The 230,686-nt window shown below is 51.8% G+C and carries 180 protein-coding genes (2 of these 180 only partly in view); 77 read left to right on the forward strand and 103 right to left on the reverse strand.

All coding sequences use genetic code 11. The annotated features are described in order from the left end of the window. Both GJJ30_RS23480 and GJJ30_RS23485 read left to right on the forward strand, forming a co-directional pair. Positions 1-517, forward strand: partial view of a DUF4097 family beta strand repeat-containing protein gene (locus tag GJJ30_RS23480; RefSeq protein WP_154177630.1) — the final stretch only. It extends 524 nt beyond the left edge of the window; only the last 517 of its 1,041 coding nucleotides appear in the window; the start codon falls outside the window, past its left edge; the stop codon is at positions 515-517. 219 nt (positions 518-736) lie between these two features. Next, positions 737-3,121, forward strand: a complete 2,385-nt coding sequence (locus tag GJJ30_RS23485) for an ABC transporter permease (RefSeq protein WP_154177631.1) — start codon at positions 737-739, stop codon at positions 3,119-3,121. A 37-nt stretch (positions 3,122-3,158) separates the two neighbouring features. Here the strand turns inward: GJJ30_RS23485 and GJJ30_RS23490 are convergent, their stop codons facing one another. Then, on the reverse strand, positions 3,159-3,605 hold the full coding sequence (locus GJJ30_RS23490) for a hypothetical protein (RefSeq protein ID WP_154177632.1): 447 nt from the start codon (positions 3,603-3,605) through the stop codon (positions 3,159-3,161). 38 nt (positions 3,606-3,643) lie between these two features. On the opposite strand from GJJ30_RS23490, the gene GJJ30_RS23495 reads away from it, so the two are divergent. Beyond that, entirely contained in the window at positions 3,644-4,333 is a 690-nt protein-coding gene (locus tag GJJ30_RS23495) for an ABC transporter ATP-binding protein (protein ID WP_154177633.1), read from the forward strand. Positions 4,334-4,339: 6 nt separating this feature from the next. Here the strand turns inward: GJJ30_RS23495 and GJJ30_RS23500 are convergent, their stop codons facing one another. After that, a complete protein-coding gene (locus GJJ30_RS23500; RefSeq protein ID WP_154177634.1) occupies positions 4,340-5,161 on the reverse strand; it encodes an aminotransferase class IV in 822 nt (273 codons plus the stop codon). A gap of 67 nt (positions 5,162-5,228) precedes the next feature. On the opposite strand from GJJ30_RS23500, the gene GJJ30_RS23505 reads away from it, so the two are divergent. From GJJ30_RS23505 to GJJ30_RS23515, 3 genes are all read left to right on the forward strand, one after another. Then, complete coding sequence (locus tag GJJ30_RS23505) at positions 5,229-6,746, forward strand: TolC family protein (protein WP_154177635.1); 1,518 nt, start codon at positions 5,229-5,231, stop codon at positions 6,744-6,746. Between the two features lie 123 nt (positions 6,747-6,869). Beyond that, the gene (locus GJJ30_RS23510; RefSeq protein WP_154177636.1) at positions 6,870-8,291 is read left to right on the forward strand and encodes an efflux RND transporter periplasmic adaptor subunit; all 1,422 of its coding nucleotides are present in this window, start codon (positions 6,870-6,872) and stop codon (positions 8,289-8,291) included. 185 nt (positions 8,292-8,476) lie between these two features. Beyond that, positions 8,477-9,475 (forward strand): NAD(P)H-dependent glycerol-3-phosphate dehydrogenase, encoded by a 999-nt coding sequence (locus tag GJJ30_RS23515; RefSeq protein WP_154177637.1) that lies wholly within the window; start codon positions 8,477-8,479, stop codon positions 9,473-9,475. 32 nt (positions 9,476-9,507) lie between these two features. Here GJJ30_RS23515 and GJJ30_RS23520 read toward each other — a convergent pair whose 3' ends face one another. Further along, positions 9,508-9,897: an HIT family protein gene (locus GJJ30_RS23520; RefSeq protein WP_154177638.1), complete on the reverse strand. Its 390-nt coding sequence runs from the start codon at positions 9,895-9,897 to the stop codon at positions 9,508-9,510. A 95-nt stretch (positions 9,898-9,992) separates the two neighbouring features. Continuing rightward, positions 9,993-10,466 carry a transcription elongation factor GreA gene (greA, locus tag GJJ30_RS23525; protein ID WP_124878065.1) on the reverse strand — a complete coding sequence of 158 codons (474 nt, stop codon included), beginning with the start codon at positions 10,464-10,466 and terminating at the stop codon, positions 9,993-9,995. 295 nt (positions 10,467-10,761) lie between these two features. On the opposite strand from greA, the gene fmt reads away from it, so the two are divergent. Together fmt and GJJ30_RS23535 are read left to right on the forward strand one after the other, a co-directional pair. Further along, positions 10,762-11,688 carry a methionyl-tRNA formyltransferase gene (gene fmt, locus GJJ30_RS23530; protein WP_262885385.1) on the forward strand — a complete coding sequence of 309 codons (927 nt, stop codon included), beginning with the start codon at positions 10,762-10,764 and terminating at the stop codon, positions 11,686-11,688. A 3-nt stretch (positions 11,689-11,691) separates the two neighbouring features. Further along, positions 11,692-12,186: a dihydrofolate reductase gene (locus tag GJJ30_RS23535; RefSeq protein WP_154177640.1), complete on the forward strand. Its 495-nt coding sequence runs from the start codon at positions 11,692-11,694 to the stop codon at positions 12,184-12,186. Between the two features lie 3 nt (positions 12,187-12,189). Here the strand turns inward: GJJ30_RS23535 and GJJ30_RS23540 are convergent, their stop codons facing one another. The 6 genes from GJJ30_RS23540 to rimP all read right to left on the reverse strand — a co-directional run bounded on the left by GJJ30_RS23540 (position 12,190) and on the right by rimP (position 21,169). After that, positions 12,190-12,801 (reverse strand): Uma2 family endonuclease, encoded by a 612-nt coding sequence (locus GJJ30_RS23540; protein WP_154177641.1) that lies wholly within the window; start codon positions 12,799-12,801, stop codon positions 12,190-12,192. A gap of 35 nt (positions 12,802-12,836) precedes the next feature. Beyond that, positions 12,837-14,912 (reverse strand): BatA domain-containing protein, encoded by a 2,076-nt coding sequence (locus GJJ30_RS23545; protein WP_154177642.1) that lies wholly within the window; start codon positions 14,910-14,912, stop codon positions 12,837-12,839. 144 nt (positions 14,913-15,056) lie between these two features. Beyond that, the gene (locus tag GJJ30_RS23550; protein ID WP_154177643.1) at positions 15,057-15,770 is read right to left on the reverse strand and encodes a metallophosphoesterase; all 714 of its coding nucleotides are present in this window, start codon (positions 15,768-15,770) and stop codon (positions 15,057-15,059) included. Positions 15,771-15,845: 75 nt separating this feature from the next. Continuing rightward, complete coding sequence (infB, locus tag GJJ30_RS23555) at positions 15,846-19,235, reverse strand: translation initiation factor IF-2 (RefSeq protein ID WP_154177644.1); 3,390 nt, start codon at positions 19,233-19,235, stop codon at positions 15,846-15,848. A gap of 104 nt (positions 19,236-19,339) precedes the next feature. After that, positions 19,340-20,584 carry a transcription termination factor NusA gene (gene nusA, locus GJJ30_RS23560; protein ID WP_154177645.1) on the reverse strand — a complete coding sequence of 415 codons (1,245 nt, stop codon included), beginning with the start codon at positions 20,582-20,584 and terminating at the stop codon, positions 19,340-19,342. Positions 20,585-20,689: 105 nt separating this feature from the next. Next, entirely contained in the window at positions 20,690-21,169 is a 480-nt protein-coding gene (gene rimP, locus GJJ30_RS23565) for a ribosome maturation factor RimP (protein ID WP_154177646.1), read from the reverse strand. Between the two features lie 243 nt (positions 21,170-21,412). Between rimP and GJJ30_RS23570 the strand changes: the two genes are divergently transcribed. Next, on the forward strand, positions 21,413-22,582 hold the full coding sequence (locus tag GJJ30_RS23570) for an endonuclease/exonuclease/phosphatase family protein (RefSeq protein ID WP_154177647.1): 1,170 nt from the start codon (positions 21,413-21,415) through the stop codon (positions 22,580-22,582). 96 nt (positions 22,583-22,678) lie between these two features. Here the strand turns inward: GJJ30_RS23570 and GJJ30_RS23575 are convergent, their stop codons facing one another. From GJJ30_RS23575 to GJJ30_RS23610, 8 genes are all read right to left on the reverse strand, one after another. Then, positions 22,679-23,089, reverse strand: a complete 411-nt coding sequence (locus GJJ30_RS23575; RefSeq protein WP_154177648.1) for a molybdenum cofactor biosynthesis protein MoaE — start codon at positions 23,087-23,089, stop codon at positions 22,679-22,681. Between the two features lie 90 nt (positions 23,090-23,179). Beyond that, positions 23,180-23,428, reverse strand: coding sequence for a MoaD/ThiS family protein (locus GJJ30_RS23580; RefSeq protein ID WP_154177649.1), 249 nt, complete (start codon positions 23,426-23,428; stop codon positions 23,180-23,182). A 2-nt stretch (positions 23,429-23,430) separates the two neighbouring features. After that, positions 23,431-24,330, reverse strand: coding sequence for an FHA domain-containing protein (locus tag GJJ30_RS23585; protein ID WP_154177650.1), 900 nt, complete (start codon positions 24,328-24,330; stop codon positions 23,431-23,433). Positions 24,331-24,349: 19 nt separating this feature from the next. Further along, positions 24,350-28,333 (reverse strand): FtsW/RodA/SpoVE family cell cycle protein, encoded by a 3,984-nt coding sequence (locus GJJ30_RS23590; protein WP_154177651.1) that lies wholly within the window; start codon positions 28,331-28,333, stop codon positions 24,350-24,352. A 16-nt stretch (positions 28,334-28,349) separates the two neighbouring features. Beyond that, complete coding sequence (locus tag GJJ30_RS23595) at positions 28,350-29,648, reverse strand: serine/threonine protein kinase (protein ID WP_154177652.1); 1,299 nt, start codon at positions 29,646-29,648, stop codon at positions 28,350-28,352. A 4-nt stretch (positions 29,649-29,652) separates the two neighbouring features. Then, positions 29,653-31,239, reverse strand: a complete 1,587-nt coding sequence (locus tag GJJ30_RS23600) for a serine/threonine protein kinase (RefSeq protein ID WP_154177653.1) — start codon at positions 31,237-31,239, stop codon at positions 29,653-29,655. Beyond that, positions 31,239-32,666: a PP2C family protein-serine/threonine phosphatase gene (locus GJJ30_RS23605; RefSeq protein WP_154177654.1), complete on the reverse strand. Its 1,428-nt coding sequence runs from the start codon at positions 32,664-32,666 to the stop codon at positions 31,239-31,241. Before GJJ30_RS23605 ends, GJJ30_RS23600 begins: the two co-directional genes overlap by 1 nt. A 157-nt stretch (positions 32,667-32,823) precedes the next feature. Beyond that, on the reverse strand, positions 32,824-33,819 hold the full coding sequence (locus tag GJJ30_RS23610) for an FHA domain-containing protein (RefSeq protein WP_154177655.1): 996 nt from the start codon (positions 33,817-33,819) through the stop codon (positions 32,824-32,826). A gap of 219 nt (positions 33,820-34,038) precedes the next feature. Between GJJ30_RS23610 and GJJ30_RS23615 the strand changes: the two genes are divergently transcribed. Then, a complete protein-coding gene (locus GJJ30_RS23615) occupies positions 34,039-35,220 on the forward strand; it encodes an aldose epimerase family protein (protein WP_154177656.1) in 1,182 nt (393 codons plus the stop codon). A gap of 128 nt (positions 35,221-35,348) precedes the next feature. Next, entirely contained in the window at positions 35,349-36,485 is a 1,137-nt protein-coding gene (locus GJJ30_RS23620; protein ID WP_154177657.1) for an endo-1,4-beta-xylanase, read from the forward strand. A gap of 133 nt (positions 36,486-36,618) precedes the next feature. On the opposite strand, the gene GJJ30_RS23625 is transcribed toward GJJ30_RS23620, so the two are convergent. The 3 genes from GJJ30_RS23625 to GJJ30_RS23635 form a co-directional block, all read right to left on the reverse strand. Continuing rightward, positions 36,619-36,948 (reverse strand): hypothetical protein, encoded by a 330-nt coding sequence (locus GJJ30_RS23625; protein ID WP_154177658.1) that lies wholly within the window; start codon positions 36,946-36,948, stop codon positions 36,619-36,621. A gap of 127 nt (positions 36,949-37,075) precedes the next feature. Beyond that, positions 37,076-38,290, reverse strand: a complete 1,215-nt coding sequence (locus GJJ30_RS23630; RefSeq protein WP_154177659.1) for an alpha/beta hydrolase family protein — start codon at positions 38,288-38,290, stop codon at positions 37,076-37,078. Between the two features lie 216 nt (positions 38,291-38,506). Beyond that, positions 38,507-40,978, reverse strand: a complete 2,472-nt coding sequence (locus GJJ30_RS23635) for a S9 family peptidase (RefSeq protein WP_154177660.1) — start codon at positions 40,976-40,978, stop codon at positions 38,507-38,509. Between the two features lie 133 nt (positions 40,979-41,111). Between GJJ30_RS23635 and GJJ30_RS23640 the strand changes: the two genes are divergently transcribed. The 3 genes from GJJ30_RS23640 (at position 41,112) to GJJ30_RS23650 (ending at position 43,045) form a co-directional block, all read left to right on the forward strand. Then, positions 41,112-41,399: a YciI family protein gene (locus tag GJJ30_RS23640; protein WP_154177661.1), complete on the forward strand. Its 288-nt coding sequence runs from the start codon at positions 41,112-41,114 to the stop codon at positions 41,397-41,399. Between the two features lie 143 nt (positions 41,400-41,542). Beyond that, positions 41,543-42,229, forward strand: coding sequence for a hexitol phosphatase HxpB (gene hxpB, locus GJJ30_RS23645; protein WP_154177662.1), 687 nt, complete (start codon positions 41,543-41,545; stop codon positions 42,227-42,229). A 15-nt stretch (positions 42,230-42,244) separates the two neighbouring features. Continuing rightward, positions 42,245-43,045, forward strand: coding sequence for a PhzF family phenazine biosynthesis protein (locus GJJ30_RS23650; RefSeq protein ID WP_154177663.1), 801 nt, complete (start codon positions 42,245-42,247; stop codon positions 43,043-43,045). Here the strand turns inward: GJJ30_RS23650 and GJJ30_RS23655 are convergent. Continuing rightward, complete coding sequence (locus GJJ30_RS23655) at positions 43,042-43,452, reverse strand: DoxX family protein (RefSeq protein WP_154177664.1); 411 nt, start codon at positions 43,450-43,452, stop codon at positions 43,042-43,044. The two genes, GJJ30_RS23650 and GJJ30_RS23655, sit on opposite strands and share 4 nt — an antisense overlap. Positions 43,453-43,801: 349 nt before the next feature. Here GJJ30_RS23655 and GJJ30_RS23665 point away from each other — a divergent pair, with 349 nt between their 5' ends. The 4 genes from GJJ30_RS23665 to GJJ30_RS23680 all read left to right on the forward strand — a co-directional run bounded on the left by GJJ30_RS23665 (position 43,802) and on the right by GJJ30_RS23680 (position 47,011). Then, positions 43,802-44,254, forward strand: coding sequence for a GNAT family N-acetyltransferase (locus GJJ30_RS23665; RefSeq protein ID WP_154177666.1), 453 nt, complete (start codon positions 43,802-43,804; stop codon positions 44,252-44,254). Between the two features lie 57 nt (positions 44,255-44,311). After that, positions 44,312-45,457 carry a radical SAM family heme chaperone HemW gene (hemW, locus tag GJJ30_RS23670; RefSeq protein WP_154178707.1) on the forward strand — a complete coding sequence of 382 codons (1,146 nt, stop codon included), beginning with the start codon at positions 44,312-44,314 and terminating at the stop codon, positions 45,455-45,457. Positions 45,458-45,547: 90 nt separating this feature from the next. After that, complete coding sequence (mtgA, locus tag GJJ30_RS23675) at positions 45,548-46,348, forward strand: monofunctional biosynthetic peptidoglycan transglycosylase (RefSeq protein ID WP_154177667.1); 801 nt, start codon at positions 45,548-45,550, stop codon at positions 46,346-46,348. 186 nt (positions 46,349-46,534) lie between these two features. Beyond that, positions 46,535-47,011 (forward strand): response regulator, encoded by a 477-nt coding sequence (locus GJJ30_RS23680; RefSeq protein ID WP_154177668.1) that lies wholly within the window; start codon positions 46,535-46,537, stop codon positions 47,009-47,011. An 8-nt stretch (positions 47,012-47,019) separates the two neighbouring features. Here the strand turns inward: GJJ30_RS23680 and GJJ30_RS23685 are convergent, their stop codons facing one another. The 8 genes from GJJ30_RS23685 to GJJ30_RS23720 all read right to left on the reverse strand — a co-directional run bounded on the left by GJJ30_RS23685 (position 47,020) and on the right by GJJ30_RS23720 (position 56,208). Further along, on the reverse strand, positions 47,020-47,346 hold the full coding sequence (locus GJJ30_RS23685; protein ID WP_154178708.1) for an MGMT family protein: 327 nt from the start codon (positions 47,344-47,346) through the stop codon (positions 47,020-47,022). Positions 47,347-47,359: 13 nt separating this feature from the next. Then, positions 47,360-47,923: a DUF3109 family protein gene (locus GJJ30_RS23690; RefSeq protein ID WP_154177669.1), complete on the reverse strand. Its 564-nt coding sequence runs from the start codon at positions 47,921-47,923 to the stop codon at positions 47,360-47,362. 12 nt (positions 47,924-47,935) lie between these two features. Further along, a complete protein-coding gene (locus tag GJJ30_RS23695) occupies positions 47,936-50,260 on the reverse strand; it encodes a LysM peptidoglycan-binding domain-containing protein (RefSeq protein WP_154177670.1) in 2,325 nt (774 codons plus the stop codon). 6 nt (positions 50,261-50,266) lie between these two features. Then, a complete protein-coding gene (locus tag GJJ30_RS23700; protein ID WP_154177671.1) occupies positions 50,267-50,932 on the reverse strand; it encodes an O-methyltransferase in 666 nt (221 codons plus the stop codon). Positions 50,933-51,069: 137 nt separating this feature from the next. Further along, positions 51,070-52,317, reverse strand: coding sequence for a M16 family metallopeptidase (locus GJJ30_RS23705; RefSeq protein WP_154177672.1), 1,248 nt, complete (start codon positions 52,315-52,317; stop codon positions 51,070-51,072). A gap of 198 nt (positions 52,318-52,515) precedes the next feature. Then, a complete protein-coding gene (locus tag GJJ30_RS23710) occupies positions 52,516-52,863 on the reverse strand; it encodes a hypothetical protein (RefSeq protein ID WP_154177673.1) in 348 nt (115 codons plus the stop codon). 301 nt (positions 52,864-53,164) lie between these two features. Beyond that, positions 53,165-55,885 carry an FtsX-like permease family protein gene (locus tag GJJ30_RS23715; RefSeq protein ID WP_310588374.1) on the reverse strand — a complete coding sequence of 907 codons (2,721 nt, stop codon included), beginning with the start codon at positions 55,883-55,885 and terminating at the stop codon, positions 53,165-53,167. Further along, a complete protein-coding gene (locus GJJ30_RS23720) occupies positions 55,882-56,208 on the reverse strand; it encodes a PadR family transcriptional regulator (protein WP_154177674.1) in 327 nt (108 codons plus the stop codon). The genes GJJ30_RS23715 and GJJ30_RS23720 overlap by 4 nt, the downstream gene beginning before the upstream one ends. 342 nt (positions 56,209-56,550) lie before the next feature. Between GJJ30_RS23720 and GJJ30_RS23725 the strand changes: the two genes are divergently transcribed. Together GJJ30_RS23725 and GJJ30_RS23730 are read left to right on the forward strand one after the other, a co-directional pair. After that, positions 56,551-57,546, forward strand: coding sequence for a glycosyltransferase family 9 protein (locus tag GJJ30_RS23725; protein WP_154177675.1), 996 nt, complete (start codon positions 56,551-56,553; stop codon positions 57,544-57,546). Positions 57,547-57,635: 89 nt separating this feature from the next. After that, positions 57,636-58,502 (forward strand): mechanosensitive ion channel family protein, encoded by an 867-nt coding sequence (locus tag GJJ30_RS23730; RefSeq protein WP_154177676.1) that lies wholly within the window; start codon positions 57,636-57,638, stop codon positions 58,500-58,502. Positions 58,503-58,510: 8 nt separating this feature from the next. Here the strand turns inward: GJJ30_RS23730 and GJJ30_RS23735 are convergent, their stop codons facing one another. The 5 genes from GJJ30_RS23735 to GJJ30_RS23755 form a co-directional block, all read right to left on the reverse strand. Continuing rightward, positions 58,511-59,296: a hypothetical protein gene (locus GJJ30_RS23735; RefSeq protein ID WP_154177677.1), complete on the reverse strand. Its 786-nt coding sequence runs from the start codon at positions 59,294-59,296 to the stop codon at positions 58,511-58,513. Between the two features lie 145 nt (positions 59,297-59,441). After that, entirely contained in the window at positions 59,442-60,845 is a 1,404-nt protein-coding gene (locus tag GJJ30_RS23740; RefSeq protein ID WP_154177678.1) for a tetratricopeptide repeat protein, read from the reverse strand. A gap of 182 nt (positions 60,846-61,027) precedes the next feature. Further along, entirely contained in the window at positions 61,028-62,059 is a 1,032-nt protein-coding gene (locus GJJ30_RS23745) for an SDR family NAD(P)-dependent oxidoreductase (protein WP_154177679.1), read from the reverse strand. Continuing rightward, entirely contained in the window at positions 62,040-62,558 is a 519-nt protein-coding gene (locus GJJ30_RS23750; protein ID WP_154177680.1) for a hypothetical protein, read from the reverse strand. The genes GJJ30_RS23745 and GJJ30_RS23750 overlap by 20 nt, the downstream gene beginning before the upstream one ends. Beyond that, positions 62,533-63,627: an AAA family ATPase gene (locus GJJ30_RS23755; RefSeq protein ID WP_229313380.1), complete on the reverse strand. Its 1,095-nt coding sequence runs from the start codon at positions 63,625-63,627 to the stop codon at positions 62,533-62,535. The genes GJJ30_RS23750 and GJJ30_RS23755 overlap by 26 nt, the downstream gene beginning before the upstream one ends. A gap of 169 nt (positions 63,628-63,796) precedes the next feature. On the opposite strand from GJJ30_RS23755, the gene metG reads away from it, so the two are divergent. Next, the gene (metG, locus tag GJJ30_RS23760; RefSeq protein ID WP_154177682.1) at positions 63,797-65,878 is read left to right on the forward strand and encodes a methionine--tRNA ligase; all 2,082 of its coding nucleotides are present in this window, start codon (positions 63,797-63,799) and stop codon (positions 65,876-65,878) included. A 561-nt stretch (positions 65,879-66,439) separates the two neighbouring features. Here the strand turns inward: metG and pth are convergent. Then, positions 66,440-67,000 (reverse strand): aminoacyl-tRNA hydrolase, encoded by a 561-nt coding sequence (gene pth / locus GJJ30_RS23765; RefSeq protein ID WP_154177683.1) that lies wholly within the window; start codon positions 66,998-67,000, stop codon positions 66,440-66,442. A 117-nt stretch (positions 67,001-67,117) separates the two neighbouring features. Here pth and pyrR point away from each other — a divergent pair, with 117 nt between their 5' ends. Further along, a complete protein-coding gene (gene pyrR / locus GJJ30_RS23770) occupies positions 67,118-67,657 on the forward strand; it encodes a bifunctional pyr operon transcriptional regulator/uracil phosphoribosyltransferase PyrR (protein WP_154177684.1) in 540 nt (179 codons plus the stop codon). Between the two features lie 20 nt (positions 67,658-67,677). Here the strand turns inward: pyrR and GJJ30_RS23775 are convergent, their stop codons facing one another. After that, on the reverse strand, positions 67,678-67,989 hold the full coding sequence (locus GJJ30_RS23775) for a hypothetical protein (RefSeq protein WP_154177685.1): 312 nt from the start codon (positions 67,987-67,989) through the stop codon (positions 67,678-67,680). Positions 67,990-68,285: 296 nt separating this feature from the next. Between GJJ30_RS23775 and GJJ30_RS23780 the strand changes: the two genes are divergently transcribed. After that, positions 68,286-69,005 carry a head GIN domain-containing protein gene (locus GJJ30_RS23780; RefSeq protein WP_154177686.1) on the forward strand — a complete coding sequence of 240 codons (720 nt, stop codon included), beginning with the start codon at positions 68,286-68,288 and terminating at the stop codon, positions 69,003-69,005. A 153-nt stretch (positions 69,006-69,158) separates the two neighbouring features. On the opposite strand, the gene GJJ30_RS23785 is transcribed toward GJJ30_RS23780, so the two are convergent. Continuing rightward, positions 69,159-72,143, reverse strand: a complete 2,985-nt coding sequence (locus tag GJJ30_RS23785; protein ID WP_154177687.1) for a putative Ig domain-containing protein — start codon at positions 72,141-72,143, stop codon at positions 69,159-69,161. 367 nt (positions 72,144-72,510) lie between these two features. Here GJJ30_RS23785 and GJJ30_RS23790 point away from each other — a divergent pair, with 367 nt between their 5' ends. Further along, positions 72,511-72,816 (forward strand): hypothetical protein, encoded by a 306-nt coding sequence (locus tag GJJ30_RS23790; protein WP_154177688.1) that lies wholly within the window; start codon positions 72,511-72,513, stop codon positions 72,814-72,816. A 17-nt stretch (positions 72,817-72,833) separates the two neighbouring features. Here the strand turns inward: GJJ30_RS23790 and GJJ30_RS23795 are convergent, their stop codons facing one another. Continuing rightward, complete coding sequence (locus tag GJJ30_RS23795) at positions 72,834-75,896, reverse strand: two-component regulator propeller domain-containing protein (protein WP_154177689.1); 3,063 nt, start codon at positions 75,894-75,896, stop codon at positions 72,834-72,836. Then, positions 75,881-76,654: a LytR/AlgR family response regulator transcription factor gene (locus GJJ30_RS23800; RefSeq protein WP_154177690.1), complete on the reverse strand. Its 774-nt coding sequence runs from the start codon at positions 76,652-76,654 to the stop codon at positions 75,881-75,883. The genes GJJ30_RS23795 and GJJ30_RS23800 overlap by 16 nt, the downstream gene beginning before the upstream one ends. A 447-nt stretch (positions 76,655-77,101) precedes the next feature. Here GJJ30_RS23800 and GJJ30_RS23805 point away from each other — a divergent pair, with 447 nt between their 5' ends. Continuing rightward, positions 77,102-79,462 (forward strand): ABC transporter permease, encoded by a 2,361-nt coding sequence (locus tag GJJ30_RS23805; protein WP_154177691.1) that lies wholly within the window; start codon positions 77,102-77,104, stop codon positions 79,460-79,462. A 24-nt stretch (positions 79,463-79,486) separates the two neighbouring features. Here GJJ30_RS23805 and GJJ30_RS23810 read toward each other — a convergent pair whose 3' ends face one another. The 8 genes from GJJ30_RS23810 to GJJ30_RS23845 all read right to left on the reverse strand — a co-directional run bounded on the left by GJJ30_RS23810 (position 79,487) and on the right by GJJ30_RS23845 (position 92,358). Then, positions 79,487-80,647: a glycoside hydrolase family 43 protein gene (locus tag GJJ30_RS23810; protein WP_154177692.1), complete on the reverse strand. Its 1,161-nt coding sequence runs from the start codon at positions 80,645-80,647 to the stop codon at positions 79,487-79,489. 233 nt (positions 80,648-80,880) lie between these two features. Continuing rightward, entirely contained in the window at positions 80,881-84,012 is a 3,132-nt protein-coding gene (locus GJJ30_RS23815; protein WP_154177693.1) for an efflux RND transporter permease subunit, read from the reverse strand. A gap of 66 nt (positions 84,013-84,078) precedes the next feature. Then, complete coding sequence (locus GJJ30_RS23820; protein WP_154177694.1) at positions 84,079-85,134, reverse strand: efflux RND transporter periplasmic adaptor subunit; 1,056 nt, start codon at positions 85,132-85,134, stop codon at positions 84,079-84,081. A gap of 88 nt (positions 85,135-85,222) precedes the next feature. Beyond that, positions 85,223-86,554, reverse strand: a complete 1,332-nt coding sequence (locus GJJ30_RS23825; protein ID WP_154177695.1) for a TolC family protein — start codon at positions 86,552-86,554, stop codon at positions 85,223-85,225. 77 nt (positions 86,555-86,631) lie between these two features. After that, on the reverse strand, positions 86,632-87,108 hold the full coding sequence (locus tag GJJ30_RS23830) for a MarR family winged helix-turn-helix transcriptional regulator (protein ID WP_154177696.1): 477 nt from the start codon (positions 87,106-87,108) through the stop codon (positions 86,632-86,634). Between the two features lie 204 nt (positions 87,109-87,312). Next, a complete protein-coding gene (locus GJJ30_RS23835) occupies positions 87,313-88,710 on the reverse strand; it encodes an FGGY-family carbohydrate kinase (protein ID WP_154177697.1) in 1,398 nt (465 codons plus the stop codon). 111 nt (positions 88,711-88,821) lie between these two features. Beyond that, positions 88,822-90,096: a sugar isomerase gene (locus GJJ30_RS23840; protein WP_154177698.1), complete on the reverse strand. Its 1,275-nt coding sequence runs from the start codon at positions 90,094-90,096 to the stop codon at positions 88,822-88,824. A gap of 126 nt (positions 90,097-90,222) precedes the next feature. Next, complete coding sequence (locus tag GJJ30_RS23845; protein WP_154177699.1) at positions 90,223-92,358, reverse strand: bifunctional aldolase/short-chain dehydrogenase; 2,136 nt, start codon at positions 92,356-92,358, stop codon at positions 90,223-90,225. Between the two features lie 255 nt (positions 92,359-92,613). Between GJJ30_RS23845 and fdhD the strand changes: the two genes are divergently transcribed. The 9 genes from fdhD to GJJ30_RS23890 all read left to right on the forward strand — a co-directional run bounded on the left by fdhD (position 92,614) and on the right by GJJ30_RS23890 (position 102,416). Then, entirely contained in the window at positions 92,614-93,459 is an 846-nt protein-coding gene (gene fdhD, locus GJJ30_RS23850; RefSeq protein ID WP_154177700.1) for a formate dehydrogenase accessory sulfurtransferase FdhD, read from the forward strand. A gap of 110 nt (positions 93,460-93,569) precedes the next feature. Beyond that, entirely contained in the window at positions 93,570-94,349 is a 780-nt protein-coding gene (locus GJJ30_RS23855; protein WP_154177701.1) for a YHYH protein, read from the forward strand. Further along, positions 94,312-94,899: a toxin-antitoxin system YwqK family antitoxin gene (locus GJJ30_RS23860; protein ID WP_170299266.1), complete on the forward strand. Its 588-nt coding sequence runs from the start codon at positions 94,312-94,314 to the stop codon at positions 94,897-94,899. The genes GJJ30_RS23855 and GJJ30_RS23860 overlap by 38 nt, the downstream gene beginning before the upstream one ends. Beyond that, positions 94,871-95,527, forward strand: coding sequence for an SCO family protein (locus GJJ30_RS23865; protein ID WP_229313383.1), 657 nt, complete (start codon positions 94,871-94,873; stop codon positions 95,525-95,527). The genes GJJ30_RS23860 and GJJ30_RS23865 overlap by 29 nt, the downstream gene beginning before the upstream one ends. A 152-nt stretch (positions 95,528-95,679) precedes the next feature. Continuing rightward, positions 95,680-97,971 carry an FdhF/YdeP family oxidoreductase gene (locus GJJ30_RS23870; protein ID WP_154177704.1) on the forward strand — a complete coding sequence of 764 codons (2,292 nt, stop codon included), beginning with the start codon at positions 95,680-95,682 and terminating at the stop codon, positions 97,969-97,971. A 39-nt stretch (positions 97,972-98,010) separates the two neighbouring features. After that, a complete protein-coding gene (locus GJJ30_RS23875) occupies positions 98,011-98,403 on the forward strand; it encodes a hypothetical protein (RefSeq protein WP_154177705.1) in 393 nt (130 codons plus the stop codon). 130 nt (positions 98,404-98,533) lie between these two features. Continuing rightward, complete coding sequence (locus GJJ30_RS23880; RefSeq protein ID WP_170299267.1) at positions 98,534-99,220, forward strand: SDR family NAD(P)-dependent oxidoreductase; 687 nt, start codon at positions 98,534-98,536, stop codon at positions 99,218-99,220. Between the two features lie 70 nt (positions 99,221-99,290). Beyond that, positions 99,291-101,864 carry a glycoside hydrolase family 95 protein gene (locus GJJ30_RS23885; RefSeq protein ID WP_154177707.1) on the forward strand — a complete coding sequence of 858 codons (2,574 nt, stop codon included), beginning with the start codon at positions 99,291-99,293 and terminating at the stop codon, positions 101,862-101,864. Positions 101,865-101,978: 114 nt separating this feature from the next. Beyond that, positions 101,979-102,416: a nuclear transport factor 2 family protein gene (locus GJJ30_RS23890; protein ID WP_154177708.1), complete on the forward strand. Its 438-nt coding sequence runs from the start codon at positions 101,979-101,981 to the stop codon at positions 102,414-102,416. A gap of 24 nt (positions 102,417-102,440) precedes the next feature. Here the strand turns inward: GJJ30_RS23890 and GJJ30_RS23895 are convergent, their stop codons facing one another. From GJJ30_RS23895 to GJJ30_RS23910, 4 genes are all read right to left on the reverse strand, one after another. Then, positions 102,441-102,920: a YdeI/OmpD-associated family protein gene (locus GJJ30_RS23895; protein ID WP_154177709.1), complete on the reverse strand. Its 480-nt coding sequence runs from the start codon at positions 102,918-102,920 to the stop codon at positions 102,441-102,443. Between the two features lie 89 nt (positions 102,921-103,009). Beyond that, entirely contained in the window at positions 103,010-103,756 is a 747-nt protein-coding gene (locus GJJ30_RS23900) for an SDR family oxidoreductase (RefSeq protein ID WP_154177710.1), read from the reverse strand. A gap of 72 nt (positions 103,757-103,828) precedes the next feature. Then, positions 103,829-104,440: a TetR/AcrR family transcriptional regulator gene (locus tag GJJ30_RS23905; protein WP_154177711.1), complete on the reverse strand. Its 612-nt coding sequence runs from the start codon at positions 104,438-104,440 to the stop codon at positions 103,829-103,831. 221 nt (positions 104,441-104,661) lie between these two features. After that, entirely contained in the window at positions 104,662-107,556 is a 2,895-nt protein-coding gene (locus GJJ30_RS23910) for a M16 family metallopeptidase (RefSeq protein ID WP_154177712.1), read from the reverse strand. A gap of 308 nt (positions 107,557-107,864) precedes the next feature. Between GJJ30_RS23910 and rhaT the strand changes: the two genes are divergently transcribed. Further along, positions 107,865-108,902, forward strand: coding sequence for an L-rhamnose/proton symporter RhaT (gene rhaT / locus GJJ30_RS23915; RefSeq protein ID WP_154177713.1), 1,038 nt, complete (start codon positions 107,865-107,867; stop codon positions 108,900-108,902). A 7-nt stretch (positions 108,903-108,909) separates the two neighbouring features. Continuing rightward, the gene (locus tag GJJ30_RS23920) at positions 108,910-110,154 is read left to right on the forward strand and encodes an alkaline phosphatase family protein (protein ID WP_154177714.1); all 1,245 of its coding nucleotides are present in this window, start codon (positions 108,910-108,912) and stop codon (positions 110,152-110,154) included. Between the two features lie 84 nt (positions 110,155-110,238). On the opposite strand, the gene GJJ30_RS23925 is transcribed toward GJJ30_RS23920, so the two are convergent. Both GJJ30_RS23925 and GJJ30_RS23930 read right to left on the reverse strand, forming a co-directional pair. Next, complete coding sequence (locus tag GJJ30_RS23925; RefSeq protein ID WP_154177715.1) at positions 110,239-111,957, reverse strand: GMC oxidoreductase; 1,719 nt, start codon at positions 111,955-111,957, stop codon at positions 110,239-110,241. Positions 111,958-111,969: 12 nt separating this feature from the next. Beyond that, positions 111,970-112,491, reverse strand: coding sequence for a gluconate 2-dehydrogenase subunit 3 family protein (locus tag GJJ30_RS23930; protein ID WP_154177716.1), 522 nt, complete (start codon positions 112,489-112,491; stop codon positions 111,970-111,972). 389 nt (positions 112,492-112,880) lie between these two features. On the opposite strand from GJJ30_RS23930, the gene GJJ30_RS23935 reads away from it, so the two are divergent. The 3 genes from GJJ30_RS23935 (at position 112,881) to GJJ30_RS23945 (ending at position 116,014) form a co-directional block, all read left to right on the forward strand. After that, entirely contained in the window at positions 112,881-113,252 is a 372-nt protein-coding gene (locus GJJ30_RS23935; RefSeq protein WP_154177717.1) for a DMT family protein, read from the forward strand. Next, positions 113,246-114,478: an MFS transporter gene (locus GJJ30_RS23940; protein ID WP_154177718.1), complete on the forward strand. Its 1,233-nt coding sequence runs from the start codon at positions 113,246-113,248 to the stop codon at positions 114,476-114,478. The genes GJJ30_RS23935 and GJJ30_RS23940 overlap by 7 nt, the downstream gene beginning before the upstream one ends. Before the next feature lie 177 nt (positions 114,479-114,655). Then, on the forward strand, positions 114,656-116,014 hold the full coding sequence (locus GJJ30_RS23945) for a sensor histidine kinase (RefSeq protein WP_154177719.1): 1,359 nt from the start codon (positions 114,656-114,658) through the stop codon (positions 116,012-116,014). Between the two features lies 1 nt (position 116,015). On the opposite strand, the gene GJJ30_RS23950 is transcribed toward GJJ30_RS23945, so the two are convergent. The 20 genes from GJJ30_RS23950 to GJJ30_RS24045 form a co-directional block, all read right to left on the reverse strand. Further along, a complete protein-coding gene (locus GJJ30_RS23950) occupies positions 116,016-118,190 on the reverse strand; it encodes an FN3 associated domain-containing protein (RefSeq protein WP_154178710.1) in 2,175 nt (724 codons plus the stop codon). Between the two features lie 21 nt (positions 118,191-118,211). Then, positions 118,212-119,666 (reverse strand): DUF1501 domain-containing protein, encoded by a 1,455-nt coding sequence (locus GJJ30_RS23955; protein ID WP_154177720.1) that lies wholly within the window; start codon positions 119,664-119,666, stop codon positions 118,212-118,214. A gap of 98 nt (positions 119,667-119,764) precedes the next feature. Then, the gene (locus GJJ30_RS23960) at positions 119,765-122,089 is read right to left on the reverse strand and encodes a PSD1 and planctomycete cytochrome C domain-containing protein (RefSeq protein ID WP_154177721.1); all 2,325 of its coding nucleotides are present in this window, start codon (positions 122,087-122,089) and stop codon (positions 119,765-119,767) included. A gap of 143 nt (positions 122,090-122,232) precedes the next feature. After that, positions 122,233-123,186, reverse strand: coding sequence for a sugar ABC transporter substrate-binding protein (locus GJJ30_RS23965; RefSeq protein ID WP_154177722.1), 954 nt, complete (start codon positions 123,184-123,186; stop codon positions 122,233-122,235). 24 nt (positions 123,187-123,210) lie between these two features. Continuing rightward, entirely contained in the window at positions 123,211-124,128 is a 918-nt protein-coding gene (locus tag GJJ30_RS23970; RefSeq protein ID WP_438821612.1) for an ABC transporter permease, read from the reverse strand. Positions 124,129-124,215: 87 nt separating this feature from the next. Further along, complete coding sequence (locus GJJ30_RS23975) at positions 124,216-125,706, reverse strand: sugar ABC transporter ATP-binding protein (protein WP_154177724.1); 1,491 nt, start codon at positions 125,704-125,706, stop codon at positions 124,216-124,218. A gap of 198 nt (positions 125,707-125,904) precedes the next feature. Next, the gene (locus GJJ30_RS23980) at positions 125,905-127,068 is read right to left on the reverse strand and encodes a Gfo/Idh/MocA family protein (protein WP_154177725.1); all 1,164 of its coding nucleotides are present in this window, start codon (positions 127,066-127,068) and stop codon (positions 125,905-125,907) included. 154 nt (positions 127,069-127,222) lie between these two features. After that, positions 127,223-128,254 (reverse strand): sugar phosphate isomerase/epimerase family protein, encoded by a 1,032-nt coding sequence (locus GJJ30_RS23985; RefSeq protein WP_154177726.1) that lies wholly within the window; start codon positions 128,252-128,254, stop codon positions 127,223-127,225. Between the two features lie 117 nt (positions 128,255-128,371). After that, on the reverse strand, positions 128,372-129,577 hold the full coding sequence (locus tag GJJ30_RS23990; protein WP_154177727.1) for a class I mannose-6-phosphate isomerase: 1,206 nt from the start codon (positions 129,575-129,577) through the stop codon (positions 128,372-128,374). Between the two features lie 14 nt (positions 129,578-129,591). Then, positions 129,592-130,653, reverse strand: coding sequence for an aldose 1-epimerase family protein (locus GJJ30_RS23995; protein ID WP_154177728.1), 1,062 nt, complete (start codon positions 130,651-130,653; stop codon positions 129,592-129,594). Between the two features lie 115 nt (positions 130,654-130,768). Further along, positions 130,769-131,563 (reverse strand): 3-keto-disaccharide hydrolase, encoded by a 795-nt coding sequence (locus GJJ30_RS24000; protein ID WP_154177729.1) that lies wholly within the window; start codon positions 131,561-131,563, stop codon positions 130,769-130,771. An 86-nt stretch (positions 131,564-131,649) separates the two neighbouring features. After that, complete coding sequence (locus GJJ30_RS24005) at positions 131,650-134,343, reverse strand: c-type cytochrome (RefSeq protein WP_154177730.1); 2,694 nt, start codon at positions 134,341-134,343, stop codon at positions 131,650-131,652. A gap of 85 nt (positions 134,344-134,428) precedes the next feature. Further along, complete coding sequence (locus GJJ30_RS24010) at positions 134,429-137,380, reverse strand: glycosyl hydrolase (protein WP_154177731.1); 2,952 nt, start codon at positions 137,378-137,380, stop codon at positions 134,429-134,431. A gap of 106 nt (positions 137,381-137,486) precedes the next feature. Beyond that, on the reverse strand, positions 137,487-138,992 hold the full coding sequence (locus tag GJJ30_RS24015) for a RagB/SusD family nutrient uptake outer membrane protein (RefSeq protein ID WP_154177732.1): 1,506 nt from the start codon (positions 138,990-138,992) through the stop codon (positions 137,487-137,489). A 39-nt stretch (positions 138,993-139,031) separates the two neighbouring features. Next, positions 139,032-142,223, reverse strand: coding sequence for a SusC/RagA family TonB-linked outer membrane protein (locus tag GJJ30_RS24020; protein ID WP_229313385.1), 3,192 nt, complete (start codon positions 142,221-142,223; stop codon positions 139,032-139,034). Positions 142,224-142,559: 336 nt separating this feature from the next. Then, positions 142,560-143,993, reverse strand: coding sequence for a DUF1501 domain-containing protein (locus GJJ30_RS24025; protein ID WP_154177733.1), 1,434 nt, complete (start codon positions 143,991-143,993; stop codon positions 142,560-142,562). Positions 143,994-144,012: 19 nt separating this feature from the next. Next, entirely contained in the window at positions 144,013-146,373 is a 2,361-nt protein-coding gene (locus GJJ30_RS24030; RefSeq protein ID WP_310588376.1) for a DUF1549 domain-containing protein, read from the reverse strand. Between the two features lie 155 nt (positions 146,374-146,528). Next, the gene (locus tag GJJ30_RS24035) at positions 146,529-148,022 is read right to left on the reverse strand and encodes a RagB/SusD family nutrient uptake outer membrane protein (RefSeq protein WP_154177734.1); all 1,494 of its coding nucleotides are present in this window, start codon (positions 148,020-148,022) and stop codon (positions 146,529-146,531) included. Between the two features lie 11 nt (positions 148,023-148,033). Further along, complete coding sequence (locus tag GJJ30_RS24040; RefSeq protein ID WP_154177735.1) at positions 148,034-151,162, reverse strand: SusC/RagA family TonB-linked outer membrane protein; 3,129 nt, start codon at positions 151,160-151,162, stop codon at positions 148,034-148,036. A gap of 181 nt (positions 151,163-151,343) precedes the next feature. Beyond that, entirely contained in the window at positions 151,344-151,595 is a 252-nt protein-coding gene (locus GJJ30_RS24045; protein ID WP_154177736.1) for a hypothetical protein, read from the reverse strand. Between the two features lie 379 nt (positions 151,596-151,974). On the opposite strand from GJJ30_RS24045, the gene GJJ30_RS24050 reads away from it, so the two are divergent. Beyond that, positions 151,975-152,532 carry an RNA polymerase sigma factor gene (locus GJJ30_RS24050; RefSeq protein ID WP_154177737.1) on the forward strand — a complete coding sequence of 186 codons (558 nt, stop codon included), beginning with the start codon at positions 151,975-151,977 and terminating at the stop codon, positions 152,530-152,532. A 23-nt stretch (positions 152,533-152,555) separates the two neighbouring features. Here the strand turns inward: GJJ30_RS24050 and GJJ30_RS24055 are convergent, their stop codons facing one another. Then, positions 152,556-152,828, reverse strand: a complete 273-nt coding sequence (locus tag GJJ30_RS24055; protein WP_154177738.1) for a hypothetical protein — start codon at positions 152,826-152,828, stop codon at positions 152,556-152,558. Between the two features lie 381 nt (positions 152,829-153,209). On the opposite strand from GJJ30_RS24055, the gene GJJ30_RS24060 reads away from it, so the two are divergent. Beyond that, positions 153,210-154,952: a glycoside hydrolase family 9 protein gene (locus tag GJJ30_RS24060; protein ID WP_229313508.1), complete on the forward strand. Its 1,743-nt coding sequence runs from the start codon at positions 153,210-153,212 to the stop codon at positions 154,950-154,952. Between the two features lie 84 nt (positions 154,953-155,036). Here the strand turns inward: GJJ30_RS24060 and GJJ30_RS24065 are convergent, their stop codons facing one another. Continuing rightward, complete coding sequence (locus GJJ30_RS24065) at positions 155,037-157,289, reverse strand: ELWxxDGT repeat protein (protein WP_154177740.1); 2,253 nt, start codon at positions 157,287-157,289, stop codon at positions 155,037-155,039. Between the two features lie 253 nt (positions 157,290-157,542). Next, positions 157,543-158,556: a zinc-binding alcohol dehydrogenase family protein gene (locus GJJ30_RS24070; RefSeq protein ID WP_154177741.1), complete on the reverse strand. Its 1,014-nt coding sequence runs from the start codon at positions 158,554-158,556 to the stop codon at positions 157,543-157,545. 333 nt (positions 158,557-158,889) lie between these two features. Between GJJ30_RS24070 and GJJ30_RS24075 the strand changes: the two genes are divergently transcribed. Then, a complete protein-coding gene (locus tag GJJ30_RS24075) occupies positions 158,890-160,044 on the forward strand; it encodes a fatty acid desaturase family protein (protein ID WP_154177742.1) in 1,155 nt (384 codons plus the stop codon). Positions 160,045-160,152: 108 nt separating this feature from the next. On the opposite strand, the gene GJJ30_RS32545 is transcribed toward GJJ30_RS24075, so the two are convergent. After that, positions 160,153-160,284, reverse strand: a complete 132-nt coding sequence (locus tag GJJ30_RS32545; protein WP_262885386.1) for a hypothetical protein — start codon at positions 160,282-160,284, stop codon at positions 160,153-160,155. A gap of 230 nt (positions 160,285-160,514) precedes the next feature. On the opposite strand from GJJ30_RS32545, the gene GJJ30_RS24080 reads away from it, so the two are divergent. The 3 genes from GJJ30_RS24080 (at position 160,515) to GJJ30_RS24090 (ending at position 163,820) form a co-directional block, all read left to right on the forward strand. After that, positions 160,515-161,798: a M20/M25/M40 family metallo-hydrolase gene (locus tag GJJ30_RS24080; RefSeq protein WP_154177743.1), complete on the forward strand. Its 1,284-nt coding sequence runs from the start codon at positions 160,515-160,517 to the stop codon at positions 161,796-161,798. A 42-nt stretch (positions 161,799-161,840) separates the two neighbouring features. Continuing rightward, a complete protein-coding gene (locus GJJ30_RS24085) occupies positions 161,841-162,983 on the forward strand; it encodes an NAD(P)-binding domain-containing protein (RefSeq protein WP_154177744.1) in 1,143 nt (380 codons plus the stop codon). A gap of 87 nt (positions 162,984-163,070) precedes the next feature. Beyond that, complete coding sequence (locus GJJ30_RS24090; protein ID WP_154177745.1) at positions 163,071-163,820, forward strand: porin family protein; 750 nt, start codon at positions 163,071-163,073, stop codon at positions 163,818-163,820. A gap of 105 nt (positions 163,821-163,925) precedes the next feature. On the opposite strand, the gene GJJ30_RS24095 is transcribed toward GJJ30_RS24090, so the two are convergent. Further along, the gene (locus tag GJJ30_RS24095; RefSeq protein ID WP_154177746.1) at positions 163,926-164,999 is read right to left on the reverse strand and encodes a ScyD/ScyE family protein; all 1,074 of its coding nucleotides are present in this window, start codon (positions 164,997-164,999) and stop codon (positions 163,926-163,928) included. A gap of 913 nt (positions 165,000-165,912) precedes the next feature. Here GJJ30_RS24095 and GJJ30_RS24100 point away from each other — a divergent pair. The 5 genes from GJJ30_RS24100 to GJJ30_RS24120 all read left to right on the forward strand — a co-directional run bounded on the left by GJJ30_RS24100 (position 165,913) and on the right by GJJ30_RS24120 (position 170,643). Beyond that, positions 165,913-166,692: a sensor histidine kinase gene (locus tag GJJ30_RS24100; protein ID WP_154177747.1), complete on the forward strand. Its 780-nt coding sequence runs from the start codon at positions 165,913-165,915 to the stop codon at positions 166,690-166,692. A 103-nt stretch (positions 166,693-166,795) separates the two neighbouring features. Further along, positions 166,796-167,437, forward strand: a complete 642-nt coding sequence (locus tag GJJ30_RS24105; protein ID WP_310588377.1) for a LuxR C-terminal-related transcriptional regulator — start codon at positions 166,796-166,798, stop codon at positions 167,435-167,437. A 126-nt stretch (positions 167,438-167,563) separates the two neighbouring features. Next, positions 167,564-168,523, forward strand: a complete 960-nt coding sequence (gene metF / locus GJJ30_RS24110) for a methylenetetrahydrofolate reductase [NAD(P)H] (protein WP_154177748.1) — start codon at positions 167,564-167,566, stop codon at positions 168,521-168,523. A 45-nt stretch (positions 168,524-168,568) separates the two neighbouring features. After that, on the forward strand, positions 168,569-170,086 hold the full coding sequence (locus GJJ30_RS24115; protein ID WP_154177749.1) for a glycoside hydrolase family 32 protein: 1,518 nt from the start codon (positions 168,569-168,571) through the stop codon (positions 170,084-170,086). Between the two features lie 125 nt (positions 170,087-170,211). Further along, the gene (locus GJJ30_RS24120; RefSeq protein WP_154177750.1) at positions 170,212-170,643 is read left to right on the forward strand and encodes a nuclear transport factor 2 family protein; all 432 of its coding nucleotides are present in this window, start codon (positions 170,212-170,214) and stop codon (positions 170,641-170,643) included. A 102-nt stretch (positions 170,644-170,745) separates the two neighbouring features. On the opposite strand, the gene GJJ30_RS24125 is transcribed toward GJJ30_RS24120, so the two are convergent. Further along, entirely contained in the window at positions 170,746-171,321 is a 576-nt protein-coding gene (locus tag GJJ30_RS24125; protein ID WP_154177751.1) for an acyl-CoA thioesterase, read from the reverse strand. A gap of 168 nt (positions 171,322-171,489) precedes the next feature. Next, positions 171,490-171,816 carry a HesB/IscA family protein gene (locus GJJ30_RS24130; RefSeq protein ID WP_154177752.1) on the reverse strand — a complete coding sequence of 109 codons (327 nt, stop codon included), beginning with the start codon at positions 171,814-171,816 and terminating at the stop codon, positions 171,490-171,492. Between the two features lie 197 nt (positions 171,817-172,013). Here GJJ30_RS24130 and mce point away from each other — a divergent pair, with 197 nt between their 5' ends. Genes mce through GJJ30_RS24155 form a run of 5 tightly spaced genes read left to right on the forward strand, consistent with a single transcriptional unit; the run spans position 172,014 to position 176,497 of the window. Continuing rightward, positions 172,014-172,424, forward strand: coding sequence for a methylmalonyl-CoA epimerase (gene mce / locus GJJ30_RS24135; protein WP_310588417.1), 411 nt, complete (start codon positions 172,014-172,016; stop codon positions 172,422-172,424). 42 nt (positions 172,425-172,466) lie between these two features. Next, on the forward strand, positions 172,467-173,579 hold the full coding sequence (locus GJJ30_RS24140) for an AAA family ATPase (protein ID WP_154177754.1): 1,113 nt from the start codon (positions 172,467-172,469) through the stop codon (positions 173,577-173,579). Continuing rightward, positions 173,576-174,151, forward strand: coding sequence for a hypothetical protein (locus GJJ30_RS24145; protein WP_154177755.1), 576 nt, complete (start codon positions 173,576-173,578; stop codon positions 174,149-174,151). Before GJJ30_RS24140 ends, GJJ30_RS24145 begins: the two co-directional genes overlap by 4 nt. 12 nt (positions 174,152-174,163) lie before the next feature. Continuing rightward, complete coding sequence (locus GJJ30_RS24150) at positions 174,164-175,540, forward strand: cystathionine beta-synthase (RefSeq protein ID WP_154177756.1); 1,377 nt, start codon at positions 174,164-174,166, stop codon at positions 175,538-175,540. Between the two features lie 3 nt (positions 175,541-175,543). Then, positions 175,544-176,497 (forward strand): sugar phosphate isomerase/epimerase family protein, encoded by a 954-nt coding sequence (locus GJJ30_RS24155; RefSeq protein WP_154177757.1) that lies wholly within the window; start codon positions 175,544-175,546, stop codon positions 176,495-176,497. A gap of 95 nt (positions 176,498-176,592) precedes the next feature. On the opposite strand, the gene rsgA is transcribed toward GJJ30_RS24155, so the two are convergent. From rsgA to GJJ30_RS24170, 3 genes are read right to left on the reverse strand one after another with little or no spacing between them, the layout of a single operon-like run. After that, entirely contained in the window at positions 176,593-177,525 is a 933-nt protein-coding gene (gene rsgA, locus GJJ30_RS24160) for a ribosome small subunit-dependent GTPase A (protein WP_154177758.1), read from the reverse strand. A 41-nt stretch (positions 177,526-177,566) separates the two neighbouring features. Next, complete coding sequence (locus tag GJJ30_RS24165; protein ID WP_310588378.1) at positions 177,567-178,007, reverse strand: GxxExxY protein; 441 nt, start codon at positions 178,005-178,007, stop codon at positions 177,567-177,569. Then, positions 177,991-179,238 carry a 3-deoxy-D-manno-octulosonic acid transferase gene (locus GJJ30_RS24170; protein WP_154177759.1) on the reverse strand — a complete coding sequence of 416 codons (1,248 nt, stop codon included), beginning with the start codon at positions 179,236-179,238 and terminating at the stop codon, positions 177,991-177,993. Before GJJ30_RS24170 ends, GJJ30_RS24165 begins: the two co-directional genes overlap by 17 nt. A 68-nt stretch (positions 179,239-179,306) precedes the next feature. Here GJJ30_RS24170 and GJJ30_RS24175 point away from each other — a divergent pair, with 68 nt between their 5' ends. From GJJ30_RS24175 to GJJ30_RS24185, 3 genes are all read left to right on the forward strand, one after another. After that, positions 179,307-179,606: a phosphoribosylpyrophosphate synthetase gene (locus GJJ30_RS24175; RefSeq protein ID WP_154177760.1), complete on the forward strand. Its 300-nt coding sequence runs from the start codon at positions 179,307-179,309 to the stop codon at positions 179,604-179,606. A 64-nt stretch (positions 179,607-179,670) separates the two neighbouring features. Continuing rightward, the gene (gene ytxJ / locus GJJ30_RS24180) at positions 179,671-180,009 is read left to right on the forward strand and encodes a bacillithiol system redox-active protein YtxJ (RefSeq protein WP_154177761.1); all 339 of its coding nucleotides are present in this window, start codon (positions 179,671-179,673) and stop codon (positions 180,007-180,009) included. A 273-nt stretch (positions 180,010-180,282) separates the two neighbouring features. After that, positions 180,283-181,047: a GntR family transcriptional regulator gene (locus GJJ30_RS24185; RefSeq protein WP_154177762.1), complete on the forward strand. Its 765-nt coding sequence runs from the start codon at positions 180,283-180,285 to the stop codon at positions 181,045-181,047. Here the strand turns inward: GJJ30_RS24185 and GJJ30_RS24190 are convergent. From GJJ30_RS24190 to GJJ30_RS24245, 12 genes are all read right to left on the reverse strand, one after another. Continuing rightward, on the reverse strand, positions 181,037-181,741 hold the full coding sequence (locus GJJ30_RS24190) for an SGNH/GDSL hydrolase family protein (protein ID WP_154177763.1): 705 nt from the start codon (positions 181,739-181,741) through the stop codon (positions 181,037-181,039). The genes GJJ30_RS24185 and GJJ30_RS24190 overlap by 11 nt on opposite strands. Positions 181,742-181,748: 7 nt before the next feature. Next, positions 181,749-184,592, reverse strand: a complete 2,844-nt coding sequence (locus GJJ30_RS24195) for a glycosyl hydrolase (RefSeq protein ID WP_154177764.1) — start codon at positions 184,590-184,592, stop codon at positions 181,749-181,751. Positions 184,593-184,695: 103 nt separating this feature from the next. Next, positions 184,696-187,218 carry a hypothetical protein gene (locus tag GJJ30_RS24200; protein ID WP_154177765.1) on the reverse strand — a complete coding sequence of 841 codons (2,523 nt, stop codon included), beginning with the start codon at positions 187,216-187,218 and terminating at the stop codon, positions 184,696-184,698. A 113-nt stretch (positions 187,219-187,331) separates the two neighbouring features. Further along, positions 187,332-188,771 (reverse strand): RagB/SusD family nutrient uptake outer membrane protein, encoded by a 1,440-nt coding sequence (locus tag GJJ30_RS24205; protein ID WP_154177766.1) that lies wholly within the window; start codon positions 188,769-188,771, stop codon positions 187,332-187,334. Between the two features lie 32 nt (positions 188,772-188,803). Continuing rightward, positions 188,804-192,004 (reverse strand): SusC/RagA family TonB-linked outer membrane protein, encoded by a 3,201-nt coding sequence (locus tag GJJ30_RS24210; RefSeq protein WP_154177767.1) that lies wholly within the window; start codon positions 192,002-192,004, stop codon positions 188,804-188,806. Positions 192,005-192,039: 35 nt separating this feature from the next. Continuing rightward, positions 192,040-193,533, reverse strand: coding sequence for an L-fucose/L-arabinose isomerase family protein (locus tag GJJ30_RS24215; protein WP_154177768.1), 1,494 nt, complete (start codon positions 193,531-193,533; stop codon positions 192,040-192,042). Between the two features lie 176 nt (positions 193,534-193,709). Then, a complete protein-coding gene (locus GJJ30_RS24220; RefSeq protein ID WP_154177769.1) occupies positions 193,710-194,960 on the reverse strand; it encodes an MFS transporter in 1,251 nt (416 codons plus the stop codon). A 240-nt stretch (positions 194,961-195,200) separates the two neighbouring features. After that, on the reverse strand, positions 195,201-197,486 hold the full coding sequence (locus GJJ30_RS24225) for a response regulator (protein WP_154177770.1): 2,286 nt from the start codon (positions 197,484-197,486) through the stop codon (positions 195,201-195,203). Next, positions 197,483-198,082, reverse strand: a complete 600-nt coding sequence (locus tag GJJ30_RS24230) for a peroxiredoxin family protein (protein ID WP_154177771.1) — start codon at positions 198,080-198,082, stop codon at positions 197,483-197,485. Before GJJ30_RS24230 ends, GJJ30_RS24225 begins: the two co-directional genes overlap by 4 nt. A gap of 292 nt (positions 198,083-198,374) precedes the next feature. Then, on the reverse strand, positions 198,375-198,725 hold the full coding sequence (gene folB / locus GJJ30_RS24235; protein ID WP_124879496.1) for a dihydroneopterin aldolase: 351 nt from the start codon (positions 198,723-198,725) through the stop codon (positions 198,375-198,377). Positions 198,726-198,824: 99 nt separating this feature from the next. After that, a complete protein-coding gene (locus GJJ30_RS24240; protein ID WP_154177772.1) occupies positions 198,825-199,721 on the reverse strand; it encodes a DivIVA domain-containing protein in 897 nt (298 codons plus the stop codon). 124 nt (positions 199,722-199,845) lie between these two features. Beyond that, a complete protein-coding gene (locus GJJ30_RS24245; protein WP_154177773.1) occupies positions 199,846-200,748 on the reverse strand; it encodes a WD40 repeat domain-containing protein in 903 nt (300 codons plus the stop codon). Between the two features lie 166 nt (positions 200,749-200,914). Here GJJ30_RS24245 and GJJ30_RS24250 point away from each other — a divergent pair, with 166 nt between their 5' ends. Next, complete coding sequence (locus GJJ30_RS24250) at positions 200,915-201,544, forward strand: 4'-phosphopantetheinyl transferase family protein (protein WP_154177774.1); 630 nt, start codon at positions 200,915-200,917, stop codon at positions 201,542-201,544. A gap of 31 nt (positions 201,545-201,575) precedes the next feature. Here GJJ30_RS24250 and GJJ30_RS24255 read toward each other — a convergent pair whose 3' ends face one another. Continuing rightward, on the reverse strand, positions 201,576-201,776 hold the full coding sequence (locus GJJ30_RS24255) for a DUF4177 domain-containing protein (protein ID WP_154177775.1): 201 nt from the start codon (positions 201,774-201,776) through the stop codon (positions 201,576-201,578). A 2-nt stretch (positions 201,777-201,778) separates the two neighbouring features. Continuing rightward, positions 201,779-202,651, reverse strand: coding sequence for a transglutaminase-like domain-containing protein (locus tag GJJ30_RS24260; RefSeq protein ID WP_310588418.1), 873 nt, complete (start codon positions 202,649-202,651; stop codon positions 201,779-201,781). Between the two features lie 277 nt (positions 202,652-202,928). On the opposite strand from GJJ30_RS24260, the gene galE reads away from it, so the two are divergent. The 13 genes from galE to GJJ30_RS24325 all read left to right on the forward strand — a co-directional run bounded on the left by galE (position 202,929) and on the right by GJJ30_RS24325 (position 218,293). Further along, positions 202,929-203,963 (forward strand): UDP-glucose 4-epimerase GalE, encoded by a 1,035-nt coding sequence (gene galE, locus GJJ30_RS24265; protein WP_154177777.1) that lies wholly within the window; start codon positions 202,929-202,931, stop codon positions 203,961-203,963. A 4-nt stretch (positions 203,964-203,967) separates the two neighbouring features. Continuing rightward, a complete protein-coding gene (gene rfbB, locus GJJ30_RS24270) occupies positions 203,968-205,026 on the forward strand; it encodes a dTDP-glucose 4,6-dehydratase (protein ID WP_154177778.1) in 1,059 nt (352 codons plus the stop codon). A gap of 115 nt (positions 205,027-205,141) precedes the next feature. Beyond that, positions 205,142-206,002, forward strand: a complete 861-nt coding sequence (rfbA, locus tag GJJ30_RS24275) for a glucose-1-phosphate thymidylyltransferase RfbA (protein ID WP_154177779.1) — start codon at positions 205,142-205,144, stop codon at positions 206,000-206,002. A 385-nt stretch (positions 206,003-206,387) separates the two neighbouring features. Then, positions 206,388-206,795, forward strand: a complete 408-nt coding sequence (locus GJJ30_RS24280; protein ID WP_154177780.1) for a hypothetical protein — start codon at positions 206,388-206,390, stop codon at positions 206,793-206,795. A gap of 26 nt (positions 206,796-206,821) precedes the next feature. Beyond that, positions 206,822-207,493, forward strand: coding sequence for a hypothetical protein (locus GJJ30_RS24285; RefSeq protein WP_154177781.1), 672 nt, complete (start codon positions 206,822-206,824; stop codon positions 207,491-207,493). A gap of 191 nt (positions 207,494-207,684) precedes the next feature. Further along, positions 207,685-208,086, forward strand: a complete 402-nt coding sequence (locus GJJ30_RS24290; RefSeq protein ID WP_154177782.1) for a hypothetical protein — start codon at positions 207,685-207,687, stop codon at positions 208,084-208,086. A 156-nt stretch (positions 208,087-208,242) separates the two neighbouring features. Continuing rightward, on the forward strand, positions 208,243-208,791 hold the full coding sequence (locus GJJ30_RS24295) for a hypothetical protein (RefSeq protein WP_154177783.1): 549 nt from the start codon (positions 208,243-208,245) through the stop codon (positions 208,789-208,791). A 110-nt stretch (positions 208,792-208,901) separates the two neighbouring features. Beyond that, on the forward strand, positions 208,902-209,711 hold the full coding sequence (locus GJJ30_RS24300) for a sensor histidine kinase (RefSeq protein WP_154177784.1): 810 nt from the start codon (positions 208,902-208,904) through the stop codon (positions 209,709-209,711). A gap of 139 nt (positions 209,712-209,850) precedes the next feature. After that, the gene (locus GJJ30_RS24305; protein WP_124879508.1) at positions 209,851-210,516 is read left to right on the forward strand and encodes a response regulator transcription factor; all 666 of its coding nucleotides are present in this window, start codon (positions 209,851-209,853) and stop codon (positions 210,514-210,516) included. A 234-nt stretch (positions 210,517-210,750) separates the two neighbouring features. After that, positions 210,751-213,513, forward strand: coding sequence for a 2-oxoglutarate dehydrogenase E1 component (locus GJJ30_RS24310; RefSeq protein ID WP_154177785.1), 2,763 nt, complete (start codon positions 210,751-210,753; stop codon positions 213,511-213,513). A gap of 55 nt (positions 213,514-213,568) precedes the next feature. Beyond that, positions 213,569-215,194, forward strand: coding sequence for a 2-oxoglutarate dehydrogenase complex dihydrolipoyllysine-residue succinyltransferase (gene odhB / locus GJJ30_RS24315; RefSeq protein ID WP_154177786.1), 1,626 nt, complete (start codon positions 213,569-213,571; stop codon positions 215,192-215,194). 127 nt (positions 215,195-215,321) lie between these two features. Beyond that, positions 215,322-216,722 carry a dihydrolipoyl dehydrogenase gene (gene lpdA / locus GJJ30_RS24320; protein ID WP_154177787.1) on the forward strand — a complete coding sequence of 467 codons (1,401 nt, stop codon included), beginning with the start codon at positions 215,322-215,324 and terminating at the stop codon, positions 216,720-216,722. Between the two features lie 206 nt (positions 216,723-216,928). Next, complete coding sequence (locus GJJ30_RS24325; protein WP_154177788.1) at positions 216,929-218,293, forward strand: M28 family peptidase; 1,365 nt, start codon at positions 216,929-216,931, stop codon at positions 218,291-218,293. Positions 218,294-218,384: 91 nt separating this feature from the next. Here the strand turns inward: GJJ30_RS24325 and GJJ30_RS24330 are convergent, their stop codons facing one another. After that, entirely contained in the window at positions 218,385-218,711 is a 327-nt protein-coding gene (locus tag GJJ30_RS24330; protein WP_154178715.1) for a nucleotide pyrophosphohydrolase, read from the reverse strand. Positions 218,712-218,912: 201 nt separating this feature from the next. On the opposite strand from GJJ30_RS24330, the gene GJJ30_RS24335 reads away from it, so the two are divergent. From GJJ30_RS24335 to GJJ30_RS24355, 5 genes are all read left to right on the forward strand, one after another. Beyond that, on the forward strand, positions 218,913-219,521 hold the full coding sequence (locus GJJ30_RS24335) for an RNA polymerase sigma factor (RefSeq protein WP_154177789.1): 609 nt from the start codon (positions 218,913-218,915) through the stop codon (positions 219,519-219,521). Between the two features lie 88 nt (positions 219,522-219,609). Then, the gene (locus tag GJJ30_RS24340) at positions 219,610-220,623 is read left to right on the forward strand and encodes a FecR family protein (protein ID WP_154177790.1); all 1,014 of its coding nucleotides are present in this window, start codon (positions 219,610-219,612) and stop codon (positions 220,621-220,623) included. Positions 220,624-220,627: 4 nt separating this feature from the next. Continuing rightward, entirely contained in the window at positions 220,628-224,215 is a 3,588-nt protein-coding gene (locus tag GJJ30_RS24345; RefSeq protein ID WP_229313387.1) for a SusC/RagA family TonB-linked outer membrane protein, read from the forward strand. A gap of 12 nt (positions 224,216-224,227) precedes the next feature. After that, the gene (locus tag GJJ30_RS24350; protein ID WP_154177791.1) at positions 224,228-225,670 is read left to right on the forward strand and encodes a RagB/SusD family nutrient uptake outer membrane protein; all 1,443 of its coding nucleotides are present in this window, start codon (positions 224,228-224,230) and stop codon (positions 225,668-225,670) included. 151 nt (positions 225,671-225,821) lie between these two features. Beyond that, positions 225,822-227,090, forward strand: coding sequence for a hypothetical protein (locus GJJ30_RS24355; protein ID WP_154177792.1), 1,269 nt, complete (start codon positions 225,822-225,824; stop codon positions 227,088-227,090). Between the two features lie 152 nt (positions 227,091-227,242). Here the strand turns inward: GJJ30_RS24355 and GJJ30_RS24360 are convergent, their stop codons facing one another. The 4 genes from GJJ30_RS24360 to GJJ30_RS24375 form a co-directional block, all read right to left on the reverse strand. Then, a complete protein-coding gene (locus GJJ30_RS24360) occupies positions 227,243-227,608 on the reverse strand; it encodes a DUF2237 family protein (protein WP_154177793.1) in 366 nt (121 codons plus the stop codon). A 30-nt stretch (positions 227,609-227,638) separates the two neighbouring features. Next, the gene (locus tag GJJ30_RS24365) at positions 227,639-228,481 is read right to left on the reverse strand and encodes an endonuclease/exonuclease/phosphatase family protein (RefSeq protein WP_154177794.1); all 843 of its coding nucleotides are present in this window, start codon (positions 228,479-228,481) and stop codon (positions 227,639-227,641) included. A gap of 116 nt (positions 228,482-228,597) precedes the next feature. Then, positions 228,598-230,397 carry a RagB/SusD family nutrient uptake outer membrane protein gene (locus GJJ30_RS24370; protein ID WP_154177795.1) on the reverse strand — a complete coding sequence of 600 codons (1,800 nt, stop codon included), beginning with the start codon at positions 230,395-230,397 and terminating at the stop codon, positions 228,598-228,600. An 18-nt stretch (positions 230,398-230,415) separates the two neighbouring features. Further along, on the reverse strand, positions 230,416-230,686 hold the 3' end of the coding sequence (locus tag GJJ30_RS24375; RefSeq protein WP_229313389.1) for a SusC/RagA family TonB-linked outer membrane protein. The gene runs 3,350 nt beyond the window's last position; 271 of the gene's 3,621 nt are visible here — the last part of the coding sequence; its start codon lies beyond the right edge, outside the window; its stop codon occupies positions 230,416-230,418.

Genomic DNA, 230,686 nt, shown 5'->3' on the forward strand with positions numbered 1-230,686 from the left:
CAGCATTCACCTCGATCGGTGCCGCAAAGATATCGATCTGTCGACCAGTGGCGGTTCGATCCACGCCGAAGATTCGGATGGCAACCTGGATCTGCGGACCTCCGGTGGCAGTGTCAACCTGACCAATCTGAGCGGTAAAGTCAACGCCCGCACCAGTGGCGGCAGCGTCAGAGGTGACGGCGTCAAAGGCGAATTGGTAGCCGGTACGAGTGGAGGTTCGGTTCGGTTGTCCGGCATTTCGGGCAGCGTCGAAGCCAGCACCAGCGGTGGGGGCATGGATGTTGAAATCACGAAACTGGGCGAATACGTCCGGCTGTCGGGTGGTCCGGGCAGCGTAAATGTCAAAATGCCACTCGATCAGGGCATTGACCTGGATCTGTCTGGAAACCGGGTGGATATTCCCCTGAGCAAGTTCGACGGAACCGTTGAAAAAGACCGCGTTCGGGGTCGTCTGAACGGTGGCGGTGTGCCCGTCCGCATTTCCGCCGGTAGCGGGAGTGTACACGTAAACAGGTAAGAGTTAAGCGTTATGAGTGAAGAGTTGGCTGACGCGTTTAACTCTTCACTCATAACGCTTAATTCATAACTCCTTTTCCTGTCCGTTTGTGAACAAAAGAGTGTCCGGTGACGGACACTCTTTTGTTTTTAATGCGTCTATTCGGTTAATTACCAGCCTTTTGGTTTTCTGGCATAAGCCTTGAGTCTTAGGTTAGCATTCCGCTCATTCGTTACTCGCATGTTTCGTAATTACGTCCTCATCGCTTTTCGAAATCTCTGGAAACATAAACTGTTTTCCTTCATTAATATCGTCGGATTGGCGTCCGGGATTATGGTGTGTTTGCTGGCGCTGATCGATATCAAAGGCGCTTTCGACTACGGTAATTTCCACCCGAATTCCGACCGGACGTACCGGATTCTGACCGATGTTACTGCCAATGACAATCAGACGGCGGCTTTTGCAACTACGCCCCTGCCGCTGGCCGAAGGCTTGAAGCGGGAGTATGGTTTTGTGGAGAATACCACCCGGGTGATTCGGGAATACACGGAGTTTACCGTTGATCAGAAAAAGCTGGGGGACTATTACTGCGCCGTCGACCCCGGTTTTTTTACCATTTTAGGCTATAAGCTGGCGACCGGACAACCGGCGACCGAACCGCATACGGCGGTTGTGACACCCCAAACAGCCGAGAAATTCTTCGGACTGTCGAACCCGATTGGCAAGGTGATTCACACCAAAGAATTTGGTTCAATAACGATCACGGGTGTATTCAAGGAACTTCCAATCCGCTCGCACCTTCGCTTCGGGCTGGTGATTTCGATGCCGACGCTTTTGACGGAAAACCGGAAACAGCAGCAAACCGATTGGAAACAATACACGAGCGGCTATACGTATGTTCTGCTGAAAAAAGGTTCGTCGGCCGCCCAATTGGAAAAAGTCCTGCCGACCATTGCCGCGCGGGCTACCAAAGACATTCGTTTCAAGTCCGAGAAAGGATACACCTTTCGCGCCCAGTCCATGATCAGGCTTTCACCTTCCCGCGAAGATCTGGAGATGGGAACCTGGGAGCAGACCTGGGGCAAACTGGTGACGGAAATGGCCGTTGGCTTGCTGACGCTGTTGCTGGCGGTTTTCAATTACGTCAACCTGACACTGGCCCGCTCGCTGAGTCGCGCCCGCGAAGTCGGGATCCGGAAAGTCTCCGGGGCGGTGCGCTGGCAACTGATGGGGCAGTTTATGGCCGAATCGGTCGTCTTATCCATGTTTGCGCTGGGCGTCGCGTACCTGTTCCTGATGCTGATCGAACCGATGCCGTTTGTGCAGCAGTGGCTGATCGGGGGCGTGGAACTGGATACGTCGCTCTGGGCGGTTTTTGTTGGATTCAGCGTTCTGACCGGTTTGCTGGCGGGATTCGTTCCGGCGCGGGTTTTGTCCGGTTTTCGGCCGGCGCAGGTATTGCGGAGCCAGACCGGTTTGAAAGTTTTCCGGGGTATTACCCTGCGTAAGTCATTGATCGTGGCCCAATTCGCGATTGCACTGATCGCCATGATTGCGCTGTTGTCGATGGCGCGGCAGCAACAGTACATGGCGACGGCCGACTACGGTTTTCGGAGTGAACGCATTTTGAATATTCCCCTGAACAATATTCCCTACCAGCGGCTGGCGAATGAGTTGAACCGAATTCCGGGCGTCGAGCGCGTATCGGCAACCTCGGAACTGTTCGGTAGCCACGGTGGCGATCTTCGGAAAGTACGTCATCAGAAAACCGGCGGAGATTCGGTGACGGTCTTCGTGACGGCCATTGATCCGCATTTTATCGACAACATGGAGCTGACGTTGCTGGTGGGCCAGAATTTGCCCGAGATGGCAGTCGATACCGCCGGTGAAGGTTCGTCGGGGCGGTTTGTACTGGTCAATGAAGAGGCCGTTAAATCCTTCCGAATGGGTAATCCACGGGAGGTAGTGGGGCAGTCGCTCTGGCTAAACGATAGCACGGAAGTGCAGATTGCCGGGGTCATCAAAGATTTCCGATTTACCACCTTTAACTGGCCCATCAAACCCCTTATTCTGAAATACCAGCCCAAACGGTTTCGGTACGTCAATGTCCGGATTGCCGAGGGAACCACCGATGCCACGCTGGCCGGGGTGCAGCGCGTCTGGAAAAATTTGAATCCGCGCGAGCCATTTGTGGGCGAGTGGTACAGCGATTTTCTCTACAAACGGCACAGTCACGAAGATGATGTTAACTTCATGAGTCTATTGACAGCGCTGGCTTTTTCCATTGCCTGTCTGGGATTGCTGGGAATGGTTACGTACACGACCGAAACCCGCATCAAGGAAGTCGGCATCCGGAAAGTAATGGGCGCGCAGGTTCGGCAGATCATCTGGCTGTTATCCTGGGATTTTGTTAAATTACTGCTCATTGCGGGCGGAATCGCCCTACCGCTGGGGTATCTGGCGGGAATGGCTTTTCTGATTAATTTTGCCTATCACGTTTCAATCGGTTTTGAAACACTGGGCGGTTGCATCGGCCTGTTGCTGGGCCTTGGTGGCCTAACCATCGGTTTCCGAACCTACCGGGCCGCCTTGTCAAATCCGGCCGACAGTTTGCGGAGCGAGTAGCAAATGATGAATGACGAATTAAAAGACTGTTCATTCATCATTCTAAAAAGTTGTTGAGGTCGAGTTGGAGGATTTCTGAGTAAGAAGATTCGGTAGTCAAACCGGCGTCACCTTTGCCGTACCGAAACCACTGCTGGGTTTTATAATTGTAAACAAAGGCTTCAAGGATGCCGTAATTATTTTTGTCCGTGAGCCAGATTACTTTTTCAATGTCATTTTGTAAACCAGCCGTATGGCAGATTTCAATAATAAGTGGGGTTTGATCAGTAGAATTGTCGTAGAGTAAGAGATCAGGTGTTGGGCTGCTTTTTCCTTCATCAAGCATTGTTTCAACAAACGGCTCGAATGGAATTTTCTTTTCGAAGTAGTAAAGAGAACCTAAACCCAACATTAATTTACCAATAATCCGTTGATGTTGTTTCGGAGCGTTGGTCCCCATTTCTTCACGGGCGAGAAAGGGAACATCATCACCAGTGTAATACATAGTTAAATGGATTTACAGTTTTTCAAATATACCCAAATATGATTTCACTACATAACGTTTCCAAGTACTACCCTGCCGGTTTCGGTAAGACATACGTGCTTCGTAATATATCCCTCGATATCAACGAAGGCGAGTTCGTTTCCATCATGGGCCCATCAGGATCGGGTAAATCCACCCTGCTGCACATTCTGGGCATGCTGGAAGAGCCGTCGGAAGGAGAGTACCTGTTTTTTGACCAGCCGGTACAGAAATTGTCGGAAAAGCGCCGGACGGAATTACACCGGAACTACATTGGTTTCGTGTTTCAGGCTTACCACCTGATCGACGAACTGACGGTGTACGAAAACATCGAAACGCCCCTGTTGTACAAAGGTCTGTCGTCGTCGGAACGGAAAAGCCGGGTGGCCGAACTGCTCGACCGGTTTAACATGGTGGCGAAAAAAGACCTGTTCCCAACGCAGTTGTCGGGCGGACAGCAGCAACTGGTCGGGATTGCCCGCGCCGTAGCGTCGGAACCCAAGGTGATTTTTGCCGATGAACCTACCGGAAACCTCCATTCCGACCACGCAAAGGAGATCATGGAACTGTTCAAAAAGCTGAATAAGGAAGACGGGGTAACCATCGTTCAGGTGACGCACTCGGAAACCAACGCGGAATACGGCAACCGGATTTTGCGCCTGAAAGACGGCTGGCTGGAATCGTTCCCGGTTTCGGTGGAGCGGCAGTAAAAATGATTACAACTCCGCAAAAACCGGTTGGAGCCGGTTTTGCGGTGATTCATCGAAAATGGTCTCACCAATTTGCCGAATCCACTGGATTCCGCTAACATTGGTACAGAAAACCGAGTCGGCTTTGGTGAGAACGTCCGGCAAAAAAAGGCCCTGATGAACCGTCAGACCATGTTGGGGAGCCAGCCGAATCAGTTGCCGACGCAGAATTCCCTCGATGCAACCACTGTCGGGGGAAGGCGTAATGAGCTGATTGCCAATGAGCCAGAACAGGTTTGAAGCAATGCATTCGGACAAATGGCCGTGTGTATCCAGCAAAATCATGTCATCGGCCTGTTGCTTCTGCCTGGCAATTCCGGCCAGCACGTAAGGCAGGGCGTTGAGGGTTTTGTAAGCCGAAACCGGCGAAGGCGATAACCGGACGGCATCGAAAAAACCGACTGCGGTTTTTTCCGTGACGGCAAACGCTGACCCGGATCGGGCGGTAATCAGGAAATTGGTTTGGAAACTGGTCGGCGTGTATAGGCCACCGGGTTGCCGCCAGACCTGGAGTTTGATGCGGGCAGTCTGCTGGGTCAGGCCATTGAGGTGAAGAAGTTTGTGAATCTGAGGTAGCACTAAATCCCGGTCGAACCGGGGAGGAAGCCGGAGCGCAAGGGCGTCCATGCCGCGGGTGACCCGGTCGTAATGATCCGGCCAGAACCGGACTTCGTTTTGCTCGTAACGGAGGGTTTCAAACAAGCCGTCGCCGTATTGGAATGCCCGGTCATTTGGGGAAAGGCAAATGGCCTCTTCCGGCAGTACATCCCCGTTTAAAACCACGTTCATTTGTATTTTCACCGTTTATCTAAAATAATTCATCAGTACGCAAGATACTTTGTAACATTGAACAACCATGAAGCGATTTACAAATAACAACGGCCCGGCGATCCGGTTTAAGTTTACGATCCTGGCATCGCTACTGGGGCTTATCGTCAATGCAACGAATGCCCAGACAACCGTGCAGGGTAATCAGCCAGCTCCGGCAGCCCAGCGGTATTCGTTACGGCAGTGTATCGATATTGCGCTGCAAAACAACCTGCAGATCAAGCAGGGAGAGTTGAACGTGCAAAACAGTGAGTTGCTATACCGGCAGTCGAAATTGAATTTATTTCCTACTGTGAGCGGTTTTGCCAATCAGTCGTTCAGTTCAGGCCGAAATATCAACCCTGGTACCAACTCGTTTATTACCTCATCGGTTCGGTCAAACAATTACCAGCTTCAGGGACAAGCAACCGTATTCAACGGATTTGCCCTGCAAAATACGATCAAGCAGAACGATTTATTTTTGCAATCGACCGAGCAGAATTTGCGGGCTACCCAAAATAACGTTTCCATTCTCGTTGTGCAGAACTACCTGAACGTTCTGACGTATCAGGAACAACTCGATATTGCCCGTCGTCAAGTTGAAACAACCCGTGGTCAACTGGATCGCACAACGAAACTGGTTGATGCTGGTACGCTGGCTGAAGCCCAGCTTTACGATTTGCGGGCGCAGGTCGCCAATGATGAACTGGCGATTGTCAATGCGCAGAATAACCTGGATTTGGCAAAACTGGCGTTGTTACAGGCAATGAACCTGCCCGCCGGGAATAGCGGTGCACCAACACCCGGTACGCTGGAAGTGGAAAGATACCAACTTGATGATCCAACGTTGGAACCGTATTCCATTAGCGCTCAGCAAGTTTTTGAGACGGCTACTCAGTTTATGCCGGATGTGAAAGCCGCAGAACTCCGGGTTCAGAGTGATGCCGTGGGTGTAAAAGTGGCGAAAGCGGGTCTACTCCCGACTTTGACGTTAAGCGGTAGCATCAGTACCTTGTATTCAAATGTTGGTCTGCAAAAAAGGATTGCGGATGGACAAACCCAGACTCGTATCCCCATCATTCTGCCTGATGGGACTCAGACGGAAATCATTACCTTACAAGATAATTTTCGGTCAGAAAATTATACCTATGGAGAACAACTTAACAATAACCTGAACCGCGGGGCTTCTTTAAACTTGAATATCCCCATATTTGGACGCTTTCAGGCACGAAATCGAATTACGACTGCCATAATTACCCAGAAAACGTCAGAAATTAATGCGGACAATGTTAAGTTGACCCTCCGCCAGAATATCGAAACCGCTTATACCAACATGCTGGCGGCTTCCAATCGCTACCGGGCTACCCAGATTCAGGTGGAATCATTGGTGAAAGCATTCCAGGCCGCTGAAAGCCGGTTTAACGCCGGAGCCTTGAACTCGGTCGATTACAACATCGCCAAAAATAACCTGGATAAATCCAGGGCCAATCTGGTGCAGGCCAAGTATGATTACGTATTCCGGACCAAGATTCTAGACTTTTACCAAAATAAACCATTATCTTTTTAATGAATAATGAACAATGAAAAATGAATAATTTGCGGGCTCGTATGTAACCAGTCGATTACCCGCATGTTCATTCCGGTTCGCCGGTGTTCATATTCGTTATTCATTGTTCCTTGTTCATCTCTTATGAAACGTAAATCGAACCGCATCTGGTGGATACTGGGTGGTATTGTTATTCTGTTGGTAGGCGGATTGGTAGCCGCGAAGCAAACCGGCCTGATCGGTAAAGCAAAACCGGCTGAAGTTGATTTTACCGCAGTTAAAAAAGTAGACATCATCGAACGGGTAAGTGCTTCGGGTCGGGTGCAACCGGAAGTAGAGGTTAAAATCAGCCCGGATGTTTCAGGAGAAATCATTGCCTTATACGTTGCTGAAGGCGATTCGGTTAAACAGGGGCAATTGCTGCTTAAAATCCGCCCCGACAACTACGAGTCGCTGCTGGCCCGCGCCCGCGCTACCGTCAACTCCAGCCGGGCTCAATACCTGCAAACCAAGGCATTGGCCGCTCAGGGCCGCGCCCGCCTGATCCGCTCAAAAGCGAATTACGATCGGAACAAGAAACTGCTGGCCGACAAGGTCATTTCGGCCTCCGATTTTGAGCAGATCGAAGCCGATTATAACGTGGCCCAACAGGAAATCGAATCGACCGAGGCTAATGTAAAAGCCGCCGAGTTCAACGTTGCCGGTGCCGAAGCCGGTTTGCGCGATGCCACCGAAAACCTTCGCAAAACCACTATTTACGCGCCGGTAAACGGTACGGTATCCAAACTCAATGTCGAATTGGGCGAACGCGTCGTGGGAACGTCGCAGATGGCGGGTACGGAAATGCTCCGGATTGCCAACCTGAACAACATGGAAGTACGGGTGAACGTCAACGAAAACGACATCGTTCGGGTGAGCCTGGGCGATACGGCAGACATTGATGTGGATTCGTATTCGACCACCGGCCGGAAGTTCAAAGGAATTGTTACCGAAATCGCCAATACCGCCAACGGTCTGGCTGCCACCGGTACAACGGGCTCCACGTCGAGTATGTCGACGGATGCGGTCACGGAGTTCGAGGTGCGGATCAAGGTGCTGAACAGCTCGTATAAGGATTTGATGGCGAGCCGGGCTAAACGTACTTATCCGCTCAAACCGGGGATGACGGCTTCCGTTGAAGTCATCACCGACCGCCGTCCGGGCGTTCTGGCGGTTCCGATTGCCGCCGTTACCACGCGGGGAGCCGCTCAGGAAGCCATGAACCGCAATCCGAACGACGATAATAACGATAACAACAATGGGGGAAAACCGGCCAATCAGGCCCCGGCCAAAAAGGAGGAAGTTAAAGAAATCGTTTTTGTTCACCAGAATGGCAAAGTCGTACAGCGTGAAGTAAAAACCGGTATCAGCGATTTCGAAAATATCGAGATAAAATCAGGACTGAAAGCGGGTGAAGAAGTGGTATCCGGCCCCTTTATCGCGGTTTCGAAGCGTCTGAAAGATGGCGATCCCGTAGTCAAACACGATCCGGCTAAAGACAAGAAACCGGAAAAAACGGATCAATAACAACACTCGTGCGCGTCGATAGCGAACACGAAAACGCCTGCCCTGTTAAAAGGTGCAGGCGTTTTCGTATTTTGCGGCATCAAATGGCTTAGGCAAAAGAGAAAAGACAAGAGAATAGAGACGTAACCAATTGGCAGTCAAAAGTCTCATTTCGCTTGTCTTCCATCTATTTTCTCCACAAATTTATGAATCAACCCGCTCGGATTACCGTCGTGGGCGGTGGCAGTTGGGCCACTGCAATTATTAAAATTCTGTCGGAAGGAAATAACCACATTCGCTGGTGGCTGCGGAGCCAGCGCGATGCCGGTCATATTAAAAAATTCCACCACAATCCCAGTTACCTCAGCGACGTGCAAATCAGCCCGCGCAAGGTTCGGGTGTGCACGAAAATCAAAGACGCCCTGAGCGACAGTCAATACATTATTCTGGCGGTTCCGGCGGCTTTTATTGGCGATGCGTTGCAGGGCGTGAAACCGGAACAACTCGCCGGAAAAAGCATCATATCAGCCATTAAAGGCATGATTCCCGGTAAAAATCAGTTGGTGACCGACTGGGCCGAACAGGAGTTTGGCGTTCCGGCCGATCGGGTTGCGGTGATTGCCGGGCCTTGTCACGCCGAAGAAGTGGCACTCGAAAAACAGTCCTACCTGACCATCGCTTCGCAGGATCTGGCATTTGCTTCGGAAGTGGCCCAGTTCCTCAACGGACGCTTTGTCCAGACCTCTCCGCTTGACGATATTTACGGGGTAGAATACTGCGCGGTGATGAAAAACATCATTGCGCTGGCTTGTGGAATGACGCACGGTTTGGGTTACGGCGATAATTTTCAGGCGGTTTTAGTCTCCAACGCCATGCAGGAAATCCGGCGGTTTGTCGACAAGGTGTATCCGATGCAACGCGACCTGAGTGCGTCGGCGTACCTGGGTGATTTGCTCGTTACGGCCTATTCGCCCTTCAGCCGGAACCGGACGTTTGGGCACCTGATCGGGCGCGGCTACAACGTGCAGTCGGCACAGATGGAGATGAACATGATTGCGGAAGGGTATTACGCCGTCAAAAGCATTTACGAAATCAATCGGCAACATGGTGTCCGGATGCCGATTATGGAGATGGTGTATACGGTTTTATACGAAAAAACGTCACCGGTTCTGGCAACGAATGCGTTAAAAACCGTCCTGAAATAACGTACCCACGGTTGGACGGCCGTGGCCGTCCATCAGAGAAAGCTCCGGATTTTGGCGGCTATTTCCGTGAATTCTTCCGGACTCAATTTCAGCTTGTTATTGAAATTCATGTCGGCCATGCTGTTCAGCGGGATCAGGTGAACGTGGGCGTGGGGCACTTCCAGGCCAACGACGGCTACGCCAATGCGTTTACAGGGAACGGCTTTTTCGATAGCGGGCGCAATCTGTTTGGCAAACTTCATCAGTCCGGCGTACAGATCGTCGTCGAGGTCGAACAGGTAATCGATTTCCTGCTTAGGAATGACCAGCGTGTGTCCTTTTGCGGCCGGAAAGACGTCGAGGAAGGCCAGGTAATCGTCGGTTTCGGCAATTTTATAAGCCGGAATTTCACCATTGACGATACGGGAGAAGATGGAAGGCATGGGCGTTAAATGAACAATGAACAATTAATAATGAACAATGAATAGTTGGTTCTCAGAAACTTTCATTGTTCATTATTAATTGTTCATTTAAAAAACTATCGTCCAATTTCGAGTACTTCGAATTCAATGGTTCCGGCGGGTACTTTTATTTCGGTCGTGTCGCCGACTTTTTTGCCCAGCAGTCCTTTCCCGATAGGAGAACCAACAGAAATCCGGCCCAGTTTCAAATCTGCTTCTTCTTCCGAAACCAGCGTATACGTCATCGTAGCGCCATTTTTTCGATTTTTGATCTTCACCGTCGATAAAACGGATACGAGCGAAGCGTCAATCGACGATTCGTCCAGCAGCCGGGCATTGGAAACAATTTCTTCCATTTTGGAAATCTTCATTTCAAGCAGACCCTGGGCATCTTTTGCCGCGTCATACTCGGCATTTTCGCTCAGGTCACCCTTATCGCGCGCTTCAGCAATCTGGCGGGACATGTCGCTCCGTCCCTTGGTTTTCAGATCGTTCAGTTCGGCTTTCAGCCGGTTTAGACCTTCTTCAGTGTAATACGAAATTTTACCCATGTTACATCTACTCTATAATTTTCTTTGCCTTTGGTTTCGCTGTCCCAAGACCCTACAAATCCTGCTGTGGCCGATTATCAGGGGTAACTGGCCACAAAAAAGAAAAGAACGGTTCGCTGACCGTTCTCCATACAAAATCTTGTTTCTTTGTAGGAAGCGTCAGGAGCCTTTCTGCGGAATTGTATGTATAGCTGTTCGACTAACCATAGTGGAACTCAGGAAGACAAAAATAACAATTCTGTGGCATTCTCCCAATGCCCTAATCAGCAATTCGAGCAAATAACTAGTTACGGTTTTGAGAAGTGAATCTTTTCGTATTGTATTTATGGGCACGCCCGATTTTGCGGTGGCCAGCCTGAATAAACTGCTGGAAGACGGTTGTCAGGTTGTGGCTGTCGTAACGGCGCCCGACCGGCCTTCGGGGCGGGGGCAGCAACTGACCGAATCGCCGGTGAAACGCGCTGCGGTAGCTGCTGGCATCCCGGTTTTGCAGCCGGAAAAACTGCGCGATCCGGCATTTTTGGATAATTTGAAAAGTTACCAGGCTGATTTACAGGTAGTCGTTGCGTTTCGAATGTTACCGGAAGTGGTTTGGGCTATGCCCCGCATTGGTACGTTCAACCTGCATGCTTCGTTGCTTCCACAGTATCGGGGGGCAGCGCCCATCAACTGGGCGGTGATCAACGGTGAAAAAGAAACCGGAGCAACCACGTTCTTTATCGAAAAAGAAATCGATACCGGGCAGATGATTTTTCAGGAAACTGAGCCCATTCATCCGCATGACACCGCCGGAACCCTTCACGACCGGTTGATGGAAAAAGGCGCTGCGCTGGTCCTGAAAACCGTTCGCGCGATTGAAACGGGGGGGTATCCGCGAAAACCGCAGCCTCAGGTTGGCGAACTGAAATTGGCCCCGAAAATTCACCGGGAGACCTGCGAGATCAACTGGTTTCAATCCGCCGAAGCTGTCCGGAATTTTGTGCGGGGAATGTCGCCGTACCCAACGGCCTGGACGAAGATTAATGACAAGATTTACAAGATCTACGCCGTTTCGTTTGCCGATCATTCGCCGATTCCTGCCGAACCGGGTGAAGCCTGGTCCGATGGCAAAAAGACGTTATTGATTAAAGCGGCCGACAGCTGGCTGTCGGTGGATGAATTACAGGCCGAAGGAAAGCGGAAAATGGTAGTTGAAGAATATTTTCGGGGGAATAAAATCTGAACAATGCTGATTAGTTTAATTGCCGCAGTGGCCGAAAATGGGGTTATTGGCCAGGATAATGAGTTGGTCTGGCACCTGCCCGACGATTTTAAATATTTTAAACAAACCACCTCAGGACACCCGGTTTTGATGGGCCGGAAAACGTTCGAATCGCTCGGAAAACCGCTGCCAAACCGCCTGAACGTGGTCATTACCCGTAATCCGGCGTTTCATCCCGAAGGTGCTGTGATCGTCGATTCGCTGGAAAAAGCGATGGAGGAAGCCCGAAAAACCGGTATTGCCGAAGCTTTTGTCATTGGCGGTGCCGAAATCTATCGCCAGGCCATTGCTTCTGCCGACCGGCTTTACCTGACCGAGGTGAAGGCTTCGTATGAAGGCGACGCGAAATTCCCGGATTTTGATAAAACCGTCTGGCAGGAAATCAGTCGACGGCCTCACCCGGCCGATGACCGGCACGCGGTGCCCTTTGATTTTGTGATCTGGGAGCGAAAGCCGTAGCTTCTAGCGTAATAAACTGAGTTTAAATGTAAAACCGGGTAGAGTATCTTCGCCGGACAAGACGTTATTAAAACCCTGAACCACCTGTACCGAACCGTCGGTTCGGTAAATCCGGACGGTTTCGGTTTTCGGATCGATCAGCCAGGCCAGGCGGCAACCGTTGTCGATGTATTCGCGCATCTTGTCTTCCGCCATTCTCAAGACGTCGGTTTCACTCATTAGTTCAACCAGAAATTCAGGACAAAGTGGTGGAAACTTGCGCTTCTGTTCCAATGTTAGCTGGTTCCATTGTTTCTGGCTAACCCAGGCAACATCAGGTGATCGGTCTGCGCCATTGGGTAATTTGAAACCAGTAGACGAGTCGAAAACGAGTCCCAGTTGTGTTTCGTCCGACCAGATATCTAAACGTGAAGTCAATTTAGTATTTCTACGACCTGTTTCTCCACCAGTAAGGGCCATAATCTCAATATTACCGTTGGAATTTCTCTCAAATTTGACATCTGGATTTTCCTGACAGAAATGGTAGAATTCATCATCGGTCATGGAACGAAGACGTTCAGACAAATCTGTGCCAGACGGTAAATGCGTGATTTCAATTGGCAAGGTCAATTTCATAAAACCCCAACAGTTGTTTAATCAAATATATCAAATTATCCCTTCATAAACCGGATCACGGCCACTTCGGCGAGCAGAAAAACCAGCGCGGCAATCACGAAGTACTTCCAGAGATTCGTGCCCAGATTCTGCTGGCGCAGTTCTTCCACAAAATCATCGTCCTGAATGCTGTCGAAAATTTCGACGTTGGGCTGGTTGGCAAAAATCCGCCGGAGCTCATCGGGTTTATAAAATTCCATCTGCGACTCCCGGTTTCCATGGTTGAACGCCAGCAGTTTTTCGGTTTTGTCATTCAACTGCAATTCGTAATACCCGGACGCCAGTTGCTGACCGTCGTTAAGCTGGTTACTTTTTGGCAACTCTATCAGCAACTGCTGTCCATTGACGCGCTGGACGGGAATAATTTCCAGCTTGTCGCGCTTCAGTTTATAAACCGCATTGGGTGAGGCATTGGTAACCGGCACTTCGATGGTGTTGTCGTCGAATGAATAAGCCGTGCGCTCCGGGCGCACGCTCAGTGCGGCAATTTTGTACATAATAGGCACAAACAAAGCGTGTTGCGCCAGATTTCCGTACTCGGCACTTAATGGACTGCCAAAAATATAAACCTGTCCACTCGTCAAGCCCCCGACTCTGGATTGCGTCAGGAAGGGGACGCCATTGCGCAGGGTCAACAGCCGCTCGCCCACAACCCGCCATTGCCAGACCGGCACCGCATTCGGCAGGTTTTCGATGCCCTGTTGATTGGTTTGCTCAAAAATATCGCGGAAGAACGGATTCTGGCGGTTGGGTGCTGAAAGCGGTTGTTGCGGGGGCAGGGGAAGAGCCTGCGTCTGTAAACCGCCAACTCCCAAACCCGCAAAAAACGACGACCAGGCGGCTGCGTCCGGCGTTGGCGGGGGAATGATAGCCAGGCTACCTCCCTGGCGCACAAACCGTTCCAGTTCGCTTCGCAGCGTGCCATTGACCTGGTTGACGCCCTCCAGCACCACCAGATCAGCGGTTTTTAACTGGCCGACGTCCACGTTTTGCGCACTGAAACTCCGGCGGACAAACAAACTGTCGTTGCCGTACACATTTTCGATGTAATTGGCGTCGGTTTTCTGATCATACAAATGCAAAACCCGAATGGAAGGAGATGCCTGAATGACAAAGTAATATTCGTTATCGAACGTAATCGGGTAATCCTCGAACGTGATACGCCCCCGTCGGAAGCCCTTCTGGGTAACATTAAAATTGAGCGTAGCCGTGGCGGTTCCTTTGCCCGGCAGGGTGACGGATGCCGTTGAGACCTGCGTCTGGTCGATAAAAAGTTTAATGGGAAAATTACGAACCGATTCCTCCCCGCTGTTGCGGACGCGGACGTTGAGAGTGTTGTTCTGAAGCTCGCGGATGAAGGGCGTGCTGAGCCAGACCGAATCGACGAAAACGTTTTTGGTGGGCTGGGTTTCCAGCGGAACCAGAAAAAGCCGGTTGGTCGTGTCAATTTTTAGCCGGGAAAGATCACCGGCGGTACTTTTCTGAAAATCAGAAAACCAGAACAACTGATTGGGGCCGGTCGGGTTGTGCGACGCCAACAGGTTAAGTTGTCGGCGGTAGACGTCGGGTAAGGAGCGGGGCGTATGGGCAAACCGCACCGTAGTAACGCGGTCGCGCAGAGCCTCGGCGGTTCCGACGGTTTGCTCCTGGCTGCTAAAATCGTTGGTAACCAGCTGTAGCGAAGTGGCATTTCGGAACAATCCCAGAAGCTGATCCAGTTTGCTGGTGGCAATGTCCAGGTACCGCTTCTGATTGGCCTCATTCTGCATGCTGTACGAATTATCGAGATACAGGCTCGTTAACCCCGTTCGCGACAGACCCAGTTTACTTTTGCTGGGCAGAAAAGGTTGCGCAAAGGCCAGTACCAGGCAGATGACAAATAACGTCCGGAACAGCAGAATCAGATAATGCTTCAACCGCCGGAACGACTTGGTTTCGGTCTGGACTGTACGCAGCAGGGCGACGTTGGTAAAAAATACCCGACGCGTCCGGCGAAAATTAAAGAGGTGTATGGCAACAGGGACAGAAACCGCCAACAGCCCAAACAGAAAGGTAGGATATAGAAAACTCATTCAAACAGGTCGCTGTAGCGATTATTTTCTTTAATAACGGCCAAATAAAACAATGTTGTTCTGGTTATAACGAATTTAGCAAGAATAGCATACGGATAACACCAATCGGCCACTTTTACTCGGATAAATCAGCCGAAGCCAGTTTTATGCCCCGGTTTCGATGCTGTAGAAAGCCTCCTGCGTTTGTAACACATCCGTATACGTAATCGAGCCGGTTTGGTCGCCGACGGTGGTGAATTCCCGAACGGGGGTATGCCCAACAATCTGATGCCAGCCCGGCAGATAGTCCGTCGAAGTTTCCCGTTTGTCGGCCCAGACGGGGCCCCCGGCTTCATCGTTACCGCCCCGCAGGTAACTGACGTCAAACAGGGCCGTCCGCAGCATTCGGTCTTCGTGCATTTCGTTCATCACCTTTGCCAGCTCCAGTTGATCCAGCGATTGCAAATTTAGTTCCAGTTTTGAGCCCAAATCTCCTTTCGGCACATGCGCCAGCCAGCGATTGGATACACCGGCGTGGGTAAACAAATAGGATTCTACCTGATACGCAATTTGAAACAGTGATTGGTGCTCGGTAAACAGACCCGTCAGTGCTGCTTGCATGGAAGGCCGAAAACCGGAACAGCGGTAATGCGGGAAATGCATGTACTGCGCGTCGTGGTTACCGATCAGCAGCACAATTTTATCGGGATGAAGCTGTTTAAGCCGGATGATTTGTTGCAGATTTTCTAAAATAACCTCATCACTTAAATCATAACTATCGGTATAGTCGCCTAAAAAGATCACTTTATCGTAACAGTCGACATCAATTCGAAGCCAATTGCCGCGCCCGTGGAGGTCAGAGACAGAAATAATTTTCATTACCTACCAATATATTGAAAAAGCCTTTACTGCAAATCGCAGCAAAGGCTTTTTTATCGTGTTGCACGTACGGCGTTACAGCGTCCGCTTCACTTCTTTCAGTTCGAAACTTTCGATCGTATCACCGACCTGAATATCGTTGAAATTTTTGATGCTTAGACCGCATTCGTAACCGTTCCGCACTTCGTTGACATCTTCTTTGTACCGTTTCAGCGCGCTGATTTCGCCGGTATGCACCACGATGAAGTCGCGAACGACCCGGACTTTGTTGTTCCGGCGGATGATTCCTTCCGTTACCATACAACCCGCAACGGTACCTACGCGGCTGATCTTGAACACTTCGCGAACGTCGATGTTCCCCACAATGACCTCTTCGGTGGTTGGTGCCAACAGACCTTCCATGGCATCCCGAACCTCGTTGATGGCGTCGTAGATGATCGAATACAACCGGATTTCGATTTGCTCCTGTTCGGCCAGACGGCGGGCACTCACCGAAGGTCGTACCTGGAAGCCGACAATAATTGCATCCGAAGCCGATGCCAGCAGAATATCCGATTCGGAAATCTGACCCACGGCTTTGTGGATGATATTGACCTGAACTTCTTCCGTCGAAAGTTGCAGCAGCGAATCCGAAAGCGCTTCGACTGAACCGTCCACGTCACCTTTCACAATCACGTTCAGTTCCTTGAAGTTACCGATCGCTTTCCGGCGACCAATTTCCTCGAGCGTAATGTGCTTGCGAGTACGCAGGTTCTGCTCACGCAGCAATTGCTCCCGTTTGTTGGCGATTTCGCGGGCTTCGCGCTCCGTTTCCATGACGTTGAACTTATCCCCGGACTGCGGAGCACCCGGCAGACCCAGAATTTGCACCGGCGTCGATGGCCCGGCTTCTTTCAGACGTTGGCCGATGTCGTCGGTCATTGCCCGAATCCGGCCAAAGTGCGCACCCACCAGTACAATGTCGCCCTGGCGGAGCGTTCCGGTTTGTACGAGCATCGTGGTTACGTAACCGCGGCCTTTGTCCAGCTCGGCTTCAATAACCGTACCCGTCGCCCGTTTATCCGGATTGGCTTTCAGTTCGAGCAGTTCGGCTTCGAGGAGAACTTTCTCCAGCAGGTCCGAAATACCCTGTCCTGATTTCGAGGAAATTTCCTGGGTCTGGTATTTACCACCCCATTCTTCCACGAGCATATTCATGGCCGAAAGCTCTTCCCGAATTCGATCGGTATTGGCTCCCGGTTTGTCAATCTTGCTGAACGCAAAAACAATCGGGCTACCGGCTACCTGCGCGTGGTTGATGGCTTCACGCGTTTGCGGCATGACGCTGTCGTCGGCCGCGATCACAATGATAACCACGTCGGTTACCTTCGCACCCCGTGCCCGCATGGCCGTAAAGGCTTCGTGACCCGGCGTATCGAGGAACGTAATCATCCGGTCGTCGGTCGTTTTTACGCTATAGGCACCGATGTGCTGCGTAATCCCCCCGGCTTCACCTGCGGCAACACGCGTCCGGCGAATATAGTCGAGCAAGGATGTTTTACCGTGGTCGACGTGTCCCATGATGGTGACAATCGGTGCCCGGGTAATCAGATCCTCTTCCGCATCCGGTTCTTCTACCAGACCGGATTCGATTTCTTCCTCGGCCGATACAAATTGTACTTCGTAATCGAATTCATCGGCAATCACCGTAATTGCTTCGGCATCGAGCCGCTGGTTGATGGAGACAAACATCCCCAGGCTCATACAGGTGGCAATCACTTCGTTGACCGAAACATCCATCAGCGACGCCAAGTCGTTGGCGGACACGAATTCGGTTACTTTCAGGATTTTTGCTTCTTCGTTTTCCTGATCCAGACGTTCGCGCTCGCGTTCGGCACGTTCCTGACGGCGATCCCGGCGACGGTCGGCACCCCGGTTTGGCTTGTTACCGGTCATCCGGGCCTGTGTAGCCTTGATCGAGTCTTTTACTTCACGCTGCGTCGGTTCTTCCCGGCGGTCACGCGTACCACCCCGGGCTCCGGCTTTTCCTTTACCGGCTGATCCAGCCCCTGCGGCCGTTCCGGTTGCCGGTTTATTCGGCTGACCAGCTTGCTGGTTGCGGTTCGCCGGATTGGTCGTATCCCGTTCCCGGTTACGCGGGGCTCCTCCCTGACCTTGCGGCTGAGCCGTTCCGGCGGCCGGTGCGCCACTGACCGGGTCACGACGTAAGCGTTTTCGTTTCCGTTTTTTATCACGTTCGTCCGTTGAAGCAACCGGGCCATTCTGTTTCTTGGAACGTTCCGAAGGCAGTTCGATGGTGCCTAAAACCGTCAGACCGCGCAGTTGCTCACCCCGGGCCCGGATTGTTTCGATTGGCTCATCCGGCTCAATGGTCGGTTCTGGACGGGGTGTTTCCTCCATCCGGGGCGTAACGGGCCTTGGTTGTGGTTCAACCGGACGCGGTGGCTGCTGCCCCCGATTGTCCTGCGGACGGTTCCGGTCGCGATCCGGGCGGTTTCCTCCCTGATTCGGGTTGGGACCCTGGTAAGCAGGACGATTGCCATCTCCCGGACGATCCGGGCGACGGTCGCGTGATCCGTCGTTCCGATTCGGTTGTTGGCCTTGTCGGTTATCCGGCCGTGCGCCATCAGGCCGCGGGCCGTTATTCCGCTGGTCACCCCGATTCGGCTGTTGCTGGCGTGCATTTGGATCATTGGGCCGTTGTGAAGGCTTTCTTTCCAAATCAATTTTACCCAAAACCGTCAATCCCGGCAATCGGGGCGTGGAGAGATCCGGTTGGGCGGTTTCTTTAATTTCCGGTGAGGTCACTTGCGGACGTGTTTCAGCCTGAGTTGTTTCGATTGGGCGTGGAGGCTCAACCGGTGCGGTGGCGACAGGCTGAATGGGTTCCGGTTTTTTCTCGGGTGCGGGAGCGGCTGCTTCCGGTTTGGGGGCAGGCGCAGGTGTTGGCGCGGCTTCCCGGGGTTCTGCCGGTATGGGTTGCTGACGGGCTTCAACCGGCGCGGCCGCAGGTTGCGGGGCAGGTGCGGGTTGCGGCTCCGGCGTTGTAATCTTTTCGGCTACAACGGGTTGAGGTTGTACAACCGGTTGTGGTTTCGGGGCTTCCTGTACCGGTGCAGGCACGGGTTTCGGAGCTACCGGTTCGGCAACAGGCTGAGGTGGCACCGGCTGGGAGGGCCGGGCTGGTTCATTCCGGAAATATTGCGGCAAATCATCATCTTCCCGACGCTTGACCAGCTCGGGCACAATTGGTTCTGAAGCTGGTTTCCGAACAGCTCCACCATTCAACAGTTCAGTATTACCGAATTCTTTCGCCAAGATTTCCACTTGATCCGTAGAAATCTTGCCGTTTGGGTTACTATCAACCTTAATCCCTTTGGCAGAAAGACGACTCACCACAGTAGACGAACCTACTCCGAGTATTTTTGCCACTTGGCTAAGGCGCATGGATTTATCTTCTGCCATACAAATGGTTTAGAATGAAAAAAGCATTTTAATGATGCGCTATATATAATGAACGAGGAATGGATCGACTTAATTCATCGCTCAGCATTAATAGTCCATCATTTTTATTCAAATTCCTGGCGTAAAATGGCCAGAATCTCTTCAACGGTATCTTCTTCCAGATCAGTCATCCGGACAAGCTCCTCTTTCGAACGCGCGAGCACGCTTTTGGCGGTATCCAAACCAACCCGGCGCAGCTCTTCGATCATCCAGGTATCGATTTCGTCGTTGAATTCAGACAGATCGACGTCTTCATCGTCCTCCTGACCTTCAACATCCCGGAATACATCGATTTCCATCCCCACCAACCGACCGGCCAGCTTGATGTTCTGACCGCCTTTTCCGATGGCCAGCGAAACCTGATCGGGTTTCAGAAAAACCGATACGCGTTTGGCTTCCCGATCAACGTTCATCGTGCTGATTTTGGCCGGACTCAGCGCCCGACTGATCAGCAGTTCAAAGTTATCGGTATAGTTAATAACGTCAATGTTTTCGTTACCCAGTTCGCGGACTATACTGTGAATCCGCGATCCTTTCATCCCGACGCAGGCACCGACCGGATCGATCCGGTCGTCGTATGATTCAACGGCGACTTTCGCCCGCTCACCCGGCTCGCGAACGATCCGGCGAATGGAGATCAGACCGTCGTAAATCTCCGGAATTTCGTTTTCAAACAAACGCTCCAGAAAAACCGGTGAGGTCCGTGACAAAACGATCTTCGGCGTGCCGTTGATCATTTCAACCCGGTGGACGACGGCCTTCGTGGTTTCGCCTTTCCGGTAGCGGTCTTTCGGAATCTGCTCGCTTTTCGGCAGGCTGATTTCATTGCCTTCGTTATCGAGCAAAATTACTTCATTTTTAAGCAATTGGTAGACTTCTGCGTTCAGTAAATCACCAACCTGGTTTTTATATTTATCGTACAGAATCTCTTTTTCCAGATCCTTGATTTTCTGAATCAGCGTCTGGCGGGCGGTTTGCACAACCCGACGGCCAAAATCCTCCAGCTTCACTTCTTCGGCTACTTCCTCACCCACTTCAAAGTCAGACTGAATCTTGCGGGCTTCGGCCAGCGGAATTTTGTCGTAGTCCCAGATATCTTCCGAATTGTCGTCCACAATCTCGCGGGTGCGCCACATTTCGAGGTCACCGCTTTCGGCGTTGATGATCACGTCAAAGTTTTCGTCAGTACCGTATTTTTTGCGAATCATTGTCCGGAAGACGTCTTCCAGAATCTTGATCATGGTCGGGCGATCGATGTTTTTCGACCGTGCAAAGTCTGCAAACGACTCAATGAGTATTCCGCTATCCATAATGTCAGTTGTCAGTTTTTCAGTTTACGGTTTTCAGTTGCAGGTTTCCAGTCAGAACAAACAGAAACAACGAACTGAAAACCCTACTTCGAAACCGATAAGCCTTTATTTAAATGAAACTTGTATTGTACTTTTCTTAATGTCGGTAAACGGGATGGCCGTTGGCTCAATCGGCGGATCGGTTTTCTTCGGCTTTTTGAGCGGTTTTTCGATCACTACAATCTGATCGTCACCGACACTCTCCAGTTTCCCGTTGCGCGTCTGCCCGTCGTTGAGCAACACTTCAATCTCACGACCCACGTTTTTCAGGTATTGCCGCTTGAAAACCAGGGGCTCATCGACGCCCGGTGATGATACTTCCAGGGTAAAGGGCTGGCCGTCAAATATTTCCAGCTCTTCCAGTTGGTTGCCCAACTTACGGCTGATTCCCGCGCATTCTTCAATAGTAATTCCGGTATCGCTATCCAGCAAGACGGTTATTTTAGCACGAGTACGGGAAGGGGACACCTGAATATCAACGACAAAATACTGATCTTCGTTCAGATACGGCTGTAACAGCTCGTTGACTTTCGCCTTTACATCCATAAATTAACAAAAAAGGGAGTCAAAAACTCCCTGCCATGCATAAATGCTGATAAGTGCTGCAAAGATAAGTATTTTATGAATGGATTCCCAATCAATTCTCCGAACTGTAGTTAACAATTTTTCCGCCTGATTAAATGGGACATTTTCCGAACAAACGTTTGTAACTTTGTACGCCTACGCCCTATCTCTGTCGTTACTGAAAAAAGTCGGTCTGCGCGATCCGCACCCATCTGATTCGTTCGTATGAAATTTTCGCTAAGGATTGGCGTACTGGTTTCTTCGTTTTTTTCGTCGCTGCTCTGGTCGCTTAATTTATTGTTGTTTCTGTATACGCTGCTGGTTTATTACCTGCTCTATCAAGTTCCGATCGGTCACTGGATGGCTGGCGTTCTGATGATCTCGTTGCCGGTTGCGTGGGCTTTCAACCTGTTTTTTATCGTATTCTGGTTGTTGGTGCGGCCCTGGCGGGCGTTGCTTCCGGTATTGACAATGCTCATCGGAATTCCGTTCTGGCGACGCACGCTCGCGTATAGCCAGCCAGGTAACAACAGCGAGAAACGCCCGACGCTGCAGGTCATGAGCTATAACGTGATGGGTTTCAACAAATACGACCTTGTAGATACCCAGCGCCCGGACGAAGCGAACAACATGATTGACTGGGTGTTGAAAGAACCGTCGGATGTGAAATGCTTTCAGGAATTTTACAATGACAACAGCTCGGTTGTTTTTAAAACGATTCGGCGTCTGGAGAAAGCCGGTTATCCCTACTACGCCATCCTGCACCCGCCGGAACGGGAAGGGCCGGGCAAATTCTTCGGCGTAGCGGTTTTTTCGCGCTACCCGATCGTCAAACGGGGCGACGAGGTTTTCGACAATTTCAACGGCCTGGTTTGGGCCGATATCAAAACCGGTCCCGATACGATCCGGGTGATCAGCATCCATTTGCAGTCGATGGGCATCCGGGTGGGCGGTATGCTGAACGAGAAGGAGTCGAGCCGCGTCAGAAAAAATACGCAGGGCGTGTTGCGCCAGCTTCGGCAGGGAATGACCCTGCGCCGAAATCAGATTGTCCGGGTGGAGGAATATTACCGAAATAGCCCGCACCCGGTCATTATCTGCGGAGATTTCAACGATACGCCCTACAGTTATACCTACGGTAAATTGCGCCGGATTCTGCGGAACGCCTTTGAAGACGCGGGCCGGGGCTTTGGGTTCAGCTACAACAAAGCCCCCGGTTTTCTCCGGATCGACAATCAGTTCTACAACGCCCGGTTTCTGGAACCGCTCAACTACACGACCTACCGGGACGCCAAGTTCTCCGACCACTATCCCATCATGGCCCAATACGCCATCAAACCGCGCGAAATCAGCAAAGACCGCACGCCCAGAACGCATGTCGAGTTTGATTTTTGAATCGAATGAACAATTAACAATGAATAATGAACAATGAACAATGATTTAGCCATGCGGAGCTGTTCATTATTCATTGTTAATTGTTCATTAAAAAAGCTACGGATGCGCATCGACCCAGACCTGGCCATCCTCAAAAATCTCTTTTTTCCAGATCGGCACCTGTTGTTTGAGCGTGTCGATGATGTAGCGGCAGGCGTCGAAGGCGTCGGCGCGGTGGGGAGTAGCCACGGCAATCAAAACCGCCATGTCGCCAATTGTTAGATTGCCTTTCCGGTGAATGATCGCGTAGTTCCGGATATCCCAGCGCTGGCAGGCTTCGTCGGCAATTTCCTGCATTTTCGCGACCGCCATCCGGTCGTAGGCTTCGTATTCCAGCCGTTCGACGGGGCGGTTTTGGGTATTGTCGCGAACCGTACCGAAAAAAAACGTAATGGCCCCGGCCGCCCCCGTCGAAACGTGTTGATAAGCGGCATTCATATCAATCGGCTCAGTCGTAATCGCAACCATAAAGGAATGATGGGTTATGAATGATGAACGATGGATGATGCTGACGCTGTAATTCATCGTTCATCATTCATAACCCATCATTCTAAGATGTTATCCTCCGCTGACGGGCGGGATCAGGGCAATTTCGTCGTTGGGATGCAGGGATTGATCGGCTTCGGCGTATTCGCCGTTGACGGCAATCAGCAGCGAACGGAGGCCGTTGAGGGCGGGATACTGCGTTTTCAGATTCGTCAATAAATCGCCTACCTGACCGGTTTGCGGCAGATCGAGCGTCAGGACCGACGAGCCGACAATCTCGCGCGTGATGCCAAAAAGCTGTACAGAAACTCGGTTACTCATCCTCAAAGATACGAAAACAATAAAACAACTTCACCGCCCAGCTCAATTTGATCGCCATCGCGGAGCGGGTAACCCATCCCGGCAATATCGGCCCGCTCGACGGAATTGTCGGGGTGCATGATTTTCGTTTTATTGCCGCTGGCGGGTAGCCCGCCCGGATCGACCAGCAGGGAATACTGGTTGTTCGCAGCATCGTACCGGATCGTGGCGTGTGCCCGGCTGACCGCCCCGTTGCCCGCGCCTTTGTTCGGGTCAAAACCGGCATCGTCGTCGTTCAGAATGACGATGTCGTTGGTTCGCACCCGGCCCGAGGTGGTTTGGGTCGTATGCCCGCGACCGATGTAAAACGCAGTTTTTTCGGTTGAGTTGAGGGTATACTCGGCGTGCTCCGTCTGGCCGACCAGCGCCACGATTCGCGCCAGCAGCGGTACCGCGTCCGGTTTCGTTTTATCCCGGATGATCAGCGCCAGATTTCCTTCCCGGTACGTGCCGGACGGTAATTCGTCCGCAGAAAGCGCGTACTCAAATCGCCAGTTTTTGGGCAAAACGATGTAATTGTCAGCCAACTGGCGGTTTAATTCCTGCTGGAATTTCCCCGGCTGATTGGCCCACAAAACGACCCGGTAAAGTTCTTCTTCTTCCGGTGTCGGGCAAGAAACCAGGAGCTTCAGGCCGATGGGAGCGGTTTCCGGTTCGTTCTGGTAAGCCCGCAGCTTATTAATGACAAATCGCAGGAGCTGCTCCCGTCGCCGGGCGGCCGGTGGTGGACCGGACGGAGCAGGTTTTGGTGCGACCGAAACCGGTTCCGTCCGTTTGATTTCCTCGGACGAAGGCTTTACCGTGGCCGACTGCCCCGCCGGTGTAAACCCGAATAGTTCTTTGACCTTTTCCAGAAAACTCATAAAGTGACGGTTTTGCGGGTTAAAAACTACCCAGATATCGTTGCTGTTTTAAAATTGGCGCCACGACGGTATTGGCCAGATTGACGGCATCCGCCGAGGATTCGCCCAACTCGATGCGTACCGTTACGACGGTATTCGACCGACCATCGGGCGTAGGGGCGAAAAAGACGTACCAGCCGTCGTTCTGCTGAACTCCTTGCACAATCCGTTCGGGCGTACCGGTTTTTCCGGCCACCCGTGCAAGGCTGATTTTACTTCGTCCCGGCGGATTCGATTGCTCGATCATGAATTCCTTCAACTGTTCTGCGTAATCCGGATTGCGGGCCAGCGGTTTTCCCGCCCCGACCGGACGCGGTTTTCCCGCCTGCGAAACGACGTAGCGCGACGGCTGCAGAACGCCCTTGTTGGCAATCGTTCCCGCCATTCGGGCCAGGGCCGCAGGGGTTGTCGTCAGTTGTCCCTGCCCCCAGGCCAGCCCCGAAAACTCGCTGCGGTACCGTCTCGGATACTGCATACTTTGGTAGAGTTTCCGGCGAACCACAAACGACGAATCCTGCCAGTGTTTCCGAATTTGCCGGTCTTCCAGATCAGTATGGGTATCCGAAAACGAATAACCGCCAATGTAATCGACGTTCATGCCCGTGGCCAGATAAAGGTCCGCCAGTTGCTTGTCCAACGCCTGATCGTTCGCCAGCCGGATAAAGTACACGTTGCTCGACCGGACAATGGCCTTTCGCATATCGACCGACTCCCCGCAGGGTTCCGACTCCCGCGCTCCCCGGCGGATGATTTCCTGACACGAAATGGGGTACCGAACCGCCGATGCCGACGAACCCAGTTTGTTAAAAGCCGCCATGGCCGTCAGAATTTTCGCCGTCGAACCGGGCGCCGTCGGGAAGGTCATGCCCAAATCCCGCTCGGTCACCAGATAAGGCAGTTGCAGCCGGTCCCGGTCCGACAACAGCATACCTTCCGGCGATTTTAAATTGGGCAACGGATGCATCGCCGACGCCAGAACGTCGCCCGAAGCCGCATCCAGCACGACCACCGAAAGCCGCTTGTCCTTGTATTGGGATTGCGCCAGCGATTGCTGCAAAGCCACCTGCAACCCGGCGTCTACACTCAGCGACAGATCGCGGTTTTTGGCTTTTCGCTCGGCGACTTCGTGGCTGTCGACGCCCGCCCGGAGTGCTGTTGCCAGCTCCCGGTAATCATAAACAGTCAGCATGCGGGTTTGCTGAACCGTGGGGCTAAACCGGTCGGCGCGGAAGTTGGTGGCAACGAGCTCGGTTTTGCGGGGGCGGCTGTTAAAACCGCGTAACTCGCTGAAATGAGTCGCTTCGGCGTAATACCCGTTGCTTTGTCCCCAGAAAAGCTGCGTGTTCAGATCGCCCGTCCAGAAAAACAGGTGTTCGCCGAAGGGGTAGTAGCGTTGCAGGCGCTTTTGGGTGATGGTTTTCACCTGATCGGGCACCAGACCGCTTTGTTTCAGTCGGGGCAATTGCTGGGTAACCCGCTCCGGCGAACTGGTGGCCAGCACCAGACCTTTCCGGTCGTAAATCGTCCCCGACGCCAGCACCCGCGTCAGCCGCTCGATCCGGGGGTTGTAGCTGTAAATGGGGTCGCCGTTGCGGGTGATGACGCGGGCAGGCCGGACGATGTAGTCGTTGCCGCGCCAGCCCACAATCGGGAGTAAGCGAGCAATCAAAACCGCTATTCCGATCAGAAAACCGGCAATTCCGGCCATCAGCACGCCGTCGTAGTTTTTTTCGAGGTATTCGCGCTGCTCGACCTGTCCCGGTCGGTGCGCAACGCTAAACACGACGCCCATCGCCATCAGGTTGATAATGAGCGCAATTTTGCCGTAACTCAGAAACGGGACGCTAATCCCCGTCAGGGGCAGCAAACCGATGGAACCGCTGGCAATGATCAGAAATTGAATGCCTGTCGAAATGGCAATACCAGCCACCAGAAAAAAGCTGAACGGCTGACCCGCCCGGCGGGCGTGCAGAAACGTTCGGTGGAGGAGCAAGCCCATGAGCAGAAAAACTACCACGACTCCCAAACCGCCCAGTTCTTCGCCAACGCTGGGCAGAATCATGTCGGTATGGGCGGCTGGCATGGCATTCGCAAATCCTTTTCCCAGACCCTGCCCCGTCCAGCCGCCCGACGCCAGTGTCCAGAAACTATGCGCCAGGTGATCACCGCCGTACACATCGTTGTTCCAGGGGCTTAGCCAGATGGCTTTGCGGTCGGCGAGCCGACTCCCGACAAAAGGCAGCTGATCGCCAAACGCAAACATCGCCATCACAACCAGCAGTAAAACCGGTGCTTCCGTCAACAGAGCTGCCCATCCGAGCGCGGTTCGGGAACGGGCCTCTCCCCGCCAGTACATGTAGCCGATCAGCACCACAAAACTGAGCAGCGTTGCGATCCAGCCGGGCAGCAGCCACAGGGCGATTCCGTAACCGAGCCCGGTAGCCAGCGTCAGGGGCAGGTTGCCGCGCGCGATGCTGTAGAACAACAAAAAAGTAAAACAGACGACCAGCGCCGGGCCCATATCGCCCAGCAAAAGGTAGAGAAGCATGAGCAATCCCGCCCCGGCCAGCGCCCCGAAACTCACCGCAAACCGCCACCGCAAATCCGGTAACTGGCGAATCTGTTGCTCGTTGGCGGCAAAAAAACCGGCAAAGAAAATCAGCAGCAGGTATTTGGTGATTTCACTCGGCTGGAATGTCACGCCCAAAAATGACAGGTTGACGCGAACTCCGCTGCCTTCCGGCCCCGACCCAATGAACAACGTCAGTGTCGCCAGACCGAGGGCAAGTACCAGCCACGTCCAGCCTGTTAAGCGAACCGAGGACCGGTTGTAGAAGGCAAACAGCAGGTCAAACCGCCAGTTGGCGTAAAAGCGGCCGATGTTGAGTTGGGATATAATCAGCAAACCGAACAGCCCGGCCGCCACGCCCTGCAGCGTTTGCCAGGCATAAAGCGTGTCCTGCAACGGGTCCTGAATGGCTAACAGCGTTAAGACGGAAATACCGGTTAGCAGCATCAGAATCGGCAGCAGGAGCGGATCGGAATAAAACCGCCGGATGGCCCAGATGCCCTGCACGGCCCAGAACGTTCCGAGAAACAGCAAAACGATGGCCCAGAATTGCACCGTAAAAGCTGTGGGCGTGCGAACGGTGAAGGCGTGATCGCCTTTGAGCTGGCCGTAAACGACGGAGCCAATGAGCCGGATCTGGTGCGGGCGAGCCGAAAAGGTAAATGATTGATTGCCAGTTAATCGACTCGTTCCCCGGCGGCTGCCAAACTCAAAACCGGGTTTCAGTGCGACCACACTATAGCCTACATCCGGAGGCAAACCCGAAAAGGAAAACCGTCCGTCGGGATCGGTGCGGGCGTAGGAAAACCGGTCGGGCAGCGTGTCCGGCTGAGCGGTGGCGGGGTGGCGTTTGAGCTGCACCAGCACACTCGCCATCGGTAGATTCGTCTCCGCAACGACCACCCGCCCGGCAATCGTGCCCGTTCCGTCGCCCACACTAACGGTGGCCGGATACGGTTTGGGATTGGTAAGTTCGCGGACGTACAGAACAGAGTCGAAGCCCATTTGCTGGCGGGAAATTCGCAGGCGGTTTTGAAAATCGATGCCTCCAATGCGGCTGCGCCAGGCCGTCGGAGCGTGAATGGAAAACTGCCGCTTGTTGATGGCGCCGAGATTATCCGGCGAACCGGTCTCGCCCAATTTGGCGGCTAACGAATCGGCCACCAGTGTCCGGTCGGCCGGATCGCTATAATAATTACCGCTGTTGAGTAAACGCTGGATGGGCGCCGATTTCAAACCGGGCTGCAGGGTGACGGCCTGCCCGTTGACAAGGGCTTGTTTCGCCAGGTTCAGGTCGGAGGAAAGGTTGATATACAGACGGATAAACAGCAAAAGCAGCATCGCCGATGCTCCCAGTAAATACAAACGACCGGACGATACCGAAGGAACTTTCATGCAAATGAATTAAGATTTAATTACCCGTCTTCGTTGAATCCGGGGCGGTTTTCAAGGAATCCGGTGGGGCAATCGGCACCGTCGGAGGGCTGGTTTCGGTATTGGGTGCGGGACTGCTGTACAGTTGGGTTGAGTCAATGGTGCTTTCAACGGGTTCTTCCGACGATGACGAGGTGGCAGTGTCTTCCTGCATGGGTTCCGTTTGCGACGAGTCGGCCACTACTGACACCGAGTCCGGCGCGACCGTTGTATCGGCACCGGTTTTCTTGCCTTCGTACAGATAAAAAGCCGCCAAACCGATCAGGAAAACGACCATAACCACAATACCGATTTGCCATCCGGTGAAGCTGCGGGCGGGCTCTTCCTCCGGTTCGATGGTTTCGGGCAATTCCGGTACGGGCAGCGGTTTGGGAGCGGCCATCGTGCGCGACACGACCGGCGGTCGCAACCCGGTGGGTCGACGGTGTTGCAACTGCTCCACATTCGCCTGACCGAACAGCAAAACCAGTTCGTTGACGTCGCTCAGCCGCTCGGCCGGATTTTTGGCGAGCGTCCAGTCCAGAACGGTACTCAGGCTGGGTGGCAGAAACTGATCGGCGGGCAGAAAAACCGGCGGGTGGGGCGTCTGCAAAACCTCCCGCATGAACGTGGCAATACCGGTAGTGTCGGCCATCGAAAACGGTACCCGCCCCGACAGACACTCGTACAGAACGACGCCCAGCGAATAATAATCCGTCGCCACATCTACACCCCGGGGATTTTCAAACTGCTCGGGCGAAGCATATTCGTAGGTCATCAGCGATTGCCCCGTTAGGGTTTGCGATTGTTCGCGCAGCCGGGCTACACCGAAATCGGTCAGCAGAAAATGCAGTTCGCCACTGGGTAACGACCGAAAAAGAATGTTCTCCGGCTTAATGTCGCGGTGAATAATGCCGCGCGGATGAATGGCCTGAAACGCTTCGGCCATTTGCAGGCCCAGCCGGATGACCGTCGGAATTTCCAGATGCCCTTTTTCCGTCAGCAGCGCCCGCAGATTGCCGCCCTCGATCCATTCCATAACGATGAACGGCATGGGCATATCGAGCTGAACCTCCCGGACGCTCACCACGTTCGGGTGCCGGATGTCGGTCATCAACTCGGATTCGAGCCGAAACCGCCGGAGCGTTTCGGCGTCGGTGTTGAGGGCGAAGTGTTTGATGGCCACCAGATTGCCCGTGGCCAGATGGCGGGCCTTCAGCACGCGGGCGTTGCTGCGACCCAGTTCGCCGATTATTTCGTACCCCGGAAAATGCGTATTGACGCTTACGGTTGGCATGAGTTCATTCGTTGTTTATCGAGTCGATCGCGGCCGGAACAACGCGCATCAGCGAGTCCAGATTTTTCGGAAAGTCATACTTCAGGATTTTGCAACTCATCCGGGTTCCCCGGTCGCTGTCCGGCGCCGATCGAACGGGCGAGGAGTGGGGCGGTACGTTCATAAAGAACATCTTTTCGGTTTTATAAAGTCCACCCTGATCTTTGAAATAACTGACCTGAACGGACACGGCCGGAAACGGAAACGGGCTGGGGTTCTCCAGTTGAATCCGGGCCTGTTTGATCCCGCCGAAGAAACCTACTTTAAGACTGAGTACTTCCACGCTCAGGGTCCTTCCCGCAGCGGCTAACTGTTCCTGCAACTGCTCACGCCGTTTGGCTTGTTTTGCCAGATAAAGATTCATGGTATCTTCCTCAGCGACAGTGGTTTCGTCGCCGTCCGTCTGCTGGGCTGGAGCGAGTGCGGCCGTGGTATCGTTGAGGGGCAATACGCTGGCAATGGGTTTCGGTATCGAACCGGTATTGGCATAATAAAGACCAGCACCAGCCGCCAGCACGACCAGTATGAGAACGGGCAGTAACCACGGTTTTCGGGACGAATGGGTTGGAGCCGGACTGGCTGGTTCCGGTTTTACCGGACCTGGTTCGGGCCGAACGGCTTCGGGTAGTTCGGGTTTCGGTTTGGTCTTATTCGGTTCACTACCAATGGCGGGCGGTGCGGTTTTCGAACCGGTCCGGTTCGTTCGGAGGTAATTCAGTTCCGACTGTTTCAGTAACCACGTCAGCTCGTCCGGATCACTCAGGCGTTCGCTGGCTTTCTTTTTCAATAAGCCTTCCAGCAGTTCCGTAAATAAACCCAACGTTGGGTTTTCGCTGGTTACGGTCAGGGCAGGGGGCGGTTCCGTCAGCACTTTGTTCATAAACGTCACAATCCCCGACTGATCGTCCAGCGCAAACGGCACGCTTCCGTGCAGACATTCGTACAAAACCACGCCCAGTGAATAGTAATCCGTAGCCGGGCCGACGCCCCTGGGCTCGTTAAACTGCTCAGGCGAGGCATATTCGTAGGTCATCAGCGATTGCCCCGTCAGCGTATTGGACTGTTCGTGCAATCGGGCAATGCCGAAATCGGTCAGCAGAAAATGCAATTCGCCACTGGGCAGGGGGCGGTACAGAATATTCTCCGGTTTTACGTCCCGGTGCACGATTCCCTGCGGGTGAATGGCCTTGAACGCACTCGCCATTTGCAAGCCTAGCCGGATCGTAGTCGAAATGTCGATGCGGTTTTGACCGGCAATGAGCTGTTTCAGGCTACCGCCCTCAATCAGTTCCATGACAATGTACGGCAGCTCGGCTTCGAGTTGTACTTCCCGAACTTTCACCACGTTAGGGTGCGCAATGCTGGTCATGATGGCCGATTCCCGCTGAAACCGCCGGAGCGTCTCCTCGTCGGTGTTGAGGGCGAAGTGTTTGATGGCCACCAGATCGCCCGTGGCCAGGTGACGGGCCTTCAGAATACGGGCGTTGCTGCGCCCGAGTTCACTCAGCACTTCGTAGCCCGGAAACCGTGTATCAAACCGTATGGTGGACATTACTGACGTTGCGTTTTGGATGAATCAGGTGGATTCTGTAAAGTAACCATAATACCGGCACGGCGGAAGGTGTCCTGGCGGATAACCGCCTGAATGGGCAAATCCACCCCGCGAAAATACACGTTTGAGAGTTGCAGATTTGTTCCGGGAGCAGTTTCAATACCCGTTTTAAAACCGCTGATCAGCAGATTTTCGACGCGAATCGGTCCGGTCCGGTTGATCCGAAAGGCCAGTTTGGCCTGTGCCGTATCGGCGGGAACAAAAACCGTCAGTCGCGAATCTCCCACCAGACTGAGCAGGGAGTCGTTCAATACCAGCGGGTTTACGAGTCGGAACGTGTCGGCCGGTAACGCCAGCCGGTGATCGCTGCTTCGGTAAGCCGTTTGCAGCAACGAATCCAGCGGAGAAACCGCCAGGGAGTCGCCCGGTAACGTATCGCTGGTCACGAGTGGGGCGGTAATCTCCGAATCGCCTTCAGGCTGGTTGTTGTACCAAACCAGTCCCGCAATGCCTCCCGCCAGGAATAATCCCAGCAGAATCCAGACGCCCAAAAAACTGCGTTTAGCCGGTTTTACGGGTTCTGAAACCGCTTTTGGGCTGGCGGCCGATGCGGCAACCGGTTTCTGTACCTGCTTTTGGGCGTGGGTTGTGGCCGAAACGGAATGTCCGTTGACCGGGCTTGCGTCTTTGGCCAGCACCACCGTGATGTTATCGTTGCCGCCCGCTTCGTTGGCCAGTCGGATCAGCTCCGCGACCTGTTCATCAAGCGTCTGCGACTGGTTCAGAACCCCCAGAATTTGCGCCTGGGTGATCATATCGGTCAGGCCGTCGCTGCACAGCAGGAGGGAATCGCCCGGCCGAAAATCCGTTTCGCCCGACTCCAGAAAATCCGCATCGTCTACCCGGTGCCGAAGTGAGCCGACGTCGCGCAGAATTTCGTTCCGGCGCGGGTGTTGCATGGCTTCGGTTTCCGTGAGTTCATTCGCATCTTCCCGCGCTCCAACCATCGAGTGATCGTGGGTTAGTTTTTCTAGCACACCCTGCCGAAACCGGTAGAGTCGGGTATCGCCTACATGCACAAAAAACACTTTTTTCGAGCTGCTGTCGGCCAGCGCGGCTGTCAACACGCAGCACATTTGCCCCAGCTCACGGTTTTGTTCGCGCTGGGCGTAAATCTGGTTGTTGGCAAAAACGACGGCTTCGCGCAGCATCGACAGCGGATCACCGTTGGGCGTGGCCATGTACTGTTCAATCGATTCCTTCGCAATAGCTGCCGCCCGGTCTCCTCCGGCATACCCGCCCACACCGTCGATTACGGCCAGCAAGGCACTGGATTTCGACCAGATCATCGAGCTGATAAACGTGTCCTGGTTACTGGTTCGGCGTTGGCCTGCATCCGTCTGGCCGGCAAGTTGGAATGAATTCATGCAGAAAAGGAAACGTCAAAAGTTGAACAGTTCTGTTAACAGAACCGCTGGCGGAACAAACTGTTGGCTTTATCGGGGTAAATCCTGAAAATGCCGGACGACCAGAAACAGCACGAACAGCAGCAACAGCCCAACGAGTAATGCATCGATCATCTTCCTAGGTGCGCTGAAAAGTTAAGGTTACCATACTATTGAGCAGAATCTGGGCCTGATCCGGCAGCGGATACCACTGCGGGCTGGCGGGTTCACTCCGGGGAATGAGTTGTTCGTTCACCCGCGTTTCGTTCCGGCTGAACGACGCAATCTGAAACCGCTGGAGTTCGTCGTTGAAACGAATCCGGGCGTGAGGGTTCGAAACGTAGGCCGATTCGAGCAAAAGATAGTTCGGAAAGTGCTGGTTGTCAGGCTCTTTGCGGGCAATAACAATTTCCCGGTCGCGCATCCGGTAAGAATCTTCCCGGTTCAGTTCTGCAATGTAATGGTCGATCTGCGCCAGCCCGTCGCCCTGATTTCGGGGCAGTGCCGGGGAATTCCGGGCTGCGGGGGGCGCCACTGCCGACCGGGCGGCTGGCGGCTGCTCAAAGGTGAATTTGACAACAAAAGCCCCCGGTTCGCGAAAATCGATGTGGCGGAAGGTGTTGAGGTCTACGTCCACTTTTTCAAACCGGTTGGTCTGCTTCACCCGGCGCGTGACATGAATGCGGTCCGGAACCTGCACCGATTCGTTGCCCGGCAAAATACCGGTCAGCGCCCCTACCACCTTGACATCCGCCGGTTCGATGGGTTCCCCACCGAACTCCCGGCCTCCCCCAAACTTGAAAAACCAGCTGGAAGCCACCGGTGCGATGTTTTCAAACTGCGCTTTCTTCGACTCGACATGGGCTTTAAACGCATTGACGGCTTCATTGACAATCACCGGAAACGCATTCTGGCGGGCTTCGTAGGTTTCGGGATGAAGAATAATCAGAAAATGAGCGTTGAAAAGCATACTTTTTCCCACCGATTCCCGCACCAGCGAATCCTCGAAAGAGGCAATGAGCTCGTTCAGAATGCGGGTGTTGGTAACGGGAGCGATCGGATTATCTTTGGTTTCACTGGCTGGAACCAGTAGATTTCCTAATTTACTAAGCCAGCCGCTGGACTGATCTGCCATGAGTGAATTCCGTTAGGATGGTATTGTCCCTTTAACGTTGAAGGTAAAAGATTTCGTTTGACCAGCCACTAAGTTACTGCTTTTGCGGGGCCGGTTGCCGCCTTTTCAGTGCAGATTTATAGTTTTTACAAAATAAGTCTGATATTTGACGCCCGGCTTTCGGATTTGACGCACCGAACGGAACCGGGTTTTATAAACCCAATCCTACTATACCCTTTTATGAAACAATACTTTCTCACTGCCGTCCTGCTGGGCCTGCTGGTCGGCTGCAATAACTCCCAAAACAAAGCAGAATCCAATTCAACTATGTCGGATAGTACAACCACCGCAGCCGCTGATTCAGCCAGCGGTTTGCCCGAGCGGTCACGTTTTCAGAAAGACGTCGATGGTAAAAAGAATGATTTATACGTGCTGACCAATTCCAAAGGCATGAAGGTGGCCATTACCAACTACGGTGGCCGCATCGTCAGTATTCTGGTGCCGGATAAAACCGGCAAAATGGTGGATGTGAATCTGGGCCACAGCAGCATCGACGATTACCTGGCGAACGAATCGTTCTTCGGAACGCTGGTGGGGCGCTACGGAAACCGCATTGGCAAAGGGCAATTTACGCTCGAAGGCAAGACGTATAAACTGGCGACCAACAACGGCCCCAACTCGCTGCACGGCGGAAAAAAAGGGTTCAACGCCAAAATGTGGGACGCTACGCCCGCTGGTAATAATGTGCTGAAACTCCACTATACCTCGCCGGACGGGGAGGAAAATTACCCCGGTACGCTGAACGTCGATGTGACGTATACGCTGACCGACGATAACGGCATCCGAATTGATTATCAGGCAACTACCGACAAAACGACGGTTGTAAACCTGACCAACCACGCCTATTTCAACCTGAACGGCGAAGGCTCGGGCTCGGTGGCCGATCACCTCGTTGAAATTAAGGCGGATCGCTACACGCCGGTGGATGCCACGCTGATTCCGACGGGCGAACTGGCGAAGGTCGACGGTACACCCTTCGATCTGCGGAAACCGGTGGCTATCGGCGATCGTCAGGATTCCGAAGATCAGCAGATGAAAAACGGGGGCGGTTTTGACCATAACTTCGTGCTGAACGGCGGCCAAACCGCTGAACCGCGCCTGATTGCCACGGTGACGTCGCCCAAAACCGGTATTTCGATGGATGTCCTGACCACCGAGCCGGGCGTTCAGTTCTACGGCGGTAACTTTCTGAACGGCAAACGCACCGGCAAAGCGGGCAAACCGTACGAAAAACGCAATGCTTTCTGTCTGGAAACCCAGCATTTCCCCGATTCGCCCAACCAGCCCAAATTCCCGACCACCGTTCTAAAACCGGGCGATACGTACAAAACCACGACGGAATACCGGTTTTCGGTAAAATAAATTAGTTGGTACACAGGGGTAATCAGAGGGCATCAGAGTTTATCAGGGACACCTCTGATTACCCCTGATGTTCTCTGATTAACTCTGTGTAACAACCCCAAATTCTCTATAAAACTTTCGAATTATTTATGAATCAACTTCAATTAATACGGCGGATTGTTTTGGCGGTTTTACTGAGCGTGTCGTCTTTTTGGGCCATCGCGCAGCAGTGGACACCGAAGCAGGCCAACGACTGGTACAAAAACCAGCCCTGGTTGGTCGGAAGTAACTTTCTGCCCGCCAGCGCCATCAACCAACTGGAAATGTGGCAGGCCGAGAGCTTCGACCCGAAGCGGATCGACAAGGAGCTGGGTTACGCCGAAAGCCTGGGGATGAATACGATGCGGGTTTTTCTGCACGACATGGTCTGGCGGCAGGATGCCAAAGGATTCAAAAACCGCATCGATCAGTTTCTGGCTTTGTGTGCCAAACACAAAATCCGGCCGATGCTGGTGCTGTTCGACTCGTGCTGGGACCCGCAACCCAAGCTGGGTAAGCAGCATGCACCGGTTTTAGGACGGCATAATTCCGGCTGGGTGCAAGGCCCCGGGGCGGCTATCTTAAGCGACAAAACCAAGTGGGAAAGTCTGCGGAGCTATGTGAAGGATATCGTGGGTACGTTCCGGGCCGACAAGCGGATTCTGGCCTGGGACATTGTCAACGAACCGGACAATGAGAACAACAACAGCTACGGTAAAAACGGCAAAATCAAAACCGAACTGCCGAACAAAGCGCAACTGGGCGTTGAACTGGTGAAAGCCGGTTTTGGCTGGGCGCGCGAAGCAAAACCGACGCAGCCGATTACGTCCGGCCCCTGGAAGGGCGACTGGTCGTCACTCGAAAAAATGGATGAGATGAACAAGTTTCTGGTTCAGAATTCCGACGTGATTACGTTCCACAACTACGGCCCGCCCGCCGAATTTCAGAAGCGCGTCAACGAACTCAAAAAGTTTGGCCGGCCCCTGATTTGTACCGAATACATGGCTCGCCCGGCGGGAAGCACCTTTGAAGGCTCGTTGCCGATTGGCAAAACCGAGCATGTGGGCATGATCAACTGGGGATTTGTGTCCGGAAAATCGAACACCATTTATCCGTGGGATTCGTGGCAGAAGCAGTACACGGCCGAGCCGCCGGTGTGGTTCCACGATATTTTCCGCGAAAACGGCCAGCCCTACATTGCCGCCGAAACAACGTTCATCAGGAAGATGACGGGGAAAGGGAAATAGCGTTAAATGATTAAATGGCAAAAAAAAATGGTTAAGAATGGTCGGATGGTTGAAAACGGTTAGTAGCCATTCAGCCATGTAAACCATTTTTAACCATCCAGCCATTCTTAACCAATCAGTCCTTCAACAGATCTTAATTTTCCTGCATTTTCTCGCCCGCTTTTTCTATTTTCTTTCCGGTATTCCGTTTGGCTTCGCGGGCTTTCTGCTTCGTTTCTTTTGCAGTTTCGCGGACTTCATCACCCGCATCGTCGGCAGCTTTGTTTATTTTCTTTCCGGCTTTTTTCGCCTTCTGCTTCACTTCCTGCGATGTTTCGCGGGTTTCATCACCTACTTCATCAGCCGCTTTTTTAACGGTTTGACCAGCATGTTGCGCGGTTTCTTTCGCTTCTTCCTTCACTGTCTGCGCATTTGCTGTAAACCCGAACGTGGCCAGCAGAGCGGCAATCCACAATTTTTTCATGGCGTTGGTTGGTATTGGTTTGTTTCTACAGACTAAAACCGCGTGGCGGATGAATTGTTGGGATAAAAACAGAAAAATCCTTCCAGAAGGAAGGATTTTCGGTGATAAAATTGAGCTAAAGGCTTGATTAATGTACGCTTGTGAAGAAAAAATAAGTGCCCAGTAAATAATCGATAATGGCCGTGGAATGATCTTTGCCGTCGAGCGGTTTTATTTCCACATTGGTTGCTCCCCGTTTTCGCATGGCATCGTAGGCGTCCTGTGTATTAAAAAAGAACACCAGATTGTCGGCAGTTCCGTGATACAGATAGGTCGGAGTTTTGGGCTTCCAGTCATGCACGTCGTTATCCTTGATCGCATTCAGAAAACCGGTATCCGTGCCGTCGTTGACCGCTTTCTTGAAACTATCGGTGAAAATATTGCTGATGCTGGTATTGATCGGGATGTTGTACCCGTTCTGCGTTGCCTGCGTGGCATACGGCTCTTTCAGGTAGTAACTCATCGGTTTATTCAGTTTGTACAGGTTGTTGTACGTGATCAGTGTCCACAAATACAACTGGTTATAGCCCGAAATACCGTGGGTTTTCTGATTGATGATGTAATTCATGAACGCCGACTTGTGATAGGCTCCTGCGCCCATGCTGGAAGCCGCCAACGTAAATTCGGTCGGAAATTCTTCCTCAATTTTCTTCTGCAAGGACATGGTAGCAAAACCGCCTTCCGAATAACCGCTGAGGAACAGCCGGTTATCCCATTTGATGGATTTGGCTTTCACGAATTCTTTAGCCGCCCGAATCATGTCGAGCGAAGCTGTTGCCAGTGACTCGCGGTATTCGTAGGTATGTGGTATGGCTTTCGATTCGCCGTAGCCGATGTAGTCCGGGCAAACCATGATAAAACCGATCGACGCAAACAGCGTACCGCCAAAAGCCGCTTCGCTGTTGGGACCAAAGTTCGACGGCGCGTCCGTATCGCTCAGAATCGTGCCGTGCTGCTGGCTCACCATCGGAACAGCGGTGGTTATGGTGGGAACCAGAATGGCACCCGACGCTTTGGTGGCCGTTCCGTCGGCTAATTTGGTGTTGTAAACCAGTTTATAAACTTTCACGTCGTATTTCAGAAACGACAGAACGACGGCCTGGTACTGCGCCGGGAATTGCTGACCAATCTGAGCCGCTAACTGCGTTTTGGTGAGCGAAGCCACCTCGGAACTGCTTACTAAATAGGTATCCGGGTCGGGCTTGGGATCGCCGGTTCCGTTATTGGCAGTATCACAGCCGGATAAGGAAACCGTAATGGTCAGGAGGAGTGACAGCAGAAACTCCTTGCGATTGATCGTCATTCGAAAAGGTTGGGATTATTACTTGGTTGAAAAGTTAAGTGTTTAACGTTTATTGTTTTTTTGCCTGAATACCTGAAGATTAGGCGGTTTTTATTTATTCCCTGAAACTACGAATGATAAACGTTAAACCGATGAGCTGTGACTAAAAAAGGGCGCTTTCCAATCGAAAAACGCCTATTTAATCAACAACGTTGAAAAGACCTTAGTTCGTGCCGGTTAGAGCCGCTCTTCAAATAATTTTAATATTCGTTTATACTCATCCATCCAACTGGTCGGTTCCACAAAACCGTGGTCTTCCAGCGGGTAGGAGGCCACTTCCCAATTTTCCTTCCGTAGCTCGATCAATCGTTGCGTCAACCGGACAACATCCTGATAATGAACGTTTACGTCGACCATGCCGTGGCAGATCAGCAGGTGCCCTTTCAGCCCGTTGGCGAAGTAAATGGGCGAACTGCGCCGGTAAGCCAGTGTGTCGGTGTAGGGTTCGTTGAGGATGTTGGCGGTGTAGCCGTGGTTGTAAGCCGCCCAGTCGGTGACGGGCCGCAGCGCAGCCCCGGCGGCAAACACGTCGGGGGTGGTGAACATCGCCATAAGCGTAATAAAACCGCCGTAGGAGCCGCCGTATAAACCAATCCGTTTGGCGTCGACTCCGTGTTCTTTCACCAGCCACTGAACCGCGTCGATGTTGTCGGTTAAATCCTTGCCGCCCATGTGCCGGTAAATGCCCGTTCGCCAGTCGCGGCCGTAGCCTGCACTGGCCCGGTAATCGATGTCTAAAACCGTATAGCCCTTGTCGGCCAGCAGGTTATGAAACATGTATTCCCGGAAATACTGGCTCCACCACTTGTGCGCATTTTGCAGATAACCGGCGCCGTGGACAAACAAAACCGCTTTGCCATTCGGTTTGGCAGGTTTAAAAAGCCGCCCGTAAATGGTTTGTCCATCGCGCGCCGGGATGGTGACAATCGCCGGATCGCGCCAGGGATACGCCTGAAATTCAGGCGTTAAGGACTGCGTTAACTGAACCGGTGTGGACGGGGCAATTGCTTTTTCTCGTCCCTTGTTCATTGTTAATTGTACATTATTCATCAAAAACAACTCCCACGGTTTGTTGCTATACGAATAGCGAACGGCCAGTTTGGTTTCGTCGGGCGAGAGAGTGACGTCGTTGGCACCGGTCATGGTGGTGAGTTTGGTGCGTTCCCCGCCATTGACCGACATCCGGTAAAAATGCTGTTCGCCGGGGTGTACTTCGTTGGTAGTCAGGTAGAAATAATTTTTGTCTTTCGACAACTGAATCTGCTGGACTTCAAATTTTCCCTTCGTCAACTGTTTCTTTTCGCCCGTTGCCACATTGACGGTGTACAAATGGGAATAACCATCGGCTTCGGATGGGAAATAAAAAGTCTGATTATCGGCCAGAAAACCGCTCATGCCGGACTGGGGTCCAAAACCGCTCACCCAGGCTTCATCGCGCTGGCGATCAAGGGGTTTAAGCTGGCGGGTGGCCGGATCGAGCTGCATAATCCAGCGGTCTTTGTTGTCGAACGCGCGAATGATAACCACGGCATATTTCCCGTCTTCCGACCAGATCGGCCCGGAAATCGTCACCGCCCGATTGGCCAGTTTCTTCAGGTTTCGGGCGGTATCTGTGGCGGTTTCGCCCGCCGATGGCCCTTTGGTGTTCGCGTCGGGAACAGGAGCGGGAGCCGATGCGGTTTTGGTATAATCCGGCGAGTCAGTAATCCCCGGAATGTTTTTAGTCGAAACCGATTGAATGGTATCACGCTGAATATCATACACATAAAACTCCGAGCTGGAAAATGGAGCGCCTACTTTGGTACGCGCGGTCAGATCTTCCGTAAAACCGGATTCGGTCACGTAGCTCGGCACAATGGCGGTTTTGGCGCCCTGTGCCGATTTCAGCAGCGAAAAGGTGGCAAACCGGCCGTCGGGGCTGAGTTGGAGATTCTGTACGGTCCGGCCTTCGGTATAAAATTGCTTCGGGCGTTTGGGCTGACCGGTTTTGGTAATTTTGTCACCTTCGTCCTTTTTCGCTTTCCGTTCCTTCAACACGTCGAACAGCGCCAGTTGGTCGCGTTTCAGCCAGGCTTCCTGGTCGTTGGGTTTGGGGGTCGTTTTTTTGCTGCCGGGGTCCAGATTGGTGACCTGCGTCAGTTCGCCGTTGGCCAGCGAAATCGTGAAAATATTATTGGCTCGGGCAAAAATTACGCGCTGCTCATCACCACTGAAAACCGGATTGCTTTCCCGTTCAACGGTATTGGTGAGTTGGCGTAAGGCAAGGCCACCGGTTTTGCCCGGTTTGGTGTCGAGCAGAAACAGATCGCCGTCTTTTTCGTAAAGTTTCAGGGTTTGGTTGCGGTTGTAAATTCCGCCCGTAGCCGGAGGGAGCTTTTGCCGTTCAATGGGGCTGACCTTGACCGGTTTACGGTCGCCGGAAAGTACAATTTTGTAAAGCGAATCACCTTTGGCCCGAACCGGATTCCAGTTGAAATAAATCGTTTTGGAATCTTCTGCCCAGAAAATTCCCGATGGCGAAGTCCCGATCCAGATTTTCGGGTCCTGCATTATTTTTTCAACGGTGAGTTGGGGTGGGTTTTTGGTCGGCGTTTGGGCAGTTGCGCTGAAAATCAGGAGGCAACAGAAGCCGATGAAAAGTTGTTTCATTGATGAATGTGAAGCTAGAACGGTTTTAAAAGATGAAATTAGCGAGAAAATGGGAAAAGGATTAGATTTGGACAAAAACAAGCGTTGATCAGCCGCCCTTTGGTATTATTTTTTGTTGTATTATTGAAAACTTATGCTGTACGTTCTTCACGCTTACGATTTTACCGACGATCAGGCCATGGATCGACGCCTGGCCGTTCGGCCAAAACACTTTGAAGATGCCCGCCAACTGAAAGCCGCTGGGCAGTTTGTTCTTGGTGGTGCGTTGCTCGACCCCGACGGGAAGATGATTGGGTCGATGATGCTCCTGGATTTTAACACCACCGAGCAACTGAACGACTGGCTGAAGTCGGAAGTGTATATCACCGGAAAAGTCTGGGAGCGTATCGATATTAAGCCGTTTAAACAAGCGGATATTTAAAATTGGTGACCGGTTTACGGCTTTTGGTTTACGGTGGCTGACGTATTTCGATATTCAGTATTCAACATTCGATATTCGATATTTAAGAATGCGTCAGCCGCCGTAAATTAAAAACTGCATACCGATTACCGTAGAAAAAGCGAATGATTAAAGCAGCAATATTTGATATGGACGGCCTGCTGGTCGATTCAGAGCCGTTTTGGCGGGATGTCGAGATTGACGTGTTCCGGACAGTGGGTCTGGAAATGGACGACGAAATGTGCAAAAGAACGACCGGTTTACCCACGGATGCCGTGGTTCGGTACTGGTACGAAAAACACCCGTGGCACAATCGCAGCATCGAAGAGGTGGGCGCAGAAATTATCCAGGGCGCTTACGACCAGATCGGGAAACACGCCGAAGCGATGCCGGGCGTCCCGGAAATTCTGGAACTGTTTCGGCAGCAGGGCATTCCGATGGCCATTGCGTCGGCTTCGCCCATTCACCTGATCGAAGCCGTCATTGATCGGCTGAACATCCGGTCGTATTTTGCCCTCTGGCATTCGGCTACGCTCGAAAAACGGAACAAACCGCACCCGGATGTGTATCTGGGAACGGCCCGAAAACTGGGCGTCGATCCTGCGTTCTGTGTGGCGTTTGAAGATTCCGGTAATGGCCTGAAATCGGCTCACGCGGCCGAAATGCTTACCGTAGCCGTGCCTGCCGATTACGAATTCAACGACCCCAAATTCAACATCGCCACCCTGAAAATCCCCTCCATTTTGCAGTTTAATTTGCAGGTATTGAGGGGATTAGAGAATGAATTGCCAATCAACTCAACACTCCGCTGAAAACCTAAACTCACTATGCCTATCCGCTTTTATCAACTTGACGCGTTTACTGACCAGCTTTTTGGCGGTAATCCGGCTGCGGTTTGTCCGCTGACGGAATGGTTGCCCGACGAAACCATGCAGACCATTGCGGCCGAAAATAACCTGGCCGAGACGGCATTTTACGTTCCCGTTGATCGCGAACAGGGCTTGTATCACATCCGCTGGTTTACGCCCACGGTGGAGGTCGACCTGTGCGGGCATGCCACGCTGGCGTCGGCTTTTGTGGTGTTTTTTCTGGAGAAAACCGAAGAAGGCGATACGCTTTCCTTTGATTCCCGAAGCGGTATTTTGCGGGTTCGGCGCGAGGAAGACTGGCTGATTCTGGATTTTCCGGCTGACTCTACGCACCTCGCAATTCAGCCGCCCGCGCTGGAAACCAGTCTGGGCGGTGTAAAACCGGTGGAGGTGTTGAAAGGAAAAACCGATTACCTGATCGTTTTTGAAAACGAACAGCAGATTCTGGACCTGCAACCCGATTTCCGGGAACTGGCGACAATTCCGGCGCGGGGTGTGATCGTGACGGCTCCCGGTACGGGCGAGATTGACTTTGTTTCGCGGTTTTTCGGCCCCCAATCCGGTATTGACGAAGATCCGGTTACGGGTTCCGCACACACGACGCTCATTCCATATTGGGCCGACAAGCTTGGCAAAACGGACTTCGCGGCCCGGCAGGTTTCCAAACGGGGCGGTTTTCTGCGGTGCAAACTGCTCGGTGAGCGGGTTGAGATTGGCGGGCAGGTAAAACTGTATCTGACGGGTGAGTTCGAGCTCTAACGTTCGTCGATAGACGGTTTTCCCGGACCATTCAGCTGGAGAAACACACTCATGGCCAGCAGGTTAATGGCCGGGAGTGTGTTTTTGTAGTTGTCGCTGATCGCGAGGTGGCCGAACAAAATAGCAAATACAAAATTGATCAGCAGAAAAAAAGCCGCCCAGCGCGTCCAGAGGCCAATAATCATCAGAATACCGCCCAGAAATTCCGTATACGCCGACAGGGCGGCACCCACCAGCGGGAGCGGAAATCCCAGATCTTTCAGCCAGTTTCCATAAGCCGGAATGCCTTCCGCGGGATGTAATGCGGTGTGCCCGGCCGCGTCGATAAGCTGGTAGCCAAACGCCAGCCGAAGGAGGAAAGGAGCGTAGGGGCGAAACCGGTTTAGCGCGGTAAAAATGGAGTTCATGGATAATTCGAATGAAATGAAAATAAATACGGGAATATTCTTGAAATAAACAATGATTGGATTTATTCTAAATAACTCCTACTTTTGTGATGCAATGTAGAAAGCGCCATGATCGGATTGACTGAAAAATCGTTTGAAAACTCATTTTTGACCGAATCGCCCAAGGAGTTCGACCGGAATCCGTTCGGGGGCGATGTGGAATGCGTATTCAAAAAGTGCTGTAAAAAATGGAAAAAGAAAGGGAAGCATTGCAAAAACTGCCCTGATAAATAACTTTTTCCCGGCAATAGCTTCATTTTTTTGACCGTTGGATAATTAGTTGAGCTGGATTTCTTGCCAACTTTGGGCCATGCAACTCCACTATGAAATTTACAACGGTTTTCCACCCGAGCCCATGCTGCGGGCAATTATTGACTTGCACCAGCGCGTTTTTAGCGGCCAAACTGCCGACGAACTTCTTCAGGAGTTTGAAGCGGTGAAAAACCGCAATCTACTGACTATATTGGCCCTTGACAATCAGGCGGTTGTCGGATATAAAATGGGTTACCAGCGCAAACCCGGTCATTTCTACAGCTGGCTTGGCTGCGTTAGTCCGGATTACCGGCGGCAGGGCATCGCGGGCGAATTCATGAACCGGCAGCATGACTGGTGCCGATCCAACGGTTTTCATACGGTTCGGACGCATACCCGCAACCAATGGCGTGACATGCTCATTCTGAACATCCGATCGGGTTTCGACATCATTGGTACCATCGCCAGCGCCGACAGCCACACGACGATTGTGCTGGAAAAGCGACTTTGAGGAGTGGCAAAATCGCCCATCAGGAACTTGATCCGCGCAAGATTTGTAGTTTCGCCGATGCATCTGTACGTTCATATCCCTTTCTGCAAACAAGCCTGCCATTACTGCGACTTTCATTTTAGCACCAGTCTGAAGCAAAAAACCGCCCTGGTGGATGCGCTATGCCGGGAAATCGAATTGCAGCGGGACTATTTGCCAAACCGCCACCTGGAAACTATTTATCTCGGCGGTGGTACCCCTTCATTGCTCACGGAAGCGGAGCTGGCCCAGCTTTTTGAAACGATTCACCGGTTTTATACGGTTTCGCCGGATGCTGAAATTACTCTCGAAGCCAATCCGGATGATCTGATCGGTTCGTCGGCTGACCCGACGACTCCGTTGCGGGTTTTCCGGAACTATGTAAACCGATTGAGCATTGGCATTCAGTCGTTTCACGAAGAGAACCTCAGGATGATGAACCGGGCGCACTCGGCATCGGAAGCCGAAAGCTGCGTGCGGCTGGCGCAGGAAAACGGTTTTGATAACCTGACAATTGACCTGATTTACGGTATTCCCGCCGAAAACCACCGCACCTGGCAGGCGGATCTGGCGAAAGCGATGGCGTTGAATGTTCCGCATGTTTCGGCTTATTGCCTGACGATTGAACCGGGCACGGTTTTCGGGAACTGGCTCAAAAAAGGCCGTTTGCAGGCTGCGGACGATGAATTTGCGGCCGAACAGTTCACTATGCTGGTGCAAACCCTGGCCGAAAACGGCTACGAGCAGTACGAAATCTCGAACTTTGCCAAACCGGGCCGCGAAGCGCGCCATAACAGCAGCTACTGGAAACGGCGACCGTATCTCGGCATTGGCCCGAGTGCGCACTCGTTCAACGGCCCCAGCCGCCAGTTTAACGTTGCCAACAATTCGCAGTATATCCGGGCAATTGAAAAAGGCGAAGTTCCCGGAACAATAGAAGAATTATCGCGCGCCGATCAGGTCAACGACTATTTACTGACGGGAATCCGTACCAAATGGGGGTGTGACCTTCGGGAGCTGACCAAGCTGGTGGGCGCTGATTTTCAGGTTCTTCGTCGAACTGAACTGCAAAAATTACAGGAACAGGGCTGGCTTTCGCTCGAAAACTACGTGCTAACCTTAACACCAACCGGCAAACTCTTTGCCGACCGCGTAGCCGCCGAACTGTTTGTGGATGATGAGTGATGAATTTTGAGCTGGCTGATGAATGCTTTTAACTCTTCATTAAATAATTCTTAACTCATAACTCATCACTCTTAACTAAATTTGCGTTTAATGAGTACTCCTCGTCCCGTTAATCGCTTGCGCTCAACACCGCCACATTCGGTTTCATCCCGTTCGGGCCGATCCCCGCGCGCCGGTTCCTACATCCGTCAGCGCCCGTGGCTGGAAAGAGTTGTCCGACTGATTATCAAGCTGGTAACGGTTCTGTTTTTAACCTCGTTCGGCTGGGTCGTTTTGCTGAAATACCTGCCGGTTTCGATTACGCCCCTGATGATTTCGCGGAAAATGGAGGCTGCATCGGAAGATCAGGACAGCAAGCTTTATAAAAACTGGACGCCTTACGAAGACATCTCCAGGGAAGCCGCACTGGCGGTTGTTGCGTCGGAGGACCAGGCTTTTCCGAACCATTGGGGCTTCGATTTTGACGAAATTCAGGACGCCATTAAGGAAAACCAGCGCCGGAAACGGCCGCGTGGCGCGAGCACTATCTCTCAGCAGGTGGCAAAAAATGTTTTTCTCTGGAACGGCCGGAGTTACATTCGCAAAGGACTGGAGGTTTATTTTACGTTCCTGATCGAATTGATCTGGGGCAAGGAACGGATTCTGGAAGTGTATCTGAACGTAGCCGAAACCGGTCCGCTGACCTTCGGCGTCGAAGCCGCTTCCCGGCGCTATTACGGCCATTCCGCCAGGTCGCTGACTCGCACCGAAGCCGCCCGAATTGCCGCCGTTTTGCCCAATCCCCGCTTATTTTCCATCAAAAAACCGTCGGCCTATACGCAACGCAGAACCCGCCAGATTGCCCGCCAGATGCGCTACCTGGGCGGTCGTAATTACCTCGAAAATTTGTAAATTGATGGAATTGATTGTATTTTTATTCAAGATATAAGCGGGACAAAAAGGCACCATTTTCTTTGCAATTCTTACAAGTAAGTTAGTTTTTCTGGTTTCATTCAAGGCTATTTCAATTGCTTGCCCTGCTTTTCTCCTGATTAATTATTCGAATTATCACCGTAGTTTGAACTCATACTTACGATAATGTCGCAGCCAGCGAAGATTTTAAACTCCCTTTCTTTACAGCGCAAAATCTGTGTTATTATCGTAGATGACGATGAAGATGATCGTCAGTTTATCATGCGGGCCTTTCAAAATATTGGGTCCAAACACCAGGTTATCCAGTTTGAGGACGGGGAGCAGTTGATGAACTGGCTACTGGCCGGTGATCATTCGAAAGAGAAAATTTCGAAATGCGGCCTGATTATTTTAGATGTGAATATGCACCGGATGAGCGGAATCGAATTGCTGGAAGCAATCAAAACCAATCATTCACTGAAGCATATTCCAACCGTTATGTTATCCACTTCCATTGAAGAAGATCTGGTGCAGAAAGCGTACGGACTGGGAGCAAACGGGTATTTACAAAAACCGAACCTGATGGATGATTATAACCATCTGGTGATTAGTATGCAAACCTGTTTTCTGGAAGTGCCCAGCGTCCACTGGTCAAAACTTTGAGAAGTTGATTATTCCAATTCCGTCGTCGGGTCCCAAAGCAACTGCTTAAACTGCACAACCCGGTCGTCTTTTACCGGAATCCCTTCGGCCATTAATAAATCCGCCATCGCCGTCGGGCTCCCAAAAAAATGTTTTCCTGATAAAACGCCGATGCGGTTGACAACCCGGTGGGCGGGTACATCGCGCCCGTGAGCGGCATTCATGGCCCAGCCGACCATTCGCGCCCCCGCCCGCAGACCCAGGTACCGGGCAATCGCGCCGTAGGTCGTTACGCGCCCCGGCGGAATCAGCCGGACGACTTCGTAGACATCCTCAAAGTAATCGCGCTGTTCCATCGACCCCGCAGCCTTATTTGTCTTCAATTTCCTTCACCAGTTCGCCGTACCAGTCCGGCCCGTACATGCGGATCAGCGGTTCTTTCAGGAACTTGTAAACTTCCACTCCCAATTGTTCGCCGAAGCTGCAGGCCGGGCTGCAAATGGGCCAGCGGTCGTAATTGAGCGCGTGAAAACTGTCGTATTTGGTGATTCGAATCGGGTAAAGGTGGCACGAAATGGGTTTCTTGAAATCAACTTTGCCGTCGTTGTAGGCGGCTTCGATGCCGCACTTCAGAATGCCGCGCTTATCGTAATTGGCAAATACACACTCGCGCCCTTCGATGGTCGTGGTCACAAAACCGCCATCGTCGTCGGATTCGTAAAGGCCGTGTTTTTCAATGGCTTTAATGCCCTCGGGCATCAGATACGGTTTTACCAGCGGATAAATTTCGTCCAGAATGGGTAACTCCGATTTTTCGAGTGGCGCCCCCAGATCCCCTTCGACACAGCAGGCGCCCTTGCATTTTTCCAGATTACAGACGAAAAATTTCTCGGCAACGTCGTCGCTGATGCAGGTATTGTCAATGAGTATCATCCGTTATGAACCTTATTTCTTAATTATTTTCAATTGCTGACCTATGTTTACACTGGCGCCCGATAACTGGTTCCAGTTTTGAATCTGATCAACCGAGACGCCGTATTTCCGCGAGATTCCGAACATGGTTTCTCCTTTTTGCACCGTGTGATAGACAATTTCTTCCGAAACCTTCGGATCAACCGCCGGACTTCCGGATGCGGCCGGCCGACTTTTGGATACCTCGCTACCGCCCTCGCCCTTGATAACGAGCGATTGGCCAACCGCCAGTTTGTCGTTCTGTGTCAGGCGGTTCCATTGGAGTAACTCATCGACGGTAACATTGTACAACCGGGAAATGCTGTAATACGTTTGGCCCGGTTCTACCTTATGGGTCAAGGAGCGGGAACTCGCGCTGGTGGTTCGGCTGGGGGCGGATACCGGCGTTGAACGGGTCACGGCTGGCTCTTCCACGGACTCGGTTACCGGCCGTTTGGCGCTGGCGGTTACCGGTGCCGATGTTTGTGTCTGGCCTGATTCGACCGGTTTGCGTTCCGCGGGTCGTTTTGCCGTTGTCGTTGGAGCCGTGGAGGTCGTTCGCGTCGGCGTAACATCCCAGTCGGATTTTGAACTTGATGAATTTTCCGGACGGACAATCACCACCCGCTGCGTGTTGCCGGCGTTTTGCGTGGTCACGGTTGGCGTGCTTGCTGGCTCGGACGAAACCGGCGGTTTTGTCATTGTATTGGCCGGACTATCAACGGGTTGGCTGGTTGCTGGGGGAGTGGTTGTTGCAACCCGCGATTCCGCTGGCGTTACCGGAGCCGGGCTGGTAACGGCTGGGGAATCTTTTGATTCAACCAGTTTGGGAGAATACATTTTTCGCTCCGACGCATTTTTGGGAATGCTATTTGCCGGACGATCCGTGGAAGATGACTGACTCAAGCGGGAGTCGCTCGGACCGGAAACCGGTTGATTGGCAATGGGCTGCGACGACGGTGCTGGGGTGGTCGGCGTTTTGATGATTTCTATTGGTTTGTTACCCGGACGGCGTTCGCGCAGCCACATCACCCGGCCTACCTGCAGCCGGTCCGTACGATCCATGCGGTTGTAGCGCAGGAGTTTCTTCAGCCGGATTCCGTACATCTGCGAAATGCTCTGCACGTTTTCGCCTTCCCGAACATTGTGGTACGGCACAGCCGCCTTGCGCATTTTTTTCGCCAGGTAATAGACCTCGTTTTCCGTAATCGGATCGCGGTCGCTCATGTCATTGTAGCGCAAAAAGCTCGACATGCTGACGCGGGCTTTGCGCGCCAGCGTCGAGGCATTGTCGCCCGCCAGCGCCTGAATCCCCGGAAGTCCGTTGATCTCATAGAGCACCACATCCGGTTTGCCTTTCGAGTAATTTACTTTTCGTAAGATTGGGTAACCCGTATCATATCTGGCCAAAACCGGTGCCGGAACTGGCGCTTTGGTTGGAGTCGTCGCCCGGGTTTTCTGCACCTGACGCCGGAGGGCGGCCACCTGATCGCCCGTTGCCGGAATTGCCAGCACGTATTCTTTGTCGGCAGGAATGTCGTCGCCCAGAATCCAGCGGTTGTATTTGCGGATTTCTACATCGCTGATTTTCAGGTCCTGCGATACCTGCGCAACACTTTTTCCGCTCCCGTAGGGATATTCCACCAGCGCAATCGGATTGGCAGTCCGGTAGGTCGGCAGAACGCTTTCAAAGGCAATTTTATGGGCAAAAAAGCGGAGAATATACCGGTCGGTTTTGTCGTCCAGCGTAATTTCCCGGGCGTACGACCATTCCGCTGGAATCAGCTTGCTGACGCCGGTGGTACCGAGGTAGTACGAAAACAGGGAAGCTACCCAGTTGTTATAAACCGTGTTGTTCCGCTTAAAATACCGGGCTGCGCCGTGGGTAGAGGCCACGATGCTTTTGCGTTCGTCGACCTCGTCATCGACGCGCATGCCGTGATCGGTAGCGGTTTCTTTCTTGAACTGCCAGTACCCCACGGCGGTCGAAGCCGAAACCGCATCGGGTGTTAACGAGCTTTCCTGAACCGCCAGGTATTTCAGATCGACCGGCACCTGTTCCTCGGCCAGAATGGATTCAATCAGGGGAAAATAAAGCACGACGCGGTCCAGTTTGGCTTCCCAGTATTTCTTGTTGGACTGCACCAGCGAGGTAATGTCTTGTCGGATAATCCGGCGCGCACTTTCGTCGAAGCGCACGTTCAGATCGGCAAACTGAATGGATTCCGGAACGTCGGCCGGGATCGGGGGATTTTCGGCAAAGAGGGGAGAATGGGTAACGAAAAGAAGAAAGGAGAGAGTCAATAGGCTCTTTTTCATACGCTGTTATTGTTTGTAAATCATCATTAAACCGTCCCGAACGGGTAACAGAACCTGCTCGACGCGCGGATCTTCACTGACTTTGCGGTTAAAATCAAGCACAGCTTGCGTGTCTTTGTCGGCCCTTCGTTCGGCTGCGGTTCGTCCGGCACCAATCGGCTGCACAACCTTCCCGCTCCACAATACATTGTCAGCTAAAATAATGCCACCGGTTCGCACTTTGTCGAAAACCAGATCGTAGTACCGACTATAATTTTCCTTATCGGCGTCAATAAAAACCAGGTCGAACGGCCCATCAATTTCGGGGATCAGTTCGGTGGCAATTCCCAGCCGCAGATCGATCCGATGACCGACCGGCGACTGATTCCAGTACGAGCGGATGAAACTTTCCAGTTCGTCGTCTTTTTCAAGGGTAATCAGCACGCCATCGTCGGCAAGTCCTTCGGCCAGGCAAAGGGCAGAATACCCGGTAAACGTGCCGATTTCGAGAATCCGGCGGGGGCGAAGCATCCGGGAAAACATCGAAAGTGTCCGTCCCTGCAAGTGGCCCGACAACATCCGGGGATAGAGCATCCGGGCGCGGGTATTGCGGTTGAGCTGGCGCAGCAATTCACTTTCGGGCGAGGTGTGCGCTTCGGAATAAGCTGAAATGTCAGGTGGCAAAAAATCCATGCCTGGTAACCGTGGATTTAGGCAGATGAAAATAAAACCGGTAGTAATGTAAAAATACGACTATTCTGTTAACGGGAATGAGTCGGGACTATTTTATAATTGTTCCGGTGAAAGTTTGCGAAAAGGAAAGAATGATGTTACTCGTCCTCATCCGGTTCGGGCAGGAAGGTCAGGTAGCTCAGGCGGTTTTCGTCGAACATCTCGTTGGCCAGCTCCTGCAGCAAACCGGCATCGACCTGCCGGATTTCGTTGAAAATTTCTTCCAGCGAATCCAGTTTACCGGTGTCCAGAATGCTTTTTCCCATCGTGAGCATGAAACTCTGGTTGCTCTCTTCCGACATGGCCAACTGTCCCATCAACTGCTCTTTGGTGTTGTGCAGTTGAAGCTTCGTGAGCGTTTTTTCGCGCAATCCCTTCAGTTCGCGGCTGATGAGGGCGTTGCTCCGGTCGAGGTGTTTCTGGTCGGTACCGAAATAAATTCCCAGAAAACCAGTATCCAGAAATGGCGTGTAGCTGGCTTCGACCGAATAAACCAGTCCGTATTTTTCGCGCAGGTTCATATTCAGGCGCGAGTTCATACCCGGCCCACCAAGCAGGTTGACCAGCATGAAAAACGGCAACCGGCGCGAATCGGTCAGGGCGTACGACGGGCGACCGATGGCGCATTGGGCCTGCGTGATGGGTCGCTCAACCGTCACGCGTTGCGGTTCGTAGTTTTCGGGCGCCAACCGTTTCCGTTCCGAGGTCCGGTGCGGAATGTCGCTCAAATATTTGGCGGCAATTTTTTTGACCTTGCTGAACGGCATGTTGCTCACCGACGAAAAAACCACCTGCTCGGTGTTCAGATTTTCGCCGATAAACTGCTGGAGCTGCTCGCGGGTGAACGAGCGGACGGTTTCGGGCGTGCCGAGGATGTTGCCGCCCAGCGGGTGATTTTTGAAAACCACCTGATCGAAATCGTCCTGCAGGGCATCTTCCGGCGAGTCGTAGTACATCGCCATTTCTTCCAGAATGACGCTCCGCTCTTTCTCGATCTGCTTTTCGGGAAACACCGAATGAAAGGCAATATCGGCCAGCAATTCCGTCGCTTTTTCGAAATGCAGGCCCAGAACCGACGCGTGAAAGCAGACTTTTTCCTTGGTCGTATAGGCGTTTAACTCACCCCCAACGGTTTCGAGCCGGTTGATGATGTGAAAGGATTTGCGTTTTTTGGTGCCCTTGAACGCCATGTGTTCCCAGAAATGGGCCAGACCTTCCTGCTGGGGGAGTTCGTCGCGGCTGCCAATGTCGAGCATGATGCCGCAGTGGGCAATTTGGGTATGCGGTACTTGTTTATGAACAATCCGGATTCCGTTCGGTAACGTATAAACTTCGTAATCTTCCATTCGTTTCCAACCCTGTTTTGCATCACGGGGTCTAATGACAATCGATACCGGCGGTTTTGTGACTGCGGGTATAGAATAAAGAACTAAATTTAATCAAAGATTAGTTCATCGCAATACAACTGAATACGCAAACGGTGAGAAAGAAAAAGCACCGCTTGTCCGGCGATGCTTTTTTCGTAAGAAACTCTTACTCCAATTTTATAGCGGCTTCAATCCAACCGGTTTTACCTTCTGAAACCGCAGCACCAACACCGTACCGGCAACGACAACTAAGCCCAGCGCCGATGACAACAGCCAGGGCATTTCGTTGGGCGGCAGCGTCAGGCCGACGGATTGAAACGCCCGGTATTTGATCATCTCTTTCTCCAGAACATTGCGGTTCGAAATGTCGAAGGTGCGATCGAACTGGATTTTGCGGCCATCCTGATGTCCGTTAATCCGGATCGAGAGCGTTTGTCCGTTGTCGACCAACCGGGTTTGCAGCACGGTATGGGCCATAGCAAGCGGGCCAATAATTAATAAGAAAGCAAGCAGGAGCGTTTTCATGTTTTAAAAAATGAACAATCTTTAAAAAATGAACAATGAATAATTAATAATGAACAGACACTGTCGACATCCAATGTTCATTATTCATTTGTTAATTAGTACTGTACAAAGGATTGGTTTTACCCGAATATTCTTTGGATGTTGGGATAAAACTTCCGCTTACAAATGCTATTTTTATTCAATTAATGAAGGTGTGTACAAAACCGCAGCCGAATAAAATGGAAGTAAAAGTCCGTTTTACCAACCGGTTTTAAATCTTTCGTACAGTACTAATCGTTAATTATTCATTGTTAATTGTTAATTATTCGGAACGCAGTGACTTCACCGGGTTCACCAGCGCGGCTTTGATGGTTTGGAAACTGACTGTGGCCAGCGCAATCAGAACGGCGGACAGACTCACACCGATGAATACCCAGAAACTGATCTGAATCCGCACCAGGTAATTGTCCAGCCACGTATTCATCAGAAACCAGGCAATTGGCAGGGCGATCAGGAGGGCAATCAGCACCAGTTTGACAAAATCGCGCGACAGTACCACGATGATGTTCGGGATGCTGGCACCCATCACTTTCCGGATTCCGATCTCTTTCGTCCGCTGTTCGATCACCATCATCGCGACGGCAAACAGCCCCAGGCAGGATAACAAAATGGCAATTCCAGACGCCAGACTGCATATTTTGGCCATTTGTTCCTCGTTCTGGTACCAGGCATCGACGTTTTCATCCATGAACGAACCGATAAATTCCGACTGCGGAGCCACTTCCTGCCAGACGGTTTTCAGCTTCTCAATCGAGCCCGCCAGACTCTGCGGAGTGACGCGGACGAAGATGTAGTGAATGGTTTCTGAATGGGAAATGTGCAGCGTAATGGGCTGCTTGTTGTCGGCCAGGGAATACAAATGGAAATCCGGAATGACCCCGATAATTTCCGATTTGGTATTGGTGGAGTCTCCATCGTCGCCCAGAAACAGGCCAACCGGATTGGGTTCCCCCAGCATTTTAGCCATGCTTTCGGTAATAATAACCCGTTTAATCGAATCCGTCGAGTAGGAGCGGCTAAAATCGCGGCCAGCCAGCGGCTTTATATTCAGGGTTTTAAGGTAATCATAATCGACCAGCAATTGGTCCGAGCTGACATCTTTTCCCTTGTATTTAAAGCCAACGGAAGTGCGCGAACTGACCCGGTCTTTCCCCTTGCCGATGTTTACGCTGGTACCCGTTACGGCCAGTACCGAAGGATCATTTGCCAGTTTGTTCCGCAAGCGCCCGAGCACCTGCCGCCCATCTACCTGATTGCCCACCGGAATGCTGATCACCTGTTCTTTTTCAAAACCGAGTGGCCGGGTGCGCAGGTAATCCACCTGCTGGGCGGCAATAATGGTGCAACAGGCCAGCAGACACGACATTGCGAATTGCGTAACGATCAGGGAGTTGCGTAAAATGCCGGGCCGCTTCATCGACAGTTTGCCTTTCAGCACTTCCACCGCGTTGAACTTCGCCATTTGCCAGGCCGGGTACCCTCCGGCGATGAGGGTAACGAGCGCAAATACCCCGGCAATCATACCCAGAAAACCGGGTTTGAACATGTATTCCAGTTTCAGTCGACCACCGAAGGTCGCATTGAACTGAGGCATCAGGAGATACGTGAGGAGCAATCCCACCAGAAAACCGATCAGGCAGAGGACGGTCGATTCGCCCCAGATCTGGGCAAAAAGCTGGTTTTTGAGCGCACCCAACGATTTTCGGACCCCAACCTCCCGGGCGCGGGTGAACGACCGGGCGATGCTCAGGTTGATGAAATTGATGCAGGCAATCAGCAGAATAAAAAAGGCCATGCCCAAGAGCGTGTAAACAATGGCAATCGGGGCCCCTCTTCCGTTGGAAATTTCCCGGTCGAAATGCACATTGGCAAGTTTTTGCAACCGGACGGCGAGCATATCGCCCCGTTGGTCGGGCTGGGCTTTTTTCTTTTTAAGCTCCTCCAGTGCGCGCGGGAAGTATTTCTGGGCAAACGGTTTCAGGCGGTTTTCAAACGTCGCCTGATCGATCTGGGGCGGTAATTTTACGTAAGTGGTATAAAAATAAGCATCCCAATTATCTTTACCTGCCTGATAACCAGGCAAACTTTCAATTCGAATGAGGGCATCGTACTGAATCGACGAGTTGTTGTAGGGGGGATCGCCGATGACGCCGGTGACCACGTACTGCTTCTGATCGGCATCGCGGCCCACCAGCACGGTTTTTCCCATCGGGTTTTCGGTGCCAAAAATGGTCATCGCCATGTTTTCACTCAGAACGATGCTGCTGAGGTCTCGAAGCGCGATGTCCCGGTTTCCCCTGATCAACGGAAATGAAAAAATCTTCAGAAAGTCCGGGTCGGTTTGCAGCAGCATCTTATCGAAATACTTGCCTTTGGCTTCAACCAGGCTTTTCCGGCCGCTCGCAATTCGGGTTGCGGCTTCCAGCTCGGGATAATCGGCCTTGAGAGCGGGCGTAAACGGCATGGGCATCTGACCGTTTCGGGTCGCCTTGTCCGGGTTGTTTGAGAAAATATATGTCTGGTAAATCCGGTCACCATCCTGATGCATGGAATCGTAGGTCAACTGCAGGTAGGACGTAAAAAACAGGAAAACACAGACGCAGAACGCCACCGAAAGCCCAACGACGTTGATGGCGGCATAGCCTTTGCTTTTCCAGAGATTACGAAAAGCGATTTTTAAGTAATTACGGAGCATGTCGGGATGGAGAAAGTGAGGTTGATGATGGGAGTTCGATGGATACGGTTGAGCGGTTTTTGAAACCGGTTTTTTCAGGTGGGCGGCCCGGCGTTTCAGGAAATAAGGGCGGCAGAACTTGATGACTTCCAGGACGTAAAACCGGCGGGCTTTGGACACGCCGACTTCCTGAACGTGATCTTCGAATTGCTCGTGCAGATCGCCCAGCAGTTCTTCCAGGAGGTAAGGCGGGCAGAATGCTTTTAGCAGACGATCGGCCCAGGCCGGTGGTTGCGGATTTCTGTTCACGACCAAGACGGGTTAGGAATGGAATCCCAGAGTTCGTTGCGCACCTGCCGCATCTCGCCCAGCGTTTGTTTGCCAGCCGCCGTAATGCCGAATAACCGTTTCCGCCGACCTCCGCGGGCGGCCGTGGCTCCGCCTAATTCCGATTTCACGAAGCCTTTCTCCTCCAGCCGATAGAGCGCAATGTGCACCCCGCTCAGGCTGATGATCCGGTCCGTGCGCTGCTTGAGTTCGGCCGCAATCGTGACGCCGTAAGCCGCACCGTCGAGGACGGCAACGGCCAGTAAAACCAGTTCTTCAAATTCGCCCAGATACGGTCGACCCATGACTGTTTTATTTTCTTGTTATTTGCTAAACAAATGCCTTGCCAAAATTGCAATACCGGCTTTTCGGCAAAAGCAGGCAGTTTTTTGCACGTCGGAAATCGAACGAATGTCCAGAAACGGACAGCGGTTTGTACAGTAATGGACAGATGGAACGAGTGATAAATAGTTGAAATAATGACCCTATGTGCCAACTACACTACCAGCCGGTTTTTTGATTGAAACCCTAAAAAAGATGAGTTCAGTAGAAGAATACCGTTTCCGGCTTTTGGACTCAACGTTTTTTTTATATACTATTGAACTGATTAACTTGCTGAGTTGTAAAGCTGTCCTTAACCTTGCTAAATGAACAAGCCGCACCGGTTTCTTATTGTCCAAACCGCTTTTATCGGCGATGTCATCCTGGCCACTTCACTGGTTGAAAAACTTCATTTTCATTTTCCGGATGCCACCATCGATTTGCTGCTTCGGAAAGGCAATGAAGGTCTACTGAAAAACCATCCTTATTTGAATGAAGTCCTGATTTGGGACAAAAAAAAGAATAAATACCGCGATTTGCTGCGTTTGATCCGGATCATTCGTCCGCGCCGGTACGACAAAATCATTAATCTTCAGCGGTTTGGGGCAACCGGATTGTTGACGGCCTTATCGGGAGCCGTCGAAACCATTGGTTTTGATAAAAATCCGTTTTCCCGGTTTTTTACCCGCCGGGTCGAGCACCGGATTGCGCCCGATATTCACGAAATTGACCGCAATACGGAATTGGTCAGTTGGTTCACCAACCGGTCCGCACTGAAACCCCGACTCTATCCATCGACGGAAGATATCAACCGGGTCAAACCGTATCAGAATAAATCGTACCTCTGCATTGCGCCCACGTCAGTCTGGTTTACAAAACAGTATCCCGAAGAAAAATGGGTGGAATTTCTGCGGCAATTACCGGATCATTTAACGGTTTATATGCTGGGCGCACCGGCAGATTCGAACGCCATTGACCGAATCCGACAGAACGTGAATAGCAAGCGCGTGGTGAATCTGGCCGGCCAATTGTCGTTTCTGGAATCGGCCGCTTTAATGAAAGGTGCGCAGATGAATTTCGTCAACGACTCGGCGCCGATGCACCTGGCGTCGGCGGTGAATGCGCCAACAACGGCCATTTTTTGCTCAACCATTCCCCAATTTGGATTTGGTCCGCTGGCCGATGAGTCACATCTGGTTGAAATTGAGGAGATTCTCGAATGCCGACCCTGCGGCCTGCACGGGCGTCCGGAATGTCCGCTGGGGCATTTCCAATGCGCTTACGGCATTCGGACGCAGCAATTGATGGAGAAGCTGCCTTAACAACCGATTGCCTGCTCCCTGGCCCAACTGCTGAAACACATCCGGTGCATTCCCGGTTTTTACCGTATTTATTGTCGTATTTTGCGCCTATGCTGAATTTAGGAGAAGTCGTGCGACTCATCTTCGAGCGCCTGGAAAGTTGGGCCAAAGCCGCCGTGATCTCGTTGCCGAATCTGGCGGTGGCCATTCTGGTGATACTGGTTTTTAATTTTGTTTCCCGGTATTTTCGTCGGCTGGTGGTGCGGGGTTTCGACCGGTTTAGCAACAATTTATCGCTCATCAACCTGACCGGCACCGTCTCCCAACTGGCAGTAATGGCCCTGGGAATCTTTATTGCACTGGACGTACTGGGCCTCGAAAAAACCGTAGCCTCCCTGCTGGCGGGTGCTGGCGTTCTGGCGCTGGCGATCGGTTTTGCCTTTCAGGATCTGACGGCCAACTTCATTTCGGGTACGATCATTGCGCTTCAGCGGCCCATTGAAGTCGGTGACGTGGTGGATACGAACGGTTTTCAGGGGCGGGTTGTCAGCATCAAACTGCGCTCGATTGTGCTGGATAATTCAGCGGGGCAAACCATCGAAATTCCGAGTAAAGACGTTTTTCAGAAACCCATCACCAATTTTTCGCGGTCGGGCGAACGGCGAATCGAGCTAACGGCGGGCGTTTCGCACCTTGATGATCTGAGCAAAGCCCAGCAGGTGGCCATTACGGCCGTGAAGGCGCTGCCGTTTATCCGGAAAGACAAGCCGGTTGAAATGCATTACAAGGGCGTTTCGCTCGAAATGTTCCAGTTTCTGATTTGGTTCTGGATCGATCCCACCAAAGCCGACGCCAACAAGGCGCTGAGCGAAGCCATCAAAGCCGTGAAGAAGGCCTTTGACGAAAACGACGTGCTGATGCTGTTTCCAGCGCATACGTACGACCTCAAAAAGCGGTCAACTCACGCTTCCGAATAACTTTTCCGTTAATAAGTTTCGTATTCGTACGTTTCCATAACCGTTGCATTGTCGGCTTGTACGCGTCTGACGGGCAGGTTGTTATCGTAAACGTAGCGGTATTCGGTCACGGACGGTTTCGTCAGTTTTCCCGCTTCGACCTGATAAGTCGATGCTCGGATGCAATTGTTTTTTGACCAGCTCGCCTGATCGAAAATCGGGCAATCGGCCAGGTTATACGGATTCGGCTTGCTGTCGTATTCATACACGATCCGGCGCGTTGTGGTGCTGGCGGCCGTACTCCGTTGCAGGGGAGTGGTCGTCACGGTTTCTTCAATCAGATTACCGCCTGTATCGTACCGGTATTGGGTGTTGCTCAGCGTGATGGGCGACGTTCCGGCGGTTTCGCCCCGTACGGCGTAGGTATACCGCTGACGGCCTACAATCTGACCGGCGGCATTGTAGAGAAGTGAATCGGAAAAAAAGAGCGATTTGCCCGGCTTGGCCACCGAATTTCCCTGGCGGAGCAGGTAGCGTTCTTTTGAATTCAGGCGGCCTTCCGCGCTGTAATTATATTGTTCCGAAAAACCGTAGTTCCAGGGGGTTTCGGGATTTTGGTATTGCATCGAATAAGTGGCCAGTTTCCCGCCGGTGCTGTAACCATGCTGAATCTGGCTGAGTGGCGTTTGTTCGCGGGTCAGTTCTTCTTTAATCAGTTTGCCTTTGGCATCGTACGAAAACTGCCGGACGCTCCCGTCGGAATAGGTGATTCGTTTGAGTCGATTCTGGGCAACCGCCGGTTGAATACTGATCAAGCCGATTACTAAGCTGAAAAAAAAGAAGGAACAAAACTTTTTTTGCATAACGCTGGAGAAGAATAAGGTTTACGAGTCGATTGCAAAAACTATGCCCGTAAAAAAAGCCACCCTGAAAGAGCGGCTTTTAAAAAGAAATGTCGATTTAGTTTTTACGGTATTGCTCGATGATTTTGTAGAGCGCTTTCTGTTTTTCCAGCTCCGGAAAAAAATCAAACAATTGAATGTGCAGGTCGTAATTGAGCGTTAAAGCCGCTTCCAGGCTGACCAGGGCTTCGCGATACATTCCGGCGTGAATCAGGTAAATGACGGCCCGGTAGTATAAATCGGCTTCCTGCGGCAGCTCTTCGATGCCCATTTCAATGATTTCGTGCGCCCGGGTAAAGTCGCCCTGATCGAACAGCACCAGCGACCACTGCAAATAGACGTCCACATTGGTCGGATCGGCTTCCACGGCTTTTTCAAACGCTTCGATACTCGACACGCCGTTTCCTAATTTGTATTCGGTTTCGGCCAGTGCGAGCCAGTATTCGGCATTTTTTTCGTTCAGTTTCAGCGCTTTCCGCAAAAACGGAATGGATTCGTGCCACTTGCCCAGTTCGCTCAGACAGACGCCGATGCCGTAATAGCCTTCGTCCCACAATTTGTCCAGGTGAACGGCGTCGCGGTAGCGGGTGATGGCTTCGCCGAAGCGGTTTTGTTTCTCCAGACTGGCGCCCAGGTAACAATACGTTTCGGGCGTCGCTTCTTCGTATTTCAGCGTATTCCGGTAGGCTTCTTCGGCCTTCACAAATTCGCCCAGGTTCATGTAGGTGTTGCCCAGATTGAAGTAGGCCGACGCAAAATCTTCCTTGATAATGGTCGCGTAATCGTAGGCTTCGGCCGCGTCTTTGTAGCGGTTAAGTTTGCTGTAGGCAATCCCGATATTGTACCAGGCATTGTGCGAATACGGATCGCGGTCGATCAACTGCTGGTAATAATCCAGACTATTTTCCAACTCGCCCATCAGATCGAGGCAAAACGCCAGCTCGTACAGGGAATTTTCGTTGTTGATGTTGTAATTGATCGACGTCTTGTAACTCTCGATGGCCTGTCCGTATTTCCCCCAGTTCTGGTACGTTTGCCCAATCTGGAAGTGAATGTCGTCCTTGTCGTCGGCGGTTTCCAGCAAATCCGTCAGAATCTCGATGGATTGTTCGTAATTACCGGCCAGGTTGCTGATGGTCCCCTGCATGTACTGAATATCCGGGTCACTGGGATTATACAGGGCGGCTCTGTCGAGCAGATTCAGGGCGGTTTCATACTTGCCGTTGGTGGCCAATAACTGGGCTTTGTCCAGCATCAATTCCAGCGAGTAGGGGAAATTGTCGAGTCCGGCTTCGCACGCTTTCATGGCCTTGTCGAGGTCGCCCTCTTCCATGTAATGCTCGACCATCTGCTCGTAGACATCCAGATCAAAGAACTGGTTTTCGGAGCCATTCAGCATACTCTCAAATCGCTGTAACGAGGCCTTTATTTCGCTTTCTCTTTCCTCAAACTCTTGCTCCATATTCACTTCGTACAGGGGTTACGTATATACTATACACCACTATTCAGCGTGGAAATGTAGTAGAAATATACAACTAATAATCTATTCTGCAAGTATTCCAGCAAAAAATGTAGGCAGTGGTTTCAGGCGGTTTTTCGCATGAATTGGCGCTCAGGAATTTAGATCGGATTCGCGGGCCGGGGTCACTGCTTTTGTTTGAAAAACACAGAAATCCGTTGAATCGTTTCGTCGATTTTGCGGTACCGGAACGGGAGCCGGTTTTCGATCTTCTGCCCGTTATACTGGTAGGAGCCCGAAGCCGACCGGGCGGTTTCGCGCGTAATCAGCGGAGCCTTGCCCGTAAACCAGGAACGGACGGCCTCCAGCGGCCAGAGCAATTGCGTGAGTTTGGGGGAGACGCGATACCGGGGTCTTTTCTTTTCCAGCGCATCCGCCAGTTTATCCAGAAAGGTTTTATACGGCAGGCTTTGGGCGCTTAGAATAAAGCGTTCCGCCGTAATGTCGCTCTGCATCAACTGAAAAACCGCTTCGGCCACGTCGCGCACATCCACCAGGTTGACAATTCCGGCCGGATAAAACGGTTTTTCGTCGAAAGCGTATTTAAAAAGCTGCGTGCTGCTCCGCGTCCAGTCGCCCTCGCCCAGCACCAGCGCCGGATTGACAATCACGGCGTCGAGTCCTTCGGCCACACCCCGCCAGACCTCCAGTTCGGCGCGGTATTTGGTTTGGCCGTAAAACGAATTCTGGGGAGATTCTTCCCAGCGCTGCTCCTCATCGATTACGATGGTCGCGGTTGCCGCATCTCCCTTGATGGCCGGGCGACCCACGGCAGCCACTGAACTGACGTAACCGAGCTTCCGGACGCCTTTTGCCAGGCAGGTGTTTACCACATTAGCGGTTCCTTCCACATTGACCTTGTCCATGCGATCCCGGTCTTTCGGCGAATAGGAAATCATGGCGGCCACGTGCACCACATCCACCGTGCCGTGGGCCAGCGCCGTCTGGAGCGCTTCTTCCAGGGCCGGAATATCCAGAATATCGCCTTCGAGCCAGGTTACGCGGTTTTTAATATCGGTCACCAGATGCAGGTCGCTGTCGGCACGCCTGAGCGCGGCCACTTTCAGCCCCGCGTCGAGGTATCGCCGGATGATGTGACTGCCGATGAGGCCGTTGGCGCCGGTGACGAGGGTGATATCAGGTTGTGAGGAAGTCATTCAGAATGTTTTCTAGGGTAATAAAACCGGGTGCCTGGCGGTTTTTGAGTTCGGTGAGGAGTTGAAGGTAGTTGGGGTCTGAGCCAATGGTAGTTCGTTTTACGGATTTACAAAATTCGCGAAGTTCCGGGCTGAATCCATAATTAGCGACATCAATACTCACTTCATTCGCATTCCAGAGTAGAAACGAATCAACGGCTTTATCCAACATTATGAGATGTTGATCTGTGCCGGTTTTCTTTCCACATGTTATTCTATTGATAGCCTGATTGAATGTGAAATCATCAAAATAAGGAGGTCTATACTTAGGTTTGTAGGTCACATCCCGATCAATTATTCCAACGATTTTATAGGTTGGTTGATTTATGGATGCGCTTTTCATTGCTTTTACAACATTGTGGACACCAAAACTATGGTCAATTACAGTAGCAGATGGAAGAAGCAGTGTTACCAGTGCCGTATCTGCAAAGCACTCAGGCAGAAACAGAACGTCCGGCATTGGGGATAAATTTGTCCAGGTTAAAGAAGACATCCGTACTGAAATCAAGAATATGACGCAGATCTTCAGTCGTCAGCGCATGTACTTTGGTTTCATAGTTTTCGTAGTATGTTACAAAGACGTTCAGTTGGTCTTCTTCAAAATTTTCAATAAAGGTATGCAGCAGGTATGGGCTATGCGTTGAAATAAAGAACTGATTTTCAGTGCTGTAAATCATTCGGTATGCCAACTCCTGCGTATAAGGAGGAAACGAATGAACTTCGGGTTCTTCCAGGACAATTACTGAATCCTTGTTTGATTCAATGGCAGTTATATAAAACATAAACCGCCGGAAGGTGTCGGCTATTGAGAAAAAAGGATATTGAGTAACGTACGGTCCTTCCTTTTTCTGTAGGATAAACTCTTGCTTTGCGTCGAATAAGACAAGTTCTAATTGCTGTTCAGTGAATAACTGTGCAAACTCGCTCCATAAATCTTTATTCCTTCTGACCACCTCATATAGATTTGGCCCTTGAGGAGGTAATAGAAAGCTGGAAAATAGATTTTCAAATTTGGTTAAGTTATCAAAATCGTATTTTTTGATATTACTAAGATTTTGAAATGGAGCTACATTATTTGTTTTACTGATAAATTCACCGTTCTGCTTTAGAGTGAATTTATGTAATGCAGTCATATGTAAATCATCGGTGAGTTCAAAGGCAAATTGTCTTATTATTGATTGGAGCCTATTGCTTTCGGCTCTGAAATAGTTGTATTTCACCCCAGATTCATCTAAACTATTCAATCTAAGTAAAAGGGCAGCTTCATTGTCAGTTATAATTTGAATAAGTTGTGTCGCATCATTGTCATAAAATATATGTTTTAAATCTTCATAGCGGACAAAACCGTTTAAAAAAGATCCTATACTATATTCCGCTCCCAACAACCCCAGCGCTTCCAGAATATTCGATTTCCCGACGTTCGGTTTGCCGATGAAGACGTTTACCCGCTTGCAGTCGAGCCGCAGGTCCTTGATCGACTTGAAGTTTTTGATTTCAACCCAGTTCAGGAAATTTGTCGTGCTTTCCATGTTATTATCCATAACCGCCCGTTCGCGAGCATTTGCGTAAACATAACAACGTTTACCGCCGATTTGCTAATTTCGCGCCAAAATTAGGTTTGAAGTTGACGAGTTACTTTTGGGAACCGCCGTTTGTTTCCCGTATAAACCGTAAACGGAAAACCGTAAACCGACCAACATGTCACTCGAAAATCCGCAACGCTATACCGTCACGGCGGCCCTGATTTACGCCAACGGCCCGATTCACATCGGACACATCGCCGGTTGTTACCTGCCCGCCGATATTTACGTGCGGTATCTGCGGGCCACCGGCAAGGACGTGGCCTTCATCAGTGGCACCGACGAACACGGCGTACCCATTACCATCCGCGCGCAGAAAGAGGGCATTACGCCCCAGGAAGTGGTGGATAAATATTACGTGCAGATCAAACGTTCGTTTGAGGAATTCGGGATTTCGTTCGACCTGTATTCGCGGACGTCGAAACCGATTCACCACGAAACCTCGCGGGAGTTTTTCCTCAATCTGTACAATTCTGGAAATTTTACGGAAGAAATCACCGAACAGTATTACGACGAATCGGCGAAGCAATTTCTGGCCGACCGCTACATCGTGGGCGTTTGCCCGGTTTGTGGAAACCCCAATGCATACGGTGACCAGTGCGAAAACTGCGGATCCACGTTGAGCCCCACGGAGTTGAAAGAACCGCTGCGCTCGATGCTCTCCGGTTCCAAACCGGTTTTGAAGGCCACCAAAAACTGGTACTTGCCGCTGGACCGGATGCAACCGCGCATCGAAGAATACGTCAACAGCCATCCGGAGTGGAAAACCAATGTGATGGGGCAGTGCCAGTCGTGGCTGAAAGAGGGGCTGCGGCCCCGGGCCATGACCCGCGACCTCGACTGGGGCATCAAAGTGCCGCTGCCCGATACCGAAGGCAAGGTGCTGTACGTCTGGTTCGATGCGCCGATCGGCTACATTTCGATGACGAAGGAATGGGCCGAGCAACAGGGCCGCGACTGGGAGCTTTACTGGCGCGATAAGGACACGAAACTGGTTCATTTTATCGGGAAAGACAACATCGTGTTCCACTGCATCATTTTCCCGGCGATGCTGATGCACGAAGGCAGTTACATCCTAGCCGACAATGTACCCGCCAACGAGTTCATGAACCTGGAAGGCGACAAAATTTCGACTTCGCGGAACTGGGCGGTCTGGCTGCACGAATACCTCGATGAACTGCCAGGTAAACAGGATGTGTTGCGGTATGTGCTGGCGGCCAATGGCCCCGAAACCAAAGACAGCGAGTTTACATGGAAGGATTTTCAGACCCGCAACAACAGCGAGCTGGTGGGCATTTTTGGTAATTTTGTGAACCGGGCGGTGGTGCTGACGCAGAAATTCTGCGAAGGAAAAGTGCCGACGAGGGGCGAACTGACCGGAACCGATCAGGCGGTTCTGGACGAGCTGGCGCAGTTTCCGGACCGGATCGGTCAGGCGATTGAGCAATACCGGTTCCGGGAAGCATTGACCTATTTAATGGATCTGGCGCGGCTGGGCAATAAATACCTGGCCGAAACCGAGCCGTGGAAAGTCGCCAAAACCGATCTGCCGCGCGTGCAAACCATTCTGAATATTGCCCTCCAGATTTCGGCCAATTTGAGCATCGTCTGTGAGCCTTTTCTGCCATTTACGGCCGAAAAGTTACGCAAGTTACTGAACACCGCGAACAGCACGCCGGAAGATCCGACGGGCACGGCTTTTCACTGGATTAACGCCGGAAAATCAGATTTGCTGCCGCACGGGCACGGATTGGGCGAAGCGGTTTTGCTGTTTGAAAAACTGGAAGATGACGTCATCAATCAACAAATCAATAAACTGCACGAAGCCAAACGCATGAACGAACTGGCCGTCAAAACCGTACCGGAAGCCAAACCGGCGATTCAGTACGACGATTTTGCCAAGATGGATATTCGCATCGGAACGATTCTGGAAGCCGAGCGTGTCCCGAAAAGCGATAAACTCCTGAAGCTGAAAGTGGACGACGGAACCAGTACGCGCCAGATTCTGAGCGGAATTGCCAAGCATTTCGAACCCGAAAAACTCATTGGCGTTCAGGTGACATTCCTGGCCAATCTGGCCCCGCGCAAAATGATGGGACTCGAATCGCAGGGAATGATTCTGATGGCGGAAGACCGCGACGGCAGCCTGTCGCTGATTGGCCCGGACAAGGCGGTTTGGAATGGGGGGGCGGTTTCATAAGACCTGAACTGTCCTGAACTGGGATTTCGCAGATTAAAGGATTAACTGGAATTCGCTACCGCAATCTTTATATCCTATTAATCATTTAATCCGCGCAATCCCAGTTCAGGACTGCTACAAAAAGATAAAGCCTCCCGATCATTGCGAGAGGCTTTATACTGACTATTCCTAAACCCTTAACCTTTTCTTCTTAAAGAACTTATCTTCTTTTTTGTTATATCGTCAGCTCGTTTTCTGTAAGAACTATACTTAAGACGGAACAACATTTCAGAAGTAACAAAACAGAATCAGATTATTCTAAAGTAACGACTAATTTCCTGATTTTGTTCAATTGCCCTTCCGTTGAAGAACAGTACAAATATCGCAATAAATTTTTAGAGTACAAATTTTATTTTTAAATAATATTCCGCTAAGTGCTTGGTATGGTATTGATTTGTAAGACGTTATAGAGCCTTTTCTACGCATTTTATGCGTTATTTTAAAACAAAATACTACAAATCGCACAATTTAGCCAAAGGAAATTTTTATTTAAAAAAATGAAAAAATCTTTAAATAGTTCTATTATTGGTTGAAAAAATTCATCGTGTGCTGCAGGCCGGAAGTACAAAAACTGATGACGGCGTCACCGGCCCGGTCCAGATGCTGCGGCAAGGCTTCCATTTCGTCCGCCGGAAATTTCCCCAAAACGAAATCGACCTGCCGACCTTTCGAAAAATCATTGCCAATTCCGAACCGCAGCCGGGCGTATTCCTGCGTGCCCAGCACCTCGTCGATGCTGCGCAGTCCGTTGTGTCCGCCCGCCGATCCTTTGGGTTTCAGGCGTAATTTTCCGAACGGTAAATCCTTGTCATCCGTAATAACCAGCAGATTTTCAACCGGGATGTCAAACTGTTTCAAATACGAGCTAACAGCCCGACCACTCAGATTCATGTACGTCGTTGGTTTGATCAGGTGAATAATTTTGCCCTTATGACGCCATTCGGCCGTGTAGGCCAGCCGATTCAGTGAAAACGAAAAACCGTATTGAGCCGCCAGGCGATCCACGACCATAAAACCGGCATTGTGGCGGGTCAGCATATATTCCGGGCCAATGTTGCCAAGCCCCGTGATCAGAAATTTCATAGAAAACCGTTTTGAGTTGTCCGTCCAGTGGTAGTGGCTGCAAAGTTCGCAGAAACCTTTCAACAAAAAACACCCGCCGGAAACCGAAAACTGAAAACCGACTACTATCTTTCGTTCATGAATCAAAAACGCCTTATCCTTGCCAGCCCGCTGCTGGAGATTGTTATCAGCCGGTTATGTCAGGAACTGATTGAAAATCATCAGGATTTTGCCGAAACGGTCGTGCTGGGGATGCAGCCGCGCGGCATTTATTTTGCCAAACGGATCGTGCATGAATTGAGTCGGACGTTGCAGAAAGAAATACCGCTGGGTTACCTGGATGCGACTTTTTACCGTGACGATTTTCGCCGGCGGGAATCACCCCTGCGGCCCAACACAACGAATGTGCCGTTTCTGATTGAGAATAAGAAGGTAATTCTGGTCGATGATGTGATTGCAACGGGGCGGATGGTGCGGGCCGCACTCGACTCCATGACGGCTTTTGGTCGCCCTCGTTCGGTGGAATTACTGGTGCTGATCGACCGGCGCTACAACCGCGATCTGCCCATCAAGCCCGATTATATCGGCAAGCGCGTCAACACCCTGGAATCGCAGCGGGTACTGGTTGAGTGGACGGAGCAGGGGGCCGAAACCGATCGGATCTGGTTGATGGAGTAAATGACTGGAAGTGGTTCGGCCTAGAAAACCTCGTTCATCATCCAGCGTTTTGCGTATTGTTTCTCCAGCAAATTCTGCGTTTCCATCGGGCGGTATCCGCCGTTGGATTTCAGCCAGTCCGTCAGCTGGTGCAGCAACTGCTCATCGCTCAGGGCACCTTGTTGCCCGATCAGAATCGTCTGCAGTTTCAGGTCTGCATCCTGGTTGATGCAAACTTTCATCAGTGCATCAACCAGTTCATTCTTCAGGCGCAGGTAATAGCTGATGCTATCGATGACGATGCAGCAAACGACAATCAGAAGAGTTACAAGCAGGGTGATTATATAGAGCATGGTAGTTGGACCGTTTATATGATCGCGGCAGCAAGTTGATCAAATCCTTTATTCCTACCAAATGGTAACCTCCCTGAAAGTCTGTTTTTAACTGCATTATAATTGCAAAAACCGGCGGTTAATGCGGTTTTAATCGCTTCTGCCTCAAGCGGGATTTTAGCGGCATTCTTTACTCTCGTTCGGGTATCAATCGGAACTTATCGAGCGCCGGTAAAAAAGTTTCAGTTTCGCGTAGGGGTACAGTTTCTTACGCGGGTCATAGCGGCATAAAACAACAAATGCACTTACAAATTGCTATGACAACTATGAAATTCTCCGCCATTCTTTCCGCTTTTTTTATGCTGGCCCTGGTGTCGCTGACCTCCTGCGACTTTGAACGAATCGGCCCTTACGAAGAAGACGACCGTTCGTACGGATTGACCAACTTCGATCGCCTGGATATGGGCAGCGCCTTCAACATCACCGTTCGGGCGGGCAGTTCGTACAGCATTGAAGCCCGCGGAAACCGTCGGGACCTCGATGACCTCGATATTTTTACGAGCAACGGCACGCTGCGCGCCAAATACCGGAATAATTCGAGAAACCGCCGGTACGATATGAACATCACCATTACGATGCCGACGCTCAGGGGAGTGGATTTTTCGGGCGCAGCCCGTTCCGACGTGAGCGGTTTTCAGGGCCTGCGCGAGCTGGATATCAAGCTCTCCGGTGCTTCGCGGGCCAGTTTTGATCTCGATGCCGACCGGACCAACATTGATCTGTCGGGGGCATCCGATCTCGATCTGGAAGGAGCCAGCGGTTTATTGATCGGCGATCTGTCGGGCGCCAGTAAAATTGAAGCCTTCGACTATCCGGTCGATGAAGCCGAACTCGATTTATCAGGTGCCAGCACCGCCCGCGTCAAAGTGTCGAAGCGGCTTAATGTAACTGCCAGCGGAGCCAGCAGCGTCCGGTACCGGGGAACACCGGTTATCAAATCCAATACCTCGGGTTCCAGCACGGTCCGGCAGGATTGATGGCTTACCGCAGAGGTTAGAAGTTAGAATAGAGAAGAAAGATTTTAAACCGAAAAAAGAACCGCCTTTCGGACTTTGGCTGTGATGCTCAAACGAAGAAAGGAGGTTTTTTTTATGTTGACGACAGGCCAATAGACAGGCTTGGCGGATTTCCTACCGTTTAACGATTTTCCGGACGACCTGCCGGAGCCCGCCCGATACCCGCAGCAAAAGGAGGCCCTGGGGTTGTTGCCGCACATCCAGCGTCACAACCTGCGTCGCTTCACCTTTTTCAAACTGAATCTGCTGAACCAGACGGCCGTTGCCATCCAGGAGTTGGACATCCAGCGGCTGATCTTCGGCCCCGCGCACTTCCGCCTGCACCTGCTCGGAAACCGGGTTTCCCAAAACCCTAACCTCCAATTCGGCCCCCAATTCGGCGGATAACCGCCCGCCCGCTGGACACACCAGTGCCTTGCCCGACCATTTGAGGACATAACTGGAACCGGCTACCCGCGCGTACATCAGCCGGGATTGGCCATCTTTCAGAGCATCCGGCACCGGAAAACTGTACGCATGCTCCCCATTTCCTTTCTTGGCGTCCTTCAGGTCCGGACGGTAGATGTTGGCCGACGTAGTGCCCCAAACCGTATTACCGGTGTAAAACTCGATGGTTACCGGAGTGTTGGGTTTGGTTGCATCCCAAACCCAGCCCCGGATCGTACCGCATTCCACCTTATCCAGATACCCTTCAAACTGACTATCGCTGAGGGGTGGGTTGCCCGGATTGGGATCGACCGGCGGATTTCCCGGATTGGGGTTTTCATTGGCGCACTGGAGGGTTTTCGGAGCCCATTTCAGGATGAAACCGGTGTTCTCGACTTTCGCGGTGATGAGGTGCGGCTTTCCGTCTTTCAGGCTAGCGGGCGTCGAAAAGCTGTAGGCGTGGGCGCCATTTCCCTTGCCGGAATTTTTCAGGTCATCCCGGAAAATACTGGCGACGGTAGTTCCCACGATAGCGCCATCCGCCGAAAACTCGATGGTGACGGGGCTATTTGGTTTGGCCGCGTCCCAGGCCCAGCCCCGGAAAGAACCACATTCCACTTTGTCCAGATACCCTTCAAAGTTCCCGCCAATGCCTCCGCCACTGACGTTGACCGTGAGGGTAAAACCGCCCTGCGCCTTCAGTCCGCCCGGGTCGGTGGCGGTAATGGTGACGGGGTATGTACCGGGTTGATTGGCCGTGCCGGCAATGGTTTGGTTGGAAAGAGTCAGGCCGCTGGGTAAACCGCTGGCGGACCAGACCAGTGATTGGCCTTCGGGGTCGGAGAACGCATTCGTTGGCAGGGTAAAATTGACCGCGCTACCCGACTGGACAACCTGATTGGTAAATGATCCCTGATAAACCGGGACCAGGTTGGGGTTGCTGTTACCCACCGTCACAACGCCGGAAAGTGGAACAATGACCCATTCACCGGTCCCGTTGCCGATCGAAACACTGATTAGTCCATAATGAGGCCCGGCTGGTAAACCGGCTTTTAGGCGAACCAGCATCGGGTGTTCTTTAAAAATGACACTTTCTTCTTTGGTTAGGTTAAAAAATCCGGAGCCATAGTTGATGTTGTCAAACGAAATTTCGTAATCGCCGAGAATGTTCACCCCGTACGCGTATTCGGCCTTTGGGTTGGCTTGCTGAATAACGAGGGACTTCGTCGCGGAGGGGATCGCCGAGGTGGTCGAAAAATTGTCCAACTTTTTCGGGATTGCCTGTAGGGGCTGGGTGGCACAGGTGGCCTGATTAATGGCAAAGGATGATGACTCGACCAGGTATTCGGTTCCGAGTTGGGGGACCACCAGGGCTGCGATTTTATAGGCGTTTCCGTCTGGCAGTAAGGCTAATTGTTGGGTGTTTTTATCCGGACCAACCAAAAGGATTTGTTTTTCGAAAGTAGCGTTGTTGGGACTAATTTCGAGGGGTTGAAAGTTAGTATTGGTGAAGTTCCCCTGCGCATCAGAAATGAGCATGGCAAGCTTGGCATCCTGAGGTAAACAGTGGGTCATGATTTTTACAGAAACCGCATTTCCGGAACAAAATTGCGTGCCCGACAACTGCAGGGCAACCTCACCATTCCCGATGGCATCCACCGTAAAGGGTGCGCTGGCGGGACTATCCTGGGTAAATCCCCCGCCGTTGGCCCGCAGCTTGATGCGGTACTGGCCCTTGGGAAGGTTATTTGGCAATTCGATGGTGCCTAAGCCCGGTTTTTCCTGGGTCATAAGCAACTGAAGCGGATTGGCGAAATCGCCTTTTGCGTCAGAGAGAAAAGGCGTATAGTCGAAAGGATCATTCGCTTGAAAGACGCCCCCGCAACCTGCGCTGAAACTGATTCCGATGGTACCCCCCGTACACGTTGGCACATTGGTCAGGGAGGGCGCCCCTGAAAAAGTAAAACCTGTCACCGTGAAGAGATCGCTAGGCTCGCTGGTGACGTGCTCGCCCTGAAGTCGAATCCGGTACGTACCGGCCTTGAATGGCCCCGATGTCGGAATCGTTATCGAACCGGTTTTTTTAAAACCCGTCGCAATCGTATAGCCCGGAAAATTTCCGTTTTCGTCGGATAACTCAATGTAGTAGGTTGGGATGCCATCCGAAATACAGTTAGCGGAAGCCTGAAGGGTTATAAATCCCGTACCACACAAATAGTACGCACTGATGACGGGTTTCCCCAGACGGGGAAGAACGGTAAACGCCCCACTGTTCCTGGAATCAAGGTATTTAGAATGAGCGGGGTCCTGAATGTCTTTCGCCTGGACTAAAAGCGTATACTTGGTCCCGGGTTCCAGGTTGTCCGGGAGTGTAATGGTCGCTTTGGGTTCGTCAACCGCGTCGAGGTATTTCGGACTGGAATATTTTCCCTGCGCGTCCGACAGGTAAATATTGTATTGGACCTTCTTGGGCATATTGGTTACCTCCATCGTTATAGCGACCTCAGATCCCTGACAAAACGAGGTGCCCTGCACGGTGACCGCTGTAATGAGGGCCGGATCACCTAAACTGACCTTATTGGCAAAAATTGGACGCGCACTGAGCAGCCCGATGAGCAGGCAGAGGATGACACCGTTTTGTCGGTTAATAAAGCGTACGGGTAGAGAGAGCATAAGGAGCGGTTTTGAAACGGTTCGTATTGTTGTTCGTTCCAAAGTTGGCCCTTCACCCGGCGACGGCTCAAAAAAAACCTGATTAATGACGCAGGACTGCCAACGAATCGTAGCATTTTGCCGTTCGATCGTGGCGGTTTTCCCGGCAAACGATACCCTGATCCGACCGAAAACCGTCCGGCTACGGGAAAGGCGAACTTTATTCCCAATCGCAATTCATCGGGCTAACTGCGTCATTGATTACCCCAAAGTCGCCTTTTACCAAGTCCTCTTTGAACCGGACCGGTCACGATATGTAGCTTTGGATTGCCTGCGAATGACAAATGAAATCGTTCATTCTGACAACTATTTAATCACAACCCTGCTCATGAGTCCGATCCTTAAAATCGTTTTTGCCGTCCCGCTGGTTTTGAATGCGCTGATCACCACCTTCTATTTTGTCCTGAACTTCTGGGGTGTTCTGACGGGAATGGGACCTTCTCACAGCCGGATTAACGACTGGATCGTGCTGACGGGTCTGGCAACCATTCTGGCGCTGCTCGGCTGGGCGTATCACCTGGCGATCGTTCAGGAGCGGTCGCTGGCGGGGTTTGGCGTTTTAGGATTATCCATTCTGGCCTGGCCGTTGATATTCCTGGCCATGCTTCTCTTTGGCAAGGTACACTGGCAATGACAAAATCCAGAAACCGCTCAGAGCAAAGGGACGCCGACGATAAAGTGCGTGGCGGTTTCGGAAATGGTGAGGTCGCGCTGGCTGAGGTATTGATAGAGCGATTTGAGACTGGCCAATCCCTGTTTGTGGGACGTTTCGACAAACTCTTTCCGTTGCAGGGAATTTTCGATCCAAAGGGTATGCTCCCGCGTGTAAATACGGATCACAAGCGGACTTGCTTTGTCGATGATGTTGTGTTTGATCGCATTCTCGAGCAAGTTCTGAATCGTAACCGGCACGATCTGTCGCGACAGGTTGTCGGGATCGACCTCGATTGCAATGTTCAGGCCCTCTTTGAACCGCGCCCGCTGTAAATCAATGTAATGCTGGACAAAACTCAATTCATCGGCCAGGCTCACTAGTTCCTTGTCCTTGTTCTGAAGAATATACCGGTAAATAATCGACAGCTTGCGCAGGAAGGCGGAGGCCTCCCGCGGATTCAGGATGATCAGGCTGTTGAGCGAGGTCAGGCTGTTGAATAGAAAGTGGGGATTAAGGTGATTGATCAGGTTTTGGTACTGAATTTCGGTCTTGTCGCGGGCGAGTCGGCTGGCCTGCATGTGGAGGGTGTGGACCTTTTCAATCTGCCGGGCCCGGTACCGCAAAAATCCGATGGCCAATCCCAGCAAAGCCACGGCAATACTCACCCAGAATCCGGCTGTCTGGTAGAACAGAGTAGCCAGGTGAATGGGCAGGGTTTTGACGGGGGTTTCCCGGCCGTCGGGCGCAACGCCTTTGATCCGAAACAAATAGTTACCGCCGGGCATGCGGTTGTAGACGGCGTAACGAAGTTCACCGGCCGGTTTCCAGTCTTCATACCCTTCCAGTTGGTAAAAATAGTCAAACGGCGTGTGTGAATCCGAGAGGAGCGCCCCGAAATGGACCGTAAAACCGGTTTCGTCCGCTTTCAGATTGACTTGCGTTAAGTCCTGATGGTTGAGATAAAGGGAGTCGCCGACGGTGACCTGGCTTATCAGCAACTGACTTGGCAAATAAGGAGGTTGTTTTACCAGTTTCTCGGGCGAAAACTCGACCAGATAGCCTTTGAGCGCTCCCAGAATATGTCCGTTGCGAAGCGGAAACAGCTTGTTTAAATACTCCTGGTTGGAGGAACTATACGGCAGGGTGAAATTGACGAACCGGTTGGTGCGGGGCGAAAAGACCGAAAACTTGTTGTAAGCTCCCACCCAGATGTTGCCGAAAGCGTCCGGTAAAACCGCCAGACAGTGGTCGTACGCCAGCCCCTCGTTTTCTGTCCAGTTTGTATACCGGTGTGTCCGCGGATTATACCGCAATAATCCGAAACCGTTGGTGCTCATCCAGAAATTACCCGCTGAATCTTCGGTGATGTCAGAAACGCTTTTTTCATACGGATGATCCCGGGTGTGTTCGTCCAGTTCGAACGTATTCAATTGGGGCGAAAACCGTGCGATTCCGGCCGGATACACGTCAACCCAAATCGTATTGTGCCGATCCTTGAAGATGTAACTCAGCATAAATTGATCCCGGCCGGGAGGGGGCGTAATGGAAAACGTCTCCCACTGCCGGTTGAGGAAATGGTACCGGTAAGCCTCTTTGGATTCGCCCGTCACCCAAAGCGTTTCGCCTTCTTTCAGAATATTCCAGACTCTGACGTTCTGCCGCCGGATGCTGGGCGGCAGGGGCAGGTCGGAAAACCGCCGGGTCTTCGTGTCAAACGTGAACAGGCCGGTTTCGCCCGCCAGATAAAGCGTTTCGCCGGAGCGGGCTATCGAAGAAATGACCCTGCCGTACGGCCGCTCCGCGCTTGCGTTGGGCAGCCGGTAAATTTCGAGCCGGTTGGTTTGCGGGAAATAATGCAGCAATCCCCGAATGGAGGTTCCCAGCCACCAGGACCCATCATCGTCTTCCACAATGCAGTGGATGCCGCGTTCGTCGTTCAGGGCAGGAAAGAGGGTGCCGATATTGTACACATTGTAAAAGGCCCGTTCGGGATTTGTGAGCGAAATACCATTCACCGTACCGAGCCAGACCGAGCCATCGGGGTGTTGCCACCCCGCCCAGAAAAAACCGCCCGCAATCGAAGTAGGACGGTCCTCGTCGTGTTCCAGCTCGGTAACCTGTTCGTAATCAGCCGAGATGTGAAACAGCAGGTAATTCCACGAGCTCGTCCAGAGGTTATGCTGCCGGTCCACAAAAATGGTGGCCATGTCGAATACATCCCGCTTTTTCTGGTGACTTGTAGGCGCAATCGTTTTTAAGATTCGGCGTTGGGCAAGGCTGAAAACGACGATCTGACGTGCGGTATTGTCCGAAAAAATCAGCCGTTCGCCGTCCAGCGCCAGTGCCGACACGCTGTGATCGGTAAAGATGGGGAGATGCCCGGGATTATTGGCCTGACTGATGAATTCCTGCTGGTCGGCGTCGAAATAGGAAAGCCCACGCCAATGAGCGAGCCAGAATCCGTGGCGGTGGGGATCTTCCAGGAGCCCGTTTTTCGCAATTTCCCGCAACGCCGTGCGGGGATTGTCCCCTTTGTGGAAGGGAAAATACTCCATTTGCCCCGTCCGGGTGTTGTACCGGTGCAGGCCGACGCCGGTACTCGTAAACCAGACGTCACCCCGACGGTCGGTGAGTACATTGCTGGTAAACCCCAATTTGTGCCCGTCAACGGACGTAATATTCCGAAACCGGCCGGTGGCTTTGTTGTAGCAACTGAGGCCGTTATCCAGGGCGATCCAGATATTGCCCTGGTGATCTTCACAAAGATCGTGGATCGTGTTGTTCAGCAGCGACTGGGGATCATTCCGCTGGTGTTTAAACGCATGAAACCGAACCCCGTCATACCGATTCAGTCCGTCGAACGTGCCGACCCATAGAAAACCGTCGCGATCCTGCAGAAAGCAGGTGGTGAAATTGATCGAAAGACCATCTTTTTCCTGAATATGCCGGAATTCGAATTGTACCGGTTGATTCCGGGCGGCTTTTGAGCGAGCCAGTCCGGCTAATCCAATCACGAGCCAAACCACCAGCCGGACGTGAACGCTTATTTTTCCAGCCATTTTTTGAACGAAGGAGCTTTGTCGCGGCTGATTTCAATGTTGAACTGGTGATTGGGGGCTTTCAGTTTCAGATGGAGTTTCAGATTCGCCAATCCCTTTACCTGATGGACGGCATCGATGTTGACGATACACTGGCGATTGGCCCGGTAAAACCGGTTGGGATCGATCAACTCTTCAATCTGGTCGAGTGTTTCGTACTCCAGAATATAGCGTTCATTGGTGTGGGTCACCATGAAATTCAGCTGGTCGCGCAGGAAATACGCAATCTGGGACACCTTAACGGGCACCCAACTGTTCCGGGCATTTCCCAGAAAATGTTCTTTGTAGGTTAAAGGCACCAGCGTCGGACTGCCGAGGGCTTCCACCAGTTTACGAATGTCCAGCGATTGATGGGAACGGGCGCGAACCAGTGTCCGGGCTTTGGCGATGGCGCATTCCAGCTCATCCCAATCCACCGGTTTCAGGAGGTAATCAATGCCATTGACCTTGAAAGCCTGGATGGCGTATTCGTTGTAAGCCGTTGTGAAAATGATGGGGCAGGAAAGTTGAAACCGTTCAAAGATGCGAAAACTGACGCCATCGGCGAGCTGCACGTCGGCAAAGATGATATCCGGCTCGGCGTTCTCGGCCAGCCAGTTCAGGGCGGTTTTGACACTGCCGACGGTTTTAATAATCTTCACGTCAGGATCGACCTGAGCGATACTGGTAGCCAGTTCCAGCGCAACTAGTTCTTCATCTTCAATAATCAGGGCCTTCATAACCGGGCAAGTGAATGGAATCTAATCCTAAATTCAGGACTTTTTCCGCAAAAAGTCAACAAATTCCCTTTAGAGCCTGAAAAGAGGAAATGAATGACGCAGAAACGGGATTGAGTCGTTGGCAACAGACGCCAATATTCCGAAGAAAAGGAAGTATCGTATCCTTAGTCGCTCCGATTTTGCAAGTCTGAAACAGGATGCAGCCGCGATTTTTTTAGGGTGACGCGCCATAATGCCTACCAGTTATAAACGATTTCTGCCAAACCTCACAAAATTCATTTTTTGCCGGTGTAGATTTCTATCTTTTCAAAACGATTTGGTTTTCTTTCCGGTTGCTGCCAACCAGTTTGAACGAATTCTATCCGTTTCCGGAAACGGACGCCAGCTAATTGCATCAGTTAATTTATCGAGAAAACCGTATTCAACAACAAATACTAACCCGCGATCATGATACAGAATTACGTTAAAATCGCTTGGAGAAATCTCCTGAAATACAAGCTCTTTTCCTTTATCAATATACTGGGACTAGGCCTGGCCATTCCATCCGTTCTGATGGGGTTAATTCAGATCGTAAATTATTATGAGTACGACAACTTTCACGAAGACGACGATCGAATCGTGCGTGTTATAACCGACGAAAAGCAGAAAGATGGGTCTGTCATAAACTGGGCGTCTAGCCCGGTTCCGCTCGGGACGTATGTCAGAGAAAAGTTTGTCGGTATTGACAACGCAACAACGATAGTGAGGGATTTCGACTGGGTTTTAAGCAATGGGCTAAAAACAAAAAATAGCCACGCGCTTTATACCGATAAATCCTTTTTTCAGGTTTTTAAATTTCCATTGGAAAAAGGTATTTATCCCTTGGAACCGAATACGATTGTGCTGACGCAGGAAACCGCCCAATGGTTTTTTAAAGATTCCAACCCCATTGGTAAAAGCCTGGAACATTCAACCTACGGGAGTTTTAGAATAGTTGGTGTTTTAAAACCTTTCAATCAGCAAAAGACGCAGTTTAGAACAGATGTAATGGTTTCATTTGCCAGTTATTTAACCCGAAATAATAAACCGAATGACTGGTCGACGCTTCATGCGCACACTTTTTTAAAACTATCAAAAGAAACAACTACCGATCATCTGGATAAGTTACTGGCCAATACCTCGGTACATATCAATACATTACTTAAAACGTCGGAAAATAAGAATCTGCAATTCAAAGCTCAATTCCTGTCTGAGATTTCACCGGCGAAGGAAATTTTAGAAAATGATCCTTACGTTCAGGACGTGAGAAGTATCTCCCTGAATTTTGCGTTTCAACTCATCATTATTTTACTCGCGTCTCTCAATTATATCAATCTCACACTGGCCCGGTCCATGAACCGAAGCCGCGAAGTGGGTGTGCGAAAAGTAGCGGGCGCCACAAAAGCCCAACTGGTTCTTCAGTTTTTGGTCGATTCCGTCTTGATTTCGTATCTGGCCCTGGGCATTGGCCTGTTTTTATTGTGGGTGATAAAGAACCAGATTCATGTGTCGTGGCTGACCTGGGACATCGACCATTGGGGCTACCTGCTCCTGATATTTTTCGGATTTAATCTGATTCTGGGCTTAATAGCCGGAGCTTTTCCCAGTTTAATTCTCTCTTCTTTCCAGCCCGTAAAGGTGTTGAAAGGCGCGATATCACCGGCGAGTTTTGGCAAGATAGGTTTTCGGAAATCCTTAATAATCGGTCAGTTTACGATCGCTTTGGTCTATATTTTTTTTATGGGACATGCCTTCCATCAAATCAATTACATGGCCAATGACAATGAAAACTACCACCGCCAGGATATTCTAAACATCAACCTGGCCGGTCATCAGAATAAACCGCTTGCCACGGATCTAAGCGCCATTAAAGAAGTGCAGAAGATCGGCTACACGTCCCTTACATTTGGCAATATGCCCACGCGTTCAGGCATTAAAAAGGTAAAGGATGAGGCCGAAAACCTGGCTTATTACTATGCCGCAGATCATAATTTTATCGAGAATATGGGGCTGAATGTAGTGTCAGGAACGAATTTAATTGCCAGTGATTCAGAAGCACCTTCACCTATGATTGTGGTCAATCAAAAGGCGGTTGAAAAACTCAGACTTGGCTCGGAACAGGAGGCAATTGGAAAGCTTATTCTATTGAATGATACGGTTTCGGCAACCATTATCGGGGTCGTGGCTAATTTCTGCCATTACGATTATGAACGAAAGATAGAGCCAATGGTTTTTCAGTACCAGCCCGCCTTATTTAAAGTTATGTGTTTAAAAACAAGCCCAGTCAGCGATCGAAAATTGGTGGAATCGACGATTAATGAGCTGTGGAATAAGCACAATCCGCATCAGGAAATGAACGCTTCCTGGCTCGATACCGACATGTACGAGCGCTATTATCCATACGAAGACATGCGGTTTTCGGGCATGGAAGGAATTGTCATTTTAGTGATAGCAATATTAGGATTAATCGGTATTCTTACCTACAGTCTGGAGAAACGCACCAAGGAAATTGGCATCAGAAAAGTAATCGGGGCAACCGCCTTCGAAATCGTGAAATTGATGTCGAATGACTTTATCAAACTGCTGGCCATCGCTACCATTATTTCCATCCCGCTCGGTATTGCCGTTGCCGTTTTTATGAATAGCTTTTTTATTTTTAATAACGGAATTGGCTATTTACCGATGTCCTTACTGTTATCCGTCATTATCGGGGTTGCTCTGGGGGCGGTGGGCTACTTTTCATGGAAAGCCGCCCAAACCAATCCCGCCAGAACGCTGAAAGCTGAATAAACTGTCGAAATACCGGGTCTTGCATTACGGTTTTTTACCGGCTTTTGGCGCGCCCGAAGGAAGGTTCTGCGGACTGGTGGTCGGGCCGGAAATGGTGATGATGCCGTTTTTGACCTGCATGCGGTCAATGAAAACCACCCGCTCTTCACCGGTTTTGGCGGTTCGGCCGTGGTAAACGCAGAACATTTCCTTGCCGTCGGGGGAGTAAGCGATGCTGTTGTGACCGGTTCCCGTTACGATCCCTCCTTTGTCGACATTCTGTTGCAGAACCGGATTGTTAGCTGCTTTTTTGAACGGGCCCAAAGGCGATGCGGAGGTAGCATAACCAATGGCATAATACCGGCCGCCAAAATGATTCGCCGAATACATGATGTAGTAGGTGTTCCCCTTTTTAAACGTAACCGAACCTTCCGTCCAGCGACGGTTTACCTCGCGGGCCGTTACCGACCGGCTTTCCCATTCGGCCTGCCTGTCATTGAGCCGAACCGGAGGGCGCAATACCAGAACGGGCTGGCCGATTACACCGCTGAAATCCGGTTTCAGTTCAACCCCGTACACCCAGCTTTCCTCAATCTCCTTGTACCAGCCTTTCTGGCGGGCTAAATCCGCCACTTCGCTCTCCACAGGATGTTTGTAGCAGGCCCGCGAGTAATACAGATAGGCCTTGCCGTTGGGATCAAAAAAGACGTTGCCATCGATGATCGGGTAACCCGGATCGAAAATGGGTTTGTCCGTCAGGTCAACAAAAGGACCCGTGGGCTTATCGGCAACGGCAATCCCAACGCGGAAATTTTCTACTTCGTGGGTCGGATTCACCTTCCACTGGGCGCTGTAAACCAGGTAAAACTTCCCTTTTACTTCGTAGACTTCCGGTGCCCAGTAGGCCCCGCCCCAACTGGCTTTGGGATCACTCCAGCCGTTTTTATTATCGTGAAAGTAGACCTGCCCTTCCGGTTGCCAGTTCACCAGATCTTTGGAAGAATAAGTGACAAATCCTTTGTCGGCTCCACCGCCCGTCCCGTAGAGGTAATACGTCCCCTGCGTAAATAAAATATAAGGGTCGCCGAGTTTCACCGGTAGCGGATTGGAAAAGGTGTCGGTAGCTACCCGCTGCGCGGTTTGTGCCGGAGCGGTTTTCACCAATATCAAATACACGAATAAGATAAACAGCACGGATCGTTTCATTGGAATGATCGGATTGGGATGTAAAAGCAAGACTTCAATCGACAAAGTAACGTTCTAAAAATTTAGGTAAAAAGCAGAATCGGGGTCACGCGGAGCCTATAAACGAAAATCGGCACCGAATTGCTCCAGTGCCGATTCTATACTACGATTAGTCATCGCAGCGCCTTTTGGGTCGCATTTGCAGATAACTCACATTTCTCTACTCTCACTTCTCGTTTCTCACTTCTAAAAAATCAATCAATGGCCTGCGCTACTTCCAGCTCCTGCGGTTTTTTCGGTTTTACTTTCTTGCCGGAAAACCGGGCAATGATCCGGTCAACCACCAGGTACATCGATGGAACGATCAGCAGGGTCAGCAGGAGCGAGGAGGTCAAACCGCCGATGATGACCCAGGCCATCCCGTTTTTGGTTTCGGCTCCGGCGCCACTGGCCAGGGCAATCGGCAACATCCCCAGAATCATCGCCAGTGTCGTCATCAGAATCGGGCGTAACCGCTCTTTTCCGGCTTCGATCAGCGCATGGATCACATCATGTCCTTCGGCTTTTAGCTGGTTCGCAAAGTCAACGATCAGAATGGCGTTCTTGGCTACCAGACCGAGCAGCATGATCATCCCGACAATCGAGAAAACCGTCAGGCTTTCCATCGTCAGGGCCAGCGCCAGCAAGGCACCAATCAGCGCCACCGGAATCGAGAACAACACGACGAACGGATACACCACGCTTTCGTAGAGTGCCACCATGATGAAATACACCAGCAGAATGGCAATCATCAACGCCAGACCGAGACTACCGAACGCGTCGGATTGTTGCTGCAACTGACCCAGGTACTGGACCGAAACGCCTTCCGGCAATTTCACTTTCGCCATTTTGGTCTGAATATCCGTGCCCACCGTTCCGACCGGGCGACCCACCACCTGGGCGTTGATCGTCACCGAAGAAAGCCGGTCGATACGTTCCAGCACACTTTCACCGATCTGCTCCTGAACGGTGGCAAATTGCGACAGTTCGAACATTTTGCCCTGATTATTCACGAACGTCAGGCGGCTGATGTCCTCCGGTTTGGTGCGGTCGAACCGATCCAGGCTGATTAGAATATCGTATTCGTTTCCGTTTTGCTTGAACTTCGATTGATCGTTGCCCCGGAACGCGTTCTGCAAAGCCATCCCGACATCCGACGCATTGATGCCCAATTGAGCCATTTTCTCCCGATCCAGATTCACCGTCACCTCCGGTTTGGGATCTTTCACCGAATATTTCACGTCCTGCGTTCCCGGAACGGACTGCGTCACCTCTTTAACCTGCGCGGCCGCTTTCCGAATATCCGCCAGATTGGTTCCTTTCACGGCAATCTGAATCGGAGCCTGCTGCGCGCCCACGATGCCCACCGGACTGACGGTTACTTTCACCCCCGGTATTTGCGAAACTTCTTTTTTCAGAATCTGGCCAAACCCTTCCGTCGAAACCGTGCGCAGTTTTTTATCGACCAGTTTCACGTTCAGATCGGCAATGTTGCTGTTCGATGAAGTGGCAATACCGCTGCTCGTATACCCCACGTTTGTAAACACATTGGTCACTTCGGGGTGTTTCATAATGATTTGCTCGGCCTGCTGCGCCAGGGCGTTGGTCTGGTAAATGGAAGCCGTCGGAGCCAGTTCAATCTGAACGCTCATTTCGCTCTGGTCACTGGCGGGCATGAACGCACCGCCGATGAAACCCGCCGGAACCAGCGCAATAGCGCCCACCAGCATGGCAAAGATGCCCAGGAAAATGTAGCGTTTGTGACCCAGCACCCAGATCAGAATGCGTCCGTAAGCCTCCGTCAGCCGATCCAGCATGTGTTCAAAACCCAAATTCAAACGACCCCAGAGCGATTTTTTGCTCAGCACTTCAATTTTACCAAAGCGCGAAGCCAGCAAGGGCGTCAGCGTAAAGGAAACCAGCAAACTCATCAGCGTCGAGAAAACCACTACCAGGGCAAACTCCCGCAGAATGTTCCCGATCAAACCGCCGGTCATGGCCAGCGGTACGAAAACCACCACGTCGACGAGGGTGATCGCCAAAGCCGTAAAACCGATCTCGCTCCGGCCATCCAGTGCCGCCTGCCGCTTGTCTTTCCCCATTTCGAGGTGGCGGTTGATGTTTTCCAGGACCACAATCGAGTCATCGACCAGAATACCAACCACCAGCGACAAGGCCATCAGGGTCATCAGGTTCAGCGAAAAACCCATCAGGTACATCAATGCAAACGTCGGAATCATCGACGAAGGCAGCGCAACCAGGACGAACAGAGCCGAACGGAAGCTGTGGAGGAACAGAAGCATGACCACCGAAACGATCAGAATGGCCAGCCCCATATCGAACACCACCGCGTTGGCCGAGGCCAGCGTATAGACTGACTGATCGGAAGCGATGTTGAATTTCAGCTTGACCTTGCTGTATTGTTTCTCCAACTGGGCAATTTTAGCCTGCGTCAATTGGCTGACCGAAACCGCATTGGCATCCGACTGTTTCTGGATTTGCATCCCGATGGACGGCTTGGCGTTGATGTGGTTGATCGCAGTCGGTTTGGTAGTGGCATCCACCACTTCGGCAACATCTTTCAGTAAAACCTGGCTACCGTTCGTTTTGCGGGCAATAATCAGTTCACGTAAGCGGTTGGTGGTTTCGACGGAAGCATCAAACCGGATCGAATATTGCGACTCCTGGGTTTCCAGCTGACCGGCCGGGTAACTCGTATTGGCTGCCGTAATGGCCTGCGAAACCTGACCGATCGAAACGCCGTAAGCCCGGAGTTTTTCCGGATTGACGTTCACCTGAATTTCCCGCTCGTTTCCGCCGATGATGTTCACCTGACCAACGCCCGAGACGTTCGATAGTTGCGGTTTTAAGTCGTTGTCAATCAGGTCGTATAATTCGGTTGGTGACAGATCGGCAGTGACGCCCATCCGCAAAACCGGTATTTCGTCCGTCGAGAATTTGTTCAGAATCGGGCGGTCGGCACCGTCGGGCAGTAGGTTCACAATCTGCTCCACCTTGCGCTGGGCATCCTGTTGAGCTAGTGTCGTGCTGACACCGTTTTTGAGCTGAATGATCACAATCGAAGCGCCTTCCTGCGAGGTCGAGGTCATGCGGTCCAGCCCTTCCAGCGACGACAGCGCGTCCTCAATCCGCTTGGTAACGTTCGTCTCCACCTCATCGGCCGAAGCGCCCCGGTACGTCGTGGCCACGCTGATGACGTTGGCTTCGAATTTCGGCAATAAATTATAAGATAATTGCTTGTAACTCAGCGCACCGAATAGAATCAGTACGATGAATACGGTTGTCACCAGCAACGGCCGTTTAACAGCTATTTCGGATATTGACATTGTTGTAAGTGTTTACGTACCCACGGACCGGCGGGCGCTCCCGTTTTGTCCGTGGTACTTTTACTTTTATTTTGTAATCTCGATGGATTTGCCGTCCGTCAAATTCAGCTGGCCCGTCGTTACGATCTGATCACCAGCCGCTAAACCGTCCAGCACTTCGATCGAATCGCCAAACTCGCGGCCCACTTTGATGACCCGTTTCTTCACGGTATTGCCGTTAACAACATACACATACGGATTTTTAATGCTTTCAACGAGCGCCATACGCGGAATCTGCAAGGCTTTCTGGTTGGATTTCTGCGAGAAATCGACGTTGACAAACGTTCCGGCTTTCAAACCTCCGGCATTGTCGATCGTGATTTCAACCGGATAATTGTGCTCGTCGGTGCCTTGCGGAGCGATGTAGGAAATGCGGCCGTTGAAGGTTTTTCCCGGAAACACATCCGCCGTAACCCGAACCGTCTGGCCTTCGCTCAAACCGTATACGTCACTTTCGTTCACCGGAACCTGCACTTTCAGCCGGGCAACGTCCAGAACCGTTCCCAAAACCGTACCGACCGTAATGTACTCGCCCGGTTCGATGTTTTTCTTGACAATCCGGCCGCTGATCGGGGCTTTTACGCTGGCGTCCGCAATCTGTTTCTCAATTTGTTCGGCCTGATTGATAGCGTTTTCGTAGTTATATTTCGTCTCGTTCAACTGAATTTCGGTCGTCGCGTTCCCCGCCAGCAGCGTTGTATAGCGCGCCACGTCCTTTTTCAGTTTCTCGATGTTCAGCCGCGTAGCTTCCAGCGACAGTTCTTTCAGTTTGTTGTCCAGCTCGATCAGCGAAGTGCCCTGGCGGATCGACGAGCCCAGCTCAAAATTTACTTTCGTCACTTTCCCGGCGGTGGTTGCCGTGATATCGGCTTCCCTGAACGGAATGAGGTTACCGGTTTTGATCAGTTGCTGGCTGACGTTTCCTTCCGCGACCTGCGTAACGGTCACCGGAATGGCCGTGTTGGTGTTGGTCGGCAACTGGTTTTTTTCGTCGATTTTTTTCTTGTTGGAAGCCAACCGGAAGCCGATGAGCGACGTAACGGCTAAGATGGCTACTACAACGATGATGGTTGTCTTTTTCATGGGATTCGGTTGTATGACTTGGCGTTGGTCGGTTTAGCGTTTGCGGTTTCTTGTAGTAACCATAAACACTAAATCATAAACTGGTTTTTTATAGTTGGTTATAAAAGCTTAGCAACGTGCCCTGCGATTTTTCAAGATCCAGCCGGGCCTGATAAAAATTAATGAGCGAGTTAATGTAGTTCGACTGCGACTGTTGATACGAGTTGTCGGCGTTGATCAAATCCGTCAGCGTTTTGGTGCCCTGCTTGTATTGCAGCGTCGTCACGTTATAGACTTCCTGCGCCAGTTTCACGTTCCGGTCGTCATTCTGCACGTTGGCCTGCGCCCGCTGAATCTGCGATTGCGCGTTGTTGAACTGGAGCCGGTACGAAGCCGTGTTCAGCCGTTGCTGTTCTTCCTGCGTCAGCACCGTCAGCCTGGCCTGCTGAATCTGGGCGTCGCGCTGAAAACCGTCGAAAATCGGAACGTTCAACCGCAACCCGATGCTTCCGAAGCCCATGAAGTTGCTGAACGATTTGCTGAAATCATTCGCCAGCACCAGCGAACCGTAGTTGGCCGCAAAGTTCAGCGTCGGCAGATAACCCGCTTTGGTGCGTTGGAGTTGCAGCCGTTGCAGGGCCAGGTTGGTTTCGGCCTGCTGGAACGAAACCAGGTTTTTGGCGTCGAACTGCGATTGTTCCAGTGTCGGTGCCTGCTTCAGAATCACTGAATCGGTCAGCACCATGGCCTGTTCCTGCGGCAAGCCCATCTGGTATTTCAATCGGTTCAGCGCCAGGTTCAGATCGTTTTCGGCCAGCGACAACTGCGAGCGCGAGTTGTTCTGATTTACCTCCGTCCGGGTGTAATCAATCGGCTGAATAACGCCGTTGTCCCGTTGCAGTTTCAAAACGTCCAGCACCTGCTGCGTCCGTTCGATATTGTCTTTCAGCAACGCTATCTGTTGCTGGGCGATGAATACCTGATAATAATTGCTCGTGATGTTATAAATGATGTCTTCACGGGTTTGGCGGGTATTCAGTTCGGCCAGTTGCTGGTTCGGTTTGGCGGCTTTTAGGCCCAGCAGCAGCGATTTATCGTAAATCGGCTGGGTCACCTGCGCGTTGACGTTCGTCTGGTATTTTGAACCCAGCGTAATCCGGGTGGGTTCGGTGCTTCCCCCCAAACCGGCGGGCAACAAAGTCGATTGCAGTTTCAGGTTGTCGGTGAAGTTTCCGGTTCCGGTCACCTGCGGCAAATAAAGACCCACTGCCTGACGGGCCTGCTGATCAGCGGTTTGAGCCTGATACTGAGCAATTCGAACGGTTCCAAAATGCTGCAAACCGTAGTCGATGGCACCTTTCAAGGTCCAGTTCGTTTGCGCCCGGCCGGGCAACAAAGCCGTTGTTGAAAATAATAGAATAAGAGCAACTAACTTTTTCATGGTTGTATTATACTAAGAAAAACTTTTATTGTGGATATGTCAACAGTAGATATATCAACTATCTACTCAAATAAAAATTAGACTTCAATTAATGCCATTACTTTCCGAAGCAACCGGACCAGCGTCTCTACTTCTTCCGGCGTCAGCTGGCTGGTTACTTCTTCATCCAGTTTTTTTGCGGTATTGACTATTTTCTCGATAATCATTTTTCCGGCCGGCGTCAGCTGAATCAGGTTCTTGCGCCGGTCGATACTATCCGGCGTTATTCGAAGATATCCATCGCGCTCCAGCGTGCGAATTGAGCGTTGAATGCCCGATTTATCCTTTTGTAAAATATTGGCAATGTCCTGCTGCGACAGCAACCCTTCCGGTGAACAGTTCACCACAAAAAGCACCGGAAGCTGCTCTAACTGGAGCGATGACCCGGCTTTGGCCAGATCCCGGTTTGCTTTCTTGGCAAATAAATGGGAAACCTGGTTGACGTTAAATAAAACCAGACTGCCCATCATGGCGAATATCCGTTCTTTGATCGAGTTTTTTTGCTTCGTGATCATGGTGGCAAACTTATTATCTGTTGATATATCAACCAAATTTTTTTAAAAAAAGTTTTGTATTTTTTGAGGATACGGTTTATTAGCTTGATGAGCGGCAAAAGGAAAGAAAAACAAGAGAGGTTAGACAAGAGAGAATAGATTTGCAAGGTTTGCCCAGCAACAATTTCTCTTATCTAACCTCTCTTGTCTAACTTCTATTATCTATTAAACCGCATAACGGCCAGTAGCTGCGTAGTGCTTCAGTTCGATGGTGTCGCCGGGTAGTGGTTTGGTGTTCCAGTGATGGTGGATCGCCAGTGCCGAGCCGAGGGCGGTAGCCTGCGCCATCGAAGCGGCAAAAACTTCCGTTTGCGGAAACGCGGCTGCCAGCAAATTCATGTAAATCGGGTTTTTGCTAAAACCGCCATCCACGAAAATCCGCTTCACGGGTGAGTTTTCCAGCACCAGATTAGTCGAAACCAATTGTTGCGACACGATGTCTAAAATCAACTGATGGTAGGCTTCTTCGTACGTCCGGAAAGCCGACAGATCGCGGTATTTAAACAACGACTCCTGGAGCGGAGGGGCTTTTACATCTTCAAACCGGTTGTCGGAATTGGGGCGCGAATCCCGCAGATACTGAATGATATCTGCGTCATAATCAACCTGTTTGTAGTAATCGACGGCGGTTTCAAAGTGTGCGGCAATGCGTTTGGTCTGCTGCTCGTGCTCATATCCGGCAAAAAGCCGCGACGCCTTGATCGGTTGCCCTTGGTAGTGCAGGTAACACAAGCAATCGTATTGCAACTCCTCCGCCGTCAGCGGAATGGTGTTGAAGGGATTCAGGCTAATCGACCAGGTGCCGGTCGAGATCAGCACGAACGGTTCCTGAAACGACGCCAGGTACGGGATCAAAGCCGCCGAACTGTCGTGCAGCCCGACGCCCACTTTCAGGGGGTGATTCAGCCAGATGGCGCTCAGCACGCTGTCGGAAGTAAAAATAGGTCCGAACAGCTTGTCCAGTTTTTCGGCAATAACCCAGTCGTGGTACTGTTTCTTCGTAAAATCCCACAACATGGTGTGGCAGCCAATGCTGGTAACATCTGTCAACACCTGACCGGTAAACAGATAGCTCAGGTATTGCGGCAAATGCAGCGAATACCAGATGCGACGGAATAACTTCGGTTTGTCATACTTGATGCGGTATAACATCAGTCCCGAGTTCAGGCTGTCGAGCGCCGGAGAAGCGGTTTCCATCGCCAGCTTTGTCTCATCGCCATAGGTCTTGTAGAACTTCTGGCGGATTTCTGCGGGATACGGTTTCAGGTAATTATACAAAAAACCGATCGGTCGGCTTTCCTCGTCGAGGTGAACAAAACTAGCGCCGTAGGTCGAAAAATTCAGGGCTTTGATGTCGAATTCGGGCAGCTCCAGCACTTCCCGCAGCAACGCCTGAACCCAGGACGTCAAGCGGGTCAAATCTTCGCAGGGATCGCCATCATCGTCCACAATTTCCTCAAACGGCTCCGATCGTTCCCACACGATTTCATACCGTTCGTTAAACAGAAACAGCTTCTTATTCGTCTTCCCGATGTCGAAAATGGCGATTACTGGCGTTTTCATTGAGTGAATTGGCGAGTGAGTGATTGAGCGAGTGAACGATTAAGTGAAAGTAGACCGACATCAGCGCATTGGTACCCACTCAATCACTCAATCGCTAGTTCACTCAATAAGTTAAAGTCCCGTGGCGATGGTTTTTAATCCGCGTTCGCCGATGAGTTGCTGGCGGATGTTCAGTTGACGGAAAAGCGCCAGGGGTTGCAAGGCTCCACCGGCCCGCCGACGCGCTTCGGCTACCAGGGCGCGGACGTCAGTGCGGTAGGCTTCCTGCAGAATCTCCTGCGCCCGAACGACGTCGTTGGCTTCCCGGGCTTCTTCCAGTGCCGCCCGATCAACCAGCAGGGCCTGCGCGTAGGCCAGTTGAATGGCTTCGACCGATTGCAGCAAATCTTCCAGCGGATCCTTGACATTGTGACTGGCATCGATCATCCAACCCAAATCGGTTGCGTGATTCATGCCTTTGGCGTCCATGCCTTCAATCAATTCGTTGAAAATCAGGAATAACTGATACGGACGAATGCTGCCAACCGTCAGGTCGTCGTCGCCGTATTTGGAATCGTTGAAGTGAAAACCGCCCAGCTTGCCTTCCATTAATAATAGCGCAACGATTTGTTCAATGTTGGCATTCGGTAAATGGTGGCCCAGATCGACGAGGGTATAGGCTTTCGGGCCAAGCTTGTTAGCGTACAGCAGGGAAGCACCCCAATCGCCGACGGTCATCGAATAGAAATTGGGTTCAAACGCTTTATACTCGACAAATACCTTCCAGTTGTCGGGCAAAGCCGCGTAAATTTCCTGCAAACTTTCGTACGTCCGCTCAAACGCTTTCCGGAAATTGAGCTGGCCCGGAAAGCAGGAACCGTCGGACAACCAGACTGTCAACGATTCAGATCCTAACGCAACGCCGTGTTTGATAACCTCAATGTTGTGGTCGATCGCCTGTTGCCGAACCGCCCGATCAACGTGCTGCAGTGAGCCGAATTTGTAGCTCAGCGCCTGATCCGGCTGGTCCTGAAAGGTGTTGGAATTCATGGCGTCGAACCGCAAACCGAAGCTGGCGGCCAGACGTTTGATGGCTTCGCCGTCTTTCGGAATGTCCCAGGGAATGTGCAGCGAAATCGCGCCACTGGATTGATTCAGAGCGTGCAGTAAACCGACATCTTCAATTTTTTCCTCCAGCGAACGCGGTTCGCCACCGCCCGGAAACCGGCCAAACCGGGTTCCGCCGGTGCCCAGCGCCCAACTCGGAATGGCAATCTGGAAATCAATCAGTTTTTTGATGATCTCCTCCGCATTGGCGACTTCCTCGGTCCAGTACGACAACTTCCGCTGGTGAGCTTCCAGTGCCTTCTGGTTATGTTCGGCTATTTTATACGCTTCGAGTTTCATGAAGGGCTAGGGGTTTGAAGGGGTTATTTCGCGGAGATAAGCGGAGTAAAAGGAGTTGAGCAGCGAAAAAATAAACCTCTGCGTAACTCTGATTTACTCCGCTTAACTCTGCGAAACATTTAACTTTTATCTCACAAATGCCATCGCAACACCGCCATCCACGTTCAGGACGTTGCCGGTGGATTTGCCCAGCAGACCTCCCACGAAGGCGAAACAGGCGTTGGCAATGTCGTCGGGCAGGATGATTTCGTTCAGCAGCGTCCGTTTGGCATAATAAGCCGGGAGTTCTTCCACCGTGATCCCGTACGCTTTGGCGCGGCCTTCGGCCCAGGCACCCGCCCAGATCTTGCTGTCGGAAATAACCGCATCCGGATTCACAACATTGACCCGAATATGATCTTTACCCAGCTCTGCCGCGTTGAGTCGGCTCAGGTGCAGCTGTGCGGCTTTGGCCGAACCGTAACCGGCGTTGTTCGGGCCGGAAACCAGGCCGTTTTTGCTGGCAATGTTGATCACATCACCGCCCAGTTTCTGCTTCCGCATGATTTCAACACCTTTCTGTGTCACCAGGAACTGGCCTTTCACGAGTACATCATACAGCAGATCCCAGTCTTTTTCGGTATGATCTTCAATCGGTTTCGAGATCGACAAACCGGCGCAGTTGACCACAATATCCACCCCGCCGAACGCCAGCGCAGCCGCATCGAACGCCTTGCTGATGGTGTCGGCACTGGTTACATCGAGCGGAGCCGAGGTGTGCGTATCCCGGCCGTATTGCTGGCGGAATTCGTCGTCGGCGCCTTTCAGGCGGTCTGGGTCGTTGTCGTTAATCACCACCACCGCACCTTCGGCCACAAACCGCTTGGCAATGGCTTTACCGATGCCACCGGCGCTTCCGGTGATGAGGGCGATTTTACCCGACAGCGGTTTTGGCTTCGGCATCCGCTGCAATTTGGCTTCTTCCAGGAGCCAGTATTCAATGTCAAATGCTTCCTGACGCGGCAACGAGGTGTATTCCGAAATGGCTTCGGCACCTTTCATCACGTTGATGGCATTGGTATAAAACTCAGCCGCAACCCGCGCGGTTTGCTTATCTTTCGCGAAGGCAAACATACCTACACCCGGCCACAGAATGATCACCGGATTTTTATCGCGGATGGCGGGGCTGTTGGGGTGTTTGCAGGTTTCGTAATAGTCGGCATACATCGCCCGGTAGGCTTCGTAAGCCGGGGCCAGTTTTTCCTGAATGGCGGCCGTATTCGTTACGTCTTCGTCGGGTTTCAGGTCAAGCACCAGCGGACTGATTTTGGTGCGCAGGAAGTGGTCGGGGCAGGAGGTTCCGAGCGGAGCCAGCCGGTCGAGGTCGTTGGAATTGATGTATTCGAGCACGCGCGCATCGTCCGTGAAATGGCCGACCATCGACGTATGGTTCGAGCAGAAACCGCGTAAAATGGGCGCCAGCGTAGCGGCTTGTTTCAGACGAGCTTCTTTGTCCAGGCTTTCCAGTTTGGCACCGCCAAAAACCGGGCGGTTTTTACCGTAGTTTTCCTCCAGGTATTCGGCGCATTTTTCAATGACTTCCAGCGTGTTGACGTAGCTTTCGTAAGCCGTATCGCCCCAGGTGAACAACCCGTGCGAGCCCAGCATGATGCCGCGGATGCCCGGATTCTGCTCCAGACATTCGGCCATTTTCAGGCCCAGGTCAAAACCGGGACGCTGCCATTCGACCCAGCCGACGGTGCCTTCGAACAACTCCTGTGTGATTTTTTTACCATCTTTGGCTGCCGCAATGGCGATGGCCGCATCCGGGTGCAGGTGGTCGATGTGGGCAAATGGCAGAAAACCGTGCAGGGGCGTGTCAATCGATGGCGCTTTCGACGCCAGATCAAAAATGCAATGGTTGAACAACTCAACCATCTCATCTTCAAATTCGATACCGCGATAAATGTTTTTCAGACTCCGCAACCGGTCCACGTACAGGGCAGCCAAACCACTTTTTTTGAGCGTACCGATGTCTCCGCCAGATCCTTTAATCCACATGACTTCGGTTTCTTTGCCCGTCAGCGGATCTTTGGCCATCGTTTTGCAGGAAGTGTTGCCTCCGCCGTAGTTGGTCAGCCGGAGGTCGGCACCTAATAGATTAGAACGATAGATGAGGAGGGCAACTTCGTCACCAGCCAGTTGAGCAGCTTTGGCTTCGTCCCACAGGTAGCTTACATGACGAAACTCGTTCGCCTGCCGTGTTTTGTTCGTACTGAGCATATCGAATTGATGTCGGAACGCCGACGCGATTGAATCTTCGGGCTTATATTATCTAAAAAGAGGTGTTTGATCCAAATTATACCCAAAGATAAAACGTTCTAACAGGCTTACTTTCATGTACTGTCCTATTTTGTGCACGAAAAATGAATTTTGCGTCTGTCAATTCAGCAAATTCGGCAAGCGAAGGGGCGATTTCGACGCATTTAAACTCTTTTTCGTTAATTGTGTTTTTTAAATAAAAAGTATAAAAACCGTATGTTGGCCGTCGCTCCCGTAACCATTCAGAAAATCAGCCAATCCCATGACCCTCAGGAACACGCCGATTTGCTGGCCGTGGAAGAACCGCTGGAAATCCGGCTGGGATTTGGTCCTACCGACGACCGCCAGCAGCGCAGTGTGGCCGTCACGATGCGGACGCCGGGGCACGACGAAGAACTGGCGCTGGGTTTTCTGTTTACCGAAAACATCATCGAGAACCCGGCTCAGGTCGTTTCCGTGCGGCATTGCGGTACCGATTCCGAGAAAAGGGGCAATGTGTTGCGCGTTGAACTGCAACCGGACGTTGCGGTCGACTGGCAGCGGCTTGAACGGCACAGTTATACGGCTTCGAGTTGCGGAATTTGCGGAAAAGCGTCGATCGAGGCCGTTCAGACGGTTTGCCGAACGCCCATTTCATCCGGTTTTCAGGTTGATTCCGAAATCATTCACGGGTTGCCGGAAAAGCTGCGGGAAACCCAGCGGACGTTTGCCTACACCGGCGGTTTGCACGCTGCGGCTTTGTTCGACGAAACCGGTCGGCTGGTGCTGGTTCGGGAAGACATCGGGCGGCACAATGCGCTTGACAAGCTCATCGGGGCAGCTTTCTGGCAGGGCTGGTTGCCGCTGAGCCGGTTTGGTGTGCTGGTAAGCGGGCGGGTCGCCTTCGAACTGGTGCAGAAATCCTGGATGGCGGGTGTTCCGCTGCTGGCGGCCGTTGGCGCACCTTCGAGTCTGGCTGTCGAGCTGGCGAAGGAAGCCGGAATGACACTGCTCGGTTTTGTCCGGGATAACCGGTTTAATCAATACACCTTTGAAACGGCTCCATCCGGTTTTTCCGGCTGAAAAGTAAATTCCTTCATTACTTTTAGGAACCTTCTTCGTCTCAAGTGTATATTCTGACATTGAGTACCTTACTGCTTTTGTCAGAATCTCACCGTTAACATTTGAGCACAATGAATTTACGAAAAACTCCCCTGGTGTTTTGTGGCCTTACCCTGGTAATGGGTTTAACTTTTTCTTCCTGCAACAAGGATGACGACACAACAACCCCCAGCACCGGTACCTCCGTCGGAACCGACGTTCCTGACGTTTACAAAAAGATTTACGGAGCCTCCCAGATTTATGTCGAAGGGAATTACATCGTTGTCAAATCAACGGGTCTGCCTGATCATAAAACTCCTTATTACAAAGGAACGCAGTGGGAATCATCGCTTTATGTGAACGACACCCGCTCCGGTTTCAAGGCCAATTCCAATACAATTGTGTCGTTCAGTTACGTCTTTAAACTTCCGAAAAATCCGACGGTAGCGTCAACGCATAAAGCCCTGGGAGCGGCTACGATCGGCGTAGCCATCAATGGCGTGCCGCTTTTCAACCAATACCAGATGGAAAACCAGTTGCTTACTCCCGGAGCGGGTGAATACGTTTCCTTTGATCTGTATGGCGGCCATCCCACCCCGTTCAGCGAATACCATTACCACATTGAGCCTAATTACCTGACGGCCACCAAAGGCAGCAGTTCGCTGATCGGTTTTCTGCTGGACGGTTTTCCGCTGTACGGGCCGGTTGAAAACGGAAAAACGCTGACCAGCGCCGATCTGGATGCGTATCATGGCCACACGGCCGCAACGGCCGATTATCCGAACGGAATTTATCACTACCATACCACCGCCGATGCGCCTTACATCAACGGCAATGGCTATTATGGCACGGCGGGCAGCTGGTCGAAGTAAGCTGCTGGGGCTGCTGGCGGGACTCTGCTTATCCTGCCAGCCTTCGCCCGAAACAATCATTTTTCTGGACGCTGCTACTGTTCGGATTCAGACCCGGGAAGGGATCACGTATGCCGGAGGAAAGCCCATTTCGGGTGTATTATTTGAAAAGGACTCGCAAGGCGATACAACGTTTCGGGTTTCGTTTTTAGATGGAAAAGAAGACGGTGTTGCGCGATTCTTCTATCCCGGAAACCGTCTGCGCGAAGAGCGTTTTTTTGTAAATGGCTGGAAAGAGGGCGTTCACCGGGGCTGGTACGAAAATGGCCGACGCCGGTTTGAGTACCATTTTCAGAATGACCTGTTTGATGGAAGTTACCAGGAGTGGTTTCCGAACGGAAAACCGTTCCGGAACATGCACTACGAGAAAGGGCAGGAGTCGGGTGTTCAGCAAATCTGGTATTCGTCGGGCAAAATAAAAACAAACTACCTCATCAAAGACGACCGGCGCTATGGCTTGTTGGGCACCAAAAACTGCAGGAATGTGGCAGACAGTGTTTTTCGGAAGTAAGCTGCTGGCTATTGCGGTTTGTATGGCAGGCTGTCAGCGAGATGCTGGACAGCAGTTGCCCTACTACAATACGCCCGACTTTACTCCGGTTTTTGTCGAATCCGAAACTGATTTGGCCGAAAAAATTCCGCACACGATCGATGATTTTTCATTTAAAGATCAAAACGGCCAAACCGTAAGCCAGAAGGATATCGAAGGCAAAATTCACGTTGCCGATTTTTTCTTTACTTCCTGCGGAATCATCTGTCCCCGCATGACCAAACACATGAAACGGGTCGAAAAGGCGTTTCCGAATGATCCGAACCTGGTGTTGCTTTCCTACAGCGTGACGCCCTGGATCGATAGCGTGGCCCGGTTGAAAAAATACTGCCTGACCAACGGTATTCAGGCAAAAAACTGGCATTTGTTGACCGGCCCAAAATCTGAAATCTATCAATTGGCCCGGCAATCCTATTTTGCCGAGGAAGAACTGGGGTTTAGCAAAGACAGTACGGATTTTCTGCATACCGAGCATTTTTTGCTCGTCGATCAACACAAACGCATTCGGGGTATTTACAACGGCACGCTCGAACTGGAAATGGAACAGCTGATTGCCGACATCAAAACACTTCAGCAAGAAAGTAAATAAAATCCGCGTTCGGGGCGAGAACAAAACCGGATTGCGTCAGATTTGTGGAGTTTTATTACCTTACAGCCGACAACTTCGGGACGGTTTTCAAAAACTATTCCCGATCACAAAAAGTTGTCGATTCGGGTGAAAAAAGCCCGAAAATAAAACCCATGAAACTCGCGCCCGATACCTTAACCGGTCTGAAAATCACCAAACCCGATGAAACCGCTGCCGGTCTGACCGCCGTGACGGTATCGTTTCAGCATGTATTCCGCAACACCGATCTGGTGCGGGGCTGGAAAGCCCTTTACCACCTGAACCAGAAAGACGGTTACGATTGCCCAAGCTGCGCCTGGCCCGATCCCGACGATCATCGTTCGTCGATTGCCGAATATTGCGAGAACGGCGCCAAAGCCGTGGCGGAAGAAGTGATGACCCGGCATACAGCCTCACCGGTTTTGTTTCAGCGGTATTCGGTGGCCGAACTGCTCGAAAAAGACGATTTGTGGCTTGGTCAGCAGGGGCGACTGACGCAGCCAATGATGATTCGGAAAGGCCAGACGCACTATGAACCGATTTCGTGGGACGACGCTTTTCAACGGATTGCCGACCAATTGAACGCGCTTGCTTCGCCGGACGAAGCGGTTTTTTACACCTCGGGCCGGACCAGCAACGAAGCCGCTTTTCTTTACCAGTTGTTTGTTCGGCAATTCGGTACGAACAACCTGCCGGACTGTTCCAACATGTGCCACGAATCAACCTCGGTGGCGCTGGCGGAAACCCTGGGCGTGGGCAAGGCGTCGATTGTTTACGAAGATCTGGAAAAAGCCGACGTGATCATGATCATGGGCCAGAATCCGGGTACCAACGCCCCGCGGATGCTGACGCCCCTGGAACAGGCCAAGCGCAACGGCACCACGATCATTGCCGTAAATCCGCTGGTGGAGACCGGTTTGCTGGCGTTCAAATATCCGCAGAGCGTGCGTGACATGGTGCTGGGCGGGCAGAAACTGACCGATTTATACCTGCAAATCCGCATCAATTCCGATCTGGCGTTCCTGAAAGCGGTTTGTAAACTGTTGCTGGAAGAAGAAAAGAAAACGCCGGGAGCGGTTATCGATAAAGCGTTTATTGAAAAGTATACGGTTGGTTATGAGGATTTTATCAAGAGCCTGGAGCAGTACGAACTCAGCGATCTGGTGGGGCAAACCGGTTTGTCGCTCGAAGAAGTACAGCAGACGGTTGACATCCTCAAACATAAAAAGAAGATTATCATCTGCTGGGCGATGGGGTTGACGCAGCACCGGAATGCCGTTCAGACGATTAACGAAGTGATCAATGTGCTGCTGTTAAAAGGCAGCATCGGCATCGAAGGTGGGGGAGCGGCTCCGATTCGCGGCCACAGCAACGTGCAGGGCGACCGGACGATGGGCATTTGGGAAAGGCCGAAGCCCGAATTTCTGGATAAACTGAAAACCGTGTTCGGGTTCGAACCCCCGCGCGAACACGGTTTTAGTGTGGTCGAAGCGGTGCAGTCCATGCACAAGGGCGAAGCGAAGGTTTTTTTCGGGATGGGCGGCAATTTCCTGATGGCCGTTTCCGATACGGATTACACCGCCGAAGCCATGCAGCGTTGCAAACTGACGGTGCAGGTTTCGACCAAGCTGAACCGCAGCCATTTGGTGCATGGCGAAACGGCAATTATTCTGCCTTGCCTGGCGCGCTCCGACCGGGATGTGCAGGCTTCGGGCGAGCAGTTTGTGACGACCGAAGCCACGACCGGCGTGGTGCAACAATCGCGCGGAACGCTCGAACCGGTTTCGAAACACCTCAAAAGCGAACCGGAAATTGTGGCTCAGCTGGCCAAAGCCGTCTTTCGTTCCCGGAAGAATACCGTCGATTGGGACCAGCTGATTACCAATTACGACCACATTCGCGACCTGATCGAGAAAGTCATTCCCGGTTTTGACAAGTATAATGAACGGGTTAGGAAACCGGGCGGTTTTTACCTGCCCAACGGCCCGCGCGAACGGAAATTCACGACCAAAGATGGCAAGGCGCATTTCTCGGTCAATGTGCCCGAAAAAATCGAATTGCAGCCCGACGAGCTGTTGCTGATGACCATTCGCAGCCACGACCAGTTCAACACCACGATCTATGGCCGGGAGGATCGCTACCGGGGCATTCACAACGAACGGCGCGTGGTGTTCATGCATGCGGACGACATCGCGCACCGAGGCCTGAAACCGCAGGAGGTGGTCAATCTGCAAAGCCGATACGACGGAAAAATCCGGACAGCCGAGCGGTTTGTGGTCGTTCCTTACAACATTCCGCGCGGTAGTGCGGCCGCTTATTTCCCGGAAACCAACGTCCTGCTCCCGATCGATCAGGTGGCGCTGGGGAGCTTGACGCCGACCTCCAAGTCAATCATTATCACCATCGAAAAAGCCGGGGAAATGTAACGGGTGACTGTAAGTAAGGATTGTTAACTCAAATGGATTATGAAAAATGTAATCGGAATCTTAGCTATCTTGTTGGGTTTAGCGCCGTTTTCGTTCGGTCAGAAACCCACCAGACTCCACTTTTTAAATACGGCTAGCACTATAGGGGCTCCGCGTCTGCGCACAACCCGTAACCTGGACAAGGACATCAAAATCCTGAAAAACGAATGGACCGTGGTGCAAACGGACGAAGATAGCCTCGGAATTGTGTTTGAAGACCGCCCTTATTATATTCATCTGAATCCGGGGAAATCGTATTATTTCGTTATTTCGACCGGTGAACGCCTGACTTACTGGGTTCGGGAAGTCTCCGAATCGGAATTTCTGCTTAACGCCCATTTCAACCGATCAACCAAAGCACCGGAATACCGGTTAGGCGCAAAAACAAATTGATTTTTTACGTGTGCTATGGCCGAATGCCGGTTTCGGCTGCCAGCCTCCACGAATGTCTGTCCGACCGAACTTTTTTGAAATCAGGTCGATTTTCTCCGTACAATCACGTATCATTCTATCAACCCCTGAAATGGCAATTGTTTTACTGACCGGCGGAGCCGGTGGTTTAGGCCGCTCCATTACCCAAAATCTGCTGAAAAGCGGTCACACCGTCATCGCAACGCTCGAACCGGGCGGGCACGCACTTGAATCGCAGCCGAACCTGTTTACGCACGAACTCGACCTGACCGACGAAGTGGGCTGTCAGGCGCTGGTTCAGCAGGTGGTGGCCAAACACGGCCGCATCGACGCGGCCATTTTGCTCGTCGGCGGTTTTGCGATGGGGTCAATCTCCGAAACCGGTTTTGCGGACATCGAAAAAATGTTCCACCTGAACTTCCAGACTACGTACCAGGTCGCCCGCCCGGTTTTTGAGCAAATGAGCCAGCAGCCCGAGGGCGGGCGGTTTGTGCTAATCGGTGCCCGCCCCGCCCTGGTTGCATCCGCCGGAAAACACATGGTGGCCTATGCATTGTCCAAATCGCTGGTTATTCAATTGTCGGAAATCCTGAATGCGGAGGGAAAAGATAAAAATATTGTATCCACGGTTTTGGTCCCAAGCACCATCGACACGCCGGTCAACCGAAAAGCCATGCCCGACGCCGATCCGGCCAATTGGGTGAAGCCCGAAGACATTGCCGAACTGATCGACTTTGTGACGTTTGGCCCCGGAAAAATGCTGCGCGAGTCGGTTCTAAAAGTGTATAACAAGGCCTAAACGAATCGTCGATTTTCGGGAATCCCGACCGAATACAGTAATTCCCGTTCGGTAGCCGCTTTTTAGGTACATGCACTTTTCTACTCTCTATTCCTCGAAACGATACACATTATTGACCCATAAAACCGCCTGGATTGGCCTGTTCTGGCTGGTCGTTCATGCGGTTGCGGGACAGAATCCGTCGGCAATCTGGTACCGCCAGCCCGCCCGCAACTGGAACGAAGCGCTCCCGGTGGGCAACGGTCGTCTGGGCGCAATGGTTTTCGGTCGCGCGGGCGATGAACTGATCCAGTTGAATGAATCCTCGCTTTGGTCGGGCGGGCCGGTCAACCCGAACCCGAATCCCGGTGTGGCGAAGTATTTGCCCGAAATCCGCGAAGCGCTTTTCCGGGAAGATTATGCCGCAGCGGCCAAACTGACGCAAAAAATGCAGGGACTGTATACGGAAGCGTATCAGCCGCTGGGCGATTTGCTGCTGAAGCAGGATTTTTCGGGATTACCGACGGACTATTACCGCGATCTGAACATAAAAACCGCTACCTCGACCACTCGTTTCAAAGCCAACGGGGTCAGTTATACCCGTGAAATTTTCGTCTCGGCCCCCGATCAGGTTATTGTCCTGCGATTGACCGCCGACAAAAAGGGAACATTGAACGTGACGGCGGCAACCCGCAGTCCGCATCCGGTAACCAAAACCGTTGCGGGCCGCGATGAGCTGGTGATTCGCGGAAAAGCGCCGGCCCATGCTGATCCGAATTACGTCAATTACAATCCCAAACCGGTTATTTACGGAGATTCCGCTGGTTGTAAAGGCATGCGGTTTGACTGGCGGGTGAAAGTGCGCTCGACGGACGGCTCGGTTTCGGCCGACACCGCCGGAATCCGGATTCAGACTGCCACGGAAGCGGTTTTGCTATTGACAGCGGCTACGAGTTTCAACGGTTTTGACAAATGCCCCGACCGCGAGGGGCGGGATGAAAAACAACTGGTTGATGGGTACCTGAAAAAAGCGCTTCCCAAATCCATTGATGCCATTCGCAAAGATCATATTGCTGATTACCAGCGGTTTTTCAATCGGGTGAGTTTTTCGCTGGCAAATGCATCACTGGTTACGTTACCAATGGACGAGCGTTTGAAACGGTATGCGGAGGGCGGTACTGACCCGGAACTGGAAAGTTTGTATTATCAGTTCGGGCGGTATTTGCTGATTTCCAGTTCGCGGCCCGGCGGGCCACCGGCTAACCTGCAGGGCCTCTGGAATCCGATGGTGCGGCCGCCCTGGAGCAGCAATTACACCACGAATATCAACGCCGAAATGAATTACTGGCCCGCCGAAATGGTCAATCTGTCGGACTTACACACTCCATTGCTCACCTGGATTGGCTACATGGCGAAAACCGGTCGCGAAACGACGAAGAATTTTTACAACGCGCGCGGCTGGACCGTTCACCATAATTCGGACATCTGGGGGGCCTCCAATCCTGTCGGCGACAAGGGCAAAGGCAGCCCGTCCTGGGCCAACTGGGCGATGGGTGGGGCCTGGCTTAGTCAGCATCTGTACGACCATTACCTGTTTACGGGCGATAAAAAGTATTTGCAGGACTACGCGTATCCGCTGATGAAGGATGCGGCTTTGTTCTATACCGACTGGCTGGTGGAGGACAAACAGGGTCGGCTGGTAACCGCTCCGTCAACCTCACCGGAAAACGTTTTTGTGACCGAACAGGGCGCCAAACAATCCGTTTCCGTTGCCACAACGATGGACATGGGCCTGATTTGGGACGTGTTTTCGAATGTGATTCATGCGTCGTCGCAACTGGGGATCGACCCTGATTTCCGGAAGGAGTTATCCGACAAGAAAAGCAAACTGTTTCCGTTGCAGATTGGCAAAAACGGCAATTTGCAGGAATGGTATAAAGACTGGCAGGACGAAGATCCGCAACACCGCCACGTGTCGCACCTCTACGTGCTGCATCCGGGTCGCGAAATTTCCCCGCTGACAACGCCGAAGTTTGCCGATGCAGCCCGCAAAACCCTCGAAATCCGGGGCGACGGCGGTACGGGCTGGAGTAAATCCTGGAAAATCAACTTCTGGGCGCGGCTGCACGACGGCAATCATGCCTACAAACTGCTGCGCGAACTCCTGAAACTGACGGGCATGGAAGGTACCGATTACGCCAAAGGGGGCGGTACGTATCCCAACCTGTTCTGCGCCCATCCGCCGTTCCAGATCGACGGTAATTTTGGCGGCACGTCGGGGATTGGCGAAATGCTGCTGCAAAGCCACGATGGTTTGCTGAACCTGCTGCCCGCCCGGCCGGATGTCTGGGCAACCGGCGAGGTGAAAGGAATGAAAGCGCGGGGCGGTTATGAACTGGATATGAGCTGGAAAGACGGAAAACTGACCCGGGTGGCTGTTCGCTCGGCCCTGGGCGGAAACTGTCGGCTCCGGGTGACGAACGCGCTGAAGGGAGACGGAAAAACCGCCTTGAAAACTGCCAAAGGGGTAAATCTGAATACATTTTATAAATTGCCCGAAAACCGCTACCAGACCACCACGCCCGAAACCCCCGCCAACGGCGTCTGGATTTACGACCTGGCAACGGAACCCGGGAAGGAATACGTATTGGTTGGTGGGAATTAGATAAGAGAGTTGAGACAAGAGAAGTGAGATATGACGCCGTCCTTGGCTCTATCCCAGTTTTTTGTCTCATTTCTCTTGTCTCAACTCTCTTGTCTAATTTAAAACTAATTACCCATGAAAACCCTGAAATGCCTGATTGCACTGTTATTGGTAAGCGGAACCCTGCTGGCAACCGAACCTACGAAAAAAGACGAAAAACAGGCCGTTGAACAGGCCGTCGAGAAATTGAGAAAGGCCATTATCGACGCCGACCAGGCTACACTCGACGCCCTGACGTCCGATCAGTTGACGTATGGACATTCCGCCGGTTTGCTGGAAGACAAGGCCGCCTTCATCAAGGCTTTGGTCACTAAAGAATCGGATTTCGTAACGATTGATTTAACCGACCAGACCATTTCAATTGTCGATAATACGGCCTGGGTGCGGCACAAAATGGGGGGAACTACGAACAACAAAGGCGTCGCCGGGACGGTAAAACTGTCGGTTTTGCTGGTTTGGATTAAGCAAAAAGGCGACTGGAAACTGCTGGCCCGCCAGGCGGTGAAGATTTAAAAAACCGTATACCGAAAACCGAGTCTATTTTTCCACAAATTTCTGCCCTCTCAACAGCCGGTTGACGGTTTCGGCCAGTCGTTCGATTTTCGTTTCTTCCGTTTTTGCCGAATCAATCCAGGAAATATAGGCTTTCTGCTCTTCGGCGGTGAAGCCTAAAAAGGTTTTGTGCGCAGTTGGCTCATCTTCCAGACACAGCAGCAAATCCTTCTGGGTTTCGACCGGAATTTGGGCGGAATACAACGTAACCTGCACCCAGTCACCGGCTTTTTTGCCAATGATTTTACGGATTTCGGCTTTGACGGGTAGGAAAAGTTTCCCGTTGCCCAGCGGCATCAGGGTACAGTTTTTCAGTTCGTACCCATCGACGTGGCCGTTTACTTTCACCCAGTTGAAATAAGCCTTTTTATCCGGTGCCACTTCGGGAAGTGCGGCATAGGTCCAGCCGCCTTTTCCCTGAAATTTTTCCAGCAAATACGAGCCATCAACGAGCGGTTTTTCCATAGCGGCAGGGCAAAAAATCGGTATGATTCCCAAAGATAGGGATAAAACCGACGCCCGAACCGGAAGGAAAGTGGGCGACGCCGGTTTTATTAACGGCCTTTGTTCAGACTTAAAAAGGCTTCTTCGGGCGATGATAGGAAGAGCTTGTACAGATTGGCGGTGTTTCCAACGTGGATTTCGTACGTATCGTTTTCCAGCGCCGTCAGCAGGTAGCTGGCCACAACCGCCGGAGAAATACCGTTGATTCCGCCGATGGCCTGCGAAAAATCCGTATTGACCAGGGGCGGCATCAGTTCAAACACTTTGATGGCCGTATCTTTCGCCAGTGTGTACCGCAGAGCCTGCGTATACGCGTGCAGCGCGGCTTTGCTGGCCGAATATGTAGCCGTCGTGTGACCGGGTACGAAGGCAACAATCGACGAAACATTCACCAGCGCAGCTTCGGCTTGCTTTTTCAGCAACGGCAATATTTTTTCGGTCAACCCAATGATGGACAGGTAGTTGGTGGTCATTTCTTCCCCCGCTTTGTCGATGGCATGAATCCCATCTTCGGACAGCGAATAGTAAAACGCCCGACCGGCATTGTTGATGACCAGATTCAGGCTTGGAAAGTCCTTGTTCAAACGGGCCACCAACTGATCGACATCTTCCGGTTTGCTGACATCCGACACAATGGCTGTCGTGTTTTCCAGTTGCGAGGCTGCTTTTTGCAACCGTTCCGCATTGCGTCCGGTGATAATCACCTGATTACCGTTCCGGGCGAATAATTTGGCGATTTCAAAACCGATTCCGGCGCTGCCGCCAGTAATTAAAACCGTGTTGTTCTGCGTTTTCATGATGCTAAAAATTTAAAGTGAATGATTTTGATTTGTGATATACCGATCGGTATATAGTTGCGTAAAAAAAATTTAACTTTCGTTTTTGAGTTCTATTTCGTGAACGAGTTTGCGGGCGGTTTCCAAAACCGTAGTCAGCGCCAGGCCGTTGTGCGTGGTTCGGGTAACAAAAATACCTCCCTGAATCAGTGCCAGGATCGAAACGGCGGTTTTCTCCGCATCAATGTCTGCTTTAAATTCGTGAGCCTCCATGCCGCTCCGGACAATGGCCGCCAGGTCCTGCTGCGTTTTGGTCAGTTCTTCCGCGACCCGAACCCGCAGGGGTTCGTGCGTATCATCGGCTTCGGTTCCGGCATTCAGTAATGGACAACCGCCCTCCGGGAACTGGCGAATTTCGTCGGGCGAAAAGAGGTCAATAAAGGCCAGAAGCTTGTTTTTGTAGCCTGACGTTTTGTCGAGTTTCGTCTGGATGAGTCTGGCCCGGTGGGCGGCATTGAAATCAAAAACCGCCAGGGCAACGTCTTCCTTGTTCTCGAAATTACCGTAAATACTGCCTTTCGTCAGCCGGGTCGCTTCCGTCAAATCAGACATTGAGGTTCCCGCATACCCTTTCCGGTTGAAAATACCGGCGGTCGTTTCAATGATGAACTGGCGGGTGGCTTCGGATCGGGGCGAAAATTTCATGGCACAAATATATACCGATCGGTATATGAACTCCAAATAATTCCAGATTTATTTTTAAGTAGCTGGTTATCAATACTTACCTTGCTGGGCATCAAAATTGTGTTCGAACGCTAAGTTGCCCCTATTGGAAATCCGGGAGGACGGAGCAGCGACCTATTTAAACGCCAAAAACCGCTTCCGGGAGCGGTTTTTGGCGTTTGGAACAAAACGGTTTTTTAAAACTATTCTTTCGGTTTGGTGGAGGAGGCACCACCCAAAGCCGCCGGGGTTGAAGTGCCTTCCGCCACGGCCGGATTGCCGTCTTTATCAAGTTCAACGACTTCGTAGCCAAGTTTTTGCAGACCCGGTTTGACGGCGGTTTTGTTACCCACTACCGTGATGATCAGGTTGTTAACCGGCAACCGTTTCTTGGCGATGGCGTCGATCTCCTTCTTCGTCATGTTTTTCAGAATCTGGCTCTGTTGTTCCACGAAATCGCCCGGCAGATCATACTCAACAATCTGGTTGAGAAAGTTGGCCTTCTGGAACGAGGTTTCGTAGCGCAATGCATCCCGCTGGCCGACCGAACTTTTCAGGAATGCCAGCTCGGCTTCCGTAATTCCGGTTTTACCGTAATTCGTGATTTCCTTCACAAATTCGACCACCGAACTATCCGTTGCCGCTGCTTTGACACCTGCCTGGGCCGTAAACGGTCCCGGTGCTTTGGTGCTGCTGAAGGTCGAGCGGGCGCCGTAGGTCCAGCCTTTGTCCTCACGCAGGTTCATGTTGATGCGGCTGTTGAACGCACCGCCCAGAATATAATTGGCGAGTCCGGCGCGGTAGTAGTCACCCGTCGCATCGAACGGAATGTCGGTCAGGTAACCGATCCGGATTTCTGACTGGGGCGCTTTGTCCTTGTCGATCAGATAAATACGGGTTTTGTCAACTTTCTTCGCGACAACCGGTTTGGGCAGGTCGACCGGTTTGGCGGGCCAGGTTTTCAGAAAACCGAGTTTCGGTAGAATAGCGGTTTTGTCGACATCACCCACCACGACAAGGCTCGTAACGGAGGGCGAGAAGTTCTGCTGGTAAAATGCCTTCACGTCGTCGAGCGTAATGTTGGCGACGGTTTTCGTCGTTCCGCTGGTCGGCACGGCGCGGATGTCGTCGCCGTACAGCAATTTGTTGTATGCCTTGTTGGCAATCACCACCGGTTGCGTGCTCTGGTTGGCAATCAGTTCAATCTGCTGTTTTTTCAAACGCTCGAAATCTTCCGAAGCAAACCGGGGCCGGAATAATTTTTCTTCTACCAGAGCCAGCGTCGCGTCCAGATTTTTAGTCAGCGACGAAACCGACACCTGAATATTTTCGGTGCTGGCGTAAATCTGGATACTGCTGCCCAGTTTTTCGAGTTTCGCGTTGATCTCCTCGTTGCTGAAATTCTGCGTCGCTTCGTTCATCAAGGCCGCCGTGAGCTGAGCAATTCCGGCTTTCGACGGGTCTTTGGCCGATAGCGTGTGGCCACCTTTCACCGAAAACAGGAGAGCTACTTCGGGAACTTCGTCGTTTTTCGTACCGATCACTTTCAGGCCATTCGGCATTTTATCCGTCCAGAACGGCGGCACTTTTATGGCCGGATTCGCGCCGGAGGCCGGTTTTTTGCTGCGATCGAACGAATCTTTGGCCTTCACGTATTTCAAGCCGTCGTAGCCGTAATCCGGCGCTTTGTAGCCGTCGGTCACAATGATGTAGTTGTCAGGATGCGCCACGATTTCCTTCTGATCTTTCGGATAAACCGTCAGAATGACGCCACTTTTGCCTTTGATGTACTGGTTATACACCCGCATGATATCCGCCTTCGTAACGTCCTGGTAGCGTTTTATTTCCTTCGGCAGGTAATTGGGCGTTCCGACAAACGTCTGAAAAGAAGCCAGTTGGGAAACTTTGCCGGACACACTCGACAGGTAACTGATGATGTCGGCTTCGCGGGTGGCTTTGAATTGGATCAAATCGTCGTCGGTCACCCCGCGTTTTTCAAACTCCGCCAGTGTGTTGCGAACGATCGCTTCGGTGCTGTCCAGCCGCATTTGCGGGAAGGGCAGGACCGTAAAGGTAAACTGGCCCGCCAGTTCCTGCGCCGGGTGATCGACGCTGGCCTGAACGGCTTTTTCGGTTTTGACCAGATTCTTGTAAAACAACGAGCTTTTGCCGCCCCCCAGAATCTGGGCCAGGGCGTCGAGTGGCGCTTCGTCGGGGTGGAATCGCGGAACGGTGGGGTACACCATTCGCAACATCGGAAACCGGACGTTGTCTTCGTACGAGACGTAGCGGTCTTTGTCGAGCACGGCGGGCGGAACAATTGTTTTTGTCACCACCGGACCTTTCGGAATGCTGCCGAAATATTTCTCCGCCAGTTGCACCACCTGCTTCGGGCTTACATCTCCCCCGACGGTCAAAACCGCATTGTTGGGGCCGTACCACCGCAGGAAAAAATTCTTCAGGTCATTGACATTCACCCGGTTCAGGTCTTCGATGTAGCCAATGGTGAGCCAGGAATAGGGGTGTCCGTACGGAAGCAGATTTTTGGCAACGTACTCGCCGACCAACCCGTACGGGCGATTGTCGTAGTTCTGCCCCCGTTCGTTTTTCACCGTCGCGCGTTGAATTTCAAATTTTTTCTGGGTAACGGCATCCAGCAGAAAGCCCATCCGGTCGGCTTCGAGCCAGAGTGCGCGCTCCAACTGGTTGCTGGGTAGGGTTTCGAAGTAGTTGGTGCGGTCGGCGTTGGTCGTGCCGTTCAGCGTTCCTCCGGCTTCGGTCACGATCTTGAAGTGTTCATCGTCGGCGACATGGTCGGAACCCTGGAACATCATGTGTTCGAAGAAGTGCGCAAAACCGGATTTGCCGATTTCTTCCCGCCCCGACCCCACGTGGTAGGTTACATCGACGTGAACAATCGGATCGGAATGGTCTTCGTGAACAATCAGCGTCAGGCCGTTGGGCAGGACGTATTTCTGATACGGAATGATTAGTTCGCCCTCTTTCCGGGTAACGGTTTCGACAAGTTTGGCTTGAGAGAAAGCAAGGTGGGAGAAGAGCAGGCTTAAGAACCCGACGTAGTAACTTACTTTTTTCATTGTATCGGTTAGGCTGATGAAACTAACTATACAAAGAAACTAGAATAGTAGCAGGATTAAAAGATGGCAAACAAAATAAGCCCATTAGAAATCTAGTGGGCTTATCCTACTAACCTATGATGAAATAGTATTCTACGCTGCAAAAGTAGTACCTTATAGTGAACTAACTATACCGTGCTGTCATGCTTTATAAAAATAGTTGAGTATTTTTTCGTTAGACCGGGCCGTATTTTCGCTTTGGTCATTCAGGAGAGGGCAGGAAGGTCATTCTCGGGAAACTACACAGATTTGTTGAAAAATCACTATACATGGCTGTCATTTGGGGAGTTGTCTTGCATGCGCTCGGAGGATTCGCTTCCGGCAGTTTCTATTTACCCTATAAAAAAGTAGAGGGCTGGGCCTGGGAAAGTTACTGGCTCGTGGGCGGTTTATTCTCCTGGGTGGTGGCTCCGCTCTTTTTCGGCCTGCTTACCGTCCCGAATCTGTTCGAGGTGCTGGCGGCCGCGCCAACTGAAACCAAATGGTGGGCTTATTTCTGGGGTGTTCTCTGGGGATTCGGCGGTTTGACGTTCGGACTGACCATGCGGTATCTGGGTTTATCGCTCGGCATGGCCGTGGTGTTGGGACTCTGTGCGGTTTTCGGAACCGTGGTGCCGCCCATCTGGCTGGGGCAATTCGGGACGCTGATGAGCACGCTTTCGGGTCAGATCATCATTCTGGGCCTGGCGGTTTGTGTCTTGGGCATTTCCATCAGCGGAATTGCCGGAATGATGAAGGAAAAGTCGATGACGGAGGACCAGAAAAAGGCAACCATTGCCGAATTTGACCTCAAAAAAGGTATTCTGGTAGCGGTTTTTTCCGGCATCATGAGCGCCTGTTTTTCGTTCGGATTAACGGCCGGACAACCCATTTCCGAACTGGCCGTCAAGAACGGCGCCGATCCGCTTTACATGAACAACGCCCCGCTGGTGTTCATTCTGCTCGGCGGTTTAACCACCAACGCCATCTGGTGTATCTATTTGAATATCAGGAATAAAACGTACACCGATTACGGCAACGTCACCGCGCCCGCCATCAAAAATATCATTTTCTGCGCAATTGCCGGGGTGACCTGGTACCTGCAATTCTTCTTCTACGGCATGGGCGACAGCAAAATGGGCGAATACCGGTTTTCGGGCTGGACGCTCCACATGGCGTTCATCATCGCCTTCAGCAGCTTCTGGGGCCTCTACCTGCACGAATGGCGGGGTGCCAACCGACAAACCATGCGGACGATTACGATCGGCATTGCCACCGTCGTTTTTTCAACCGTCGTGGTTGGTATTGGGAATTACCTGGCGGAATAAAAACCGTATGAACAGCTGTATCTGGTGCTTTCTGCTCATTGCTGCCGGTTTTTTCGGGACTCATCCAGGTTCTGCCCAATCGGATAAACGCAAGGCGTTGTTTGTGATTGTCGACGGCATTCCGGCGGATGTGATCGAGAAGCTGGCGAAACCGAATCTGGATGCCATCGCGAAAGAAGGCGGTTACGTCCGGGCGCATGTGGGTGGTCAGAAAGGGACTTATTCGCAAACACCAACCGTTTCGGCGGTGGGCTATAACAGTTTGCTGACGGGCACCTGGGTGAACAAACACAACGTCTGGGACAACGATATTAAAGACCCGAATTACCACTACTGGACCCTTTTCCGGTTTCTCGAAACGCAGTATCCGCAAAAGAAAACCGCCATTTTTTCGACCTGGCTGGATAACCGGACCAAGCTGGTGGGGGAGGGGCTTCCGGCTACCGGCCAGCTGCGACTCGACTACTCGTTCGACGGTTTTGAACTCGATACGCTCCATTTTCCGCACGACAGGGAGAGGGAGCACATCCACAAAATTGACGAAAAAGTCGTCGACGAAGCCGCTGCGTACATTCAGCAGGAAAGCCCGGATCTTTCGTGGGTGTATCTGGAATATACCGACGACATGGGCCATAAATACGGTGACAGCGAGCAGTTTTACCGCGCCATCCGGATGATGGATGGCCAGATGGGGCGGTTATGGAAAGCCGTTCAGTACCGGCAGAAAACATTTGGCGAAGACTGGCAAGTGTTCATTACTACCGACCACGGCCGCAGTGCCGACACCGGCAAGGATCACGGCGGACAGTCGGACCGCGAGCGGAATACGTGGATGGTGACGAATGCGAAAAACCTGAATCCGTATTTCAAACAGGCCACACCGGGCATTGTCGATATCATGCCGACGCTCGCCCGACACCTGAACGTCACGATTCCGAAAGAACAGGCTTTTGAAATCGACGGTATTCCGCTCACCGGAAAACTGTCGATTACCCATCCGACGGCGAAGAAAGAAGCCAATAGAATTGCGCTAAGCTGGAAAGCCGCTGACGCCGAAGGAACCGTCAAAGTCTGGCTCTCGACCACCAATCACTTCGAAACTGGCCAGCGTGACCACTATTGGCTCATGGACGAATTGCCCGTGAAAGCCGAAAAAGCCGTCATCGACGTGTCAAAATTACCGACCGGTTTTTACAAAATCGTGTTGCAGGCCCGCTATAACAGCCTGAACCGCTGGATTGTGGAGAAATAAAGTACCCCTAAATCCCCTAAAGGGGACTTGGACGCGAAACAGTTAGCTGCGTAAATTCCCCTTTAGGGGATTTAGGGGTAAAACTTACAAATTCTTCTTTTTCAGTTCATTAACCGCATGATTGGCCGCCCGCGCCGTGATGGCCATGAAGGTCAGCGACGGGTTTTGGGTGGACGTGGACGTCATGCAGGCGCCGTCGGTGACGAAGACGTTTTTGCAGTTGTGAAACTGGTTCCACTTGTTCAGCAGCGACGTTTTCGGGTCTTTGCCCATCCGAACGCCCCCCATTTCGTGGATGTCCAGCCCCGGCGCTTTGTCGGGTTTGTCGTGCGTCTGGATGTTCGTAAAACCGGCCAGCGTCAGCATTTCGGTCATCTGGGTATGAAAATCCTGAATCATTTTTTCGTCGTTGTCGTCGTAACCCACCGACACCCGCAGCAGCGGAATGCCCCAGTCGTCGGTCTGGGTCGAGTCCAGCGAAACCGTACTTTCCAGCTTGGGAATGGTTTCGCCCATCATGTGTGAACCGACGCGCCAGTTGCCGTACTTCCGGTTGAAAAGACTCGCCTTTAATTCTTCGCCAATTCCTGCCGTATCGGCCCCGTTGACCCGACTGCCGCTGAAACCGGCGGCATATCCGCGCAGAAAATCCGTTTCCTGCTTGAAAACGTTGCGGAACCGCGGAATGTAGCTGCCGTTCGGACGAATTCCCTCGGTGGTTTTATCGAGCAATCCTTCGTACTCGGCCGAGATCGTTGTCCGGAAATTATGAAAAGCCATGTATTTGCCCAGCAAGCCGTTGTCATTGCCCAATCCGTTCGGAAACCGGTTTGATTTGGAATTGAGCAGAATCAGGTTGGAGTTCAGACAGGCGGCATTGACGAAAATGATTTTGGCGTAATACTCGGTCGCCTGTTTCGTGTGCGCATCGATCACCCGGACGCCCGAGGCTTTGTTTTTCTTCTCGTCAAAGAGAATCGAGTGCACAACCGAATCGGGTCGCAGCGTCATTTTGCCGGTTTTAGCCGCCCAAGGAAGCGTCGATGAATTGCTGCTGAAATAACCGCCGAACGGACAACCGCGCTGGCACAGGTTCCGGTTCTGGCACTGCCCGCGTCCCTGTTTGAGGTGAATTTCCTTGGGCTGCGTGAGGTGCGCGCATCGACCAATGATGATCGGTCGGGCGCCTTTGTAGTGCGTCGCCATCTGGTCGGAAAAGTGCTTCTCAACGCACGATTGCTCGTGGGGAGGGAGAAATTCACCGTCTGGCAATTGGGCCAAACCGTCCTTGTTTCCCGCCACGCCGATGAACTTCTCGACGTGGCTGTACCAGGGCGCAATATCGCCGTAACCAATGGGCCATTCGACGGCAAAACCGTCGCGGGCCGGGCCGTCAAAATCGTACTGTGACCAGCGCTGCGTACCCCGCGCCCACATCAATGATTTTCCGCCAACCTGATAGCCCCGAATCCAGTCGAACGGTTTATCCTGAATGTACGGATGTTCGGCATCTTTGACAAAAAAATGGGCTGCGTCTTCGTTGAACGCGTAACACCGGCTGGCAATCGGATTGGCGTCTTTCAGGGCCTTCGGAATCTGTCCCAGGTGATCGAATTCCCAGGGATTCATCAGGGTGGTAGGGTAATCGGTAACGTGTTTGACGTCGCGGCCGCGTTCCAGCACGAGCGTGCGTAAGCCCTTGTCGCAAAGTTCTTTAGCTGCCCAGCCGCCACTAATACCCGAGCCGATGACAATGGCGTCGAAAGTGCGGTCTTTAACCGAATCAATATTGAAGTATGACATGAGTAGGAGAAATCAGTTGGTAACAACGTTGACGCAGCCGTGGTAAAAACCGGGTGCCATCACGTATTTCTGAACGTTGACGAGGTAATATTCCGAGTTGGTGTAACCCCGGATGGTCAGGTCTTTGACCAGATTGGCAAATTGCTGCGTGGCCGGTTCGGCGGATGCTCCCATCTGGCGCAGCAGGTCGGTGCGCTGGAGGGTATCGCAGGCCAGGAACGGTTTGGTGTAGGCTTGCTGGGCGAGTTCGTCGGTTTTGGCCAGTCCCGATTTCAGCAAATCCTGCGCCGACTGGTCGTAGCAATCGTTGACCATGCGCAGAATAAACTGGTGTACTTTCAGGGATTTGGCACCGGGCGTAGTGGTTTCGGGAATGAAGGTTTCGACGAGTTCGGCCAGCATTTCTTGCTCCGCCACCGATCCATACGATGCGTTGCCAACGGTTTCGGGCGTCCAGCCAGCGGCCCAGGAGGGGAGCGCGGCCAGGCTTCCGGCGGTCACCAAAAGGCTCTTTAGTGCGTTACGGCGTTTCATTTTTTGAAGGTTAGTTAGCACTAAATTACGGAACACTTTTCGTTAATCCGCGCCGACGGCTCTTTCTTCGTGAAAAAAGAGCCTTTTCGTATTCGTCCGGTATTTTTCTGCCCGCTTTACACTCGAATGAAGATCGGGGCCAACCGGCTGAGCTTAAGATAAATTAATCGGATCTTCAGCTGGCCTTCAGGTAGCGCGGTTAACTTTGATTTGAATTTAGCCTGGTTAACGAAAGGGAAGCGCAGGCAAGTCATTGTCCGTTCTTTCTCCTGAAAGAAACATTATTCAGTCTTCGATGTTGAGCATCAGGGTCAGGCTTTTCCGATTTATCGTTGAATCGGCTAACCGGGCCTGTTTTCAATTCTTACCAACCTTAGTAACTCACAGTAATGAAATCCCTGTACTGCATCGGTTTGTTGACCGTTTCGAACGTTTTTATGACACTGGCCTGGTATGGCCATCTGCAACTCAAACAATACCCACTCTTTGCCAAACTTTCCCTTTTTGGTATTATTCTATTAAGCTGGGGGCTGGCTTTTTTCGAGTATGTTTTTCAGGTACCCGCCAACCGCATCGGTTCCGAGGAAATGGGCGGCCCTTTTTCGCTTTTTGAGCTTAAAACCATCCAGGAAGCCGTTTCGCTGACAGTTTTTACCCTGATCACCGTTTATTTTTTCAAAACCGATAAGCTGGCCTGGAATCACATCGTCGGGTTTGCATTCATGGTTATTGCGGTTTTTTTCATCTTCAAAAAATGGTAAAAGTCGATACGCACCAGACCGGTAATACCAGTCTGAGGGCGCTGGATGCCGCCAATTTTCTACTGGCGGATATCCGCGATGGTATGGGGCCTTACCTGGCGATTTACCTGCTCTCGACCCTGCACTGGAATGCACAGAACATTGGCATCGCTATGTCGGTCATGGGGATTGCTACGGTTATTGCCCAAACACCCGCCGGTGCGCTGGTGGACCGCACCCGCCGGAAACGCCTGTTTTCGATTCTGGCTTCGCTGCTGATTGCACTGGCCGCTTTGCTCACCATCCTGTGGCCCCGCTACGGGGTCATTATGGGCGGCCAGGTCATCATGGGGGTGGCGGCAGCCTGGTTTGCACCGGCGGTGGCGGCTCTCACCCTTGGTCTGGTGGGGCCCCGGGGGTTTGATGGACGAGTAGGCCGCAATGAAACCTTCAACCATGCCGGCAACGTTTTCGCGGCCTTGCTGGCGGGTTTAATCGGGTATTACCTGAAAACGGAAGGTATTTTCGTTCTGCTGGCCGTCATGTCGCTCCTGAGTAGTATTTCCATCTGGCGGATTCGGGAAGCCGATATCGATCATGAACGGGCTCGGGGATGCGGCCCGACTGATAAACAGGCGAAGCCGGGGGAAAAAAACGCCGGTATTTGGGCGATCCTGAAAAACCGCTCCATTCTTTTTTTTGCGCTGGCCTGCGTCCTTTTTCATTTTGCCAATGCTGCGATGTTACCTCTGCTGGGGCAGCGGCTGGCCAAAGGCATTAACGCCGGAGCGTCGTCGGCCTATATGTCGGCCTGCATTATTGTGGCACAACTCGTGATGATTCCCATCAGCCACCTGACCGGTCGGCTCGCTCCCAAAGGACGCAAACGGTTGCTGCTCATAGCCTTTGCGGTTTTACCTATCCGGGGTTTCCTCTATACCCTGACCAACGACCCGGTTTTGCTGATTGCTATTCAGATCCTGGACGGGGTTGGTGCCGGTATTTTCGGCGTTCTGGCCATTCTGATTGTCGCGGACCTCACGGCCGGAAGCGGTCTTTTTAACACCACCCAGGGGGCCATTGCAACGGCGGTGGGATTGGGTGCTTCGCTCAGCAATGCGTTTGCAGGCGCTGTTCTCCAGCGGACCAGCTACAACACGGCTTTTCTAACCTTGGCCGCTATTGCCATCGTTGCGCTGGGTGTACTTTGGTTTTTTGTGCCGGAAACCAGCCCGGAAGCCAGGTAGTGTTTTCAGGCAAAGCGACAGGTAAAACCCGGTTTTCGTAATTTTCCCCAGCGACCGACTCAAACGATGCGTTGCCACAGGCTTCCGGCAGTAACCTGCAGGCGCATTAATGCGTCCGGCCTTTAAACAGAAATGTGTACCTTCGTCGTGGCCGGGTAAGGTCCCTATTGTTTTTGTATGGCTGGTGACGCAGTTTTGTTTCTCTATGTTGGTTCGGTTGGAGCCATTTTCCTGTTGAATGCGTTCCAGTGGAGTTTTTCCCGCGACTGGATTTACGGGCTGTTTACCTTGCAGACGTTCATCTGGTTTGCCTATTCACTGCTCCAGCGGTTGTTTCTCTCCAACGAGACCCTGACAACGGCTGACTACATGACAATCCATTCGGCGGTGCATAGCCTGGCGCAACTTGCGTACCTGGAACTGGTTTACCGGCTGTTTAATGTCGAAAACCGCCATCCCGGCTTGCGACGATGGTTTCGCTGGAGCCAGTTGATTGCCCTGATTTACCCGCTGACGGATGTTGCCTTCTTACTGTACACCAACAAAGCCTGGCAAACTACTTCGGTCAGTTTCGTTATTTCGACTTTGTACTGGATGCTGCTGGTGGGAAACTGCCTGCTGGGCATCTGGGTGGCCGCCCGGCGTCGGAATGCGGTCGGCTGGTTTTTTATGGCGGGGAGTTTTCTTCTGTTGTTGCACGAAACCAACTCGCTGGGCAATTACATCGGACCTTTCTACCCGACTCCAACCACCGAATCGGGCATCAACCTGGCGAAACAGATTCTGGGTGGTGGATTGATCATCGAACTGATGTGTTTTTCGCTGGCGCTCGTTCTGCGCCAACGCCAGATTGCCGTGGCGCAGGCGGTGGAGCAAACGCAACTGGAAGCCAAACTGGTGCAGGAGCGGCTGGAAGCCGAACTGGTGCAGGAACGACTGGAAAAGGAGAAAACCGATGTGCAGCTTCGGGCGATGCAGGCGCAGGTCAATCCGCATTTTCTGTTTAACAGCCTCAATTCGCTGTCGTCGCTGATCGACGACGATCCGCAGCGGGCGAGCCGGTTTGTCGATCAACTGAGCGTCGTTTACCGGTATTTACTGCGGGCCAACGAACAACCCCTGACGACGCTGGCAAACGAACTCGACTTTATCCAGTCGTATTTCCACCTGCTGAAAACCCGCCACGGCGACGGCCTGGCCGTTACTATTCAGGTAAATGCCGACGATCTGACGCAATTGCTGCCCCCTTTGACTCTCCAGTTGCTGGTCGAAAATGCCGTCAAACACAATGTCATCTCCACTCGCCGACCGCTGTCGATTGAAATTCTGAGCGACGGCACCGGGCAACTCACCGTGCGCAACAACCTGCAACGCAAAACCACCCGCATTTTTTCCAACGGTGTGGGCCTTTCAACCATTACGGCGCGCTACCAGAAACTCCGCCAACCCGCCCCGGTCGTCTCCGAAGAAAAAGGCCAGTTTGCAATTACTCTGCCGCTGATTGCCGCTTCAACGGATCTGGCGGAGGTAGGGTGAATCAATTGATAAACATCTCATCCACCAGCACCAAACCCGGTTTGCCTTTGCCACCGTGCCATTCGGGAAGCGTACACGGTTTGGCCACGATTTTCAGGTAGGCTACGGTTTGCGGTTTGAAGGTGCAGGTCACGTTTTTCAGGGAGTGTTCTTCCCCTTTGACGGGCATCGGCGGTTTTGTCGTCGCGAGCAGTTTTAACTGGTCGCGGCTGTCGCCCCCCCAGATTTCGACCGAGCCCGGCGGGAAAATGCCGGTGGCTTCTTCCACCATGATGCGCAGGGCCACGGACGACACGTTCACCGGTTTTTTGAATTCGGCCATCAGCACCATGTCGTTGTTGCGAACCCCCGTCCAGTTGTTGGCCCAGGCCGGGCTGTTGGCGTTGAAGGTGCCGAGTTTGTGGTCAAAAAGTGATTTGGCTCCTTCGGCCTGGTGAACGCGGTTCAGTGGCAGTAACAGGTTGACACTGTCGGGCGTGTAGGCACATTTGTAAAAATTAAAGGTTGCCAGACTGCTTCCATACCAGCCATCTTTGTAGGCTTTGGCCTTAATGGTGGTCATATCGGTCAGGACGGTTTTATTATCGAAAACCGGTGAATGAACGCTGTCGGGTTCCGTGCCGTCGGTGGTGTACCGAATCTGTACGCCTTTGATCGGGTGGCGCAGCAGCAGCGGCATCGATTGCGCAAAGACCACGGAAGGGTTTTTAACTTCCGGCGGATTCAGCGTGAGCGGATTTTTGCCGTCGTCTTTAAAACCGGCAATAAACGTGATGTTCTTGTGCGCTTTTTGCAACTGCTGAATTTCAGCACCGGTTAACCTGGTTTCCCACAAGGACATGGTTCTCAGACTCTTAAAATCATTGAGCTGCTTCTGCAAATCGGCGTAAGTCACTTTTGTACCCGATAAGGTCAGGCTTTTCAATTGCTTCAAAGCCGCCAGTTCTTTCAGGTCTTTGCCGGTAATATCCGTAAAATTCAAATCCAGTTTTTGCAGGTTTTCAAACTGGCCGATCGTTTTCAGATCCGCATCTTTGACCGGTAATTTGTTGAGGTTCAGCGATACAACCTGCTTTTTGATCTCGCTCAATTCCTGCAATTTGTCAACGGAATACGTGCTTTGGTTGTAAAGATTCACCGCCAGCGCCGGAGAATCTTTGGCCAGCGGGGCAATCGTGCGGTAATCGTTGTTAAGCTTCTGAACGGTTTCTTCATCGGCCGCTGCGAAATCAAATTCCTCTTCAACGTGGTCGGCGGGTTTAAACAGGGAAGCCGCGATGCGCCGTAAGGAATCGGAAGGAGGGAGGTCGAGAACCTTTTTGTTGAAGTCGGGACGGCTTTTCGCCCAGAGCGTCAGGATCGTAATTTCATCCGTCGTCAGCTGTGTTTTGCCCGTCGGCGGCATATGTTTTTTGTCTTCCAGCGGCAGGTGAATACGCTCGAACATCAAACCGGGATTTGCACTGTCAGCGCGGAATAACTTGCCGGATTTGCCGCCTTTCAAAATGGCTTCCACATCCGCCAGATTCAGTTGCCCCTTCAGTTTTTCGGGATTGTGGCAACTGACGCACTTCTGTTCAAAAATCGGTTTGATGACGTCATTAAACACCAGTGCCTGATCGATCGCAACCGGTTCGACTTTCCCCTGTTTGATAATTGGCCCGGTAATGAAGTTGTCGCCGTGCGTGATCACCGCCCCATAATGGCCCGCAACAATCAGGAATAAAACCGCCAAAACCGCCCCGGACCGGGCCACCGGCGCTTTGTACCATTGTTGGTTCCGGCTCCAGTAAATCAGGCAGGAAAGGTAGAAAAGCCCGATACCGGTCCATTTGTGCCACTGCAAAACGTCGCCGGAATACCCATCTTCCTTCGACAAAAACAGGCCCATCACGACCGTTATAGCAGCCGATAACGTCCCCACCAGCAGCAGGTTGGCGAGAAAACCGCGGTAAAAGGCATTGGCGGCATACGAAGGATTGAACCGGAAAAGCTCCATCGCCATCGCCAGCAACAGAATGACAATCGGGAAATGGAGGATGAGCGGGTGCATTCGTCCGAGGGGTTGCACCCAGGTCGGCACCACAATTTTACTCTCAAAAACCAGCAGAAATAGAATAAAAATGGCGAAAGCAAACAACGCCTGCTCGGCCAGACTCTCGACCTTTTTAGTCATCACAAAATCAATCCAGTGGGTTTAGGCAATCAGGTCATTCACTACTTTCCCGGACACGTCCGTCAGTCGATACCGGCGTCCGAGGTGTTTGAAAATCAGTTTTTCGTGGTTCAGGCCCATCTGGTGCAAAATCGTCGCCTGAAAATCGTGGACGTGCACCGGATTTTGCGCGATGTTGTAGCCCAGCTCGTCGGTTTCGCCGTACACGATGCCCGGTTTGATGCCGCCACCGGCCATCCAGATCGTGAAGCAGCGGGGGTGGTGATCACGCCCGTAATTGTCGGCGGTCAGTTTGCCCTGCGTGTAGCTGGTCCGGCCAAATTCACCGCCCCAAATGACGAGCGTTTCGTCCAGCAAACCGCGTTGTTTCAGGTCGGTCACCAAAGCCGCAGACGCCTGGTCGACATCTTTCGCCTGTTTGGCAATCTCGAACGGCAAATTCCCGTGCTGATCCCAGCCCTGGTGGTAGAGTTGCACAAAACGAACGCCATTTTCTGATAATTTCCTCGCCAGCAGGCAGTTCGCGGCAAAGGTTCCCGGCACCAGGCATTCCGGGCCGTAGAGTTTAATGATGTCGTCCGATTCTTTCGACAGGTCCATCACCTCCGGAACGGCGGTTTGCATCCGGTACGCCATCTCGTATTGCTTCACTTTGGCCGTAATTTCCGGGTCACCAAATTCCTGATACGCCATGTCGTTCAGTTGCGCCAGGTTGTCGAGCATATCCCGACGGGCGTGGCGGTCCATGCCTTCCGGATCGCGGAGGTACAAAACCGGGTCTTCGCCCTTGCTGAACTGCACGCCCTGGTGAATGGAATCCAGAAAACCGTTCGACCACAATTTGGAATACACGCCCTGCCCGTTCCCAATCCCGCGCGACAGCAAAACCGTGAAATTGGGCAGGTTTTTGTTTTCATTTCCGAGCCCGTAACTCAGCCACGAACCCATGCTCGGGCGGTTTCCCTGCTGCGAGCCGGTTTGCAGAAACGTCAGGGCCGGATCGTGGTTGATGGCTTCGGTGTACATCGATTTCACGATGCAGAGGTCATCCACAATTTTGGCGGTGTAGGGAAACAGATCGCTGACCCACGCCCGCGACTGGCCGTACTGCTGGAAATTGACGAACGACCCCACCAGCGGAAACGACGCCTGGTTGGCGGTCATCCCGGTTAGCCGCTGCGTACCGCGCACGGAGGGCGGAATTTCCTGCCCCATCATGGCCCGCAATTTGGGTTTATAATCGAACAACTCCTGCTGCGAAGGAGCGCCATTCTGGAACAGATAGATCACGCGTTTGGCCTTGGGCGCAAAGTGCGGAATACCGGGCGGTAAGCTATCATCATCGGCGCTGTTGCCACCAAACAGATCCGGGATCATCAGCGATCCTAAAGCCGCACTACCCAGTCCTAAACTCAGCCGGGACAAAAAGCGACGCCGGTTAAAATTAAAGCCGTGTTCTAAGATTTCCTTTTCCATTTTATGTATCCACGGACTGGTAGTCCGTGTTTTTTGCCTTACTTTTCTTTGCGTTAATTTCGAAGATTGAACCCACGGACTGCCAGTCCGTGGTACTTCTATGTCTTCGTGATCGTTTCTTCCAGGTTATAAATCGTCGAAACGACCCGCATCATGGCGGCCAGTTTCATACGATCAATCTGCGCCGGAATCGGATATTCGCCCACCGCCAACGCCTTTTCGGCCACCGGTTTTTTAATTTCCTTCAGCTCTTTTTCGTAATACGCCGTCAGCATCTCGACTTCCTTTTCGCGCGGCTTTCGGCCCACAATCAACCGGAATGCTTTAGTAATCTTATCCTTAGCCTCGGTTTTTTCCTGCAGCAGATTGGCCGCCAGAACGCGCGACGCTTCCAGAACCGTCGGGTCGTTCATCATCACCAGCGCCTGCAAAGGCGTATTGGTTTTCAGACGTTTAACCTCGCACAAATCCCGGTTGCTGGCGTCGAAAATGGCCATCGACGGCGGAGGAACCGTGCGTTTGATGAGCGTGTACATCCCGCGTCGGTAGAGCTTGGCACCGTGATCCTGCACGTAGGTGGAGAGCAGACCCCGGCCCGAGGTCGCGCCTTCCCACAACCCCGGCGGCTGGTACGGTTTGACGCTGGGTCCGCCGATGGTCCGGTTCAGCAAACCGCTGCTCGACAGCACCAGGTCTTTCACAAATTCGGCCGGGATGCGGTAGCGGGGGCCTCGTGCCAGGTAAACATTATCCGGATCGACCTTCAGTTTCTCCGGTGTAATGACGGCCGACTGGCGATACGTCGCCGACGTAACCATCTGTTTCACCAGCCGTTTGATGTCCCAGTTGTGGCTCATGAAATCGACGGCCAGCCAATCCAGCAGTTCCGGGTTAGTGGGCAAATCGCCCTGCATCCCGAAATCACCGGAGGTTTTCACGATGCCTTTCCCGAAAAATTCCTGCCACAACAGGTTGACGTAAACCCGGGCCGTCAGCGGATTCTTCTTGTCGAAAAGCCACTGCGCCAGCCCCAACCGGTTTTTGGGGTAATTGGCGTTGAAAGGCAGAATGGAACTGGGCGTTCCGGCTTGCACTTCATCGCCCGGCGCATCGTACACACCCCGCTTCAGAATGTAGGTTTTACGGGACGTATCCGGCTCGAGGTCACCCATCACCGATACGATCAGGCGGTTCGTGTCCGGTTTATTGACAAACGTTAAAATGTTTTTCACCTCCGCATCGCTGATTTCCATGAGCGGTTTTTTAGCGTAGGTTTCCGGTCCGCCAATCACCGATTCAATCCCGACTTCTTTCACGTTATTGAAAAAAGCAAAGAGCTGATAATACTCTTTTTGCGAAAATGGATCGTATTTATGATCGTGGCAATGCGCGCATTCCATCGTAACGCCCAGAAGCCCTTTTCCAAATAAATCTGTGCGGTCGGTGACGTAACTAATCCGGTATTCTTCGGGAATAACACCGCCTTCTTCCGTGATTTTATGATTTCGGTTAAAACCGGTCGCCAGCAATTGCTCCTTGGTTGAATTCGGCAGTAAATCACCGGCTAATTGCCAGGTTACGAAATCATTGTAGTGCATGTTTTTGTTGAACGCGTGGATTACCCAATCGCGCCAGGGCCACTGCGTCCGGTAGCCATCATCCTGATAGCCATGCGAATCGGCGTAGCGGGCAAGGTCCAGCCAGTGCAGCGCCATCTTCTCGCCGTACGCGGGATTTTTCAATAACTGATCGACGGCTTTTTCGTACGCATTCGCACTATTGTCGGCCATAAACTGATCCATCAGCTGCAACGAAGGCGGCAAACCGGTCAAATCCAGGCTTAACCGCTTCAATAACCGCTCTTTATCCGCTTCTTCGTTGGGCGATAACCCTTTCTGTTCCTGTTTATGCAGAACGAAATAATCGATCTCATTTTTGGGCCATTCTTTCTGGTCAACTTCCGGAAGTGCCGGTTTTTTAGGCGCAACAAAAGCCCAGTGTTTTTCGTATTTAGCGCCCTGTTTAATCCACTTCTCAATCAATTTAATTTGATGAGCCGTCAGCTTTAGATTGGACGAGGGCGGAGGCATTAACAGCGAAGTGTCCTGCGTACTAATCCGCAGATAAGCTTCTGACAATTCCGGTTTTCCGGCCACCAGCGCGTGGGCCGTGGGGTTTTCCTGCAAGGCTTTAAACGCATTTTCCGCAATGTCAAGCCGCAATCCGGCTTCCCGTTTATTGGCATCCGGGCCGTGGCAGGCCAGGCATTTATCCGACAAAATGGGCCGAATGTCGAAGTTGTAGCTGACCACATCCGGCAATTTTTCTTCCTCACCCCGATTGCTTGAACCGGTGTTACAGGCTTGAAAGGTGCCGGTAATGCCCACAAAAACACAGATCAAATAAAAGGACCACTTAAGCATACGAAAAGAATCTTGATTCAACAGATCGTAGAAATTTAGGAAATTCTAAAAGAGGATGTGGAGCGTTACTGTGCGCCGAAAAGGTGTGACAATTTCATCAAATAACGAATCGGAACCCGATATGATTCATCATGATAGTGATATTATTTCATAAATTTAGCCAAATTATCCTTCGTAACCAACTGAAATGGAATTAAGGTTTCTTTATCGAAGGCTTCTCCTTTGGCAATTTTGACGGCGGTTTCGATGGATTTAGCACCCTGCTGCTCAGCATTCTGGAAAACCGTTGCGTCGAGCGTGCCCTTCTGAACGGCCTGCAAAGCATCCGGAATGGCGTCGATACTGACCACAATCACTTTGGATTTCAGGCCCGCGTCGGTCAACGCCTTAACGGCGCCCATGCCCATTTCGTCGTTCTGGGCAAAAACCGCATTGATGTCGGCGCCGTACGACTGAATCCAGTTTTCCATCAGCGCCATGCCTTTGGCGCGGTCCCATTCGCCGGTCTGGTGCGCGAGCAGTTTCAGGTTCGGATATTGCTTCAGTACTTCCCGCGCGCCCTGTTCGCGCTTGATCTGGGCGGCTTGTCCCATGTAACCGTGCATCATCACCACGTTGCCTTTTCCACCCAGTTTTTCGGCGATGAATTTCATCGCAATCCGGCCCGATTCCACATCATCGGAACCAATAAATGCCGTGGGTTTGGCGGTGGTTTCGGAGTTTACATTAACAATCGGGATTTTTGCCGCCAAAGCTTTCGTAACGGCCGGTGAACTGGCTTCTACCTCGCAGGGATTCATGATAATCACATCGACTTTCTGCGCAATAAAGCTCTCCACCTGTTCGATTTGCTTCAAGGCCGAACGCTCGGCATCGACGGTGATTAATTCGACGCCCAGTTCGTTGGCTTTCTTCTCAATTTCATCGCTGACATTGACAATAAATTCGTTCTGCATGCTGAGCATCGTGACGCCAACTGTCAGTTTTTTGCCTCCGCTTTCGCCACTTTTTTCGCTCGAAGTGGACTGGTTACAACCGCTTACGAAAAGGGACAAAAAGAAAATTGCACTGAAGTAACTGAAATAAATACGTTTCATTTTTGAGATTAAAGGAATATAGAATCAACTCTTATTTTGATTTAAACTGTCCAAAACAACGGCCCCGATGATGATAATTCCCATCACTACCTGTTGGTAATACGAAGTGACGTTCATTAAATCCAGACCATTACTGATGACGCCGATGAGCAGCGCACCGATGAGCGTTCCGGTCATGGTTCCGGTGCCGCCCGTCGTGCTGGTGCCGCCGATAATGGCAGCGGCAATTGCGTCCAGCTCAAAACCAACTCCGGCGTTGGGCTGACCGGTTGTAATTCTGGACGTTAGCAGAATTCCGGCCAGCGCGGCCAACCCTCCGCAAAGCGTGTAAACCACCATTTTGACCTTATTCAGCTGAATGCCGGAGGCTTTGGCGGCAGGTTCATTGCCGCCCACCGCGTACATATACCGGCCCAATACGGTTTTTTTAAGGACGACCGAGCAAATAATAAAAAACACAATCAGGATAATAATGGGCGTTGGAATGCCCGCTAATTGCCCTCCACCAATGAAATTAAATGAATCGGATAAATTGGAAATGGGACGCCCTTTGCTCAGAATTAAAGCCAGACCGCGGCCAATGGTCATCGTTCCCAGCGTAACAATAAACGGCGGAACCTTGCTTTTTGTAATGACTAAACCGTTAAATGCACCGAGTAATAAACCGGCGGCTAAACCTGTGAGAATCGGGACAATAACGGGATAGGAATCCGGGTGGGCGAACATGGCGGCTACTACGCTCGTAACGGCAACCGTAGATCCGATGGAAAGGTCGATGCCGCCCGTAAGAATGACAAATGTAACCCCGAAAGCCAGCAGCGCATTGATCGACACCTGCGTGACGACGATCAGTAAATTTGAAACCGTCAGAAACTTGGGCGTGACGACCGAAAGAACGACGCAAACCAGGATGAATGCGATAAAAATACCGTACCTGCCCATGCCTTTGATGCGGGTTTTATACGGTTTTTCGGTCGGGTTACGGTCGGTTTTTAAATGGTTTTCCATCGGGGTTAGTCAACGAAATAATCAATGCACCGCATAACGCATAATTGTTTCCTGCGTGGCTTCTGCTCTGGTTAGTAAGGCGGTTTGTTTTCCCTGCGACAGCACCAGGATCCGGTCGCTCATGCCCAGAATTTCGGGCAATTCGGACGAAATCATGATGACGGCAATGCCGTCGGAAACCAGCCGGTTTATTAATTTATAAATTTCAAATTTGGCTCCTATATCAATTCCCCGCGTAGGTTCATCGAGAATCACGAGATCCGGCGACGCCAGCAGCACTTTCCCGATCACCACTTTCTGCTGGTTTCCCCCGCTCAGAAACATCACTTTCTGATCCGCACCGGCGGTTTTGATGCGCAGGTCCGCAATCATTTTGGCCGCCGTGGCTGCCTCGCTTTTGTCCTGAATGAACAGCCCGCGGGCATGGTTCGGCAGGCTCGACAGGGTGATGTTGTGCTTCACCGACATGCCGGGAATAAACCCCAGACCCTTCCGATCCTCGCTAACATAACCAATTCCCTGACGAATCGCATCCTGTGGAGTCTTGATAATAAGTTGTTTTCCTTTCAGGTAAATTTCACCGCTGTCAACGGCGTCAAGTCCAAAAATGGCCCGGGCGATTTCTGTACGGCCCGCCCCCATCAGACCGGCAATGCCCAGCACTTCACCGGCGTACACTTCAAAATTGATACCGGAGAATTTCCCCGCCCGACTTAAATTCTTAACTGACAGAACCTCAGCGCCTTTGTGGCTGGTCGAATCCGGGAACAGGCTGTCAATTTCCCGGCCAACCATCAACTGAATCAGCGTATTGATCGTCAGATCGGCGGCCGGTCTGGTGTCGATGTATTTGCCATCCCGCAAAACCGTAATGGTGTCGGAGATTTCAAATATTTCGTCCATTTTGTGGGAAATGTAAATGATCGCGACGCCTTTTTTTTTCAGATCCCGGATGATACTGAATAGCGTTGCGACTTCTTTGTCGGACAGCGCGGAGGTCGGCTCATCCATGATAATGACCCGGGCGTCGTTGGAAAGGGCTTTGGCAATTTCCACCATCTGCATTTCGGCTACGCTCAGGTACTTCATTTTGGCCGTCGGCGAAATGTTGACGCCCATTTGTTCCAGTAAAACCGCAGCCTGCTGATTCAGCTTTTTTTCATCGATCCAGCCGAATAAACCGCCCTGGGTTTCCCGACCCAGAAAAATGTTCTGCGCCACCGTCAGCTCCGGAACGATCAGGATTTCCTGGTGAATCATGGAAATGCCTTTCTTCAGCATTTCGCTGACGTGGCTGGCTTTTAATTCACTTCCTTCAAAGAAAATTTCTCCCGCGTCGGGTGAATGAAGACCGATCAGAATCTTCATGAACGTGGATTTCCCGGCGCCGTTTTCACCCATGAGCGCGTGGACTTCGCCTTTCCGCAGGTTTAAACGGACCTGATCAAGTGCTTTTACGCCCGAAAACGATTTAGTTAATCCGTGAACGGTCAGAATGTAATCCGGATTCATTATTGGGGAAAACACAATGGATTTGGAGAATTATCAGCCCACGGTTTGAACCGTGGGGACAAAGAATAAATATTGGCTAAATCAAAACCGTTTTAACGGTTTCCGAACCCCGGAAACCGTTAAAACGGTTTTGATAAAATGAAATACGATTCTGGCCCTGAACCCACGGTCAAACCGTGGGCTGGTAATTACCTAAAACTATTTCTCCGTCCATTCAACGCCGGTGTCTTTCCAGCTTCTCGATTTGGCCGATTCGATGACGGCTTCGCATACTTTCTGGGTTTCCAGCGCATCCTTGAACGTGGGCGAGCAGGGCTCACCGGTTTCGAGGCTTTTCAGGAAATCGGCCACCTGATGCACAAAACCGTGTTCGTAACCGATGCCCAGACCCGGCACCCACCATTTGTCCATGTAGGGTTGGTCGCCATCCGTGACGTGAATGGAGCGCCAGCCGCGAACGATGGATTCATCCTTGTGGTCGAAGTATTCCAGACGGTTCAGGTCGTGCAGATCCCAGCGAATCGACGCGTGTTCGCCGTTGATTTCCAGCGTATAGAGGGCTTTGTGGCCGCGGGCGTAGCGGGTTGATTCAAACAATCCCAGCGACCCGTTTTCAAAATGGCAGTGGAAAATACAAGCGTCGTCGATACCGACGGGCTGCACTTTTCCGGTCAGGGCGTGCATCCGCTCTTTCACGAAGGTTTCCGTCACTGCCGACACATCCGTAATGCCGCCGTTGATCCACATGGCGGTGTCGATACAGTGCGCCAGCAGGTCACCCGTTACGCCCGAACCAGCCGCTTCAAGGTCCATCCGCCAGGTACCGGTACCGCCCTGCGGAACATCGGCGTTGATGGTCCAATCCTGCAGGAAGTTGGCGCGGTAGTGAAAAATCCGGCCCAGTTTGCCGGAAGCAACGATTTGCTTTGCCAGCGAAACCGCCGGGAGACGGCGGTAGTTGTACCAAACCGTGTTGGCAACTCCGGCGTTGTTGACCGCTTCCACCATTTTCTCGCCTTCGGCCAGGTTGCGGGAGAGCGGTTTTTCGCAAAGAATCATTTTTCCGGCAGCCGCAGCCGCAATGGCGATTTCGGCGTGCGTGTCGTTGGGGGTACAGATATCAACGGCGTCGATGTCGTCCCGGGCCACGAGGGCTTTCCAGTCGGTTTCGATGGATTCGTAACCCCACTGGTCGGCAAAAGCCTGCACTTTCTCGGCGTTGCGCGAACAAACCGCCTTCAAAACCGGTGTGTATTCCAGTTCAGGGAAAAAATTAGGTACGCGATTATAACCATTGGAGTGCGTCCGGCCCATAAAACCGGTCCCGATCAATCCAATTCGGATTTCTTTTTTAGCTGCCATTTTTTCAGTTTATGGTTTAAGGTTTATAGTTTACGGATTACGGTATTTGGTTTACGGTTTATGGTTTTCGGTTTACGGTAGCTGACGCATGCGATCTATTGGCGCGTTAACCACTGTAAACCAAAACCCAAAACCGTAAACTATAAACCATAAACTACTCTGACCATCCGTGCTGGTCGCGGACTTTGATGAGGGCCGCCAGGATATCGTTCCAGGTCTGTTGTTTATACATAACCTCGTTCGGGAACATACAACCATCCCAACAAATGTGTTTGAAGGCTTTGGTGAGTTCGCCATTTTCGTCACGCAGCCAGTAGCCCGCATCTTTGGCAATGTCGAGTTTGCCGTTCGGATCCGTCGCCAGACAGTGCCGACCGGTTTTGTCGTGCGATCCGGTTCCGTGAACGGTTCCGTCGTTCTGAGCCACGTGGAAGTCGATGGTCCAGGGGCGCAGGGCCGCCGTCATTTTTTTCAGACCTTCTTCCAGGGCAGCGCGGTCGCTCCAGTCGAAATCGGCGGGCAGAATGCGGTCTTCGGGACTGTTGTAACCCAGCATGTACAGCAGGGTGTGGGACATATCGGCCTGGAAACCCATGTTCGGGCGATCGACAGCCGCCAGCGTATCGATCATCGTTTTCCAGCTGTGCATACCACCCCAGCAGATTTCGCCTTCAGCCGCCAGTTTTTCGCCGTATTCAGCGGCTACATCGCAGGCTTCGCGGAAGGTTTCGGCAATCAGTTTGGTGCTGCCCGCCGGGTCTTTCGACCAGGTTTCGGGTGAGCTGGCCGAGTCGATGCGGATGACGCCGTAGGGCCGGATGCCGATTTCTTTCAGGTATTGACCGTATTGGCAGGCTTTGCGCACCATGTCGACAAAAACCGCCCGGTCTTCCTTGCTGCCCAAAACCGGTCCGCCCCAGATCGGAGCCACCAGCGAACCGATGACCAGACCGTGCGCGGCCACTTTATCCGCTAATTTTTTAGCCCCTTCTTTCGGGTCATTGATGTCGATGCTGGGATCGAAAAGGCCGACATCGACGCCGTCGAACTTTACACCGTCGACTTCCGCAGCCGCCGTCAGTTCCAGCATGGTATCGATCGGAATCAGCGGTTCAGAATCTGGACCTTTTCCCACCACACCCGGCCAGGTGGCGTTGTGGAGCTTGGGGAAACTATTTGTGCTCATGATGAAATGTTGGTTTAGAGTTTTTCGGAACTTGGTTTTCGGTATACGGTTTTCGGTAGCTGGCGCATGAAGAATAACGCGTCAGCCAACCAAAAACCGTATACCGAAAACTGTAAACTATAATACTAAATCCGGGTTAGCCGGGCCGAAGTGTTTCAGCATGACAATCGGGTCGGTCGTCGACGGGTTGACGATGGTAACCCCTTCAACGGCGGCTTTTTCGCTGATGAAAAATTCGTCGTTGGTCAGTTGACCGTAGCGGATCAGGGACGGGGTTTCGATGTCCCAAACTCCCATTTTGCCGTGTCCCTGCATCACGATAATCCCGTAAGCGGCACTGTCTTTGATCGTAACGGTTTGGCCCGGGAAAACCGTCAATTCCTTGGCGCTGAACGCGTCGGATTTGTAGCAGACCCAGACTTCGCTGTAGCCTTCGGCGGCCATTTCGGCCGAATCTTTCACCGGTTTTGGCACCATGTAGCGGTTGGCCATCATCTGCGGATCGACGTTCAGGTCCCAGTCAATGGCTTCCATCAGTTGATCATAGTCGCCAATTCGATCTTTCGGCGTGCCGTTCCAGAGCAGTTCTTCCGGAATAATCGCTTCATTGACAAGTGATTGGTACATCGCAAAAACGTCTGACGCTTTTTGCGGCTCGTACGTACACAAACTGCCCGGTGCGTGGAGCAGCCCGGGGGGAACATCCCAGCCCGTGCCGGGCTCCAGGCGGTACGCCATCGAGTAATTGGTGATCTTGTTATCGCCTTTGGTGAAATTCTGCAAACACTCCTTGATCTGTTCTTTGCTCGTTCCCGGCGCAATGCCGATGAACGTATAGGGGAAATCACCGCCGTGATTGTTCAGTTGCGGGGGAAAATAATAGGCCTCCGGTTTGCCCAACTGCCCGATCAGGGCAGCCTGCTCGTCGTTGTGGTGGAGGTGGTGGGGGAGTGGCCCCATGTTATCAAAAAACTTGGAATACATCGGCCAGGCCCCGTATTCATTCCACAAGCGGTCGCCAATCAGCTCACCTTTCAGCTCGTCGATGGCGTCTTTCAACAGAATTTTTTCTTCGGTCGTACCATCCGAATAAACGACTTGGCTCAAACCTTCGTTTTCGCCGGTCAGCGGGCCGTTTTTAGCGGGCGTCGTCGACGACAACCAGCGTTCGTCGATGCCACCGCGCTCACCGCCCAGTACGTAATAATCATCCGGATGCAACTTAATTCTCCGTCCGGGAACACAGAATGACCGCGGTACCCAGGTCGGAGCCAAACGCAAAATTCCTTTTCCCTGTTCAAGGGCTTTCTCTGCTAAACTCATTTTTCTCGTTGTTTTTAGTCAGCCAAATTTAAAAAATGTTCGATTTTATCGGAGGTATTCAGGATTTCAAGTTCCACATCATAGCTGCGGCTTTCGCCCGGCGCCAGGAAAATCAACTCGTTCCGTTCCCGGGCTTTGGCCTGGCCCATCGGCGGGTGGGTGCCGGGTTCGATTCCCGTTACGTATTCGCCCGCGCCCCAGTGTTGCCAGTTGGTCAGCCACGGAAGCTGCGATTTCTGAAACCGCATCGCCAGCGCAAAACCGAGTTGGGCATTGTACAAACCGGCCGTACAGGTTCCGCTGTCGTCCGGAGTGGCGTCGATAATAGCGACTTCTTCCCCAAAACCGCTGTGGCTTTCCAGCGGAGCCGGGCATTTCCGGAAGTTATTCCCTTCCACAAAAATGAAATTCTGCTGATCGGGATGCCGGGGTTGCCAGGGGCCTTTCCAGATCAAATCGGTGCCTTCGTCGACCAGCGGCCAGCCGAAATTGAAGTGGTACAGCAGCATGTGCGGAGCGGGCGTGTTGGCCCGGTTGATCACCTCGTCGTGAATCCGGATGGTCGGCTGCCCGAGCGTGCCGGAAATCGTCCGGCGTAATTCCAGACTTGGACCGAAAACCCGCGTCTGGCGGATAATCCCGGTAATGCTCATGTCCATCTTGCCGATGGCCGGATCGGGCTGGATGATGGATTCGATTTCGGCCGGAATGTTGCTGATTTCGCCGTGCAAACCGCGCTCGCCGTAGGCGTCCGACTCCGGCCCGCCCACGTGCGTGAGGCCACAGGTGACCAGCAAACCGCCGTTGAACGTCCGCAGCCAGTCGATTCCCTTATCCGAAAACGGCTGCGGGGTTGTAATGCCGGAATGGCTCAGCCAGGCCAAACCGTGTTGATTATAAAACGCATCGGCGATATCCATCGCCCGGTCGATCACCACTTTGTAACGTAATCCGGTACCGGTATTGATCCAGGCAATCCGGGTACCGCGACCGGCGCCGTTGTCCAGCACGGCGGTTTCAATTCCGCCCCACTGCGCCGGATGAGAAAGTTTGCTATGCCAGTTTTGTCGTGTCAAATCTGAGTTGGTTTACGGTTTTCGGTTTTTGGTTTACGGTCTCTAATGCATTCGATATTAAATAAGAATGCGTCAGCTACCGTAAACTGAAAACCGTAAACCGAATACGGCAATATTATTTTATCTCCTTCAGCATCAGGTTCCGGTATTGCACCTTCATCGGCGGGCCGACGTGTACCTGAACGCCCAGCATCCCTTTGGCGGCTCCGTTGACGGTATCTTCGTCGGTTACATCGCTCATGAGAACGCCATTGATGTAGTGTTGCAAATGGTTGCCTTTCACGATGAGATGAAACGTGTTCCAATCCGCTGTCTTAATTAAAGTCTTTAACGAGTCGGAACTACCCAATGAACCGGTTACCTTCAGGCCATTCCAGGCATTCTTGCTCACATTGGCTCGGATTCCTTCCGGCGTGGCGGGTCCGGTGAACGGTGCAATCGTCGTTTTCTGACCCCGGTACGCTAATGTGGTCCGTTTCCGTTCTTCGTAATTCTGACCCGTATACCGGTTTGCCCCGTCAATGTCGGCCTGGTAGCCCCGGAGCGCGAAAGGAATGTCGGTTAGTTGTTCGCTGCGGTAATTGATACCGGAGTTACCGCTTTCGGTAATATTAAATTCGCCTTTCAGCTCGAAATCCGCCGGTTGACCGCCTTTCCAGATGATAAAATTATTGGTTTTGAGGAGCGTTGTCGGGGTAATTTCACCTATCAGAACCCCGTTTTCGGCCCGCCAGTACGTCGGGTCGGCATCCCAGCCATCCAGGTTTTTGCCGTTGAATATCGATACAAATCCTTTGTCCTTCTTATTTTTTTTACCCTGCGCAACGGAAGTTGTTGCCAGACCGCCTGTCAGGATGGCGGCCAGTACCAATCCCGTCGGTAGAAACTTCAGAACTCTTTTTTTCAACATCGTATTGTCAATTTTGTACGCTGGAATTTTTACAAAAACGAAAAACCGTCATTCACATTTCGAGCATGAATGACGGTTTTGGTCAATTACTTATCGCCTTTTGCCGCTCCGCTACCGCCTTTGTACACGTCGTTTTGCGGATTGCCACCCGCTTTCAGGTACGCCAGCAGGTCTTTCAGTTCTTCCGGGTTCAGGGCGTTGATCAAACCGGGTAACATCACGGATTCCGACGAGTACTTGGTGGAAGTAACGTCTTTCTTCGGAATTTTCCGGGTCTGATCGGGCGCGAACGGGTTCTGCGAAATGGTGTAATTCACCTTGTCTTCCGACAGCAACCGGCCCAGCACCGACTGTCCGTTTTTCAGGTAGAAGATCGTGGACGCGTACTGATCGGATACGGTTTTGTTCGGATCGATAATGGCCTCCAGCATGTCCTTCGTCGTGAATCGGGAGCCGAGCTGCGTCAGATCCGGGCCGATGTCACCGCCTGAACCCTGAATGGCGTGGCAACGGCTGCACAGCACCGCATTGTAGATTTTCTTGCCCTGATCGAAATTCCGACCCGACAGTTCCGTCCCGGCGGCTGCTACGGCGTTTTCGAGGGTCCAGCGACGACCTGGTCCTTTGGGCGAAAAATCACCCGCCAGGTCGTTTCCGGAACCGGTTAATTTATCCGCGCCGGAAAGTTTGTTGTATTGCTCAAACTGATCTTTCGGTACGTGCGCGAGGGCCAGTTTCCGGGCTTTGTCGATAAAACCGATGTAACTGCGACCGCCCTGATACCCGAAAGCTTTGTCAAACCATTTGAAATAGGTGTTCCGTTGCTCGGTGGTCCAGCCGGTTTTGGCGCTGCTCAACATCGTGGCGTAATAGGTCTGTTGCGCTGGCGGCAATTTTTCCAGCATTTTCGCAATGTCCAGACCGTATTGCGGGTTACGCAGAATCAGGTCGCTGGAAGCCGTTACGGTTTGTCCGCCCGTCGGACCAACGTCTTCGTTGTTGCGGGCCAGCAGCGTCAGGGTTTTACCAACCACGCCCGGTGCTTCCAGCGTAATCAGCAGTTTGCTGTAAGCGCGGTTCAGATTCGGCGTTTTGGCCGGATAATTCGGGTTCAGATAGGCAATCAATTTCGCTTTGTCGGCGTCATCCGGCATCCCCGTGCGGGTAATCACCAGTTCCATCGCCCGCAAAACGTCCAGTTGCTGTTGTTCGGTCAGCGGTTCCAGCTTGATTTTCAGCAGCGAATTGAACATCTGGCTTTTCAGCGAAGCGTCTCCCTGATGCGTCAGGGCAATGATGGCGTAAGTCGAGCGAACCGGATCGGTTTCGGCCAGCGCTTTTGCCTGCCACTCGGCAACCGGCTGGTGTTCGATAGCAACGCGGGCGGCATAGCGAACAAACCGGTCGGGGTGGTTCAGGTGCGGCCAGGCGGCAGCAACCGCACCGGCTGCGGGACCAAACTGGTATTGCTCCAGGCTGGTTCTCAGCTTGGCCTCCGGCGTTGGGGCAGGAGCCTGATTAGCAGCAGCCGTCGATTCGGAGCCGGTATAGGTCACGCGATACAAATCCGATTCCAGCCGACGTCCACCCGCCAGGAAGTAAATAGCCCCGTCCGGACCAATCATTCCGTCGGTCAGCGGCAGGGGAGAACCGGAGATAAATTCTTCACCCGTGGCCGAATAAGAAGCCCCTTTGGGAGTCAGGTGAACGGCGTACATGATCCCGAAACTCCAGTCGAACGCAAAAACCGCCTTCTGGTATTTGGCCGGGAAACGACCTCCGCGACCGGCAAAAACACCGGTTGGCGAGCCCTGACCCATGTTCAGCACGGCCGGTAAACAATCGGCGAAAGTGGGCGACCAGTTGGTTGCCGCCGTCCGCCAGCCGAATTCTGCACCACTCGTGATGTGGCAGATACGGGTTGGTTTGTACCAGGGCAGACCGAAATCCCACTCCATATCGGAATCATAACCGAAGATGTCACCCGCATCGTTGAACGCAAAATCGAAGGTATTCCGGAAACCACCGGCGATAAATTCCCATTTTTTACCATCCGGATCGACTTTCGCCAGCCAGCCGCCCGGCGCCATCCGATCAGCCGCGTGGCCGCGTGGGTCTTTGATTTGCGGGAACAGGTTGTCTTCTTTCCAGACGGGCGGCAACCGATACGCATCCATTTTCGGAATGTCGGTGAAGTTACCGCACATGAAGTAGATCGATTGCTTGTCGGGCGACAAAACCAGGCTGTGCGGCCCGTGTTCGCCTTCGCCCTGCAGCTCGCGAAGCAGCGTGATTTTATCAAACTGATCGTCGTTATCGGTGTCCTGCAAACGGTACAAACCGCTGCCTTTTTTGAACGCCTGGTCGCTGCGGTGGTTCACCATGACGTACAGACTGTTGAACGCGTACAGCAAGCCCTGCGCGTAGCCCATGCCAACCCGCGACGTATCGCCTTTAATACTCAGCTTTTCAACCTTTGGCTTGGCCGACGAACCCAGCGGGGGCAATTCCAGCCGGTATAAAAAACCGTATTGATCCGACGTAATCATCCGGCCCTTGTTGTCGAAGGTCATCGAAACCCACGAACCTTTTCCATCCTCGGAAGGACTGTACAAATGTTCCGCCTTAAAACCGGGCTGGAGTTTGAGCTTGCCGACTTTGGGGTCGTCGGCTGCGTTCTTGTCTGTTCCCGAGCCCTGCATCGTGACCCAGGAGGCCCCGACCAGAACAAGTGCTGAAACAGCTAGTACGAGTTTGGCTGTGTTAAAGCGTGAAAGCATAATGAAGTAGATAAAGGTTTAATAATGTACTGTTACTAATCGACTGAATACCACCGGTAACAAGCCGGTTTTTAAATTATATTCGTTATTGTTGACTGTTCCGGCTAACGCCCAGAATCCGCACCGGCCCGGCTAATCCCGCCGGTAGTAAAGTGTTTTCTTTCCCTTTGAACTGCGCATACTTGTTATTTCCCTTGACGGCTTCGCCAATAAAGCCATTCCGGCGGGATGTCGTGACCTGTACTGTCAGGTTATTTTCACCCGGTTTTAGGAATTTGGTAACATCAAGTTGATAAGGTGCAAAGAGTCTTTTTCCTACTGATTGATTGTTGACGGTTACATTTGCCGTAAAAAACACCTTCCCCAAATCCACAACGTACTGAATGGCCGGGTCAACGGTTTTTACGTTGAAGGTTGCCGTATAAACGCTTTCGTCGGACTTGTATTTCAGTTGATCGTTCAAACGCCAATCCAGAAGCTGACTGTTTTTCAGGCTGACGTCGCCAACCGTAATGTTCCAGGTACTGAGCTTCAGCAATTCGCTGGTTTTGCTGGTCAGCGTGGGGTCCGGTGCCGAGACCAACGCGGCCGCAATTGGCGTTTTGACTGATGCATACAACATCACCGAACCGTACGGGGGTAATTCATAGCTGATGGCCTTGCCGGTTGCGGTTTCAATCTTGCCGTTTTCGGGGTTGAGCCAGTAACCCGACGTAAACATTCCGTCCAGATTCAGTGCTATCGTTTGCCACTGATCGGTTTTATTCCAGATGAATTTGAGCTGGCTGCCGTCCTGCATCAGCCGGGTAATCTGACGCGAAAAATCCACCGGTTTGGCAAACCGGATCGACTGGCGAATGCTGGCGACGGCGGTTTCGTCGAACCCGGTTTTGGTCGTTTTCTGCTGCCCGACTTCGTTCATCAACTGCGCCGTCTGCTGATCATTGGCTGCGTAATCCAGGAACGAAGGCTGTTTCTGGGGTAGTTTCCCGACGGCCCAGATCGGTAAGCCCTGTTTGCTCAGCGCATTGACGTGTTTCGCGCTGGCTAGGTCAATGTAGGGCAGGTTGGCCAGAATAAGGCCCTGATACTGGCTTTCGTTAACCGTGAGTTTCCCGTTCGCGAACGTTGCTTTCTGCAAAGATTCGTCGTTGACAAACTCCCAGGAAATGCCGTTCGCTTCCAGCGCATTGACGGTTTTCCACAATTCTTTATACCAGGTATTGAGAGGGGTTTTGGGCGCTTCAAACGTACCGAACGCGCCAACCTCCTTCGGTTCAACGCCTTCAAAATAACCGCGATACAGAATTTCGTTCGGATTCAGGGCGAGCTGGTCTTCCGAAAAATCGTTGAAGGGCATGTAAATCAGCACATCGGTCTGCGGTTTTCCAGACCGGAGGGCGTACTGACAACGCGCCAGATACTGGTTGACGGTTTTGATGTCTTTCCAGAACGGGTCGGACTCGTTCATTCCCGTCGAAAAATTGACGAACGCATTAAAGGGCGACGACCAGGTGTTCCAGCCCTCTTTGCCGTATTCGCCGGGATTGTATTTATAGGGCGTTCCGTGGTAAATCAATTGGTTGATTCCGCAGGCAAACGACTTATCGGCCCAGACTTTGATTTTCTGGGGCGTGGTCATTTCGGCCCGGAAAATGGAGACGAACGACTCCTGCGTGATGACCGGTTTGTTGTACAGGTGCGCGCCCGATGTCACCAGTTTCAGATAACCTTCCGAACCTTCAGCAAACAGTTGCTCGGCTTCCGGAATGTCGGCGGCTCCGGCGGCCCCGATCACATCGATCGGAAAACCGTAGGCCTGCGTGCGGTGGAGCATGCCGCGTTTTTGCATCCAGCCATCGCTCGCTTTGATGAAATTGGTTTTGAAAACCTCGTTGACGGCAAGGTCGTAGTCGTGCATCAACCGCCAGCCTTCCGTGATATTGAAGGTGAACGGCGGTTTCGCGCCTTTGTACATACTTGCCAGGTAGGTCGGGTGGTTGTAGCCTTTCTGGAAAACCGCCCCCAGGTACGGCGCAATGTCGTAGCCGTTTTTCTCCCTGAACACCTTCAGAAAATCCGGCGAAATAATCCGGTCGGTATGAAATTCGTAGCTGTCGTTGAAAACCGCCCGCAGCGGTTTTCCGTAATAAGCGGGCAAACCGGTTCGGTCGCCCAACAGGTAATCGTAGGTTTTGTCGACCACGACCGGATCGAGGTGATCAATGACGTAGTTGGTTTTTGATGAAGCAATGAGCGACGGTTTTTCGCCGGTCGGAATCGACCAGGCGGCAACGATGCGCCAGTTTCCACCGGTCGGAGCCTGCCAGTTGAGTTTCCCGCCCGAAACTTTGTCGGTCAGGTCCACAAGGGATTTCGGATCCAGAACGGCTTGATTGTCACTTTTACCGGTTTCGCGGGCAGCAATCACACTTTTCAGACTGGCCCATTCCGGTTTCACGGGATTCTTTTGCAGCATCATCGCCAGCATGCCCGTCGGTTTGCCGTGGGCTTCCTGCGGTCGGGGCAGTTCGCCCGAAAACGTTTGACCGCCCGCCAGACTGGTGTCGGTGATGGCGAGTGTTTTCATGCTTTCTTTCGGATCAAAAAAAGCACCACCCAGCGGCCAGCCGCTTCCGCCGTTCATGTCCACGACGACCTCCGACTGCTGCGCCTGCTGCATGATCGCCCGCAGGTGTTCGTAAAAAGAGGGGGTATCCCAGCTATTGACCCGATCGACCTGCGCTTTGGGAGCGTTTGGATTGGTGCCCATCGTGAGGGGCTGTACTTCGACACCGGCGAAACCGTTGTCGGCCAGTGTTTTAATTTCGCGCTGGAGTTCTTCGCTCGTGATGTCGTTGCCGGGCAGCCACCAGCGGGTAAACGGGCCAAATGCCCGGGGCGCTTTTTGAAAGGTTGATGCGTCGAAGTCAAAATACGGAAACCATTCTTTGGACTCAGACGACGTTTTCGGTTCCGGCCCGCAGGCTAAACCGGCCAGACTGACCAACCCAATGATTAACGTACTTTTTTTCATAAAGCCAGGTGAGCAACTAAAAATCGTATTGACCAGCGATACGTAAAGCGAATAAAAAGAGTAAAAACCCGACCGGTTTTCGGAAAAACCGGTCGGGGTAAGACCATTAAAAATTGGGCGTCAAAGCGGCTTCAACGGCGGGCAAACCATAGTAGTCGTCCAGAACCGTAAAGGCGTTTGGTGGCGGAACGGCTCCTTTCGGGAAGTAATAATCCAGCGGATTGGCCTTCACTTTGGCACCGTACGCACCGATGATTTCCTTCACGCGTCCCGTGCGGGTCAAATCGAACCAGCGTTTGTTTTCAAAGGCCAGCTCAACGCGTCTTTCCTTGAAGATGGCTTCCCGCATCGTAGCCTGCGACGTAGCCGTTGTAGCGGCCAAACCGGCCCGGGCCCGTACCTGATTCAGGTAGGTCGCGGCATCAGCGGTTTTTCCCTGCTCGTTCAACGCTTCAGCCAGGAACAGCAGCACTTCCGCATAGCGATAAACCGGCCAGTTCTGGCCCGTGTTGTTATGCAGCGAGTGCGGCCGAACGTATTTTTTGATGTACGGATACACCTTGTTGTCCCGCAGACTCTGACTCAGCGTTACGTAACCAATCGAAATATCCTTCCGTTTGTCACCGGCTTCGTAGGCGGCAATCAGATCCGGCGTCGGAATGTTGTTACTCTCCTGCGAAGTAGGCTGCGCATTCGAGGTTCCGGTAAACGGTTGCAACTCAGCCGCGGTGATCGGCGAAGGCATGAAGCGGTACATCTGGTTACCGTTGTAGCCCGCTGATCCTTCCATATACTGAATCTCAAAAACCGACTCCTGGTTGTTCTTGTTGGTAGCCGTGAACGAAAAGGCGTTGTTGTAATCGGGCATCAACATATAACCGTCGTTAGCCACAACGTCCTTCAGCACGGTTTCCGCCTGAGCCCATTTTTTCTGGGTGATGTACAGGTTTGCCAGCAGCGTTTTAGCCGCCCCCGAAGTGGCGCGACCTGCTTCCTGTTTTGCCTTGTTCAGCAGCGATTTACTGGCTTCCGTCGCATCTTTTTCAATCTGCGCGTACACCTGATCGGCCGTTGCCAGCGGTGAAGCGGCATCTTCGCGGCTGGTGACCGGCGTTAAGTGCAGGGGAACTTTACCAAACAGGCGAATCAGATCAAAATAGGCAAAGGCCCGCAGAAACTGCGCCTGTCCTTTCAAATTGTTCTTTGAATCGGCGGCAAAATTGATCGGATCGATCGTTGTCAGGATTTGATTAGCCCGGGCAATGATCTGGTAATTAAGGCGATACTGCACCAATACGTTATCATTGGCCGTTACACCGTTGGCCGTTGGAACCGCAAAATCGGCTACGTTTTCCGTGGCATCAACGGCACCATACAGGGTGTTCCGACCATAGTAGGTATTATCGGAGTGCATCTCCTCCAGAACCCACGCCCGTTCGTTAAACATCTGCCGAAGCGGTGCATAGGCCGCATTGACGGCCTGCTGAAAGTCAGCTTCTTTGGAGAAAAAAGTGGCCGAACTCAAAGCGGTTTCGGGTACAACAACTAAGAAATCTTTGCAACTGCTTAAGACAAAAGCCATAAGCCCGGCTGCGATATATTTTGTTTTCATTCCTGATCAGAATTAAATGAGTTTAAAAATCGGCCTGACTTAGAAATTCAGATTGATGCCCAGCGTGTACGTACGCGGAACCGGGTAGCTGGAGAAGTCAACCCCCTGGCTCAGGTTCCCACCGTCACCATTTCCATCACCCTGTGCACTGGTTTCCGGATTCGGTCCACCGGTGTATTTCGTGAATACATACACCTGTTGGATGGAAGCGTACAGACGAGCCGATTTAAAGAATTTATTGATCGCGCCGATGTTGTAGCCCAGCGTGATGTTTTTGATCGTGAAAAACGAGGCATCGGCCAGGAATTGCGTACTGTTCCAGTCACGCTCGATACCGGTAAAGTTACCACCGTTGTTGGTCGCGCCGAACATGCCAGTACCCGGCGTGATGACGGTCGTAGCAACGCCCGCTGCGTTATTCTGCACCCGGAAGCGATCTTTCACACCAGCTACCATGTTGAAAACCGCATCGAGGTTAGCCGTGCTGTAGAGGTGGCGAACCCAAAGCTGGTTGCCGTATGAACCCGAGCCTACGACGGAGAAATCCCAGTTGCCGTACGTCAGGGTGTTGGTAATCCCGTAGAGGAATTTCGGGAACGGAGTTCCAATGATCGTCCGGTCGTCGGCGTCACCACCGTACGTAATCACACCATCGCCGTTCACATCTTTCATCTTGATCGTGCCGATGGCCGAACGACCCGGAATGATCGGTGAGTTTTTCAGCTCTTCCGCATTCTGGTAATAACCTTCTTTGATCAGACCGTAGAACTGACCGAATGGCTGACCAACCTGCGTAATGTGGAACGTACCGTATACGCGGTCGATGCCCGGAGCCAGCGAAACCACCTTGTTCCGGTTGAAGGAAATGTTGGCGTTGGTCGTCCATTTCAGTTTGCCTTCCGTGTTGCGGGTTGTCAGAGCGAATTCGTGGCCCCAGAATTTAATCTCACCGATGTTATCGTTGAAGTTACCAAAACCGGCTTCCTGCGGAATCTGCACGGCGTACAACAGGTTGGTAGTCCGTTTCGAATAGTAATCATACGTAAACTGAATCCGGTCGTTGAGAATACCCAGGTCTAAACCTAAGTCCAGCTGTTTGGTCGTTTCCCAGCCCAGGTTGTTGTTTGCCAGGGAGGTTACGGCAGCCCCCGTTGCCACGTTACTACCAAAAACCGAGTTGACGGTGTTGTTCACCAGTGCATACTGCGTGTAGTTACCGATGTTGTTGTTACCGATTACCCCGTAGCTGGCCCGCAGTTTGGCAAAAGATACCTGTGAGATGCTTTTAACAAAATCTTCATCCGAAATAACCCAACCGGCTGATACCGATGGGAACGTACCCCAGCGGTTGGCCGAACCGAACCGCGACGAACCGTCCGTCCGGATGGCCGCGGTCAGCAGGTATTTTCCTTTGTAGTTATACGACAAACGCGATAGATACGACGTCAGTGTCCATTCGTTTACGCCATTGGTCGTACCACCCCGGTTGATGTTCAATGCGCCCTGAATGGTTGGCAGCCGGTCGTCGGCGTAGGTGTCGGCCTGAATCCGGGAGAATTCCTGACGATACCGCTGATTGGTGAAACCGCCCAGCAGTTCAAAGTTGTGTTCGCCGAAAGACCGCGAGTAAGTGGCCGTGTTTTCGTTCAGCCAACCCACGTTTTCCAGGCTCTGACGGATTGAAACGGCGGTTGTCGGAATCGGAACGTTGATCGCGCTCGTGGCCGTCGACGGGTTGAAGAAGAAAAACTTGTTGTTTTCAAACTCGACGTTGATCGTCGATTTCAGGTTCAGACCCTTGATTGGGCTATATTGAATATAGGCATTGCTCAGGATCTTGGTCTGTTTGGTTTCGTTGACCAGTTCATTCGCGGCCCGTACCCAGTTCGGATAGGCAAAGATGTTACCCGTGCTGCCCGGAAACTGGTTGTATTTGGTCAGTTCGCCGTTGGCATCGTAAATCGGCATCACCGGCCAGGTGTGCAGCGCGTTGAACAGAATACCGGTTCCGCGATCACCATCGGTCCGGGGCGTGTTATCGAAAACGTACTGGGGAGCCACGTTGAAGCCCACCCGCACTTTTTCGGAGATATCATAATCCGTATTCATCCGGAGGGAATACCGGTTGTATTTGGTGTTCAAAACCACCCCTTCCTGGTTGAATACCCCACCGACGATCGACGTTCTGGATTTTTCCGTGTTCGATGAAATACTCAGGTTGTAGCTTTGAATGGGAGCTTTCCGCAACAGGGCACCGTACCAGTCGTTGTTCTTGCCTTCATATTGCGACGGATTCTGGAATTCGACCGGAACCGCCTGGCCCTGATCTTCGTAGTATTCTTTCTTGAACTGCGCAAATTCAACGGCGTTCAGCATTTTAACCCGGCCTTTTTCCGGAACCTGCTGCATACCGTAATACGCGTTAAAGCTCACGCTGGTCTGACCGGCTTTTCCGCGTTTGGTCGTTACAAGCACCACGCCGTTGGCCGCCCGCGAACCGTACAGTGAAGTCGAAGAGGCATCTTTCAATACCGTAATTTCTTCAATTTCATCGGGGTTGATGGCACCGATGCTACCGGTAATCGGAAAACCGTCGACGACATACAGCGGATCGCTACCGGCCGAAACCGACAACTGGCCCCGAATCCGGACCGACATCCCCTGACCGGGTTTACCCGTAGTCTGGTTGATCTGAACCCCCGCCAGACGGCCCTGCAATTTCTGGGTCACCTGCGAAACCGGAATGTCTTTCAGTTCTTTGGCCGATACGGTTTGAACGGCCCCCGTCACTTCTTTTTTCAACTGGCTACCGTAACCCACGACGACAACTTCCGACAGCGTCTGGTCGTCGGGTTTCATTTTGATGGTCAGGTTGGTTTGCGTGCCAACGGTAATTTCCTGTTTCAGGTAACCAACGGAACTGAAAACCAAAACCGCCCTTTCACTGGTTACTGAAATTCTGAATTTACCCTGCGCATCGGTGGTGGTTCCCTGGCTGGAGCCTTTCACGACGACGTTTACACCGGGCAGACCCACTCCGGCTTCGTCGGTTACCGTTCCGTTGACATCGGCTACAACGGCGGCTGTATGGGTTGTTGATTTGTTTTTATTGCCATCACCGTCGGTATTTGCCCAAACGGTGCTGGTTACTAAACTCACTAACAGACACGGCACCAGCATCTGTTTTACATAAAATCGGGGATCACCCAATGGAGTAATGCATCTTTTCATAATCGAGAAGGTAAATGGTTTTAGAAAAATGGAGTCTCCACCGTAGAGAGAGGACAATTTCTTTCAGTTCTGTCAGTGGAGGTGAGACTGGAATGATTCTGACATCCCGGAGTCTTTTCTAACAGGTTTTAATCAGAGCATGAGAGACGTTGGTTAGGTTCTACTTACGATGTTAAGGTGGTGCTTTTAGGAATGGACAAACCGGCCAGGGATTGCAGTATTATTCAATTAAATGCATGAGCAAACTGCAAGTAATTATCAAATTAATTCAATTTACGAAGATGTATGGCAACGACTATCCTTTACTCTGCTGTTTTAGCAAAAAAAAACGTTTTTTTAGGATAATAAGTCCATAACGGCTTTGCCTTTGCCGTCGGGCGTGGTGTAGAAGGGGCGTTTTTCGATTTCGTACTGGGTGTCGGGAGCGATGCCCAGCGCGTGGTAAATAGTCTGGTGAATGGCGTCGATTTTGACCGGATTTTCGATGGATTTGCAGGGGCGTTCGTCGGCGGTTTTTCCGTACACAAACCCACGTTTGATGCCGCCACCGAACATCAGGACCGAAGCTCCGTCGGTAAAATGGCGGTGCATTCCGTAAAATTTCATATCGGAGAGAATATCCGGCTGGTTCACTTGCTCTTTCACTTTCTCACCGGGCCGGCCTTCCACCATCATGTCACGGCTGAATTCGCTGGCCAGAATGATCATTGTCCGGTCCAGGTGACCGGTTTTGTCCAGATCCGCAACGAGTTGCGCCACCGGGCCGTCGATCAGTTTTTTCATATCCACCATCCGCGTGTGGCCATTTTCGTGCGTATCAAAACCCTTGAACGGTTCGTATTCGGTGGTGACGCTGATAAATCGGGCGCCCTGTTCCGTCAGTCGGCGCGCCAGCAGACAACCCAGACCAAATTTGCCGGTATTGTAGATGTCGTAACTCTCTTTCGGCTCGGTGCTCAGGTCAAAAACTTTCGCTTCGGGCGAATTCAGGAGCATGTACGCCTGTTCCATTGAGCGTTTCAGGGATTCTTTCTGGTAGTCGCTGCCGAATTCACCAATCGGGCTGTTGCTGACCAGATCGTTGTAAAGCTGATTGCGTCGTTCAAACCGGCTCGCGTTCATGCCCACCGGCGGGCGAACGCTTTCCAGGCCCTGGCTGGGGTCGGGAATGAAGAATGGCCCGAACTCGTTGCCCAGAAAACCGGCCGTGTGGAACGCTTTCAACTCCTCGGCTTCGCCCACCGTAAACCGCTGGCCGATGTCGATGAAAGCCGGAATAACCGGATTTTTGGGCCCCAATTCCTTGGCAATCCAGGAGCCAATGTGCGGAGCGGCAACGGTTTGGGGCGGTTCATAGCAAGTGTGCCAGTGGTACTGGTGCCTCGAGTGCAGAATAAAGCCCAGATCGGCCGAAACGTACGACCGGATGAGTGTGCCTTTGTCCATCACTTTTCCGATCGACTGGAGACCTTCCGAAAAGTTAATGCCGTCCAGAACCGTCGGAACCGGTTTGAACGTACTCAGAACCCGGTTTCCTTCCATTCCCGTTTCGAATGGCGTATAGCGTTTGGGGTCGAAGGTTTCGGTATGGGCCATGCCACCGGCCATCCATAGCAGAATAACCGTATCGGCGGTTCCGTTGGTCTGACCAATTTTCTTGGTTTTACAGCCTGACAGGAGACTGGCCATGGGAGCACCGGCCGCTAAAGCCGCCATTGTGGCTGCGCTGGCTTTTTGCAAAAACTCCCGTCTGTTCCAATTGGTTTTCATGGTTGTATGGTCTTTCCTGTTAATTAATCAGTTGAAATTCAGGGTGTAAGCTAATCGCCCACACCAGATCCTGGATACCTTCCACGCTGGGACTTTTACCGACAATTTTCTCGGCCACGGCCAGTTCTTTGGGTTGCGGTTCGCGGCCTAGTGCTTTTCGGTACAACTCTTTCACAATCAGCTCCGACGACGGATATTTGGCTTTCCAGAGAATCGCACCATTTTTTAACGCCGTATTGAATTTGGCCCCGTTGGTCAGCTCGAGCGCCTGCAGGAGGTTGGCCTGCGAAGTCCGGCTGGTGCTGACGGTTTCGCGGTTCGGGCGACCCAGCGCCGTCAGGAACGGATCGTTTTTCACCAGCGATGCGCGCGGGAACGGAATTTCCTGCTTGATGGTCTCGGGCAGCAATTTAGTCGCCAGGGAAGTGTCGCCGTAAACCGGGTTGAAAACGATGCTGACGGCATCGGCAAACTGTTCGGCGGAAAGCCGTCGGCGCACCATGCCTTCAAAAACATAGGTCGGCGCCGTGAGCAGGGCCGGGTCTTTCACGCTGATCGACGGCAACTGATACGTTTTCGACGTCAGAATGGAAGCCATTAATCGCTTGATGTCGTAGCCGTTGGTTGTAAAATCAGAGGCCAGCCAGTCGAGCAGATCCTGACTCCAGGGCTCATTATCCATCATATCGACGGGTTCGACGAGGCCGCGGCCCATCAGTTGCGCCCAGATCCGGTTCACCAGTGTGCGGTAAAGACGGCCATCTTTCGGCTGAACCATAAATTCGGCCAGTTGCCGAAGCCGTTCGGGCGTCGGAGCTTCGCCGTTGATCGTGCCCAGTTCCTTGAACAGAATCTTGCGTCCGGCCATTTTGCCGGTCGGTTTGTCGCAGCGGTGAATTTCCAGGGTGGTGTCGGAAAAGATGTTGGCGAAGGCGTACGAATCGGCCAGTTTCCAGTCGCTGATGAAGCTGTCGTGGCACGAAGCGCACTTCAGGTTCAGCCCCAGCAGCACCTGCGCCACGTTCTGAGCGGCCTGCATTTCGGTGCTCTGGCTCGAGTTGATCGTTCCGCGCCATTTGATGCCTTTGATAAATCCGGACGATTCTTCGGACGGACTGACCAGTTCCCGCACAAACTGGTTGTACGGTTTATTGTTTTTCAGCGAGGCATAGAGCCACTTCGTAATGTCGAACCGGCCTTTGGTAATGTAACCGGTTCCGGAATAATCGTTACGCAAGGCATCGTTCCAGAAGGTGAGCCAGTGCTGAGCGTAGTCCTGGTTCCGGTTGAGCAGTTCGGTCACGAGAATTTCGCGCTTGTTGGGGCGCGTATCCGCCGTAAAAGCCTGAATTTGTTCGGGCGTCGGCAACAGGCCCACCACGTCCAGGTAAACGCGCCGAAGGTACGTGTGATCGTCAACGACGGTTTTCCAGGCAATTTTATTCTTCTGAAAATACACATTGACAAACCGGTCGATCGGGTTGGTCAGGTCACCGGTTGCGGCCGGAATTGCGGGCAGGCGCGGTTCCAGGGCGGCAACGCGGTAAATGCTTTTTTCGGCACCGCTGGGCCAGGGCGCTCCTTGCTTGATCCAGAATTCGAGCACGGCGATTTCTTTCTCGGTGAGCCGTTTGCCTTTGGTCGGCATGGCGTCGTCGTGACCCGCCGGAAGTTTGACCCGCCGGATCATGTCACTGTCTTCGGGGTGACCAACTTTCAGAATCGGGCCGTTTTCACCCCCTTTGAAAAGCAATTCTTTCTTGTCCAGCCGCAATTCGCCCTTGGTTTTGGTGGCGCTGTGGCAACTGTAACAGTTATGCGCCAGAATGGACCGGACTTCCAGGTTCAGGTCCTCAATCTGCTTGGGATTCAGGGGTTGATTTGTATTGCTGATGAAGGCAAGGTTGGGATTCGGGGCCGTGGGGGCCTCTTTTTCATTCCCGAAGGGCAAAACGCTGGTCAGGTAATCTTCGCCGTGCGTCAGTAGCGCGCCGTAATGACCGGCAATGGTTACGCCAAAAACCGTCAGAAAGAGCAGCGTCCGATACAACGCCTGACGCCCGGAACGCAGCGCAAAAACCGTAATCAGGGCGAGGGTCATGGTCGCAAGCCCCGACCACTGGTGGACGGTTACGGTTTGGCCGCCGTATTCTTCCTGGTTGATCAAAATAAGTCCGAAGGCTGCAGCAATCACCGAGCTGATGGCGCCGATCCAGACCAGTGCGGTAATGCCGGCCCGCATATCGTTCGATTTCCGGGACCAGCCAATGATTTCCAGCAGCAGTGCCACACAAAGCAGACCAACCGGAAAGTGGACGATCAGCGGATGCAGACGACCCAGAAACTGCCAAAGCCAAAAAGATTCTGTTAAAACGGTCACTGGTTAAGTTGGGTTGTATTGAGGTGAAACAGATTTACGGTTTGCGGTCTTCGGTTTACGGTAGCGGACGCATTTTGTCTCTGCGCCAGCCCACCGTAAACCAAAAACCGTCTACCGTAAACTACTCTTTATTTTTAAACGAACCAAAACCGGTTTTAGTAGCCCGGGTTTTGGGTTAATTTACTGCTGATCAGGATTTGTGGGGCCGGAATCGGGAGGTAATATTCGTTGTCCGTGTACACATAATCCAGCGCGTTGAAGGCAATGCCACCCCGGTCGACCGTTGGTTTGGCCTTTTCCTTGGCGCCGTACGCACTCATGAAAGCCGATAACTCGGCGGGCGTTTTGGTTCTCCGCAAATCAAACCAGCGGTGGTTTTCGAAGGCCAGCTCAACCCGGCGTTCTTTCATGATCGCATCCCGGAGGGCCGCTTTATCCAGACCGGCTACAGCCGCCAGACCCGCCCGTTTCCGAACCTGATTCAGGTAGTCAAACACTTCGGCCGAAGGGCCGGTGGCTTCGTTGATCGACTCCGCCAGCATCAGCAACACATCGGCATACCGCAGCACCGGCCAGTTGTTGTCCGTCCGACCGGTAATGGTATGCGGATACGTAAACTTGATGATGTACGGGATGTTAACCACCGTTCCATTCAGCGTATAGCTGGTTTTCAGGGAAACATCCTTGCGCAGATCACCCGGCTCATAGGCCGCAATCATGTCGTTGGTTGGGATGTTCCGCCCGCCCGGTGTCGTGTTGGCAAAACCGGTAACGGCTCCGGCCGACAACCGGGGCGCAAAGGTATAGGCAAACGTGCTCCACTCACCGAGGTCATTTCCACCCTGAAACTGAATTTCAAAGATGGATTCGGGACCGTTCTTTTTAGCCGGATTGAAGTTGTCGGCATACAGCGGATTCAGCGTGTAACCAGTAACCTGTTTCAGCGTCGTGACGGCGTCAGCGTATTTCTTTTGTGTCAGGTACGTTTTGCCCAGTAAGCTCAAGGCTGCCCCTTTCGTGACCCGTCCGGCCTGACCCGACGGATAAGTAGCGGGCAACAACGCCACGGCTTCTTTCAGGTCTTTCTCCACCTGCGCCCAGACTTCGGTTTGGGGAGACCGCGTCAGGTCAAAAGCCGCATCCGGTTTATCCAGCGTTTTGGTTACCAGCACGACATCGCCGAAATACTGCACCAGATTAAAATACGAATACGCTCTGATAAACTTCAACTGCCCTTCGATCGGGCCTTTGACAGCCGCATCGACCGAACTCCCCGCCATTTTTTCAAGGGTGTAGTTGATGTTGTACATCATGGAATAATACTGGTTCCAGACGTTGGAAATTTCCCCGTTCCCCTGGTTGACAGTTGAAAATTCGAAGGCTTCCCAACCGGCTGCGCCCCCGCGGTCGAGCGGGTTGAAGTCGAGGGTGGTGTTGTCCGACGGAAATTCCTGAAAGATGTAAGCCGAAGTCGTAATGGTCTGTAATTGACCATATACGCCGTTCAAAGCCTGCAACAACTGGGTTTCCGTTTTGTAAAAGAGGTCGGAGCCGATCCGGGTCGGGTCGGTCGTCACCAGCATATCATCTTTGCACGAAAATTGGGCAAGACAAAAAAGCAGCGTACCTATTGCGGTTATTTTTTTCATGTCTGATTCGATTAGAAGTTTAATTTGATACCCGCAGCGAATGTTCTCGGAATGGGATACGACTCATCGTCGTTGTTCAGCTCGGTTCCACCGCGCACCCCGGCATCCGGGTTGTTACCCGGGTATTTCGTGAACATGAGCAGGTTGTTGCCCGTCACGAAAATCCGCGCATCGCTCAGGATTGATTTCACTTTCGGCAGGTTGTAGCCAATGGTTACGGTCTTCAGCCACATGTAGCTACCGTCATAGACATAGCGCTCGCTACTTTCGCGCGACCATTTGAAGTAGCTGGTACCGCCCTGCGAGTTTTTCGCGTTCGGGTTTGAGCCCGGGTTTTCCGGTGACCGCCAGCGATCTTTGGCTTTGTCCAGCACGTTGAACACGCCGTCCATGTTCATCGTCGAAGCCTCGATGTTCCGATACACGTCGAAGTCCTGCGCACCTACGAACATCACGTTCAGGTCAAACCGCTTGTAATCGGCGGCAAAGGTCCAGGCCCAGGTAAAGGCCGGGTTTGGATTGCCGATTTCCACCATGTCCTGCGTGTCGTAGGTAATCACTCCGTCGCCGTTGGTATCCGCAAATTTCATCGCACCCGGAATGGCACCATCCTGCTTCGGCCAGGCATCGATTTCGGCCTGTGTATTGAAAATACCCATTTTCTTGTAGCCGTAGATCATACCGATCGGGCGTCCCACTTTCTGTACGTTGTAACCGCCGTAGAAGCTACCGTAGTAGAGCATGTCGTTCGCACCTTTGATCGCCAGAATCTTGCTGCGGTTGAAGGTGATGTTGGCGTTGGTGCGGAAATTGACCGGCCCGATGTTGGTCCGGAAATCGGCACCGATTTCAACCCCTCTGTTTTGAACCTTACCGATGTTGGCCAAGCTGGTGGTAAAACCGGATACCGCCGGAATCGAAATCGGCAGCAACATGTCGTTGGTAATCTTTTTGTAGTATTCCAGGTTCAGCGTCAGCTTGTTGTTGAACAGCGCAACGTCCATCCCCAGATCCAACTGGTTCGATTTTTCCCATTTCAGTTCGGAGTTGGCAAACGAGCTAACCACTTTCCCGGCTGCGAACGCATTGCCCAGGATGTAGTTGTTGGCGCCCACGAAGGCTAAGCTTGGGTAGTTACCGATGTCGTTATTCCCCGTCACCCCAAAGCTGGCGCGGAGTTTCAGGTCGGAGAGCCAGTCCGTTTTTGGCATGAACGACTCTTCCGAAATGCGCCAGCCCACCGAAGCCGCCGGGAAATTACCGTACTTGTTTTTAGCCCCGAACCGGGAGCTACCTTCCCGACGGAACGAAGCCGACAGCAGGTATTTGTCTTTGTAGGAATAGTTGGCCCGGGCCAGAGCCGCCAGGTTCACCCAGCCGTATTCGTAGGAAGTCGACGAACGGATCGAGGCTGATCCTAAGAACGGAACCAGGTCATCAGGAAACGTATTACCCGAACCGGTAAATCCGCGTACGCGCTCCTGCTGAGCCGTATAACCCACCAGGAAATCGAGGCTATGCTGATCACCGATTTTCGGATTGTAGGTCAGCAACTGATCCAATGAATAGTTGACCAGCTCTTCCGTGTTATCGGTTTCGGTCGCAATCCGCGGAGGAGCACCCGCCGTACCTGATGCAACGGACAAACCGATCGTCGACGGGACGTATTCCTTATACGTGTTATTGTTCAGCTTGATGTTCGCGGAAGTTCTGAATTTAAAGTCCTTCAGGAACGAGACTTCAACATACGCGTTGGTCAACAGGTCGGCGATGCTTCTTCGGCGCAGTACATTTTCCAGTACATACAGTGGGTTCGGGAAACCGAATACGCCGTCGACGCCATTGCTGTATGGTTTGAGGCTTCCGTCCGCGTTGTAAGGCGTATCGCGGGGGTCCATCAGCAAGGCACCGCCCAGCAACGCACTCCTGCCGTCGGTGTTCGCCAGGTTTTGGCGTGTATACGTTCCGTTAATGTTCAAACCAACGTTGATGAATTTGTTGACCTGTCCACCGAGGTTGGAACGAATCGAAAACCGGTCATAATTGGTTTTCTTGACGGTTCCTTCTTCCTTATAATAACCCGCCGAAATCATGGCTTTCAAGGGGCCCTGACCGGAGGTAATGTTCAGGTTGGCGTCGGTATACGGAGCGTTGTTGTGCAGAATCAGGCCGTACCAGTCCGTTGAATACTTCGTTTGTTCCGGATAACGAAAACCGATGGGCACCTCGTCAAGTGTCGGCTCGCGTTTTTGCAGAATGCGGATCTGGTCTTCAAAAATCTCCTTCTTGAACTGGGCGAATTCCACTCCGTTCAGCATTTTCACCCGCCGGGTCATCGGCAGCGACTGAATACCGTAGTCGAGCGAAAAACCCACATTGGTTTTTCCTTCTTTCGCATTTTTGGTCGTAATCAAAACGACCCCGTTGGAACCTCTGGCTCCGTAAATAGCGGTCGAAGCGGCATCTTTCAAAACCGAAATGCTTTCGATGTCATTCGGGTTCAGGTTCTGGCCGACAGATGTACCCACTGCAAAACCGTCGATTACGTACAGCGGGTTACTACCAGCCCCCAGCGAACCGACACCCCGCACGCGCACTTCGAAGGCACCACCGGGCGTTCCCGCTTTCGTTTTGACAACGACCCCCGCAGCGCGCCCCTGCAACATCTGGTTCATGTTGTTGGCGGGCTGCTCACCGATGTCTTTCATGTTGATAACCGAAACCGCAGACGTAATGTCCTGTTTCCGCTGCGAACCGTACCCCACCACGACGACTTCTTCGAGGGAGCGATCGCCTACGGCGAGTTGCACATCGACTTTGGTGCGATTACCAACTGCAACTTCCTGTGACTGGTAGCCAACGAACGAAAAGACCAGTGTAGCATTGTTTTCCGGAACATCCAACCGATAGCTTCCATCGGCAACGGAGGTTGTACCCCGGGTGGTGCCTTTCAGCACGACACTGACGCCCGGCAGCGCATCTCCTTTTTCATCTTTGACGCTCCCGGTGATGGTCCGGTCGAGTGGGGCATTTTCGTAGGCATACAGGCGCGTCGCAGCCAGCGTGAGCAGACACAGCAGAACGAACGAAGCCCGGATGAAGTTACCCGAAATGGGTATCAATTGTAAGGGTTTTTTCATTGCTTTTTTAGTTAAGGATATTTTTCAGTTTATCAACGGGTTGATTAGTAGGTAGTTTGAGAACTACAGGTTAAAACGGGGATCACCGTGGGGCTGGCCTTTGGAAGGCGAGAGAGTAAAAGTTTCGGAGCATAGGTAGCGGGTTTAGTGAATAATGAAAAAGCGATTGGGCATTGGTAAATTAACCGTCGTGCTGCCACCATTTTAAATGGATGGTCTGATTGTCGGTTTCTTTTTCGGCCTGTGTTCGGTGTAGAATTTTGGCCCAGAGGAGTTCTTCCAATTGATGTCTGGGCAGGCTGCCATTTTTGTCTTCGTTTTCCTGATCCAATAAATCATACCAATAGTCCATCATCTGTTTTTCTTCAGATGAGCAACTGCCGTCCATGTAGCGCTGGAGCAGTTCCAGAAAATCGCTGCGATTCGTTTGCATTCTCAGTATAAAACCGGAATAATCAGTTCAGGGGAAGGAATAGCCTTTATATATACGTCAATCCTGAGAAAAAAAACCGCAAATCGTTCTGTAAAATAGTAGAATATTTATATTATCTTAACGAAAGACACTAAAAGTTCTTTGTTTTGTCTCATCAGCGATCGCAAACGTGAAACACTTACCCGATGGTTATTATACTAAGTGAAAATTGAAATAAACCAAGCTCCGGTTTTTAGTGATTTTTTTATCAAAAAGTTTAGCACAGGTAAGTACAGGATAGGGCGTAGGGTTAAAATGGAAATCTTAGAATATAATTTTAGTCTTTTCGGAGAGCGAACGCTGCAAAAACGTTCAGGTAGACCCACTATAGCAAGCTTCTATGGAATACTCGGTTTTAAGTGATGTCGTATTGGTAAAACTTCTCCAGACTGGTGATGAAGAGGCTTTTCAGGCGATTTATCGCAAATACTGGCATCCTCTTTTTGTCGTGGCCCGGAAGAAACTTTACTCACAGGAGAACGCTGAAGAACTGATTCAGGACCTTTTTGTGGACTTGTGGGAACGACGGGAGACAATTCAGATCGACGAACTGAAGAAGTATTTATATGGAGCGGTGAAATACAAAATCCTGAACCATATCAAGGCCCTGCTTATTCGGCAGAAATACGAAAATTTCAAGATTGCCGATCTTTCCGAATCCGACTACCAGACCGAAAACCTGCTGGCTTACGAAGATCTGAACAAAGCCCTCGAAGTTGGCATCGCGCATCTGCCCGATAAAACCCGGCAAATCTTCCGCCTGAACCGCCTGGAAAACCACTCGGTTCGCCAGATTTCCCTGCTGCTGCGTATCCCCGAACGGACGGTCGAATACCACATCATGCAGTCGCTGCGAACCCTCCGGTTTCACCTCAAAGAATACGTAGGAGCGGTTTAACAGTTTTGCCGGAGCGGTTTTGGCTATTCTTTGTACTTCTTATTCAGAATTAGCTTGATTCCGTTTAACTCATCAACCACAAAGACATTTTCCGGTGGTACAATACCGCGGGCAATCCAATTGCTCACAACCATTGTACTTTTCAGATTGTGTCGTTTTGTATATTCCTGAAGTGTAATCCAATCACTCAGGTCGAGCACTTTCCCTTCCGACACCAGAAAACGTTTTCCTTCTTCAATCAGCTTATCCGATTCAGCCAGGAGTTCCTGTACGCTCTTTTTTTGCGTAATTTCCATATGATTTATTGTTGAAAAACACCGCTCGTTCTACGCTTCTTCGAGCCCCCGGATAATTTTCAGGAGTTCTGCTATCCGGTCAATCAGTTGATTCTTTTCGTTTTCAGTTAATTCATCAGCTTGATCTCGTAATACTTGCTTAAGCGTTGCGAGCTGCATCCGAAGGTGTAAAATCAGTAGTTGTTTTCGGGTCATAGGAACTACTATCCTGTAATATACTTTTGTTTTGTAACAAAACAAAAGTATATTTTTCGAAAGTTCTGTTTGTTCAGCTTTAATGAGACGGTGTTTGCCGGGAAGTGTCACAATTTTCAGATAATTTCAACGTAACTTCACCCGAAAACGATGCGATTTCCCAAAACCGCCCGACTTCAAATCCTGATGGCCATTTTCTGGGCTATCAGGATCAATATTCTTCAAGCCCAGTCAATTGCACCCGCCATTCGCCTGAACCAGATCGGTTTTTACCCGAAAGCCGCCAAAATCGCCATTGTGGTGGGCGACAGCCCGACGGCGTTTCAGGTAACGACACCGGATCTGAAGAAAGTCGTTTTCAAGGGGCAACTCAGTGAAGTCCGTCAGAACAGCATTTCCGGAAAAACCGCCCGAACCGCCGACTTCTCGGCCCTGAAAACCGCCGGGATATTCGTCGTTCTGATTCCCGGCCTGGGTCATTCCCAACCGTTTGAAATCAAAACCGACGTGCACCGCGCCGTGGCAATCGGTTCGCTGAAAGGCTTTTATTACCAGCGCGTTTCGGTTGGCTTACCGGAAAAATATGCGGGCCGCTGGAGCCGTCCGGCGGGGCATGTGAAAGAAGATAATCAGGTGCTGGTGCATCCGTCGGCGGTGTCAGCGGGTCGTCCGGCGGGCACGGTTTTGTCGTCGCCGAGGGGTTGGTACGATGCGGGCGATTACAACAAATACATTGTCAATTCGGGGATTACGACCGGCACTTTGCTTTCGTTGTACGAAGATTTTCCGCCGTTTTGCCGGACATTCAAAACCGCTATTCCCGAAAGCGGCAATGCACTGCCGGACATTCTGGACGAATCGCTCTGGAACCTGCGCTGGATGCTGACGATGCAGGACCCGGCCGACGGTGGGGTGTACCACAAGCTGACCAACGCCCGCTTCGACGGCATGGTGATGCCGGATAAAGCCACGAAAGAACGATATGTGGTGCAGAAAAGCGTGACGGCAGCCCTCGATTTTGCCGCTGTCATGGCACAGGCCAGCCGGATTTTCAAACCGTTCAACCGCGAGTTGCCTGGTTTGGCGGATTCCTGCCTGACGGCGGCCGTGCGGGCTTGGGAGTGGGCAAAGAAAAATCCGGATCAACTCTACCGCCAGAATGTCCTGAATGAGAAATTCGACCCGGATGTGGTCACCGGCGAGTATGGCGACCGCGACGCGAGCGATGAGTGGATCTGGGCCGCAGCTGAGTTATACGTGACGACAAAAGATGATACGTATTACAAAACCGTCAACCTGTTTCCGGACAACAAAATGCCCCTGCCGTCCTGGGCGCAGGTTCGGTTGCTGGGCTATTACACCCTGGCCCGGTTTGAAAAAACGCTAACGCCATTGGGAAAAAAGGATTTTCCGCGACTGAAACAACAGCTAACCGGTTTGGCCGACGAACTGATTCAGGACGTCGACAAACAGGCTTATCAGACGGTTATGGGCAAAACCGCCCGCGATTACATCTGGGGCAGCAGTTCGGTGGCGGCCAATCAGGGCGTCGCGCTCATTCAGGCGTATCGGTTGACGAACGACAAAAAATACCTGCGGGCTGCGCTGACGAACCTCGATTACCTGCTGGGCCGGAACGCGACGGGATACTGCTTCGTCACCGGTTTTGGCGATAAACCGGTCATGAATCCGCACCACCGTCCGTCGGTGGCCGATGGCATCGAAGCGCCGGTTCCCGGTTTGCTGTCGGGCGGCCCGAATGGCAATGCGCCCAAACAGGACAAATGCGAGGGCTACACGGCGACCTCGGCGGATGAGATGTTTATCGACGCATCGTGTTCCTACGCGTCCAACGAAATCGCTATTAACTGGAACGCTCCGCTGGTGTATCTGGCGGGCGCGCTGGAAGCGTTGCAGGCGGATCTGTAGAACCGGTTGTCGGAAAAAGCGAAGGAGGTTTACCAACCCATTGCGGTCGACAAACCTCCTTTTTTATGAAGTGGGCTAGTGTACTTAATTGGTTTTCAGAAGCTTGATGGTTTGCGATTCACGCAGGTTCGACACGCGGAGCAGGAGAATTCCCGATGTGGTGTTATTTACCGAAAACCGCTGATGTTCCGTCGCTGTGGCCTGTTCGATGTGCCGTTCGGCGAGCGGGCGGCCCTGCAGGTCAGTGAGCAAAAACCGGAGCGGTCCTCCTTCAGCACCCCGCACATTGACTTCCACCTGATTATTCTGGATCGGATTTCCCAGCACCGTTACCTCAAGCGGTTTTTGCGATTCGGCTGATTCGGTCGCCAGTCGACTGCCGCTCGGACAGGTCAGGGTTTTCGGTGCCCATTTCAGGACATAAGTGCTGTTGTAAACTTTCGCACTGATCGAGTACGTCTGCCCGTTTTTGATGCTTGCCGGGGTCGGGAAACTGTACGCATGCTCGCCGTTGCCTTTGCCCTGGTCTTTCAAATCCTGCCGGAAAATGTTGGCGTCGATGGTGCCGATGGAGTTGCCGTTGGCGAAAAACTCCAGTTTCATCACCGTATTGGGTTTGTCTTTGTCCCAGACCCAACCCCGGATGGTGCCGCATTCGACCTTGTCGAGATAGCCTTCAAAGTTACCGGTAACCGATCCGGGGTTACCGCCCGGATTGGGGTTATTGACCACCGGCTGCACCACAACCGTCGCGCTCGCTGCCGGGCTGAGGCAGGCATTGACCAGGCAGGTGGCCGAGTACACGTACGTTCCGGTGAAGGAGGTTGGAACGGTGATGTTGCCCGTACCGGTATTGTTGTTCGGTCCGCCGGGGCCGGACCAGTTCAATTGGCCGTTGCAGTTGGAAGCCGATAACACAACGGGGGCCGAATTCTGGGTGACAGTTACTTTATTTTGACCATTGGCCCCCAGGTTGGGCGCGGGCGGATTCACGCAGGGATTCAGGCGGAACAGTTGTTTCTGGCCGTTGGAGCCGGTGGCCGCAAAATACAGGACACCGTTAATCGGAGTTAGCTCAAAAGGCGATGCATCCGCCGGACCGGGGTTAATTTCTCCAACGGGTAAGGTTCCGGCTTCGGTTCCGTCGCTTTTCCATAGTTCGAAACCGGTCGCAGCGGTTTTGGCGTTCATGTATAAAACGCCGTTCATTTCCGTTAGATTGGTCGGTTCCGAAGCATCCAGACCCGGACTGATGTCTTTCACCAGTTTTGTTCCGATAGCTGTACCGTCGCTTTTCCAAAGCTCGCGGCTGAGGTTGGGATAATAAGCGGCAAAGAAAAGCTGGTTGTTCATAACGGTCAGGCCACCGGGCGATCCGCCCTGCTCGCTGCCGGGGAAAATGTCTTTCACCATGACGGTTCCGGCGGTCGTGCCGTCGCTTTTCCAGAGTTCCGAACTGCAGTTAAAGTCATACGCTTTAAAATAAGTGGTTCCGTTCAGGTTCGTAAAACCGTAGGCTTCAGAAGGTGAGGGGCCGGGATAAATGTCTTTCACCATGACGGTTCCGGCCGCCGTGCCATCGCTTTTCCAGACTTCGTTACCCGTGCTGCTTTGCCAGGCCACAAAGTAAAGGGTGCCATTCATGTTGGCCAGGTACGAAATGCTGGATTCGTTCGGGCCGGGGTTGATGTCTTTCACCATGACCGTTCCGTTAAACGTGCCGTCGCTTTTCCAGAGTTCGAGGCCGCTGGAACCGTTATTGGCTTTGAAAAAGAGCGTACCGTTGACATTGGTCAGGTATTGCGGATTGGCTTCACCGATGCCGTAGTTGATGTCTTTCACCAAAACCGTACCCGCTTCAGTACCGTTGGATTTCCAGACTTCCGAGCCGTTGATGCCGTTGTTGGCCCGGAAATAGAGCGTACCGTTAACGTCGGTCATCCAGGCCGGGGTGGAGTCGAGGGCTCCGGCGCGAATGTCTTTCACCATGACGGTTCCGGCGGTCGTGCCGTCGCTTTTCCAGAGTTCAACGCCCGCCGTGCCGTTTGAAGCGGCAAAATACAGGACGCCGTTGACGACAATCATCCGAACCGGTGACGAGCTGCCCGCGCCGGGATTGATGTCTTTCACCAAAACCGTACCGGCGGCCGTGCCGTCACTTTTCCAGAGTTCAAAACCGTTGACGCCATCGTTGGCGCTGAAAAGGATTTTTCCGTTGAGATTGATGATTTCGGTAATTCCGCCGGGAAAACTTTTGAGGGAAATCGGTTGGGCATTCGCCGAAAGGAAGGGAAGCCAGCAGGTCAGCATAAGAGAAAGAAACGTAAATTTCTTCATGATGTTCAATAGTAAATGGTGTGGAATCGTGACGAATGCCGTAAAAGTAGAACCGGGATGTAACCAGATGCGAGTCAGAATAAATAACCGGTCTCTCTGACCCAATAACCGGCGGCATTCGGAAATACCTGACAAATCCGGTTTTGATAGGGGGGGACAAATGGAGAAATGTATCAAAAAATGGCCATGACCGCCGGAAAACCGGTGGTCATGGCCATTTTTCTTATAAATCTTGATGAAAACCGCTCTCCGTTTACATTTCCACCATCGCTTTGATGACGCCGTTGGCCGGATTCAGCCAACTGGCGAACTGGTCTTTGACCTCACCAAACTGCACCCGATGCGTAATGTAAGTTACCGGATCGATCAATCCCTGTTTCAGCGAGTTCAAAACGTGTTCGAAATCCTGCCGCGTGGCGTTCCGGCTGCTCATCAGCGTGGCTTCCCGCTTGTGAAATTCCGGATGGCTCAGGGTGATTTCCCCGCGCTGAAGCCCTACCAGCACATACCGCGCGCCGTGGGCCATGTATTGAAAAGCATTGTTGATGGCCGCCTGATTACCCGTCGCATCGATCACGACCGTCGGCATGTCGCCGTTGGTAATCTCGCGGAGCTGTTCGGTGACATCACCGGCGCGGGCGTTGAGGGTGTAGGGGACCTGCAATTTTTCCCGGCAGAAAGCCAGCCGGGCTTCGTTGACGTCCATGGCAATAACGCGCCCGCCCGCAATCCGGGCAAATTCCATGACGCCCAGGCCGATCGGTCCGGCACCAATAACCAGCACAAACTCACCCGGCTGAACGCCCGCCCGCCGAATGCCGTGCGCGCCAATTGCCAGCGGCTCGGCCAGCGCCAGTTCGTCCAGACTCAGGCCGTCGCCGTGCACCAGCGAATACGACGGCACTTTCAGGTATTCGACCATGCCGCCGTCCATGTGGACGCCCGACACCTTGAGCTGAACGCAGCAGTTGGTTTTTCCGGCGCGGCAGGCCACGCAGGTTCCGCAATAGAAATAGGGGAGAATGGTTACTTTTTCGCCTATTTCAAAACCGGGTGCACCGTCGAACTCGACCAGCTCGCCCGCCAGTTCATGCCCTAAAATGCGCGGGTATTCAAAAAACGGCTGCGTTCCCTGAAACGAATGCAGGTCGGTTCCGCAGACTCCGATGCGTTTCATTTTGATGATGGCGTGGTCCGGGCTCAGTTCCGGTTTGACACCGGTCCGGTATTCAAACTGGCCGGGTGTTGTGCATACTAAGGTTTCCATGTTCTCTCAATGACCGGCTTCTCTGATGTGCTGAATCGGCAATACAAAGGAAAGACAAGTGATTGAAGAATTCTTCTATTTTATTACCACTATAGTAGGATATTTTAACATCCTTTCGGCTATAAATCTCCATCCATATGAAAACAGGCTCTTGGGGTCTAATTAGGGGTTAGTAATATATTTATTTTATAGAGACAGTATAAAATACGGTTTTCTTCGTTATAGATTTTACACAGTCCATTGTGGACCAATAGCACAAATAGAATCAGGGGAGCGAATACGGTCGTCAGGAGTAATTGGTTGACAGGTGCCTTGTAACCCGGCAAATGAAATATGACGACGACAAACGTTAAGTTCCTCAACAAGGACAAATCTACTTTTTTCCCGGTACTCCGAACGCGAATTGAGCAGTACTTCCAGGAAAACAAAATCTGCAAGTCCGGCGGCTCCCCAATCGTTGGCAAGGCCATCTGCATGTTGAGCCTTTATCTGGTTCCTTATGTGTTGATTCTGAGTAATTTATTTCCGGCCTGGGCAATGCTCGTCCTGTCGGGGATCATGGGAATCGGTATTGCCGGTGTTGGCATGTCGGTGATGCACGATGCCAATCATGGCTCGTTTTCTACCTCTCCCTGGATTAACCAACTGTTCAGCGGCAGTCTTTATCTGCTGGGGGGAAATGTGTATAACTGGAAAATTCAGCACAATACGCTGCATCATACCTACACCAACATTGACCAGTTGGACAGCGATATCACGGGCAAGCCGTTTCTTCGGCTCTGCGATCAGCAACGGCTGCACAAAATGCACCGCTATCAGCACCTTTACGCGTTTTTGCTGTACGGCCTGATGACATTTTCGTTCCTGGTCAAGGATTTTCGGCAAGTGGCCGAGTTCAATCGGAAGGCGAAACAGAAATTAACAAAAGCATTTTCAACCCGCGAAATTGCAGTTTTACTGGTCAGTAAACTGCTTTACGTCTTTTTTGTGGGCGTATTGCCTTTGCTGCTGACGGATATCACGTTCGGGCAGTGGGTGATCGGTTTTCTGCTGATGAATTTCGTGGCCGGTTTTGTGTTGAGTGTTATTTTTCAACTGGCTCACATTATTGAAGAAGTTCATTCACCGATTCAGAACGACCAGGGAAACATCGAAAATGCCTGGGCCATTCATCAACTCGAAAGTACGGCCAATTTTTCGGGCCACTGGCTGATGTCGTGGTGCATCGGTGGGCTCAATTATCAGATCGAACATCACTTGTTCCCATCGATCAGCCACGTTCATTATCCGGCTATTGCACCGATTGTTCGGGAAACCGCCCGGCAATATGGCCTTCCTTATTACCAGAAAACGTCGATTTTCGATGCGCTCGGTTCTCACATTAATATGCTGAAAAAACTGGGACGACACGCCGGGCAAACCGTAGCCGCCCAGCGTGTCGTCTGTACTCCCCAACAGGTGATCAGTAGTTCTCAACCGATTGGATAAACCGGGAGAGATCCTCTTTTATGGTCAACGCTTCAGTACTTTTATCGTCTGAATCTGATCACCACCGCCGATGCCCAGCAGCTACAGCTCTGCTGGTAGATTGGCCTACTACGGTTGGCGATCTTCCGCCGAAATCATCTGGCTGCCACTGTGGCAGGTCAGCGTATAATCGCTATTCTGAACTTTGGCCGGAAAGACATGCGGTTGACCATCTTTCACGCTGGCCAGAGTGATAAACATGTTTGCCGTTTCTTTCTCCGCTTAGGGTGTAGCTGGATTGTTCAGGCTTTAAAACGACCCGCCCGACATCCTGACGACTGAAAGCCACGTACCTGCCCGCCAAAAGGTGCCGATCAAATGAAGGAGTGAATGTGTGAACGGTTTTGTATACAGAAAACCGTTTATCGGAAACTTGCGCATATTTGCCCGATCCTTCTTAATTTGAGTCGCAACCGGATGATTTTCACAACATGACTAAATTTGTACTGACTGCTGTTGCCCTGCTCGGCTTTGACCTTGCCACTCATTCTCAATCCCTTTCGCCCGTCGAGAAAAAAGTCCTTGCCACCGCCCGGCAACTGCAACCCGAAACCGAGAAATTTCTGGAGAAAACCGTCAACATCAACAGCGGGACGCTCAATCTGGAGGGCGTTCGGGAAAACGGCAAACTGCTGGCCGCTGAATTTGAAAAGCTGGGCTTCAAAACCGAGTGGATCAAACTGCCCGACTCGCTCAACCGTGCCGGGCATCTCGTGGCGACTCGAGTCGGAAAACGCGGCAAAAAGCTGTTTCTGATTGGTCACCTGGATACGGTTTTTGAAAAAAGCCTGCCGTTCGAACCTTTCACGCGGGTCAATGATTCAACAGCGACCGGCCAGGGTACCAACGACATAAAAGGCGGTAATGTGCTGATTCTGGCGGCTTTGAAAGCCTTGCACACCCACGGTTTATTGGACGATGTGTCGATCACAGCCTATTTTACCGGCGACGAAGAAAGCAGCGGTGGCCCCGAAAGTCGCCGGGATTTTATTGAACGAGCTAAAAAATGCGACCTGGCGCTGGCGTTCGAAGGAGCGCAGGGACTGAACGTGGTTACAACCGGTCGCCGGGGATCGAGCAGCTGGACGTTGAAAGTGGCTTCCCGAACCGGGCATTCGTCGCGGGTCTTTACCGATCTGGGTTACGGTGCCATTTTTGAAACCGCCCGGATTCTGAACGAGTTTCGGCGCGTGCTGGGGCAGGAACAATACCTGACGTTCAACCCCGGTTTGATCGTGGGCGGTTCGGATGTGAAATACGACGAAAAATCAGCCCGCGCCGAGACCACCGGCAAAACCAACATCGTGGCGCCCTCGGCGCTGGTAAAAGGCGACCTGCGGTTTATTTCCGAAAAACAGAAGGAAAGCGCCCGCACCCGAATGCGCGAAATTGTGGAGAAAAGCCTGCCGATTACGAAGGCCACGATCAGCTTTCAGGACGGGATTCCGGCGATGGAGCCGTCGGAAAAGAATGAAAACCTGCGGAAAGTGGTAGATCAGGTCAGCCGGGACATGGGCCTGGGGCCGGTGCAATCGGGTGATCCGGGTTCGCGGGGGGCGGGCGATGTCTCGTTCGTGGCCGAATACCTGCCTTGTCTGGACGGCCTTGGTGCGTCCGGCAAAGGTGCGCATAGCATTGAAGAAAATATCAATCTGAAAGAATATCCTTTCCTGATTCAGCGAACGGCGGTGTTGTTGTATCGCCTGACGCGTTAACACCGTCCGGGATTTGTCCGACAAAACCATTCTACCCTTACCATGAACCACGATTCCGAAACCCTGATTATCGGCGCCGGTCCCTTCGGGCTGGGCCTGGCGGCTTATCTTCAAAACCGGCAGCACGATTTCCGGCTGGTCGGGTATCCCATGGAATTCTGGAAACGCCACATGCCCGCCGGAATGTTACTGCGATCGGGGGTAGAATGGCACCTTGATCCGGATAATCAGTGGACGATTGAGCGGTTTTTGACTGAGCGCGGGGAATCAACAGAACAGCTTGAACCGTTGCCGTTGGAGTTATATCTGGCTTATTGTGAGTGGTTTATTCGTCAAACACAACTTCCAATTCAGGAAACCTACGTGACGCAACTGAGTCGAAACGGAGCCGGTTTTCGCGCTACATTGGCGGATGGTTCAAACCTGGAAGCCCGGCAGGTGGTGGTGGCAACCGGTTTTTATTCCTATTCCCACGTGCCGGATTCGGTATCGGAACTGATTCCGGTCGCCCGACTGCGACATACCCGCGATGCCAACGATTTAGCGGCTTACCGGGATAAACGAGTCCTGATTGTGGGCGGTCGTCAGAGCGCATTTGAGTGGGCGGCTTTGTTGCGGGAAGCCGGAGCGGCCCGCGTCGATCTGAGTTACCGGCACGATACGCCCCAGTTTACGGTTTCGGACTGGTCGTGGGTGGAAGCGCTGGTGACCGGGATGGTCGATCAACCCGGCTGGTTCCGGCGATTATCGTCCGAAGAAAAAGAAGTCCAGCGCCTTCGGCTCTGGACAGAAGGGCGGCTGAAGCTGGAGCCCTGGCTGGCCGAACGGATTTTTCGGCCGGAGGTGCACTTACACCCCCGAACGCAGGTGCGGGCGGTTTCCGAAAAACCGGGTGGTTTGTCCGTAACGCTGGACTCGGGCGAGGAACTGGCTGTGGATGAGGTGATTGCCGCAACGGGCTACCAGGTGGATATCCGGCGATTGCCGTTTCTGAGCGAATCGTTGCTAACCGAATTGGAAATTACGAACGGTTTTCCGGTTCTGGACGAAGGGTTTCAGAGCAACGTGACGGGCTTGTATTTCAGTAGTTTCCCGGCGGGGCAGGCATTCGGGCCATTCTTTGGATTTACCATCGGCGTTCGGGCGGCTTCCCGCATTTTGGGTGCGGTTTTGAACGGGGAATAGGTTTACGGTTGTCGGTATACTGAAAACCGCATACCGAAAACCATTCACGCAATAACGGGTTTATCCGATGTCCACACTTTACATCGTATGAGCCGTATTTCTGTTTCGCGGGCGCTTGCGCCGATTTTTTTACTCCTGCTGGCATTGCCGCTGCGGGCCCAGTTGAAGCTCGATCTTGAATCGGGGGTTGTTCTTGGAACGGCGTATACCGATGTCCGGATTCCGAATCGGGGCGGGACGCTGGTTGATTTGGCGAAGGAATTGAGCGCTAATCCGAAAGTTTTTTACCGGGCTCGCCTGGGGTACACGATCGCCAATCGCCATACCATCTCGGCTTTATACGCTCCCCTGACGGTTCGGTATCAGGGACGTTTCGGGCAGGATATCAACTACAATAATGTCGTCTTTCCAGCTAATCAGCCCACCACGGTTTTTTACAAATTCAATTCCTATCGGCTGACGTATCGCTACGACTTCGTGGTTCGTGACCATTGGCGGGTCGGGGCCGGGCTGACGGCCAAAATCCGGGATGCCAATATTCGGTTTGAAGGCGAATCCAATCAGACGGGCTATGATAACGTCGGTTTTGTGCCGCTGCTGAATTTTTACGCGGCTTATTCGCCCACCGATCGCTGGACGGTTTTGCTGGAGGGAGATGCCCTGGGCGCGAAGGCGGGCCGGGCGGAAGATATTTTTGTGGGCGCGGCTTATAACATTAGCTCCAAGCTGGGGATTAAACTTGGGTATCGCGTGGTTGAAGGCGGGGCCGATTCGGACGAAATCTACACGTTTACCTGGATCAATTATGCCTCCGCGGGTTTGCTGCTGACGTTTTGATTCGGCAATAAAAAACGGTTTTCGGTGGCTGGCGCATTCATTGTTTCATGCGTTAACTACCGAAAACCGTACACTGAAAACCGAAAACTAAAACCCCAATTTGGATTACAAACCTTTTCCTTTCAGCTTCAGAATGGTACCGTAGCCGTAGTCGAGCAGGTAATAGGTATCACCCATCGTTTCGCTTAATTCGATGTCGATAGCATGACTAATGGGGTAGGCAGGATCCAGCGGTAAAGTAACTGCATTCTCATTCGCTATCCGGGTAGGATTGCCGGGATTGAATGGCCAGCCGTATTCCGTTACAATCGGTTTTCCGCCCGGAGTCAACAGGATGTCCGTACATGATGTAAAGCCGGTTTTGTATTCTGCAACAGCAGGTGTAGAACCAGGAGTTATCTGAAGAATCCGTGAAGCACCGGGAGTAAAAGGTCCACCGGTCAAGGTTGATATTAAGAATTTGGTTCCGTTGTAAACAATGCCCGTCGGTACAGCATCCGGAGAGCCAGCGGCAGGGAGAAATGGGCCTACGCGTGCGTAAACGCTGAGTTCTTTTGAAGTTTTGTTCCGACGAATAATCAGGTTGGCAGCTGCATCAGCAATAAATATGTCGCCATCCGGTCCCCAGGTCAGGTTATACGGATCTGATTCACCCGGCGTTTTACCGCTTAAGGGCTTGATAACGGAACCAATGTCTTCACTTGCCAGGGTACTGGCTGCTACCGGAACGGTTACCCCCGGAACAAAACCCGAAACGTCATAAATGTATAGTTTTGCATCAATGCCATGCAGAATATAGAGCTTGCCATCTTTGTACTTGAGGTGTGCCAAGCCTTCGGCAAATCCGGATTCCTGCGTCGTATACGAGTTAAAGCCGGTAATTACCGGGTATTTCATTCCCCCCGTAATGGCGGATACACTTCCGTCATTATGGCCCGTTCCGTTTTCGGTTACAAATAACACTTCGTTTTTTCCAACCGTCAGTCCAATGGGTGACTGCAAATTTTCACCGGTTCCCCGGGCAGTAGGAGGAGCTCCGAAAAGAAGTTCAGCCGTAAAACCGGCTGGGTCCGGAGCTTTGTGATCTTCCAACGTGCCACAACTTTCGGCGACAAAAAGTAAACTGCCGACAACCGTTAATGTCAGCAAAAACTGAAACGTAGAGCGTATTGTATTCATAATTGTAATTGAAAATTGTTAGGGTGAAAATTAAGCGGCATTGGGGAACAGAATTTGTAAAGAGAGAGGACGCAAGTTAGCCTGACCTCAAAATTGAAGTATCTATTTTTTATCCTATGGTGACATTTTTTTAGGTTGGAACAGCCATTTCCACAGATGAATCGTTTTTGATTCATCACCTGCGTATTTCTGCCGTAAATTAATCAAAGTGAATAAGTAGTAACAGCTAATTTATTACACGGCAATTGCTTTACCTGTTACTGGTTCATTCTTCGCCAGAGGTTGGTTACAAACGGCTGCAAAATGGTTCAGCATATTCGTTCGAACCGGAATTTGCTGGTAAGCGGTTGGCAGTCAAATAGGGAAAAGAACGGGCATGCTATTGAAATTTTGGTGAATTTGTTAGCCGCAAACCTACAGGAAGAAACACAGACCGATGATAACGCATGTTCCAAAAACGATAACGGATGTTCCAACTTCCCGTCCAATCCCGGCCAGACGGTTTTTATTTACGATTAGCATCAGTGCTGGCAGACCAGGTGGGTTTGGGTTTAATATCAGGGAGTTGAGACTGAAACCGGTGCCGGAAAACCGTTGAAAAGGTGAATAAACAACGCCATTGAATCCGGCCAGTCAACCCCGGTTTTGACTATTTTACGCTGGCATACTTGGTTTTTACGCTCGGCACTACTATTTTTAAAATTACTATTTAGTACAGTAAGGTGCTTCAGTTCATCTGAAAACAGGGCCGCTCATATCGGCAACCTGTTATGTCTTCCATTTTTTCAGATGAATGTAGACGGATTTGTTTTCCGAATAGTGGATCTGTGACACTCAACGTTGCGAATTTCTTGAATGAATTGCTTAGTTTGTTTTTATCACTAGGCAAGCACGCTCATTAATTCCTCTAGGAATGGTAAACAAACCGCATGAAGTTGTCCTGTCCATTACTACCATTATCTTGCTGATACTGCTGTTGGTCGGCGTTGTTTTTGCTTTCTTTTTCGTGTTCCGCCAACGTTGGAAACAGCGGCTTTTACAGGAGTCTTCCGTTCGTGAAACGCTGCAGTCCCAGCTTGACATTCAAAAGCGGACGGTTCAACAGATTGGGCAGGAGTTGCAGGATTACATCGGGCCGCCGTTGGCGCTGACGGTCAATCAGTTGAATGTCCTCGAAAAGAAGTTGGCAGCAACTCCTCAGGGACCGGCCATAAAACAGACTTTAGAAAAGCTCACGCAGACTCAGGACGCCGTTCAGCACCTTTTCGATCGGATCGGAAGCGGCACCGCCCGTCAGTATAAAATCAAAGAAATAATTGCGCTGGAACTTGAGCAGATTCAGCGGGTCGGCCAGTTTCAAACCCGATTCCATTCGGTTGGCACGCCCTATATACTGGACGAAAAAACCGAGAAGATTCTCTTCAGCATCATTCAGGAGTCGCTCACCAACGCGGTCAAACACTCCGGCGGTAGCCAACTGACGGTGACGACGAATTACGGCCCCGACCAGTTTATTCTGATAATTGCCGATGACGGCTGCGGTTTTGACGTTGAAAAAACGGCAAACCAGGTCGGCTCGGGCTTAAAGAACGTACAGGAACGCACCCGTTTATTGGGTGGAGAAAGCATCCTCAACAGCGAGCCGGGGTGGGGAACGCGGATTGAAATCCGGTTGCCACGCGCGATTGCGTAGGCTCCGGTTTTAAGTAAAAGTACTGCTTGAAAATAGGTAAATATTTCTTGTTTGGATATTAGATTTCGCTTAATTTCAAGGCGTTAACTAATCTCTATCCCCCGTGAAAACCTTCCTCGCTATTGTCGGCACTGAGCCCCTGGCCGCTCAGGCGCTCGTCGGATTGATTCAGAAATTTGACAAGTATGAAGTGCGGTTTATTGCCGGAACGAGCCTTGAGCTAATCAGGCACCTCAATCGGGGAGATTGTCCGGAAATTGTACTGGTGGATGGCCGCATGCCAAAAATCGATGGATATGAGGTGGCCGCTTATCTGAAATTAAGATGTCCGGCTATTAAAGTACTGGCGTTGATGGATCCGGAAGAAAATGTCGTTCAAATGGCGCGGAACGGCATTCTGGGCTATTTACTCAAAAACTGCCGATCCAGTGAACTGCTTCACGCCCTGGACGATCTCAATGCCAAAGGATATCACTACCCCGATTTCCTCACCGACCGGCTGGTTCGAAGCCTGAACGCAATCGGAATTAATAAACCGGCGGTTCATTTTCCTTTCAGTGATCGGGAACACGCCTTTTTGAAAATGGCCTGCAGCGACCTTACCTACGCCCAGATTGCCGACCAGATGTGTGTCAGCACCCGCACCGTGGATGGCTACCGGGAGGCTTTGTTCCAGAAAATGAATGTAAAAAGCCGGGTTGGCATGGCACTGGAAGCCGTTCGGCGGGGGCTGGTTCAGCTCTAAACGGATTATCTCCGATTTTTCCAGTATTTTTGCGGTTGAGTAAGGCTGGGTGGTAACTACAGCGTTACGTTTCCTAATTTCCGCTTCGGCACCGGGCAAACCGCGCCGTACTGTTCCAAAAATCGCATGGCTAAAGTTTCTGATCACATCCGTCAGGCAAACGGAAAAACGATCTTTTCAATTGAAGTTATTCCTCCCATCAAAGGCGACAATCTCAAAAATCTGTTAGACAATATCGAGCCGCTGATGGAGTTCAAGCCGCCCTTCATCGACGTAACGTACCACCGCGAAGAGTACATCGAACGGCCCGAGCCCGACGGAACAATCAAAAAAATCATTACCCGAAAACGTCCCGGCACAGTGGGCATCTGCTCGGCAATTCTGCACAAATTCGGCGTCGACCCGGTTCCGCACGTGCTGTGTGGCGGTTTTACGAAGGAAGAAACCGAAGACTTCCTGATCGATCTGCATTACCTGGGAATCGATAATGTGCTGGTGTTGCGGGGTGATCCGGCCAAACCGTTCAGCACCTTCAAACCGAAAGCAAACGGGTATTCCTACGCCAGTGAACTGGTGGCGCAGGTGACCAACATGAACCGGGGCATTTATCTGCACGAAGGCGAAAACGCAATGGCGCCCAGCAATTTCTGCATTGGCGTGGCGGCTTATCCCGAAAAACATTTCGAAGCGATCGACCACGATACCGATTTCAAATACCTGAAACTGAAAGTCGAAAATGGCGCCGATTACATTGTTACGCAGATGTTTTTCGATAACCGGAAATACTTTGATTTCGTGAAACGATGCCGGCAGGAAGGCATTACCGTGCCGATTATTCCGGGACTAAAACCGCTCAGTACGCGCAAACAGCTACAAGTTCTGCCCCGGCTTTTTCACCTCGAAATGCCTCCGGATTTCGTTAAAGCGGTGGAAGTCTGTGAAAACGACACCCAGGCGCGGCAGGTCGGCATCGAGTGGTGCGTGCAACAGTGCCGCGAACTGACTCAGGCCGGTGCGCCGGGACTCCATTTTTATACGATGGGAAAATCGGATAATATCGTTAAGATTGCCCGGGAAATTTTTTGACGCGACTACCGGTTTTTCTGATTTCCCTAAACTCAACTGTTTACCATGAAAAATCCACGCAACTGGTTTCTTTTCGGTCTGATTCTCCAGGCGCTGTCGAGTTTGGGGCAGGATACGGCTTATAATCAGCCTTTTCGTCCGCAGTATCATTTTTCACCCCGTATCAACTGGACCAACGACCCGAATGGGCTGGTGTATTACGACGGGGAATATCACCTTTTTTACCAGTATAATCCGAAAGGAATTCGCTGGGGGCACATGACGTGGGGGCACGCCGTCAGTCCGGATTTGTTTCACTGGAACGAATTGCCGCCCGCCATTGCCGAAGACGAAAAAGGAATGATTTTTTCGGGGAGCTGCGTGGTTGACGCGAAGAATACGAGCGGTTTTGGCAAAAACGGTCAAATTCCGATGGTTGCTATTTATACCAACCACCGCGAAACGAACCAGAGCCAGCACCTCGCCTACAGCCTGGACCGGGGCCGGGCCTGGACGAAGTACGAAAATAACCCGGTTATTGATGTCCAGAAGAAAGACTTTCGCGATCCGAATGTATTCTGGCACGAACCGTCGAAACGCTGGGTGATGACGGTGGTGTTACCAACCGAGAAGAAGGCGGTTTTCTACCGTTCTGCCAATCTGAAACAGTGGGAAAAAACCGGTGAGTTTGCGTCGGCCGACTCGCCGGGAAATATCTGGGAGTGTCCGGCGTTGCTGGAAATGCCCGTTGCGGGCTCGAAACGCACCAAATGGCTGCTGTTGATGTCGATCGGCGCGGGCACACCGGCGGGCGGTTCGGGCATGCAGTATTACATTGGGGATTTCGACGGCAAAAGCTTCCGCAGCGATTTCAAGCAGGGCGATGTGCGGTTTGTCGATTACGGGAAGGATTATTACGCGGCCATTACCTTCAACAACACGCCCCGCAAAATCAGCCTCGGCTGGCTGAATAACTGGCAATACGCCAACGACATTCCGACCAATCCGTTTCGGGGAGCGATGACGCTGCCCCGCGACCTGAAAATTGTTCAGTCCAAAAACGGGTACGAACTTCGGCAGGAAGCGGCCCGGGAAATCCGCCCGCTGACGTCGGACAGTTTCCAATGGCGTGGTTTGGATACGAAAGAATTAAACCGCAGTATCGATTCCAACCGCATCAAAGGCGATGCATACGTATTGACCCTGGAGGCCGAATTGCCCGGCCAGACGGCGACCGGCGACCTTGGCGTGAAAGTGCGGAAAGGAGCGGGCGAAGAAACGATTGTTGGCTACAACGTGGCCCGACAGGAAGTTTACGTGGATCGAACCCATTCGGGACAAACCGGTTTCAAGAAAGAATTTAGCGGTCGTTTTTCGGCACCTTTGAAGCGGGAAGACAGTCCAAACGGCCGGATTAAAATGCAAATTTTTGTCGATCGTTCGTCGGTGGAAGTTTTCGTGAATGACGGACAGGTTGCCTTAACGAACCTGATTTTTCCAAAACCGGCCAGCCAGGGTTTTGAATTTTTCGGCGACGGCTTTCGGGCGGTCACCATCCGAAATATTGAATCGGTTTGGCCGTGATGAATTTCTGAACCGGGATTACGCGGATTGTGGAATTAAGGGAATTCATTAATCAGTAAAGAAACCCCAGTTAATCCTTTAATCCGTGTAATCCCAGTTCAAGACGATTCAGGACCTTTTTTCTTATGAAACCCTTCCTTCTTTTTGCAGGCCTATTCATCAGTTCAATCGCTTACGCTCAAAACTCGGCGGCCGAGAAAGCCGTGCTGGAGGTTGAGAAACAACGTTTTGAGGCCCAGGTGACCCGTAATTATGCGGTTTTGGAAAAAACTTTGGGCGACGAACTGACCTACAACCATTCCAACGGCAACCAGGATACCAAGCAATCCTTCATTCAATCGCTGAAAGACGGGAAACAGTCGTACGAATCGATCGGTGCGCAGGAACAAACCATTCATTTGTACGGCAACACGGCGGTGATTACCGGTGTTTGCCTGGTCAAAGCAACCAATAACGGGCAGACGATCAACACGAAACTTCGTTACACGGACGTGTACGTCAAGAAAGGTTCGCAGTGGCAAATGGTTGCCTGGCAGTCGTTGAAGTTGGCTAACTGAACTATGATTACGGTGATTTTGATGATAAAAAGTGGTTTTGCTGATTATGGTGATTTTGCTGATTACAACTCTTGAATTCAAGTATCATTTTCATTACTAAAATCACTTTTTATCATCAAAATCACCGTAATCATAGTCCACGACGCACCTTTCCTTTTTCAATAATTCCAGCCCGCCGTCTTCGAGACGCATCCGGGATTTTTCGTTGTTGAAATCTTCCTTGTAGGCTTCTTTGAGTTCCTTGCGTTTGATGGCTTCCAGAAACCGCCGGGTTTCGTCGGGCGTTTCGAGCAGGAGGGGCGGCACTTCGGTTGGTTTGTGGTCGTCGTCGGTGGCTACCATCGTGAAATACGAGGTATTGGTGTGTTTGACGGTTCCGGTGCGAACGTTTTCGGCAATCACTTTAATGCCGATCACCATCGACGTGCGGCCGACGTAATTGACCGACGCCATCAGCGAAACCAGTTCGCCGACTTCCACGGCCTGCCGGAAATTCACGCCATCGACCGAAACTGTCACGCAGTAAGCTCCCGAATGTTTGGACGCGCAGGCAAACGCCACTTTGTCCATCAGCGACAGCAGAATACCGCCGTGAATTTTGCCGCCAAAATTGGCGTAAGAAGGAATCATCAGCTCAGTGAGCGTGGTGCGGGAAGAAGCGACGGATTTGGGGGCCATAAAGGACTGTGCTTACGGACTATGATTACGGTGATTTTTATGATAATAATGATAAATCAATTTTTTAAAAAATCATAAACATCAGAAGCATCACCGTAATCATAGCTCATAAAAAAGGCACCGCGTGGAAGCCGACGGTGCCTTTAACAAACCTAATCAAGAAATAGCTTAGACCGAAAAACTCTCTCCGCAGCCGCAGGTCCGGCTGGCGTTGGGGTTTTTAAACTGGAATCCTTTGCCGTTCAGGCCGTCGGAAAAATCCAGTTCGGTGCCCGCCAGGTAGAGCAGGCTCTTGCGGTCGACGTAAATTTTAATGCCTTTGTCCTCCACGATGTGGTCGTTGGGTTGCTGATCCGTATCGAATTGCAGATCGTACATCAGACCGGAGCATCCCCCGCCCTGCACCGCCACGCGGATGGCATAGTTGTCGTTCAGGCCATCTTTCTGGCGGAGTTCGACAATTTTATCTTTGGCTTTGTCCGTTACCGAAACCATGTTATTACGTAATAGTTAGACGCTAAGGTAAAAACCGCTTCCCAAAAAGAAAAGTTTCTTCAAAAACTCCGCTTAACTCCGCTCATCGCTGTTTAACCGCATGGGCGGTCCCATCTGCGAAATATTCTTTAACTTGGGCACCGGAAGAGTGCTATTTCGCGGAGATTCGCAGAGGACAGCAGAGGTAAGCGGAGAAAATAATGACGAATGTAGAACATATTGGGATTGCGGTGAAGAGCCTGGCGGTTTCCAATGACTTGTTTACGAGGTTGTTGGGCTGTAACCCGTACAAATCCGAAGCCGTGGCGTCGGAGGGCGTGACCACCTCTTTTTTCAAAATCAACCAGACGAAGATCGAACTGCTGGAAGCCACCAACCCCGACAGCCCGATTGCGAAATTTCTGGAAAAAAAGGGCGAAGGCATCCACCACATCGCGTTTGAAGTCGCGGATATTTACGCCGAAATCGAACGACTGAAAGGCGAAGGCTTCACTCCGCTTAACGAAACCCCTAAACGGGGCGCCGACAACAAGCTGGTTTGCTTCCTGCACCCCAAAGAAACGAACGGCGTGCTGGTGGAGTTGTGTCAGGAGATTAAACCGTCTTGAACTGGGATTTCACAGATTAAAGGATTAACTGAGATTACTATTATGCTAAAGCGCGTTTCCATCCAGAATTTTAAAAGCCTGAAAGACGTCACGCTTGATCTTCAGAAAGTCAATCTGTTGATTGGTCCGAATAACTCGGGGAAGACGAATTTTTTGAAGGCGCTGGAGTATATGGTGAAGGATAATACGAATCAGGCCGAACTGGAGTATAAGCGTTTGTCTTTTAATCAAAATGCTGAAAGCCAAATTAAAATTCAATTTGAATATGATCATGATCAAGACTATAAAGTTAATATAGTATTTGAAACTAAAATCAATGAAAGCTCCGAGATTAGTAAATCCTATTGGATATATCAGGATAAGGAATTGGTAAGCCATAAGCGATCTGATAGAGGGGCATATGATACAAATGAGTTAAAGTCTAGAACAGGGGAATTGAAAATTTATAAGCCCGATTCTAATAGAATTGACAAACCTGGACCAGTTGGTACAGGTGAAGAAGTTGTAAATGCTGATGCCTCTAATATTGTAGGATTCTTGGACTTGATGCTTAGCAGGTATAGAAGGAATATATTTGACCAAATAGAATTATATATTCATCAATGCATTCCTGAATTTGATGAAATTAAATTAGACGATGTACAGCCTAATGACAATTTAAAAAAAATATATAGTGAGGACAAAATTAATAATTCCTTCAAACGATTTGGGTTAGCAAACGGAAAACAAAATATTACTTTTTGGTCTAATGAACTTTCTGAAGGGACATTATATTTTCTTGCCCTTTTATGTATTATTCATCAGCCTAACCCTCCAAAACTTCTTCTTCTTGAAGAGCCCGAAAAAGGCATTCACCCACGGCGTATAAAAGAAGTTGTCAATTTTATATTTAGGCTGGCAGACGAAAAAGATATTCAGGTTATTATGACAACACATAGCCCGATTGTGCTTGATATGTTTAAAGATATGCCGGAAAGCGTATTTATTTTTGATAAAAACAATGATGAAGGCGCTACGAAAGTAAAAAATCTACAACGCGATGTAATCGAACCTGATACGAAACGCAGTGAGGACTTAGGTATTGAGCCCCCGCATTATACGGACTCGTTAGGCGATTCCTGGACCGTTGGCTTTTTGGGAGGAGTACCGAAATGAGTAGGCCATTTAAATACGGTTTTTTCGGCGAAGACGAAGCCCAGAAAACATTCCTAACTAATTACCTGATTACCGTATATCCGAATCGATTTGTTGAAGAGGAAAATTTTGGATGGCAGATTCAGGCTACCAATAAACGAGAAGTTGATAATAATGTAGCGATTGCGCTGTGGCAAGGAATTGCCAAATTTGGTTTAGATGTATTGTTTATTGGGCGGGATACGGACTCGATAGAGAAGGCAACGATCCAGAAAGTGAAAACCCATTTGAAAGATGCTTGCAAAGGGGACCAGAAAGCAATCCTTATGATACCTGTTCAATGCATTGAGCATTGGTTCTGGTATTTGAAATGGCGTCGGACAAATCCTCATTCTACCAAAAACGAATCGTTAGAAAGTTTCACGCGGACGCAGGCTAAGCGCGAGATCTACGGTGATAAACACAATTCGGATAGGCGTTTACAGTCAGCTCGCGAACTTCTGTCGGGCTTAGATATTGTCTGGCTCGAAAGCCGTTCCGAAAGTTTTCGCGACTTTCACCAGCAAGTCGTTACCTTTCTGGCGAAATACTAAAACCACAAACCTATGAAATATTACAATTCCATCATCGATACCATCGGCGATACGCCCCTGGTGAAGTTGAATAAGGTGACGAAAGGCATTCGGGGGACGGTTTTGGCGAAGGTCGAATATTTCAACCCCGGCAACTCGGTGAAGGACCGCATCGCCATTCGCATGATCGAGGACGCCGAAAAGGCCGGAACCATTCAGCCGGGTGGCACGATCATCGAAGGGACGAGCGGCAATACCGGTTTTGGACTGGCGCTGGCGGCCATTGCGAAAGGCTACAAGTGCATTTTCACGATGGCGGATAAGCAGTCGAAGGAGAAAATTGATATTCTGCGGGCCGTGGGCGCCGATGTGGTGGTTTGCCCGACGAACGTCGAACCCGATGACCCACGCTCGTATTATTCCGTCGCCAAGCGCCTGAACCGCGAAATTCCGAACTCGATTTACCCCAATCAATACGATAATCTTTCCAATACCGCAGCCCATTACGACACAACCGGCCCCGAAATCTGGCGCGATACCGAAGGTAAAATCACGCATTTTGCTGCGGGCGTCGGCACGGGCGGGACGATTTGCGGCACGGCCAAATTCCTGAAAGAGCAAAACCCGAACGTCGTGACGATTGGCATCGATACGTACGGTTCGGTATTCAAGAAATACAAGGAAACCGGTATTTTCGACGAACGCGAGATTTACCCGTACCTCACAGAAGGCATTGGCGAAGACATTCTGCCGCAAAACGTCGATTTTAGCCTGATCGATCATTTTGTGAAAGTGACCGACAAGGACGCAGCGATTATGGCCCGACGGTTGTCGAAAGAAGAAGGATTATTCGTCGGCTGGTCGACGGGCTCGGCAGTGCACGGGGCGCTGGAATGGGCGCGCGAACACCTGACCGACGACGATATCATGATCATTCTGTTGCCGGACCACGGAACGCGGTACCTTGCCAAGATCTACAACGACACCTGGATGAAAGACCACGGTTTTCTGGAAGCCCGCGAATTTTCGACAGCCCGCGACATCGTTCGGAGTAAAAATGGGAAAGGGGCTTTGACGACCGTAGATCGCGATCTGAAAGTGGGCGATGCGATTCGGCTGCTCAATCAGCAAAGCATTTCCCAGATTCCGGTGACGGAAGCCAACGGCGAAATCGTGGGCAGTCTGACCGATTCAACGATTCTTTCCAAACTGATCGAAGACCCTGCCGTTAAAGACCTGACCGTGGGCGAAGTGATGGACAAACCGTTCAAATTTGTCGGGCTGGACAATACCGTCGACGTTCTTTCGTCCCTGATCGACCGCGACAACAAGGCGTTGCTGGTGCGCGACGAAAGCCAGCAGGTGCACATCATCACCCAAGCCGATTTGCTGGCCGCGATCACCAATTAAATGATGAACGAGGAACGATGGGTTGAAAAACCGCAATCAACCCAATCAGGCCGCAGGGATTTTCTGAAAACCGCCCTGGCGAGCGGGCCGCTGTTGGCAACGGTTCCGTTAATCGGTCAATCGGGTTCGCCGACTGAACGGGCGGAGATGAAGAATGTGCGGCTGAGTTGCAATCTCTATTCGTTCAATGAACCGCTGACGAAAGGCCAGATGACGCTGGAACAGGTGCTGGAATTTTGCGCCGACCTGGGCTTCGACGCGGTTGATCCGACCGGTTATTACTTTCCGAATTACCCGGTTTTGCCCGACGACAGCTACGTCTACCAGATCAAGCGCAAAGCGTTTCGGCTGGGGCTCGACATCAGCGGAACGGGGGTGCGGAACGACTTTACGTTGCCTGATCCCGCACGTCGGAAAGCGGAAGTTGAGCTGGTTCGCAAATGGATCGGTTTTGCCGCCCGCCTGGGAGCACCGGTTTTACGGATTTTCTCCGGAATCGGCAAGGAACTGAAACCCGGCTATAACCGGGACGAGGTGACGACCTGGGTGGTCGATGCCATTCGGGAATGCACTGAACAGGCGGCCCGTCAGGGTGTTATCATTGTCCTGCAAAATCACGCGGATTTTATCCAGACGGCGGACCATGTGCTCGAAATCGTCAAACGGGTTGATTCGGAATGGCTGGCGGTTAATCTGGACATTGGCAGCTTCAAAATCGGCGATCCGTACGCGCAAATCGCCCGCGTTGCACCGGTTGCCGCGACTTGGCAGATCAAAGAAAACCTCTTTGTCGATGGGCAGGAAACCGTCACGGACCTGGACAAAATCATGCGGATCGTCCGCCAATCCGGCTACCGGGGCTATCTCCCCATCGAAACCCTCGGCAAAGGAGACCCCAAACAGAAAGTCCCCGTCTTTTACGAAAAAGTCAAAAAAGCCCTAAGGAGTTATGAATGATGGGTTATGAATTCAAATAGGATTATCATGTTGAAAACTGCGGCAGCCAACCGCGCGGGTGGTCCCGTCATAACTCATCATTCATAACTCCCAACTCACTTCCGGTTATCTTCGCCCGAAACCATGCCGATGTAGCTCCAGTAGCGGCTTTCGGCGATTTCTTCATTGCCGACAGCTTCTTTGATGGCGCAGCCGGGTTCATTGATGTGCAGGCAGTTGTGAAACCGGCACTGGTTCAGGCGGTCGCGCATTTCGGGAAAATAATGGCTGATTTCCTCCTTCGCCATGTCGGCCAGCCCCAATTCCTTGATGCCGGGCGTATCGATAATGTAGGTGTCGGGCGCAATTTCGAACATTTCGGCGAAGGTCGTTGTGTGAACGCCCTTGTTGGCGAAGGTCGAAACCTCACTCGTGCGAAGTTGCAGGTCGGGCGCGACGGCATTAACCAGCGACGATTTTCCAACGCCCGAATGACCCGCTAACAGACTGATTTTCTGATCCAGCAAGTTTCGAAACACATCGACATTGGCACCTTCAGTGGCCGATGTTTCCAGACAGTCGTAGCCGATTTTTTCGTAGAGATCGATGATTTCGCGCTGGTAGTCAAGGGCTTCGTCTTTCAGAATGTCGGCTTTGTTGAAAACCAGGGTGGTCGGGATGCGGAACGATTCGGAGGTGACTAAAAACCGGTCGATGAAACCGAGAGAGGTGCGCGGAAACGCCAGCGTGACGATCAAAACCGCCTGGTCGAGGTTGGCGGCCAGAATGTGTCCGTGACCGGTTTTGTGAACGGATTTCCGAATGATGTAATTCTCGCGGGGCTCGATGTCGGTGATGACGACGGTATTTTCGAGTTCGTCTTCCAGTTCGAACTGCACGCGGTCGCCCACGGCAATCGGATTGGTGACTTTCAGCCCCTGAATCTTGAATTTGCCTTTCAGCCGGGCGCGGTAAATGTGTCCGTCGTCGTTGCGGACTTCGTACCAGGAACCGGTGGAGCGTATGACTAAGCCAGTTTGAGTTTGCAAAGTTTTGTGTTGTTTCGCGGAGTTGAGCGGAGTATGCAGAGTTAAGCGGAGTTTTTTAGTTCGGGATTGAGGACTCGGCTTACTCCTTCTTTTAACAAGGTTACGTGAAAATTGATTAATAAACCTAACCGAAATTGACCTAATTTCAGATAGGTGAGCAGTTGGGCAAAATGAACATCCGTTAGGGCTTCAACGGTTTTTGTTTCCACAACGATTCGGCCTTCCACCAGTAAATCCATTCGGTAACCGTGATTTAACCGAACTTCTTTGTAAACGATTGGCATCGGCTTCTCCCGCTCAACATATAAACCGTATTCCGATAGTTCGTATTGTAAACATTCCTGATATGCGGATTCCAGTAAACCCGGCCCCAAAGCCCGATGTACCTCAATCGCACCCTTAATAATCTGATAAGATAATTGGCGATCCTCCATTTTTTCTCCGCTAAACTCTATGCAACTCCGCTCAACTTCGCGAAACAACCGTGTCCTTCACGATTTTCATCACTTTAGACGTTGCACCGGTATTCAGAGTAACGTAATCGCCCGCAATCGCCGAAGCTTGCGACGGGTCTTCGTAAATCCGCCGGAAAACCGTGTTGAGCTGAGCGGAGTCGGAAACCGGAAAAGCCGCCCCGGCCTTCACCAGATCGACCGCTTCCTGAAATTTCCCGTAGTTCGGCCCGAAAAAGAGCGGAACCCGGAAAGTCGCGGCTTCCAGAATATTATGCAGCCCCTTCCCAAATGCCCCGCCGATGTACGCAAATTCGCCGTATTGATACAGCGACGACAGCATGCCGATGTTGTCGATGATTAGGTGGTTGAATGGTTTGAGGGTTGGATGGTTAACCGCTTCGGAAAACCGCACGGTTTGGCCGGGGAGCTGGCTTCGCCAACGCTCGATTTCGTCGTCGTGAATTTCGTGGGGCGCAATGATGACCTTCAGCGGCTGATCGAACTGCTTCAGGAAAGGAATCAGCACGTCCATGTCGGCCTGCCAGGCACTGCCCACGACCAGCAGGGGCTTACCAGCTTTGAAATGGCGGGCAATTGGAATGTCTTTCTTGGCTTCCGCAACCTGCTTCACCCGGTCGAACCGCGTGTCGCCCGCCAGCGTAACTTTCTTTATGCCGATGCTTTTCAGCAGGTCAACCGACTCCTGATTCTGCACCAGAATGTGATCGAAAAATCGCAGAAAGCCCCGGTAAAAACCACCGTAGGGTTTGAAGAAAATCTGATCGGGACGGAAAATGGCCGAAAACGAAAGGATTGGAATATGCCGGGCGTGGAGTTCCCGCAGGTAATGGTACCAGAATTCATACTTGATGAAAAACGCAACGACCGGTTTCACACGTTCGATAAATTGCCGGGCGTTGGCGGGCGTATCGAAAGGTAAATAGAAAATATAATCCGCCCCCGCGTAGTTTTTCCGGACTTCGTAACCCGAGGGCGAGAAAAAGGTGAGCAGAATTTTGTAACCGGGATACTGCTGCCGAAAAACCTCCATCACCGGGCGTCCCTGCTCAAATTCGCCCAACGACGCGGCATGAAACCAGGCAATCGGTGCTGAATTATCAGCCAATTTTGCGTTAATTTGTTGTAACCATCCGTTGCGCCCCTGGATCGCCAGCCGGGCTTTGGGATGAAATAAAGCCGCAGCCCGGAGTGTGGCCTGATAAAGTCGGATCGACGTGGTATAGAGTGCTGAAAGCAAGCGGATGGTTCGTTGGTTCGAATCCGCAAAACTACAAACTCAATCGGTATCTTTTAACGCATAAGCCCATGCAATCGTATGACACGCTCGTCGAAGCCCTCGACGACCTGAAAAAGAAAGGGTATACGCTCGACTTCAATCTGGCGAACGACGGCCTGGTTTGCCTCGATAAAGACCTGCAACTCAGCCCCCGACAATTTCACATTGTGGATTATTTCCGGTTTGAGGGAATGAGCGATCCGGACGACAACACGGTTTTGTACACCATCGAATCCGTCGATGGCCAAAAAGGCACGCTGATCAGTGCGTACGGGCCTTACGCGGACGAAGTGTCGGGGGAGATGGTGGAAAAGTTAAAAATTGTCTGATTCAGGACGAAACTTTTCCGACCCAATATGGCTTATATGCACGTAGTTACGTGTGAACAAGCATATGAACTGGAACAAACTGCAGGACAACGCCCAATTAGCCCAAATCAAACAAGAGTCGGCTGAACAGCCGGTTTTGATTTTCAAACACAGCACCCGCTGCTCCATCAGTTCAACGGCTTTAAGCCGTTTAGAGCGCAACTGGAGCGATTCGGTCGGCATCAAACCGTATTATTTAGATCTGATTTCGTACCGTTCGGTGTCGGGCGAGGTGGCTGAAACCTTCGGAGTTGATCACCAGTCTCCGCAGGTTCTGCTGATTCAGAACGGCGAATGCATTTACGATGCCTCCCATTTTGAAATTTCGTTCGATGAGTTGAAACAACAGGTCGTCACGGTATAATTCAATTATTGACATCATCCAGAGCACCCGCATCTTGCTGTAGATCGGGTGTTTTTTTGTGCGAAACCCTGTCAGCGGTTGTAAACCCTGACAGCGGTTGAGTATATTTTGTTATGACTTAAACCGCTGTCAGGGTTTACAACCGCTGACAGGGTTTCGGACCCCACATTTGGCACTTTAGGCAAGACTGTTGTAATTTCGTTTATAATCGCTATCGCAGGTGATCTTCTGATCGGAATCGGGCGGTGATGACCTTTATTTTTATCAGCAAAAATGACATCAAAATTCATTTCGATCAGTGATAGCATTATCGAAAAGATTAAGACGGGTGAATTGCAGCCGGGCGATCAGATTCCATCCGAAAATGAGCTGATAAAACATTTTCAAATCAGTAATACAACGGCGCGGAAAGCGCTGCTCGAAATCGAATCAAAAGGCTGGGCCAAACGGATAAAAGGAAAGGGAACTTACGTATTAAACCGGACTGATGACCATCATTTAATCCGTACGCTGGGATCGATTTACGCGACCCGACGCGGTTTTCACGACAGCCTGATTGCCGAAGGGTTTACGCCAAAAAATATTGTTCTGGAAAAGACAATTCTGGATGATGGAATCTCGTCGGAAATAAACGGCCGTCATTTTATCATTGATGGGCCGGTTTTAAAATTGCACCAGCTCCGCTATGCCGACGATTTATTGATCAAAGACGAGGTGAAATACATTTCGTTAACCCTGTGCCCGAAGATCAATAAAATGCCGACGGAAATTTCATATTTCAAAGTTTACGAAAATTCGTACCATCTGAAAATCAGTGAAGTGCAGCAGACCTTGGGCGTAACGATTATGCAACCCAATACCAATAATTTCGATCTGGTTAAACCCACGCCGGCCTTCGTTCTGGACAGTGCGGTGATCTGTACGGGTGAAAAAGTGGTCGAAATTGAACAGTCGTATTACCACGGCGATAAATACAAATTCGCCGTCATTGCCAGCCCCGACCACGATTACCGACCCACCAAACCGATTACTTCGTAAACCACTTGATCAACTCATTTGCAATCAGTTGATGGCCTGCCAGATTGGGATGGTTGACGGACGCCATATACTTCACTAAATCACCGCGAGTCGCTATTTTATTGAATTGGGCGTACGAATCGACCAATCCGATATGGTTCGTTTCGGCCAGTTTTATAATCTGATTGGTGTGCAATTCCAGATCGTTTCCGGCGACTTTTATATCGACTCGCTGATCGGGTGAGGGTGTCAGCAAAATCACTTTTATATTTTTTGAAAGCGCCGATTGAATCATTTTATCCCAGGCTTCTTTTGCTTTTTCGAGCCCGGCACCGCGGTCGTTCAGCGCGTAATCGATGAAGAGAACATCCGGTTTATGGACGAGCACATCTTTTTCAAACCGCTCCTGGCCTTTGATCGAATTTTCACCACCAATCGCCGTAACAATCACATTGATAACCGCATACGGATACTTTTCTTTCAATTTGGTCAGCACCAGATTTGGGTACGATTCCAGCGTATGGACTTCATGGTTCTCCCAATAACCGGCGGGAACCGAATGCCCGTGAAACACCAGATTGATCGTGCGGTTTTTCGGCCATTCTATTATCAGCTCCTTTTTCAGGTCAGATAAATACATCTCTGAATCAGCAACCTGGGCTTTCAGGGTGAACGAAAATCCCAGAAACAGGGCAATCAAAAGGGCATTTTTCATACTTCGATTAGTAGACGGTTTTTACAGTGTTAATCGTCACCGGTCCCAGCAAACCCGACTCGATCAGGGGTAATTCGCCCCAGGGAACGAGGTTTTTATTAGCCTTGGTAATATTGGTTTTCGTGAATTTCTCGCCAGTAATGGCGTCGCCGGTTAGCCGATTCGACCAGGTATTGGCGACTTCCACTTTTAACGTATTGTTCCCGGTTTTCACAACATCGGTAATATCGCAACGATACGGCGGTGTCCAGACGATGCCCAACGGCTGGTTGTTCAGCCAGACCTCACCGACTTTTGATACATTTCCCAGATCGAGATAAACCCGCTGATTTTGCGCGGAACCCGTTGCCGGTTTGTAATCAAAAGACGTTTGGTAGGCGGCTATACCCGAAAAATAGCGAATACCTGGCTGATCCGATTGCGTCCAGGAAATCAGCTTCGGAAAGGTGGCGGTTTCGGGAGCGCCCCAGCCTTTGGGAAAGCTGAGCTGCCACGGACCGGTCAGGGTCACCGCCGGTGAGGTATTGTCAACCTGCTCAAAACCAGCTTCTTTCTTTAATTCAAACGCGCCGGATTGAAAAAGCGTCAATCCGTTGGGCGTAAACGCCAATTGGGGTGGGTAAGTGCCGGAACCGGCCAGTTCGGTAAAATGCGACGGGGCGGTTTCCTTTGAAAAAACGACAAAACAGGACCCGTAAGGCGGCAGCGAAACCGGCAGTTGAATGCGCCCATCGGCCTGATTATAGACCGTAATCGGAGCGGTTTCGCCTGTTTCCGGATTCCAGATTTCGGGCGTTTTGTCCGTTTGGCGGAAGAAGCAATTCCGCGTAATCCATTGATGGGTCGTGTTACGGATCAGGTAAAAATCCAACTCACCATTTCGGTGGTGAATGTAATCCAGGGGCGTTTCCCGCTGATCGACTTTCTGATCGGCGTAGCTGAAATCGGGCGAAAGTTTCAACTCCTGCAAAACTGGTAAAGCCGGTTTTTGCTCGACAAAACGACCACCCTGTTCGGTCAGTCTTTTCAACTTCTCCCGAACTTCGAAAGGAATACGTCCCTCATTCCCAATGCTTAACACCTTGTAGCGGCCGACACCGGGTAACACCCATTCGCCGTTTTCAACGGTCAGATCGCGGAGTAATACTTCCGTATTGACAACCTCATAATCATAGCCGGGCCCTACCGAAAACCGGGTGTTTTTGGGCGGAATCAGGTTCGGTACCTTGTCGCCGTAATAATGCAGCACATCGGCGACGAACGCGGTTTTTTGCAAAATATACGATACCCGGCTGAGGTAGTCGTTGAACGGTTTTACCTTCGGCCACCAGGTCGTTCGGTCGTTGTAGTGCGTTCCGGCAAAATACGCGATTCCCGGATGTCCCATAATCGCGGGGTTGTGCGGAAAACCGTGGATCACCAACCGGTTCATGCCTTCGCAGAACGCCCGGTCGGCGATGATTTTCAGGTCGGAGGGGCCTTCCTGCCAGTCCCAATAACTCGTAAAAGACTCTTCCTCGACCATGCCGCGCTTGTAAATGTGCGAAGCTGCCGCGATTTCCTTCACCAGCCAGATCATGTCGACCAGACTATCTTTATCGTTTTCCATGAAAAACGTGCGATTGTACCAGTATTCCCCGCGCGGAACGTCCAGCGAACCCAGCGCTTTCAGCGTTTCGACCGGAATGTGGTGCAAATGCCCCGGCCCGCCCGATTCGGAAATGATCTGCAAACCGTAGCTGTTGCAGATTTCTTTGGCTTTCCGGTAATGGTTGTGGATCATCAGTTCGGACAGCGTTTTGTCAAAATCGAACTGGAAATTTTCCGCAACCTCCGGCCGATACCAGTCTTTGTTGTAAATGGCGGGCAGAAATTTATAGAGATCGTAACCATTCAGCTTCTTGAAAGCCGCTGGTAGGGTGGGTGTCCAGGTAAACTCTTTGGCTTCGTAACTGGCTAGATACAAGTTCTTTAACGCGCTTTTGCTGAAATCGCCGATAGCTGGTTTTAGGCGATCGATGAAATACATGACGTGCATGCGCGTGGCTGTCGAATCAAAATGATCGATGATCGGGCCGAGCGAATTAGGCGTAGGGCGGATCAACTGCTCACCGGAATTGGAGCAAACATAGCGGTAAACATCCCACGCGCCCGCTGGAGCTTTCCAGTTGAGCTGCTCGGCTTTGGGATCAAAAAAAGCCGTTACGTTGATGACTTTCGTGGTATCAAGCTGCGAGGTTTGACCGGCAGGCAAAGCAATCACAGCCACTTCTTCGTGGTACGCCGGTTTGCCGTCGGCTCCGTACACAATGGGCCGGGGCTGGCCTTTTTTGTCGGGGGTAATGGTTGGAAATGGTAGTTTAATAGCCTGATCGCCAGCGGTTTTCAGCGTTGTTTTGGAGTAGTAAATGGTTTTGGCCGCGTGTTGCGGTTTTACCCAGCTTCCTCCGGCGTTCCAACTGCTGGCGAGGTTCAGGCCCACTTCCAGATCGAGTTTTCCGGCTTCCCGAATCGCCATCGCAATGTTTTTCACCGACTCGTCGCTCATGAAAGCCGGGCCCGCCGGAATGAGCTGGTTGGGGTCGCTGGCGGGTGGTAAGCCGATCTCGAACAGATCGACGCCCCCAAGTCCGGCGTTTTTAATGGCCACCAGTTCTTCCTTCAGCCGAAGCGTATCGACATATCCGTTCAGCCACCACCAATAGACTTTCGGTCGGGCCGGAATCGGCGGATTTTTGAAACCTTCTTTCAGGGTTGAGTAACTCAACGTTTCGGTTTCGGGAGCGGTTTTCCGGCACGAAACCAACGAAACGATGAGTCCGATTCCCAACAGGCAGGAGGTGAATTTCATCGGAAGAATGTAGTTAAGGGTTAAAATTGCCCCCAACCCCCTAAAAGGGGCTTAGAAATACGATTGTATAAACCCCTTTTGGGGGTTGGGGGCAAAAGTGGGATTACCAGAACGCGACCAGATCACCGGTTACATTCTCGACGACGTAATGTTTACCGTACTTTTTATCACCGGTTTTGAAGGCGGTTTTTCCTTTTTTCCAGGGATAACCCGCATTGGTATAGACGTTTAAGCCCTGTTCCGTGACCTCATCATCCGGGTAGATCCGCACGGTCGCATTTTTCAGGCCCGTCAGTTTAACGCAGCGTTTCATCCGTTGGACGCCTGACGTCATTTCCTGGCAGGAAACCATGCCGTCGGGCTGGTCAATGAAAAACCGGCTTTCGCGGTGCCAGGCTTTGGGCAGGGAATACACCGAAAAACCGTCGGCCAGTTCGGTTTCGTAACCCGTCAGAATCGGCGCGCCCTGCGGCAGTTTGAACCGGTGCGTGATGGTCGTGTTCGGGCAATAACCGGAAAACAGGAAACCGTTGCTACTGCGGGAAATCGTCAAAACGGGGTTTTTGACCGATGGATTCCGTTTGTCGATCCGGTAATCGACGCCGAACTCCTTCAATACGTACCGCATCAGCAGCGGCCCGGTGAACAGTTCCTCCGGATTGTCGGGCGCCAGCAGTTTCCCGCCGGTGAACCTGCTCGAATTGGTGCCGCGCACGTAGGCCACTTTTCCGCCGTTCCATTCCGGTTTTTCGCGCACCCAAACGACCTCGCGTTCATTGCCGGATTGGGTCACTCTGGCCAGGATTTTGGTTCCGCCATCGGCTTTGTTTTTCACCTGCGTAGCGATTCCGCCCCCCGAAAACAGCGCCTGATGGATCATTTTGTCTGGATAATTTCTTGTCAGCTTGTCGACATTAATCGATGAATTGACCTGAAATTCGTCCTCCAGCGCCGGACCATTCCGGAGATTCAGCAAGTTGAGAAAAGCCGCTCCGGCGTGGTCGGCGGGGCCGTAAACCAGTAATTTGCCGCCGTTCTGCACGAAATCGATCAGCTTTTTCTCGAACGCCGAACCGGTTTCCGGTACAATCGAAACCAGAATCGATTCATTGAAAAAAGCCGGTTTTTCGGTCATCACTTGCTGGAATGAACCGGTCGAAAGAATGGTATTCAGCGGAAAACCGTTGTTGATGGCCTGGCGGATGAGCCAGTCGCCGTAGTAAATTTCCGGTAATCGATCCGGCTGTTTGTAAGCCCAGGTGTGGTATTCGTCGAACGGATAGACCCAGACAAGCGGCCCCGGAGCCGTCGGCGAATCGTAGCGGGCTTTCAGAATGTGCGGAATCACCTCATCGGGCACCTGGGCGGGCAACTCGCCGTACGAATTATCGGCGGTCAGGAAATTCAGGTGCGTCGGAAGCCGGATTTCACCCTTTGCGTTGATACGGGCTACGGCCATCGGCAGGTAAATATCGTGCGGTTCCTGTCCGTAGCGATCCAGCCACGGACTGTTGACCCACCACGGATCGTGGGTGTAATACCGGAACAGATACCGCTCGTCGGGCAGCTCGGCCATGCGCGACATATAACCCACCATTTCCAGCCCAAAATCGCCGTCCAGAGCGGCCCAGGGCGAATTCGGGGGCGGCAGCATGTTGTATTTTCCGCCGTAAATCTGCTTCAGATCGACGCCATCGCGCGCCAGATCCGCGCCGGTTGAGAGGTTGGTGCCGCGCGTCTGGATTTGAAATTTCGGGCATTCTTTCCGAAACAGGTTCCAGAAACCGGCGATCAGTTCTTTCGTGTTCGCCAGTTTTTCCGGTAAAAACGCCTTACCCGTAAAGGTTGCGCCGGTCGACGACCAGCCTTCGACGCCAAACCCAAAACCGTTGCTGAGCCAGATGAAATCGTAGCCCAGATCCGTCAGAAAATGCTGACTCTGGCGACCGAGAAACGTGCCGAATGGCGTATTGGCCGGAATGCCTTTCGGAAAACCGGCATAGGCTTCGGTATCGGCGTTCAGGGTCGAGTAGCAACTGACCATCGTTTTGTGGCCCATCGCGTTGCCGCCGAGAATTTCGGGGTGTTTTTTGTACTTAAACTCCGATTTGGCAAATTCCGGACCGGGGTCAAACGTCGCGCCGATCCGAACGGGTTTGCCGGTGATTTTCTGCCCGGTTTCTTTCAGCGTCTGAATGATGAATTTCAGGTCACCGTAGGTGAATTTGGGCGGATTTTCGAGGTATAAGTAGGCGCGTTCGTGCAGCGATAAGTCTTTCGGCCCCGAACCCACTTCGTGTTCCGTATTCGGATTGCCGATGTAGCGCGCCCATTCCAGCGGCTGGTTCAGGTTGCCTTTGTAATCCAGAATTTCCGAACCGTCGGAGGTCCAGAGCATGACGGAAACCGTGTCGGTGTGACGCAGGAGCGACTGCCACTGGGTGAAAAGTTCCGTCGCAACCTGCTGAATATAAGCCTTGTCGTTTTTCTTGAACGGCTTGAGCGAGGCTTCCAGCGTGATGTTGTGGAACGGTTTTCCTTTTAAGGTCGAGTTATCCAGATTCGGGGTTTCGACCGGATTTGTAAAACCGGTTAGAAGCAGGATTAGTAAGATAGCTAAGCGCATATGGAGCTAAGTTGTTTCGCAGAGTTGAGCGGAGTAAAAATGAGTTACGCAGAGGTTTTATTTATCTCCGCTTATCTCTTTTTAGCTCTGCTTAACTCCGCGAAAGTAAAAAATCAATACCCCGGATTCTGCTTGATGACCGTCGGATTCAGGTCGACTTCGTTCTGCGGAATCGGGAAGATCAGCTCGAAATCATCGACTTTGAAGTTCAGTTTCAGGCTGGCGTAGTGCGCATTCAGGACGGTTTGCGCCCGTCCCGTCCGCACCAGGTCGAACCAGCGCTGGCCTTCGAACAGAAATTCGAGCCGCCGTTCTTTCTCGATCGCCAGCCGCAAACCGGCCTGCGTGGTTTCGGTTACATTCGCTAGTTTGGCCCGATTCCGCACCTGATTGATAAAGGGCAGGGCATCGGCGGTTTTACCCTGTTCGTTCAACACTTCGGCATACATCAGCAGCACGTCGGCATACCGCAGTTCGGTGAACGTCACGCTGCCGTCGGACAGGTCGATGGCTTTGAAATCCACGAATTTCAGGCCGTAGCGGCTGTAGGATTTCTTGCCGCCGATCAGCAACACCGAGTCATTGACCGAAACCGCCTTGCGGGCGTCGCCGGGTTCGTAAGCCCGAATTACATCCAGCGTTGGCACAATCCGGCCGGAACCTTGCAGGTTGCCCGTAAAAATCGCCATGCTGGTAATGGCCGGGGTAAACAGGGACGAATAATTGTTGCCCATGCTGCGCCCCGACACGTATTCGACCTCAAAAATGGATTCGCTCAGGTTGTTATTGCCGTTGGTAAACAGCGTTTTATAGTCAGCAACGAGCGAATACGTTTTGGCATCGATGACTTCTTTCAACTTGGCGGCAGCCTGGTCGTAATTTTTTAAGGTCAGATACACTTTGCCCAAAACCGCTTTTACCGTTGAGCGCGACGCCCGGGTGCGGTCGGTATTGAGCGTAGCTGGCAACAGGGTTTCGGCGCTCCCCAAATCCGCCAGAATCACTTGATACACCTGTGCGGCCGGTTTGAGTGACAGATCAGCGGCTGCGACTTCTTCCGGACTGCTAAATTCCTTGTCGATGATGGGCACGTTGCCGAACAACCGGACCAGGTAAAAATAGCTGTAAGCCCGCAGGAATTTGGCTTCGCCCTTGATGCGGTCTTTGGTGGTCTGATCGAAACTGACGCCGTCGATGCGGTTAATGATCGCATTGCTGCGCGAGATGGTATACAGGCAGGTATTCCAGGCGCCCTGAATGTTACTGTTCGTCGAAACCACCGCGTTCTGGTCCAGCTGCATCTCGTTCACCGAGGGCGACGACCACTGAATTTCGGCGTTGTCGGTTGTCAGATCGCCCAGGTATTGCGCATTGCTGGTGTTGAACATACCACGCAAGGTACTGTAAACGCCCGTCAGAGCCGTCTCAAAATCGTTCTGATTTTTGTAAAAGGTCTGGTCACTGATCTGATATTCAGGACTCAGGGCCAGAAAGTCCTTGCAGGATGTGGCCGTTGCAAGTACGAGAAGGAAGAGGATTATGTTCTTTTTCATGGCAGTATCAAGTTGATCATCCGATGACTGAATTAGAAAGTTACCCGTAACCCGATGGTGTACGTCCGTGGATTGGGATAAGCAAAGAAGTCGATACCGCTCCGGGCAATGTTGTCGCCGGTGGTGCTGCCTTCGGGGTCGTAGCCGGGGTATTTCGTGAACGTGTAGAGGTTCGTCGCGTCGAGGTAAACCGATAAAGCCTGCAATTTAAGCCGTGTCACAAGGGATTGTGGAAAGGCATAATTGAGGTTGACGTTCCGGATGCGGAGGTAAGAACCGTCGAACAAATACTTGGTAGTTCCGGCGCTGAAACCAAACGCGTAGTCGTTCCGGATGGCGCGCGAATACGTTCCCGCACCGGGAGCTGAGGACGATCGCCAGCGGTCGGCCATGACGCTGAGCTGGTTCTGAACCCCGGCACCGTTCAGCGAAACTTCCCCGCCCTGAAAGTAAATCTCGTTGCCCTGCGATCCGTTGACACTGATATTCAGGGAGAAATTTTTGTAGGAAAACCGGTTGCCCAATCCCCACGTAAAATCCGGCCAGGGATTACCGACAATCGTGCGGTCGTTTTGCGTAATGGTTCCGTTGCCGTCGGCATCCTGGTAGCGGAAGTCGCCCGGCTGTACCTGCGGGTGCTGTTTCGGGCTGGAATTGACCTCTTCCTGCGTCTTGAAGACGCCCAGAATATTCAACAGCCGGAAGCTGGAAATCGGATAGCCGACCTGAGCGACCTGGTAATCCGAAGTGGCAATGCGGCTCGTAGCCGAGTTGAGCGCCAGCACTTTGTTCCGGTTCCAGCTGATGTTAAAATCCGTGTTCCACTGAAAACCTCCCTTGCGGATATTTTCCGAATTAATCGTCAATTCAAGACCCTTATTCTCTACCTCGCCGATGTTCTGGAGCGAACTGCTAAAACCGGACGCTGCGGGCAGGATTACGTTCAGCAAGAGGTCTTTTTTATGGGTCCGATACGCATCGACGGTCAGGCTCAGGCGGTTTTGAAACAACGCCAGATCAATTCCGACGTTGGTTTGCACCGATTGCTCCCAGGTCAGGACGTTGTTGGCCAGACTGCTCGGCACGACGCCCGAAACGACCTGACCGTTCGACACATTCCGCGAAATGCCCAGCAAACCCTGACTGGCGTAATTCGGAATCAGGTTGTTACCGGCAATCCCGTAGCTCGCCCGGATTTTCAGGTCGCTGATGAAGCTGACCGGTTTCATGAACGATTCGTCGGAAAGTCGGTAAGCCGCTGAAAACGAAGGGAATGTACCCCAGCGGTTTTCTCGACCAAACCGGGAACTGCCGTCCTGCCGGATGGTGGCCGTAAACAGGTATTTGCCAGCCAGTGTGTAATTGACACGCGCCAGCCACGATAGCATCGACCACTCACTTTTATAATTGGTTCCGGACGTAACGGCTCCGGCGGCCAGGTAATGCACGTCGTCGGTCGGGAAATCGGACGCTCCGGCCTGGACTATTTCATCGGTATTTTTCTGAACGGTATAGCCGACCAGTGCGTCGAGATCGTGTTTTTCGCCAAACCGGTGGCGGTAATTCAGGGTGTTCTCGTTCAGCCAGTTCAGGCTTTTTCCTTCCGTCACACCCGCCGTGGCCGCGCCCGTCCGGCTAGTTGCCAGACCGACTTTCGAGGATTTCCACAAACGCGTGATGTTGTTGGAATAATTGACCCCAACCGACGTTTTAAAAATCAATCCGTTGGCAATTTCGTACTGTAAATAATTGTTGGTGAATACGTTTGTGTTGTTTCGTTTGTCCGAAAATTCGGCTGCAATGATCAGCGGGTGCTCGACCGGGATGCCCGTCGGATCGGAAAATTCGGAGTAATAATTGCCGTTGGCGTCGTAGATCGGAATGGTGGGATCGCTGGCCAAAGCCGCCGAAATCAGGCCCCGGTATTGCAGGTGACCTTCGGCGCGGGCAAAATCCCCGTAGGAATGCGCCCCCGAAAACGACGCTCCCAGTTTCAGTCGCGGAGACAACTGGGCGTCGATGTTGGTCCGCAGCGTAAACTTCTTGAAGTTAGAGCCAATGATGATGCCTTTCTGATCGAAAAAACCGCCCGAAACGTAATAACTGACATCTTTGCCGGTTCCGCTGGCCGCCAGCTGGTAATTCTGAACCAGCCCCTGCTGGAAAATAACATCCTGCCAGTCGGTGCCATAACCGGAATTGGCAAACTGATCCGGCGTTCGAAAACCGGGTTTAACCTGCGTGGCCGTGCTGCGGACGTTGTTGGGATCGGAGGCTTTTCCGCCCGCAAACACCCAGGCGTTGTCCCGACCTTCGGCCACATATTCGGCGTATTCGCGGGGCGTCAGCAGTTTCAGTTTTTTCGCCAGTTGCTGAATGCCCGTCGAATGTTCGAAACTGATCGTGGTTTTGCCCTGCTTGCCGCGTTTGGTCGTAATAAGCACGACCCCGTTTGCCCCGCGCGACCCGTAAATCGCAGTGGCCGACGCATCTTTCAGGACCTGAATGGACTCGATGTCGGAAGGGTTGATGGTGCTGAGCGGGTTGATCCGGTTGGTCGAACTACTGCTGGCAATGCCGCTGGCCGAATACGAACTGGAACTGAACGTGCTCAAATCGGAACCGCCCCCGCCCGTGCCGATGGCATATCCATCGACCACGTACAAAGGCGAATTACCGCCCGTAATCGAGCTGATGCCGCGAATGACGACATTGACGTTACCGCCCGGTGCACCCGAGGTTTGCGTGATCTGAACCCCGGCCACTTTTCCCTGCATCATCTGATCGACGCTCGTGGCCGAGGGCACCGGCACCAGATCTTTGCTGGACAGATTGACAATCGAGCCCGTCAAATCCTTTTTGCGCTGGGTTCCGTAGCCGACCACCACCACGTCCTGCAATTGCTGCTGATCGGTTTTCAAGACGACATTGAGTACCGAGCGGTTTTTTATAGCGGTTTCGAAGGGTGAATACCCAATGAAACTGACGACGACGGTGGCGTTGGGGGAGATTGACAGCTTGAAATTACCTTCGGCATCCGAGGTCGTTCCGTTGGTAGTTCCTTTTTCCGTGATGGTGGCGCCAACCAGCGGCTGGCCATCTTCCTCGGCGGTTACTTTCCCGCCAATGGACACGCGGGAACCCGACTGTGCCCAGGCCACGTTGCCCAGGGTGACGATTAACAGGCTGACAATCAGAAATGATTGCAGACGATGGGATAAAAAATAGTTCATAGGACAAGGATTTAGAAATAATTCACCGGGTGTTATCAATTGATAATGACGGATTCAATTTTCAGGTAATCGGCAATTTTTTGAATCGTTTCGGCGTGGTGACCAACGCCCAGCGCGAAATGGTGCGTCGGCCCGGCTTTGATCCACCGTTTCAGGAAAGTCCGGACATCGGGTTTGAAAAAACCGCGCGTATTCGTGTTGCCCGTCGGCGGAATCGGCCCGGCCAGCGACTCGCCTTCGGCAATGATGAATTTCATTTTTCCTTCGTACGTCGAGCTGATACTCAGCATTGTAATCGGTCCCTGTTTGATTTTGAACTCGACGCCAGCGCCAAAACCGGGTTTGCCGTGGTATTTTTTCAGGCTCCGTAAAACCGGTTGACCGTCGGCGATGGCGATGTTGTGTGGTCCGTCGTGGCCCACCAGCACAAAGTCTTCCTTGAAATCGACCGGGTGAAACTCGGCGAAACTGCCCCCGATGCCCAGGCGCTCCATGATCAGCATGGCGATGCAGGTTTTCAGGTCGGATTCGCCACACATCGGAAAACCGGCGCCCTGCAGCAGCGAATTGCCCACGATCAGGTTCGACATCACCACGCGGGTGTCGCTGCCCTCGGGACCGTCGTAGTAATAGGCCAGCCCATCCAGTTTTTTCGCCTTGACAAATTTTTCCAGTGCCACGGCCACCTGGGCGGCAATGCGCAGATCCGAGTCGCGGAGCTTTTCGGAAATTGGGTCAGAAACCGGGTCGGGCGTGTCGAAAAAGGCCAGAATTCGATCCTGAACCCGTTCAATTTCGTTCTCCGTGGCCTGCTGGTACTGCGAAACGATTTCGTGTGCTTCACACTGGACGATGTGCACGCCGAAGTGGGCCGTCAGCATCGTCGAGTCGGAATGCATGTCCAGCATGGCTTCGATCGGGTGGCCGATGTGCCCGATTTTGGAGGTTTTGAGATCGTGCAAAACCGTGGCAATGCGGCAATATTCTTCAATTTCAGCGTCGGCTGCGGGATCGTCGAACAGCGTTCCGATGATCGTCTGGGGCACCTTTTTTCCCATCCGGACGGCGACTCCCGCAAATTCGGGCAGCGAGCAGATGTCGTCGTTGTAAAGCTGCAGATAGGTCGATGCGCGACTGTAATCCATCGCTTTGTCGGGTTGCAGCGCAACGAGGACAATGGGCGTGTCGATGCTTTTGATGACGACCCCAAACGTGCTCGAGGTAGCGTAGGTGAGCATGTCGCAGAAAATCAGGTCGAGGTTTGCCGCCTGGAGTTTCGGAACCAGTTCGTAAGCCTTGTTGACGTCGTCGACCAGCCCGAAGTCGATGATTTCCACCGAATTGAGGGATTCGATTTTTTCGATGAAAACCGCCTGCTTTTTCAGCATATCCTCGAGCAATCCGTCAAACTGACTCCAGTACTTAAAATAGCCGACGCCAAAGACTCCAATCCGGGCGCGTGTTTTTTTTCGTTGGATAAAACCCGTCTGATCGGCGGCAGCTACGTGGTTCAGCGATTCGTTTTCCATAGTATAAGATTGTGTCTTTGTTTCAGTATGTTAACGCACTAAGTTAAAAGAGGTAAAGTTTTTGGAATTCACCGTTAGAAATAAGAAAAATTGAGAATTACTGACGGTTATCTACCAGCTCACGGTTAAATCGCAACGGTCCCTGGGCTGATAGAGATTCGACTTTGGTTCATTCGTCAATCCGCCTGGACACCATTCGGAATGATTGCCACCGGTTGGGAATGGTTGAACAAGGGTACTATTTTGGGAATCAGCCAGATAAGTAACAGAAACGCCAGCGGATACAGCAAACCCGACGCGACCCAGAGGGGCCGATACGAATAGTTTTGAATCACTACGCCCATCAGCGGATTAAGCAGTAAACCCGAAACCGCACCAGCCGTGCCCGACAAACCGACGACGGTGGAAGTGGCTTTTTGTCCGAACATGTCGGAAATGGCGGTGATGTAATTGGTAATCCAGAAACCATGGGCGAACATGAAAACCGCCATGAGGGAAATCGCTAGGTTGACCGAGGATACCCATTCGATCAAGGGTGTGGAAAGGGTGAGCGCGGCCGCAATACCCATGACGGTTTTACGGGCTTTGTTCACCGAGAAGCCACGGGCAATCAACTGGCCGGAAAACCAGCCGCCGAGAATGTTGGCGATGCCCAGCGCCAGAAACGGAATCCAGAAAAGGCTTCCAATCTGCTCAAATGATACATTTCGGACCGAACTCAGGTATTTCGGAATCCAGAACATCATGAAATAGAAAACCGGGTCGAGCAGAAAACGGATCAGGATAAACACCCAGGTGGGCTGCTTTTTGAATAATTCCAGAAAGGCGATTTTTTCCACTTTTTCGGATTCAACGGCAATCCGGTTTTCTTTCTTCCACGGAATGAGCAACCAGGCTACCACCCAGGCAATACCGATTAAACCGGGAATCAGAAAACCGCCCCGCCAGCCGTAATGAGAAGATAGCCAGATGGTTAGAGGAGGTGCAACAACGGCCCCGATGGCCGAACCACCGATGGCAATGCCGTTGGCGAGCGCCCGTTCTTTTTTGTCGAACCAGCGAAAAACCGTCCAGGCGGCACCGGGAAAACAACCGCCTTCGCCCACACCGAGCAAAAACCGAAAGGTCAGCAGTTGCGAAAAACTGGTCATAACCGCGTGCAGACTGTTGGCAATCGACCAGAGCCCGACCGAAACCGCCAGTCCCATTCGGCCGCCAATCCGGTCGATGAGCCAGCCACCCAGCGTAAACATAATGGCGTAACTGATCAGAAAACTGGTATTGATCATGCCATACTGCACATCCGTAATGTGAAATTCCTCCTGAATCTTCAGAATGGCAATCGACAGCACCTGCCGGTCCAGAAAGCTCAGGCCGGTTGCGATGAAAAGCAGGAAGACGATCAGCCAGCGGATGTTTTTTTGCATGGGTTGGGAATTTCGAATTTAGAAGTGAGACAATAGACAAGAGAATAAAGAGGAAACAGGTCGCACATCTCTTGTCTCACCTCTTTTGTCTAACGTTAACCTTAACGCACTAAGTTAGCGTGAACAAAGATAGAAGCCTATTGATGAGAAAATCAAGGGGTAGTGGTACTTTTTTTTAAATAAATTGCAGGAATCCAATCATGATGTTGCCTGACTGGAGTGGCAGAAACGGTGGATTATTTACAGCGCAACTTCGGTCGGTTGCTGGTACCATTTTTCAAATTTCAGCATGAGTTCCTCCAGTTTGATCGGTTTATTGAGGAAATCATCCATTCCGGCTTCCAGGCATTCCTGTTCCGTTCCTTCGATGGTATTGGCGGTTAGGGCCACAATAACCGGTTGTTTGATCGGCATTTGCCGAATCAGCCGGGTCGCTTCCAGTCCATCCATCACGGGCATTTGCATGTCCATCAGGATGATGCTGTACGGTTTGTTGCGGATCGCTTCCAGTGCTTCCTGCCCGTTTCCAACCACATCGGGCTGATAGCCCAGTTTCTGGAGGATATACAAAATAACCCGCTGGTTCATGGCATTGTCCTCGGCCACCAGGATGACGAAGGGGTATTTTTCGCAATAATCAGCTGATAACTTTTTCTGCAAAACCGGTTCCGGGGATTTCGGGATTTGCTGCTGAAGCGCATTCTGAATGTGTTTAATCAGGACGTGCTGCTTGATGGGTTTGTTCAGAACCGAAACGAAAAGCTGCCGCTGTTCTTCTTTTAATTCCTCGCCAATGGAACTGAGCAGAATAAGCGGAAGCTTGGGCGAACGTTCGCGGATCTGCCGGGCCAGCATCAGGCCATCCATACCCGGCATTTGCATATCCGTAATGACCAGATCGATTTCCGGGTTTGTCGCCAGAATTTCCAGTGCTTCATCCCCGCCCGTGGCCAATACCGGCCGGAGTTTCCAGATTTCAAATTGACGCTTCAGAATGGTCAGGTTGGTCGCATTATCGTCTACCACCAGCACCTGTTTTCCTTCCAGATTAATCAGACTGTAGCGGGTGTAGGGCGTTAGCGTTTTTGTTCCGACGCGCGTCCGGATTGTAAAGGAAAACGTTGAGCCTACGCCCGGTTTGCTCATAACGCTGATTTCTCCGTTCATCAACTGGACCAGCTTCAGCGAAATTGCCAGACCTAAACCGGTGCCGCCGTATTGTCGGGTGGTGGAAGTATCCACCTGCGAAAATGATTTGAACAGGCGCCCCAGTTTATCTTCCGGAATACCGATACCGCTATCCTGCACGTCAAACCGGATCGTCAGCGTGCCGTCCGGAGCAACCTGATCCGGTTTTACAAAGACACAGACTTCACCCTGTTTGGTAAACTTCAGGGCGTTGCCGACCAGGTTGGTCAAGATCTGCCGCAGCCGCAGCGCATCGCCCACGATTTGGGTCGGGACGTTTTCGTCGAGTTCGTAAATAAGGTCCAATCCGAGCTGCGTGGCCTTGGTTCCGAAAATGTCCAGCGTGTCTTCGATGCATTGCCGAAGGTTAAAATCTTCGTTTTCCAGCTCCAGATTGCCCGATTCGATTTTGGAAAAATCCAGGATGTCGTTGATCACATTGAGCAGCGTATCTCCGCAACTGGCAATGGTTTCGGTAAACATTCGCTGCTCTTCCGTCAGCGACGTTTCCTGCAGAAGTGCCACCATGCCGATCACACCGTTCATCGGGGTACGGATTTCGTGACTCATTGTAGCTAAAAAAATGCTCTTGGCCTGATTTGCTTTTTCGGCCTCGTTACGGGCTTTCTCCAGTTCCCGATTCGACGCGCTGAGTTGTTCGTTGATTTTTCGCTGGATTTCCTCGTTCCGTTTCCGCTCCAGCGAAAGTTGGGCTTCTTTTTGCAACTCCACCATTTCCATTGCCTGCCGAAGCTGAATTTCGTTGTATTTCCGGAGTTGGTACGACCATAAACCGCCAATAAAAAAGATCACGGCGGCCAGCAGAATATGAATGGCGAACGTCTGTAGGTCAAAATAATCCAGCCGGGTGAAATAAATTCCGTTGACACCGCTGTTTTGCAGGTAACCAAAAACCGCATGGTGGACCAGAACGACGATCATCATGGGAATCTGCAATCGCCATTTCTGATACGTGATCAGCACGGCGCTGCCAATGAAGGCGAAAAAATGCATTTCAAAGAGCCCGTGCATCTGGTAAATGTACTGAGCCATGAACACCCCGAATACCGCACTGAGAACGTACTGGTACAGGTCGGAGGAGGGCAACAGGAGTTTGGCGGAATAATAAGCTACCAACGAAAGCCCGCCAACGCCGACGGCAATTGACCAGGTGTCGTAGAACAAGGCCAGGACGAGACCGATCAGAAAATAACCGCTTAGAAAATAATTCATCAAGCGATCGGATCGCTCCTGAACGCCCGAAAGAAAGTCGTGAGTGGGGTTAACGGACAGGGTGGGCGGATACGCCACCAGGGGTTGGACCAGAGGTGAAGTCATTTTTTACAGTAGGGCAGCGTGCAGCCGTAAGACGTTAGGGCAAATTGGTCGAAAACCCGACCGGATTCGTTCTGCAACAATCCAGCGAGAGCCATTTTGGCGTAGCTGGTTTTTTCATCCGTGCAGTAGCGGGTCCGGTTGTAGTTTCCGCGGTAATAGAGCCGGTGTTGCGCATCGAGCAACACCGCCTGGGGAGTGGAATAAACCCCGCACGACCTGGCGATGGACGGATCGAATAGAACCGGGATGTCGAGCTCTAGTTTTTCCTGTATCTCCTGAGCCGAATAAGGTTTCGCACTCATCACTACGACGGCGAAATTGACCTGTTGGCCGTATTGCCGAACCAGGGATCGAAAGTGAGCCTTATTGAACCGGGAACAGGGGCAGTCCGGGTTGAAAAAATGAAGCAAAACCGGTCGCTTAAGCGGTAATGCGGCCAGTTCATTTACCGTAACCACTGTTCCGGTCTTTACCGGTTTATAATTTTCGGGAACCGGTGTGGGCAACTGGTAGACCCAGTCGTTGTACCAAAATAATCCCCCCACGGCGGAAAGCAACACCAGCAGCCACAGTAATACCAAACCTCTTTTTACCATGGACTAATGCGCTCTTTTTATGAATCCGATTGACAAATGGAGAGGAATCAGGAAATAATACAATCGCTATTTCGGCCGACCACCATCATCGATAAGATCAAAAATGCGCAATAACAGTGCCATTTTCGAGAAATAAGTTACTGTTTTTACGATAATAGTTCTTTATAAGTAACAATTTGGTTTAGAAGGCGAACTTGCGGACCCGAAGAAAGCCAAAAAGAGAAGCGAGCGCCCAGCGATTCCGAACGACCGCAGTGGTTCTTCCGGTTTCCTTCGGCTACTACTAATTCATTCAGCCTCGCAACGTGATCTTCGCGCGGTGGCAGACGCCCCCGATGGGTGGGTTGAATTTGGAAACGCTGACTTCGACGGTTTCGACGTTGGGGTAGCGTTTGCGGATTTCGGTGATGATGTTGTGGGAAATGTGTTCGAGCAGGCGGGCGGGGCGCTGCATGGCTTCGTGGGCGATGCGGTATAACTCGCCGTAGTTGACCGTTGTGCTCAGCTTATCGACGCGGGCGGCTTCGGACAAGTCGGCAACCACCGTGATATCGACCGAGTATTTGTTGCCAATTTTCTGTTCTTCGTCGTAGAAGCCGTGGTAAGCGAAAAATTCGAGACCTTCAAGCGAAATTGTTCCCATACATGAGGAGTCCGGCGGGTTGCGGCCCGCCGTCCAACCGGTTAGATTTTCGCCCAAAAGTAGAATAAAAAAAGCGGACTCGGTGCCCGCCTGGTGTTATTAAATCTGATCGAAGAACGATCCGGCTCCTTTTTTCTTTTCGCCCGCATCCGATTCTTCATGAACGGCCTGGGGTTCAGTTGTTTCGTCCTCCTCTTCCGGTTCTTTTTCAGCCACCGGTTCCGTCATCGGGAATCCGGCTTCGGCGGGTTCTTCGCCCTGAGCTGCTACCGGGTCTTCAACGGTTTCGGCGGCAGGCGTTTCGGTTACTTCGGCGGTATTTTCGACGGCGTCGTCCGTGGTTTCCACATGCAGGGTTTCCGGGTCAACCAGGGCCGAATCGTCATCGGCCGGGCTGGTGCCTTTGGCCGCTGCGGGTTCTTCTTCCTGGTGCTGGGCCGTTACCTCGTCAATTTTGGCCTGAAGCGATTGCTGGTTGAATTTTTTCTCAAACCGATCCACGCTGTCGATGGCGTTGTTGGCCAGCGTCCGGATTTGCTTGATGAGCCCTTCCTTGTATTTTTCCATCGCCTTGAAGTCGTGTTCCATCGACTTCAGGTCGTTCAGAATATTTTCTTTGATAAACCGGGCCTGATTTTCCGCGTCCTGCACCATCAGCGTTGAGCGCTTACGGGCATCGGCCAGGATTTCATCGGCCTTTTGTTTCGATTCGTTCAGGTATTTTTCGGCGGCTTTGTTGGCCTGATCCGTAATCTGGGAGCTGGTGTCGTCGGCGGTTTTTAACGTCTTGAACAACGTCATCTCGATATCCTTGAACTTGTTCAGTTCTTTCTCGGCCAGTTCAAGCTGCATTTTCAGCATCTTGCCTTCACTCGTCACGCGTTCCCATTCCTGCGAGAGAGAGGCCAGAAAGGCATCCACTTCGTCAGGGCGGTAACCGCCGAATCCTTTCTTTTCAAATGTATGCTGCCGTATCTCGATGGGCGTAATTTTCATAACTGAAAGGGTTAATGGTGACAAATGATCACTTGTCTGCTAAAAGTAAAGTTATCCGACCGAAAATATCAATTTTTTACTCTGAAATTTGTCAAAAATCCAAAAAAGTAGCCAAATCATTTACCTAGCGGGTAATTTCCCAAACCGAAAGGAGCCGATCGTCGCTGGCCGAAATCAGTTGCTGATGGTACGAACTCCAGAGCAATTTATTCACGGAAGTGCCGTGTCCGGCGTGCCGGGCCCGGTCAATAACCTTCAGGAGCCGGAATGTGGCCGCATCCCACACTTTGATGGATTTGTCCATACTGCACGTAGCAAATAACGCGCCATCCGGGCTGTAGCAGAGGTGATTGATGGCGAATAAATGAGCGGCAATATCCTGTTGCAGGCTGTATTGATCGACAACATCCCAGATTTTCAGGTGCGCATCGCGCCCGGCCGAGAGCAAAAACCGCCCATCGGGGGAATACTGAACCGTAAATACGGAATTGGTATGGGCCGGAATGACGCGCTTCAACATCAACAGATCCGCATCGAAAATACGGATACCGTTGTCGCTGTAGCCAACGGCCACTTCCCGGCTGAGCGGGTTGATCGCGATGCTGCGGGCGCTTTTATCGCTTACTTTCAGGTGTTTTTTGACCACAAATTCGGCCACATCCATCACCGCCAGCACCCCGTCGGACAAGGCTACCCAGGCCAGATCGTCGAAGATTTTAATGTCAAAAATGGCCGCCGACGTAATCTGGGCCGAACGAATTTCCTGCTTTTGAACCGGATCAATGATGTGAATACCGTCGTAATTTTGCCCCACCCAAAGCTGTTTCCGTTCCGGGTCGAACGCCAGCGCGTAGACGGATGCCGGAATGCGGGCGAGCAGCGAACCCAAATCCGGTTTGTCCAGTTGCCAGCGAACCACCATACCGTCGGCGCCAGCCGAAAAAATCTCGGTCGGCGAAGCGCCCGCATCCAGCGTGTAAACGCAGTCGCGGTGACCGGCAAACGTGTCAATTTTGTGAACCTGCATACCAAAAAAAGGCTAAAAAATAGCGAATATCGAACAATGAATATCGAATAGTGAAGGCGTCCTGTACTTCGTTATTCGGGGTTCATTATTCATTATTCGATATTATATAAGTTGCGCTTTCGGCTATTTTATAATTTCGCAGCAAAACTAATTAGAAAACCGGGATATGTCCGTTTATCAAACCCACCGTCTTGGTGCCGATTGTACGGCGGTGTTGTGGAAAATCGAGGAAAGCGAGGAAGAATTGCGCGCGCAGGTGACGCTGACGGTTCCCGAACAGATGGAGTTGGTCGAGATTACGCACCCGGCCCAGCGCGTCGAGTGGCTGGCCTGCCGGGCGGCACTCCGGTCGTTGGTACAATCCTACTGGCCGTACGCCGGTTTGTATAAAGATGAATACGGAAAACCGCATCTGATTGGCTTGAAAGCGCATGTTTCCCTTTCGCACACGTCCGGCTGGGCGGCTGCCGTGGTTCATCATTCGAAAGCGGTCGGAATTGACATTGAGCCGTTTCGGGAGCAGTTTGTACGGGTGGTCCCGCGCGTTTTGTCGGACGAAGAGATCAGCCACGCCAACGGCGATCTGCACCGGCTGGCGGTTTACTGGTGCGCCAAAGAAGCGCTGTACAAGCTCTACGGAAAACGCCAGCTCACGTTCCGCGAACACCTGCACGTCGAGCCGTTTGCCGATGGCGAGGGTTTGCTGACGGGCCACGTTCGCTTGCCCGATGATGTCCGCGAGTTGACGATTCACTATTTTGAAACCGGGCCGGGAATGCTGGCCATTGCGTATTAACGTACCCACCGACTGCTCCGTGGGTACGTATTTATTCAGCGAGTTCGCGCTTCAAGATAAGGATGACAGAATGGGTTTTTCCCTCGTACAAATTGGTGGAAAAAGATGTGCTGATTTCCCAGCCTTCTTCGCCTAACTCGTTCAATTTTAATACGATCTCCTGGCTTTCGACCTTGCCGCCCCAAAAACCGCCCGTTGGAACTTCCAGAGCACGGTATTCAAATCTCCTCATCGTTACTTGTTCGTGTAATCCGACAGGGGCGGAGTCGCATCTTCGTCGTAAACCGCATTCAGCAACTGCTCCACTTCCTTCACCCGCCCGGTATCGCCGATTTTCTCGAACGCCAGCATCAGGTTGCGCAGCACCCGCCGGATGATGTCCAGATTCGTGCAGGGCTGGTAATAGGTATCGACCGGTTTCAGGTTCAGCTGACCAATGTAATGATCGATGTCCGATTTTGAAAAAACCAGTCCACGGTTAAAGACGTTGATGTAAAACTGCGTGTGATCCTTTTTATACGTCAGCACAAACAGGCTGGGCAGATTAACGCCGTACACGGGCAAATCCAGTTGCTGGGCCACCATCATGTAGATCACGCAGAGCGATATGGGATTGCCACGCCGACTTTCCAGCACCACATTGATCATCGAATTGGACGGCGAATGAAAATGTTTGGTGTTGGCGGCAAATTTCAGCTTGTTAAAAAATACGGTATTCAAGGTCTTGATCTGATCGATCGGGTGCATTTCCGACTTGCCTTCCAGCCACACATCCAGGTAAAGCTGCTTGATTTCCTGCCGGATTTTATCGAGCGACAGATCCGGATACTGGTAAGTTGCCACGATCCACAATCCTTCCAGCAGGTCAATTCCACCGGTTTCTTTCCAGAGAGTGATGCGCTCCAGCACAGACTGGTATTGCAAATCGTGAATCAATTCCTCGATTTTCTTCTGATGAATGGGACTAAAACTGTCTTCCCATTCACTTTCCAGGTAGGGAATCAACTGGCCGCCCAACTCGCGGATTTTCTGTTCAACATGCTCGGTGATTTCCTGATCTTCGTCGTCAAGCAGAGAAATCAGTGCTTTAATTTCGTTATCGTTTATCATGCCACTTCAATGTGTTGCGGTCTGACGTTTCGTTGGTTCAATACGGCTAGGTTCTGACTCGAAGATAAAAACTTATTTTTAGAAACCTACTGAATTTTATACTTTTGCCACGCAAGAAATAGGCCGCATCTGATTTCTTAACACGATTTTATAAAAAATGATTTTTTTGCCAAACCGTAAAAAAATACAAATTTGTCAGACATACCGGCAAGTTTTTTGCTTGACCTGCTACTAACTCAACGTTTGAAAAAAATCTTTAAATGCCATCACTCCAATGAAAATTTTAGTCACCGGCGGAGCCGGATTTATCGGTTCACACACCGTTGTTGAACTGTTAAACGCTGGATACGAGCCCGTTATCATCGATAATTTTGCCAATTCAAATCCTTCTGCACTCGCCGGTCTGCGCCAGATTCTGGGGCAGGACGTTCCCTTTTACGACGCCGATTGCAATGACTCGGAGGCTTTAAATGCCATCTTCGAAAAAGAGAATTTTCAGGGAGTTATTCATTTCGCGGCCCACAAAGCCGTCGGTGAATCGGTGGCCAAACCGTTGATGTATTACCGCAACAACCTCAACTCGACTGTTTTGTTGCTGGAAACCATGCAGAAATACGGCGTTCCAAACCTGGTTTTTTCGTCGTCGTGTACCGTGTACGGCCAACCCGAACACCTGCCGGTGACAGAGGAAACGCCCCGGCTTCCGGCCCAGTCGCCTTACGGCAATACGAAAGCCATTTGCGAAGATATCATCCGCGATACCGTTCATGCCGGAACACCGATCAAAGCCATTGCACTGCGGTATTTCAATCCCATCGGGGCGCACCCGTCCGGCCTGATTGGTGAGTTGCCACTGGGTGTTCCGGGCAATCTGGTGCCGTTTATAACCCAGACAGCCGCCGGAATCCGCGAGAAATTAACGGTTTTCGGCAGCGATTACAACACCGCCGACGGCACCTGCGTCCGGGATTTCATTCACGTAGTCGATCTGGCCAAAGCCCACGTTCAGGCCCTGCGGTTGCTCGACTCGCGCGAAGAAGCCGGTTATTACGACATCTTCAACGTCGGCACCGGCCAGGGAAATACCGTGCTGGAAGTCATCCGGACGTTTGAAGAAGTGAACGACCTGAAACTGAATTACACCATTGGGCCACGCCGTCCGGGTGATGTCGAGAAAATCTACGCGCAGGTCGATAAAGTCAACGATGTGATGGGCTGGCGGGCCGAGAAATCACTGGCCGAAGGCTTGCAGGATGCGTGGCGCTGGGAGCAAAATTTACAACTGAAAAAATCAATCGTTGCCGGGTAAAGCTATGTCGAAAAAGATTCTGATTACCGGCGGAGCCGGATTCATTGGTTCACATGTCGTTCGGTTATTTGTGACGAAATATCCTGACTATCAAATTGTTAATCTGGATAAATTGACGTACGCCGGCAATCTCGCCAATCTCACGGATATTGAAGATTTGCCCAATTATACTTTCGTCAAAGGAGACATTACGGATGCCGCGTTTCTGGAAGAACTTTTCCGGGAACAGAATTTCGATGGCGTCATCCACCTGGCGGCCGAATCGCACGTGGACCGGTCGATCTCGGACCCGATGGCATTTGTCCTGACCAATGTCGTTGGCACGGTTAACCTGTTGAACGCAGCCAAAAATAACTGGAAAACCGACTTTACCGGCAAACGGTTTTATCATGTTTCGACCGACGAAGTCTACGGTTCCCTCCACAACCCGGAAGACTTCTTCCTGGAAACCACGCCGTATGATCCGCAATCGCCCTATTCGGCTTCCAAGGCGGCTTCCGATCATTTTGTGCGGGCGTACGGCAATACCTACAAACTGCCAATCGTGTTGTCAAACTGCTCGAACAACTACGGCCCCAACCATTTTCCGGAAAAGCTGATTCCGCTGATGATTCATAACATCCAGACCAACAAACCGTTGCCGGTTTATGGCAAAGGCGAGAACATACGGGACTGGCTATACGTTATCGATCACGCGCGGGCCATCGACACGATTTATCACAGCGGCAAAACCGGTGAAACCTATAACATTGGCGGTTTCAACGAATGGAAAAACATTGACCTCGTGCATTTACTGTGCGGAATTATGGATCGGAAGCTGGGCCGCCCCGAAGGGACTTCGGCTCAATTGATTACGTACGTAACCGACCGTGCCGGCCACGACCTTCGCTACGCCATCGACGCCCACAAACTGATGAACGAGCTGGGCTGGGAGCCTTCTCTGCAATTTGAAGAGGGCCTGGAAAAAACCGTAGACTGGTTTCTGGCCAACCAGGAGTGGCTCGAAAACGTCACGTCGGGCACCTATCAGAAGTATTACGATTCCATGTACGCAAACCGCTAAACAATTGGGATTGAGCGATTGAGTGAATGAGTGGCTCTGCCATTTTCTGCCATCTATAGCTTTCTGAGAAGCTTTTCACTCAATCACTCAATCGTCCATTCGCTTAATCAAAAAGATGAAAGGCATTATTCTGGCCGGAGGCTCCGGTACCCGTTTGCACCCCCTGACCCTGGCCGTCAGCAAGCAACTCATGCCGGTTTACGATAAGCCGATGATTTATTATCCGCTGTCGATTCTGCTCCTGGCGGGAATCCGGGAGGTGCTGATTATTTCAACACCGCACGACTTGCCGCATTTCAGAAAATTGCTGGGCGATGGATCGCAGGTCGGCTGCTCGTTCAGTTATGCCGAACAACCCCTGCCCAACGGGCTGGCGCAGGCTTTTGTCATTGGCGAAGAGTTTATCGGAGATGACAAAGTGGCCCTGATTCTGGGCGATAATATTTTCTACGGTTCGGGCCTGTCGAAACTTCTGCAGGCCAACAACGATCCCGATGGTGGGGTGGTGTTTGCCTACAAGGTGAACGATCCGGAGCGCTACGGTGTCGTGGAATTCGACGGGGATTTCAACGCCCTGTCGATTGAGGAAAAACCGCTGCAGCCCAAGTCGAACTACGCCGTGCCCGGTTTGTATTTCTATGATAATGAGGTGGTTAAAATTGCCAAAGAGCTGAAACCCAGTCCGCGGGGCGAATACGAAATCACCGATGTCAACAAAGTATACCTGGAGCGTGGCAAACTGAAAGTGGGTATTCTGGATCGCGGAACCGCCTGGCTGGATACGGGTACGTTCGTGTCGCTGATGCAGGCCGGTCAGTTTGTGCAGGTGATCGAGGAGCGCCAGGGAATGAAAATTGGCTCAATCGAAGAAATCGCCTACCGCATGGGCTATATCGACGCGGAACAGTTGAAGGAAATCGCTCAACCGCTCGTAAAAAGTGGTTACGGACAATATCTGCTGAATTTGCTGAAATAAAAGCTATCAGCTAAGTAGAGGGAGTAAAGGAGGATTCGGAATCGCTCTTTTACTCCCTTTCTTGTGCTTTTTCCAAAAAAAAAGCCTGGACAATGTCCTGGCCTTTTCCAAACCTAACCTATGAGATGAGAAAATCGGCCTGCCCAATCGGATGACCGGACTGACCAACTCTCTGCAAATGTGCAGGGAAGTTAATAAGAATGGCAGAGAAGAAATACTGAATTGGGTAAGAAGCCATAAATTTTTTTACCAAATGGGGGCTGAATACCAAAAAAATACGGGATATTCCCTGATTGGGTACGTATTTCTACCTGTTTTTCAGGCAGCTACGGTCATGCCAATGGAATTCAATTTAACTTGGTAAAGCAAATCAAACTGCTCTACCATGCACGAACCGCGTAAATCCTCCGACAAATTTCACGGTGATGTTGGCTCTTTTATTACCGCTGCCGACGCCAAAAGCCGTACCCGCCAACACCGCGCTTTCGAAGAAGGGAAACTGGGACTAAAACCGGACGAAGTGACCAAGGCCGAATTTTTTGGTATCAATCGGATCAGTAAGCTGATGGGGCGCAAAGACTGTGTCGGCATTCGGATTTACTACGGCAAACGCTACGAAGACGCTGATGGTGACCCCACTACGCAGGATAAAGGCGAACTCAAACCCCGACTGGTATTAGTAGGTGTCCGCGCCGACGGTTCCGATATTTTCGAAGACAAAGAAGGGTTAAAAGATATGATTGGCGATGGTGATGCGTTGGCGGATGGAGCTCCTTGCCCCCAATTTTGTTAACATTAGTTTAGAAAATAGCTTCTCAAATGTTAGAAAAGCTAATCAATCATTATTCCAATTACTCAGTAATACTGGCAATTGAATTTGTTACTTTAATTCCAATTATTGTTGGTGTCATTTTTATAAGACATTTAAATATATCAATGAAGTTCTTATTGATCTACTATATAATAGTATTCATTAGGGACTTCATTTCAAATGTTTCAGCCGTTTATCGCATTAACAATCATTACTTGTACAATTTATCAGGTTTTGTTGAAATAATTACTGTAGGATTAATTTATTATAAAGCTGTAGATACTATAAAAAGTAAAAAATGGATTGCCATACTTGCAGGGCTATCTGTCTTCTTTGGAACTTTTCTCTGGTCTTCAACTGAATTTTCTTCCGGTATATTAACATTGGCCGATCTTTGCAGTATGGGTATTAGTATCTTATATTTTAATACTTTAATTGCTGAACTTAAAATAATAAACATCTTAAAACATTCATTATTTTGGGTAAGTAGTGGTTTAATCGTACAAGCTGCGGGTACATTCTTTATTTTTTTATTTGCAAAAACCGTATTTTCTGAAAATGTTGAGTACAGCGTTTTTTACTTTTATTGGCAAGTTCGTCAGATAATGTATATTATATTTTGCGTTTTGTCATCGATCGGTTTTTGGGTCAGTAAAGAGGATAAATATAATTACACTTGATTCAATGAATTAAAAATCTGTAAAGCGGCATGAACCACAGGTTTGTATTGATCCTGGATTGAGGTTGAGAGCTGTTACGGTTTTTCCGTTTACTCAAAGGTACCCCGGCTTCATTGCTTTCCACAACAAGCTTGTGCAACTTTGTGCACCGAGTTTAAACGTGTTTTTTTACAGTATAACCTCTTTTTTTCATGAGTAATATCAATAGTGGCGCAGGACGCTTCATTTCGAATGAAGAAGCCAATCAATTCAAAGGAGCCTATGAAGATCGCAAAAAAAAGCAACTGATTCCGGAACAGGATACCGTTCGCTCCGAATTTTTTGGTAGCAACAATTTGCAAAAAATACTTGATCAGCCGGGATGCGTTGGTATTCGGGTTTACCACGCCAAGCGTCGGGAAAAGGTGAACGGTACCGAACACCTGGTTCCCCGGGTTGTGCTGGTGGGCGTTGACAAAAACGGCGACGAAATTCTAACATTAACAGAGCCCGTTGAAGCCGGTATGAAAGACATGCCAGCGGGTCGGGATGGTCAGTTAGCCGACGGCCCATTGTGTCCGCCGGAGTGTAATAAAGTAGGTAAAGGAGGGTGATAGGATCCTGAGTTAATTATGAGTGTTCATCCTTATATTAAATTAATACTGAAGTATCCCGATTCATTTTTACCAGACCTGTTCCTGCTACTGGCAATCGGAGCGGGTCTGGTAAATTATTTTTTTCTGGATAAGTCGAGCCGGTGGTTACTCAGAATGTTAATTCTGTCATTTATCATCAGTCTGATTCAGCTCCACGACGCGGCTTTTCGCCAGAATAATTTATATCTGCATAATATAAATTCGCTCATTGAAATGTGCTTTTTTGCTGCAGCTTATCAGGTCGAATTGAAATCTAAACAAAATCTGACGGTTATTATTTCCGGTTTGGCAGTGTACCTGCTGGTATTTTTATTCGATTTTAAATGGGGAAATATTGCTGGTATTGCACTTGGCGTTGAGCGAATGGTAATGATTATTTATGCACTTCTCTATTTTCATTACATTCTAACCAAAATGCAGGTTCAGAATTTATTGATACACTCCATGTTCTGGGTTAGTGCGGGCGCTATTGTTCATGCTGCCGGAACGCTATTCGTTTTTCTATTCGTAAAAGCAACGTTGGGCGACCTGAGCTCCAACGGAAGTTATTATTTATACATCACCATCGTGCGAACTTTCTCGGCCTTTTTCTACATCGTTCTCGGCGTCAGCTTCTGGCTGCGACGGCGGGAATTTCGACTGGCTGAGCGGTTTACCGTTTAATACATCGTTCTTGCGGAAATGGCTCCAGAGTTTTATATTTCGCCAATTGAATCTTATTATTCCCCGTGTATGGGAACGTACTTCGCTACTGGTCCGCTGTGAACGAGGACATGAAATTATATATTGCCGTAGGAACGGCCGTTTTGTTGGTGATGGCTATTTTCATCATCGTATTTGTTGCCTATTACCAACAGAAACAAATCCGTCAACAACTGATTCTGAAAGAGTGGCAGGAGAAATACCGCAAAGGTCTTCTGGCCGCAACGCTTCAGGCTCAGGAGCACGAACGTCGGCGCATCGCCCAGGATCTGCACGACGAAATCGGAACGATGTTATCGGTTACGAAATTGAGTCTCAATCAATTAGGTCGAACAGTTGAACACAATGACCCCGGTTCAACGGTTCTGGTGCAGAAAACCCGCTCACTTCTGGACGAAACCATTGCCAACGTTCGGCGCATTAGCCGCGACCTGGTGCCGACTACACTCGAACGTTTTGGCCTCGTTTCGGCGCTGGAAGAACTGGCCGAAAAAGCCAGCAATGGCGAAGTGCACGTCGAGTTGTCGTGTTCGGATAAAATGCCGACCTTGCTTCCGCAACTGGATCTGACGCTCTTTCGGATTGCACAGGAGCTGATCAACAACGCCATCAAACACGCCAACGCCGAAAATATCATCATCGACCTGCACTGCCAGCCCAACGGAATTCTGCTTTCGGTGATCGACGACGGCCGCGGGTTTGATCTGGACGAAATTCTGAAAGATAAAAAACGCGGGCTGGGACTGCGGAATATCGAAAGCCGCCTGAATGTTATCGATGGACACGTGACCTTCGACGTCGAAGAAGGCCGGGGTTCGCGGATTCACATTCAGGTGAAAAATTTGAAACCCGAAGTGGAGGTGGAAGTGGAAGCGGTATAATGATTTAAATGGTTAGATGGTTGAATGGTTAAAAATGGTGGGCTGACGCATGCATTAATCATTTTAACCATTCTTAACTATTTAACCATTTTTCGCCATTCAGCCATTAAAACCCTCTTCAGTTATTCTAACCCTGACGATGAAAAAGATCAAGATTGCTTTAGCCGACGATCATAATCTGTTCCGGAAGGGAATGGCTTCGGTGTTGAGCCAGGTACCGGATTTTGAGCTGGTGCTGGAAGCGAGCAACGGCCAGGAACTGATCGACAAGCTGACCCGTCGGATGCCCGACGTGGTGCTGCTGGATCTGGAAATGCCGGTGATGGACGGAATTGCCACTACCGAATACATCCGGGAAAACCATCCCGACGTCAAAATCATCATGCTGACCATGCACGACGAAGACCGCTTCGTGCTGCACCTGCTCGAAAAGGGCGTCAGCGGTTACGTACTTAAAGACGCCGATCTCGACGAAGTGGAAAAAGCCGTTCACCGGGTGATGGACGATGGCGTTTATTTAAACGATTTCGTCTCGAAGGTGATGCACCGGAAAATGGTGAACAAAACCACCGTGATCAAGCAATCCTCGACCACGACACTCTATAATAGTAAGGTATTGTTGTCGGAGCGCGAAAAGGAAGTGCTCAAGCTGATCTGTGAAGGCTTATCGACCGCCGAAATCAGCGAGAAAATCTTCCTCAGTCCGCGCACGGTGGAAGGCCACCGGTTGCGAATTCTGGAAAAAACCGGTACCAAAAATACCGCTGGCATGGTGGCGTATGCCTTCAAAAATAATCTGGTATAAGGAAATCGGAAAAGGAAACGGGGAGAACGGAAGGCGAGGAGCAAAAGAGGGAAGCAAAAACCCTTTTCGTTCTCTCCTTCCGTTCTCCCCGTTTCGTTTTTTCAACTTATTTCCGATAGGTATTGTTACCAGAGCAACATCGATTCAGGTATTAATAAAGAATTGAAAAATAGTAGACAATCTTTCTATTTGAATCGTTTAACTTTGCCAATCGAACATGGGTGATTCCGAATTATGGACAGATTCTCGTATATAGCTAACTCTGAAGCGGCTTACATCGACGACTTATACCGGGCTTACAAGCAGGACCCCGGCTCGGTGGATGGAAGCTGGCAAAAATTTTTTGAAGGTTTTGAATTTTCCCAGTCGTATGGCGAAAATGGCAACGGAGCCAATGGCCACTCCGGCGCCGATCAAACGACTACAAAACCCGTTATTGATACCAAACACGCTGAAAAAGAAGTATCGGTAGCCAGTCTGATCAAAGCGTATCGTTCACGGGGTCACCTCCTGGCCAAAACCAATCCCATTCGCAGCCGCAAAGACCGCAATCCGCGGATCGGTCTCGAAGATTACGCCCTGACCGAAGCCGACCTCGACACGGTTTTTGAAGCCGGAAGTCTGTTGGGAATCGGGCCGAGCACGTTGCGGAAAATCATGGAGTCGCTGGAGAAGATTTACGCCGGAACCATCGGTTTCGAGTATATGTACATCCGCGAGATCGACGTCAAAAACTGGCTGCGGAATAAAATCGAGAAAGAAGCCCTCGTTTTTGATCCGACGATTGAAGAGAAAAAGCGGATTCTGGAAAAACTGAATGAAGCAACAGTTTTTGAGAACTTCCTGCATACCAAATACTTAGGCCAGAAGCGGTTTTCGCTCGAAGGCGGTGAAACCACGATTCCGGCCCTGGATGCCATCATCAATTACGCGTCCGAACTGGGGGTGGAAGAAATGATGATCGGGATGGCCCACCGCGGCCGCCTGAACGTGCTGGTGAATATTCTGGGCAAGTCCTACGAAAGCGTTTTCAGCGGTTTTGAAGGCAATGTGCCCGACCAGGTTTTCGGTGATGGTGACGTGAAATACCACCTGGGCTATTCGAGTCTGATCGAAACCAAGGCGGGCAAGCAGATGAGCCTGAAACTGGCGCCGAATCCGTCGCACTTGGAAGCGGTTAACCCGATTATCGAAGGGTTTGTCCGCGCCCAGGCCGATGAAGAATACGCGGGAAATTTCGACAAGATTCTTCCCATTCTGATTCACGGCGACGCGGCTGTGGCGGGTCAGGGCATTGTGTACGAAGTAACCCAGATGGCGAAACTGGCTGGTTATCAGACAGGTGGAACGCTCCACTTCGTGATCAACAACCAGATCGGTTTTACGACCGATTTTGAAGATGCCCGCTCGTCGATCTATTGCTCAGATGTGGCCAAGATCATCGACGCGCCGATTTTCCACGTCAACGGTGATGATCCGGAAGCGGTGGTTTTCTGCGCTAAGCTGGCCGTCGAGTTCCGCGAGAAATTTAACCGGGACGTTTTCATCGACATGGTATGTTACCGTCGCTACGGCCACAACGAGTCGGATGAGCCGAAGTTTACGCAGCCGGATTTGTACAATATCATTGAGAAACACGCCAATCCGCGCGAAATTTATAACAAAAGCCTGATCGAACGGGGCGAAGTCGATGCCGAGCTGGCGACCAAAATGGACGCCGAGTTCAAGAAAGAACTGCAGGACCGGCTCGATATGGTGAAGCAAAAGGCCGAAATTCCGTACAAACCGCTGCGGTTAGATCGGGAATGGGCCGAACTGCGGGTGAGCAAGCCGGAAGATTTCGACCAGTCGCCCGAAACCGGTGTTCCGCTGGAAACGCTGGAGAAAGTCGGGAATGCACTCGTTACGATTCCGAGCGGTTTCAAGCCGTTGAAGCAGATCGACAAACTGCTGAAAGATCGTCGACAGATGTTGTTTGAAACCAAGACGGTCAACTGGGGAACGGCGGAGTTGCTGGCCTACGGTTCGATTCTGTCCGAAAATAAAGTGGTTCGGCTGAGTGGACAGGATGTGCAGCGGGGAACGTTCTCGCACCGCCATGCGGTTTTGCACGATTCCGAAACCAACGAATCTTACAGCTCGCTCGATCACATTGAGGGCAGCACGCAGAAGATGCAGATTTACAACTCATTGCTGTCGGAATACGGCGTTCTGGGCTTTGAATTTGGCTATTCGATGGCGGCCCCGCACGCGCTGGTGATCTGGGAAGCCCAGTTTGGGGACTTCTCGAACGGCGCTCAGGTCATTATCGACCAGTTTGTATCGTCCTGCGAGTCGAAGTGGGGATTGATGAACGGTCTGGTGATGCTGTTGCCGCACGGTTACGAAGGACAGGGACCGGAACACTCCAACGCGCGTCCGGAACGCTACTTGCAGCTTTCCGCCGAGTATAACATGGTGGTTGCCAACGTAACAACCCCGGCAAACTTCTTCCACCTGCTGCGTCGCCAGTTGACGTGGCAGTTCCGGAAACCGCTGGTGGTGATGTCACCAAAATCATTATTGCGTCACCCACAAGTAGTTTCGCCACTGGAAGATCTTACCAAAGGTACTTTCAAAGAAGTATTGCCCGATGGGTACGCCATCGGCAAAAAAGTGAAACGGGTTATTCTCTGCACGGGTAAGATTTATTACGAATTGCTCGAAAAACAACAGGCTGACAAGCGTGAAGACGTGGCCATTGTTCGGTTGGAGCAGTTACATCCATTCCCGCAAAAACAGTTGAACGCCATTCTGGCCGAATACAGCAAGAATGCGGAACTGGTTTGGGTGCAGGAAGAACCGTCGAACATGGGTGCCTGGACGTTCTTGCTGCGTTCGGCCCCGGAATTGAAATTACGCGGGGTTACCCGGAAAACCAGTGCGTCGCCCGCAACCGGTTATTCCAAAGTTCACAGCCAGGAACAGGCCGATATCATTCGTCGGGCATTTGAATAAGGGTTAACGGTTACCACCAATCCGCTGGTAATTGACAACTGAAAACGAAGAAAAAATGGCAATAGAAATGAAAGTACCCCCGGTTGGGGAGTCGATTACGGAAGTGACCGTTGGCGCGTGGCATAAGAAAGAGGGTGATTCGGTTAAGAGAGACGAAGTGTTGTGTGAACTGGAATCAGACAAGGCGTCGTTTGAGTTTCCCGCTGAAGCCGACGGGGTTTTGCACATTATGGCGCAGGAAGGCGATGTATTGCCGATCGGTGCGGTTTTGTGTACCATTGAAGCCGCCGGTGCATCCAATGGTGCGGCTCCGGCCCCCAAAGTCGAAGCGCCGGCCGAACAACCCAAGCCCGTTGAACAACCGGCTCCGCAGCCTGTCGCGGTTAAACCGGAACCGGCTCCGCAACCGGCAGCCCCTGAACCCGCTGCGGCTTCGAAATCCATAGAAATGAAAGTTCCCCCGGTTGGCGAGTCGATCACGGAAGTGACGATTGCTTCCTGGAATAAAAAAGACGGTGATCAGGTTGCCTTGGACGAAGTTCTCTGCGAACTCGAATCCGATAAAGCCACATTTGAATTGCCATCCGAAGCCGCCGGAACGCTCCGGATTGTGGCCGAAGCTGGTGCAACGCTGGCAATTGGTGCCGTAATCTGCCGGATTGAAGTTGGTGCCGGAGCTTCTCAGCCCGCTGCCCAACCTGCGGCTCTGGCACAACAGCTAGCCGCTCAACCCGCTGCTAATCAGGGTGATGGCTACGCGGCCAATCATCCGTCACCGGTTGCGGCCAAAATTCTGGCCGAAAAAGGCATCGATCCCAAAGAAGTGAACGGCACCGGCATCGGTGGCCGGATTACGAAGGACGACGCCGTGAAAGCCGAAAAACCGGCTCCGGCCGCTCCCACACCGCAACCAGCGGCTACTCCGGCTCCCAAACCGGCCCCCGCGCCGGTCGCTGCGGCTCCGGCTGCCGAAGGTGGTAACCGTGTTCAACGGCGCGAACGCCTGACGTCGTTGCGGAAAACCATTGCCCGGCGTCTGGTAGCCGTGAAAAATGAAACGGCCATGCTGACGACCTTCAACGAGGTTGATATGAAGCCGATCATGGATTTGCGGGCGAAATACAAAGATAAATTCAAGGAGAAACACGCCGTTGGCCTGGGCTTTATGTCGTTCTTCGCCAAAGCGGTTTGTATGGCCTTGCAGGAATTTCCGGCGGTAAATGCCATGATCGACGGTGACTCGATTGTCTTCAATGACTACTGTGATATTTCGATTGCGGTTTCAACCGAGCGCGGGCTGGTCGTACCGGTTATTCGTAACGCGGAAAGCCTGGGTTTTGCCGGTATCGAGAAGGAAGTCATTCGACTGGCAGGGTTGGCTCGTGACAATAAACTGACGATCGAGCAGATGACCGGTGGCACATTCACCATCACCAACGGCGGTACGTTCGGGTCGATGTTGTCGACGCCGATCATCAACGCACCCCAGTCGGCCATTCTGGGTATGCACAACATTGTTGAACGTCCGGTGGTCGTTAACGGTGAAATCGTGATTCGTCCGGTGATGTACGTTGCCCTTTCGTACGACCACCGCATCATCGATGGCAAAGATTCCGTGAGCTTCCTGGTTCGGGTGAAACAACTGCTCGAAGATCCGGCGCGGATTTTATTGGGCGTTTAATAAAATAAGTAGGACGGATTATAAAACCGCCTTTGTTCCGGGCCAGGTCTGGCTCGCTGGCAGAGACGATTTATAGTTCGTCCTACATTTATATAGAGAAAAATTATCTGTCAATAGATCTACATTTATGCAATACGACGTCATCGTCATCGGCTCCGGTCCGGGCGGCTATGTGGCCGCGATTCGTTGTGCCCAGTTGGGTTTGAAAACGGCTATCGTGGAAAAATACAAGACGCTGGGCGGCACCTGCCTCAACGTCGGCTGTATTCCGTCGAAAGCCCTGCTCGATTCCTCGGAGCATTTTTACAATGCCGCTCACACCTTCGCCGAACACGGTATCAAACTGGCGGATTTGCAGGTCGATCTGCCGCAGATGATCAAACGGAAAGCCGGTGTGGTCGACGCCAACGTAACCGGTATTGCGTTTCTGATGAAGAAAAACAAGATTACGGTTTACCAGGGATTCGGGTCGTTCGTCGACGCCAATACCCTGAACGTGAAGAAAGACGACGGCAGTGACGAAAAGATTACGACGAAGAATTTCATCATTGCTACGGGTTCCAAACCATCGTCGTTTCCGTCGATGCCGATTGATAAGAAGCGTGTCATTACGTCTACGGAAGCTCTGACGTTGCAGGAAGTACCAAAACACCTCATCGTGATTGGTGCGGGCGTGATTGGTGCCGAACTCGGCTCCGTGTATGCGCGCATCGGCTCCAAAGTGTCGTTCGTGGAATTTGCCGACTCGATGATTCCGACGATGGACAAAACGATGGGCAAAGAGTTGCAGAAAGCCGTTAAAAAACTGGGTGCGGATTTTTATTTCAGCCATAAAGTCACCAGCGTCGAAAATACCGGCGAAGGCGTGGTCGTGAAAGCCGATGCCCCTAATGGTCAACAAATTACGCTGGAAGGCGATTACTGCCTGGTGTCGGTCGGTCGTCGTCCGTACACGGATGGCTTGAACCTCGAAGCTGCCGGTTTAGCCGCCGATAGCCGGGGCCGGATCGAAGTGAATGATCACCTGCAAACCAAAGTGCCCAATATCTACGCCATTGGCGACGTGATTCGCGGAGCCATGCTGGCCCACAAAGCTGAGGAAGAAGGTGTTTTTGTGGCCGAAACCCTGGTTGGACAAAAACCGCACATCAATTACCGCCTGATTCCGGGAGTGGTTTACACCTGGCCGGAAGTCGCCAGCGTGGGCTTCACCGAGGAAGAACTGAAAGCGGAAAACCGGGCCTACAAGGTTGGTTCGTTTCCGTACAAAGCCTTGGGCCGCGCCCGGGCCTCAATGGACGTCGACGGTTTGGTGAAAGTACTGGCCGACAAGCATACCGACGAAATCCTGGGTATGCACATCATTGGCGCGCGAGCTGCCGATATGATTGCCGAATGCGTGGTCGCAATGGAATACCGGGCCTCGGCTGAAGACATCGCACGGATTTCCCACGCCCACCCGACATACACCGAAGCCATCAAGGAAGCCTGTCTGGCCGCCACGGAAAACCGGGCGATCCATATGTAGTTTACGGTGATCAGTATTTAGTTTACGGTTTTCGGTAGATGACGTATTACATTCATTATTCATTGTTAATTGTTCATTTGCAATGCGTTAGCCACCGTAAACTAAATTGCAACCAACTGACAACCAATAGGATTTATTGCATAAATTTTAACCCGGCTTTGGAATTCAGGCCGGGTTTTTCTTTTTTAGAAGATACCCCAACTCAGATGAAAAAACTACTACTTGCCTTCGGCCTTTTCGCGACCGCAGCTCAAGCTAAATCGCCCGCCGACTCCGTAACCATTCGCAAAATCTACACCGAAATCCTCGGGAATAGCCCTTCGTATGAATGGTTGCGCCAGTTAACCAAGGGCGTTGGCCCGCGACTGAGCGGTTCGGCGGGGGCGCAGAAAGCCGTCGACTGGTCGAAACAACTGATGGAGAAGCAGGGCTTCGATCGCGTCTTTTTGCAGGAAGTGATGGTGCCCCATTGGGTGCGGGGAGCGAAGGAAGTGGCTTATATTCAGAATGGTAAACAAAAAATAACCGTGCCCATTGCGGCTTTGGGCGGCTCGATTGCTACGGCACCGAAAGGGGTGGAAGCGCCGGTTATTGAAGTGAAAAACTTTCAGGAATTGCGGGATCTGGGCGCGGAAAAAGTGAAAGGCAAGATTGTGTTCTTCAACCGCCCGATGGACCCGACTAAACTGAATACCTTCGAAGCCTACGCCGGTGCGGTCGATCAGCGGGGCAATGGCGCGTCGGAGGCCGGAAAACTTGGGGCCGTCGGCGCGATTGTCCGTTCGGTGACAACCGCGATGGACGATAACCCGCATACGGGCGGCATGCGCTACGCGACCGGCGTGCCATTGATCCCGACGGCGGCCATCAGTACCAACGGCGCTGAATTGCTTAGTAAGTCGTTGAAAGAGAACGCAAATCTGACGTTTTACTTTAAACAGAATTGTGAAATGCTGCCCGACGTTAAATCCTATAATGTCGTTGGTGAGATCAAAGGCTCCGAAAAACCGGAGGAGATCATCGTGGTGGGTGGCCACCTGGATTCGTGGGATCTGGCCGAAGGGGCACACGACGACGGCTCGGGCTGTGTGCAGTCTATCGAGGTGCTGCGAACCATCAAAGCTTTGGGAATCAAACCCAAACGCACGATCCGGGCCGTCATGTTCATGAACGAGGAAAACGGATTGCGGGGCGGTGTGGGCTATGCGGATTACGCGAAGAAGAACAACGAAAAACACATTGCCGCTGTGGAGTCGGATGAAGGCGGTTTTACTCCCCGCGGTTTTGGAATTGTCGGGACCGCCGAACAACGTGCGAAAGTGATGCCCTGGAAACCGTTGCTGGCACCTTACGGGCTGCACGACATCGGCGCTGGTCCGGGGGGCGCAGATATTGGCCCGCTGGCGCAGTTCGGCACGGTTTTGTTCGGTTTTAAACCCGACACGCAGCGGTATTTCGACTTTCACCACACGGGCATCGACCGCTTTGAAGGCGTCAACAAGCGCGAACTCGAACTCGGAGCCGCTTCAATGACGGCGCTGGTGTATTTGCTGGATCAATATGGGTTATGATTGTTACACAGGGTTTATCAGAGGGAATTAGGGTTAATCGGGGAGTCCTCTGATTAACCCTGATTCCCTCTGATAAACCCTGTGTAACAACTCACTTCAGCTTCTCATTATCCAGATGCCGTGTCGCGTCGCGGACGGTTTTCTTTTCCAGGTTCTTCTGGAAAGCCGCCGTTAAATCGACGCCGGTTTGGTTGGCGAGGCAGATCAACACCCAGAGGACATCGGCCATTTCGTCGCCCAGATCTTTCGTTTTATCCGATTCTTTTTCGGACTGCTCCCCGTACCGCCGGGCCATGATGCGGGCTACTTCGCCGACTTCCTCGGTGAGCATCGCCATATTGGTCAATTCGTTAAAATACCGAACGCCGATGGTTTTGATCCAGTCATCGACGGTCGTCTGGGCTTCGCGTAGCGTCATCGTTTTCATGTTAGAACCCAGACAGTGGTTGCAAACCCTGTCTGCGGTTGCGTAGGTTTGTTAGGTTAAACCGCAGACAGGGTTTACAGCTACTGTCTGGGTTTGTCGAAGCAAATTTATCAGTAAATAATACCAATTTTTGCGGGAATGGGTTAAGTTTGTCAATCAGCGACCTTAAACCGGTCCGTTGGCCGAATACTGATGAACGCCCGACCCGACTCTACGCATGATCTGACGAACTGGAATGCATTCCGGGAAGGAAGTGAGTTGGCGTTTTCGGCGCTGTATTCGGCCTATTATCGGTATTTCGTGAATTACGGCCGCCGGTTTGGGGCCGACGATGCCACCACCGAAGACGCCATCCACGACCTGTTTATTGAGTTGTGGAATCACCGGCAAACCCTCAGCCAGCCCCAATCGGTGCAGGCTTACCTCCTCAAATCGTTCCGAAACCGGCTGGTGACCCAGCTCGCCGAACGACAGCGCCGGTTTGCCGACGTCGATGTAGAGGAGCAATTCGGCCTGCTGTCGCCTGAGCCTTCCGCCGAAGAACGACTCGTCACGGACGGACTGCATCAGGAGCAGTACGAGCAGGTTCGGGGCGCGTTCACCACCTTGTCGCCCCGCCAGCGGGAAGTGCTGTACCTGCGCTATTTTACGGACCTGAGTTACGAAGAAATCTGCGCCGTCATGGGCATTACCTACCACACGGCCCGCACCCAACTTTACCAGGCTCTGACCGCCCTCCGCAAGCGGCTCCAACCCAACTGGCCGGTTTTGATCCTGCTATTCAGCCTGTTTGACCACTAGTTGAAACTTTTTTTACAAATTTTTCTTCCCTTCTTACTACAAAATCCGGTTTGCCCTCTCTTACGGTTGATTGACTCCTCAACACGGCATGAAACCGCTGGACTATTACGCCACGATCGACACCATTGAACTTGCCCGCGATCCGGACTTCCGGATGTGGATTTTACAACCAACACCCGAACGAAACCGGTTTTGGGATTCGGTGAAAGCACTTTATCCGCAGCAGCAGACTATACTTGACGAAGCACGTTTGCTGGTGATCGGGCTGGAGAAAACCTGGCAGGAAATTCCCGAAACGGCCGTTGATGCTTCTTTCCAGCGACTTCGAAAAAAGCAGGCTGAGCGGCAGCCCGACCCCAAACGGGTGTTTTTCAGGCCCCGGTTTTTCCGGTATGCCGCTGCCGTAACACTCTTGCTGGTGGCCGGATTGGCGGGGTGGTTTTATACCCGGACAGCCTCTCCGATTGAATACAAAACCGCTTACGGCCAGATTCGGACGGTGACTTTGCCGGATGGCTCGGTGGTGACGCTGAACGCCAATTCGGCTTTGCAAATGGCGGACGACTGGGAAACGCAGGAGCGCCGGGAAGTCAGGTTGTCGGGCGAGGCTTTTTTTGACGTCAATAAAAAACCGCAGGGGCGCCGGAAGCCGTTCGTCGTGCACACTGGAGTCGGCGACGTGGTGGTGTTGGGAACGCGCTTCAACGTGAACACCCGTCATGCCCATACGCAGGTGGTTTTGCAGGAGGGAAAAGTGAAAGTGGCCCTGCCTAAACATGCTGACATGCTGATGCAGCCGGGCGATCTGCTGGAAACCACGACCGGAAAAACCGCCGTCCGCCGGGCGAAAGTAGATGCGGATCGCTACGTGGCCTGGCGCGAAAACCTGCTGGTGATGGAAGATGTGCCACTCGGTGAAATTATCCGCCGATTGGACGACCAGTACGGTTTGAAAGTACAGATTACTAACAAAAAACTCCTTGCTGAATCCTTTTCGGGTTCGGTGCCGGTTGACCAGCCCGAGTTGCTGCTGCGGCTGATGGCCGTAACGTTTCACTTTAAAATAAATAAAAAAGAAAATCAGATCGTGTTATCCAATTAAACCAATGAATAGACCCGTACCAAATTTGATCCGATTGGCGATTCTGGGCGTGTGGTGTCTGGCTACCACCGCCGAAGCGCAGATGCTGGCATCGACCTCGATGCGTCAGCAGCCCCAGTTGGCCCAGGAATATGCCCGGCCAATCCGTAACGTCCGAACCTTGAGCGATGTATTGCACGAACTCGAGCGCAAATACGGTATCAAGTTCGCGTTTCAGAGTAAAACGATCCAGGACAAAACCGTCAGCCTTCCTCTGCCGACTTCGGCGGATCGCGAAGCGGTTTTGAAGGCGGTTTTGAAATCCAGCAACCTGACGTTCAAGAAAGTCGATGAACGCTACTACGTCATCATCGAAGCCGACGAGGCCACGAGTCGCGTCAGTCCGTTGGCGGCTCCGGTGGAAGAAAGCCAACTCCTGCAAACCCGGTCGAACCCGATGCCGGACGACCGGATGAGTATGGTCGTGCCTGCCTCGCTGCTCATGCGTCAACCGATGGAAATTGTTGTGCAGGAACGCCGGATAACGGGCCGCGTAACGGCGGACGAAAACGCCGACGGTTTGCCGGGCGTCAGCGTGGCCCTGAAAAATTCGACGCGCGGAACCACAACCGACGGATCAGGGAACTATACGGTTTCGATTCCGAACGAAGGCGGCACGCTCGTCTTCAGTTTTATTGGATACGTAACGCAGGAAGTTCCGGTGGGCAGCCAGTCGACGATCAATGTGTCGCTGAAACAATCCGACCAGACGCTAAGCGAGGTAGTCGTGGTGGGTTATGGGACGCAGCAGAAGCGTGACGTGACGGGTTCAATTGCGTCGATCAGTACCAAAACTATTAAAGATCAGCCGGTTCCGAACATCGTGGAAGGTCTAACGGGGCGGTTGCCGGGGGTTTTGATTCAGCAAAATACCGGTGCGCCGGGCAACAGTCCTTCGATCAAAATCCGGGGTCTGGGCTCCATCAGCGCGGGTAATGGTCCGCTGGTCGTGATCGACGGACAACCGCTGAACTCGGGCGATCTGGCCAACGGGGGCGGTTTGAACCTGCTGAACCCGAACGATATTGACAAGATCGACATTCTGAAAGATGCGTCGGCGACGGCCATTTACGGTTCGCGGGGTGCCAATGGGGTTGTCGTGGTGACGACGAAGCGCGGAAAATCCGGTCAGGCTCGTCTGACCTTCGATTACTACACCGGTATCCAGCAGATCACCAAAAAAATGGACATGCTGAACGCCCAGCAGTTCGCCGAATTTTCGAAAGAAGCCTTTAATAATGCCTACCTGGAGCGCGTAACGGGCGCCAAAATCGACGATCCGAACAGCGTTCGGGCGGCCGGACAGCGGTACCGGTATCCGCGCGGTGAAATTGCCGGCGTGAGCTTCGACAATCCGGGTGCGCTGACCAGCTACGACTACCAGGATATGATTTTTCAGAATGCGCCCATCAGCAGCTACCAGTTGAGCGCATCGGGCGGCAGTGACAAGATTCAGTACATGGTTTCGGGTAACTACCTGAATCAGAAAGGTGTCGTGAAACGTTCAGGCATTGACCGGTACACGATTCGGACGAACATTGATGCGCAGATTACGTCTTTCCTGAAGATGGGCGTAAGCCTGAGTCCGTCGTTCTCGGTTGAAAACCGGGCGAACACCGACGGTCACTGGGCTAATAACGGGGTGATCAATGCTGCGCTGAGCTTGCCGCCCTTCATTCCGATTTACCAGCCGAACTCGACGCTTTACAACTCACAGGCGTATTACGCAGCTCCTTACGACTGGCCGGGTATTACCAATCCGGTTGCCAATATTTACGAAATTGATAACCAGGTTCGGACCACGCGCCTGCTGGGTAACGCCTACGCCGAGGTGAAACTGCCGTTCGGTATTTTGTACCGCGGAACGATCGGGGGCGACATCCGGCAATTGCGGCAGAACTATTACCAGACTACGGCGCTGCCCCTGAACCAGTTGCTGCCGCCCACAGCCAACTCGGCCTACGCCGAAAACGCGCAGGAACTGAACTGGGTAACCAACCATACCCTGACCTACAATAAAGAGATCGGGCCGGATCACCGGTTTGAGGTGCTGGTCGGTCTGGAAAGCCAGAAGAACGATTTCGAGCGGACCCGGATCGACGCCAACAACTTCCCGAACGACATTGTCCGGACGGTGAACGCGGGGACGATTGTCGGGACCAACTCCTCCCGCAACGTTCGCGATCAGTGGTCGCTGGCGTCTTATTTTGGCCGGGCTGCGTATTCGTTCCGCGATCGGTATCTGTTCAATGCATCCATCCGGCGCGATGGCTCGTCGCGGTTCGGGGCCAACAACCGCTGGGGGACGTTCCCCTCGGCTTCGGTCGGCTGGCGGGTTTCGGAAGAATCCTTCCTGAAAAATAACCGCATCGTTTCGGAATTGAAAATCAAAGCGAGTTACGGTTTGTCGGGAAACAACGCGTTTACGAGCAATTACCCGTCGATCGGTTTGCTGGGACCGGACAATTACGTGCTGGGCAACGCGCTGGCGAACGGTCTGGCGGTCAACTCGATTGGGAACGATAACCTGACCTGGGAGAAAAGTCGGCAAACCGACATTGGTCTGGAACTCGGCATTCTGAGCAACCGGATTTTCCTGACGGCGGATTACTACAAACGAATCACAACCGACCTGCTGCTGGCGGTTCAGGTGCCGACGCTGACCGGTTTTACGTCCGCCGTGAAAAACATCGGAAAAGTAGAAAACAAAGGGCTGGAACTGGCGCTGAATACCCGCAACCTTACCGGTGCGTTTAGCTGGTCAACCGACCTGAACTTCTCGTTCAACCGCAACAAAGTACTGGCACTCGGACCCACGGGCGACCCGATCCGCAGCGGTACCGGTGTGGGCGAAACGAACATCACCATGATTGGCGAGCCGCTGGGTAGTTTTTACGGATACCAGCAACTGGGTGTTTTCAAGAACCAGGCGGAACTCGATGCGTATCCGCACTTCGCCGATGCCCGGCCGGGTGACGTGAAATTCGCGGACGTGAACGGCGACGGAAAAGTGGATGCCAACGACCGTACGCTGATCGGGAACAACCAGCCGGATTTCATTTACGGGATGACCAACACCTTTACATACAAAGGCATTGACCTGGGTATTGTGATTCAGGGCGTTCAGGGATCCACGATTCTGAACCTGTCACGGCGGTTTTACGAAAATCTGGAAGGCAACGCCAACGAGCTGACCACGGTGCTGAACCGCTGGCGGTCGCCGGACCAGCCGGGCGATGGCAAAACGCCCCGCGCCAACACGCGGTCGACGGGTAACAACAACGCAGTTTCGTCGCGGTGGATCGAAGACGCCAGCTATTTCCGGATTCGGAACATTACGATCGGTTACAACTTGCCGAAAACGCTGATTCAGCGCGTGAAATTGCAAAGCCTGCGGTTGTACGGCGGGGTTCAGAACGCCCTGACGGTTTCGAAGTACCTGGGTTACAATCCGGAAGTGAGTGGGTACGAAGGCCCGCTGACCGGCGGGGTTGACTACGGCAGCTACCCACTGGCCCGCACGTACACGATTGGCGTAAACATTGGTCTTTAATTCTGAACATCCATGAAACGAAAATACCTAGTTGTCGCCCTGTTGAGTCTCGCGCTGACGAGCTGTAAGGACGAGTTTCTGGCCCTGTCGCCGATTTCGCAGGCCAGCACCGCCACGTTTTACAAAACCAGTTCCGACCTGCTGAATGCGCTGAACGGTGCATACGGTGCCCTGCAGCTCAACGGGCAGTACGGTCAGTTTTACGTGGTGTCGGAGATACCGTCCGACGACACCCGACCGGTTTTGTCCGGTTCGGTGACGGATCAGGATGAATTCGATAAATTTTACATGCGGACCACCAACCCGTACACGCTGGCGCGCTGGAGCGACGGTTACAAGGGAATTTACCGGTGCAATGCGATCATCGACCGGGCCGGGGGTGTCACGATGGACGAAACCCTGAAAAAGCGCGTCATTGGAGAAGCTAAATTTCTGCGGGCGCTGATGTATTTCAACCTCGTTCGGGTATTTGGTGATGTTCCGCTGGTATTGAAGGAAATTACCGATCCGCAGGAAGGCTACGAATACGGCCGGTCGCCGGTGGCTGATGTTTATGCGCAGATTATCAAAGATTTAACGGATTCAGAAGCGGTTCTGGACGTGAGTTATACCGGCGCAAACATTGGCCGGGCCACGCGCGGAGCAGCCAAATCGTTGCTGGGAAAAGTGTATCTGACGCAGAAAAAATACGCCGAAGCGGCTGCCAAACTGAAAGAAGTCATTGATGCCAATACGTATGATTTGTTGCCAACCTACGCTGCGGTTTTCCAGGCTTCGGGCAAGAACCACAAGGAGTCGATTTTTGATGTGCAGTACAAGAAAGGAAGCATCGGCGAGGGCAGCGGTTTTGCGAATGCGTACGCTCCCGAAAACTCGGGCAACGCGGTGATTCAGTTCGGCGGGGGTGGTAACAACCAGCCAACGGCGGATATGGTAGCGGCTTACGAACCCGGGGATTTGCGCAAGGATGTGTCGCTGGCGACGAGTTACGTGAACGCCAATGGGGTGAAAGTGGATTACAATTTCATTCGGAAATACAAAGATCCGCCGGTTGTCAACGGTGATTCGGAGGATAACTGGCCGGTTTTGCGCTACGCCGACGTGTTGCTGATGTACGCCGAAGCGTTGAATGAAACCGGTAAAACCGCCGATGCCCTGCCGTTCCTGAACCGCATTCGGACCCGGGCCGGGCTGGCCGCCAAAACCGCTGCCGACGCCGGAACGCAGGCGGCCATGCGGCTGGCACTGGAACAGGAGCGACGCGTTGAACTGGCGTTCGAAGGGCATCGCTGGTTCGATCTCGTGCGGACTGGCCGGGCACTGGACGTTATGAAAGCGAAAGCTGCCGCCATCGGGATCAAGACCAACCTGACGGAAAACAACCTGATTTTTGCCATTCCGCAGAGCCAGATCGACATCAATTCTTCGAAAATCAAGCAAAATCCGGGGTATTGATGGAAGGAGGAAAGAGAATAGACAAGAGATGTGAGACTTGGGAATTGAGAAAATAGAGTCGCTTGTCTCACCTCTTTACTCTCATCAGTAGATTATTTACCGTCAGGGGCTTTGGGTTTTTTACACAACAACCACCCAAAGCCGCTTTTGTATGAATCGACGCTATTTTCTGAAGACATCCGCCGTAGCCGGTTTGAGCGGACTGGCGTTTCGTCAACCCCTTGGAAAACCGCTGGAGGTTCCGGTTCGGGCGTTGACAAAAGGACCCGGTTTTCACTGGTTTGGGTATTACGACAAACGTCAGTTCGATCCTACAAACCGCTACGTGCTGGGGATGCAGGTCGGTTTTGAAGGCCGATCACCCACGGCCGACGATGTGATTAAAATCGGTTTGATCGATCTGCAAAAGAATGATAGCTGGACGGAACTGGGCGAAAGCCGGGCCTGGGGCTGGCAGCAGGGCTGCATGTTGCAATGGGTTCCGGGTTCAAAATCCGAGGTGATCTGGAACGATCGTGTTGGTAATCAATACGTCAGTCACATTGTCGATGTGTTTACGCGGAAAAAACGGACGTTGCCGAAAGCGATTTACGCGCTGAGTCCGGACGGGCGCTGGGCCATCGGCACGGAATTCAGCCGGATTCAGGATTTGCGGCCGGGTTACGGCTACGCGGGCATTCGCGATCCGTACTATGATACCAAAGCCCCGAAAGAAATCGGGTTGTACCGCATCGATTTAAAAACCGGTACGACAAAGCTGCTGTTCTCGCTGGCCGAAGCGGCTGAAATTCTGCACAATGGCGTTTCCGTCGCGGATAATTTCCACTGGTTCAATCATTTGCTGATTAATACGGACGGGACGCGGATGACGTTTCTACACCGCTGGCGGGCCAAACGCGAAGACCGCCAGGTGATGGCCCGTACCCATTTCACCACCCGCATGTTCACGATGAACCCGGACGGCAGCGACCGGTTTATCATCGATCCGTCCGGTTTTACGTCGCATTTTGTCTGGCGCGATCCCACCCGCATTTGCGCCTATACCAAACCGCAGGGCCAGCCGCAGGCATTCTATATTCTGGAGGATAAAACCGGGACAATTGAACCCATTAAAACCGATAAAATGCCGGTGAACGGGCACCAGACGTACGTGCCGGGCCATCAAAACGACTGGCTGCTGAACGACAACTATGCCGGTGCGCAAGACCGGAATCAAACGCCGTATCTCTATCACCTGCCCACCGACCGTCGAATTGACCTGGGGCATTTCCCGGCGGGGGAAAGTTACGTCGCCGAATGGCGCTGCGATCTGCATCCACGCAGCAGCAACGACGGCAATTTCGTCTGCATCGACTCCACCCACGGCGGTAACGGACGGCAGCTCTATCTGCTTGATTTAAGACCGGTGTGGCAGCAATAGATTGACGATTGACGGCTGACCATTGACAACTGACCATCGACCATTGACGATGGCTTTGTCGATTAGCTTTTAGAAATGGTAAGCCGTCAATCGTCGGCGGTCAATGGTCAGAGGTTGATGGTCAATCGTCAGCGGTCGATGGTCAACAATCTTCACTCCTCAAACGCCAGTTCCCGCAACATGTCGATGGTGACGTAGTTGAGGACTTGCTGGTGGGTGCTGGCGAGTAAAACCGGGGGCGCAACGCCCGCTTCGTAGGCTTCGCGCCAGCGTAGGATGTGCAGGCACCAGCGGTCGCCGGGTTTTAGGCCGGGAAAGCGTAATTCGGGGCGGGGCGTGATGAGGTCGTTGCCCCGGCTGCGCGAAAACGCCAGAAATTGTTCGGTGACAATCGCGCAGACGAGGTGATGACCCTGATTTTCGTCGTCGGTCCGGCAAAAACCGTCGCGGAAAAAACCGGTGCGGGGTCTCGTGCAGCAGCATTCCAGCGGAGTGCCGTAGACGTTGGTGGCAGACATAAAGGGGCTCAGGTTGATGCGAGCCCCAAGTTAGCGGATAACGGCCTTGATCACAACCGGCTGGTGGTCTGAAGGGTAGCGTTGGTCCTTGGAATCGGTCAAAACGCCGTATTTCAACACATCAATGCCTTTCTTTACGAAAATATAATCGATGCGGTTTTTCATCGGCGCATCGTGTTTGAAGCTGTTGAAGGTTCCGACCGGGCCGTAGGGCGGTTGCGCAGTCACCTTGTACGAGTCGCTCAGCAGGGTTTCAATGGTGTGTACCTGCTCGGTTTCGGGTGTTGAGTTCAGGTCGCCGACGAGGATCACCGGGGCGTCTTCCGCAATTTCCTGAATTTTCTGCACCATCAGTTTGCCGGACTGCCGCCGGGCTTCCACGCCCTGATGGTCGAAGTGAACACTGAAGAAATAGAACTTCTTCTTCGTCTTTTTGTCCCGGAACTGCGCCCAAGAGCAAATGCGGTTACAGCAGGTGGCATCCCAGCCTTTGCCCGGTTTGTCGGGTGTTTCGCTCAGCCAGAAGTCGCCGGATTTCAGAACTTCAAAGCGGTCTTTTTTGTAGAAAATCGCCGAATGCTCCCCGGCTTGCTGCCCATCGTCGCGGCCTTTTCCCAGAAAGGCAAACTCGTTCAGTTCAGCAATCCCGTCCAGTTGTTCGCGCAAGCCTTCCTGCGTTCCGAACAGGTCAAATTCGTGAAAACGGATCAGGGCCTTGACATCCTCCTTGCGGTTGGGCCAAGCGTTGATGCCGTCGTTTTTGGTGTTATACCGAATGTTGTAAGTACCGACGACAATCGGGGTGTTCTTTTGGGAAAAACCGTCTTGGGAAATCAGAATGCTCGTCAGCAGGATTAGGATCGTTAGTTTCATCTTTTAGGGTCTTGTTTGAAAAGGGTTGTTACACAGGGTTGATCAGAGGTAATCAGGGTTTATCAGAGAATACCCCGATTACCCCTGATTGCCTCTGATCAACCCTGTGTAACAACTCACCACCCCGGATTCTGACCGATTTCCGGGTTCAGCAGCCGGTCGTTTTCGGGGATGGGGTAGAGGTAATACTTCTCATCCCATTTGCGTGGAATGTTACTCAGCCAGGTCAGCTCGCCCGACGTATCGTTCGATAACCGCTGCGGATTGGGTACGCCGTTGACGGTTTCGGCCACGTTGATGTAAGTCACACCCGCCAGTTGCGTGGCCGGTTTTACCTTGTAGAACACCACATCGTTTTTGCCGTCTTCGTTCAAATCCATCGGTTTGTCGAGCGCCGGGACGTAGAAGCCGTTCCAGACCTGCTGCATCAGCTCACCGCGTTTCCAGCGAATCAGATCCGGAAACCGGAAGCCTTCCAGCGACAGTTCAATACCCCGCTCGCGCCGGATTTCCAGCAGCGCCGGGTCCGAAATACCGGGGAAATAATTGGCTTGCAGGTACGGATCAACCACCGTCGGTTTGGCCGTCAAACCACCCGTGATGCCCGCTCGTTTCCGCAGCGCTCCGATGGTTTTAACCCAGTCGGCGTCGGTAAAGGTACCGAGTTCGGCTTTAGCTTCCGCGTAGTTTAGCAAAATTTCGGCGTAGCGCATGATCGAAATCGAGTTGTCGTTCCGGGTGCCGCCGTCGTAATACGTATCGTCCAGTGACCATTTGATCGGCATGTAACCGGTGTAGGTATACGAAAAAACCGGTGGGCCGGGCTCGACCGCGCCCCCGTTGATCCGGGTATAGCCCGGGGTCCGGATGGTTTGCATCAGTCGTTTGTCGCGCCCTTTTACTTCCTCCGTAAAGGTCATGGTTTTGTAGGCCGGATTCGACGTAAAAGGCGTTCCGTCGAGGTTCAGATAGGTGTTGACAAACGTGCGGGTCAGGCTGACGCGGGCGCCGTACGTCGCACTCGTCCACCACCAGTTGGCGTCGTTGAAAACGCTCAGCGCCGGATCGACCACCGCCGACAGCATGATTTCGTTCGTCACCGGCGTTTTGTTGATGAACAGCTGGCGGTACGATTTATCGTTCCCACCGGCCTCGTTCAGCGTAAAACCGCCCTCTTTCATCACCGCATCCGCAGCGGCCACGGCTTCTGTCAGCCATTTTTCGGCGGTGCCTTCGAGCTTGTACGAGGTCTGGTATTTGCGGAACGTGCCTTCAAACAGACAAACGCGGGATTTGAAACCCTGCGCAACCGATTTGGTGATCAGCGTACGCGAGTTGTCGGAAGTGGTGCGGATGTTTTGCGTCGCATAGTTCAGATCGGCCAGCACCGAATCCATCACCATCGTGCGCGAATCCCGCCCCTTGAACAGGTCCTTGTCGGTCACGTCCATCGCCTTGTTGATCCAGGGGACGTTGCCGAACCGCTTCACTTTGTCGAAGTAAAACCAGGCTCTGAAAAACCGGGCCAGACCGATGTAATGCCGCCGAACGTCTACCGGAATGGCCGGATTGGTGGCGTTGGCAATAAAATAGTTGATGTTCCGCAGGGATGTCCACGACCAGCCGGAACTTTGGCGCGGGCCGTAAGCGCCGTCGCGAATGAAATCCGGTACCTGCGTCCGGGCCGCAAAATCGGCCATTTCGTCGCTCCGGATGATGTCGTTGGCCGTCGGCAACACCTGGTAGTTACCTGAACTGGTGGAGTTGTCGTAAAACGAGTTGGCGTATAATTCGAGGCCTTTTTCGCTACTGAAAACCGCATTTTTCGACGCGGTGGATTCCGGGATCTGTTCCAGTTCGCTGCATCCGGCAAAAAGCAGACCGGCCAGGAAAAGACTGATATGTTGTAATTTCATTTCGTTGCTGATTTTAGGTTAGAAAGTAACGGACAAACCCATCGTGAAACTCTTCAAAATCGGGTAGTTGTGCCCATTTCCGCTGTTGCCGTCCGTCAATACGCGGTCGGATTGGGTGGCGCTTTCCACGTCCAGGTCTTTCGTGAGTTTGTAGAGCGACGCCCACGTCAGGAAATTTTCCGCCGACACAAAAACCCGGGCGCTCGTCATGCCCGCTTTGCTGATCAACAGTTTGGGCAGGTTATAGCCCAGTTGAATGTTTTTCAGCCGCAGATAGGCCAGACTCTGG

Origin of the sequence: Larkinella terrae (assembly GCF_009668025.1) — a bacterium.
GTDB classification, from domain to species: Bacteria; Bacteroidota; Bacteroidia; order Cytophagales; family Spirosomataceae; genus Larkinella; species Larkinella terrae.

Coding starts and splice junctions, on each gene's coding strand:
- GJJ30_RS23485 (WP_154177631.1), top strand. CDS start 737: ATGTTTCGTAATTACGTCCTCATCGCTTTTCGAAATCTCTGGAAACAT.
- GJJ30_RS23490 (WP_154177632.1), bottom strand. CDS start 3,605: ATGTATTACACTGGTGATGATGTTCCCTTTCTCGCCCGTGAAGAAATG.
- GJJ30_RS23495 (WP_154177633.1), top strand. CDS start 3,644: ATGATTTCACTACATAACGTTTCCAAGTACTACCCTGCCGGTTTCGGT.
- GJJ30_RS23500 (WP_154177634.1), bottom strand. CDS start 5,161: ATGAACGTGGTTTTAAACGGGGATGTACTGCCGGAAGAGGCCATTTGC.
- GJJ30_RS23505 (WP_154177635.1), top strand. CDS start 5,229: ATGAAGCGATTTACAAATAACAACGGCCCGGCGATCCGGTTTAAGTTT.
- GJJ30_RS23510 (WP_154177636.1), top strand. CDS start 6,870: ATGAAACGTAAATCGAACCGCATCTGGTGGATACTGGGTGGTATTGTT.
- GJJ30_RS23515 (WP_154177637.1), top strand. CDS start 8,477: ATGAATCAACCCGCTCGGATTACCGTCGTGGGCGGTGGCAGTTGGGCC.
- GJJ30_RS23520 (WP_154177638.1), bottom strand. CDS start 9,897: ATGCCTTCCATCTTCTCCCGTATCGTCAATGGTGAAATTCCGGCTTAT.
- greA (WP_124878065.1), bottom strand. CDS start 10,466: ATGGGTAAAATTTCGTATTACACTGAAGAAGGTCTAAACCGGCTGAAA.
- GJJ30_RS23535 (WP_154177640.1), top strand. CDS start 11,692: ATGCTGATTAGTTTAATTGCCGCAGTGGCCGAAAATGGGGTTATTGGC.
- GJJ30_RS23540 (WP_154177641.1), bottom strand. CDS start 12,801: ATGAAATTGACCTTGCCAATTGAAATCACGCATTTACCGTCTGGCACA.
- GJJ30_RS23545 (WP_154177642.1), bottom strand. CDS start 14,912: ATGAGTTTTCTATATCCTACCTTTCTGTTTGGGCTGTTGGCGGTTTCT.
- GJJ30_RS23550 (WP_154177643.1), bottom strand. CDS start 15,770: ATGAAAATTATTTCTGTCTCTGACCTCCACGGGCGCGGCAATTGGCTT.
- infB (WP_154177644.1), bottom strand. CDS start 19,235: ATGGCAGAAGATAAATCCATGCGCCTTAGCCAAGTGGCAAAAATACTC.
- nusA (WP_154177645.1), bottom strand. CDS start 20,584: ATGGATAGCGGAATACTCATTGAGTCGTTTGCAGACTTTGCACGGTCG.
- rimP (WP_154177646.1), bottom strand. CDS start 21,169: ATGGATGTAAAGGCGAAAGTCAACGAGCTGTTACAGCCGTATCTGAAC.
- GJJ30_RS23570 (WP_154177647.1), top strand. CDS start 21,413: ATGAAATTTTCGCTAAGGATTGGCGTACTGGTTTCTTCGTTTTTTTCG.
- GJJ30_RS23575 (WP_154177648.1), bottom strand. CDS start 23,089: ATGGTTGCGATTACGACTGAGCCGATTGATATGAATGCCGCTTATCAA.
- GJJ30_RS23580 (WP_154177649.1), bottom strand. CDS start 23,428: ATGAGTAACCGAGTTTCTGTACAGCTTTTTGGCATCACGCGCGAGATT.
- GJJ30_RS23585 (WP_154177650.1), bottom strand. CDS start 24,330: ATGAGTTTTCTGGAAAAGGTCAAAGAACTATTCGGGTTTACACCGGCG.
- GJJ30_RS23590 (WP_154177651.1), bottom strand. CDS start 28,333: ATGAAAGTTCCTTCGGTATCGTCCGGTCGTTTGTATTTACTGGGAGCA.
- GJJ30_RS23595 (WP_154177652.1), bottom strand. CDS start 29,648: ATGCCAACCGTAAGCGTCAATACGCATTTTCCGGGGTACGAAATAATC.
- GJJ30_RS23600 (WP_154177653.1), bottom strand. CDS start 31,239: ATGTCCACCATACGGTTTGATACACGGTTTCCGGGCTACGAAGTGCTG.
- GJJ30_RS23605 (WP_154177654.1), bottom strand. CDS start 32,666: ATGAATTCATTCCAACTTGCCGGCCAGACGGATGCAGGCCAACGCCGA.
- GJJ30_RS23610 (WP_154177655.1), bottom strand. CDS start 33,819: ATGGCAGATCAGTCCAGCGGCTGGCTTAGTAAATTAGGAAATCTACTG.
- GJJ30_RS23615 (WP_154177656.1), top strand. CDS start 34,039: ATGAAACAATACTTTCTCACTGCCGTCCTGCTGGGCCTGCTGGTCGGC.
- GJJ30_RS23620 (WP_154177657.1), top strand. CDS start 35,349: ATGAATCAACTTCAATTAATACGGCGGATTGTTTTGGCGGTTTTACTG.
- GJJ30_RS23625 (WP_154177658.1), bottom strand. CDS start 36,948: ATGAAAAAATTGTGGATTGCCGCTCTGCTGGCCACGTTCGGGTTTACA.
- GJJ30_RS23630 (WP_154177659.1), bottom strand. CDS start 38,290: ATGACGATCAATCGCAAGGAGTTTCTGCTGTCACTCCTCCTGACCATT.
- GJJ30_RS23635 (WP_154177660.1), bottom strand. CDS start 40,978: ATGAAACAACTTTTCATCGGCTTCTGTTGCCTCCTGATTTTCAGCGCA.
- GJJ30_RS23640 (WP_154177661.1), top strand. CDS start 41,112: ATGCTGTACGTTCTTCACGCTTACGATTTTACCGACGATCAGGCCATG.
- hxpB (WP_154177662.1), top strand. CDS start 41,543: ATGATTAAAGCAGCAATATTTGATATGGACGGCCTGCTGGTCGATTCA.
- GJJ30_RS23650 (WP_154177663.1), top strand. CDS start 42,245: ATGCCTATCCGCTTTTATCAACTTGACGCGTTTACTGACCAGCTTTTT.
- GJJ30_RS23655 (WP_154177664.1), bottom strand. CDS start 43,452: ATGAACTCCATTTTTACCGCGCTAAACCGGTTTCGCCCCTACGCTCCT.
- GJJ30_RS23665 (WP_154177666.1), top strand. CDS start 43,802: ATGCAACTCCACTATGAAATTTACAACGGTTTTCCACCCGAGCCCATG.
- hemW (WP_154178707.1), top strand. CDS start 44,312: ATGCATCTGTACGTTCATATCCCTTTCTGCAAACAAGCCTGCCATTAC.
- mtgA (WP_154177667.1), top strand. CDS start 45,548: ATGAGTACTCCTCGTCCCGTTAATCGCTTGCGCTCAACACCGCCACAT.
- GJJ30_RS23680 (WP_154177668.1), top strand. CDS start 46,535: ATGTCGCAGCCAGCGAAGATTTTAAACTCCCTTTCTTTACAGCGCAAA.
- GJJ30_RS23685 (WP_154178708.1), bottom strand. CDS start 47,346: ATGGAACAGCGCGATTACTTTGAGGATGTCTACGAAGTCGTCCGGCTG.
- GJJ30_RS23690 (WP_154177669.1), bottom strand. CDS start 47,923: ATGATACTCATTGACAATACCTGCATCAGCGACGACGTTGCCGAGAAA.
- GJJ30_RS23695 (WP_154177670.1), bottom strand. CDS start 50,260: ATGAAAAAGAGCCTATTGACTCTCTCCTTTCTTCTTTTCGTTACCCAT.
- GJJ30_RS23700 (WP_154177671.1), bottom strand. CDS start 50,932: ATGGATTTTTTGCCACCTGACATTTCAGCTTATTCCGAAGCGCACACC.
- GJJ30_RS23705 (WP_154177672.1), bottom strand. CDS start 52,317: ATGGAAGATTACGAAGTTTATACGTTACCGAACGGAATCCGGATTGTT.
- GJJ30_RS23710 (WP_154177673.1), bottom strand. CDS start 52,863: ATGAAAACGCTCCTGCTTGCTTTCTTATTAATTATTGGCCCGCTTGCT.
- GJJ30_RS23720 (WP_154177674.1), bottom strand. CDS start 56,208: ATGGGTCGACCGTATCTGGGCGAATTTGAAGAACTGGTTTTACTGGCC.
- GJJ30_RS23725 (WP_154177675.1), top strand. CDS start 56,551: ATGAACAAGCCGCACCGGTTTCTTATTGTCCAAACCGCTTTTATCGGC.
- GJJ30_RS23730 (WP_154177676.1), top strand. CDS start 57,636: ATGCTGAATTTAGGAGAAGTCGTGCGACTCATCTTCGAGCGCCTGGAA.
- GJJ30_RS23740 (WP_154177678.1), bottom strand. CDS start 60,845: ATGGAGCAAGAGTTTGAGGAAAGAGAAAGCGAAATAAAGGCCTCGTTA.
- GJJ30_RS23745 (WP_154177679.1), bottom strand. CDS start 62,059: ATGACTTCCTCACAACCTGATATCACCCTCGTCACCGGCGCCAACGGC.
- GJJ30_RS23750 (WP_154177680.1), bottom strand. CDS start 62,558: ATGCCGGACGTTCTGTTTCTGCCTGAGTGCTTTGCAGATACGGCACTG.
- GJJ30_RS23755 (WP_229313380.1), bottom strand. CDS start 63,627: ATGGAAAGCACGACAAATTTCCTGAACTGGGTTGAAATCAAAAACTTC.
- metG (WP_154177682.1), top strand. CDS start 63,797: ATGTCACTCGAAAATCCGCAACGCTATACCGTCACGGCGGCCCTGATT.
- pth (WP_154177683.1), bottom strand. CDS start 67,000: ATGAAATTTCTGATCACGGGGCTTGGCAACATTGGCCCGGAATATATG.
- pyrR (WP_154177684.1), top strand. CDS start 67,118: ATGAATCAAAAACGCCTTATCCTTGCCAGCCCGCTGCTGGAGATTGTT.
- GJJ30_RS23775 (WP_154177685.1), bottom strand. CDS start 67,989: ATGCTCTATATAATCACCCTGCTTGTAACTCTTCTGATTGTCGTTTGC.
- GJJ30_RS23780 (WP_154177686.1), top strand. CDS start 68,286: ATGACAACTATGAAATTCTCCGCCATTCTTTCCGCTTTTTTTATGCTG.
- GJJ30_RS23785 (WP_154177687.1), bottom strand. CDS start 72,143: ATGCTCTCTCTACCCGTACGCTTTATTAACCGACAAAACGGTGTCATC.
- GJJ30_RS23790 (WP_154177688.1), top strand. CDS start 72,511: ATGAGTCCGATCCTTAAAATCGTTTTTGCCGTCCCGCTGGTTTTGAAT.
- GJJ30_RS23795 (WP_154177689.1), bottom strand. CDS start 75,896: ATGGCTGGAAAAATAAGCGTTCACGTCCGGCTGGTGGTTTGGCTCGTG.
- GJJ30_RS23800 (WP_154177690.1), bottom strand. CDS start 76,654: ATGAAGGCCCTGATTATTGAAGATGAAGAACTAGTTGCGCTGGAACTG.
- GJJ30_RS23805 (WP_154177691.1), top strand. CDS start 77,102: ATGATACAGAATTACGTTAAAATCGCTTGGAGAAATCTCCTGAAATAC.
- GJJ30_RS23810 (WP_154177692.1), bottom strand. CDS start 80,647: ATGAAACGATCCGTGCTGTTTATCTTATTCGTGTATTTGATATTGGTG.
- GJJ30_RS23815 (WP_154177693.1), bottom strand. CDS start 84,012: ATGTCAATATCCGAAATAGCTGTTAAACGGCCGTTGCTGGTGACAACC.
- GJJ30_RS23820 (WP_154177694.1), bottom strand. CDS start 85,134: ATGAAAAAGACAACCATCATCGTTGTAGTAGCCATCTTAGCCGTTACG.
- GJJ30_RS23825 (WP_154177695.1), bottom strand. CDS start 86,554: ATGAAAAAGTTAGTTGCTCTTATTCTATTATTTTCAACAACGGCTTTG.
- GJJ30_RS23830 (WP_154177696.1), bottom strand. CDS start 87,108: ATGATCACGAAGCAAAAAAACTCGATCAAAGAACGGATATTCGCCATG.
- GJJ30_RS23835 (WP_154177697.1), bottom strand. CDS start 88,710: ATGAAAACGCCAGTAATCGCCATTTTCGACATCGGGAAGACGAATAAG.
- GJJ30_RS23840 (WP_154177698.1), bottom strand. CDS start 90,096: ATGAAACTCGAAGCGTATAAAATAGCCGAACATAACCAGAAGGCACTG.
- GJJ30_RS23845 (WP_154177699.1), bottom strand. CDS start 92,358: ATGCTCAGTACGAACAAAACACGGCAGGCGAACGAGTTTCGTCATGTA.
- fdhD (WP_154177700.1), top strand. CDS start 92,614: ATGTTGGCCGTCGCTCCCGTAACCATTCAGAAAATCAGCCAATCCCAT.
- GJJ30_RS23855 (WP_154177701.1), top strand. CDS start 93,570: ATGAATTTACGAAAAACTCCCCTGGTGTTTTGTGGCCTTACCCTGGTA.
- GJJ30_RS23860 (WP_170299266.1), top strand. CDS start 94,312: ATGGCTATTATGGCACGGCGGGCAGCTGGTCGAAGTAAGCTGCTGGGG.
- GJJ30_RS23865 (WP_229313383.1), top strand. CDS start 94,871: ATGTGGCAGACAGTGTTTTTCGGAAGTAAGCTGCTGGCTATTGCGGTT.
- GJJ30_RS23870 (WP_154177704.1), top strand. CDS start 95,680: ATGAAACTCGCGCCCGATACCTTAACCGGTCTGAAAATCACCAAACCC.
- GJJ30_RS23875 (WP_154177705.1), top strand. CDS start 98,011: ATGAAAAATGTAATCGGAATCTTAGCTATCTTGTTGGGTTTAGCGCCG.
- GJJ30_RS23880 (WP_170299267.1), top strand. CDS start 98,534: ATGGCAATTGTTTTACTGACCGGCGGAGCCGGTGGTTTAGGCCGCTCC.
- GJJ30_RS23885 (WP_154177707.1), top strand. CDS start 99,291: ATGCACTTTTCTACTCTCTATTCCTCGAAACGATACACATTATTGACC.
- GJJ30_RS23890 (WP_154177708.1), top strand. CDS start 101,979: ATGAAAACCCTGAAATGCCTGATTGCACTGTTATTGGTAAGCGGAACC.
- GJJ30_RS23895 (WP_154177709.1), bottom strand. CDS start 102,920: ATGGAAAAACCGCTCGTTGATGGCTCGTATTTGCTGGAAAAATTTCAG.
- GJJ30_RS23900 (WP_154177710.1), bottom strand. CDS start 103,756: ATGAAAACGCAGAACAACACGGTTTTAATTACTGGCGGCAGCGCCGGA.
- GJJ30_RS23905 (WP_154177711.1), bottom strand. CDS start 104,440: ATGAAATTTTCGCCCCGATCCGAAGCCACCCGCCAGTTCATCATTGAA.
- GJJ30_RS23910 (WP_154177712.1), bottom strand. CDS start 107,556: ATGAAAAAAGTAAGTTACTACGTCGGGTTCTTAAGCCTGCTCTTCTCC.
- rhaT (WP_154177713.1), top strand. CDS start 107,865: ATGGCTGTCATTTGGGGAGTTGTCTTGCATGCGCTCGGAGGATTCGCT.
- GJJ30_RS23920 (WP_154177714.1), top strand. CDS start 108,910: ATGAACAGCTGTATCTGGTGCTTTCTGCTCATTGCTGCCGGTTTTTTC.
- GJJ30_RS23925 (WP_154177715.1), bottom strand. CDS start 111,957: ATGTCATACTTCAATATTGATTCGGTTAAAGACCGCACTTTCGACGCC.
- GJJ30_RS23930 (WP_154177716.1), bottom strand. CDS start 112,491: ATGAAACGCCGTAACGCACTAAAGAGCCTTTTGGTGACCGCCGGAAGC.
- GJJ30_RS23935 (WP_154177717.1), top strand. CDS start 112,881: ATGAAATCCCTGTACTGCATCGGTTTGTTGACCGTTTCGAACGTTTTT.
- GJJ30_RS23940 (WP_154177718.1), top strand. CDS start 113,246: ATGGTAAAAGTCGATACGCACCAGACCGGTAATACCAGTCTGAGGGCG.
- GJJ30_RS23945 (WP_154177719.1), top strand. CDS start 114,656: ATGGCTGGTGACGCAGTTTTGTTTCTCTATGTTGGTTCGGTTGGAGCC.
- GJJ30_RS23950 (WP_154178710.1), bottom strand. CDS start 118,190: ATGACTAAAAAGGTCGAGAGTCTGGCCGAGCAGGCGTTGTTTGCTTTC.
- GJJ30_RS23955 (WP_154177720.1), bottom strand. CDS start 119,666: ATGGAAAAGGAAATCTTAGAACACGGCTTTAATTTTAACCGGCGTCGC.
- GJJ30_RS23960 (WP_154177721.1), bottom strand. CDS start 122,089: ATGCTTAAGTGGTCCTTTTATTTGATCTGTGTTTTTGTGGGCATTACC.
- GJJ30_RS23965 (WP_154177722.1), bottom strand. CDS start 123,186: ATGAAACGTATTTATTTCAGTTACTTCAGTGCAATTTTCTTTTTGTCC.
- GJJ30_RS23970 (WP_438821612.1), bottom strand. CDS start 124,128: ATGGGCAGGTACGGTATTTTTATCGCATTCATCCTGGTTTGCGTCGTT.
- GJJ30_RS23975 (WP_154177724.1), bottom strand. CDS start 125,706: ATGAATCCGGATTACATTCTGACCGTTCACGGATTAACTAAATCGTTT.
- GJJ30_RS23980 (WP_154177725.1), bottom strand. CDS start 127,068: ATGGCAGCTAAAAAAGAAATCCGAATTGGATTGATCGGGACCGGTTTT.
- GJJ30_RS23985 (WP_154177726.1), bottom strand. CDS start 128,254: ATGAGCACAAATAGTTTCCCCAAGCTCCACAACGCCACCTGGCCGGGT.
- GJJ30_RS23990 (WP_154177727.1), bottom strand. CDS start 129,577: ATGAGTTTAGCAGAGAAAGCCCTTGAACAGGGAAAAGGAATTTTGCGT.
- GJJ30_RS24000 (WP_154177729.1), bottom strand. CDS start 131,563: ATGTTGAAAAAAAGAGTTCTGAAGTTTCTACCGACGGGATTGGTACTG.
- GJJ30_RS24005 (WP_154177730.1), bottom strand. CDS start 134,343: ATGCTTTCACGCTTTAACACAGCCAAACTCGTACTAGCTGTTTCAGCA.
- GJJ30_RS24010 (WP_154177731.1), bottom strand. CDS start 137,380: ATGAAAAAAAGTACGTTAATCATTGGGTTGGTCAGTCTGGCCGGTTTA.
- GJJ30_RS24015 (WP_154177732.1), bottom strand. CDS start 138,992: ATGAAAACAAAATATATCGCAGCCGGGCTTATGGCTTTTGTCTTAAGC.
- GJJ30_RS24020 (WP_229313385.1), bottom strand. CDS start 142,223: ATGAAAAGATGCATTACTCCATTGGGTGATCCCCGATTTTATGTAAAA.
- GJJ30_RS24025 (WP_154177733.1), bottom strand. CDS start 143,993: ATGAAAACCAATTGGAACAGACGGGAGTTTTTGCAAAAAGCCAGCGCA.
- GJJ30_RS24035 (WP_154177734.1), bottom strand. CDS start 148,022: ATGAAAAAAATAACCGCAATAGGTACGCTGCTTTTTTGTCTTGCCCAA.
- GJJ30_RS24040 (WP_154177735.1), bottom strand. CDS start 151,162: ATGAAAAAACCCTTACAATTGATACCCATTTCGGGTAACTTCATCCGG.
- GJJ30_RS24045 (WP_154177736.1), bottom strand. CDS start 151,595: ATGCAAACGAATCGCAGCGATTTTCTGGAACTGCTCCAGCGCTACATG.
- GJJ30_RS24050 (WP_154177737.1), top strand. CDS start 151,975: ATGGAATACTCGGTTTTAAGTGATGTCGTATTGGTAAAACTTCTCCAG.
- GJJ30_RS24055 (WP_154177738.1), bottom strand. CDS start 152,828: ATGGAAATTACGCAAAAAAAGAGCGTACAGGAACTCCTGGCTGAATCG.
- GJJ30_RS24060 (WP_229313508.1), top strand. CDS start 153,210: ATGGCCATTTTCTGGGCTATCAGGATCAATATTCTTCAAGCCCAGTCA.
- GJJ30_RS24065 (WP_154177740.1), bottom strand. CDS start 157,289: ATGAAGAAATTTACGTTTCTTTCTCTTATGCTGACCTGCTGGCTTCCC.
- GJJ30_RS24070 (WP_154177741.1), bottom strand. CDS start 158,556: ATGGAAACCTTAGTATGCACAACACCCGGCCAGTTTGAATACCGGACC.
- GJJ30_RS24075 (WP_154177742.1), top strand. CDS start 158,890: ATGACGACGACAAACGTTAAGTTCCTCAACAAGGACAAATCTACTTTT.
- GJJ30_RS32545 (WP_262885386.1), bottom strand. CDS start 160,284: ATGTTTATCACTCTGGCCAGCGTGAAAGATGGTCAACCGCATGTCTTT.
- GJJ30_RS24080 (WP_154177743.1), top strand. CDS start 160,515: ATGACTAAATTTGTACTGACTGCTGTTGCCCTGCTCGGCTTTGACCTT.
- GJJ30_RS24085 (WP_154177744.1), top strand. CDS start 161,841: ATGAACCACGATTCCGAAACCCTGATTATCGGCGCCGGTCCCTTCGGG.
- GJJ30_RS24090 (WP_154177745.1), top strand. CDS start 163,071: ATGAGCCGTATTTCTGTTTCGCGGGCGCTTGCGCCGATTTTTTTACTC.
- GJJ30_RS24095 (WP_154177746.1), bottom strand. CDS start 164,999: ATGAATACAATACGCTCTACGTTTCAGTTTTTGCTGACATTAACGGTT.
- GJJ30_RS24100 (WP_154177747.1), top strand. CDS start 165,913: ATGGTAAACAAACCGCATGAAGTTGTCCTGTCCATTACTACCATTATC.
- metF (WP_154177748.1), top strand. CDS start 167,564: ATGGCTAAAGTTTCTGATCACATCCGTCAGGCAAACGGAAAAACGATC.
- GJJ30_RS24115 (WP_154177749.1), top strand. CDS start 168,569: ATGAAAAATCCACGCAACTGGTTTCTTTTCGGTCTGATTCTCCAGGCG.
- GJJ30_RS24120 (WP_154177750.1), top strand. CDS start 170,212: ATGAAACCCTTCCTTCTTTTTGCAGGCCTATTCATCAGTTCAATCGCT.
- GJJ30_RS24125 (WP_154177751.1), bottom strand. CDS start 171,321: ATGGCCCCCAAATCCGTCGCTTCTTCCCGCACCACGCTCACTGAGCTG.
- GJJ30_RS24130 (WP_154177752.1), bottom strand. CDS start 171,816: ATGGTTTCGGTAACGGACAAAGCCAAAGATAAAATTGTCGAACTCCGC.
- GJJ30_RS24140 (WP_154177754.1), top strand. CDS start 172,467: ATGCTAAAGCGCGTTTCCATCCAGAATTTTAAAAGCCTGAAAGACGTC.
- GJJ30_RS24145 (WP_154177755.1), top strand. CDS start 173,576: ATGAGTAGGCCATTTAAATACGGTTTTTTCGGCGAAGACGAAGCCCAG.
- GJJ30_RS24150 (WP_154177756.1), top strand. CDS start 174,164: ATGAAATATTACAATTCCATCATCGATACCATCGGCGATACGCCCCTG.
- GJJ30_RS24155 (WP_154177757.1), top strand. CDS start 175,544: ATGAACGAGGAACGATGGGTTGAAAAACCGCAATCAACCCAATCAGGC.
- GJJ30_RS24175 (WP_154177760.1), top strand. CDS start 179,307: ATGCAATCGTATGACACGCTCGTCGAAGCCCTCGACGACCTGAAAAAG.
- ytxJ (WP_154177761.1), top strand. CDS start 179,671: ATGAACTGGAACAAACTGCAGGACAACGCCCAATTAGCCCAAATCAAA.
- GJJ30_RS24185 (WP_154177762.1), top strand. CDS start 180,283: ATGACATCAAAATTCATTTCGATCAGTGATAGCATTATCGAAAAGATT.
- GJJ30_RS24190 (WP_154177763.1), bottom strand. CDS start 181,741: ATGAAAAATGCCCTTTTGATTGCCCTGTTTCTGGGATTTTCGTTCACC.
- GJJ30_RS24195 (WP_154177764.1), bottom strand. CDS start 184,592: ATGAAATTCACCTCCTGCCTGTTGGGAATCGGACTCATCGTTTCGTTG.
- GJJ30_RS24200 (WP_154177765.1), bottom strand. CDS start 187,218: ATGCGCTTAGCTATCTTACTAATCCTGCTTCTAACCGGTTTTACAAAT.
- GJJ30_RS24205 (WP_154177766.1), bottom strand. CDS start 188,771: ATGAAAAAGAACATAATCCTCTTCCTTCTCGTACTTGCAACGGCCACA.
- GJJ30_RS24210 (WP_154177767.1), bottom strand. CDS start 192,004: ATGAACTATTTTTTATCCCATCGTCTGCAATCATTTCTGATTGTCAGC.
- GJJ30_RS24215 (WP_154177768.1), bottom strand. CDS start 193,533: ATGGAAAACGAATCGCTGAACCACGTAGCTGCCGCCGATCAGACGGGT.
- GJJ30_RS24220 (WP_154177769.1), bottom strand. CDS start 194,960: ATGCAAAAAAACATCCGCTGGCTGATCGTCTTCCTGCTTTTCATCGCA.
- GJJ30_RS24225 (WP_154177770.1), bottom strand. CDS start 197,486: ATGACTTCACCTCTGGTCCAACCCCTGGTGGCGTATCCGCCCACCCTG.
- GJJ30_RS24230 (WP_154177771.1), bottom strand. CDS start 198,082: ATGGTAAAAAGAGGTTTGGTATTACTGTGGCTGCTGGTGTTGCTTTCC.
- folB (WP_124879496.1), bottom strand. CDS start 198,725: ATGGGAACAATTTCGCTTGAAGGTCTCGAATTTTTCGCTTACCACGGC.
- GJJ30_RS24240 (WP_154177772.1), bottom strand. CDS start 199,721: ATGAAAATTACGCCCATCGAGATACGGCAGCATACATTTGAAAAGAAA.
- GJJ30_RS24245 (WP_154177773.1), bottom strand. CDS start 200,748: ATGCAGGTTCACAAAATTGACACGTTTGCCGGTCACCGCGACTGCGTT.
- GJJ30_RS24250 (WP_154177774.1), top strand. CDS start 200,915: ATGTCCGTTTATCAAACCCACCGTCTTGGTGCCGATTGTACGGCGGTG.
- GJJ30_RS24255 (WP_154177775.1), bottom strand. CDS start 201,776: ATGAGGAGATTTGAATACCGTGCTCTGGAAGTTCCAACGGGCGGTTTT.
- galE (WP_154177777.1), top strand. CDS start 202,929: ATGAAAATTTTAGTCACCGGCGGAGCCGGATTTATCGGTTCACACACC.
- rfbB (WP_154177778.1), top strand. CDS start 203,968: ATGTCGAAAAAGATTCTGATTACCGGCGGAGCCGGATTCATTGGTTCA.
- rfbA (WP_154177779.1), top strand. CDS start 205,142: ATGAAAGGCATTATTCTGGCCGGAGGCTCCGGTACCCGTTTGCACCCC.
- GJJ30_RS24280 (WP_154177780.1), top strand. CDS start 206,388: ATGCACGAACCGCGTAAATCCTCCGACAAATTTCACGGTGATGTTGGC.
- GJJ30_RS24285 (WP_154177781.1), top strand. CDS start 206,822: ATGTTAGAAAAGCTAATCAATCATTATTCCAATTACTCAGTAATACTG.
- GJJ30_RS24290 (WP_154177782.1), top strand. CDS start 207,685: ATGAGTAATATCAATAGTGGCGCAGGACGCTTCATTTCGAATGAAGAA.
- GJJ30_RS24295 (WP_154177783.1), top strand. CDS start 208,243: ATGTTAATTCTGTCATTTATCATCAGTCTGATTCAGCTCCACGACGCG.
- GJJ30_RS24300 (WP_154177784.1), top strand. CDS start 208,902: ATGAAATTATATATTGCCGTAGGAACGGCCGTTTTGTTGGTGATGGCT.
- GJJ30_RS24305 (WP_124879508.1), top strand. CDS start 209,851: ATGAAAAAGATCAAGATTGCTTTAGCCGACGATCATAATCTGTTCCGG.
- GJJ30_RS24310 (WP_154177785.1), top strand. CDS start 210,751: ATGGACAGATTCTCGTATATAGCTAACTCTGAAGCGGCTTACATCGAC.
- odhB (WP_154177786.1), top strand. CDS start 213,569: ATGGCAATAGAAATGAAAGTACCCCCGGTTGGGGAGTCGATTACGGAA.
- lpdA (WP_154177787.1), top strand. CDS start 215,322: ATGCAATACGACGTCATCGTCATCGGCTCCGGTCCGGGCGGCTATGTG.
- GJJ30_RS24325 (WP_154177788.1), top strand. CDS start 216,929: ATGAAAAAACTACTACTTGCCTTCGGCCTTTTCGCGACCGCAGCTCAA.
- GJJ30_RS24330 (WP_154178715.1), bottom strand. CDS start 218,711: ATGACGCTACGCGAAGCCCAGACGACCGTCGATGACTGGATCAAAACC.
- GJJ30_RS24335 (WP_154177789.1), top strand. CDS start 218,913: ATGAACGCCCGACCCGACTCTACGCATGATCTGACGAACTGGAATGCA.
- GJJ30_RS24340 (WP_154177790.1), top strand. CDS start 219,610: ATGAAACCGCTGGACTATTACGCCACGATCGACACCATTGAACTTGCC.
- GJJ30_RS24345 (WP_229313387.1), top strand. CDS start 220,628: ATGAATAGACCCGTACCAAATTTGATCCGATTGGCGATTCTGGGCGTG.
- GJJ30_RS24350 (WP_154177791.1), top strand. CDS start 224,228: ATGAAACGAAAATACCTAGTTGTCGCCCTGTTGAGTCTCGCGCTGACG.
- GJJ30_RS24355 (WP_154177792.1), top strand. CDS start 225,822: ATGAATCGACGCTATTTTCTGAAGACATCCGCCGTAGCCGGTTTGAGC.
- GJJ30_RS24360 (WP_154177793.1), bottom strand. CDS start 227,608: ATGTCTGCCACCAACGTCTACGGCACTCCGCTGGAATGCTGCTGCACG.
- GJJ30_RS24365 (WP_154177794.1), bottom strand. CDS start 228,481: ATGAAACTAACGATCCTAATCCTGCTGACGAGCATTCTGATTTCCCAA.
- GJJ30_RS24370 (WP_154177795.1), bottom strand. CDS start 230,397: ATGAAATTACAACATATCAGTCTTTTCCTGGCCGGTCTGCTTTTTGCC.